Here is a 228773-nt window from a genome sequence, read left to right on the forward strand (position 1 = left end):
AGGCGGAACTGGACCGGCAGGTCGACGCGCAACTCCTGGCCGACGCCGACAAGCTACGCGCGTTCTCCCGATCCTCACGCGACGCGTACCCCGGTGAGCGCTTCACTACGGCCGCCTCGCTGCTGACGGCGTTCATGGCGGTCCACCGGCCCGAGCGCAACGGCGCCTTCTTCAGCGTCGTGAACGGACGGGCGGACCGCCGCAACCCGGGCCAGGTCCCGGCTCGTCTGGACCAGCAACCGGAGGTCGTGGCCCTGATGGCGCGGACGGCCGACACCCGTATCCGGTCGCTGGACACCTCGGCCGGAAAGGTCCGTTACGGTGTCGTCCCGGTACAGATGGCGGGCGACCACACCGACACCCGGCTCGTACTGGTCTTCTTCCGGGACCTGGAACTGCGGCAGGAACGCCATATGGCGCGGCTGCTGCTGGCATCGGGATCCTTCGCCCTGGTGGTCGCGGGACTGGCCAGCTGGCTGGTCGCGGGCCGGGTGCTGGCTCCGATCCGACTGGTCAGGCAGACCGCCGAGCGGATCAGCGAGACGGACCTGACCCAGCGGCTGCCGGTGCGGGGCAAGGACGACGTGGCGGAACTGGCCGAGACGTTCAACCACATGCTCGACCGCCTGTCGGGCGCCTTCACCGCGCAACGCCAGTTCCTGGACGAGGTGGCGCACGAACTGCGGACCCCCATCACGGTCCTGCGCGGACATCTGGAGCTGATGGATGAGGACCCCGACAGCCAACGCGGCCAGACCCGCGCCCTGCTCTTCGACGAACTCGACCGGATGCGGCGGATCGTGGAGGACCTGCTGCTCCTGGCCCGGGCCGAGCGCCCCGACTTCCTCAGCCTCGGCCAGACCAGTCTGACCGACCTGGTGGTCGACACGGCCGCCAAGGCCCAGGCGCTGGGGCGCAGGCGGTGGACGGTGGCCGAGGTCGCCGACGTCAGCGTGCACCTGGACGAGCAGCGGGTCACCCAGGCCCTGATGCAGCTCGCGGCCAACGCGGTCAGTCACACCGGGGAAGGGGACGCCATCGAGATCGGGTCACGCCTGTGGCGCGGCAGAGTACTGCTGTGGATCGCGGACACCGGCCCCGGCGTGGCCCCGGAGGACCGCGAACGGATCTTCCAGTGCTTCTATCAGGGGGGCAACGCGGTTCCCGGCAGGGCCGCTCCCGGCATCGGACTGGGCCTCGCGCTGGTCCGCGAGATCGCCCAGGCACACGACGGCGTCGCCCACGTCGAGGAGGCATCCGGGGGCGGCGCGAGATTCGTCATCGACCTTCCCGCACTGCAGCCCACGACGGAAGGAACCCATGGTGAGCAGAATCTTGATAGCCGAGGACGAGGAAAGAATCGCTGCCTTCGTCGAAAAAGGCCTGCGCCGTAGCGGGTACGTCACCCGGGTCGTCGCCGACGGAGGCTCCGCCTACGAGCACGCCCGCGGCCGGGACTTCGACCTCCTGATCCTCGACCTCGGACTGCCCGGCGACGACGGGCTGACGGTGCTGCGCAAGCTGCGCAAGGCGCGCATCTCCCTGCCCGTCGTCATCCTCACCGCCCGCGACAGCGTGAGCGACATCGTGGCCGGACTGGAGAGCGGCGCCGACGACTACATGGTCAAACCCTTCGCCTTCGACGAGTTACTCGCCCGCGTACGACTGCGCCTGCGCCGCGAGGAGCCGGCGGAGAACTTTCTGCTGCGGGTGGGCGATCTGATCCTCGACCTCCGCACCCGCCGGGCCCAGGTGGGCGAGCGCGTCTCCGATCTGTCCGCCCGGGAGTTCGCCCTCGCCGAGATCCTGATGCGCAACCCCGACCGGGTGCTTTCCCGCGAGCAACTGCTCAGCCAGGTATGGGGGTTCGACTACGACCCCGGTTCGAACATCGTCGACGTCTACATCCGCTATCTGCGGCGCAAGATCGGCGCGGACCGGGTCCAGACCGTGCGGGGCGTCGGCTACCGGCTCCGGGCCTGAGAACCGGGGCGGGCGGCGTTCGCCCGGCGGCGGACGTCCGCCGGACCCCATGAGAACAGTCTCACCGCTGTCTCACCGCCACCTCATCGCCCGCCCCGAGAATCCTCGTTACGGGTCATCGGTGACGCGAGGCCCGTGAGCGGCGCAGACGGTCGCCGCGGCCCCGCCCGGAAACAGGGCGCCGCCGCCACACCGGACCAGCAGACACGGAGGCGAACCCCCCGCCTGCCCTGCGACGCGAGCACCCGCACCTGATCCCCCGTGGTACCCGGGCCACCCGTGTGCCACGAAGGCCCGGTTGTGGGCGGGGTGAGATCCCGCCCCGCGTGAAGAGCCACACGCCACTTCCGTATGGAGGACACTCCTGTGCGACAACTCATCGAACACGCCCGCACCTTTTCCGCCCGCTGTGGCGGAGCAGGCCGTGAACTCAAGGAGTTCGAGGCCGGCCAGCGGCCCTCCACGATGTTCATCACCTGCTCCGACTCCCGGGTGGTCCCCACCCTGCTGACCGACTCCGGCCCCGGCGAGCTCTTCGAGATGCGCACGGCCGGAAACATCGTCCCGCCCTACGATCCGGACGCGCCCACCAGCGAGATGGCGACGATCGAGTACGCCGTCTGCGTGCTGGAGGTGTCCGACATCATCCTCTGCGGGCACTCTCACTGCGGCGCCGTCGGAGCCCTGGCCAGGGGCGACGACCTGCGGACCCTGCCGGCGGTACGCGGCTGGCTCGGCAAATGCGCCCCGACGGCCGGTCCTCGGGTCCCCGACGAGTTCGGCCCCGACTGCGAACAGCCGGTACAGCGCCACGCGGTGGCGCAACTGGACGCGTTGCGCGACTACCCGTGCGTGAGCCGCGCCGTGCGCGAAGGCCGGCTCGGGCTGCACGCCTGGTACTACGAGGTCCACACCGGCGCCGTGCAGGCCCACCGGCCCTCCACCGGAACCTTCTCCTCCCTGTGACAGCGACCCACCGGTGAACACGCGGGCCGCTCCCGCCGCCACCTGCTGTCTCCCCCCACTCCTCTAGGAGCTGAAGCTCTCATGTCGTCTCCACAACTCCGGTTACGCCCGGACGTCCTGTCCCGCGACGTCCTCGCCTCGATCGTGGTGTTCCTCGTCGCCGTGCCCCTGTGCGTCGGCATCGCGGTCGCCTCCGGTGTCCCCGCCGAACTGGGCCTGGTCACCGGCATCGTCGGCGGGCTGATCGCCGGCGCGATGCCGGGCAGCTCGCTCCAGGTCAGCGGCCCGGCCGCCGGGCTCACCGTCCTGGTGTACGAGGCGGTCACCACCCACGGCGTCGCGGCGCTCGGCGTCCTCGTCCTGTCCACGGGGCTCCTCCAGGTCGGGCTCGGCCTCGTCGGTTTCGGCCGGTGGTTCCGCGCCATATCGACCGCCGTCGTCCACGGCATGCTCGCGGGCATCGGCCTCGTCCTGATCGGCAGCCAGCTCTACGCCATGGCCGGGGCCAACGCCCCGGGGAACGGTCTCGACAACCTGGCCGGGCTGCCGGAACTGTTCACGCGGATCACGGGAGCCGCGGCGATCTCCTCCACCGCGATCGGCGTCGGCACCATCGTCGTACTGATCCTCTGGAAGCGGCTTCCCGGACGCCTGCCCCAGGTGCTCCCCGGCCCGCTGGTGGCCGTGGGGCTGGCCACCGCCGCGGTGGCCGTGTTCAACCTGCCCGTCGCTCCCATCAAGGTGCAGGGGCTGATCGACTCACTCCGGCTGACGAGCCTGGACGACTTCGGCCTCCTGGCCGACGTCAGTCTCCTCGGCGTCATCCTCGCCTTCACGCTCATCGCCTCGGCCGAATCCCTCTTCAGCGCCGCCGCCGTGGACCGGATGCACGACGGGCCGCGCACCCAGTACAACAAGGAACTCGTCGCCCAGGGGACGGGCAACACCATCTGCGGCCTCGTCGGCGCGCTGCCCATGACCGCCGTCATCGTGCGCAGTGCAGCCAACGTGCAGGCAGGTGCGCTTACCAAAGCCTCGCGGATCATGCACGGAGCGTGGCTGCTGCTGTTCGCGGCCCTGTTCCCCGCCGTACTCGGTCTGATCCCCGTGGCCGCCCTCGCCGGGATCCTCGTCCACGCCGGCGCGAAGCTCATCCCCGTCGCGACCTTCCGCCCGCTCTGGCGTGAACACCGGGGCGAGGCCGTGGTCCTGGTGGTGACCGCCCTGGCGATCGTCCTCACGGACATGTTCATGGGCGTGCTGCTCGGCATCGGGCTGGCCGTGATCAAGACGGCCTGGGAGACCTCCGCGGTCCGCCTCGACATCGACGAGCAGGACGACCGCACCACGGTCTCCCTCAGCGGCAGTGCCACCTTCCTGCGCCTGCCGCTGATCCTCGACACCCTGGAGGCCCTGCCGAAGGACCGGCCGGTGAAGCTCGACCTCTCCCGGCTCCGCCACCTGGACCACGCCTGCCGCACCGCCCTGGAGGCGTGGACCGCGCACAGCGGCGCCGTCCAGGGCTCCGACCCGGCGCCGGACGACACGCCGCGCGAGGCCGCTCTCGCCGGCGCCGCTCCGGACGGTGAAGGCCCTCCGCGCAACGAGAGGCCCTAACTCCGTACGCCGGAACCCAGACGCGTGTCCGGCGGACCTTGACCGGGTCCGCCGGACACGCTCTCGTCCGCCACGGTCCATGCGCCCGGAGGCTTTCCCCCACAGGCCGTTAGGTTGTGGGGGGAAAGCCTGCGGGCAGCCGGATTCGTGATGGGGGCGAGCATAACCATGCAAAAGGGAAGCAACGTCGCGGTGCCGGCCGGCACGGTGCGCGTCGAACTGGGCCGGCACGCCGCGGCGGGCACCCCGGACGTCGACGCCTCCGCTCTCCTGCTGGTGGCGGGCAAGGTCCGCGGCGACGCGGACTTCGTCTTCTACAACCAGCCGGCCCACGCGTCCGGCGCGGTCCGGCACGAGGGCAAGCGGACCGCTCCCGACCACGTCACCGACACCCTCGTCGTCGACTTCGGCAAGGTCGAACCCGCGATCGACCGCATCGTCGTCGCCGCGTCGGCGGACGGCGGGACCTTCGGCCGGGTGAGCGGACTGTACGTGCGGGTCACCGACGCGGCGAGCGGCGCGGAGCTGGCCCGCTTCGACAGTACGGACGCCACGGTCGAGACCGCCTTCATCCTCGGCGAGCTGTACCTGCGGCAGGGCGCCTGGAAGTTCCGCGCGGTCGGACAGGGCTACAGCACCGGCCTCGAAGGCCTGGCGACGGACTTCGGCATCTCCGTGGACGAACCGCGGCAGGCCCCGCGCGCCCCGCAGCCCCCGGCGGCCCCTGTCACCCCGTCGCAACCGCGCCCCGCCACCCCGGCCCCGGCTCCCACCCCTGCCCCGGCTCCCACCCCGGGCCCGACTCCCGCCCCGGCCCCGGCTCCCGCTCCGACCCCGGCTCCCGCCTCGGTCGCCCCGCCCGCGGCCCCCGTCCCGCCGGCGCCCCCCGCGCCCGCCGCCCCCGGGGCCCCGCCCGCCGCGACGCCCGTACGGCTGACCAAGGTCACGCTGACGAAGAGCGCGCCGTCCGTCTCGCTCGCCAAACAGGGCGGCACCTCCGGCGCGCTGCGCGTCAACCTCAACTGGGAAGTGCGCAAACAGTTCAAGGGCTGGGGAGCGAAGCTCGGGCGGGCCGTCGCCATGCACGCCGATCTCGACCTCGACCTCTGCGCACTGTACGAACTCGCCGACGGCCGCAAGGGGGTCGTGCAGTCGCTCGGGAACGCGTTCGGCTCACTGAACAGGCCGCCCTTCATCCATCTCGACGGCGACGACCGCACCGGCGCCCTCTCCAGCGGCGAGAACATGACCATCAACCTCGACCACAAGGACCTGCTGCGGCGGGTACTGATCTTCGTCACCATCTACGAAGGCGCCCGGAGCTTCGCCGATCTCCACGCCACGGTCACCCTCCAGCCGCAGAACGGCGCGGCCATCGACTTCACCCTCGACGAGTGCACCGTGCCCTCCACCGTCTGCGCCCTGGCACTGATCACCAACAACGGCGGCGACCTCACCGTGCAGCGCGAGGCCCGCTATCTGGTCCCGGACCGGGGCGTGAGCCCGCAGCGCACCATCGACGCCGCCTACGGCTGGGGCATGAACTGGACGCCCGGCCGCAAGTGACCCGCCGCGCCCGCCCGGCGCGGCCGCACACCTTCCCGCGAGGTCACCGGTCGGGCGCGGCCTCCGGGCGCGCGTAGGTGCGGCCCTTCCAGGCCGCGCCCCGCCCCCGGTAGTGCTGTACCGCCGAGTCCACCGTCATCAGCAGGTACAGCACCGCCGTCAGCGGCAGCAGCGGCCCAAGCCACAGCGACTGACGGTAGTAGGCCAGCATCGGCAGATACGTCGCCGTCATCACCGCCCACGCCGCGCCGCCCGCCCAGGCCGCCGCCCCGTCACCCGTCAGCAGCCCCGCCGCCAGCGTCGCGGGCGGCGCCACGTAGACGAGCAGCAGCCCCGGGACCGTCCCCGCCAGCAGCAGCGGACTGTGCCGCAGTTGGGCGTACGCGCTGCGCGAGACCATCTGCCACAGATCCGCCAGCCGCGGATACGGCCGCACGCTGTCCACCCGGTCCGCGAGCCCCAGCCAGATCCGGCCGCCGCTGCGCCGCACCTCCCGCGCCAGCGACACGTCGTCGATCACCGCCTGCCGGATCGAGTCCGGGATCCGCGCCCGCTCGGCCGCCTCGGTGCGCAGCAGGACGCAGCCCCCCGCGGCCGCCGCCGTCCGTGACCGGGGCCGGTTCACCCGGCGGAACGGGTAGAGCTGCCCGAAGAAGTAGACGAACGCCGGCACCACCAGACGTTCCCAGACGCTCTCCACCCGCAGCCGCGCCATCTGCGACACCAGGTCGAAGCCTCCCTCGCCCCCGGAGCCGGCCGCGGCCACCAGATCGCGCAGACTGTCCGGCTCGTGCGCGATGTCCGCGTCGGTCAGCAGTAGGAAGTCCGGTTTGTCCCGTCGGGCCACCGCGATCCCGTGCCGCAGGGCCCAGAGCTTGCCCGTCCAGCCCCGCTCCGGCTCCCCGGGCGTCACCACGGTGAGCGGGAACCTGCCGTACCGGGCGGCCAGCTCCCGGGCCAGCTGCCCGGTGCCGTCGCTGCTGCAGTCGTCGACGAGGATGATCCGGACGTCCCCGGGGTAGTCCTGGACCAGCAGCGACGGCAGGCTCACCGGCAGCACTTCCGCCTCGTCGCGGGCCGGCACCACCACCGCCACCGAGGGCCAGCGCGCCGGGTCGGTGCGCCGGGGGAGCCGCTGGTCCGTCCGCCAGTAGAAGCCCTGCCCGAGCAGCAGCCACACCCACGCGATCAGTGAACCCACGGCGATCCAGGCAACGGCGCTCATCCGCCGAAGTCTGCCCCACCGAGCCCGGTCCGCAAGGGCTGTCGGCTAGGGTGACCGGGTGAAGATCGCGCTCATGGACTCCGGAATCGGCCTGCTGGCGGCAGCGGCCGCAGTGCGCCGCCTGCGGCCCGACGCCGAACTCGTCCTCTCCTCGGACCCCGGCTCCATGCCCTGGGGCCCCCGCACCCCCGAGGACATCACCGCGCTCGCCCTGGCCGTCGCCCGCGCCGCCGCGGCCCACCGGCCGGACGCGCTGATCGTCGCCTGCAACACCGCCTCCGTCCACGCCCTGCCGGCGCTCCGCGCCGAACTGGAGCCCGCGCTGCCGGTCATCGGCACGGTCCCCGCGATCAAGCCGGCCGCGGCGGGCGGCGGCTCCGTCGCCATCTGGGCCACCCCGGCCACCACCGGCAGCCCCTATCAGCGTGGGCTGATCGGTGACTTCGGCGGGGCCGCGGACGTCACCGAGGTCCCGTGCCCCGGGCTCGCCGACGCCTTGGAGCACGGCGACGAGACCGCGATCGACCGGGCCGTAGCGGCCGCCGCCGCCCTCACCCCGCCCGACGTCCGGGCCGTCGTCCTCGGCTGCACCCACTACGAGCTGGTCGCGGCCCGGATCCGTGACGCCGTGCAGCGGCCCGGCCGCCCCCCGCTCGCCCTGCACGGGTCCGCCGGAGCGGTCGCCGCCCAGGCGCTGCGCCGGATCGGAGCGGACCCCGCCCCGACGGCCGAGCCCTCCGCCAAGCTCACCGTGCTCCAGGCCGGCCGCCCCGCCGTCCTCCCGCGGGCCGCCCTGACCTACGCCGAGGGCCGGATGCTGGCCGCCGCGGTGCCCGCCCGCTGACCGAGCCTCCGGCGGATCGGGGCCGGGTAGCCCGATCGGCCCCCGCGGCCCCGGCCGAGAGCCCGGAACGCGGCTACGCTGCTGCATATGACGGACCTCCCCGAGAGTGCGACGCACGGGTCGAGCCAGGCGCCGCCCACGGAGTGGAACGGCCGAGCCACCAACCGCATCCAGTGGCTGCTGGCCCTCGCGGGCGCGGGCTGTGTGGCCCTCGGTATCGAGCTGGCCGTCGACGGCGCCTGGACCTCGGGCATCGCCCCGCTGCTGATGTCGGTGATCGGCTGCCTCGCCGCCGGGCTGCTGATCCTCTTCGGAACGCTCGCCTTCGTCCATGTGGCCGTCAAGGTCGACGGGGACAGCCTGGAGGTGCGCTGCGGCCACGCCGGCCTGCCGCGCCGCCGGATCCTGCTCAGCCATGTGACGGGCGCGGAATTCATCCCTCGGATCAACCCGCGCCAGTGGGGCGGCTGGGGCTACCGCTGGCGGCCCGAGCAGGGCACGGCCGTCGTGGTCCGCAAGGGCGAGGGCATAGCCCTGCGCCTCGGCGACGGCCGCACCTTCACCGTCACGGTCGACGACGCGGAGGCGGCCGTACGGTTCATCCGGCAACGCCTGCATCTGCCGGCCTCCGGGAAACGACCGGGCGACTGACCGGGCCGCGTCGGCCACCGTCCCGGCTACCGGCCGGACCGCGCCGGTCCCTGTCCCGCGACCGGCCGGACCGCGTCGGCCACCGTCCCGGAGACCGGCCGGACCGCCCACCGACGGCCCGGAGGCACCCCGAGCCGCCGGCGTCCCGGCCCCATGCGGGTCAACGCCGCCGCTCCCAGCCGCCCACCGTAGACTCCGCCGGGTGAGCGCCACCATGACTCCCGTCGACGACCCGCCGCCCGCCACGGCCTCCCCGGCCGCCGGACTGCTGCCGCGGCTCCTCCGCCCGGCCGCCGCCGTGCTCTCCGGACTGCTGCTCTACGCGAGCTTCCCGCCCCGACCCCTGTGGTGGCTCGTGCTGCCCGGATTCGCCCTGCTGGGATGGGTGCTGCACGGGCGTCGGCTCCGGTCCGCCTTCGGTCTCGGTCTCCTCTCGGGCCTCGGTTTCATGCTTCCGCTGCTGCACTGGACCGGCGAGGACGTCGGCCCCGTGCCGTGGCTGGCCCTGGCCGTCGCGGAGGCACTGATCATCGCGGTGGGGTGCGTCGGTATCGCCGCGGTGACCCGGCTCGCGTACTGGCCCGTGTGGGCGGCCGCGGTCTGGACGCTGGACGAGGCGGTCCGCGCCCGGATCCCGTTCGGCGGCTTCCCCTGGGGCAAGATCGCCTTCGGCCAGTCCGAGAGCGCCTTCCTGCCGTTGGCCGCGCTCGGCGGCACCCCGCTGCTCTCCTGCGCCGTCGTCCTGTGCGGCTTCGGGCTCCACGAGGCCGTGCGCCAGCTCGTCGCGTACCGCAGGACCGGAAAGGTCCCGCGCGCGGCCGTCGTCGGCGCCGCCGTGAGCGTCCTCGTGCCGGTCGCCGGGGCCCTCGCCGCGCTGCCCCTGGTCGACGACTCCGCGGAGAACGGCACGGCCACCGTGGCCGCGATCCAGGGCAACGTGCCGCGCCTGGGACTCGACTTCAACGCCCAGCGCCGCGCCGTCCTCGACAACCACGCCCGGCGTACCGCGCAACTGGCCGAGGACGTGAAGGCGGGCAAGGAGAAACAGCCCGACTTCGTGCTGTGGCCGGAGAACTCCTCCGACCTCGATCCCTACCTCAACGCGGACGCCCGCCAGGTCATCGACGACGCCGTCAAGGCGATCGGCGCCCCCACGGTCGTCGGCTCGGTGGTCGAGAAGGGCTCCGACAGCCTCCGCAACACCCTGATCGAGTGGGACCCGGAACAGGGCCCCGTCGACACGTACGACAAGCGGCACATCCAGCCGTTCGGCGAGTACATGCCGATGCGCACCGTCGCCCGCTTCTTCAGCGAGGACGTCGACCGGGTGCAGCGCGAGTTCGTCCCCGGCACCGAGGTCGGCGTCTTCGACCTCGCGGGGACGAAGGTAGGGCTCGTGACCTGTTACGAGGCCGCCTTCGACGACGCGGTGCGCGACACCGTCACCCACGGCGGCCAGATGATCGCCGTGCCGAGCAACAACGCGACGTTCGGCCGCAGCGAGATGACCTACCAGCAGCTGGCCATGTCCCAGGTGCGGGCCGTCGAGCACGGTCGGGCCGTCGTCGTCCCCGTCACCAGCGGGGTCAGCGCGGTGATCCGCCCGGACGGCACGATCGTCGAGAAGAGCGGCATGTTCACCCCCGCCGCCCTCGTCGACGAGGTCCCGCTGCGCTCCTCGCTCACCCCCGCCACCCGGATGGGCCCCCTGCCCGAGGGCGTCATCGCGCTGCTGGCCCTGGCGGGCCTGGGCTGGGTGAGCGTCTCGGCGTTCCGGGCCCGCCGGAGCGAGGGGACCGGGCGATAGCACCTGACACGGCCACGTAGGCTCGGATCCATGGCTACTCCCGACTTCATCCGTGACCTCCGCGCCACCGCCGGGCACCAACTGCTCCTGCTGCCCGGGGTGACGGCCATCGTCCTCGACGACGAGGGCCGCGTGCTGCTCGGGCGGCGCGCCGACACCGGTAAGTGGTCGGTCATCGGCGGGATCTCCGAACCGGGGGAGGAGCCGGCGGCGACGGCGGAGCGCGAGGTGCTGGAGGAGACCGGTGTGCACTGCGTGGCCGAGCGGGTGGTGCTCACGCAGGCGCTGGATCCCGTGCAGTACGCGAACGGCGACATCTGCCAGTACCTCGACGTCACCTTCCGCTGCCGGGCGACCGGCGGCGAGGCGCGGGTCAACGACGACGAGTCGCTGGAGGTGGGCTGGTTCCCGCTGGACGGGCTCCCGCCCCTCGGCGAGTTCGCCCTGTTCCGGATCAAGCAGGCCCTCACCGACGGCCCTGCCTGGTTCCAGCCCACCCCGCGCACTCCGTAACCCTCTTGGCCCTGTCGTCGAACTCCCGTCGTCGCCCTCCGGGCGACGGGAGTTCGACGACAGGGCCTAGTCCACCGTGAAGGACGCCGTCGTCCCGGTGAACGGCGTGATCTTCCCGAGCAGGCTCCTGGCGTCCCCGTGGTGCACGATCCGGTACGTGCCGGGTGCCGTGTCCGCCGCGATGCCCCAGGTGATCGTGGCCTTCGAGGTGCCGGTCAGACCGTTCAGCCGCGTCCAGCGGTAGGTGGTCTCCCAGTCGCCGTCGTCCAGCACCCGCTGCCAGGCGCCGTTCTCCAGCCGCTGCACCTCGAGGAAGGTGGAGCCCCGGCGGACGTTGTTCTTCGGGTGCCCGGTGGCGAACTCGACGGTCGCGGTGGAGCCGCGCGCGTACGCGTTCTCCGGGGCCTTCAGGACGCCGCCGAACGCCTTGCCGACGGGCGGGTTGTCGTACACGACCCCCGTCTGGAAGGTGAACTGCCGGCCCGACTCGTCGGGAGGCGTCGCGCCCCGCTCCAAGGGGGTGCCCTCGCGCAGGGAGTCCGCGATCCGGGCGTACTCCTGCTGGTAGGCGGGCAGGGTGTAGCGGCCGTACAGCGTGGAGCCGCCCTCGTAGTTCTGGGTGTCGTACTCCTCCGGCGTCGTCACGTACTGGCTGTAGGCGTTGGCGTACCCCTGGAGCAGGACGCGGTCCAGCGGGACGCCCAGCCGCTCGGCCACCGTACGGCGTACGCGCAGGCCCGAGGTGATCGTGAACTCGCCCGGGGCGGCCACCAGGTGCAGCTCGCCGAGCTTCATGATCTGGAGCGGGAGGCGCTTCGGGGTGACCGGGTGGACGTTGCTCAGCAGCCCCGTGGGGATCAGGCTCGCCTTGGGGTACTGGCAGGTCGCGAGCCAGGACGGGGTGTCGATGCGCAACGCGTCGAGGATGCCCGCGACCGGGCTGCGCGTGCCCTCCTCGAAGCCGGGGATCGCGGGACCGTCCTCGACGCTGCCCGCGAGCGTGGACGCGCCCACGACGGCGGGGCAGGTGCGGTGCTCCTTGCCGTCCGGGGTGTACTCCGGGCGTACGGTCACGCTCTCCATGTCGACGTAGGCGAGTCGGGAGTCGACCCCTCCGGAGACGGGCCGTGTGTCGTCGTAGATCTCACGGGCCTTGTCGAGCTGGCGCTCGCCGATGACGCGCGTGTTCTCGAACTCGTCCTCGGTGGGCCCGGATCCCGGCTTCAGGTGGAGGTTCGGCGACATGTCGCCGGCGTTGGTGTTGGGGAAGGCCGCGACGAACCCGGGGGCGTCGTCGAGGTAGCGCACGCCCTCGTGGTCGTGCTCCCAGGCGTAGGCGGCATAGCCCTTGTTGTCGGGGCTGATGAGCGTGTTCCTGTTGGTGATCGAGGTGTTGTGGGTGGCGAACCAGCTGATCGCGCCCGCGTCCCTGTCGCCCTGTTTGAAGCGCAGCACGGTCATCGCCGGGTCGATCGCGTCGGGGAAGGCCGCCCGGTCGGCCGCCGGGTTGCGGTCGAAGGCCTCGCGGGAACGGTTGACGCTGGCGTTGGCGAGGGTGCCCGTGCCCAGGCTCATCGTGCCGGGCTTCAGGTCCTCGTGGGCCTTGGCGACGGAGTCCGCCATGCCGTCGACGATCGCCCGGTAGGTCTCCTTCTGGAAGCCGAGGACGGAGAGGTTGTAGGCGACGTGGTGGGAGTAGCCGCCGGGCCCCGAGTGCGTGTGGGTGGCCGACAGGAGGACGTTCTCCTCGTCGTACAGATCCCCGTAACGCTCCTTCAGACGGGCGATGACCCCCTGCTGGACGGACTGGAAGATCATCGCGAGGTCGGCGTTGACGTACACCACGCGCTTGCCGCTCGACCGGTCGACGACGACGAAGGCCCGGGACCGCTGCCGCTGGTGGATGCCCGACGTCTTCTGGTCGAAGCTGGAGTAGCCCATCATCCCGGTCTCGGCGGCCTCGCCCGTGACGTCGGAGATGCCTCGCCCGACGAGGTAGTCCCCTCCGTCTGCGGTGCTCGACGCCGAAGCGGGGGAGGGGGCGCCGAGGGTGACCGTGCCGAGGGCGGCGGCGAGTGCCACGACGGGGAGCCTGCGCCGGGAGCGGCGGGCGGTGGGGGGCGGCATGGAACCTCCTGGGGCGGGGCGGGATACGGGGGTGCCCGGGCCCGGTCGGCGGCTCGCTGGTGGGAGGGGCCGGGGCAGTGCCCCGACCGTAGAGGAGTGTGACCTGCGTCGCATAGATGCCTACCGGCCAGTAAAGCGCTGTGCCCGTGCCCTGCTCGTTGACCGGACCGGACCGGCACATCGTCGACCAGGCCCGCACCCGTGCACGGGCCGACCTGCGGCGGGCCGACGCCGGGGAGCCGGCCGGAGCGTGGAGCCGCTACGACGTCCTCGGCGGCACCGCCGGGTTCGGCCGTTGTCTGCCGGCCCGCCACCGGGCGGCGGACGGACGGCAGGAGCGCGGGTGCTCGACGGGTTCCGACCCCGAGGCCCCGTTCGGCTACCGCTACTCCCCTACGCCGGCGGCGCGCGAACTCGACCGCCCCGGCTTCGTGGAGGGCGCCGCGGGCATCGCTTTCGCCCTGCACGCGTACGCCACCGGGAACGCGCCGACCACGTCCTGGGACAGCGCCCTGCTGCTGAGCTGACCTCTCGGACCGTGCGGGAACAGGATGACGGCGGTGCGATAGTGGGGGCGCGTCGGCAAGGGGCCGACCGGAGGGGGCGCCGTGTACTACGAACTCGCCGATCGGCTGGTCATCGGGATCGCGTCCAGCGCGCTCTTCGACCTGACCGAGTCGGACGCCGTCTTCCGGGAACAGGGCGAGGAGAGCTACCGCGCCTACCAGGAACAGCACGTCGGCGACCAGCTCCGCCCGGGAAGCGCGTTCCCCTTCATCCGGCGCCTGCTCTCGCTGAACGACCTGGGCGAGGTGGACGACCCGTTGGTCGAGGTCATCGTCCTGTCCCGGAACGACCCCGACACCGGCCTGCGGGTCATGCGCTCCATAGAGAGCCACGGCCTGCCCATCAGCAGGGCCATCTTCATGCAGGGGCGCTCCCCCCACCGGTTCATGCCGGCCCTCAACATGTCCCTGTTCCTGTCGGCGAACGAGAAGGACGTCCGGGAGGCCGTCGCCGCCGGGCTGCCCGCCGGGCACGTCCTGGGAGCCCCCTACGAGGACGACGTCGACGACCACGACCTGCGGATCTCCTTCGACTTCGACGGGGTCCTGGCCACGGACGCGTCGGAGCAGGTGTTCCAGGAGGGCGGGATGGAGAAGTTCCGGGCCCACGAGGTCACCAACGCCGGGATTCCGCACGACGCCGGGCCGCTGAGGGACTTCCTGGCGAACGTGAACCGGATCCAGCAGCGGGAGGAGCAGGAGCGGCGGAAGAACCCCGACTACCGGCTCCGCCTGCACGTCTCCATCGTCACGGCGCGCAACGCACCGGCGCACGAGCGCGCGGTGCAGAGCCTCAAGGGGTGGGGCGTGACCGTCAACGACGCGTTCTTCCTCGGCGGCATCGACAAGGGCCGGATCATGAAGATCCTCAAGCCGCACATCTTCTTCGACGACCAGCAGGGCCACCTGGAGAGCACCTCGCGGTCCACCCCGAGCGTCCATGTGCCGTTCGGCAAGCTCAACGAGCCGGTGGCGCCCACCGGCGCGCTCAGCAGCCGAGCGTGACCTCCCGGCTCCACGCGTCGTAGCCTTCGCGCCGCCGTCCGGAGGCAGCGTGGACAGTTCCACGGAGTCGCGGCCCGGACAGGGTCACCTTCCTGATACGCAGAGTGACTGCCGGTGGGCGGTGGGAGTCGGCGGGGTGCGCCGTGCCGCGGCCGGTGAGCCGGGCTCGCGAACAAGGAGGCCCGCCCCGCTGCGTGCCGCCGGGCCGCGGGGTACGGTCACCCCCAGGGCCCCGGCCAGCGGGAATTCGGTCAACGGCCTTGTACGGACAGTGAGTAGAGGAGAGACATGAGCGTCGACAACGACGATTTCCGCCGCCGGATCCGGTCCGACATTCCCCACTCCGCGCGCGTCTGGAACGCGTGGCTGGGCGGTAAGGACCACTACCCGGTGGACCGGGAGCTGGCCGACGTGGTGAGCGCGGCCTACCCGCAGATGGTCGACATCGCCCGTGCCTCACGCGCCTTCCAGATCCGGGCGATCCACCACCTCGCCTCGGCGGGGGTGCGCCAGTTCCTGGACGTCGGGACCGGGCTTCCGGTGGCGAACAGCACGCACGAGGTGGCGCAGAGCATCGCGCCCGAGTCGCGGATCGTCTACGTGGACAACGACCCGATCGTCCTGGCCCACGCCGAGGCGCTCCTGACCAGTGCTCCGCAGGGCCGCACGGCCTACGTGGACGCCGATCTGTCCGACGCGGACGCGGTCGTGGACGAGGCGGCCAAGACGCTCGACCTGTCCGAACCCGTCGCCGTCCTCCTGCTCTCGACCCTGGGGCATCTCGTTCCGGCCGAGGGCATCGAGGTCGTCCAGCGGTACCTGGCCCGGATGTCGGCGGGAAGCTACCTGGTGCTCTGCGACACGGTGACGACGCCTCAGACGCTGGCCGCCCAGGAGGCGTACGCGTCGGGCGACAACCCGCCCTACCTCGTCCGGAAGCCCGAGGAGATCACCGACTGCGCCAAGGGCCTGGAGCTGGTCGAGCCGGGATTCGTCTCGATCGACCGCTGGCGGCCCGAGGAGGACGACGCGGTGCCGGTCGACCAGTGGGGGCTCGTCGCCCGCAAGCCGTAGCCGTACGGCGGACGGGGATCCGCGCGGCGGACCAGGCTGTGGGTCCGGGAGGGGGCGCCCGGACCCACCTGCGTCTCCCGGGCCCCGCAAGCGTCTCCCGGGCCCGTATGCGTCTCGTTCACTCGCTCCGCCGCTTCACGGCCGTGTCCTCGCGCAGTCGGCTGGTGTGGCGGGTGAGTGAACCCGGACGGTCCGCCAACTGCCGGTGATCCGGATCGAGGTGCGGTCCGAGTGCGGCCAGCGGGGCGACCAGCGCGGCGGCGTCGTCCGCACCGAGCGCCTGTCGGAGCAGGTCCAGTGAAGCGTCGGCCGACGCGGTGAGGCCGACCGGCGCGGTGATCCGGCCGGCTCGGCCTCCGCGGAGTGCCTCGTCGATGTTCTTCAGAGCGGCTGACGCCGCGAGGAGGGAGGCGGCGGGCGAGGAACTCACCCGCCGCGTTCTGCTCCAACTGCCGCCCGGGCATGACGTGCTCTTCGGTGGGCACAAGCAGAACGCATCATCTAGATCCACCCCGCTGCCCTCCCGTGCCGCCGTGAGGCGAGCCGTCGGAGCGGGCAGCGCCCCGATCCGAGCCGTACTGATGAGAAAGGCTGCCGACACGATGATCCACGAGCCTCGTAGCGCCGGCGCACCGGCGGGCACGACGGTCGACCAGCTGCTGGAGAAGATCCGTTACGAGGGCGCCTACCCGACGCGCGAACGCGCCGAGGAGAGCCTCCGCGCGGTGTTGGGTGCGCTCGGCCGACAGGTCACCGGTGATGAGCGTGTCGCGCTCGCCGCCGCCCTGCCCAGGGAGGCCGCCCTGGTGTTCACCTCCGAAGTGCCCGCGGTGAAACAGCTTCCCGGCGCTGCCTTCGTCCGCGATCTCGCCGTGCGCACCGGTGGTACCCCGGCGACCGCCCGGTGGGACGCCGGCGTCGTCCTGAGCAGGATCGCCGCTCTGATGGACGACGCTCTCGTCGCCCGGGTGGTGAGCAGCCTGCCGCCCGGCTACGCGCTCCTCTTCGGGCGCGCCGAACTTCTCGCCCAGGCCGCCTGACCAGACGCTTCGCGGCGGCCCGGTCCGGGCCGCCGCGAAGCGGGTCGGCAGACACCGCCGCCGGGGCCGCCGCCCCGGGGCCGCGACTACCGGCGGATCGTCACCGGCTCGATCTCCGCGTTGTTGTGCCGGCGCGCCCAGTTCTCCAGGGCGACCCGGCAGGCGTGGTCGAGGTGGCGCAGACCGGTCAGGTCCAGCTCTATGGGCTGGTCCTGCGGGAGCTTCTCCAACTGCTCCAGGATGCGGGGCAGTCGCAGGAAGGTGGCGTTCCCGGTGAGGGTCACCACGACCCGGCCGCCGGTGAGCCGACGGGTGGTGAGCTGGACGTGCGAGGTCTCCCAGGCCGACTTGACCACCGCCAGCAGCAGGCCGAGCACGACCCCCTCGAACAGGTTGGTCACGACGATCGCGATCGCGGTGATCGCCAGCAGCACGGCCTCCCCACGGTGTTCGCGCCACAGCGGGCCGAACTCCTTGGCGGGCACGAGCTTGCATCCGGCGTGGACGAGGATCCCGGCCAGCGCGGCCAGCGGGATGATCCCGACGGCGGCGGGCAGCAGCGCGGCGAAGAGCAGCAGCCACAGGCCGTGGGCGATCCGAGAGAGCGCGGTGGTCGCCCCGGCCTGGACGTTGGTGGCGCTGCGGACGATGACCGCGGTCATGGGCAGCGCGCCGAGCGCCCCGCAGATGGTGTTGCCGACGCCCTGGGCCACCAGCTCCTTGTCGTAGTCGGTGCGGGGGCCGTCGTGCATCCGGTCGACGGCCGCCGCGCTGAACAGACTCTCGGCCGAGGCGATGAGGGCGAAGGCCAGGACGGTGCCGATGACCGCCACATCGGCGAGCCGGGCGAAATCCGCCCCGCCGGGCGGATCGATGGCCTGCAGCAGCCCGTTCACATCGGCCACCGCCGGCCGCAGTCCGGCCAGGTAGGCGACGGCCGTGGCCAGGGCGACCGCGGCGAGGGGTGCCGGGACGAGGCGTACGGTCGCCGGGAGCTTCGGCCACAGCAGCAGCACGGCGACGGTTCCGGCGCCGAGGCCGAAGGCCGTGAGGGCCTCCTGGTTCGTGATGATCTCGACGGCGAGACCGGGGAGTCCGGCCAGCTTGGCGAGACCGCTGCCCGGCTGTTCGGTGTCGGCCATGGCGTACACCTGGCCCAGCACGATGATCAGGCCGATGCCGCCGAGCATGCCCTGCACCACGGAGACGGAGATGGCGCGGAACCAGCGGCCGAAACGGGCCAGGCCCAGCACCACCTGGAGCAGTCCGGCGGCCAGCACGATCGGGCCGAGCGTGCTGAGGCCGAATTCCTTGACCGCCTCGTAGACGAGCACGGTGAGTCCCGCGGCCGGGCCGCTGACCTGGAGCTTGCTGCCCGGCAGGAAGCCGACGACGAGCCCGCCGACGATGCCGGTGACCAGCCCCAGTTCGGCCGGCACTCCGGAGGCGACGGCGACGCCGACGCACAGCGGCAGCGCGACCAGGAAGACGACGAGTGACGCCAGCAGGTCACGTCGTACGACGTGGGGGTTCTTGAGTTCCTTCGCGGAAATCACGATGGGTTTTCCCTTGTGGGTACGGTCGCGCCCGGCCGGGGGCCGAGCGCGCGAGCGTGGGGGGAGGGAAAACCGTCAAAGGCGGGCGAACTCGGTCCCGCGCTCCGGTCGGTGCACGCTGACGGAGCCGGTGTGCACTTCGTAGTACCAGGCGTGCAGGCCGAGGGTGCCCTCGGCGAGCCGCTCGCGCACCGCGGGATAGCCCCGCAGGGTGTTGAGCTGGGCGAGGGCGTGGGCCTGGATCGCGAGAGGGAGGTCGTCGGGGTCGGCCGCCGGGTCCCTGCCGTCCGTGGAGTGCTCCAGCCAGTGGCGGACGGCGGGCATGGCGGAGAGGTCGTCGCCGCGGAACACGGCGCCCACGGCGCCGCAGTGGGAGTGCCCGCACACGATGATGTCGCGCACCTGGAGCGCGCGCAGGGCGTACTCGATGGTCGCGGCCTCGCCCGTGGGCCGGTCCCGCGCCGGATAGGAGGGGACGATGTTGCCCGCGGTGCGGAGTTCGAAGAGCTGACCCGGGCGGGCGCCGGTGATCAGTGAGGGGACGACACGCGAGTCCGAGCACGTGACGAAGAGTGCTTCGGGGGTCTGGCCGTCCGCGAGATGCTCGAAGTGCTTTGCGTTCGCGGCGACGTGCTCGGTGAATGTCCGGGCGTGTTCTACGAGGGACTGCATGGTGGCCTGCCTCCTGCATCCGGCGGTGCCGGGGAGCGGTGTGGTCGGGTCATATTGACGAATGCTCTGTTGGTAACCGGATGAATGTTCGGAATGATGAGGGTGCCTCACCTTGTGGTTTGCCGGATGGCGGCCACGGTGAAGCCCACTCCGATCGCTCCTTGCGGATACGACTGCACCAGAGCATAACGACCAGAACTTTGCTATCGCATTACCTTCTCGTGAAGGAACACAAATGCGCCACCCATGTCATTCATTCGGCTTGTTCTTTGTGATAGCCAATGGGTGGGGGTGCCGCGAGGGAAGGCGGCGCCGTCAGGTGCGCCGGCCGTGCAGGAAGAGGTGCGGCTCGGGTGCGCCGTCCGGATGGTCCGGGGTGAAGAGCGCGCTGTGCTCCCACTCCACGGTGATGCCCGCCCGCGTGATCAGGGCGGTGAACTCCTCGGTGCCGAAGCTGGAGACCCGGACCGGCTGCCCCATGAAGACCGCGTCGACGTCCGCGGCGTCCACCGGCACCGTCGCGGCGACCAGCAGTCCGCCGGGCCGCAGCGACCGCGCGAGCCGCTCCAGCAGCTCGCGCTGGTCTCCCCGCTCCAGCTGCAGCAGCGAGAAGTACACGCAGACCGCGTCGAACTCGCCCTCGGAGAGGGGGAGATCGCGGACGTCCGCACACCGGAACTCCGCCTCCGGCACCTGCCGGGCCGCGAGCGCGGTCATCACCGGCGACACATCGACGCCCAGCACCCGGTGCCCCGCGTCCGCCAGGGTCCGTGCCGTGGGCCGGCCCGTCCCGCTGCCCACGTCCAGCACCCGGCTCCCCGGGGCCAGGTCTGCCAGCAGCCGCTCCAGCGACTCCCGGTGGGCGGCCGAGGCGGCGAAGGCCCGTTCGTACTCCGCGCCCAGCGCGTCGAAGACCGCGGCGGCCGGATGTCCGGGGCCGACGTCCGCGTCCGGAAGCCCCTGGCCGCCACGGGGTTCCCCGCTGTCACCGAGTCCCTGGCGCTCACCCATCGAGGCGATCCTTCCGTGGTCGGCGGCCGGCCGGGATCCGCGTGCCCGGCCGCTGTGAGCGTCCCCCCGGGAGGGCCTGAGTATGCCGGTCCGCACCCCTGAGTACGTTCCCCGATGTTCCGGTTCCCGGGTCGCTGTTCGATGGGCGCATGACCTCCGAAGCGCCGCGCCGCCCCCGTATCCAGCACGTCACCACCGCCGGCTCCGCGCTGGCCGTCACGCTGCTCCCGCTGGTGGTCGGCGCCCTGCTGGCCAAGACCATGGCGGCGGACCCGATGACGTCGGTGAACGCGCTCGTCACCAGTGGCGGCCACCGTCCGCGGGTGTCGCCGAAGGAGTGGCGCCGGTGCGGGGGCCACGCGCTGCGGCGGCTGCGGACCGCCGACCGGGCCTCTTTCGTCGGCACCGGCACGCGCTGACGCCGTCCGGCCGATGAGCTCCGGCCGGACGGCGTGGCGACGGGCGCAGGCTCAGCGGACCGGCTGGACCGGCCTCTTCCCCTCCGACGCCGGGCGCTCGAACTGGGTGCGGTACAGCTCCGCGTACCGCCCGCCGGCCTCCAGCAGCTCGGTGTGCGTGCCGTTCTCGACGACCCGGCCCGCCTCCACCACCAGGATCCGGTCGGCGGCCCGTACGGTCGAGAGCCGGTGGGCGATCACCAGGGCGGTCCGGCCGGCCAGCGCTTCGGCCAGCGCCTCCTGGACGGCGGCCTCGGAGGTGGAGTCGAGGTGCGCGGTCGCCTCGTCGAGGATCACGACCCGCTGACGGGCCAGCAGCAGCCGGGCGATGGTCAGGCGCTGGCGCTCCCCGCCGGAGAGCCGGTAGCCGCGCTCGCCCACCACCGTGTCGAGCCCGTCCGGCAGCGAGGCGATCAGACCGTCGAGCCGGGAGCGGCGCAGGGCGTCCCAGACGTCGTCCTCGGAGGCGTCGGGCCGGGCGATCAGCAGATTGGCCCGCACCGACTCGTGGAAGAGGTGCCCGTCCTGGGTGACCATGCCGAGCGTGTCCCGGATCGAGTCCGCGCTCAGATCGCGTACGTCGACACCGTTCAGCCGCACGGAACCGGTGTCCGTGTCGTACAGCCGGGGCAGCAGCTGCGCGATCGTCGACTTGCCCGCTCCGGAGGAGCCCACCAGTGCGATCATCTGGCTGGGTTCGGCGCGGAAGGAGACGTCGTGCAGGACCGTGGTGCCGCCCCGGTCGTCGAGCGTGGCGACCTCCTCCAGCGAGGCGAGGGAGACCTTGTCGGCGGAGGGGTAGCCGAAGGACACCTTGTCGAACTCCACGGAGACCGGGCCCTCCGGCACCCGGCGGGCGTCCGGCTTCTCTTCGATCAGCGGCTTCAGGTCCAGGATCTCGAAGACCCGCTCGAAGCTGACGAGCGCGCTCATCACCTCGACCCGGGCCCCGGCCAGCGCGGTGAGCGGCGCGTACAGCCGGGTCAGCAGCAGCGCCAGCGCCACGACGGCACCCGGCTCCAGGCTGCCGCGCAGGGCGTAGTAGCCGCCGAGCCCGTAGACCAGGGCCAGGGCCAGGGCGGAGACCAGGGTGAGAGCGGTGATGAACGCCGACTGGGCCATCGCCGTACGGACGCCGATGTCACGCACCCGGTCGGCGCGGGCGGCGAACTCGGCCGACTCGTCGGAAGGGCGTCCGAAGAGCTTGACCAGCGTCGCGCCGGGGGCGGAGAAGCGCTCGGTCATCTGGGTGCCCATCGCGGCGTTGTGGTCGGCGGCCTCCCGCTGGAGTCCCGCCATCCGGGCCCCCATCCGGCGGGCCGGCACGACGAACACCGGGAGCAGCACCAGCGAGAGCAGCGTGATCTGCCAGGAGATCGTGAGCATCACGGCGAGCGTCAGCATCAGGGTGACGACGTTGGAGACGACGCCGGAGAGCGTGTTGCTGAACGCCCGCTGCGCGCCGATCACGTCGTTGTTGAGCCGGCTGACCAGGGCGCCGGTCCGGGTCCGGGTGAAGAAGGCGACCGGCATCCTCTGCACATGGTCGAAGACGGCGGTGCGCAGGTCCAGGATCAGGCTCTCGCCCAGGGTCGACGACAGCCAGCGGGTGAGCAGGCCGAGACCGGCCTCGACGACGGCGATGAGCGCGATGAGCAGGGCGAGCCGGGTGACGGTCCCGGTCTCCGCACCGTTCACGATCGCGTCGACGACTTTCCCGGCCAGCAGCGGAGTGGCCACCGCGAGCAGCGCCGTCAGGACGCTCAGCACCAGGAAGCGGTAGATCCGCCGCCGATGGGGCCGGGCGAAGACCATGATGCGGCGCAACGCAGTCCGGGAGAAGGGCCGGCGGTCCTGCTGGGCGTTCATCGCACTGTGCAGCGAATGCCACGCGGTGACTTCCATGTCCATGGGGCGCTCCGAAGTCTGACGGCCCTCGGTCTCCCCCGACGGCCTGCGGATCCCGCGGGCCGTGCGGCCCCGGGTTCACTCGGAACGCTAGGACCTCAGGTTTGGTTGAGGTCAAGTGCGGCGCAGCGGGAGTGTCGGGCACGCCCCGGCCGCGGCGATCGCGCGGACGGTCGGAACGGTCATGCCGGGCTGGCATGATCAGGGGATGAACGAGTGCGTGATCGCCGCGTGTGACGGGGCGTCGAAGGGAAATCCGGGTCCGGCCGCCTGGGCGTGGGTCGTCGCCGACGCGCAGGGGAACCCCGTGCGCTGGGAGGCCGGTCCGCTCGGCACCGCGACGAACAACGTCGCCGAGCTCACGGCGCTGGCGGAGCTGCTGGAGTCCACCGGCCCGGCGGCGCGCGTCGAGGTGCGGATGGACTCGCAGTACGCCATGAACGCCGTGACGAAGTGGCTCCCGGGGTGGAAGCGCAACGGCTGGAAGACCTCCGGTGGCAAGCCCGTCGCCAATCGTGAGCTGGTCACCCGCATCGACGCGCTGCTCGCCGACCGCTCGGTGACGTTCCGCTACGTGCCCGCGCACCAGGTGAACGGCGACCCGCTCAACGCGATCGCCGACCAGGCCGCCAGTGAGGCGGCGGTGGCCCAGAGTCCGGCCGGTACGGCGCACGGTGCCACGGCTCTGCCGGTGCCCGCGCCCGCGCGGTCCACGAAGGGGCGATCGGAGGCGTCCGGGGCGTCGGGCGGCGCGAAGGGGCGGAGTGCGGCGGGCGCGTCCCGGGGCGGGCGGTCCACCGGCACGATCGCGGCGCGCTTCGCGGGCCGGTGCCACTGCGGAAAGCCGTACGCGGCCAAGGAGCCGATCGCGAAGAACCCGAACGGCTGGGGACACCCGGAGTGCCGCACCGCTCCCGCCTGATCACGCGAGGGCATCGGGCGGGGAAGCCCGGAGGACGGTCCGGTCGCTCGCACAGACGTCGTGGAGATGTCGCGGCTGCGCTGTGGAGAGGCTGGGAGGCTCAGACGTCGGCCCAGACGAGGCGGCCCGCCAGTGCGGCGCGGGTGCCCCAGCGGGCCGCCAGCGCGTCGACGAGCAGGAGGCCCCTGCCGTCCTCGGCCAGGTGATCGAGCATGTCGTCGTCCGCGTGGCCGCCCGTCGCCGGAGACCCGGTGACCGGAAGGCCCGCCGAGTCGCCCGGGGAAGCCGGTGCCGGGATCCGGGCCCGGCCGCGGTTCCACACGCAGATGCGCACGCCGTCCGCGGAGCGCAGGAGCCGGCAGCGGATCCGCCGGGTGCTGGTGTGCTGCACGGCGTTGGTGACCAGCTCGGTCACTATCAGGGCCGCCGCCTCGATCCGTTCGGCCGGTTCGCCCCAGGCCCGCATGGCCTCCTGGACCCGGTGCCGGGCCTCCGGAACACCCCCGGGCAATCGGGGAACCCACCAGCTGTGCGCACCTCGGTCACCTCCGGCACCTCCGTCATCGGGAGCACGCTCCGCGCAACTGACTATTTCCGACATGTATGCACTCTCGACGCAAAACGCATACTTTGCAAGTGACAGAGTGTGCAGTGCTCCGCCCCGGGGCTCGACGAGGGAGGTTCCGCGCATGCGAGCCCGTTCAGGTCCCACCGTGGAGCACCGGGTTCTCGCGGTCCGCCTCCGTATGCTGCGGGAACGCGCGGGAATCAGCCTTCGGGCCGCGGCCGACGCGCTGGACGCCCACCCCGCCACCGTGCGGCGCATCGAACGCGCCGAGACCGGACTCGATGCCCGGCAGGTCGGCGAACTGCTCAGCTGTTACGGCGTTCCGCCCGCCGTGGCCGAGCCCATCATGGCCGGGCTCGGAGCCGCGAACCTGCCCGGCTGGTGGCACCGATGGCGGGACGCGATGGACGGCTGGCAGCAGGACGTCATCGGAGTGGAGTCCTCGGCCAGCCTCGTACGGACCTGGCACCCGGCACTGGTGCCCGAACTGCTGCGCACCCCCGCGTACGCCGCCGCGCTCTACCGTACGCAGTACCCCGACGACACCCCCGGCCGCCGGGAGCGCCGAGTCGAGCTGCTGCGGGAGCGCCGCCGCCGCATGAGCGAGCGCGGGGCCGCCCTGTGGGCCCTGTTCCCGGCAGTGGCCCTCCATACGCGGGTCGGCGACCGGGGGACCATGGACGGGCAGCGGGCCGCGCTGGCCGAGGCGATGGAGGAACAGCACGTCACCGTCCAGGTAGTGCCCATGGACCACCCGCCGCACCCCCTGACCGGCGTACCGCCCCTGCACATTCTCCGGGTGCCCGCTCCCGAGATCGGGGACCAGGCGGTGCTGGAGACCCCGGGCGTCCGGGTCGACGTCATCGACGATCCCGAAGCCGTGATGGCCCACCGCATCCGGCTCGACGCCGCGTGCGCCGCCGCACCCGGCCCCGGGACCCCGCTGCCGGAGTGACCCCGGGCCCGGCACGGCCGGGATGCGGCGGGCTCCGGCACCGTACAGCGTGGGGGAGTGGTGCAGCCGCGCAGGGCCAAGTGGATCCCGTCGGGGGTCGTCGTGCTGGCCGTCGTGCTGGACCTGGTGACCCCGACGGACGTCACCTCCGCGCCCCTGCTGATGGCGGCGCCCGTCGCCGCGGCACCGCTGCTGACCCTGCGCGGCATCATCGCGATCGGCGCCCTCTCGATGGCGGTCCACGCGGGCCTCGCCTGGTACGACGGCACCTTCGGCTGGCAGCGGGGCGTCGCCAACCAGCTCACCCTTCTGGCCGTAACCGTGCTGGCCGTCCTCATCAACCGCGCCCTGGAGGGCCGGGACGCCCGGACCCGCCGCGCGCGCCACATCGCCGCCGTGGCCCAGAGCGCCGTCCTGCCCAGGCCCCCCTCGCGCCTCGGCGAGCTCAGGATCGCCGCCCGGTACGTGCCCGCCGAGAACGAGGCCATGATCGGCGGTGACCTCTACGTCGTCCAGGACACCCCGCACGGGGTGCGCGTGATGGTCGGGGACGTCCGCGGGAAGGGCCTGGGCGCGGTCAGCGCGGTCTGCGCCGACCTGGGCGCCTTCCGGTACGCGGCGGACGAGGCGGAGGACCTGCCCGGCCTCGTGGCGGCGCTGGAGCGGGCCCTCCTGCGTGAGGGCGGCCGCCGCGGCGGCCAGGAGCAGGACGAGGGATTCACCACCGCCCTGATCGCCGAGTTCGCCGAGGACCTCGACGCCGTACGCGTCGTCAACCGGGGGCACCCCCCGCCGGTGCTGCTGGACGCCGAGGGCAGGGCCACCGTCCTCGGACCCTCCGAGGAGGCGCCTCCGCTCGGTATGAGCGCCCTGGGGACCTGGTCCTGCCCGGTCGACACCTTCCCGTTCCCGCCCGGCGCCACCCTCATCTGTTACACGGACGGCGTCACCGAGGCCCGCGACGAGTCCGGGGTCTTCTACGACGCGGCCGTCCGGCTGCCCTCCCTCGTCCGCCACCGCGCGCTGACCGGCGACCCGGCGACCCCGGCGCAGATCCTCCACCTGCTGATCGAGGACGTGGGGCAGCACACCGGCGGCCGGATCCAGGACGATCAGGCGCTCCTCGCCCTGCACCGACCTCGGGTCCGCCCCCGCACGTAACGGCCGCAGTGCGTCGCTGAGGGCTGCATCTGGGCGCACCTGGGACCGCCGTGATCAGGACATTGGTCAAGGAAGTGCTTGACCATGAAAGGTGTATCGATCCATAGTTAAGGACATGCCTAACTATGGAGGATCGCTCGACCGGGTGTTCCAGGCGCTGGCGGACGGAACGCGCCGGGCGATGGTGGAGCGCCTGATCCGCGGACCGGTATCGGTCAGCGAACTGGCCAGGCCGCTGGAGATGTCACTGCCGGCGGCCATGCAGCACATCCAGGTGCTGGAAGCCTGCGGGCTGGTCAGCTCCGAGAAGATCGGCCGGGTCCGTACCTGCCGCATCGAGCCGGACGTGCTGCGGACGGCCGAGGGCTGGCTCGCCGAGCAGCGCACCCCCTGGGAACGGCGCCTGGACCGGCTCGGCGACCACCTGCTCGATGATCCCGGCACACCGGAGCGAGGGAATCTGTGATGATCGACCGTTCTGTCACGCACGCCACGTTCACCCTCGAACGCCTCTACCCCGCCACGGCGGTCCGGGTGTTCGCCGCATGGGCCGACCCGAGGACGAAGGCCCGCTGGTTCTCCACGCCCGACGCCGACCACGAACTGGACTTCCGGGTCGGGGGCCGGGAGGCCAACCGCAGCCGCCCGGGCAGCGGCCCGTCGCTGACGTTCGAGTCCTTGTACCGCGACATCGTCCCGAACGAGCGCATCGTCTACACCTCCGTGCTGCACGTGGGAGACGATCTCGCGGCGGCGTCGCTGACGACCGTGGCGTTCGACCCGGCCGATGGGGGCACCCGGTTGGTCCTCACCGAGCAGGGCACCTTCCTCGACGGCCGGGAGGAGCCCTCCTGGCGGAAGCACGGCACCGGCGACTGGCTCGACGCGTTGGGCGTCGAGCTGCGTGCGGGAGGGCACGAGTGAGCCCGCGGCGCCTCCCGTCGACGAGAACGTGGCCGACCGCATTCCTGCCCGACCCGTCGAGGAGCTCCCATGTCCGACCGTGACCCGATCGCCGAGCTCGGCCCCTTCGGCGATCCCGGCGCCGACGCGACCCCTTGGCCGACCGCACTGCGTGAGCTCCAGCGGGCGCGACTGTTCTGGCTGTCCACCGTCCGCCCCGACGGCCGGCCCCACGTGACACCGTTGCTGGCTGTCTGGACCGGCGGCGCCCTGTACTTCGCCACCGGCGACCAGGAGCGCAAGGCCCGTAATCTCCACGGCAACCAGCACTGCGTCATGACAACCGGCGCGAACGTCCTGGACGGTCTCGACATCACCATGGAAGGCCGCGCCGAGTTGGTGCGCGACCCGGCGGAACGCGGCACCACCGCCGACGCGTACGAGGGCAAGTACGGTCCCCTGCTGACCAGCCCGGAAGGCACCTGGCACGGCCTCGGTGACAGCATCCGCTCGGGCACGGTCCAGCTGTACCGCCTCGACCCGGAGACCGGGTTCGCCTTCGGGAAGGGCAAGGCGTACAGCCAGACCCGCTACCGCTTCCCCCGCCGTCCTTCCGGACGACGGTGAGGTTTGAGGCCGCGATCGCCGGTCACCCGCACGGAAGACACGTACGGCGAGCGTCGTACGACGTATCGACATCGGGAGTGAGCGGAGTTGAGCAGCATCGAGAACTGGCGCCTGCACGCCGCCTGTCGTGAGGAGGACCCGGACCTGTTCTTCCCCATCGGGAGCACGGGCCCCGCCGTCGTCCAGACCGAGGAGGCCAAGGCCATCTGCCGGACCTGTCCGGTACAGGCCGCCTGCCTGGAATGGGCCCTGGAGCACAAGCAGGACTCCGGCATCTGGGGCGGCCTCTCCGAGAACGAGCGGCGCTCCCTGAAGCGCCGCAGCCGCAGGCGGGCGGAGGCCCGGGAACGCGGCACGGCCTGACCCGTACCGCCGTACTCCCCGGCCCGAACGGTGACACCACCGCCACAGGTTCGTCGTACGGGGAGGAATGGGTACACGATGCCCCATGGACACCACCACCGTTTGGCTCGTTCTCGGCGCCGTGGCCGTGCTGATCATGCTGGCCTCGGCCGCCGTGCTCCTGGTGCGCGTCTTCAAGGCCAGGAAGCTGCTGGTCGACGCCGGGATCCCGCTGCGTAGCAAGGCGCTCGTCTGGGCGGCCGTCATCTACACCGTGTCACCGGTCGACCTGCTGCCCGACCCCGTCTACCTGGACGACATCGGCTTCCTACTGGTCGCCCTCCGTTCCCTCCACTCGGCGGCGGCGGCCGCCGCCGGAGTGCGCACGGGTACGCGGGGGAAGAGCGCTCCGTCGGAGAGCCGTCGCGACGCCGCGGGCCGAGGCCGAGCCGGCGAAGCCGACCCACGCCCCGCGGACCCCGGCCTCCTCGGCTGAACGGGGGAGCACTCTGCGAGGCCGTCCCCGGTGCCGGGCCCTGCGGCTCGAAGAAGCCCGGTCCGTGCGGCCGGCGGCCGCGGGGCCGCGCCTGGAGGAACACCTCGCCGGCCGCCTTCGACCCATCACGCGGACGGCGTCGCAGGCCGCTCTCCCCTGCCTGAATCCTGCTGACACGTTCACGACTGCCTGAATCCTGCTGACACGTCACGACCGGCGCCCGTCGGCCCGATGCCGCCCCGGGTCAGCGACCGTCGGCCGGTGCGGCAGCGTCCGCTGTCCGGTGCCGCCTCCGGGGCACCCGGGTCACCGGGGGCAAGGGGCTCAGCGCGGGACGGTGGCGAGGATGACCTTCCCGCCGTTCGCCGCGTCGCGGACCTGTACATCCTGGGCCAGCCGCTGGACCATCGGCCAGCCGAATCCGCCGGTCAGGCCGGTCAGATCGGGCGTCCGGTCCTGCGGGTACGCCGGGCTGGGGTCACTGACGCGGACGTGGACACCCCGGCGGTCCGCGGTCAGCCACAGCGCGGTGACGGCCCCCGCGTGCCGGACGGCGTTGGTGACCAGCTCCGACACGAGGATCAGAAGGTTCTGGACCGTGTGCGAGGTCGGCGCCGGGTGCAGCCGTGCGACGAAGGCGCTGACCGCGTCCCGCGCGTCGGCGGCCTTCTCCGGTCGGCAGACGAAGTCGGTTCGGGTCGCGCCGTCCGGTGAAAGCGTCATCAGAATCCGGTCGTTCATGGTTTCCACCCCGTCACGTGTGCTTTCTGGTGGATTCCGGGTACCCCCGAATCGGCATTTCATGGAAGTCGGCTGCCGGCAAGCGTCACGGCGCACGTACCGCTCCTGATCCCCCCCCGGCATTCCGTCGTCGTCAGGTGGGGCAGCTCCGGGCGCCCGCCCGCGTACGTCCTGTACGAGCACGTGAGCCCGGCTACGCCGAGGGCACGCACCTGACCCCGCAGGGGCCGCCCTCCGGGCGGCGACGGGAGTTCGACGACAGGACCGAGCGGCGCGAGCCAGATTTATATCGTTGAAAATTCTGCGTGCACGACCGTTGTGCAGTGTTTGGTGTTGTGGCTCAATGTTCGACTATGTGCAGTGCCTCGCGGTTCGAGGCACCCCCCGGCTCTTCGACGAGGACGACGCCTTGAGACGACAACACCCGCGCCCCCGTGCCCTGTTCAGGGCTCTGACCTGCGCTGCGGCGCTGCTCATACCGGTCGGTGCCACCCTGGTCCCGACGGCGGCCGCCGCACCCGCCGTACCGTCCGAAGCCACCGCCAACGCCTTCACGGCCGACGACCCGATCACCGATGTCCACGGGCTGAAGGGCGAGTACTTCAGCATGTCCGCCCCGGGCGCCCGGGACTTCGCGGAACTCGGCGCCACCTCCCTGGACCCCGAGATCAACTTCCCCGGACTCACAGGGACGTTCGAGTCGGCCACCGGCAAGACCGAGCACACGACGGCCCGTTGGACGGGACAGCTGGAAGCCCCCGAGACCGGGGAGTACACCTTCTCCGCCATCGGCGACAACGGCTTCCGCCTCTACCTCGACGGAAACGTTGTCATCGACCACTGGGAGCCGGACTGGGACAAGGAGCAGCACAGCGCTCCGATCTCCCTGAAGGCCGGGGAGAAGCACGACTTCAAGCTGGAGATGTTCCAGGACATCGGCGGCGCCAGCATGTTCCTGCGCTGGGGGAGCGACACCCTCGAGAAGCAGATCGTGCCCGAGTCCGCGTTCACCCCGCCCGCCGACTTCGAGGTCTACCCGGTCGCCCTGAGTGTCGCGAAGAACGGCAAGCGCCTCCAGGCCACCTTCCGCGACCGCGTCTCGGACTACCGGAGGGTGAAGGAGCACCTCAAGATCGAGGTCGACACCTCCCCGATGCCGGTGAAGTCGGTGAACCGGGCCTCGGACGACCCGAGGGCGCTGATCGTCGATCTCGCCGCACCGGTCCAGAAGGGCCAGCGCGTCAAGGTCGTCTACGACGGCCAGGGCGGTCTGAAGTCGGGGACCGAGACCGTCCCGGAGATCGGCCGCACCGCCAAGAACCTCTCCACGCACCGTCTCACCACCACCTGGGGCGACAAGCTGGACGAGAACCGCCCGCTCCCGGAGTACCCCCGGCCGCAGCAGGTCCGCGACCAGTGGAAGAACCTCAACGGCCCCTGGGAGTTCGCCGGGGCCACCGAGGGCGAGCAGCCGGTCTTCGGCAAGAAGCTCGACGAGAAGATCATCGTGCCGTTCCCGGTCGAGTCGCAGCTCTCCGGTCTGGAGCGCGACGAGGACCACATGTTCTACCGCAAGCTCGTCACCGTGCCGAAGAACTGGTCGGTCGGCAAGGGGAACAAGGACGCGTCCAAGCGGCTGAAGCTCAACTTCGACGCCGTCGACTATCAGTCCACCGTCTGGGTCAACGGCACCAAGGTCGCCGAACACACCGGCGGCTACACCGGGTTCACCGCCGACATCACCGACGCGCTGAAGGGCGGCGGCCCCCAGGAGATCGTCGTCGCCGTCACCGACGAGACCGGCCCGAACCAGCCCAAGGGCAAGCAGTCGACCAACCCGGGCGGCATCGTCTACACCCCGACCTCCGGCATCTGGCAGACCGTGTGGATGGAGCCGGTCGCCCCCGCCGCCATCGACTCCCTGACCACCACCCCGGACATCGGCACCGGCCGCCTCGCGGTCACCGTCAACTCCGCGAAGGCCTCCCCCGACGCCCGGATCACCGCCGTCGCCCGCGACCGCGGGGGCAAGGTCGTCGGCACGGTCACCGGACCGGCCAACCGCAAGCTGAGCCTGCCGGTGAAGAACCAGCACCTCTGGTCGCCGGACGACCCCTACCTGTACGACCTCGACGTCTCCCTCGCCGACGGCCGCTCCAAGGACAGCGTCGAGAGCTACTTCGGGATGCGCCAGCTGAAGATCGACAAGGTGGGCGGCTACCAGAAGCTCGTCCTCAACGGCAAGCCCTTCTTCTCCCTCGCCATGCTCGACCAGGGTTTCTGGCCCGACGGGCTGTACACGCAGCCCAGCGACGCCGCCCTCACCTTCGACCTGAAGGCACAGAAGGACCTCGGGTTCAACGCCGTGCGCAAGCACATCAAGGTGGAGTCGCCGCGCTGGTACTACCACGCCGACCGGCTCGGACTGCTCGTGTGGCAGGACTTCGTCAACGCCGACATCGACAACGACACCGGCAAGAACGCCTTCCTCACCCAGGGGAAGGAGATGATGAAGCAATTCCACAACTACCCCTCGATCAGCGGCTGGATCGTCTTCAACGAGGGCTGGGGCGAGTGGGACCGCACCGAGACCGGCAAGATCGCCGAGGACGTCAAGGCACTGGACCCGTCCCGCGTCGTCAACGCGCACAGCGGTGTCAACTGCTGCGCTTCCAAGGGCGATTCCGGCAAGGGCGAGATCATCGACCACCACGACTACGTGAACAACGACCCGGCCTTCCCGGACGACCGTCGCGCCGCGATGGACGGCGAGCACGGCGGCTTCACGCTCCGGACGCCGGGGCACATGTGGCCCGGCGCGCCCGCCAACATCTACAGCGGGGTCGCGGACAAGGCCGCCCTCACCGCGAAGTACGTCGACAACACCCGTACGTACTACCTCGCCGCCGCCGGCGCCGAGCTGTCCGGTTCCGTCTACACCCAGGTCAGCGACCTGGAGAACGAGCTGAACGGTCTGTGGACGTACGATCGTCGGGAGATCAAGGTCGACCCGAAGAAGGTCCGGGAGATCAACCGCCAGGTCATCGCCGCCGGGGCCAACGCCGGCGAGCGCGACGAGCTGAAGGGCGGCGGCTCCTGGTCGCTCGACGACAACAAGGGCGCCACCGCCCGCGACAGCGGCCCCAACAAGGCCCACCTCGCCCTGGAGGGCGGCACGTCCTGGGCCCCCGGCGTGACGGGATCGGCGCTGAAGTTCGACGGTGAGGGGCAGTACGCGCAGAGCGCCGGCCCCGTCGTGGACACCACGAAGGACTACACGGTCTCCGCGTGGGCCTCGCTGGACGTCGTGCCGGGCAACTACGCCACCGTCGTCAGCCAGGACGGCCGGCGCACCGAGAACCCCTTCTACCTCCAGTACGGACAGGGCGCGTTCGCCTTCTCCACCCCGGGCGGCAAGCGCGCCCGCCTGGAGATCACCCCGGAGACCGGTAAGTGGTACCACCTGGTCGGGGTCCGCGAGGGCGACACGATCACGCTGTACGTCGACGGGAAGCCCGCCGCCACCACCGAGGCCGGGCCGGCCGATGTGAGCACCGGCCCGCTCTCCGTCGGGCGGGCCCAGTACGACGGCGCCAGGGGCGACTTCTGGAACGGCTCCGTCGATCAGGTCGGGGTGTACGACAAGGCCCTGACCGCCGAGGAGGTGTCCGCGCTGCACGGCGGTCAGCAGCCGTAACGCGGGAAGGACCACGGGTCCCGGACCGCGCCCCTGACCGCTTCCGACTCCGGGCACACCCTCCGCACACAGCCGGCCCGGCCGCGACGGAAGACTCTCCCCGTCGTGGCCGGGCCGGCCGGTCGTTCACCCGCTCGTCGTCATCGGCCCCCGGGGGTCACGGGGCCCAGGGCGCGTCCACCGCCCAGGTGGTGTCCTCGGCGAAGGAGGCCGGACTGTCGAAGGGCCTGCCGCCGCCGGGAGTGGCCAGCCACACCTCGGAGTCGATGTGGCGCAGATAGCCGCCGGGCATGTTGGCGCTGGTGAACCGCACCCCGCCGTTCCCGGCGACCGCGCACCAGGTGGCATCCGCCCTGAACAGCGCGGAGTTGTCGTCGGCGTCGCGCCGCACGCGGAACTCCCGGTGGCGAAGGAACTCGCCGGGGTAGTTCCGCGACTCGAAGGAGTAGCAGTTGCCGTTGGCGAGACCGGGGACGATCTTCCAGGTGGCGTCCGCCTTCAGCAGGGCCGAACTCCCGCTGTTCACCAACTCGGTGAGGGCCAGCTCGTCGTAGTGCCGCAGGTGCTTCGTCGTGTGACCGGGCGTGGTGACCCGCAGCGACCTGTTCTGCCCGGTGGGGAGGTTCACCGGGGGTGCGGGGTTCCGGGACGCCTGGATCAGGGCCTGGTTGGCGGCCCTGACCCGGGCGGTGTCGACCTTGACCACCTGGCGGTCGTACGTCAGCAGTCCGTTCGCCTCGTTCTCGACGTCGGTGATCTCCGTGTAGACCGACGCGGAGAGCCCGGCCGGGAGTTGGCCGACGCGGATGGCGTCGAGGAGTCCGACGAACCGGTTGTCGAGGGCCGCGATGCTCGGCTGGTCCTCGTAGCTGAAGCCGCCGCCCGGGTACCACTCGTGACCGGGCACCTTGTAGCCGAGCCCGCCGAACTCGCCCAGCACGGCGGCCCGGGTGGCGCTCGGCGCGGTGTTGCCGGGGCCGACGTAGATGTGGTTGTCGATCACGTCGCCGTTGCCGCCGTCGACCGAGCCGCAGCAGTTGACCCCGCTCATGTTGTTGACCAGGCGCGAGGGATCCTGTGCCTTGACCTCGTCGGCGATCCGGGCCTGGTCGTACTGGCCCCAGCCCTCGTTCTGGTTGACCCACATCACCACCGACGGCGAGCTGCGGTGCTGGTCGATGATGTTGCGGTACTCCGCCTCCCACTGGGTGCGCGCGGGCCCGTCCGGCACCTTGCCGGTGTCCATCGACGGCATGTCCTGCCACACCAGCAGCCCCAGCCTGTCCGCCCAGTAGAACCACCGTTGCGGCTCCACCTTGATGTGCTTGCGGACCATGTTGAAGCCGAGGTCCTTGTGGGCCTGGAGGTCGTACTTCAGCGCCTCGTCGCTCGGCGCGGTGTAGATGCCGTCCGGCCAGTACCCCTGGTCCAGGGTGCCGGTCTGGAACACGAACTTCCCGTTGAGCAACGGCCGCAGGATGCCGTCCACCTTCGCCAGGCCCACGGACCGCATACCGGTGTAGCCGCCCACGGTGTCGCCGACGGCCGAGCCGTCGAGGAGATCCGCCCTCACGTCGTACAGGAACGGGTCCTCGGGCGTCCACAGACGGGGGTCAGGCACGGGTACGGAGATCTCCCCGGCCACCGCGCCGGTGGCCGTGCCCACCACCGTACCGCCGGTGGAGACGGTGATCCGGGCGCTCCGGCCCGCCGCGCCCGCCGTCTGGACCCTCACCCGCAGGGTGCTGTTCCCCAGGTTCGGCGTCATGTCGAGGCGGGTGATGTGCGCGGAGGCCACTGGTTCCAGCCAGACCGTCTGCCAGATGCCGGACGCCGCGGTGTAGAAGATCCCGCCGCCCGGATGCGGCTTCACGTCGTTGATCCGCTGCTTGCCGACCGCCTGGCCGCCGGTCTGGCTCGGGTCGTACACGGAGACCACGACGGTGTTCGTACCCCCGTTGAGCTGCGGGGTGATGTCGTACGCGAAGGAGTCGAAGCCACCCTTGTGCGCCCCGACCTGGGTGCCGTTGACCCGGACGGTGGTCTGCCAGTCGGAGGCGCCGAAGTGCAGCTTGACCCGGCGCCCGTCCCAGTTCGCGGGGACGGTGAAGGTCCGCTTGTACCAGAGCTTGTCCATCTCGGTGATGCGGCGCTGGATGCCGGAGAGCGCGGACTCGGCGACGAACGGGACCCGGATCTGCTCCGGGAAGGCCGCCGGCTGCCCGGCGTCACGGCCGGTGACCGCGGAAGTCCCAGATGCCGTTGAGGTTCGTCCAGTCCGGGCGGGTCAGCTGCGGGCGCGGATACTCCGGCAGCGGCTTGTCGACGGGGACCTGGTTCGTCCACGGCGTCGTCATGGGCGTCGGCTTCGGCTCCCAGGCCGCGGGCGCGGCCGTCGCCGGGGACGTGCCGGTCCCCACGAGGGCGGTGGTCACCAGGGCGAGCAGGCCGGTGGTGGCCGTTAACCTCCGCCACCAGGTGCGATGGCGAGGTGCGGGTGCTGGTCGCATGCGGAACATCCCTTTCTACGGTCGTACAGGGACGACTCCCCGCGCCGGAGCGGCGCGGGGAGCGGTGGGGGAAGGGAGAGCTGTCAGAGGAGCCGCCACAGATGGTCGGCCGTTCCGTTGTCGTCGTACTGGACGACATGGGCGCTGTCGGCCGTGGACATCCCGTCCACGCCCAGCACCTTGGCGGAGTTCCGGTTGCGGACGCGGTACCAGCCGTCGCCGTCCGGGACGAGCTGCCAGAGGTGGTCGGCCGTCCCCGTGTCGTCGAACTGCACGACGTGGGCGCTGTTCGCGGTGGACATCAGGTCGACGCCGAGCACCTTGCCGGAGTGCCGGTTGCGGATGCGGTACCAGCCGTCCCCGTTGGCCACCAGCCGCCACAGGTGGTCGGCGGTCCCCGTGTCGCCGAACTGCACGACGTGGGCGCTGTTCGCGGTCGACATGCCGTCCACGCCCAGCACCTTGCCCGAGTGCCGGTTCGCGATCCGGTACCAGCGGTCCGCCAGCCACGGTTCCGCGTCCGGGGCGGCCGTCGGGAACGACGTGATCCGCAGCCGGGCCGCGCCCATCGGCACCAGGGTGACCTCCTCGACCGGCTCGGTCGAGCGCGCCGGACTCGCCTGGAGCGGAGCGACCACCCGCTCGTCGTCCGCCGTCCACTCGGGGATGCGGCGGGCGCGGGCGGTCATGGTGAGCGGGGTGCCCTCCAGGGTGAACGGGTTGTCGCCGGGGGCCCGTCCCGTGGAGCGGTGGAGCAGGGACGCGGCGGGGCGGGCGGTGTCCAGGACGAGGCCGTAGTTCCAGGGGCTCGTGGCGTGGACCGCGTACTCCGGGAAGGCGTCGCTGCCGCCGATCCGCTCGTACCTCTCACCGATCCGCAGTGAGTACGTGAGCGGCCCGTGGTCCACGCTGACCGAGCCGTGGTTCTGTGCCCAGGTGCGTACGGCGGTCCGCTGCGGCAGCCGCAGGGTGACCTTGTCGCCGCTCGACCAGGTCCGGTCGAGCCGGGTGAAGGCGGGTCCGGCGGGGGCGGCGACCCGCTGCCCGTTGACCCGGACCTCCGGGTCCGCGCACCAGGCCGGGACGCGCAGGACCAGCGGGAAGCGCAGCGGCTTCGGCGAGGTCAGGGTGAGCTCGACCGTGTCGGTGAAGGGGTAGCCGGTCTCCTCGGTGAAGGTCACCTCCGTGCCGTCCGCGACCTTGGCCCTCACCTCGCTCGGCGCGTACATCGCCGCCGCGAGCCCGCCGTCCGGGGTGGCGAGCCACAGCTCCTCGGTGAAGTAGGGCCAGCCCATGCCGTAGTTGTGCGGACAGCAGCGGTACTGGTCGACGCCCGGCAGATACGCCAGCATCGCGAAGCCGTTCTGGAACTGGCGGTCCCGCTTGGGCGCGTTGTCCAGGTCCACGCTGTTGGCGCAGGTGATGTAGTGCACCGCCCTGCCCGACGGATCGAGGGACGCCGGAAGGGAGTTGAACGCCAGTTCCTCGCAGCGGTCCGCCCACAGCGGGTCCCCGGTGATCCGGGTGAGCAGCTGGTGGCTCGCCATGAACTCGACGATGCCGCAGGTCTCGAAGCCCTGGCGGGGGTCGCCGTGGCCCGGCCGGGCGTTCTCGTCGCCGGCGAAGCCGCCGCCGGGGAACTGCCCGTAGGCGTCCATGGCCTTCGCGTACGTGCCGTAGGTGTTCCGGGTGTCGGTGGCAGAGCCGCTGCGCAGCGCGAACTGGGCGGGCTCCCGGAAGCCCTGCGCGATGTTGACGTTGTGCGGGTTGACCAGGTTGTCGCCCCAGTCCGCCCCGTACCGGTGGATCTTGTCGACGAGGTCCAGGAGGAACGCGTCGCCGGTGCGGTTGTAGAGCCACATGACGCTGTCGAGGCCGTCGCCCCAGCGCAGGGCGATCCAACTGGTGTCGAAGGCCCCCGGGCCCTGGGCGTTCATGTAGCGGAAGAAGCGGCTGAGGAAGGGGATGATCCGGGTGTCGCCGCTGTACTCCTGCCAGGAGCGCAGGGCCTGGATCAGGGGGAGGAACGGCCAGAAGTCGGGCCCGCCGTTCAGTGAGGTGCGCAGTGCCTTCGGGCCGAAGAAGCCGTCGGGCTGCCCGGTGGCGAGGATCGCGTCCAGCCAGCGGCGGGTGGTGGTCAGCGCGGCCGCGTCTCCGGTGACGATCGCGAGATCGACGTATCCGCGCAGCCAGTAGGGGACTTCCTCCCAGCCGCCCCGGTCCGGGCGCACCCAACCGGTGGCCGTGAAGTCCAGGAAGTGCGAGAACTCCTCGTACCGGCCGCACAGCCCCTCCAGTTGGAGCTTCAGCTGTCCGGCCAGCCAGCCGCGCGCCTTCACCCTGCCCGGTGGGAGCTTGAGGAACGCGGTGGGGTGCAGTGGGGCGGCGTTGGGGGCGTAGTGGCCGCCCCGGGCGACCGGCATCCGGTGGCGGTCGGGGGTGGCGGCGGTCGCCCACCGGCTCGTCGCGCCGGTGGCGACCGCGGTGGCCACCGCGGTCGTGATGAGCTGCCTGCGGTTCAGGGGCATCGGTGCGGCTCCTGCTCTCGGCCCGGCCGCCAGTGCCGCGGCCGGGCTCGGTGGGGGGACCCGCACGGCTCCGTGGCCGTGCGGAGGGGGCTGCTGTGCGGTGCGCTGTGCGGCTGACATGCGGGGAAGCGGTGAACGGACGCTGCCGGGCGTGTGGTGGGGCCCGGGCGGAGCGGGGCGCGGGGCAGCGGCGGCCGGGCGCACGCCGAAGGCCGCCGTCGCGCGGCGGGGCGGTCGGAGGGCGACCGTTCTTGCAACGTTGAAAATCGAGCGTCCGGCGGTATGACAGCACGGCGTCGGGCGGGTGTCCAGGCCTCGCGCAGCGCTTTGCCGAAGGGTGCTTCCCGGAGTGCGGGTGAGCTCCGGCCGTCCGCCGACACATTCTGAAAACGCATCGGCAACGCTCTTGCCGCCCGTGCCGCACCGCATATATAACGTTGTAAAACGAGTCGCCGACAGGCCGCGCAGACCCTCGCGACCACTGTTCCCGCAGTACGGAGCAGGGGTGCGAGGAATGCGGCGGCAGCGGCCGCAGAGCAGCCGATGCCTCGTCCCGCATGCCCGACCGCACGCCGATCAGCGTGCTGTCAACCCGCCAAGGAGCGTTCCGCGCATGATGATCCAGCGTCGATCCCGTACCCTCGCCGTGGCCTGCGTCCTCGCAGCGACCACGCTGGCCGCCGCCGGCTGCGCCAAGTCGGAGACCTCCAACACCGCGGGCGGCGACAGCAGTCAGGGCGCGCAGGAGGCCAAGACCCCCGATTCCACCTCCGGTTCGGGCTGCAAGCTGACCACCTACGGCGCGCCGAAACTGGACCTCAAGGACGCGGTGGTCGGCTTCTCCCAGTCGGAGAAGGAGGCCAACCCCTTCCGGATCGCCGAGACCCAGTCCATCAAGGACGAGGCGGAGAAGGTCGGCGTCAAGAAGCTCCTCACCACCAACGCCCAGTCCCAGCTGTCCAAGCAGATCAGCGACATCCAGGACATGCTGTCCCAGGGCGCCCAGTTCCTCATCGTCGCCCCGCTCAACTCGGACGGTCTGGAACCCGCGTTGAAGGCCGCAGCCGCCAAGAAGGTCCCCGTCCTCACCATCGACCGCAAGGTCAACTCCACCGCCTGCAAGGACTATGTGGCCTTCCTCGGCTCCGACTTCGTCGAGCAGGGCAAGCGCGCCGCCGACGCGATGATCAAGGTCACCGGCGGCAAGGGCAAGGTCGCCATCCTGCTCGGCGCGTCCGGCAACAACGTCACCACCGACCGCACCAAGGGCTTCGTCGACCAGGTCGAGGCGAAGGCCCCCGGCCTGGAGATCGTCGCCCAGCAGACCGGCGAGTTCGCCCGCGACAAGGGCCAGCAGGTCATGGAGCAGCTCATCCAGTCCAAGCCCGACATCACCGCCGTCTACGCCGAGAACGACGAGATGGGCCTCGGAGCGGTCACCGCGCTGAAGGCGGCCGGCAAGAAGCCCGGCAAGGACGTCAAGATCGTCTCCGTCGACGGCACCCGCAACGCCGTCCAGGCCCTCGTCAACGGCGAGTACAACGCCGTCATCGAGTCCAACCCGCGCTTCGGTCCGCTCGCCTTCGCCACCGCGCAGAAGTTCTACGCCGGTGAGGAGATCCCCGAGAACGTGATCATCACCGACCGCGAGTACGACGAGGCCAACGCCAAGGAATCGCTCGGCGGAGCGTACTGACCCCCTCGACGGCCTGCCGCCGCGACGCCCGGGGCTCCCGGGCGAGCGGCGGCCCGGTCCCATTCCCGTAACACCGGAAGGCCAGGATTCATGGCACCAACCCCAGCGACAACCCAGCACCCGGATGCCCCCGGGGCCGGTGCCGCATCCGTGGCGGACCCCGTCCTCGAAGCCCGCTCGGTGAGCAAGCGGTTCCCGGGCGTCGTCGCCCTGGACGACGTCTCCTTCGCCCTGCGCGCGGGCGAGGTCCACGCGCTCGTCGGCGAGAACGGGGCCGGCAAGTCCACCCTCATCAAGGTGCTCACCGGCGTCTACCGGAGCGATGAGGGCGAGGTGCGCGTGAGCGGCGAACCCGTCCGCTTCGCCCGCCCCTTCGAGGCGCAGCAGGCCGGGATCTCCACCATCTACCAGGAGGTGAACCTCGTCCCGCTGATGAGCGTGGCGCGCAACATCTTCCTGGGCCGGGAACCCAAGAACCGCCTCGGGCTCATCGACTTCGCCCGGATGAACCGCGAGACCACCGAACTCCTCGACGGCTTCGGCGTCCGCGTCGACCCCAAGCGGCCCCTGCACACGCTCGGCATCGGCACCCAGCAGATGGTCGCGCTCGCCCGCGCCGTCTCCGTCCGGGCCCAGGTCGTCATCATGGACGAACCCACCTCTTCGCTGGAGCCCCGCGAGGTCGAGACCCTCTTCCGGGTCATCGAGAACCTGCGCGGCCAGGGCATCGCCGTCCTCTACGTCAGCCACCGCATGGACGAGCTCTACCGCATCTGCGACCGGGTCACCGTCCTGCGCGACGGCCGCCACATCCACACCGGCGAACTGGCCCCGCTGGAACGCATGCAGCTGGTGTCCATGATGCTCGGCCGCGACATGGCCGAGGTCCGGCGCGACGGCCTCACCGGCTTCGCCGCCGAAGGGCACGACGCGGGCCGCACCCCCGTCCTCACCGCCAAGGGCCTCGACCGCCGCCACCAACTGCACGACATATCCGTGGAGTTGTACGCCGGTGAGGTGCTGGGACTCGGCGGACTGCTGGGCTCCGGGCGCAGCGAGACCGCCAAGGCGCTGACCGGCGCGCTGACCCTGGACGGCGGGGAGATCACCGTCGACGGCAAGCGCCTCGGCCGCCCCACCCCGGCCGCCGCCATCCGCGCGGGCATCAGCATGCTCCCCGAGGACCGCAAGGCCGAGGGCATCGTCCCCGGCCTCTCCGTCCGCGAGAACATCGTGCTCGCCGCGATGCCCCGGCTCTCCAGGGGCGGCATCGTCTCCCGAGCCAAGCAGGACCGCATCGTCGGGATCTTCATGAAGCGGCTGCGGATCAAGGCCTCCAGCCCCGAGCAGAAGGTCGGCGAACTCTCCGGCGGCAACCAGCAGAAGGTGCTGCTCGCCCGATGGCTCTGTCTGGAGCCCAAAGTGCTGCTGCTCGACGAGCCCACCCGCGGCATCGACGTCGGCGCCAAGGCCGAGGTGCAGAGCCTGATCGACGAACTCGCCCGCGAGGGCCTCGCCGTACTGCTGATCTCCTCCGACATCGAGGAGCTGATCGAGGGCGCCGACCGCATCGTCGTCCTGCGCGGCGGCGCGGTCGCCGGTGAACTCGCCGGCGACGAGGTGGACGAGAGCCGCCTGCTCGAAGTGCTCGCCGACCACACGCCCGATGCCGGTGGGAAGGCCCCGGCCGCCCAGGAGGACCCCCGATGACCAACCAGGCCACCCTGCCACGGCCCGCCGCGAAGCCACTGGCCCGGCTGCGCGACCCCGCCTGGTACCAGGAGTACGGGGTGTACGCGGCCGTCGCCGTCGTCCTGCTGTTCAACGCGCTGTTCACCGAGCACTTCATGACGGCCGACAACCTGCGCACCCAGCTCGTCCAGGTCGCGCCCATCGTGATCGTCGCGCTCGGCATGGCCCTGGTCATCGGCACCGAGGGCATCGACCTCTCCGTCGGATCCACCATGGCGCTCGCCGCCGCCCTGCTGCCGCTCTACCTCGGCTACGGACTGGTCCCCGCGCTCCTGATCGCCCTGCTCGCCGGAGCGGTGGTCGGCGCGATCAACGGGACGCTCGTCTCGCTCGTCGGGCTGCAACCCATCGTCGCCACGCTCGCCCTGTTCGTCGGCGGCCGGGGCCTCGCCCTCGTCATGGCGGACGGTCAGCTCAAGCAGATCGTCAACCCGGACATCCTCGCGCTCGGCACCGGCTCCTTCCTCGGCATCCCGACGGTCGTCCTCATCGCGGGCGTCCTCGCGCTGGCCGTCGCCTTCCTGGTGCAGCGCACCACCTTCGGCCGCCAGATCGTCGCCATCGGCGGCAACCGCTCGGCCGCGGCGCTCTCCGGGCTGCCCGTCAAGCGCGTCCTGATCGGCGTCTACATCCTGTGCGGGGTGATGGCGGCCCTCGCCGGCATCCTCGCCACCGCCCGGCTCACCGCCAGCGACCCGTCCTCGCTCGGCACCCTCATGGAACTCTCCGCCATCACGGCCGTCGTCGTCGGCGGCACCCCGCTGAACGGCGGCTCCGTCCGGGTGCTCGGCACCGTCGCGGGCGCCCTGCTCATGCAGCTGCTGCGCGCCACCCTCGTCAAGCACGACCTGCCCGACTCCACCGCACAGATCGCCCAGGCGGCCATCATCATCGCCGCCGTCTACGTCGCCCGGGAGCGTAGGTCCCGATGAACAACACCCCACCGGCCACCGTGCCCGCGGCGAAGGCCCCCGCGCCGCTCAAGAGCGCCCCCTCGCGCCCCGAACCCCGCCCCGGACGCTCCACCGGCTCCCGGATCGGCGAACTCCTCCAGCGCCAGGGTGTCCTCGCGGTCCTGCTGACCGTGATCCTCATCGCCTCGTTCGTCTACCCGACGTTCGCGAGCCTCGACAACGCCCGGGGCGTCACCGTCCAGGCCTCGTTCCTCGCGATCGTCGCGCTCGGCATGACCCTGGTCATCATCACCGGCGGTATCGACCTCTCCGTCGGCTCCGTCTTCGCCCTCGGTGGCGTGCTCGCCGCCTGGGCCTCCCAGTGGGGCTTCTTCGCCGCCCTGCTCGTACCCCTGGTGGTCTGCGGCGCGATCGGGCTGGTCAACGGCCTGCTCATCGCCCGCGGGAACATGGCGCCCTTCATCGTCACGCTCGCCACTCTCCTCGCGGCGCGCGGCATGCTGCTCGCCTTCACCGACGAGGGCGCCACCACCTACCTCGTGCCCAAGGACTCCGGCTTCGCCGAGCTCGGCCAGGGCAGCGTCTGGGGCTTCGGCTACCCGATCCTCGTCGCACTCGCCCTCTTCGGGGCGGGCGGACTCCTGCTCCAGCGGACCTCGTTCGGACAGACCCTGTTCGCCGTCGGCGGCAGCAGCGACGCGGCCACCCTCATGGGTTTGCCCGTCGCCCGGACGAAGATCCTCGTCTACACCCTCAGCGGACTGCTCGCCGGACTCGCCGGAGCGCTCAACGCCGCCCGCCTCTCCTCCGGCGTCACCATCGTCGGCGTCGGCATGGAACTCGACGCGATCTCCGCCGTCGTCATCGGCGGCACCCTCCTCATCGGCGGCGCGGGATCCATCAGCGGCACCCTCTGGGGCGTCCTGCTCCTCGCCGTGATCCAGAACCTCATCAACCAGATCGGCTCGCTCAACTCCTCGTACCAGTCGGTGGTCAGCGGCGGCTTCCTTATCGTTGTCGTGGTGGCGCAGCGTTACCTCGCGCGCAGCCGGAGAACGACCTGAACCGTACGTATCCGCAGAACCGTCTGAACCGTACGTATCCGGAGACCACCTGAACCGTACGGATCGGGCCGAGTCGAACCAAGCAACGAGGAGTGCCGTGGGCGTCAGCCTCAAGGACGTAGCTCAACGGGCGGGCGTGTCCATCAAGACCGTGTCGAACGTGGTCAACAACTATCAGCACGTCACCCCGAAGATGCGGGCCAAGGTCCAGCAGGCGATCGACGAGCTCGGCTACCGGCCGAACCTCACCGCCCGCCACCTCCGCAAGGGCCGCACCGGCATCATCGCCCTCGCCGTCCCCGAATTCGGCAACCCGTACTTCGCGGAGCTGGCCGGCGAGGTCGTCGACGCGGCGGCCCGGCACGACTACACCGTCCTGGTCGACCACACTGCGGGCCTCCGGGAGAACGAGCTGCTGGTCTGCCAGGGGTTCCGCTCCCACGTCATCGACGGCCTCATCCTCAGCCCCATCCACCTGGAGACCGAGGACCTGATGGCCCGCACCGAGACCGCGCCGCTGGTGCTGCTCGGCGAGCGCGAGTACGCGGCCCCCTACGACCACATCGCCATCGACAACGTGGCCGCCGCCCGCGAGGCCGTCGCCCACCTCGTCGCCCTCGGCCACCGCCAGATCGCCTTCCTCGGCTCCCGCACCGGCCGGGAACGCCAGCCCGCCCACCTCCGGCTGCGCGGCTGGCGCGAGGAACTGGCCGCCTCCGGCATCGAACCCGACGAGTCCCTCGTCGTCGTCACCGACGGTTACGGGCGCGAGGACGGCGCGGCGGCGATGGCCTCCCTCCTCGACCGGGGCCGGCGGCCCGACGCCGTCTTCGCGTACAACGACATGATCGCGACCGGCGCCATGCGCACCATCACCGAACGTGGCCTCGCCATCCCGGACGACATCGCCGTCGTCGGCTTCGACGACATCGAGGAGAGCAGGTACGGGGCCACCACCCTGACCACCATCGCGCCCGACAAGGCGGCCATCGCCCGGCTCGCCGTCGACAGCCTCGTCGAACGCCTCGCGGGCACCCCCGTCGCCGAACCCCGGCGGCCCCGCCCCGGCTACCGGCTCGTCGTCCGCGAATCCACCACGCCCCGCGAGGCTCCCGGAACGCCCCGCCAGGGCGTGTTTCGAAAGTAGCGCCGTCCGCACCCCCCAAGGAACTCCTCATGCCCACCGTGCACCGCAAACCGTTCGGCCGCGCCCACGGGCAGAGCGAGATCGATCTCTGGACCCTCGACTCCGGCACCGGCGTCCGGGCCGAGATCCTCACCTACGGCGGTGTCCTGCACAGCCTCACCGTGCCGGACACCGCGGGCAGCCCCGGCCCGGTCGTCCGCTCGCTGCCCGCGCTCGACGACTACACCGACAAGAACCCGTACTTCGGGGCCGTCGTCGGCCGGTACGCCAACCGCATCGCCCACGGCCGCTTCACCCTCGACGGGACCACGCACCACATCCCCGCCAACGACCGGGGCCACGCCCTGCACGGAGGGCCCGACGGCTTCCACACCAAGGTCTGGGAGGCCACCGGGGACCGTACCGACACCACCGCCGTCGTCCGGCTCACCCTGCACAGCCCCGACGGCGACATGGGCTTCCCCGGAGCGCTCGACGTCACCGCCACCTACACCCTGGACACCACCGGAACCCTCGCCGTCGACTACCGGGCCGTCACCGACCGGCCCACCGTCGTCAACCTCACCAACCACTCCTATCTCAACCTCGGCGACGACGACATCCTCGGCCACATCCTCCAGGTCGACGCGGACGCCTACCTCCCCATCGACCCCGGCTCCATCCCCGAAGGCCCGCCCGCCCCGGTGGCCGGCACCCCGTTCGACCTCACCACCCCGCAGCAGCTGGGCGGACGACTCGCCCTGACGCACCCCCAACTCGCCCTGGCCGGCGGCTTCGACCACTGCTGGGTCCTGCGCCCCGCCGCCCCCGGGACCCTGCGCCGGGCCGCCCGCCTCGCCGCCCCCGGCGCCCGGCGCTCCCTGGAGCTCTGGACCACCGAGCCCGGCCTCCAGGTCTACACCGCCAACCAGCTCGACGGCGCGTTCACGGATGGCACCGGCCGCCGCCACCGCCGCCACGGATCGCTCTGCCTGGAGACCCAGCACCTGCCGGACTCGCCCAACCGCCCCGGCCACCCCACCACCGTGCTGCGCCCCGGCGAGATCCTGCGCAGCCGCACCGAATGGCGCTTCCCGCACCTGCGGGCGCGGTAGCCGTGCACCGGGGAGGCCGGGCCGGCCGGTCCCGCTACTTCAGGTAAGGCCCCGCCGAGGTCCAGGACGTACACGCGCAGGTTGCCCTTCCCGGGGGCCGGGACGGCGAGGGTGCCTCCGGTGCCGGCCGTCGCGGGTTCCCAGGTGACCACGACCGCGACCCCGTCGGCGACGGCCTTCACGGCCGTGGGCGCGGTGGGCGCCTCGGTGTCCGGTTCCTCGGCGGCGCACGGGTCCTTCGCCGAGGCGGTCACCTTGCGGTCCTTCACCGTAAAGGGATCCGGCAGCACCGTCTCCCCGGAATGGAAGGGCTGGTGCGGGCGTTCGCACGGTCATGACCTTCTCCGTTGACGTGACCGTGCGCGGCTACGAGCTCGACACCCAGGGCCACCTGAACCAGGCCGTCTACCTCCAGTACGCGGAGCACGCGCGCTGGGAGCTGCTTCGGGCCGCCGGGCTGCCCCAGGAGAAGCTGCTGGCCGACGGGATCGGCCCGGTGCAGCTCGAGGTGACGGTCAAGTACCACCGCGAACTGCGCGGCGGCGAGCGGGTGCGCGTCACCTGCCGGTTCGACTACGGCACGGGCAAGACGTTCACGCTGGAGCAGCACATCATCAAGGAGGACGGCACGGTGGCCGCCGAGATCACCGGAGTGGCCGGCGTCCTCGATCTGACCGAACGCCGGCTCGTCCCGGACCCGCGGGGCCGTCTCGCCGCCCTGGCCGGCAACCCCGATCTGCTGACCGGCTGACCGGCCGGCCCGGCCGTTCTCCTCACCGGCCACGACAAGCCGTCGGCCCCCGGGGGGCTCTGGCTCGCGTAAGCCCAGGACGAAGCGGCCGTCCCGCGGCAAGCGCTCGGCCTGTTCCTTCGGGCGGAAGCGGAGACGACAACATTCTGCCGACACGACCTGACGGGCTGCGGCCACCACCGGCTGCGGCTCGTCCGCGGCCGTCTACCACCGGGTCGGGCAGTGGTAGTCAGCCGTGGGCATGGCGGCGTCCAGCGGCTGGACCTGGATATCGCGGCCGTACCAGCCCTCTGCCCTGACCGCGCCTCTGTCTACATCTCCTGGCTGCGCCACGCGGTCGGCGGCTTCACCCACCGCCCAGTCACAGGCGGTGGTCAGCTGGTGCGGTTGTAGATCGCCGTACCGGGGCAGGCGGTCACGCCCGAGCGGGTGGCGCACCCGGTGTACTGGCTGGAGCCGTTCCACCAGGCCCAGCCGCCGATGGTGCGGCCGTTGAGCCAGGTGTACTGGCCGTTGTGGTTGGCGTCGTACGTGCGCAGGCTCCAGTGCACGTGCGCTCCGGTCGCGGCCCCGCCGGCACAGGTGTCGGTGCCGATGGTGCCGAGCAGGGCGCTGCGGGCGATCGATGTTCCGTTGTAATAGGTGGTGTTCCACATGTGGTAGTAGTCCGTCGAGAAGCCGCCGGGGTGGATCACTCTGGTCCAGCCGCCTCCGGCACCGCACATCGAGGTTGCCGTCCCCTCCCGGGACGAGCGGACGCGCCCGTTGGCGTTGCCTCCCGCGAAGTCGAGGCTGCTCCAGTAGCCCGTCGAGCCGGTGTGGGAGTGTGCCCCGCCGGTGAGGGTCATGTAGTAGTCGGGCATCCAGGGAAGCAGCAGTCCGTTGGTGTTCGCAGCGGCGGTCCCCGCCGACGGCGTCTCCTGCCGCGGAGCCGCCTTGCGCTGGGCGTACGCCGTCATGGTCCGCCGCTCCGCCTTGCCGACCAGCGGGGACTTGGCCACGTGATCGGCGAACTCGCGGTCGCCCTCCAGACCCGATACCCATCGCCCGTCCTTGCGGTGAGCGATGTAGAGCCAGCCCTCCGGCTCGCCGTGGTGGGTGCGGGGCGCTTCGACGTACGCGACGCCGCGAGCCCAGTCGGCCGAGACGGTACGGACATCGACGACCACCTTGCGGCCCTCGTCGGCGAGTTTGGCGACGGCCGCCTTCGGGGTGAGGCCCTTGGCGTCGTGGGACCGGGAGAGGACGTCCGTGGAGACGGCGTCCATCAGCGCCTGTCGACCGGTGCCGAGGCGGCCGGCCACCGCGGACGGCATCTTCACCGTGACATCGGGGGAAGGCGACTGGGCGGCGGTTGCCGGAGCCCCGGCAGGTGTTGCGGCCGAGTCGCGGAAGGCCGCCGTCGCCGAGGGCGCGGTGGCGAGCAGGCCGATGGCGGCGAGGGTGGCGACGGTGGTTCTCACGGACAGCTTGGAGAGCACGAGTGGTGTCCCTTCTGGACGAGAGGGGCCTGGCAGGTCGACAGGGTGCGAGAGCGGGGTGGGACGCGCGCGGACACGCCATAGGAGGGGAAGGGCATCGGTGAAATGGCATGTCCGCACCAAAATCTATGCGCGTAGCATACGGGTTTGCCGGTCACCCGGAACAGACCAAGTGGCCATGGAATCAGGCCAGTTGTCGAGCGAACATCAATGGGGGTAGTGATCTGCCTGGGAGGCGGCCGGTCACGTACCTACCGGCACTCGGCTGAAGCCGTGCCGTGCCCGACGCCATGCGTCCCAGCCCGATGCTGATCCCGCGCCGCGGACGCGGTTCGCGGTTGTCGCGGCAGCGACTGACTCGTTGTGGCCACGGCGCCGGGGCGGCTGGCCGGCCTGGACTCCACGACGGCGGCCGAGCCCGCCCAGCGACATATGACGCAAGAGCGCCCGCGCGATTCCATACACGTGTCTGAAGTGGGGATGAGAAGGGGCTGCAAGAGTGCGGTCCACGGCAAGCGGCCGTACGGCCAAAGGAGTTGAGCCCGCCGAGTCGACGCTGCCCGGACCCCGCGGGGCCTGTGCCGACGCGGCGGGGGCGACCGGGCTCACCGCACGGCCCCGCTCCCGCCCCGGCCCAGGGCGTACGGCCGGCGAGGCCGTTGCCGCAACGGGCGCGCTCAGGGACGTTCTCCGGTTGGTTGCCCGAAGGGCATTGACTTCTGCGATGGAGAGGAACACGCGTGACGGATTCGCATCAGGAGGACGTCGTGGCCGGTGAGACGGAGGAGAACAGGACGCGGAAGAACGGCCTGTACGCGGACGTGAGTGCCGAGCTCGCCGAGAACATGAGGCAGGGCTGGGCCGACACCGAGCGCCTCGACGTCGAGCCCATCGCCCAGGCGGCGTACACCGCGAGGCGTCGGGCGGCGCTCTCCGCGCTGTTTCCCGGTGAACTGCTGGTGGTACCGGCCGGCAACCCGAAGGTCCGGGCCAACGACACGGACTACCCGTTCCGGCCGTCCTCCGACTACACGTACCTGACGGGTGATCAGTCCCAGGACTCCGTACTGGTCCTGGAGCCCGGTGTCGACGGTGAGCACCTGGCGGTCGCCTATCTGCGTCCCCGGTCGGACCGCGAGAGCGGGGAGTTCTGGCGCGATTACCACGGTGAGCTCTGGGACGGCCGTCGCAACAGCCTCACCGAGAACGAGCGGCTCCTGGGCCTGCCCTGCCGTGATGTCCGCACGCTGACCGAGCGGCTCGCCGCGGCCACCGGCCCGATCCGTCTGCTGCGCACCTACGACGCCGGGGTCGACGCCGCCCTGGACGACAAGGTGACCGCCGAGCGCGACACCGGATTCCGCGTCGCCCTGTCCGAGATGCGCCTGATCAAGGACGAGTTCGAGATCGCCGACCTGCGTCACGCCTGCCGGGCGACGGCGCGTGGCTTCGAGGACGTGGTGCGCATTCTCGGTACGGACACGCCGACCGCGGAGCGGACCATCGAGGGCACGTTCTGGATGCGCGCGCGGACCGAGGGGAACGATGTGGGCTACGCGTCGGTCTGCGCAGCGGGGCCGCACGCCACGACGCTGCACTGGGTCCGCAACGACGGCGAGGCCCGGCCGGGCGAACTGCTGCTGATCGACGCCGGAGTGGAGAGCCGTCATCTCTACACCGCCGATGTCACCCGCACCCTGCCGGTCGACGGCCGCTTCACGCCGGTCCAGCGCAAGGTGTACGACGCGGTGTACGAGGCGCAGTCGGCCGGCATCGCCGAGGTCGGGCCAGGTGCGAAGTACCGGGACTTCCACCACGCAGCTCAGCGGGTGCTGACCGAGCACCTCGCCTCCTGGGGCCTGTTCGGTGAGCGGTCGGTGGACGAGGCGTACGAACTCGGGCTGTACCGCCGCTGGACGCTGGCCGGCACGGGCCACATGATCGGCCTGGACGTCCACGACTGCGCGAAGGCCCGCACCGAGCTGTACGTGGACGGGACGCTGGAGGCGGGCATGGTGCTCACCGTCGAGCCCGGCCTGTACTTCCAGTCGGACGACCTGACCGTGCCCGAGGAGCTCCGCGGCATCGGCGTGCGGATCGAGGACGATCTCCTGGTCACCGACGAGGGCAACGAGAACCTCTCGGCCGACCTTCCCCGGGCGGCCGGCGAAGTGGAGGCGTGGATGGCCCGGCTTCGCGGCTGACACCGGCAGCCGCGGCCCCCTCGGGCCCGCGGCTCGAACAGGTGCGTTCTCCAGATGGGGTGAGAACGCACCACCACGGAACGGTATGACGAGGAGGCGTGCGATGGAACGGCAGGACGGCCCGAGCGGGGCACGGAGTCACGATCGTCGAGCATCGGCGGCGGTGGCGGAGGTCTTTCGGCAGGGGTGGGCGGACACCACCAGGAGGCTTGCGCCCGTCTCCGGAGCCACGTACGCGGCCCAGCGGCGTGCGGCGGTATCCGAGCGGTTCCCCGGAGAGCGGATCGTCGTCCCGGCGGGCGGGCTCAAGGCCCGCAGCAACGACTTCGACTACGCCTTCCGGCCGCATTCCGCGTACATCCACCTCACGGCCGAGCTGGGGACCGGGGCGGTGCCGGACAGCGTGCTCGTCTTCGAGCCCACCGGCAGCGGGCACGAGGTCACCCTGTTCACCCGGCCCCGGTCGCCGCGCGATGCCGGTCCCTCCGGCGCGGAGTTCTACAGTGACCGGCAGCACGGCGAGTTCTGGGTCGGCCGCCGCCGGACGCTCCGGGAGACCGCCGAAGCCCTCGGCGTCGACGCGGTCGCCCGGGAAGGGCTGGAGCGGGTACTCGGCGGCGGCGTCCCGACCCGGGTGGTGCGCGGCGAGGACGCGCTCGTCGACGCGACTGTCCCACCGTCCGCACCGGCCGACGCCGAGCTGCTCGCCTTCCTGTCGGAATCGCGGCTGGTCAAGGACGCGTGGGAGATCGAGCAACTGCGCGCCGCCGTGGGGCACACGGTCGCCGGTTTCCACGACGTCGTCGGTGAACTGCCCCACGCCACCCGCCTCGCACGCGGGGAGCGGTGGGTGGAGGGCACCTTCAACCGGCGGGCGCGGCTGGAGGGTTACAGCCTGGGGTTCGAGACCATCGCGGCGGCCGGCGCACACGCGTGCGTGCTGCACTGGATGCACAACGACGGCCCGGTCCGGGAGGGGGAGCTGCTCCTGCTGGACGCGGGCGTCGAGGCCGACTCGTTCTACACCGGGGACGTCACCCGGACGTTGCCGGTCGGCGGGCGCTTCACGGATGCGCAGCGCCGCGTCTACGACCTGGTGTTCGCCGCCCAGTCGGCGGGCATCGCCGCCCTGCGGCCCGGCGCACCGTACGGCGCCTTCCACGACGCCGCGACGCGCGTCATCGCCGAGGGGCTCGACGCCTGGGGCCTGCGGCCCGGTGGCGCGGCGATCCCGCACGAGTCCGGCCTCTACCGCCGGTACACCGTATGCGGTACTGGTCACATGCTCGGCCTCGACTGCCACGACTGCGCCGCCGCCCGCAGCGAGACCTACCTGGGCGGTGTGCTGGAGGAGGGGCACGTCCTCACCGTCGAGCCCGGGTTGTACTTCCAGCCCGACGACCTGACGATCCCCGAGGAACTGCGGGGCATCGGCGTGCGGATCGAGGACGACTTCGTCATCACCGCCGACGGCGCGACGTGTCTGTCGTCGGACCTGCCACGCGACGCGGACGCGGTCGAGGCGTGGATGGACGCGTCGCGGTGAGCGCGCGCCGCCCGCTGGTCGACCAGGTCTCCGGAGAGCTGCGGCGGACGGGTGCACGTGCGGTGGCGGTGGTCGGACCCGCCGGATCCGGCGGGTCCGCGGTGCGGGACGCGGTGTGGCAGTCCTCCGGGGGCCCCGTGGCCGAGCTCGGCTCGGCGCCCGCCGACCCACACCTGCCGTACGTACCCCTGGCCGATTCGCTCACCGTGTGCCCGGCGGAGGGGAGCGGCGAACTGCCGGACGTCCAGCGGTAGACGAGCGACTGGGTGCTGTGCCGTGTCGCGGCGCCCCGCGCGATCCCGCGATCCCGCGTGTCACGGCGGGACGGCGGACGCCCGGGAGAGCGTCCGCCGTCGTCGGCCGTATCGCGTGCGCGCCGGTCAGGCGGCGGTGCCCACGACCAGATGGTCGCCGGGGATACCGGCCTTGCCCGGCGCGTAGTAGTCCTTGATCCCGGCGACCCAGGTCTCCACCCGGATCCGGTCCCCGTCGTTCGGCTCGAAGGCGTCGAAAAGCGCGTCGACGTTCGCGGGCTCGAACCCGATGGCCGTCATCAGCGCCATGAACAGCGGGCGCTCGATCAGACCGTCGCCGTCCGGGTCGCCGAGGGCGGCCAGTGCCTCGGCGAACACCCCGACCGTCGCGTCGAACCGCTCCGGCGACAGCACGCAGGCGGTGAACTCCTCGAAGCTGACCTCGCCGTCGCCATCGGCGTCGAGCTCGGTGCGCAGCGTCGTCCAGTACCGCCGGAACGCCGCGCGCATCGCGTCCTGCGCCGCCCGGTCCGAGGCCTGCGCCTCGCGGACGACGCGGTCGGCCATGAGGTCGAAGTCGTCCGCCTCCAGGACGCCGTTGGCGTTGGCGTCGAACAGGGAGAAGACGAGCGTGGCCCGCCTGGTGGCCTCAATGCCCATGAATCCGTCACCTTTCTCCGCATGTCAGGTTCCCTCCGGCCGCGGCCCGGTGCCCGGTCGGCCCACCCACTGTCCGCCGAGGAGCGGCGTCCAGGGCGAAAGCCGTGGTTCTTTCACCTGAAGGACGTAACTGACCTGCGTAAACGTCAAGTTGAGGCAGGCGGAGGGGCTCGCTGGATCCGTGCGCCCCCGGGCCCCTGGGCCCTGTCGTCGAACTCCCGTCGTCGCCCGGAGGGCGGCCCTGGGGGGTCAGGTGCGTGCTCTCGGCGTGCCGGGCTCACGTCCTCGTACTGGGCGTACTCGGGCGTGGGCCCGGTGCGGCGAGAGTGCGTGCATGGCGCCGCGGGGCAGACGGGAGTTCGACGACAGGGCCTAGGCTGATCCGATGCGCACCGCGTCCGCCGTGAGCGGCCCCCGTACGAGACAGGTCCACCTTCCATGACCAGCCAGACCCGGACGCTGCCCGCGTTCGCTCCCGGTTCGGTGGACACCCCCTTCGTCATCGCCGGCTACGACGAGGTCGTCACCCACGACACGCTCTGGGACGCGCACTCCCACCCCTTCCACGAACTGCTCTGGAACGAGCGCGGCTCCTCCACAGCGGTGGTCGGCAGCCGGATCTGGACGATCACCCCGACCCTGGGCCTGTGGATGCCCGCGGGGACCCTGCACGCCGGATCGGCAACCGCCGGAACCTGGTTCCGGGCGAGCTTCTTCGGCTTCCGCACCACCGCGTCGATCTCCGCCACGCCGGTCGCCGTCGAGATCACCCCACTGTTGCGCCTGCTGCTGGAACGGCTCGGCGAACCCGGCCTCCCGGCCGCCTCGCGCGCCGCCACCGAGGCGCTGGTACTCGACGTCCTCGTACCGTCGCCCCGCGAACTGCTCGTGCGGGTCCCGGCCTCCGAACTGCTGCGCCCGATCGCCGAAGCGGTGCGCGAGGATCCGGCCGACCGGCGGACGCTGGCGGACTGGGCGTCCGCCCTCGGTGTCAGCGCCCGCACGGTCACCCGGGCGTTCACCGCCGAGACGGGCACGAGCTTCGTGCGCTGGGTGGCGGCGGTCCGCGCCCAGCACGCCATCGACCTGCTGACCCGGGGATGGGACGTGGAGACCGTGGCCGAACAGGTCGGATACCGCTCGGCGAGCGCGTTCGGCGCCGCCTTCCGACGTACGACGGGACTCACCCCGGGGACCTTCCGGCCGGAATGACCGACCACCCGATCCGGTGTCCGTATCGCTACAGGGCATGTCCTAAACGGTTGATTGCGACAGTCGGGCCGATTCTCATAGAGTTCAAAGGCAAGCCTTACCTAAGCCGATGACGCACGTGCCGCGCACCGAACCATGACGGTTGCGCACCCCCGGACGTGCGAGAAGCGGCACCCCGACATCCGGAAAGCCGGGTACACACCCATGTCTTCACACCGCCTCCGCCTGCTCGTCGTGGCGGCCGCCCTCGTCTCCGTCTCCGCCTGCGGTGGGACCACCGACGCCGGGAACGAGGACGACGAAAGCCGTTCCGGCGGGTTCCCCCTGACCGTCGAGCACGCCCTGGGCAAGACGACCATCCCGGCGAAGCCGAAGCGCGTCGCGACCGTCAACTGGGCCAACCACGAAGTGCCGCTCGCGCTCGGCGTCGTGCCCGTCGGCATGGCCGCGGCCAACTTCGGCGACGACAACGACGACGGCGTCCTGCCCTGGGTCGAGGAGAAGCTCGACGAGCTGAAGGCGAAGACGCCGGTGCTCTTCGACGAGACCGACGGCATCGACTTCGAGGCCGTGGCGGACACGAAGCCGGACGTCATCCTGGCCGCGTACTCGGGTCTGACCAAGAAGGACTACGAGACCCTCAGCGAGATCGCCCCCGTCGTCGCCTACCCGGACGCCGCCTGGGCGACGCCGTGGCGCGAGATCATCCGGACGAACAGCGCGGCGATCGGGCTGGCCGACCAGGGCGAGAAGCTCATCGAGAAGCTCGACGGAGACATAGCGAAGACCGCCGCGAAGTACCCGCAGCTCAAGGGCAAGTCGGCGATGTTCATGACGCACGTCGACCCCAACGACGTCAGCCAGGTCGGCTTCTACACCGCCCACGACACCCGCACACAGTTCTTCCAGGACCTCGGCATGAAGATCCCCGGGTCCATCGCGAAGGCGTCCGAGGGCACGAAGAAGTTCGCCCTCACCAAGAGCGCCGAGCAGGTCGACGCGTTCGACGACGTCGACATCATCACCGGCTACGGCGACGACACCGGCGAGCTGCTGAAGACGGTCACCAAGGACCCGCTGCTCTCGAAGATCCCCGCCGTCGAGCGCGGCTCCGTCTACCTCCTGCCCGGCACCAGCCCGCTGGCCACCGCCGCCAACCCGACGCCGCTGTCGATCAGCTATGTGCTGGACGACTACGCCGCCGCGCTCGCCGAGGCCGCGGACAAGGTCAAGTGACCGAGCCCGACACCCGTACCCCGCCGGACGCCGTCCCCAGGCGTCCGGCGGGCGTGCGCCTGCTGTGGGTCCTCCTCTCCGTGCTCGCCCTGGCCGCGGTCATGGTCGCGTCCGTCGCCATCGGCTCCCGCGACGTCCCCTGGTCCGACGTCGTCGCGGCGCTCGGCGGCGCGGACGACACCCTGGGCCGGGCGGCGGCGGCGAAGCGGATCCCCCGTACCGTCCTCGCCGTCGTCATCGGCGCCGCACTCGGCCTCGCGGGGGGCGTGATGCAGGGTGTGACCCGTAACCCGCTGGCCGACCCGGGCATCCTCGGCGTCAACATGGGGGCGTCCCTCGCCGTCGTCACGGCGGTCGCGTTCTTCGGGCTGACCTCGCCGACCGGATACGTGTGGACCGCCGTCCTGGGCGCGGCCCTCGCCGCCCTGTTCGTCTACACCGTGGGAACCCTCGGCAGAGGAGGGGCGACCCCTCTCAAGCTGGCGCTCGCCGGAGCCGCCACGTCCGCGGCCTTCGCCTCGCTCGTCAGCGCGGTCATCCTGCCGCGCAACGACATCGCCGGAAGCTTCAAGCTCTGGCAGATCGGCGGCGTCGGCGGCGCGTCCTTCGAACGCATCGGCCAGGTCATGCCGTTCCTCGCGGTCGGCTTCGCCGTCTGCCTCCTCTCGGCCCGTGCCCTCAACTCTCTGGCACTGGGCGACGAGTTGGCGGCAGGACTCGGTGAACGGGTCGCCGTGGCGCGCGCGCTGGCCGCCCTCGGCGCCGTGCTGCTCTGCGGAGCGGCCACCGCCGTCGCCGGGCCGATCGGCTTCGTCGGCCTCGTCGTCCCGCACACCTGCCGGCTGCTCGTCGGCGTCGACCACCGCTGGCTCCTGCCGCTGTCGGCTGTGCTCGGCGCGGTCCTGCTCACCGCCGCCGACGTTGTCGGCCGGATCGTGGCCCGCCCCTCGGAGATCGACGTCGGCATCGTGACCGCACTGATCGGGGCCCCCTTCTTCATCTACATCGTCCGCCGACAGAAGGTACGTGCCCTGTGAGCGCCCCCGTCCTCACCCGGCCGTCGTCCGTCGAGGCCGCCACCCGCCGTCGCCTGCGCGGCGCCTCGCGCCGCCGCCGGGTCGTCCTGGCGCTGCTGGTCCTCGTCCTCGCCGCGTTCGCCGTGACGCTCATGGCGGGCCGGACCTTCTACCCGCCCGGAGACGTGTTCCGGGTGATCCTCGGGGAGCAGGTGCCGGGCGCGTCGTTCACGGTGGGCCGGCTGCGACTGCCCCGCGCGGTCCTCGCCCTGGTGGCCGGATTCAGCTTCGGCCTGGCCGGGGTCACCTTCCAGACGATGCTCCGCAACCCGCTCGCCAGCCCCGACATCATCGGCATCAGCTCCGGGGCGAGCGCCGCCGCGGCCATCGCCATCGTGACCCTCTCGCTCGGCGAGGTCCAGGTCTCCGTCCTCGCCATCGCCGCCGGCCTCGGGGTCGCCCTGCTGGTGTACTCGTTGGCGTTCAAGGGCGGCGTCGTCGGCACCCGGCTCATCCTGATCGGCATCGGGATCTCCGCGATGCTCGACAGCGTCACCTCCTACGTCCTGTCCCGGGCCGCCGAATGGGATCTCCAGGAAGCGATGCGCTGGCTGACCGGCAGCCTCAACGGAGCCACCTGGGACCAGGCCGTCCCCGCCCTCGTCGCGGCGGCCGTCCTCACCCCGCTGCTGCTGGGCCAGGCCCGTGACCTCTCCGCGCTCCAACTCGGCGACGACACCGCCTCCGCGCTCGGCGTACGCGTGGAGCGCACCCGGATCACGGTGATCGTCGCGGCCGTCGGGCTGATCGCCTTCGCCACGGCGGCGGCCGGCCCCATCGCGTTCGTGGCGTTCCTCTCCGGACCCATCGCGGCCCGGATCACCGGAGCGGGCGGCTCCCTGCTGGTGCCCGCCGGACTCGTCGGCTCGCTGCTCGTCCTCGTCGCCGACTTCACCGGCCAGTTCGCCTTCGGCGAGCGCTACCCGGTCGGCGTCGTCACCGGCGTCCTCGGAGCCCCCTACCTCGTCTACCTGATCATCCGCACCAACCGGGCGGGAGGCTCGCTATGACCACGCACCACCGACTGACCGCCGAAGGACTCACCCTCGGCTACGGCCACCGCACCGTCGTCGACTCCCTCGACCTGGCCGTACCGCCGGGCCGGATCACCGTGATCGTCGGCGCCAACGCCTGCGGCAAGTCGACGCTCCTGCGTTCCATGTCCCGGCTGCTCGCCCCCCGGGCCGGCCGCGTCGTCCTGGACGGCAAGGAGGTGCACCGGCTGCCCGCCAAGGAGCTGGCCCGCACCCTCGGCCTGCTGCCGCAGTCGCCCGTCGCGCCCGAGGGCATCACCGTCTCCGACCTCGTCGGCCGCGGCCGCCACCCGCACCAGTCCGTCTTCTCCCGCTGGAACGAGAAGGACGACGCCGCCGTGGCCGCCGCCCTGGAGGCCACCCACACCGAACCGCTCGCCGAGCGCGCGGTGGACGAACTCTCCGGCGGCCAGCGTCAGCGCGTCTGGATCGCGATGGCCCTCGCCCAGCAGACCGATCTGCTGCTGCTCGACGAGCCGACCACCTTCCTCGACGCCAGCCACCAGATCGAGGTCCTCGACCTTCTGACCGACCTGAACCGCTCGCGCGGCACCACCATCGTGATGGTCCTGCACGACCTCAACCTCGCCGCCCGGTACGCGGACCACCTGATCGCCCTGGCCGACGGCGGGCTCCACGCGTCCGGCGCCCCGGCCGAGGTGCTCACGGAGGAGACCGTACGGGTGGTGTTCGACCTCGACAGCCGCATCATCGAGGACCCCGTGTCGGGCCGGCCCCTGATGCTCCCGATCGGCCGCCACCACGTCCTGGACCGGGCCGAGGCACTGACCGTCGGGGAGGCGACCGAATGAGCGCCGGGGCGTGCGCCCCCCTGATCGACTGACTGCTGTGTGCCACTGACATGTTTCGGAGAGTGACGGGGCACACAGGGTAGGTCGGGTGCCGGGTCCCGGTCCGGCACTCGCCCTTTTCCTCGAAGCGGTCATTGGGAGAACCTCGGTGGAGAACACCTCGGTGCAGAACTCGGTCCAGAACAAGGAAACCGTCCGGAACTGTCCGTTCGACTACGCGCAGCAGCTGGAGTTCGACCCCCAGCTCAGGCAATTGCTGACCGAGGAGCCGGTGTCCCGCATCCGTATGGCGTACGGAGAGGGCGAGGCCTGGCTGGTCACCCGCTACGAGGACGTCCGGACGGTCACCACCGACCGGCGGTTCAGCCGCAGCGCCGTCCTCGGCCGCGACTTCCCCCGGATGACGCCGGAGCCGATCGTGCAGGCGGAGTCCATCAACCTCATGGACCCGCCCGCCAGCAGCCGGCTCCGGGGCCTGGTGGCCAAGAGCTTCACCCCGCGCCGTGTCGAGCAGATGCGCGGCGGGACCCAGCGCGTGGTGGACCGGCTGCTGGACGAGATGGAGGAGGAGGGCGCGCCGGCCGACCTCGTCGCCCGGGTCTCCGCGCCGCTGCCGCTGATCACCATCTGCGAGGCACTCGACATCCCCGAGGCCGACCGCCCCTGGCTCCGGGCCCACGCCATGACCATGATGAACGTCGGGGCCGCGGGCAAGGAGGACGCGGTACGCGCCAAGGCGGAGCTGCGCGGCTACTTCCAGGAGCTGACCGGGGAGCGGCGCCGCTCCCCGGGCGAGGACCTCATCAGCACCCTGGCCACCGCCCGGGACGGCGACGAACTGCTGGACGACGACGAGCTGGCCGTCATGGCGATGGTCCTGCTCATCACCGGCCAGGACACCACGACCTACCAACTCGGCAACATCGCCTACACCCTGCTCACCCGCCCGGACCTCCTGCGGTCCCTCCGGGCCGAACCGCAGCGGCTGCCCCGCACCCTGGAGGAGCTGCTGCGCCACATCCCCTTCCGCAAGGGCGTCGGCATCCCGCGCATCGCGCTGGAGGACGTGGAGCTCTCCGGAGTCCTCATCAAGGCCGGCGACGTGGTGCACGTGTCCTACCTGACGGCCAATCGGGACGCCGCCAAGTTCGACCGTCCCGACGAGCTGGATCCCGACCGGCCGACCATCCCCCACATGACGTTCGGCTGGGGCGCCCACCACTGCCTGGGCGCACCGCTGGCCACCATGGAACTGGAAGTGGCCTTCTCCACGCTGCTGACCCGCTTCCCGGCCCTGCGTCTGGACGTGCCGCCCGCGGACGTCTCGTGGAACACGACGTCCATCTGGCGTTACCCGCTCGCCCTGCCCGTCACATGGTGACGAGAGCCTTCGCTCCAGAGAACGAGGAGAACCCATGGCGACTCTGTGCCGACCGGCCATCGCTGTGCCCGAGCACGTCATCACGATGCAGCAGACCCTGGACCTGGCCCGGGAGACCCACGCCGGGCACCCGCAGCGCGAGCTCGTCCTGAGGCTCATCCAGAACACCGGCGTCCAGACCCGGCATCTCGTGCAGCCCATCGAGAAGACCCTGCAGCACCCCGGATTCGAGGCGCGCAACCAGGTGTACGAGGCCGAGGCCAGGACCCGGGTCCCCGAAGTGGTCCGGCAGGCGCTCGTCAACGCCGAGACCGACCCGTCCGAGATCGACCTGATCGTCTACGTCTCCTGCACGGGCTTCATGATGCCCTCGCTGACCGCGTGGATCATCAACAGCATGGGCTTCAGACCCGAGACCCGCCAACTGCCCATCGCCCAACTCGGCTGCGCGGCGGGCGGCGCGGCGATCAACCGCGCGCACGACTTCTGCCTGGCCTACCCCGAGTCCAACGTCCTCATCGTCTCCTGCGAGTTCTGCTCGCTGTGCTACCAGCCCACCGACATCGGGGTCGGCTCGCTGCTCTCCAACGGGCTCTTCGGCGACGCCGTCTCCGCGGCCGTCGTACGGGGACAGGGCGGTACCGGCATGCGCCTGGAGCGCAACGGCTCCCACCTGGTGCCCGACACCGAGGACTGGATCTCCTACGCCGTCCGCGACACCGGGTTCCACTTCCAGCTGGACAAGCGGGTCCCGGGCACCATGGAGATGCTCGCCCCGGTGCTCCTGGATCTGGTCGACCTGCACGGCTGGTCCGTCCCGAACATGGACTTCTTCATCGTCCACGCGGGCGGACCGCGCATCCTGGACGACCTCTGCCACTTCCTTGACCTGCCGCCCGAGATGTTCCGCTACAGCCGGGCCACCCTCACCGAACGCGGCAACATCGCCAGCTCCGTCGTCTTCGACGCACTGGCGCGGCTCTTCGACGACGGCGGAGCCGCCGAGTCCGCGCAGGGGCTCATCGCCGGCTTCGGGCCCGGCATCACCGCCGAAGTGGCCGTGGGCAGTTGGGCCAAGGACGACCTCCGTGCGGAGGTCGGACACGACCTCGACGGGCTGGAGCTGACCGCGGGCGTTGCGCTGTCCGGCTGAACCCGCTAAGGCGACCGACGGGCGGGGACGAAGGAACCGGTGTTCGCGCTTCGCGGACGCACTTGCTCCGTGACCGGATCCCCACCTCTAGGAGAACGCATGCGCCTGCCCGCCCGATGGGCCACGGCCGCCCTGCTGCTGATCGCACCGCTGATCGGCGCACCCGCCCCGGCCTCGGCCGACAGCGGACCGGAAGGGGTTCTGGTGGAGCAGTCCACCCGGGCCGTGCCCGGCCAGTACATCGTCACCCTGAAGCCCGAACTCTCGCCGGACACCGTCCTGCGGGAGTTCGGGCTCGACCCGTTGTTCCGTTACGGAAACGCTCTGCACGGCTTCGCCGCCACGCTCACCGCCACCGAACTCCAAGCGGTCCGGACCGTTCCCGGCGTCCTCGCCGTCGAGGAGAACGCCGAGGTGACCGTCCCCGCGCCCACCGCCGCGAACCTGCTGCGGGCCCCCGCGGCCGGCTGGGGCACCGACCGCATCGACCAGCGCGCCCTGCCGCTGGACGACACCTTCACCACCACGGCCACCGGCAAAGGGGTGAAGGCGTACGTCGTCGACACCGGGATCGACGCCTCGCACAGCGAATTCGGCGGCCGGGTCGCGAGCGGGTACGACGCCGTCGGGGACGGCCGCGCCGGCATGGACTGCAACGGACACGGTACGCACGTGGCGGGCACGGTCGGCGGCGCGACGTCCGGAGTGGCGAAGGACGCCTCGCTGGTCAACGTACGCGTCCTGAACTGTGAGGGCCGGGGCACCTGGGCCGGCATCCTCGCCGGGTTCGACTGGGTCGCCAAGGACGCCGAGCGCAGCGGTGTCCCCGCCGTGCTGAACGCCTCGCTCGGCGGCGACCGCTCCACTGCGGTCGACGCGGCGGTCGAGGCGGTCGCCGACGCGGGCGTGCTGCCCGTCGTGGCCGCGGGCAACGACAACCGGGACGCCTGTGACGTCTCCCCGGCCGCCGCCGACGGTGTGCTCACCGTCGGGGCGAGCGACCGGCAGGACCGGGAGACCTCCTTCAGCAACTGGGGCTCCTGCCTCGCGCTCTACGCCCCCGGCGCCGACATCGTCTCCGCCCGCCTCGGCGGCGGCACCGTCTCGCTGAACGGCACCTCCATGGCCAGCCCGCACGTCGCGGGCGTCGCGGCGCTCTACAAGGAAAAGAACCCCTCGGCGTCTCCCGCCGCCGTCTCGCAGTGGCTGACGGACTCGGCCACCCCGGACGTGCTCTCCGCTCTCGGTCAGGGCTCGCCCGACCTGCTGCTGTACACCGGCGGCCTCTGACGATCCGTCGGACGGCCGGAAGGACGGCTCGTCCGCGGGGCGGGGGAGCGGTGACCGCGCGACGGAACCCGCTTCCCGACCCGGGGCCGCCAAGGATTACGCCTTCAGTCCGGCGTCCGGCGTCCGGCAACACGGTGACCCTCCCGGCCTCCGAGCGCGTCGCGGACGTCCAGCCGAGGTGTCCACCGCCGACAGCGGCTCCGGAGCCGGGGAGGCCGCGGCCTCCCGGCTGATTCAGCGCGGAGTCGCCGGCCTCATCCGCGCCGGCGACCCCCTGGCCCTCGGCGCGGTGCGGGCGGCCCGCAGGCGCGGCCTCGGGGCGCCGTCGGAGATCTCGGTCGCCGGCTACGACGACTGGGCGTTCATGAACTGCACCGACACCCCCCCGCTCACCACGATCCGCCGGCCCGTCGAGGCCATGGGCCGGGCCGCCGTCGAACTGCTCTGCGCGGGTATCCGGGGCGGGGCGGCCCCCCGGACGAGCTGCTGTTCGAGCCGGAGCCGGGGGTACGGGGCTCCCCGGCGAAGGCGCCCCGCTGATCCCGCGGATCGCGGTGCCGTCGCGGCTGCGGCACAGTGGGCACATGGACGACCTCAACGCACTCGCCGAGGAACACCTGACCGCCGCCCGCGCCTCCGCGCACGGCCGCAGCGCCCACCTCCTGCTCCAGCAGCCCCCCTTGCGGCAGACGGTGATCGCCCTCACCGAGGGGACGGCGCTCGACGAGCACAACGCGCCGCCCGCGGCCTCGCTCCTCGTCCTGCGCGGCAGCGTCCGCCTCACCGCCGCCTCCGGCGACGCCGACCTGCCGTCCGGGAGCCTGCACCCGATCCCGCAGGAGCGGCATGGACTGCTGGCGCTCCAGGACGCCGTGGTCCTGCTCACGGCCGTCAACGACTGACCCCGGCCGGGGTCAGTTCAACGCCTGGCCCCGGCCGGGGCGCGCGGTACCGGCCGGGGCGAGGTGTGCTTCGGCCGCGACGTGGCAGGAGAGGATCGAGCGGAGCAGCCGTGTCCGGAGACGGACAGGTCACGCCGCCCGCCGCGTCCGCCCACGTCCCCGGAGTACCAGCTTGTCCACCCAGACCGCGTCCGCCGCGGAAAGCTCCGCCCCCGCCGCCCTGCCCCGCCGCTGGGGCGCCGCCCTGCGGCGTACACCGGTCTCGCTGTGGAACGACGACATCACCGACTGGGCCGCCGCCCTGACGTACTACGCCATCCTCGCCCTGCTCCCGGCGCTCCTGGCCACCGTCTCCGTGATCGGACTGGCCAACCCCGACGCGACCGGCGCCCTGATCGCCGACATCACCGCGTTCGCGCCGGCCGAGTCCGGCGAGGCGCTGCGCAGGCCCTTGGAGGCGGCGACAGAACAACGCTCCGCCGTCTGGCTGCTCGTCGCCACCGGGTCCGTGAGCGCCGTGTGGTCCGCGTGCAGCTACCTCGCGGTCTTCCGCCGGGCGATGCACGCCATGCACGGCGTCCGGGACACGCGCCCGCCCCTGCGACAGGCGCACATCATCGTCGTCTCCGCGATCGGCCTGCTCCTCCTGCTGATGACCAGCGCCTTCGCCATCGTCATGACCGGCCCGGTGGCCCGCTGGCTGGGCCGCCGCATCGGCCTGCCGCACGAGGGGGAGACCCTGTGGGCGGCGCTGAAGTGGCCGCTGCTGGTCCTTCTCGTGGCCTGCCTGATCATGGTCCTCTTCAGTACCGGGCCCCGCTCCGCGCGCGGTGTCCGCCGGGGCCTGCCCGGCGGGATCCTCGCCGCGTTCTGCTGGCTCACCGCGTCGGCGCTGTTCGCTCTCTACGCGACCCAGGTCGGCAGCTACAGCAGGCTGTACGGATCGCTCGCCGGGCTCGTCGTCTTCCTCATCTGGGTCTGGTTCGCCAACCTCTCGCTGCTGGCCGGCGCCCAGTTCAACGTGGAGCTGCGGCGACCCGAGCCGGAGCGGGAGACCGGCGCCCACGCCGGGGAGCCCGTCACGGCCGCAGAACGATCCTGACCGGGTCGCCCTCCTTGGTCTCCGTCCGTCGCACTGCTGCCACCGCGTCCTCCAGGGGCACGATGTCGGTGATCGACCGGGAGAAGTCCAGCCGCCCGCCCTCGGTGAGCCGGACGAGCTGCGTCACGTGGTGTCCCTCCGAGCCGTAGTGGCCCAGGATGCGGTGCTGGAGGTAGCTGAACAGGGTGGGGTGGGCGACGGTCAGCGGCTGGTCGGTCAACCCCACCAGTACCAGCCGTCCCTTCGGGGCCAGCGTGGTCAGCGCCTGTTCGCGGGCCGCGGGGACCCCGGCGAAATCGAACGCCGCCTCCAGGCCCACGCCGCCCGTCGCCCCGAGCACCTTCTCGCGCAACAGCGGATCGGCGGGGTCCAGCGCCAGGTCGGCCCCGAACTCCAGGGCCCGCCGCCGGGCCGCCGGAGCGGGGTCCACCGCGACGACCGGATGCGCGCCCACCGCTCGCAGCAACTGCACGGCGTGCGCACCGAGCCCGCCCGCGCCCCAGACGCCCACGGCCTCCGCCGCCCGGACGTCGCCGGTGGCGGTCACCGCCGCCCAGGGCGTCGAGACCGCGTCCGGGATGATCGCGGCCTGCTCGAAGGGGAGGGCGTCGGGCAGGGCGACGAGGGTCGACGCGGTGGCGAGGGCGTACTCGGCCCAGCCGCCGTCGTAGTCGACGCCACGGGTGTGCGTCCGGCCCCGGCGCTGCTCGCCCGCCTGGAGCACCACCCTGGTGCCGGCCGCCCATCCGGTGACGTCCGGACCTGGCTCCGCCACCGTCCCGGCCACCTCGTGGCCCAGGGTGACCGTGTCCCCCTCCAGATACAGCGGGCTCAGCGTGCCGTCGACGAGGTGCACATCGGAGAGGCAGACCCCCGCCGCCTCGACCTTCACCAGCACTTCGCCCGGACCGGGCACGGGCCGGTCCACCTCCTCCAGGGCGAGGGTGCGGCTGGGCAGGTGCAGACGCGCTGCGCGCATGCGTTCCATGACGGGTCCTTACGGTTCGGATCGGCGGCCTGTCGCAAGTCGCCTTGCTTGGCAACGTAGGCCCGGCCTGCCGGTAAAGCAAGTAGACTTGCGATACGGTTCCGGGGTGACCACCGAGAAGAGCCCCGCCCCGCTGCGCCGCCGGGGCGAACGCATGCGGCAGGCCGTCCTGGCGGCCACCGTCGGCCTGCTCGCATCGGAAGGACTCACCGGCACCACGGTCGCCGCCGTGGCCAGGGCGGCGGGAGTGCACGAGACCTCCGTGTACCGACGGTGGAAGACCCGCGAGAACCTGCTGCTCGACGCCCTCGGCTCGCACGCCGACGAGGCGCTGCCCGCGCCCGACACGGGGGACGTGCGCCAGGACCTGGCCCAGTTCATGTCGGCGGTCTCGGACTGGCTCGCCTCGCCGCAGGGCGCGGCCCTGCTCCACCTCGACGCCTCCCCCGACGCGGGGTCCGTCGAGGCGGAACGCCTGCCGTACCGGGACGCCCGGCTGAAGCGGGGCGAGGACATCGTGCGACGCGGTGTCGAGCGCGGCGAACTGGCCCCGGACACCGACGCCCGGCTGGTGGCCGAGATCCTGGCCGGGCCGTTGTTCGCCCGGGTCCTGCTGAGCGGGGCGCCGCTGGACAGGGGGCTCGCGCGCCGGATCGTGGACCTGACGCTCGACGGCGCGCGCCCCCGCGACCGGCGCGGCGCCAACGGCTGACGCACCCCGTGAGGCGTCACGCACCCGGGAGTGTCCGGGTGCGCGGCGAGACCCCGGGGGCTGCCGGGTGTCAGCGCCTGTCGCGGTATCCGGCGACGATCGGCATCGTCTCGCGCAGCACCCGTACGCCGTCGTTGACCGCGTCACCCAGTCGGTGGCCCTTCCATGTCTCCGTCGCGCTGGAGAACCGGCTGATCCGCCGGCAGTGGTCCCCGCACGCGGAGCGGTACGCCATGATCGTGTAGTGATTGCCGTCCTCGGTGATCCAGCCGGTGTTGTACGGACGGTTGCGGCTCACGCTCATCGAACCGTCCGTGTTGCCCGCCAGTGTCGTGCGGTCGTGGGCCAGGCCCAGATTGTGGCCGATCTCGTGGCTCGCCGAATCCAGGCGGATGCCGTCGACCTCGACGACCGCGTAGGCGTACTCGTCCGTGGAGCCGTCGAGCACGGGCGTGTAGTCCGCGGTGCCGCCGCCCCGCTCCTCCCGGTCCACGACGAGCGTGACCAGATCGGCGCCGTACCGCGCCCGCTGCTCGTGCACCTGGCGTCCGAGCCCCACCGAGTGGTCCTTGAGGATGGCGTGCGCGGCGCGGAACTCCTCCGGGCCCTCGAAACCGTTCGCCGTGTACGGGTGGACGACCCGGATGGCGCCGCAGAGCCCGCCCGCCGCCAGGGACCGGTTCATCCGTGACGCGATCTCCTGGGCCGAAGAGGGAACCCGGTGCTCGCCGCCGGCCCGTTTCGCCGCCTTGGGCGTGTAGACGGTCAGCACGTCGACCACGGCACATTCCGCCGCCCTCGCCGCTCCCGCCGCCGGGCGCGTCGCGGCCACGGTCGTGGCCGGGGCGTCCGCCGAGGCCGCACAGAGCGATGCGCCGACGCCGACGGCCAGGGCTGCCTTCAAAAGGGTCACACGCATGAGGAGTCGGCTCCGTCCGGAAGAGGGCCGGCCGGGGCGCCGCCCGATGACTGAGGGTTTCTTCTTTCTAACACTTCCGTGACGGCGGTCGCCCGCCGTGCCCGAAACCGGTTGACGGCCGTTTGTTCCCTGGCCGGAGGGGTGTGGCAGCGAGGAGGTGGGCAGGTACACGTGTGCGAACTCGTACGAATGGAACGGCAGTCGGCGGCAGAGGGGCGTGTGTGACGTGACGGAGCAGAGCGAATGGCGGTTCTCCGATGACCGGGGTCAGCAGTCGACGGCACCCCGGCCGCCCGGGCGGGTGCTGGCCTACGTCCAGGCCGGCGCCACCCTGTGGGACCTCGGGATCCGCCCGGTGGGGATCTTCGGCTCCGACCACGACGGACCCGACCCCGACACGGCGAAGACCGGGACCCTGCCGCTGGGCGAGGTCGCGTACGTCGGGGCGGGAGCGGCCCTGGACGTCGAACGGCTGCTGAGCACCGGGCCGGACCTCGTGGTGGCCGTCAGCTACGGCGGCGGCCACGTCTACGGCCTGCCCCCCGAGACGGCCAAGCCCCTGGAGGAGAGGGTTCCGGTGGTCGTCCTCGACGTCAGCCAGGCCCGTACGTTCGATGAGATCGGCGGGCGGTTCACCGAACTGGCCCGCTCGCTCGGCGCCACGGCCCGGCCGGACGCCGACCGGGAACTGGACGCCGCCCGCGAGCGGCTGCGCTCCGTGGTCGCCGCCACGTCCGCCGAAGCGCCGCGGGTGCTCGCCCTCTCCCCGGCCGGCCCGGACCAGGCGCATGTCGCGCGCCCCGGGATGTGGCCCGAGCTGCGCGTGCTCACCGAACTGGGCGTCCAGGTCGTGGAGCCGGCCGAGGGCCCGGGGGCCAACTGGTCCACGCTCGACCGCTCCGGCGCCTTCGCGCTGCGCCCCGAGGTGATCCTGACCGACATCCGCGCCCACGCGGCCCCGTTGGAGGAGCTGCGGGGGAGCGGGGGCGCGCCGACACCCGTCGTCCCGTGGAACCCCGAGCCCCTCTACGGGCCCCGCGACCACGCCCGGTTCCTGGGCCTGGTCGCGGACGCCCTGGAGGCGGCGCGGGCGAGCTGAGGAGGAGCACTGTCACCGGGCGGCGGATGCCGTGGCTCTCGCGGCCGCCGCTCGTCAGGGGTGGGCGGGGGCGCGCGCCCGGCCCCGGTGGAGGGGGAGACGGGTCCATGGCGTTGCGCCAAGCCCCGGGGCCTGACGGACCTCGCTCCGGGAGCCCGCCAGGTTCCCAAAAACATTCTGCAAAAATACTTTGGGAAAGTGCTCCTGTCGTCCTACGCTGAAGTCATGGACAGCGAAGACGGTCGTCGCGTACTCGATCCGGCGCAGGACGGGGCCGCCCTGAAGGCCCTCACCCACCCCTTGCGCCTCACCCTGCTCGGACTGCTGCGGCAGCACGGCCCGGCCACCGCCAGCGAGCTCGCGGCCAGGACGGGGGAGTCCTCGGCCTCCACCAGCTACCACCTGAGGGTGCTCGCCAGATACGGGTTCGTCGCCGAGGCCGAACACCGCGACAGCCGGGAGCGGCGCTGGAAGTCCGTCCACAGCATGACCTCCTGGAGCAACGAGGCGATGCACCGCAGCCCCGGCGGCAGCACGATCCTCAGCGTCCTGCACCGCCGCCAGTTCGAGCACCTCCAGCGGTCGCTGGACCGCCACGAGGCGGACCTGGAGAGCGGCAGGCTGGGTCAGGAGTGGCAGGGGCCGTCGGGCGTCAGCGACACGATGCCCCGGCTGACACCCGAGTCTCTGGCCGAGTTGTGGGAGGCGATCCAGACGAAGACGGACGAACTGACCGCCCGCGACGCCGATAACCCTCGTGCCGAGCAGGTCGTCCTCTTCACCGCCGGGCTGCCGCTGGCCCCGGAGCCGGTGGGCGGTCAGGGAGACGCGGACGCCCCCGCCGGACCCGACGCCCCCGCTGCCGGGGACGCCTCATGACCGGCGCGCCGGTCGTCGCCGTCCCCGGAGCGGGGCGCGGCCCGGACGAGACGACCGCGCGCCGACGGTTCGTCACGGTCTCCTTCCTCTTCTGGCTCCCCATCGGCATGTCCATCGCGACGGGAGTGCTCCTCTTCACCGAACGGGGCATGGGCCTCGCCGCCATCGCCGGCTTCTACGCCGTGCACTCCCTCACGGCCGCCGCGATGGAACTGCCCACCGGCGGCCTCTCCGACGTCATCGGACGACGCCCCGTCCTGGCCATCGCCGGGCTGCTCAACCTGGCCGCCTTCACCCTCATCGGCCTCGGTGCGGCGGGCTGGGCCATCGCTCTCGGCATGGGGCTGATGGGCCTGGCCCGCGCCCTGTCCAGCGGCCCCGCCGAGGCCTGGTACGTCGACACCGTCCACGCCCACGCGGGACCCGGCGCCGATCTGCGTACGGGGCTGGCGCGCGGCGGCTCCGCCACCTCTGCCGCCCTCGCGCTCGGCACCCTGCTCGGCGGCGGGCTGCCCTGGCTGCTCGGCCTCGCCCCCGGCCTGGCGGAGTGGCTGGCCGACGCGACCGGCGGGCTCGTGATCCTGCTCTCCGTGCCCGCCCTGCTCGGCGCGTTGGTCGAGGTCGTCTTCGTGCTCTACGTGCTGAGCGCCCTGACCGAACCGACCCGGCCCCGGGCGGGTGTGCGAGGGGTCGTGGGCGGGGTGCCCGCCGCCATCGCAGCCGGGCTCAGGCTCGGCGCCCGGGACGCCCTGATCCGGCGCATCCTGCTGACCGCGAGCGCCGCAGGCGCCGCGCTCGCAGCCATGGAGCTGCTCACCCCGGGCCGGGCCGCCGCCCTCATGGGGACGGCCGAATCCGGGGCCATGGTCTTCGCGGGGCTCGCCTGCGCCGGATTCCTCTGCTCCGCCCTGGGGAGCCAACTCGCCCCGCTCGTGGCCCGGTTCGCCGGAAGCAGTGAGCGCGCGGTGCTCGTCAGCCTCGGGGTGGTGACGCTCGGGCTGACCCTCCTCGGCCTCACCACGCACTCGATGAGCCCTCTCGCCACGGCGGCCGCCGTCACCGGCTACGGACTGGTGTATCTGGGTCTCGGGGCCGCGGGCCCCAACGAGAACGACCTGCTGCACCGCCGCGTCGACGCCTCGGGCCGGGCCACCGCCCTCTCCGTCCAGTCGCTCTCCCTGCAACTGGTCGCCGCCGGCGCCGGACTGGCCGCCGGTACCCTGCCGCCGGGCCCGCTGCCCTGGCTGCTGGCCGCCGCGGTCGTGCTGGCCGGAGCCCTCCTCTGGCTCCGCCGGGCCGCCCCCACGAAGCCGTTCCTCCGGCCGGATCGGCGCGGAAACGACGAGCTTCCCCCGGAGAACACACCCCTTTCGACGCCGGTCGCCGCCCCGGCGAGCGGCGGCACCGCCGGACAACTCCCCGACACGGCAACCCAGGAGGCCCGCCCCCATGCTCGACCGCTTTGATCCGCTGGTCATCGGCGAATGCGTTGCCGACGTCGTCCGGCTGCCGGAGGAGCCCGACCGGGTCCACCCGGGCGGCAGCCCCGCGAACGTCGCGTACGGCCTGGCTCGCCTCGGCCACGACACCACCCTCCTCACCCAGCTGGGACCGGACGCCCACGGGCGGCTCATCCGGGACCACCTGACCGCCGCCGGGGTCGAGGTCCGCACCGACGCCGCCGCCGGCCCCACCCCGTCGGCGGCCGTCACCCTCGACGACCACGGGCACGCCACGTACGCCTTCGAGGTGGGCTGGGCCCTGGGCCCGGTCGAGCTCGACCGGGTGCCGCGGCATGTGCACACGGGCTCGATCGCGGCCGTCGTCGAGCCCGGGGCCGCGACGGTTCTGGCCGCCGTGGAATCCCTGCGGGCCGGTGCGACCATCAGCTACGACCCCAACGTGCGGCCCGAGTTGATGGGCGAGCGCGCCCGGGCGCTGGCTCGTGTCGAGCGCTGCGTCGCGCTGAGCGACGTGGTGAAGGCCAGCGACGAGGACCTGCGGTGGCTGTACCCGGACGAGCACGCGGAGCAGGTGGCCGAGCGGTGGCTCGCCGCCGGCCCCGGGCTCGTCCTCGTCACCCGGGGCGGGGCCGGCGCGTTCGCCCTGTTCGCCGACGGCCGTGCCGTCGCCGAAGCGCTGCCGGTCGACGTCGTCGACACCGTCGGCGCGGGCGACGCGTTCATGTCGGGGACGCTCCACGCCATGGCCGCGCACGGCCTCCTCGGCTTCGCCGCTCGCGACCGGCTGCATGCCGTGGACCGGGGCACCGTCACCGACGTCCTGCGCCACGCGGTCGCCTCGGCCGCCGTGACCGTCTCCCGGGCCGGCGCCAACCCGCCCGGCGCGGACGAGCTCCGAGAGGCGCTCGTCAACACCTGACGCCGCGTCATGACCCGTTCGGCGCAGTCGAACGCATCCTCGTGAGACGTTCCGCCGTTCGTCAACCGGATGCAGTACGACAACGGGATCGGGGCGACGGGTGGCGAGGCGACGGGTGGCCGACAGCGGTACGGAGCCGGGGAAGCAGGCGGGCGTCTTAGGGGCCGGGGCGCGCACGGCGGTGCTGGAGAGCGTGGCGGGGTGGGTGCCGGGGGAGCCGGTCGGCAACGACCGGCTCCCCGCGGACTGGGAGGTCGACGACGCCTGGGTCCGCCGCCGTACCGGCATCGGCAGCAGGCACCGCGCCGGACCGGGCGTCGCCACCGGGGACCTCGCCTACGAGGCGGCCTCCCGGCTGCTGGCCCGCGACCCGGCGGCGGGGGAGGTGGACGCGGTGGTCCTCGCCACCGCCACCCCCGACCACCTCTGTCCGGGCACCGCCCCCGCGCTGGCGGCCCGGCTCGGGCTCGGCACCGTACCGGCCCTGGACATCGCCGCCGTGTGCAGCGGCTTCGTGTACGGACTCGCCGTCTGCCACGGGTTGGTCGCCTCGGGCCTCTACGACCGGGTCCTGCTGGTCGGCGCGGACGTCTACTCGACCTGGCTGGATCCGGCCGACCGCTCGGCGGGCGTCGTCTTCGGCGACGGGGCGGGCGCCGCCCTGGTGGCGGCGGGGCGCTGGGGCGATCCCGGGGAACTGCTGGCGTTCGACCTGGGCAGCGACGGCACGGGCTACGACCTGATCACCGTCCCCGGCGGCGGGGCCCGCGCACGGGCGAGCGGAAAGCCGCCGGCCCCGGACGACGGGTTCTTCCGCATGCAGGGCGGCACCGTCTACCAGCACGCCGTCGAGCGGATGACCGGCTCCTGCCGGACGCTCCTGGACCGGGTCGGCTGGGACCCGGCCGAGGTCGACCGCTTCGTGCCGCACCAGGCCAACGCCCGGATCCTGCACGCCGTCGCGGAGCGGGTCGGCATCGCGCCGCAGCGCTGCGTCACCCATGTGGAGCGGGTCGGCAACACCGGCGCCGCCTCCATCCCGCTGGCCCTGGCCGACGCGGCGGGCCGAGGCCGCCTCCGCTCCGGCGACCGGGTGCTGCTCACCGCCTTCGGGGGCGGACTGACCTGGGGTTCGGCGGCACTTCGCTGGCCGGGGACCCCGGGGACCATTTCCACGGATTCTACGGAAGGAACACAGCATGTCGCTCCCCGCTGATCAGGGCACCGAGGCCGGAGCCGGCACCGCCATCGCGGTGACGGGGGTCGGCCTGGTGACACCCGCAGGGGCGGACGAGCACAGCTTCTGGGAGAGGCTGTGCTCCGGGCACTCCACCGCCAGGCGGTGCGAGGAACTGGCCGGTCTGCCGGTCGACTTCGCCTGCCCGGTCGACGGCATCGACCTGGACGCGGCGGTGGGCGGCCGGTCGGTGTGGCGGATGGCCCGGTTCGTGAAGCTGGCACTGGTGGCCGCCCGGCAGGCCGTCGCCGACGCCGGCCTCGACCCGGCACGGTGGGACGGCAGCCGGGTCGGGGTGGTCCTCGGCGTCGGCGTCGGCGGCGTCTCCGTCCTGGTGGACAACGCGGCCAAGCTGGCGGCCTCGGGCCCCGAGGCGGTCTCCCCGCTGCTCGTACCGATGATGATCCCCAACGCGGCGGCGGGCGAGGTCGCCATCGCGCTGAAGGCGGGCGGCCCCAGCCTCGCCCCCGTCACCGCCTGCGCCTCCGGGGCCACCGCCGTCGCCGTCGCCCGCGACCTGCTGCTCGGCGGCAGCTGCGACGTGGTGGTCGCGGGCGGCGCGGAGTCGGTGCTGACCCCGCTGGTGGTCACCGCCTTCGCCCGGATGGGCGCGCTCTCCACCCGCACCGACGACCCGGCCGGCGCGTCCCGCCCGTTCGCCGCCGACCGGGACGGCTTCGTCATCGGCGAGGGCGCCGCCATGCTCGTCCTGGAGCGCGAGACGGGAGCCCGCGCCCGGGGTGGCCGCCCGCGCGCCCTGCTCGCCGGGGCCGGGTCCAGCACGGACGCCTACCACCCCACCGCCCCGGCCCCCGACGGGTACGGCGCCCAGCGGGCGGTCCAGGCGGCGCTGGACCAGGCGGGCTGGGCCCCGTCCGACGTCGACCACATCAACGCCCACGGCACCTCCACACCCCTCAACGACGCCATGGAGACCACCCTCATCTCCCGGCTCTTCCCGCACCGCCCACCGGTGACCGCGCCCAAGGGAGTCGTCGGGCACACCCTGGCGGCGGCGGGCGCGATCGAGGCGGTGGCCACCGTCCTGACGCTGGAACGGGCCGCCATCCCGCCGATCGCCAACCTCGACGCGCTCCCCGACGCCTTCCCACTCGACTGCGTGACGAAGGAGCCCCGTCAGCAGCGGGTCGAGACGGCCGTGAGCCACTCCTTCGGCTTCGGCGGCCACAACGTCGCCCTCGCCTTCCAACGCGCGTGATCCACAGGGGCATTTCGGGACGGCGAGGGTGTCCTCGCCGTTCCTTGATCGTTACTTTGTTGTGACCGTAATCATGAACGACGCGGCCCCGCCGTCCACGAACGACCTGCTCACCGCGGTGCTCTTCGGACCGAACTTCCGTCAGGAGCACGGGTTCTGGCGCCGACTGCTCACAACGGAGCCGTTTCGCCGCCCTGGTGGTGGCACCCCCGACGAACGACTCGCCCTCTCCTACCACCGGCTGCGGATCCTCAACAACGCGCTCGACAGCGGCGCGAGACTCGCCGCCGACCCCCGGGCGCTGGCAGCCCTGCACGAGTGGATCGGCCCCGTCGACCCGGCGCTGACCACCGTGGCGGGCGTCCACTACAACCTCTTCCTCGGCAGCCTCCTCGACCACGACGCGGGCACACGCCGCGACTTGTCGGACTTCCTCGCCCTGCGGCGCGTGGGCACGTTCCTCTGTACGGAGGTGGTGCACGGCAACGACGCGGCGGCCGTCGAGACGACCGCGACGTACGACCGGGAACGCGACGGTTTCGTGCTGCACACCCCGCACGCCGGGGCGCAGAAGTTCATGCCCAACACCAGCCCCGCCGGAGGCCCCAAGTCCGGTCTGGTCGCGGCCCGGCTGCTCGTCGACGGCGCCGACCACGGGGTCTTCCTCTTCCTCGTCCCGCTCACCGACGCCCATCGCGCCCTGCCCGGTGTCCGGGTGCGGCGGCTGCCCGCCCGGATGGGCTCCCCGGTCGACCACTGCCTGACCTCTTTCGACCGCCGTTTCGTGGGGCGCGACGCGCTGCTCGCCGGACAGCAGGGACGGATCGACGACGAGGGGCGCTTCCGCAGCGAAGTCCCGAACCGCAGAAGGCGGTTCCTCGTCTCCATCGGCCGGGTCACCCCCGGCAAGATCTCCATGAGCGCCTGCGCGGTCGGCTCCGCCCGGGTCACCCTGGCCATCGCCGTCCGGTACGCCGGCCACCGGATGATCTCCGGAGCACGCGCCGCGCGGCGGATCCCGGTGTACGCGCACCGCACCCATCACGGGCCGCTGGCCGGCGCGATGGCGACCGTCTACGCGATGAGCCTGCTCCACCGCAGGGCCCTGGACCGCTGGGAGTCGGCGCCGGAGACCGACCGGGACGAGGCGGAGCGCCTGGTGGCCGTCGCCAAGGGGTGGATCACCTGGCAGGCGCGCGCCGTCATCGTCGAGTGCCGCGAACGGTGCGGCGCCCAGGGGCTCCTGGAGAACAACGGCATGACCGAGCTGTTCACCGGCATCGAGGGTGTGATCACCGCCGAGGGCGACAACCTCGCCGTGCACGCCAAGGCCGCCGCCGAGATGCTGTTCAGTGCCACTGCCCCGGAACCGGCCCCGGACGGCCCCGGTGACACGGACGACCCCGCCTTCCTCGGCCGACTGTTCGCGGCGGTGGAGGACCTCTGGTTCGCCCGTTCCCGCGAGCGGATGGCCGCCGCCCCGCCAGGCGACCCGCTCGCCCGCTGGAACGCCGCCTCGTCGGCCGCGCTGCGCGGCGTCGAGGCGCACGCCTACCGGCAGGCGGACGAAGCGTACGCCGAGGCCGTCGACTCCCTGCCCGAGGGCGCGGCGCGCGAACGGCTGTCCGAGCTGCGCAGGCTCTTCGCGCTCCGGTGGATCGCCCGCAACAGCGGTGCCCTGCTCGCGTCCGGACGGCTGACCGCCGATCAGGTCACCTTTCTGCCCGACGCGGTGGAGGACGCGGTCGCCGTCGTGGCCGAGCACACGCCCGCCCTGGTGGAGTCCTTCGCGCTCCCCGAGCGACTGATGTCGGACTGGCCGATCGCCGGACCCGGCTACGCGGACGTGTACGACGACCCCGAGGGGCCCTGGCACCGGGGTCGCAGGGCGGGAATCCGGGGCCGCGCGGCGGAGTTCCGGCGGCCCGTCTGCGGCAGCAGGCGGCGCCCGCTGCGCGAGAAGGTGGCGGCGCTCGGTACGCGCGGGGTCCTGCTGGCGTACTGGGGAACCGCCTCCATGCTCTCCCGATGGTTCGAGAAGCCGCAGGTGAGCGTAGACGAATCGGTTCGCCCGAAGGCGTAACCGGAAGATCGTCATCCAGTTACATCGGGCGGCGGGCCGTCGCGTTCACGCACCCGCCGCGCGGGACGAAGCCAAGCCGATGAGACGCCGATGAGAGGAACCACCATGAAGACCATCCACCCCAAGATCACCGAGGTGCTGACCGCGACGTTCAAGGTGCCCGCCGCTGAGATCCTGCCGGAGTCCACGATGGACAGCCTGGAGATGGACTCCCTCGCGGTCGCCGAGTTCGCCGTCGTCATCAAGGAGACCCTGGGCGTCGACGCGGACTCGGAGAAGCTGTACAAGGACGCCACGCTGGCCGACATCTCCGCGTACATCGACGCGGCCGTCGGCAGCGCGGCGGCCGAGGCGACGGTGCCGGTGAGCAACACCCGATGAAGCGACCCGCCATCGCCGTCACCGGGCTGGGCATGATCACCCCGGTCGGCCACACCACCGACACCACCTGGGACGGAGTCTGCGCGGGCGCGTCGCCCGCCCGCACCGTCCCCGAACTACTGGGCTGCGAAGTCGACTTCGCCTGTACGGTCACCGGCATCGACCTCGACGACGCGGTCGGCGGCCGGACCGCGTTCCGGATGGGCCGGTACGTCAAGTTCGCCCTCCTGGCCGCCCGGGAGGCGGTCGCCGACGCCGGGCTGGACCCCGAGCGCTGGGACGGCGCCCGGGTCGCCGTCGTCGTCGGCACGAGCAGCGGAGGATCCGCCGGACTCACCGAGCAGGCCGTCGCCCTGGAGCGGCGGGGCCCCGGGGCCACCTCGCCCTCGGGCATCCTGCTGACCATCCCGAACATGCCCGCGGCCGAGATCGCCATCCGGATGAGGGCCACCGGCCCCAGCCTGGCCCCGTGCACGGCCTGTTCGTCCGGGGTGACCGCGCTGTCGGTGGCCCGGGACATGCTGACGCTGGGCCAGTGCGACATCGCCATCGCCGGGGCCACCGAGTCGATCGTGTTCCCGGTCGCCATGACCGGCTTCGCCCGCTCCGGCGCGGCAGCGCTGCGGGACGGCGACCCCGCCCGCCTCTGCCGGCCCTTCGCGGCGGACCGGGCCGGCATCGTCATGGGCGAGGGCGCGGCCATCATGGTCCTGGAGCGGGCGGCGGACGCCCGTGCCAGAGGAGCCGTTCCCCGGGCGCTGATCGCGGGCGCGGGCGCCACCACCGACGCCCATCACCCCACCAGCCCCCACCCGTCCGGGGAGGTCGCGGGGGCGGCCGTCGACGCCGCGCTGTGCGACGCGGGCTGGCGTGCCGAGGACGTCGACCACGTCAACGCGCACGGGACGTCGACCCCCCTCAACGACGCCACCGAGGCCGCCCTCATCAGCCGGTCCTACCCGCACCGGCCGCCCGTCACCGCTCCCAAGGGCGTGCTGGGCCACTGCATGGGGGCGGCCGGCGCCATCGAAGCGGGCCTGACGATCCTGACGCTCCAGCACGGAGTGGTCCCCCCGATCGCGAACCTGGACGCCCCCGAGCCCGGGTTCGACATCGACTGCGTCACCAAGGCCCCGCGCGAGGTGCCCGTACGACGGGCTGTCAGCCACTCCTTCGGCTTCGGCGGCCAGAACGCGGTGATCGCCCTCCAGGCTCCGTGACCCAGGCCCCGTGACCAAGGCCCCGCAACCCGGGCTCCGTAAGCCAAGGGGTGATCGGCCCCAGGCGGGTTCGACCCCAGGGCGGACTTCACCGGGCCGGTGCGGCGGGTCGATCCCGCGCCGCACCGGCCCCGCGCCGCACCGGCCCCGCGCCGCACCGGCCCCGCGCCGCACCGGTCCCGCGCACAGCCGTCCGCCGCACCACCTCCGACCTGCCGGAGGACGCGTGACAGCTTGCCACCGGGCTCGACGACCACGCGGCAGTCCTGGTACACCGAGGTCAGGGCGGTCGTCGCCCCGGGCGGGCCCGGCGGGCGCCCCTCGGTACGGTTCCCGCCACGCCGCTGAGCGCGGACGGCGCGCCGGACAGCCCGCCGGGCGGACCCGTGGAACGAGCCCGCCCGGCGGCCGAGGACGTGGGAGCGGCCGTGTGGCCACCTGAGGAGGTGCCGGTCAGCGGCGTCGCCCCTGGCCGAACTCGCCTCCGGCGTCCTTGCCCTTGCCCATCTCGGTGCCGTCCGCGTAGTCGATCTTCTCCTTGCGGACCTCGGCGGAGACCTCCTTCTGTTCGGTGACCCGGTTGGTCTCCAGCCGGACCCGCTCCACCGGCACGGCCTCCTTGCGCACGGTGGCGCGCTCCGCGTGCAGGGTCACCTCGACGTCCTGCTCGCCGAAGTCCGTGGTCCCGGTGGTCTTCTCGCCGGGCTGCAGCGGTTCGCGGACCACGCGGACCTCTTCGTGGGAGACCGGCACGGTCCGGGTGACCTCCTCGGTCACCACGTACTTGTGCAGCCGTGCCCTGCCGCTCTCGTACTCCTCCTTGCCGACGTGCAGCTGCTCCTCGGAGCAGATCATCTCCTCGCGGCCGCTCATGTCGGCCGACCGGGACGTGCCCGCGCCTGCGCCCGCCATCGGGCGCGCCTTGCCGGAGGCGTCCGTGTTGCGGTGCCTGCCCGTATCGCTGCCTGCTCCTGCCATGCCCGCTCCCGTCGTTCCCGCGCCGGCCATCCCGGCGCTCGTGCCCGCCGTGGTCGCCTTCCCGGTCGCCTTGGCGCCGGGGGCCGTTCCGGTCCCACTGGCCGCGCCCGCCGCACCCATCGCACCGGTCCCGGCGACGGTCGGCGCGTCCATGCCCGGCGAACGGCTGTCACCGAGGTTGCCGGACTTCCTGGTCAGGCCGTAGTGCCGGTACAGCTCCTCCTCCTCGGCCACGGAGAGGTGTGCGTCGGCGTCCACGCGCGGTGCGTCCTTGACGATGTCCTTCGGATGCGCGACGTGCAGGTCGGAGCCCACCCGACGGGCTCCGGCGAGGGGGACGAAGCTCTCCTTCATGCCGAACAGACCGGTCTTGACCGTGACCCAGTCGGGCTTGCCGGTGTCGTCGTCGACGTACACCCGGCCCACACTGCCGACCTTCTCGCCGTCGTTGTCGTACACGGTCAGACCGTCGAGTTCTCCGGAATCCGTGAAACCGTCAGCGGCTCCCATAACCGATTCCTCCTCTCGGGCACGCCCTGTGGGTGGCTCCACCAGAGGTGGCGCGTCCGGATTCCATCGCGCCTCACCCGCATGGACGCTGCAACCGCCCGCTTGGCCCGGATCAGGGCTTCCGGAAGCCCGGTGCGGGGCCCGGGGCCCGTGCGGCGGCGCCGGGCCGCCCCCGAATTCGTTAGGCCAATCGGGTGAGACCCCGGGTCCCGCATATGATCGGCGGACCGTGGCGGCCGAAGGACGGACCGCCGCCGACCCGCCGAGCCACCAGGGGTGCGCCATCTCCTCCGTACGCCTCCGGCCGCCCGCGCAAGGCGGCGAACTGCGCGACCGGCACGAGGGCGGGCACCGGCTCCATCTCCTCCTCTGGCGGCTGGGGCCCGGCGTCCGGGTCTGCAGCAGCGCGATTCTCGGCGGCGGCATCGGCACCCGGACGTGGATCCTCAACGCCCAGGTCCCCGGTGGCTACCCGCGCCTCGACCCGGACCGCCACCTCGCCGAGATCGCCGCCGCGCAGGGGCTCACCGGGCCGGGCGCGGGGCTGATGACCGCCGCCGACGTCGCCGCGTACACGACCGGCCAGGACGGTGGAGTCACCGCGACCGTCACCACCGGCCTCGGCGTACGGGGCTGGGCGGCGGCCCCCGACACCGCCACCCGGGCGCCGTGTCTGCCGGAGGCGGGACCCGCGGAGGTCCCGGCGGCCCCGTTCCGGCCGGGCACGGTCAACATCGTCGTCACACTGCCCGTCGCGCTCTCCGACGCCGCCCTGGTCAACGCCGTCGCCACCGCCACGGAGGCCAAGGTGCAGGCCCTCCTGGACGCCGGACTCGACTGCTCGGGCACCCCCACGGACGCCGTGTGCGTCGCCGCTCCCGATCCGGGGCCCGACGGCGGCGAACCCTTCGCCGGACCCCGGTCCACCTGGGGCGCGCGGATCGCCCGCGCCGTGCACACCGCCGTCCTGGCGGGGGCCCGCACGGCACCGTGACGGGCCCGGGCCGGCGCGCCCGCGGTCACTGGATGCCGCACCACCGCGTCGAGCAGGTACGCGATGTGGGCGATGCGGGACGCCTTCCCGAGCCACCGGGTGCGGGGCCGCCGCTCGCCGCCGCCGCGCCGGCTGGGTGGGCGTGGCGGCGAGCGGCGGGCGTCGCTGGCTCAGCGGGCCGCCGGGACCTCGGCGATCGAGCGGCCCGCCCACGCGGGCGGCGGCTCGACGAGCGCGGCCAGCCGCTCCCGTACGGAGTCCGGGAACGGGACGGTGCGGCCCGCCCGCTGGTCCACGTGGAGCGCCAGCAGCTCGCTCGTCGCCACCGGGGCGGCATCCGGCTCCGGAGCGCCGTCCGGCGCGCCGACCACGTACAGCTCGTGGCTGAAGCGCGCCTTCTTCGCGTCCACGCCCAACAGGCGGGTGCGCACGGCGAGATGGGCGCCCTCGGCCACGTCGCGGAGATAGCGCAGATGCGACTCGACGGTGTAGAGCGAGCAGCCGGTGCTCTCCCGGTACCCGGCGTGCAGACCGGTCTCGATCATCATCGCGTCGGTGGCGTACCCGAAGACGAGGACGTAGAACGCCTCGCTCATGTGGCCGTTGTAGTCGATCCACTCGGGTCGCACGGTCCGGTGGAACAGGGGGAGTTCCGCCGCGTCGTCGGCCACGGCCGTCTCCTCGGGGGTCGCGTGCTCGCTCATCGGGCGACCTCCTCGGCGGACCGGGGCAGCCGGCCCGTGACCCGCAGGACGTCGATGACGCCCCGGTCCCGCTCGGCGACCAGATCGGCGATGCTCCGGCCGTCCGCCGCCTCCGCACAGCCGGCCACCACCGCCTCGTACAGCGCCCGGTCCAGTTCCGGTGCTTCGAGCCTGGTCCAGGGCGACTTGAGCGACGGGCCGAAGTGGTCGAGCATATGGGCCATCCCGCCCTCGCCGCCCGCGAGCGCGAAGGTCAGCATCGGTCCCATGACGGCCCAGCGGAGCCCCGGGCCCTCGGTGATCGACGCGTCGATCTCCGCCACCGTGGCCTCGCCGTTGGCGACCATGTGCAGGGCTTCGCGCCAGAGGGCCTCCTGGAGCCGGTTGGCTATGAAGCCGGGCACCTCGCGCTCCATGGTGATCACGGACTTGCCCGCGACGGCGTAGAAGCGCGAGGCCCAGTCGACCGCGGCGGGCGCGGTCCGTTCACCGCCGACGACCTCGACCAGGGGGATGAGGTAGGGCGGGTTGAAGGGGTGCCCGACGACGAGCCGCCCGGGGTCGGCGGCCTCGGTCTGCATGTCCGTCATCGGGTAGCCGGAGGTCGACGAGGCGATCACCGTGCCGACGGGCGCCGCGGCGTCCAGCCGGGCCAGCAGATCGCGCTTGAGGTCCAGCTTCTCGGGGGCGCTCTCCTGGACGAACTGGGCGTCGGCCACGGCCTCTTCGATCGTCGTGGTGACGGTCAGCCGGTCCTGCGAAGCTCCGGGGGCCAGTCCGAGCTGCTCCAGTGCGGGCCAGGCCGCGGCGATGAGCCGGCGCAGCCGGACGGCCGCGTCGGGGGCCGGGTCCCAGGCGGTGACGTCGTATCCGCGGGCGAGAAAATGGGCCGCCCAGCCACCGCCGATCACCCCGGCCCCGACGCACGCGACACGGCGTACGTCCTCCGGGGCGCAGGGGGCGGCGGGGCCGTCGGTCGCGGCGGCGGAGGGGGTGACAGTCACGGTCGATGCTCCAGAAAGACGGTGGGGGAGGGCAAGAGGGAAGCGGGAAAGGGGGAGGGCGTACGGGAGGGAGAGGGAGGCGTGGGTAGTCAGGGGCGCGGGCGCAGGCCGAGCTTCACGCGTGCCTCGTCGGGCGTGGCGACCCGGGAGCCCAGGGATTCGGTGATCCGCACGGCGTGCTCCACCAACTGGCCGTTGGTGGCCTTGACGCCCCGGCCCAGATAGAGGTTGTCCTCCAGGCCGACCCGGACGTGCCCGCCGAGCAGGATCGACTGGGCGGCCCAGGGCATCTGCATCCGGCCGAGCGCGAAGCTCGCCCACTGGGCGCCCCGCGGAAGCATGTTGACCATCGCCTGGAGGACGCCCGGGTCGGCGGGCGCGCCCCACGGAATGCCCATGCAGAGCTGGAAGACCGTGGGGTCGTCGAGCAACCCCTCGTCGAGGAGCTGTTTGGCGAACCACAGCTGCCCGGTGTCGAAGATCTCCAGCTCGGGCCGGACCCCGAGCTCCTGGATGCGCTTCGCGCCGGTGCGCAGCATGTCGGGGGTCGAGACGTAGAGGTTGCTGCCGTCACCGAAGTTGAGCGAACCGCAGTCCAGGGTGCAGATGTCCGGCAGCAGATCCTCGACGTGCGGCAGCCGTTCGAGACCGCCGACCAGATCGGTGCCCGGCAGTTGGCGGAGCGGGGCCTCCGGGTCGATGACGAGGTCTCCGCCCATGCCGGCGGTCAGGTTGATGACCACATCGGTGCCGGTCTCCCGGATCCGCTCGACGACCTCGCGGTAGAGCCGCGGATCGCGGGAGGGCGCGCCGGTCTCCGGCTCGCGGACATGGATGTGCACGACGGCGGCCCCGGCCCCGGCCGCCTCGACGGCGGAGGCGGCGATCTGCTCGGGCGTCACCGGGACGTGGGGGCTGCGGCCGACGGTGTCGCCGGCTCCGGTGAGCGCGCAGGTGATGATGACGTCCTGGTTCACGGGCATGCGGGAACGTCTCCTCTCGGGGAGTTCGGGGAGTTCGGGGAGTTCGGGCTCAGGCGTTGGGGTGCGGAAGGTGTGCGGGGCGGGTACGGGCGTCAGCCGGCCAGGGGCGACGTCAGGCAGGCGTCCACGTGAGCGACGAGCGTGTCGTGCATGGTCCCTGCGCCGGTGCCCGGGAGGCCGGGCTCGGTGGCCAGGACCTGGGAGGCCAGTCCGTCGATCAGGGCGGTGAGGGCGAGGGCCGTGCTGTCCGGATCGACCGGACGGAACACGCCTTGTTCGACGCCGCGACGGATCACGTCGGCGACCGTTCCCCGCCACTGGCGGTAGTACTCCACGTGGAGCCGTCCGACGGTGGTGGACCGGGCGGCCTCGGCCCACAGGTCGAGCCAGACGCACCACTGCCGCCGTTGCTGTTCGGTGCGGGGCGTCTGGAGCTCGATCAGCAGGCGCAGCTCGTCCCCGGCGTGACGGGTGCCGGCCGTGGCGTCGGCACGGCGACGGGTGTCCTCGTCCATGCACCAGCGGACCGCCGCCTCGAGCAGTTCGTCACGGCCGGGGAAGTGGTAGTGGATCGCCGCCGTGCTGGTGTGGCAGGCCGCGGCGATGTCCGCGACCCGGACGGCGTGGAATCCGCGTTCGGCGATGAGCCGGACGGTCGCCCGCACGATCTGCAAGGGCCTGCCGCCCTCCGGCGAGGGCGACGGGGCGCGAGGGGGCGACGGCGCGCGAGGGGGCGACGGGGCGCGCACGGTTGAGGGCGCCGACGTCGCGCTGCCGACCGTCGTGCCGACTGTCGCACCGCCCGCACCGGCCGGTGAGTCGCCCGCCGCGCCGGCTCTCGCATCGTCGCCGGCACCGGTCGGCGTACCGATCAGCCGACCGACGTCCACGCCGCCGATGTCCGCGATCCGGGCCAGCTCGGCGGCGGTGAAGCGCCGTGTTCCGTTCAGGGAGCGGGACAACTTCGACGGATCGATGACGATCCGCCGCGCGAACTCGCGCGCGCTGACACCCGTCGCCTCGATCACCTGCCGGACCCGTGCGGCCACCTCGTCCTGCTGCATGGTCAGCCACCGTAGGCCATGTGTTGAGAAAACCTCAACATCGGCAATGTGCAATCCCTGAAAAAGCAAGGCGTTGCGGTTCTGACTGATGCATCAGTCAGAACCGCAACGCCTGCTCGCCAGCTGTCCGCCCGGCCAACGCCCGACGGGGCGGTTCGCGATGGTCACTCCTGGACGAGCATCCCGCTCCGCAGCTTGCCCAACATCCGGCTCAGCAGCCGGGACACGTGCATCTGCGATATTCCGAGCTCCGCGCCGATCTGCGCCTGGGTCATCTCCTGGCCGAAGCGCATGTTGATGATCCGGCGCTCCCGCTCGTCCAGTTCGTCCAGCAGGGGCGCGAGGGCGTGGAGGTTCTCCACGGCCTCCATGGCGGGGTCCGGCTCGCCCAGCACATCGGCGAAGGTCCGCCCGGCGGCCTGACGGGGCCCGGCCTCAGCGGTGTCGGTCGGCATGTCCAGGGAGCCCGCCGTATAGCCGTTGGAGGCGACGATCCCCTCCGTGACCTCGGACTCCTCGATCCCCAGGTCCTCTGCCAGCTCCCGCACGGTGGGGTCCCGGTCGAGGTCGCCCGCCAGGGACTCCTTCGCCTTGGCGAGGTCGACCCGCAGTTCCTGGAGGCGCCGCGGCACGTGCACGGCCCAGCTCGTGTCACGGAAGAACCGCTTGATCTCCCCGACGATGTACGGCACCGCGAACGAGGTGAACTCGACTTCCCGCGAGAGGTCGAAGCGGTCGATCGCCTTGATCAGCCCGATGGTGCCGACCTGGACGATGTCCTCCATGTCGCCGCTGCCCCGGTTGCGGAAGCGGTTGGCGGCGAAGCGGACGAGGGACAGGTTCATCTCGATAAGGGTGTTGCGGGCGTACTGGTACTCGTGCGTGCCCTCCTCCAGTGTCTGGAGGCGGTCGAAGAAGAGGCGCGAGAGCCGGCGCGCGTCCATCGGGGCGACCTTCCCGGCATCCTCGATCCACGGAAGTTCCTCGGTGGCGCCCGCCTGCTCCGTACCGGCCGTCTGCGCGATCTGTGCGGTCTGCGCGGTCATGTCGGCTTCACGCTCCCTGGTTCGTAGGCCCTGAGGTCTGTTCGCCTTCCCAGAGGTAGGGCGCTCATGCGTTCAAACGGGAGTTGATCCGGCCAACCGCAGCGAGTTGGCTCGAAACAGATGCAGTTCGGCTCTGAGGCGCGGTCATGCGAGAGACGCGAGCCCGGAGGAGCGAGCCGAGTGACACGGGCCGCGAGAGGCGGGTCGAAAGCCGCGAGCCGAAGGGCGCAGCCAGAGGGCGCACGTGAACAGCGCGAGCAATGAATGCGCAAACAACCGCCCCACCGGTACGGGGGAGCCCGGTGGGGCGGTCGCCACCAGAGTGCCACAGCCGGGGGGTCGTTGGGACCGGACCGGCGCGTATTGGCCTAGGGATGAGTCGATTTCGCCGCTCGCCGGTTGGGGCGTGCGCCGGGGCATCGGGGTGTCGCAGGGACCGTCGGTGCCGGTGCCGCGGACGTGGCGTGGAAACGGCGCGGGAGCGGAGAGCCCACGCCCCGATGATTGCGATGCCGTGAACAGATCCGCCTCACGGAATACCTGCCGTATCCACCGGCTTTTTCTGCCTGGCGGGTACACCGCTCCCGACCCCGAGCACCCGCTGCCGAGAACCGCGCGATGGACGGAACGAGAACGAGGGAGACCATGACCCAGAACAGCACCCGGCCCCGGATCGATGATCCGTCCAGGCTCCACCCGCTCGACAACCCCGCCCGGTCCTCGCTGACCGGCCCCCACGCCCACTTCGCCGAGAGCCGCGGGCGGGTCCTGCGCTATCCCGCCGACGTCACTCCCTGGATCGCGCTCCCCGACGCCCCGGCCGCCCGGGACTGGGCCGATGTCGCGGCGCTCGCCGGGCCCGGCGGCTCTGTCACCGTGGCCGCGTTCCAGGAGCCGCCGCCGCAGGACTGGGAGATCGTCTTCCGGGCCGAGGGCGTCCAGCTGGTCGACGCTTCGGCGGACGCCGCGCCCGATCCGGAGGCGGTCCCGCTGGGCCCCCGGGACGTGCCGGAGATGCTGGACCTGGTGGCGCGGACCCGCCCCGGTCCCTTCCTGCCGCGCACGGTCGAGCTGGGCACGTATCTGGGCATCCGTCGGGGCGGCGCGCTGGTGGCGATGGCGGGGGAGCGGCTGCACCCGCCCGGCTTCACGGAGATCAGCGGTGTCTGCACGGACGAGTCGGTACGGGGGCAGGGTCTGGCGAGCCGACTGGTCCTGGCGGTCGCGCACGGGATCCGGGAGCGCGGCGAGACGCCGTTCCTGCATGCCTCCGCCTCCAACACCGGGGCCGTCCGGCTCTACGAGTCCCTCGGCTTCCGGCTTCGCCGGCGTACGGAATTCATCTCCGCGCTCGTCCCCGCCACGCTCCCGTCCGCCGACGGGAGCCGCAGGCCCTCACTGCGCTGAACGGTACGGGTACCCCGTTCCTGTACCGGTTCTCGGTCCCCGGTACCCGTCCGACGGGGCCGGGACTCGTGGCCGGCCCGAAACCGACGGCCCCGGCCCACAGCGGTCGCGGCACCGCTCATGGGGCTGACGTGAGTGGAGAACACCCCTCCCCGGAGCCTGTCGCGTCCCGGAAAGGGGGGTAGCCGGCTGCCTGGCGCCTCAGAACCCGCCCCGTCCCGTGAGGTCACGCGGTCATGCGGGATGCTTGGTGTCGGTCCACAGCGCGGGACCAACGCTGGTTCACCTGACAGCCGAGCGACTCCGGCCGGCGAGGAGGAGCCACCGGCGTTCGGTCTCATCGGACGGCGATCCGCCGCCGACCGGTGACACACCAGCGTCCGGGACCGGGAAACGGAGTTGGAGAAGGGGAACGCCCTCGCCCCAGGACGGCCGGCCCAACCGGCAAGGGCGCATGATCGGCCTGTTCTGGATAGAACGCGACAGGGTGTGCCTGGGCTCACCTCCGACCGAGGAGGACCCCGGCGTATTCCTCTTCCCGGCCCGGCTCTCGATCGGTGAAGGCGTCCAGCAACAGGCATGGCCCTGGACCGATATCGCAGACCTGCAAGTCCTGGATGTTCCGGTCCGTTCATCCGCCGCCCGGTGGGCGACCCGGGTGACGAGCGTCGTCGCCGCAGCGCTGAACGCCTGGGATCCCGGGGGTCCGTCGATGATGACGGCAGTGGTGTGCGCCCGGGACGGCCAGCGCGTCGAAACGCCGGTCTTCTCCGGCGCGGCCACCGCGTACACCCAGCGAGAGGTCGACCTCTCGCTGGGTCTGCTCTCCCACTTCGTGCGGGGCAGCGTCTCGCCGACCCTGCTGACGCAGTGGTGGCAGGACAATCAGCCGTCCGACGTCCTGCACTCGCACGAGCGCGAAGCAGCCCTCGAGGACTGGATGTCACCCTTGATGTGAGACCCACGTATCCGTCGGCACTTTCCCACTCCGAGACCGGCCCAGCGATGGAGGGTACGTCATGAACGACACCGCGACCAGTGACGCAGAAGGACGCACCGTGCTCGCCTTCGACGGTGACTGCGGCTTCTGCCAGGCCGCTGTCCGGCAGATCCAGCTGCGGGCCAAACCCCGCACGGCGGCAGTCGCCTGGCAGATGCTTCCACCAGAGCTGACCGAACGGCACCTGGAACGCCTGGACCGGGAAGTTCTCCTCTTCGACGGAGACCGAGTACGCGCCGGCGGGGTCGCCGCCCTGGCCGGTCTTCTCGAATCTTCCCCAGCCCGCGCCTACCGGGGCGTCGGAGGGTTCCTGCGGCTGCCCCTGATCCGCCCGGCGGCGAACCTGATCTACCGCTGGGTGGCCAGGAACCGGCATCGGATGCCGGGCGGTACAGCAGCCTGCGCGGTGCCCCGCCCCCACAACTGAAAGCACAAGCACACCCCCGTGCCCAGGTACCCGTCTGCATACTCGCCCGTTCCCACGCGCAGCAGGTCAGCCACGGCCACGACCTCGACCGTTTCGTCCAGGCCGGCTCGCTCACCAAGACACTGGCCGGAACCCTCCTCGTCCAGCTGGCCTCCACCGGCACCCTCCAGCTGGGCGACCCCTTCGAACAGTTCCTTCCCGCCCCTGCCGGGACCGGCATCACCCTGAGACACCTCGCGGAACACATCGCGGCCCTGCCCCGCACCCCACCCCGCCTACACAGAACCGGCCCCCACGCCGACTTCGACGCCGGAGCCCTGGCCGTGCGGAGCATCATGCGGAGTCGACCACGACACGGCGCCACGCCATCGGGTGTCGCGACTCAGCCAGGCGGGTGACAGCAGCCGGCGCGGACCACTGCCCGGCCGGCCGATGGGCCAGGATCGGTGCCGCCGCCTCCCCGGCGGAGCGTGCATCGACCCCGTCTGCGCCAACGATCGGCGAGACCACGGCTGTTCCGAGGAGCCCCTCCCCATGCGTTCACGCATCATCGCGACCATGGCCGCCACGGCTGCGGCCACCGCAGCCCTTGCACAACCCGCCCACGCCGCCCCGGTCGTCGACGGGGTCTACCGGTTCGCTGCTCTCCAGGACGGCAAGTGCCTCGTCTGGCCCACATCGCACGCGAGCCTCGGCTCGGTCGGGCTGGGCGCCTGCACGGAGAGCGCGTCGACCTCGGCGAACTGGCAGGTACACAAGCGCCCCAACGGGACGATGGAAGTATCGACACCGGGCTCCAACCCCCGCACCTGCCTCGGCGTGAACACGGACTACAGGCTCAGGGTCAACGAACCCTGCGCCGACAAGTACGCCGAGTGGACCGTGTCCTTCGGCTCCGCAGGGCCCGGCAGCGTGGTGTGGGCAGACATCGAGCACACCCCCGCCGATGGATCCAACTCGTGGGGAAAGGTGGTCGACATTCCCGAGGTAACCGGTCGTGTCGTGGTGAGGCGGGTTCCCATCGAACCGCACTACTGGGAATTGCAGCAGGTCAGCCAGTGACCTGAGAACCGAAGCGGCTCGCACGATCCCTCCGGCATCGTGTTCACCGTCGTCGCGGCCATGTCCGGCATGGAACGCGCGGCCCGGCACACCACCGTCCACCTGGCATGCCCGAGCCCCGTGGCGTCGTCACGCGCATCGAACTGTGATCCATCGGCCACCGGCTTCGCCGGTGCTCCAGCCGGTCCAGCAGCATCAGGATGAGGTCATCGAGCGGGCGGACGCGTCCGGCGATGGTCGCCCCGTTGTCTCCGGCCCCGCCGATCCGGCGCGCGTCGGTGCACCCGTCGCGGAGCATGAGGTCGCGGATCGCGTACGCGAAGTCGCGGTGGTGCAGGACGTCTCCAGCTCGGGGATGACCTGAGGCACCCCCGGTACGGGACCAAGGACCCCGGCCGGAAGTCCCGGGCGGGACCTTCGGCAGCCGCTCGGGGCCCTAAGCCCTCCTGCGCGGGCGCCCGCCACACGGTCAACTGGAAGGGACCGGCCTGGACCGCGGGCGGCACCGACAGAGCAGAGGGAGGACAGGCCGTGCCCATGAGGTTGCTGGACATGGCGCAGAAGAAGAGCGGTGTAGGGGCCCGGGGTGGTACCGCGCCCGGAGCGGACGCGGGCGTCGGGGCGGTGTCCCAGAGCCGGATCGGCAACTGGGCGCTTGTCGGCGGTCTCGCGCTGCTGACCGTACTCGTCGTGTTCCTCGACGTCAGCACGGGCAACGACCTGCGGGTCGTGCCGCTGCTCGTGGTCGTCCCCGCCCTGGCCTCCGTCTACTGCAGCCTCCGCCAGACCATCTGGATCGCGGTGTGGATCACCACCGTCGTCGTCGGGTTCCGGGCCGGGGCGGACGGCACCTTCTGGGACTTCGTCTTCGGCATCGGATTCGCCGCACTGGCCTGTGCGCTCGGCGTCGCCGCCTGCGCGGCGCGCATCCGGCACGCCACCGAGATGGCGCGGCTGCGGTCCGCCGCCGTCACCCTGCAGCGCCAGATCCTGCGGCCCCTGCCGGTCGGTACCGACCACGTCGTCGCGCACGGGCTCTACGAGCCGATCGAGGAGGACCGCTTCGTCGGCGGTGACATCTACGAGGTCGTCGAGTCGCCCCACGGGACCCGCGTGATCATCGGAGACGTCCAGGGCAAGGGGCTCGCGGCCATTGGCGTCGGATTCGCGGCCATCGCCGCGTTCCGCGAGGCGGCCATCCGCGAACCCACGCTCACGGGAGTGGTGGAGGCGCTGGAGGCCGCCGTCGTCCGGCACAACGTGTTCTCCGCCCAGACGGGTGAGGTCGAACGCTTCGTGACCGCGCTCGTCCTCGGGTTCGACGAGGGCGGCCGGGTGGAGGCCGTGAACTGCGGACACCTGCCGCCGCGCCTGCTGCACGACGGCCGGTCCTCGGCCGTCACGCTCCACCGGACGTACGTCCCCCTCGGCCTCGCCGGACTCAGCCAGGAGACCCGTACGACCGAGTCCTTCGACTTCCCGCCGGGCGCGACGCTCCTCGTCGTCACCGACGGAGTGACCGAGGCCCGCGACGTCGGCGGCGCCTTCTACCCACTGGACGAGCGGATCAGGGCCTGGGCCGGGCAGGGACCGCGCGAACTCCTCGACGCGCTCCACATCGATCTGGGGGAGTTCACCGGGGGCGTCCGGCGCGACGACGTCGCCGCGCTCGCCCTGCTGCGCACCTCTGCCGACGACGGGCCATGGCCTGCGGTTCCGGGCGCCGCGGCCCCCGGCGACGCCATGCGCGGCGATGCCGGTTCCGGCGTCGGGGCCCTGGGCGATCCCGCCGAAGCGGGCGAGGCCCAGCGGCGGACCGCCGCGGTCTGAACGCGCGCCGCGAGCTGCGGCAGTCATCCCTGACGCGCGCCGCGAGACTGCGGCGGGCATTCCTGCATGTCCCCACGAGACGAATGTCGCGTGGGGACATTTTCAGGTGTACGGTGCATGTATGACTCCGGAACGGAAGATCCCGGATCGGCGCGGCCGCAAGGCACGCCGCACCCGCGACACCCTGGCGCAGGCCGCGTTCGAGCTGGTGCTCGACCGGGGGCTGCGGAACGTGACGGTCGAGGAGATCGCGGAAGCCGCAGACGTCGACCGTCGTACGTTCAGCAGGTATTTCCCGAGCAAGGAGGCCGCCGCCCTCGACTCCCTGCGGGGCGACGGCGACCGCATCAACGCGGCCCTGCGAGCCCGCCCGGCCCCGGAACCCCCGCTCCTCGCCTACCGGCGGGCCGTCCTCGACTGGCTCGCCGATCCCGGGTCGGAGCCCTGGCACCGCCGCCCCCGGATCTTCGACCTGCTGGTCGTCGCCGAGGAGGAGCCGACCCTCTACGCCGTCTTCCACCACATCCGGGTGGACGCCCAGGAGGACTCGGTCGCCATCGTCGCGGACCGGCTCGGCGTCGATCCCCGGCAGGACATCCGGCCCGCCGTGACCGTCGCCGCAGGAGCGGGCGCACTGCTCGCCGCCCAGGCCGCCTGGGTGCGCGGAGGCCGGCCGGACGCTCTGCCCGGCCTGGTCGCCGAGGCGTTCGACGCGCTCTCCGCCGACCTGCTCGGCGAGCCGCGCCCCGCTCCGGAACAGCACCGGGACGCCCCGGAACAGCACCCCGGCACCACCAGCACCACCAGCACCACCAGCACCACCGAAGCAGCAGAAGGAACCGAGGCGACACCATGAGCACCGAGCACAGCTCCACCCCCGCGGCCGAGGCGAAGACCGAAGCCCGCACCGAGTTCGCGGGCCGCACCGCCCTCATCACCGGCGGCGCCTCCGGCATCGGCCTCGCCCTGGCCCGGCGGCTCGCCGCAGGCGGCGCGGCGGTCGTCGTCGCCGACCACGACGAGGAGAACGCGCGCAAGGCCGCGGCCGACCTGGAGAACGCCGGGGCCAAGGCGGCCGCGGTCGCGATGGACGTCACCGACCCGGCCTCCGTCGAAGCGGGCGTACGGTTCGCGGTGGACACCTTCGGCGCCCTCCACCTGGCCGTCAACAACGCCGGCATCGCGGGCCCCAGCAGCCCCACCGGCGAGTACCCGGTCGAGGACTGGAACCGCGTCGTCGCCACCAACCTCAGTGGCGTCTTCCTCTCGATGCGCTACGAACTGCCCGCCATCGTCGAGGCGGGCGGCGGCGCGATCGTCAACATGTCCTCCATCCTCGGCGCCAACGGCTTCGCCGGGTCGCCCGCCTACGTCGCGGCCAAGCACGGCGTCGTCGGTCTCACCAAGACCGCCGCGCTCGAATACGCCGGACAGAACGTCCGGATCAACGCGGTCGGCCCCGGCTTCATCGACACCCCGCTCCTGCGGAACACCGCCCGGGAGGCCCGCGAGCACCTGATCTCCCTGCACCCGGCGGGGCGCCTCGGCACCGCCGAGGAGGTCGCCGAACTCGCGGCCTTCCTGCTCTCCGACAAGGCCTCCTTCATCCACGGCAGCTACCACCTGGTGGACGGCGGCTACTCCGCCCCGTGAGGGAGCCCGAGTGGCGCGCGGGGGACACGGGGGCGACAAAGAGAGTCAAGAAAGAAGCGAGGAGACCTCATGAAAGCCGTTCAGTACCGAGCCGTCGGCGCCGCCCCCGAGGTGGTCACCGTTCCGGACCCCGAGCCCGGCCCCGGCCAGGTCCTGCTGAAGGTCACCGCCGCCGGTGTCTGCCACTCCGACATCGCCGTGATGAGCTGGCCCGCCGACCAGATCCCCTTCCCGCTGCCCCTGACCCTGGGGCACGAGGGCGTCGGCACGGTCGCCGCCCTCGGTGACGGCGTCGACGGCTTCGCCCTCGGCGACTCCGTCGCGGTCTATGGACCCTGGGGCTGCGGCACCTGTGTGAACTGCGCCGAAGGCAAGGAGAACTACTGCCTGCGCGCCAAGGAGCTCGGCATCATGCCGCCCGGACTCGGCGCACCCGGCGCGATGGCCGAGTACATGATCGTCGACGACCCCCGCCACCTGATCCCGATCGGCGACCTCGACCCGGTGAAGACCGTGCCCCTCACGGACGCCGGACTGACCCCGTACCACGCGATCGTGCGCTCCCGGGCGAAGCTGGTGCCCGGCTCCACCGCCGTCGTCATCGGCACCGGCGGCCTCGGCCACGTCGCGATCCAGCTGCTGCGCGCCATGACGGCCGCCCGGGTGATCGCCCTCGACGTCACCGAGGACAAGCTCGCCCTGGCCAGGACCGTCGGCGCGCACGAAGCCGTCCTCTCCGACGAGAAGGCGGCCGCCCGTGTCATGGAACTGACCGGCGGACTCGGCGCCCACGTGGTCCTCGACTTCGTCGGAGCGCCGCCCACCGTGGCGACCGCGGGCGCCGTCGCCCGCGTCGACGGCGACGTCACCATCGTCGGCATCGGCGGCGGCGCGCTCCCGGTCGGCTTCGGCACGCTTCCGTACGGCGCCAACGTCAGCGCGCCCTACTGGGGCTCGCGCAAGGAGCTCGCCGAGGTCCTCGACCTGGCCCACGCCGGAGCGGTCGACGTCCACGTGGAGACGTACTCCCTCGACGAGGCCCCGCTCGCCTACGAGCGCCTCCACGACGGCAGGATCAACGGCCGGGCCGTCATCCTCCCGGGCGGCTGAGCCCTCTGGTACCCGGGCGGTCGAGCCCCTCCGGCCCCCCTGGGCAGCTGCCTGAAGCTGCCTGACCCCCTTCCCCCCCGGGCAGCTGCCTGACCCCTCCGGCACTCCGGCGGGTGGCTGAATCCATGCGCGTCGGCTGAACCTCCCGGTCCCCTCGTCGTCGAACGTCCGTCCGCCCGCCCCGGCGGCGGCCTCCGGCTCCTGCCCGGCGGTCGCCGCCCGGGCCGGCAGGAAAATCCCCACGCCGGGAGGCCGGCCGGCCGTTAGAATGGCCGACATGGGTTCGTACAGCTACTACTTCTTCCGCTGATTCCCGGCCCGGACGGCCGCAGCGCGCCGCACCGCGCGTCCCTCTGAGACGCCCCGGTGACGTCGACGTCACCGCGCGCACCCGCCGCCGTCCCCTCCGCCGTCCGGCATCCACGCCCCGCCGCCGCGCCTCCGCGTGCGCCTTCGCGGGCCGTCACCCAGGGAAAAGGCACCCATGCACCCCCAGCGCGCCCGCGCTCAACTGGCCATCAAGGACGTCTCCAAGGCGTACGGGGACCGTTCCGTACTCGACCAGGTGACCCTCACCGTCCGGCCCGGTGAAAAGACCGCCGTCATCGGCGAGAACGGCTCGGGCAAGTCCACGCTGCTCCGGCTGCTGGCCGGAGTGGAACAACCGGACACCGGTGAGATCACCGTCCGCTTCCCCGGCGGCACCGGCTATCTCGCCCAGACCCTCGACCTCGACCCGGCCGACACCGTGCAGGACGCCGTCGACGCGGCCCTCGCCGAACTGCGCGACCTCGAACACCATATCCGCGAGGCGGAGACCGGCCTCTCGGAGTGGAAGCCCGGCGATCCGGGGCCCACCGACGCGGAGCTCGCCGCGTACGGAGACCTCCTCACCGCCTACGAGGACCGCGACGGCTACCGGGCGGACGCCCGCACCGAAGCGGCTCTGCACGGCCTCGGCCTCGCCCACCTGACCCGCGACCGCGCTCTCGCCACGCTCTCCGGCGGCGAACAGTCCCGGCTCGCCCTCGCCTGCGTCCTGGCCGCCGCCCCCGAACTGCTGCTGCTCGACGAGCCGACCAACCACCTCGACGCCCGCGCCGTCGGCTGGCTGGAGGACCACCTGCGCGCCCACCCGGGCACCGTCGTGGCGATCACCCACGACCGGGCGTTCCTGGAGCGCGTCACCCCGGTGATCCTGGAGGTCGACCGGGACCTGCGCACGGTCACCCGGTACGGGGACGGCTGGGACGGCTACCGCACCGCCAAGGCCGCCGCCCGCCGCCGCTGGGCCCAGGACCACGAGGAGTACCTGACGGACCTGGCCCGTACCGAGGAGCTCGTCGCAGCGGCCGGAGCGCGGCTCGCGGCCGGCGGAGGAGACCCGAAACAGGGCTTCGGCAAGCACCGCCGCTCGCACGAGGCGAAGCTGTCCGGCCAGGTCAGGGCCGCCCGGACCCGGCTGGACGCGCTGCGCAGGTCTCCCGTGCCGCCCCCGCCCCACCCGCTCGCCTTCACCGGCCGCCCGACCGTCGCCCACGAGGCCGGCACGGCGGACCGCGACGGCACCACCGCCGCGACCGGCACCGCGGACCGTGCGAGGCCCGCTACGGGGACGGGCACGACGGCGGACCGCGACGGTACCACCACCGCGACCGGCACCGCGGACCGTGCGAGGCCCCTCGTGGAGCTGGACGCCGTCTCCGTCGGGAACCGCCTCCGCCTCCCCTCCCTGCGCGTGGAATCTGGAGTCCGTCTCCTGGTGACCGGTGAGAACGGGGCCGGGAAGACCACTCTGCTGCGGGTCCTCGCGGGCGACCTGACCCCCGACACGGGCACGGTCACCCGGCGGGCCCGCATCGGCTACCTCCCGCAGGAACTGCCCGCGCGCCCGACCCGGCGCACCCTGCTCGCCACCTTCGCGGCGGGCCGCCCCGGCTTCCCCGACGAGTACGCCGACGAACTCCTGGCCCTAGGCCTGTTCCGCCCCGAGGACCTCGACGTGCCCGTCGCGTCCCTCTCCGTCGGCCAGCAACGCAGGCTGGCACTGGCCCGGCTGGTGATCCGGCCTGCCGATCTGCTGGTACTCGACGAGCCGACGAACCACATCGCGCTGAGCCTGGTCGAGGAGCTGGAACAGGCCCTCGACCAGTACCGGGGCGCGGTCGTCGTCGTCTCGCACGACCGCAGCTTCCGGGCCCGCTTCACCGGCGACGTACTGGAACTGCGGGCGGGCCGCCCGGCGGGCGCGGCGCCAGCCTACGCGTCGGGGGAGGCGGTCGCCCCGCGCACCTGAGCGCGCAGCCGGTCCACGAACACCCGCTGGCCGACGACCAGCCGCTCGGCGGCCTGCTCCGGCGTGCACCAGGCGAACCGGTCCATCTCCGGGAACTCCTGCTGCACGCCGGACCCGCGCGGCCACTCCATCGTGAACGTCCCGGGCACGACGGACGCCACGTCGAGATCCGCCTCCAGGGCCCAGGCGGTCACCGTCTTGCCGCTGCGTTGCCGTGACTCGCCCAGCGCGATCCACGCGCCCGGCGGCACCGGCACGCCCAGCTCCTCCACGAACTCCCGGCGGGCGGCGGCCTCCGCGTCCTCCTCCGGTCCGTACTCGCCCTTCGGCACCGACCAGGCGGCCGCCTCCCGCCCCGCCCAGAACGGCCCGCCCATGTGCCCGATCAGCACCTCGACATCCCGCTCGCCCGCCCCCTCCGTGACCCGGAAGAGAAGAAGCCCCGCACTGCGCCTGCCTGTCGACATGTCGTCAAGTCTGCTGCGGCGCGGTGCGGGGCGCCACGCGGGCCCGCCACGACCCGGCGGAAAGCGTTACGTCTTGCGGTAGCCGTACGCCTCCGAGGCGGCGGCCTCCACCGCCGCGAGGTCGCCACCGGCCGAGGCGGTCACCACGGCCGCCACAGCGCCCTCCACGAATGGCGCGTCCACGAGCCGCGTGCCCTCGGGCAGCTCGTCGCCCTCGGCGAGCATGGCCTTCACCGTGAGGACCGCGCTTCCCAGATCCACCAGGACCGCGACACCCGCCCCCCGGTCCACCGAGGCGGCGGCGCGGCCGATCAGCTCCGCGCTCGTCCCGAGCCCACCGCCGGGCAGCCCGCCCGCCGGGGCGACCGGCGCGGTCACCCCGCCGGCGGCGAGGCCCCGGGCCAGCTCGGCGACCGACTCGGCGACGGCGCCGCTGTGGGAGACCAGAACGATGCCCACCTGCCGCTCGCCGCTCACGCGCCCGCTCCGTCCGCCGCCGTCGCCGCCAGGGCCTCGACCAGCAGTGCCGACGAGGTCGCGCCCGGGTCCTGATGCCCGATGCTGCGCTCGCCGAGATAGCTCGCCCGGCCCTTGCGCGCCTGCAAGGGCGCCGTCGCCTCGGCGCCCGCACGAGCCGCGTTCGCGGCGCCGTCGAACGAGGTGGCGAGGGCCTCCGCCGCGGGCAGCAGCGCGTCGAGCATCGTCTTGTCCCCGGCCTGGGCGCCGCCCAGCTGTCCCACCGCGGCGACCCCGGCCGCGAACGCTTCGGCCAGCTGGTCCTGTGTCACCTCGTCGTCGTCCCCGAGAGCCTTGCCCGTACGGCGCAGCAGCGTCCCGTACAGCGGTCCGGACGCCCCGCCCACGGTCGAGATGAGCTGCCGCCCGGCCAGGGTGAGCACAGCACCGGGAGTGGCGGGGGCGTCCTTCTCCAGCACCGCCGTCACCGCCGTGAAGCCGCGCTGGAGGTTGCTGCCGTGATCGGCGTCCCCGATCGCCGAGTCCAGCTCGGTCAGATGGTTCGCCTCACGCTCCACGGACGCCGCGACAGCGGTCATCCAGCGGCGGAAGAAGTCGGTGTCGAGCACATGATCTCCTGTTCCTCGGTCCCACCTGGAACGGATCGTCCCGGCGGTGGCACGGGCTGTACGGCCGACCCCGCACCGGGGTCGCACACGGTCACGGGATCCCGTAGGCGCTCAGCGGCCCCAGCGGAGCGCGGCCGTCCGCACGGGCGCGTCCCACAGTCGCAGCAGCTCCTCGTCGACCTGGCACAGCGTCACCGAACAGCCTGCCATGTCGAGCGATGTCACGTAGTTCCCCACGAGGGTACGAGCCACCGGGACACCCCGCTCGGACAGGACCCGGTGGACCTCGGCATTGAACCCGTACAGCTCCAGCAGCGGTGTCGCCCCCATGCCGTTCACCAGCGCCAGCACCGGTCCGGTGGGGCGCAGATCCTCCAGTACCGCGTTCACGGCGAAGTCGGCGATCTCGCCGGACGTCATCATCGGCCGCCGCTCGCGCCCCGGCTCCCCATGGATGCCGATGCCCAACTCCAGTTCCCCGGTGGGCAGATCGAAGGTGGGGCTGCCCTTGGCCGGAGTGGTGACGGCGCCCAGCGCCACCCCGAAGCTGCGCGAGGCCCCGTTCACCTGCCGCGCGACGGCGGCCACCCGCTCCAGCGGAGCGCCCTCCTCCGCCAGGGCTCCGGCGATCTTCTCGACGAACAGCGTCGCTCCCGTACCGCGCCGCCCGGCGGTGAACGTACTGTCGCTCACGGCCACGTCGTCGTCCACCACCACCTGCGCGACCTGGATTCCCTCGTCGTCGGCGAGCTCGGCGGCCATCTCGAAGTTGAGCACGTCGCCGGTGTAGTTCTTGACGACGAACAGCACCCCCGCCCCGCTGTCGACGGCTGCCGCCGCCCGCAGCATCTGGTCGGGCACGGGGGAGGTGAAGACCTCCCCGGGGCAGGCGGCCGACAGCATCCCGGGCCCGACGAATCCGGCGTGCAGCGGTTCGTGCCCCGAACCGCCCCCGGAGACGAGGCCCACCTTTCCCGCCACGGGCGCGTCCCGCCGCATGACGACCCGGTTCTCCACATCGACGGTCAGCTCGGGATGTGCGGCCGCGATGCCCCGCAGAGCATCGGCGACCACGGTCTCGGGAACGTTGATGAGCATCTTCACGTCTGTCTCCTAGCGGGCCTGGCAGCGTCTTGTCGACCTGCGTTATTCCTGGTGGAAAGGGTTCGGGAGGGTTGATGCACCTGGCGGTCCGACGCGTACCGATGCGGTCCGCCGCGTACCGGCGCGGTCCTGATGCCGACTGTCCGCCGAGTTCCCTGAAGGGATGTCAGTCGATCGGTGGGCGCTCTTGAGTGATCGGGCTGGAACCGGTGTGCCCTCCCACGATCCTGCCGACAAGCCGCGTTCGACACCATCCGCGGAAAGAGTCGCCGAGTTTGATCCGGACAGTGGATGTGTTCCGCCGCCCGGGGCGACGCCGGCAGACCGACAACAGGACCTGGGGGCATCAAGCGTCGTTCTGCGGCACACGGAGGGATACCGGTTCGTCCTGGCTGTCCCACACCACCTGGATCACTGCTGGGACGGGATCTGCGTAGTCGCCCGCCATCATGAACGTGTGCGGTTCGTTCTCGCCCAGTGAGAGCCCGGCCGGCCCAGGCCAGCCAGTCCCCCCAGTCCGACGTTGCGGTCCACGACCGCGCGTACCCCCAGTTCATGGATGGACCGTACTGCCGCGGGCCCACGCGGCGCTTCCGGGTCCCGGGGGGACCATCGCGCACCCGCATCGGGCGCAGTGTGAAGGGCCGCTCCTCGTCCGGAACGGCCCTCCACTCATGGTGCGGCGATCAGTTCCCGGTCAGGAGGCGGCACCGGCCACTGCGGCCGCGAGGCCGTTCTGCCAGAGCTGGTTCACCCGCGCCCGCTCGTTGGCGTCCGGCTGGGCGTTGGTGCAGGACGGGCCGGGGCCGCCGCCGGACATCAACTGGCTGCACGGTCCGGAGTAGTTGTCCGGCAGGCCGAGCACATGTCCGGTCTCGTGCGTGGTGACGCGGGTCGCGTTGTACTGCTGGTTCTGCCGGTAGTCCAGGAAGATGAAGCCACGGCCGTGTCCGTTGGTAGAGGCGTACGATCCGCGCGGATCGTTTCCTTCGCGGTATGTGAAGTCGGCCCTGGAGCCTTCCTGAAGCCGGACGTTGGAGACCGAGCTGTTCCAGATCCGGGTGCTGTTGGCTATCTGGGTGCGGAAGCTCGGGGCGGAGGCCGCGCTGTAGGTGACCGTGACTGCCTGGGTTCCCGGGTTGGCGGCCCGCTTCTCGGCGACCGACTTCATGACCGCGTCGAAGAAGGCCCGGTTGGCGGCGGCGTTCTCGCCCGACCCGTTGTACGCGGCGATGCCGGCTGGGGTGGAGGCGGCAGGAGCAGGAGCGGCGGAGGCCGCGGGAGCTGAACCCAGCGCGGTGACCAGGCCGAGGCCGACAAGGGCGGAGGCGATGGCGGACGGGACGTGTCTCATGGGGGATTTCTCCTACTGTCCGATGAAGCCGCGCCCTGGAGTTGTCCGCTGAACGGACGGGGCGCGGGACGGTACGGGGAGAGTGTGGGGGAGCGGACACCTGCCGGGAATGATGCCAACTCGCGATGACATCGCCCTATCCCCCGTCCTCCGGTCCGGGGCGCGCCACCACGGCGTCGGCTCAAGGCCGCCGTGTGGCCGAGGAATCCCCGGGCCCGCTCTCCGCCGCCCTGGGGGTTTGCTCGCCCACTGAACCGCCTCGCTCCGGACTCGAACCGCTGCCGCGCCGAGGTATGCCTCGGTGAGTGGTCCCGGCGGTGCGACCGGCCGGGGACCGACTATGGGTTCGCCTCGTACGCGACGACAGGGATTACGGGACAGCCCTCAGGTCGGGCGGGTGCCGGACCGGGGACGATGGTCGGTGCCGAGGCCGGCGGTGATGCTCAGGATGGACGTCGGCCCCGGCAGCAGGCCCATCTCACGGTGGAACCGCTCGGTGAGATACCGACGGCTCCAGCCCAGTTCTGCGGCGAGTGCCCCGACCTGGACGCGGCCCCGCGCGGCGACGAGGCGGCGCCAGGCCTCGGCCACCTCGGGGCGTACCCGGGGGACGGGTTCGCCGCCGACGCTGCGGCCGACGGCTCGCAGGAGCAGTTCGTCCAGCGCGGCGAATCGCGCGGCCCAGGTCGTTGCCGTTCGGAGCCGGTCGACCAGCTCGACGCCGAGCGCTCCGAGAAGCTCTTCGGGTGGAACCAACCGGTCGGCGAGCGCGGCGGCGGGCATGCCGTAGACGGCCCGAGCCCCGAGAGGTGTCAGCGACACCTGCACACCTCGCTGGCGTCCGTCGTGGTGGATCGCGACTGACCGGCACATCAGACCGCCGGCCACGCTGCCGAATCGCGTCACCGGTGACGCGTCGTCGACGCCCGCCGCCACCCCCAGAGGGTCCAAGAGGCTGATCACCGCGGTGAGCACGCGGCCCGGGGGACCGCAGTGGACCCCCGCCGGGAACCCGCGAAGGTCGAAACCGACATACGAGCTGACGTACCGCCGCAAGGCGGGCGCCGGACGCGCGTCGACCCTGGTAGCCCTGTCGTCCTCCACCTCGTCAGTGTAGGAACCGGCGGTCTGCCGGTGGGCTCTCGTGTTCACCTGTCGCGGGTTCTCCTCGGTGACTGGTCACGCCCGTGGGGATCTCTATCCCGGCGACATCGGAGATCATCCCCGGGATACTGATCGACCATGGAAGAGGTCGAAGTCGTCGTCGCCCATTCCGAGCGCGCGACTCTGCGCGTCGGCGACGTGTTCCTGAAGGTGGACGCCGATCAGGCGCGCATCGACGTCGAGGTCGAGGCGATGTCCCTCGCGCCTGTTCCGACCCCGGAGGTCCTGTGGCGCAAGCCGCCGGTGCTCGCGATCGCCGCACTCCCGGGAGCGACGATCGGGCGTCTGGGCGGGCCGTCGGCCGGGTCGTCGTCGGCGTGGGCCGCGGCGGGCGCCGCCATCCGACAGCTGCACGACGCGCCGCCGCCGCCCTGGCCCGGTCGGGCCGGGCGGAGCGCCGTCGCGCTGGCGGCGGAACTCGACGACGAGTGCGCGTCGCTCGTGACGAGCGGCCTCCTGCCCGCCGACCTGGTCACCCACAACCGCCGGGTCGCCGAGGCCGCGCTCCGGCCGTGGACTCCCGCGTTCACGCACGGCGACCTGCAGATCGCGCACGTCTTCCTCGACCGCGACGAGGTCACGGGCATCATCGACTGGTCCGAGGCGGGTCGGGGCGATGCCCTGTACGACCTCGCCACCTTCACGCTCGGACACGAGAAGCACCTCGACGACGTCCTCGCCGGCTACGGCGCCGACATCGACCTCGACGTGATCCACGCGTGGTGGTCGTTGCGAAGCCTGCTGGCAGTCCGCTGGCTGATCGAGCACGGCTTCGACCCGTTCGCGCCGGGCTGTGAGGTCGACGTACTGAGAGCCCGGATGTGAGGCGGTCGCCCCCCTCCCCACGGAGGGGACCACAAGGCCGCCGCCGCGTTCGACCAAGGTGGCAGCGCGGTATCCGCTCCGGTGCGAGCCTCGTGCGGAGTCACCCGAACAGACGACGCGCTCGACCTGCGAATCCCCGCTGGTCGGCACCGGAGCCGACCTGGTGCCATTGCGGCTGGGACCGTGCCGCGAAATCCTGGACCCCACGAAGCGACTCAGCCCGTGGCGGACATGGAGGTAGGTATGCCGAGGCCTTTGTGGACCGGCGCGATCAGCTTCGGACTGGTCACCATCCCGGTGAAGGTCGTCTCCGCGACCCAGGACCACTCGATCCACTTCCGCCAGGTCCACCTGGAGGACCTCGGACGGGTGCGCACCCGGAAGGTCTGCGAGCTGGACGGCGAAGCCCTGTCGCAGGACGAGATCGGCAAGGGCTACGAGCTCTCCAAGGAACAGACGGTGCCGATCACCGATGAGGAACTGGACCGGATTCCGCTGCCCACCGCGAAAGCCATCGAGATCGTCGCTTTCGTGGACGCCGACAGCGTCGACCCGATCCGGATCAGCGACTCCTACTACCTCGCGATCGACGGCAAGGTCGCCGAGAAGCCCTACACCCTGCTGCGCCGGGCGCTGGAGCGCTCGGACAAGGTGGCCGTCGCGAAGTTCGCCTGGCACAACCGTGAGCGGCTGGGGCTGCTGCGGGTCAGGGAAGGGGCGATCGTGCTGCACTCGATGCGCTGGCCGGACGAGATCCGCAGCCCCGAGTCCCTGGCCCCGCGAGAGGTGGAGCTGGACGACGACGAGATCGAGCGGGCCGTCCAGCTGACCGACTCCATGGCCCTGGACAGCATCGCCGGGTTCCGGGACACCTACCGGGACGCCCTGGAGGAGCTGCTCACGGCGAAGTCGGAGGGCAAGGAGCTTCCGGAGCCCGCCGAGGGCGAGGAGCGGGAGGAGGGCAAGGTCGTGGACCTGATGGCCGCGCTGAACGCGTCGGTCGAGGCGGCGAAGGAGAGCCGCGGGGAGGACGGGGGAGGGGAGGCCACGGTGCACGAGATGCGGCCCCGGAAGAAGACCGCATCGACGAAGACGGCCTCGTCCGGGAAGCCGACCAGCGGCCGGAAGACCGCGGCGACCAGGAAGGCCACCGGCCAGAAGGCGGGCGCCAAGAAGACGACCGCGGCGAAGAAGACGACCGGCGCCAAACGCACGGCCAGGAAGCGGAGCGCCTCCTGACCGAGGACCGAGAGGGTTCCGTGGCGCGTCTGCCCCGCATCGCACCGATGCTCGCGACCCCCGGGCGGCTGCCCCCGCCCTCGGAGGACACCTCGTACGCGTACGAGGTGAAGCAGGACGGGCAGCGGTGCATGGTCTACCTGCCCGGCGACGGTTCGGTACGGCTGCGCTCCCGGTCCGGCGCCGACATCACCCCCGCCTATCCCGAGCTCGCGGGCCTGGGGACGGCGCTGGGCTCCCGCCCCGCCGTGCTGGACGGGGAGATCGTCGCCCTGGACGACGAGGGGCGCGGCGACTTCCAGCGGCTGCAGCCCCGGATGGGGCTGGCCGGCTCCGGGGCCAGGGCGGCCCGCATGGCCGCGAAGGCGCCCGTGCACCTGATGCTCTTCGACGTCGTGTTCCTCGGCACGAGCCGGCTCACCCGTTCCCCGTACTCCGAGCGCCGCGCCGTCCTGGACTCCCTGGGCCTGGGCGGGCCCGCGTGGTCGACCCCGGCGGCGGTCGTCGGGCACGGGCAGCGGGCGCTGGAGATGACGCGGACCGCCGGCTTCGAAGGGATCGTCGCCAAGCGGCGCACCTCCCTCTACGAGCCGGGTGTCCGCTCCCGGGCGTGGGTCAAGATCCGGCACGTGCGGACCGAGGACATCGTCGTCGGCGGCTGGCTGCCCGGCCACGGCCGCCTCACCTCGCTGCCCGGCGCCCTCCTCATGGGCCGACCGGACCCCGGCGGAGCACTCCGCTACGTCGGCGGCGTCGGCACCGGCTGGAGCGACGCCGAACGCACCAGCCTCGCAGCCATCCTCCACGCCGCGGCGACCGACACCTGCCCGTTCACCGAGCGCCCGGCGGTGACCGGGGCCCGGTGGGTGGAGCCCCGGCTGGTCGCAGAGGTCCGCTACACGACCCGCACCAGGGCCGGACGGCTGCGCCAGCCCTCCTGGCACCGCCTGCGCCCCGACCTCACACCCGATGACCTCCACTGAGTCGCGCGCCGACCGCCAGTCCTCCGTCGAGCATCGGCCGTACGGTCTCGGGCCTCGACTCCGTGGAGGTCAGCGACGCCTGCGACGGGTGGCTCGACGACCGGGGCCGTTCGCCGTTCGCCCGGGAGCACCTTGTTAGGCTCGTCCTATGCTGAGACTCGGAATGCCTGTCGTCGGTGTCACCGACATCCCCCGGGCGGTCGCCTTCTGGAGCGCGGCGTTGAACCTGGTCGCCAGTCAGGAGTGGGCGAGCGAAACGTGGCGAACGCTCGACCACGCCGACGGCTCCGGCCGGGCGCTCGGCCTGTTGCGCAGCGACTCCCCGCCCGAGCCCCGCCCCCGTATCCATCTGGACCTGTTCACGGATTCGGCCGAGGAGCAGCGCAGTGAGGTCCGGCGACTGCTCGGTCTCGGTGCGCGGAGCGTCGACTGGGACCTCTACCCGGCCGATCCGGACTTCGTTGTCCTGGCCGACCCGGACGGCAACATCTTCTGCGTCGTGGACCTGAGCCACGCACCCAGCGGCGCGAGCTGAACGACGCGACGACCTGGCCCCGGACCTGCGGGGCGAGTTCGACCGCATCCGCCGGAGGACGACCTGACCGGCGGGATGCGGGACCCAGTACCCGTACTGACGACGCGGGACCCACGTACCCGTACTGACGGCAGGCGTCACGCGCGCTTTCGCGGCCGCCGTTCGGTTCCGGCGAGGGCGCGGTCGAGGGCGGCCACGCCCAGGCCGGCCAGCACGATCTGGATGAGCCACTGCGACCAGTCGACGCCCCGCGTGTCGCCCACACCCAGTACGGACGCCAGCAGCGAGCCGAGGAGTGCGGCGGCCATGCCGACGACGAGCGTCCACAGGACGCCGATGTGCTGACGGCCGGGCAGGACGAGGCGCCCCAGCAGGCCGACCGCCGCACCGATGATCAGAGCGCTGACGAGTCCGGAGATGTGCATGGCCGGCTCCTTCGTGGTCGATGTGTCCGCTTCGCGTACCCCCAGGGGCGCTGAGGACTCTCGGTACACGAGACTCGTCGACACGTCACGACACCGCCCAAGTCGCCGCCGCACAAGGGCATCCGGCGTCATCGGAGGCGGCTCGTCACCATCGGTCCATTCGTTCGTGCATACGTCCGGAGCGCAGGGGCAGGCGAATGTCAGCCACGGACGACGGAGGCCGATCCCAAGCGGTCATCCCCGGCGACAGGTGAATGATGAGCACCGAGAAGAAGACCGATGAGAAGACCGATGAAGAGCAGGACGGAAAGCGTGTCGACGTTCCTACCGCCATGAGACGAGCCTCTGCGCAGCTCACGGAATTGCTCCAGTGCGAGCCGGGTTCTGTTTCCGCGGTGAAGGCCACCGAAGACGGTTGGTCGGCGGACGTGGAAGTGGTCGAGCTGGAAAGAGTGCCGGACACCATGAGTGTGATGGCCTCCTACCGGGTCGAACTCGACCCTCAGGGAACGCTGTTGTCGTACGAGCGACTGCGCCGCTACGCCAGGGGCCAGATCGACCGTCGCTGAAAATTCCATCGTCAGACGTAACAAGACCTCAGACGTAACAAAGATCACCGAAAGGAGTTCCCCATGGCACTCGTTCAGCAGAGCAATGCGACGTCCGGTGGTGGGAGCGGCTCGGGAAATCTCTACGACGTTCTTGAACTCATACTCGACCGCGGGTTGGTCATCGACGCATTCGTCCGTGTCTCCGTGGTCGGGATCGAAATCCTCAAAATCGACGTCCGGGTGGTGGTCGCGAGTGTCGACACCTATCTGCGGTTCGCCGAAGCCTGCAACCGGCTCGATCTGGAGTCCGGACGCAAGGCCCCGAGCCAGCTCACGGACCTGGTCGGCGACATGACGGAGAACGGCGCCAAGGGCAAGTCCAAGGGCGCGCTCAGCGGTGCCGTCGAGGCGGTGACCGAGTCGTTGCAGGGCAAGCGCGACGAGCCCGAGGAAGAGCCGCGCAAGCGCCCGGCCCGTAAGTCGACGTCCAGCCGCCAGACCCAGCGAAGCGAGGAGTAACGGTGCCCACCTACATCTACGCCATCACCGGCGCCGACCACCCGCTGCCCCTGAACGGCCTGCACGGCGTGGGCGACCCGCCTTCCGCCCTGCGTACCCTGCACACCGACCGGCTGGCCGCCGTGGTCAGCGACGCGCCTTCCGGACTCCGCGCCAAGCGGCGCGATGTGATGGCTCATCAGGGCGTCCTGGAGGCGCTGATGGCCGGTGGCGCGACCCTGCCGATGAGGTTCGGTCTGGTGGGTCCCGGCGACGAGGAGGTCACCGCGGCCCTGGACCGGGAGGCCGACGCGTACGGGGACCGGCTGGCGGAACTGGACGGCCGGGTGGAGTACAACCTCAAGGCCGGCCGCGACGAGGAAGACCTCCTGCGGGAGATCATGACCGAGTCCGACGACATCCGGGAACTCAACGAACGGACGCGTGCCCAGGGCAGCCACGACGACCGGGTCGCCCTGGGTGAGCTGGTGGCCCGCGAGGTGACCGCGCGCCACCAGCGGGAGGCGGAGGACGTCGCCGCACGGCTGGCGGACGTCGCCACCCGCAGCTCGCACGCGGAGCCGGCCCCGCAGCAGTTCCTCAACCTGTCCTTCCTCGTGCCCCGGGCGGAGACCGACGCCTTCGTGGCAGCTGTCCGGCGCGAGGCGGAGCAGCGCGGCGACGCGTACGCGTTCACGTTGACGGGCCCGCTGCCGCCGTACAGCTTCGTCTGACCGCCGGGGGGCGGCGGGCCGGGCCCGTCCGGCCCTCCCCAGGAGCGGAGGTGATCTGTCAGCAATGGGCCTCATCAGCACCATCCTGACCCTGCCGCTGGCTCCCGTACGGGGACGGCCTGGGTCCTCGACCAGGTCGTCCAGGCCGCCGAGGAGGAGTACTACGACCCCGAGCCGGTACGTGCCCGGCTTGCCCAGTTGGAACAGGACCTGAACAACGGCCTCGTCGACGAGGACGAGTTCGACCGGCGCGAGGACGAACTCCTCGACCAGCTCGACGAGATCGAGGAGTACCGCAGCGCACGGCACACGCCGTGACCATCAACCACGACACACGTGATCCGGGGGGAGAGCAGAGGTGCATCGCACATGACGAAGAACGCCAAGATAGGCGCGGCTCTGGTGGGGGGATACCTGCTGGGGCGTACCAAGAAGGCCAAACTCGCCCTGGGGTTCGGGATGTTCCTCCTCGGCAAGAAGATCGACCTCGACCCGCGGCAGCTCGGCAGGATGCTGGCCGACTCCCCGGTCCTCGGCTCGCTCAACGACCAGGTGCGCAAGGAACTGGTCGACGCCACCAAGACGGCGGCCACCAAGGCCGTCACGCAGCGGGCCGGCAGCCTGGCCGACTCCCTGCAGCAGCGTACCCAGGCGCTGGGCGCCGGTTCCGGGACCGACGAGGAGGAGCCGGACGAGGAGGACGACGAGACCAGGGCAGCCGCCGACGACGACGAAGCCGAGGCGGACGGGGGCGAGGACACGGGCGGGGACCAGAAGCGCAAGCGCACTCCCCGGAAGACCGCCGCCACGTCCGACTCCAAGCCCGCGTCCAGGAACCGGTCCTCGTCCGGCGGTAGCCGGTCCGGGAGCGGGGGCAAGTCCGCCCCCGCCCGCAAGGGCGGCGGAACCGCCCGGAAGACCGCGGCCTCCGGCACCCGCAAGGCCCGGGGAGGCGACGATGCCTGACTCCACCCTCGGCGGCATCAAGGACGACGTGGTCAAGAGCCCGGCCGCCGACCGCCTCAAGGACGAACTGCAGAACTACCTCCGGGCCCGTGCCGAACACGCGGTGACCCAGCTGGGACACCGTCTCGGCGACTCGGTGTCCAAGCTCGCGGAGCCGGGCGGCGGGGGCGGTGCGCTCAAGAGTCTGGCCAAGGGCGGCCAAGCCCTCAAGGAAGGCAAGTCACCCGGTCAGGCCGCCCTGAGCGCGGGGACCTCCCATCTCAAGGACACCGTCAAGGACAAGGTCAAGGGATTGTTCGGCAAGGGGCGCAAGTCGGGTGGGGGCAAGTCCAAGAGCGTCACCATCGTCGAGGACATCGACGTCGGCGTGCCGGTCCGTGAGGCGTACGACCAGTGGACCCAGTTCCAGGAGTTCAGCTCGTTCGCCAAGGGTGTCGTGAGCGTGGAGAAGGCGGACGACACCACCAGCAACTGGAAGGTGAAGGTCGCCAAGTCGACCCGCAGCTGGAAGGCGAACGTCACCGAGCAGGTCCCCGACGAACGCATCACCTGGACCACCGAAGGAGCCAAGGGCACCGTCAAGGGCGTGGTCACCTTCCACGCGATCACCGACGATCTCACCCGTGTCCTGCTGGTCCTCGAATACTTCCCCAAGGGGCTGTTCGAGAAGACCGGCAACATCTGGCGCGCCCAGGGCCGCCGCGCCCGGCTCGACCTCAAGCTCTACCGCAAGTTCATCATGATGCGCGGCGAGGCGACCGACAGCTGGCGCGGCGAGATCCGTGACGGCGAAGTCGTCCTCAGCCATGACGAGGCGCTGGACGAGGAGGAGTCCCGTAACGACGAGGACTCCGCATCCGACGAGGACGCCCCCGACGAGCCGTCCGAGGAGGAACCGTCCGAAGACGAACCGTCCGAGGACGAGCAGCTCCCTGACGAGGACGACGACCTCGCGTACGAGGACGAAGAGGCGCAGGACGAAGAGCCGCAGGACGAAGAGCCGCAGGACGAGGAGTTCGGCGACGAGGAAGACCAGGAGGAGGGTGACGAGGAGGAAGAGGAGGACGTAGAGCCGGCGGACGAGCTGGAGGAACCGGCGGAGGAGGCCGTGGACGACGAGGACGCCGGGGACCAGGACGACGAAGCGGCGGCCGACGACGAGACGGAGGAGGAGCCGCGGCCGGCCCGACGCTCCCGACGCCGGTCGGCCACCGCGGACCAGTGACCGGACCCGCGCACAGAGCCGTACCGACACCCCACGGAAAGGCGTGAGACACCGTGTCCGACTCACTCGCCGGCCGGCTGCCGGCCCCGCCCCGAGGGGCCGGCCCGGCACACGGGCAGCAGGGCTCGTCGGCCAACCTCGCCGACATCCTGGAAAGGGTGCTGGACAAAGGCATCGTCATCGCCGGTGACATCAAGATCAACCTGCTCGACATCGAGCTGCTCACCATCAAGCTCCGCCTGCTCGTCGCCTCCGTCGACAAGGCCAAGGAGATGGGCATCGACTGGTGGGAGCACGATCCCTCGCTCTCCTCACGGGCCCGCCCCGCGCGGGGGACCGAGGCCGGTGGCGGGCACGACGCGCTGGCCGAGGAGAACGAGCGACTGCGCGCCGAACTGGCCCACCTGCGGTCGGCGGCCGGGATCCCGGCCGCCGGGGCGGCCGGAGACCGGGCCGCCCTGGCGGAACAGGAGGAGGAACGATGAACACCGGACCGAACGCGACCGTCCACGTGCCGGGCGAGGGCGCCGGAGAGATGAGTTACGTCTACGCCGTCGGCCGTGCGGGCCCCGCCCTGGACGGGCTCGCCGCCCGGCTGCCGGGCGTGGACGGCCGGCCCCTGCGCCCCGTCGGCGGAGGCGGGCTGTGCGCACTCGTCTCCTCCGTGCCGGCGGACACGTTCAGCGAGCGGGGACTCACCGCGCAGATGGGGGACCTGGACCGGCTCGAAGCCGTGGCCCGGGCCCACCACGCCGTGGTGGACGCCGCGTTCGCCGAGACCTCCGTCCTGCCGATGCGGCTGGCCACGGTCTATCTGGACGACACCCGGGTGGCCGACATGCTGGTCCGGCAACGCAGCGAGTTCCAGGAACTGCTGGGCCGCCTGGAGGGCCACGTCGAGCTGGGCGTGAAGGTCTACGCCGATCCCCGTACGGCCACCGCGCCGACACCGGCCGCGGCCACACCGTCGGGCGGCGGCGCCGGCCGCGCCTATCTGCGGCAGCGTCAGGCTCAGCAGCGCGACAGCCAGGACGTCTACCGCGCGGCGTCCGACCTGGCCGCCCGGGCCGCACGGCTGGCCGACGGAGTGGCGGCCTCACGGGCGGTGCACCGCCCGCAGCAGGGGCAGCTCGCCGCCCGGGCCGGGGTGAACGTCGCCAACGAGGCGTATCTCGTGCCCCGGGAACACGTGGCGCAGCTTCACCGGGATCTCGCCGCGCTGGCCGAAGGGGCCCCCGGGGTGTCGATCGAGGTGACCGGACCGTGGGCGCCCTACTCGTTCGCCACCGCCCTGGTGGCGGAGGGCGCGGACGGCGGTGGCCCGCGGTGAGCACGGACATCATCGGCGGCGTTCTCGGCGAGACCGAGCCCCGGGGCGGTCCGCCCGTCGCGCTGATCGATCTCCTGGACCGGCTGCTGAACGGCGGGGCCGTGCTCACCGGGGACCTCGTCCTGTCCATCGCCGACGTGGATCTCGTCCACATCAATCTGCGAGCGGTGATCCGGTCGATCACCGGTGAGGAGCCGGGGCCGTGGTGAGCCCCGCCCCCGGTCGCGTACGGGGAAGCACTGCGGCGAGCGAGGAGGCGGAGGAGGTGGACACGATGACCGAGGACGACCGCACACGAGGTGGGGGTGGTGTGCCCTCCGCGGCGGCCGAAGAGGTGGCACGCGCGGCGGCCCGGGCGTTCGGGCTCAGCCCCGCGCAACCGGACGACAGCCGTCCCTCGACGGCGGCCCAGCGGCTGCACACCGACCCGGACACCGTGGAGCGGGATCTCATCAAGCTGGTGCTCACCATCGTCGAACTGCTCCGTCAGCTCATGGAGCGCACCGCGATCCACCGCGTCGACCAGGGCGACCTGAGCGAGCCCCAGGAGGAGCGGATCGGCATGACGCTGATGATCCTGAACGAACGCATGACGGAGCTGTGCGACCGCTACGACCTGACGATGGACGACCTCAATCTCGACCTCGGACCGCTCGGCACACTGCTGCCGCACGACGGCGCGTGAGCGGGCAGAGACAGGTTTCATCGCAGCACCCGAGGCAAGGAGGAGCCCATGACTGACGACAAGGAAGCGAAGAACTCGACCCCGGACAAGGGCAGGACCACGACCGCCCGCAAGACGGCATCGGCCCGCAAGTCGGTCGATGCCACGGCCGAGAAGGCCGGCAAGCAGGCCGACGCGACCGCCGACGAGGCGCTGTCCGCGGCAGGGAGCGCGAAGGACGCGGCGGGAAGCGCGAAGGACGCGGCAGGCGGCGCCAAGGACGCGGCCTCGGACAGCGCCCGGGCGGCAGGTGAGACCACCCGCCGCGTCGGCCGTGCCGCTGCCGCCGGTCTCCAGAGCGGGCAGCACGCCGTGACCGCCAACGCGGCGAAGGCCGCGAGCGCGGCGACCACGGCCTGGGCCGTCGTCAAGCACCGCAAGGCGGTCGCCGCCGGAGCCGCGGCGGGGGTGGCCGGTGTCGCCGGAGCGGCGTTCGCCATCGGCCGTTCGACGGCCAGGCCTCCGACGGGCCCGCTGACCCGACTGGCGCGCGGGCGGATCTGACCGAGGAGCAGGAGAACGCCGGGCCCGGAACGGGCCAGGACGTGGGGCGGGGCCGGAGAGGATCTCCGGCCCCGCCCCACGTCCGGATCACGGTGAACCCGTCCCGTGCTGACACCCCGCGACCCCGCGGGGCTGCCCGATAGCCGCTCCCCGGCTCAGCGGACGGCCACCAGGACGCTGTCGTCGCCGCACTGCCAGACGGTGGCGGCACCGCTGAAACCGGCTTCGCGGAGGAGCGACACCTGGGCGGCGGTCGTCAGCCCGTTGGGCTGCCTGAAGGTGCGGTGCGCGATCGGTGAGCGGGCCCGGGCCTCGGCGAGCGGGGCGAGTTCCGGGGCGGAGAGGAACGTCTTCCACCAGCCCGCCCAGGCCTCGCTGCCCTGACGGCCCGTCCGGTGGGCGCGGCGGGCGCGGACGTGGCGGGCGATGTCGATCAGCTCCGGGTCGGCGGCGGGCCTACGGTTGTCGGCGTCGACGAAGACGCCGCCGGGACGCAGCCGGGCGGCCAGGGTGCGGTAGAGCGCGGCGAGTTCGTCGGGGTCGAGCCAGTGCAGCGCGGTGGACGAGACGGCGGCGTCCCAGGGCGCCGGTCCGATGGCGTCGGCCCAGCCGGGTGCGGTGAGGTCACGCGCCAGGAGGCGGATGTCCGTGCCCGCGACGGCCTCCTCCGCGAGGCCGAGAAGGAGCGGGTCCGCGTCGACGCCGACGGTGTCGGCCCGCGGGAAGGCGCGCGCCAGCCGGGTGGTCAGCGAGCCGGTGCCGCAGCCCAGGTCCACCAGGAGCGGCCGGGCGGACGTCCCGCTCCGGTCGAGGGACCGGCCGACGATGTCGATGACGACCTGGAAGCGTTCCTCCCGGTCCGTGCTGTAGCGCTCCTGCTGCTCGTCCCAGCGGTGCAGCCAGGTGCGGGCGGTCTCGCCGAGCATGTTCGCCTCTTTCGGTCGAGGGGCGGGGAGTGTGTCGTACGGCGCGATGGGCGGGGGAGGGGCGGGACCCGGTGTGGCCGGGGCCGTCCGCCTGTCGCGGGTGCTCAGCCACGGCCGACGAAGGGCATCGTGGTGGGGAGGACGGTGAGGGACTGCACATTGGCGGAGAGGGGCAGGGAGGCCATCAGCAGGAGGGCGTCGGTGAAGTGGGACACCGGCAGCGTCGCCTCCACCGCCTTGCTGCCGTCGGCCTGACGCGCGGGGGGCTGCGGGGCGCCGTCCGGGGGCTCCACGTTCCCCACGTCGAGCTGACCGCAGGCGATGCCGTGGGCGCGGCCGTCGAGGGAGAGCGAGCGGGTCAGACCGAGGACCGCGTGCTTCGCCGCGGTGTAGGCGGCGGAGTGCGGACGGGGTGCGTACGCGGACGGCGCACCGTTGTTGATGATCCGTCCGCCGGAGGGGTTCTGCTCGCACATGACGCGGAACGCCTCCCGCGAACAGAGGAACGTGCCGGTGACGATGGTGCCCAGCACCCGGTTCCAGTCGTCGAGGGCCACCTCGGCCACGGGGACGCGGGGCGCCGGGGCTCCGGCGTTGTTGAAGAGCAGATCGACCCTCCCGTACCGGTCGCGGGCGGCACGGAACAGCGCCGCGACCTCGTCGGGGCGGGTGATGTCGGTGGGGACGGCGAGAGCGTGCTCGTCCCCGGCCGGGGAGAGGGCGGCGGTCCCGTCCAGGGCGTCGGGACGCCGGCCGGCCAGCACCACGTTCCAGCCCCGGCCGAGCAGCGCCAGGGAGGCGGCACGGCCCAGCCCGCTTCCCGCGCCGGTGACGACTGCCGTACCACTCACGGCACCACTCATGGCGTCACTCACGGCGCCACCTCGTCCAGCCACAGGCGCAGGACCCGCCGGTGGTGCGGTTCGGGGCCGTCGGTGAACGGCGAACGGCCGTGCATGACCCGGCTGTTGCGGATGATCAACAGGTCTCCGGAGGTCAGGGTGACCGGGTAGGCGGTCTCCGGGCGGTTGAGAACCTCGTCCAGGACGTCCAGCGCCTCGGCACGTGCGGCGTCGAGCGGCGGGCGCCCGTCGCGTCCGGCGGAGGCCCGCACCGTACGGGACTGGTAGTAGCAGGTGACGGCGCCGTCCGGTCCGGTGGTGAGGATCGGGGTGAGGACGAGCTGGCTGCCCGCGCGGCCGGAGCGGTCGAAGTACCACTCCTGGCCGAGGAGTTCCAGCACGTCCGGGCGTTCGACGGCGAGGACGTCATGGATGTAGGGCGCTCCGGCCACACGTGTCGCGCCGCCCCGGGCGGCCGGCCGCAGACAGAGCAGGACGAGGAGGTCGCAGGTGTCGCAGTGGAAGGCGATCTCGTCCGGGTCCCCCTCCCGGTGCCGCAGCACCTGCGTCACGTCGCCCGCACCGTTCTGCGGCACGATCTCGCCGAAGTCCCGGACGAGCCGGGAGACCCGCTCGGTGACGTCCGCCTCCCGGCGGACGTCCGCGACGGCGTCGGCGGGGAAGAGTTGCCGCACGAGGGCGAACCCGAAGGCGTCGAGCCCCGTGCGGATGCGGGAGCGCAGGTCTTCCCAGACCGGGTCGGGCCCCCTTCCGGGGCCGCCGGCGGCCGACCACAGCCGGACGCGGTCCCGCTCGGTCGGGGCCAGGCGCCACACCTCGTGCCCGGCCTTGAGCCTGCTGGTGTCCCAAGCCCCGGAGGGGGTGGGCGCGTTGATGCGTGAAGCGTTCTCCATCGGGGTCCCTTCCGCTGTCCTGTACGTCGTGCCGGTCCGGCCCCGCACCGGGTGGGGGACCGGACCGATACCGCGGCGCGTGCTGTTCAGTCCTGTTCCCGGACGGCGGCCGCCACGGCCTTCGACCAGAGGGTGAGCGCCTCGTCGATCTGCTCGCCGGTGACGGTCAGGGCGGGGATCATCCGGACGGTGTTCCCCCAGACCCCGCAGGTCAGCAGCAGCAGGCCGAGTTCGGCGGCGGCCTGCTGGGCCCTGCCCGCGGTGTCCGGGTCGGGTGACCCGTCGGGCCGGCGGAACTCGCTGCCCAGCATCAGCCCACGCCCGCGGACGTCGGCGATGGCCGGGGTCCCCTCCGCGACGGTGTGCAGGCCGCGGGCGAGACGCGTGCCCTGCTCGGCCGCGTTGGCGACCAGCTTCTCATCGCGGATGACGTCGAGGGTCGCGAGGGCGGCCGCGCAGGCGACGGCGTTTCCCCCGTACGTACCGCCGTGGGAGCCGGGACGGGCGAGGCTCATGAGATCGGCGCGCGCGGCGATCGCCGAGAGGGGAAAACCGCTCGCCAGGCCCTTGGCCGTCACGAGGATGTCAGGGGTCGCGGCCCCGGTCTCGTACTCGTGCGCCCAGAACCGCCCGGTGCGGCCGAACCCGCACTGCACCTCGTCGAGGACGAGGACGATGCCGTACCGGTCGGCGCGTTCGCGCAGTCCGGCGAGGAAGCCGTCGGGGGCGGGAACGTAACCGCCTTCGCCCAGTACGGGCTCCACGACGAACGCGGCGGTCTCCTCCGGGGCGCTGGTGGTGGCCAGGACCCGGTCGAGGCCCCGCAGGGCGTACTCCACCGCGGCGGATTCGTCCAGGCCGAGCTCGAAGGCGTGCGGGAAGGGCGCGACCGCGACGCCCGGCATCAACGGGCCGGTGCGCGCCCGGAAGCGGGAGCCGGCCGTGGTCAGGGAAGCGGCGCCCATGGTCCGGCCGTGGAAGCCTCCGTCGAAGACGACCGCGTTGGGACGCCCGGTGGCCTGCCGGGCGAGCCGCAGCGCCGCCTCCACGGCCTCGCTCCCGGAGTTGGCGTAGAAGAGGGTGTCCAGGCCCTCGGGCAGGACCTCGCCCAGGCGTTCGGTCAGGGTGAGCAGCGGTTCGTGCAGGACGGTCGTGTACTGGCCGTGGATCAGCCGGCCCGCCTGTTCGCGGACCGCCTCGACGACCCGCGGATGGCAGTGGCCGGTGCTGGTCACGCCGACGCCCGCGGTGAAGTCGAGGTGGCGTCGCCCCTCCGCGTCGTAGAGGTACAGCCCTTCCCCCCGGACGGCGGTGACGGGAGTGGCCTGCTTCAGTACGGGTGACAGCCGGGGCATGGTTCACCTCACGGTTCGGGGGCCTGCGGCGGGAGCCTGCGGCCCGTGACGGGGGTACGTGTGCTCAGTGGCCGGCGGTGTCGGGCCGGGGCAGGAAGCCGGACTCGGTGGCCCAGGCCAGCGCGGAGGCCCACCACCGGGGTGTCGGGGCGGTGAACCGGACCCCCAGCCGGTCGAGTACGGCAAGGGTGTGCGAGGAGTCGGTCCGGACGTTGCGGTCCTCCAGCAGACTCCAGGCCGCGGCCAGCCGGACCTCCTCGGGGTGGTCGCCTTCCGCCCGGTCCAGCGCGGCTGCGAAGTCCTTCGCGTCGCGCAGCTCGACCCGGTGGCCGGACCGCCTTATCCAGCCCACCAGTTCGTCGTGGCCGACCTGGTGCGGGGTCTCGACGTGGTGGGCCCCGGGGGCCGCGTCCGCGTACAGGGCCAGAGCCGCGATCCCGGCGGCCACCGTGTCCACGTGACTGAAGGCGAACGTCACCCCCGCCAGGCGCGGGGCGGCTCCGGCCAGCAGATAGCCGCGCAGGGTCTGGTAGACGCGGTTGGTGGCGATGCCCCCGTGGAACGCGCCGGTGCGGCTGTGGGCGGCGACGTGGCCGCTCCGGTGGATGTGGCAGCGGCGGCCGGAGGCTGCCCACGCGCGGACCGTCTCCTCGGCGAGGAACTTGGATCGCTCGTACGGGGTGCGGAAGTGCTGGCCGATGCGCAGATCGGCCTCGCTGAACCGGCGGTTGGGGGCCGCCGGGTCGATGCCGCCGGCCACGGCGAGCGTCGAGATGTGGTGGAACCGGACCCCGGCCATGGCCTCGGCGTCGATCCAGGCCAGCAACCGCCGCACCCCGTCGTGGTTGGTGCGTTCCAGTTCCTCGGGCGGGGCGACCAGGCGGACGTCGGCGGCGGCGTGGACCACGACCTGGGCGTCCCGGGCGAGGGCACGCCCGGCCGCGGAGAGGCCCAGCCCTTCACGGCCGATGTCCCCGGCCACCACCCGCAGACCGGGCGAGAAGCGGCGCAGCCGGCCGGCGGCGTCCTGGTCGCGCTCTCCGCGTACCAGACAGGTGACCTGCGCGCCGCGCTCCAGCAGGGCGTCGAGGAGGTGCCCGCCCACATATCCCGTCGCCCCGGTGAGCAGTACGCGGGCCGGTTCGCGCACCACGCGGACCGCGGGGGACGAGGGCGGGGAGGGGTGCGCCCCCGGGTGGAGGGGCTGACCGGAGGTGGAGCGGGCGAGCCGGACCGGGCGGGGCGCCGTGGCGGCGGCCGTGGCCGCGACCACCCGGGCGAACCGGACCATGACCCCGTCGGCCTCGGTGTCGGGGACATCCGGCCGGGCGTGTACGAGGTCGGTCACCAGCCTGCCCTCGACGATGCGGGCCGTCAGCCGCAGCCGGTACACCGGATCGCCGCTGGGACACCGTGCGGTGCCCACCTGCTCCGCGGCGGGGTACCAGCCCAGAGTCGGCTCGGCCGGCAGCCGGAACGTACCCAGGAAGTTGAAGGCGGCCTCGGGACGCGGTCCGCCGATGTCCATCGGGAGCAGGCGCGCACGGCGCAGCCGGCGCTCCGCCCCGGAGACACGCGCCGCGATTCCGGCGTCGGGCCCAGCGGTTTTGGCGTCGGGCTCCGCGGTTCCGGGGCCGGGCCCCGCGCCGGCCGCCGTGGCCGGGGGGTCGGCGCTCACCCGGGTGATCGCGGTGAACCAGCCGACGGTGTCGAGGTGTTCGCCGCCGGTGTCCCGGCCGTGCGTCTCCACCTCGATGAGCGTCCGTGCGGCGGGGAGCCGGCCGGAGCACTCGGCTCCGCCCCGGTCCGCGTCACGGGTGACCGCGTCCGCGAACGCGGTGAACAGCAGCGCCTCCAGCCGCCGGGAACCTCCGTACCGTTCGACGAGCCGGGCGGTGGCCTCCTCGTCGAGGCCCCAGCTCACCGTCCCCGGCGGGGGAGGGGAGTCGGACCGGCCCCCGGGCGGCCGGGAGTCCGGGCCACCGATCGGGAAGGAGGTCACCGGCAGCGCCTGCTCGGGCCTGCTCGCGGCCCACCGGTAGAAGTCGGCCGCGGGCGGCAGACCGGGCGGCCGGCCCGACAGCGCGGCGCGGTAGGCGTGCGCCAGATCGTCGAGGATGACGCGCCACGACAGCCCGTCGACGACGAGGTGATGGGCGATCAGCGCCAGCCGGTCGTCGGTCCCGGGACCGCCCGAGAAGAGGTGGAAGCGGATGAGGCGGCCGGCCTCGGGGTCGAGGCTCCGCTGCAGTTCGGTCCCCAGGGCCGCGATCTCCTCCGCGACGTTCCCGGGGCGCTGGAGGTGGGAGAAGCCGACGAGATCCAGCTCGTCCAACGGCCGGGGAGCCCCCGCCCCGTGCGGCCCGACGGGGCGACGCAGCGCCGGGTGCCGCTCCACCACGGCCGCCGCCGCGGTGACGAGGGCGGCCGGGTCGACGTTCTCCGTACAGCGGAGCAGCACCGACTGGTTCCAGTGGCGGGGGTCGTCGACGCCCTGCCCGAAGAACCACCGCTGGGCGGGGGCGAGCGCGCCGGGCCCGTCGGGCAGGTCCGCGCCGGGCTCTTCGGCAGCGGCCCGCGGTGCCGTCGCGCGTACGGCGGCCGCCAGACGCCGGGAGGTGGGGTGGCGGTAGAAGTCCGCGTAGGCGGCGTGGTGCCCCTGGCGGCGGAGCTGGGAGATCGTGCGCATGGCGAGTATGGAGTCGCCGCCCAGCTTCAGGACGTCGGCGTCCGGATCCACCGCGGGCAGGCCCAGGGCCTCGGCCCAGAGCTCCGCTATCTCCTGTGCCAGGGGCGCCACTTCGGGCCCGGGAGACGGCGGGTTCCCGGCCCGTCCGGCCAGCACGGCGTCGAGGGCGGCCGCCAACCGTGGGGTGTCCAGCTTCCCGTTGGGGCCGAGGGGGAACTCCCTGAGCACGATGAGCGGCCGGGGCACGGAGTACGCGGGCAGGCGGCTGCCGAGGTGCGCACGCACGGCGTCGAGCAGCCGGTGCTCCTCCACCGCGCCGTCGGCGGGCAGGACGGCGGCCAGCAGCCGGTTGCCGGTGGCGGTGCCCCGTACGACGACGGCGCAGCGCTCGACGCCCGGGACCTGCCGGACGAGGTGCTCGACCTCGGCGGGGTCGACCAGATAGCCCCGGATCTTGGTCTGCCGGTCCAGCCGGCCGAGGAAGACGAGCTGCCCGTCGGGACGCCGTCGGCAGAGGTCGCCGGTGCGGTACGTACGGGCCCCTGCGTGCGGGACGAAGCGCCGTGCGGTCTGCTCGGGACGGCCGAAGTACCCGGCGCTGACGCCGCGTCCCCCGATGTGGAGGTGGCCGGACTCGCCCTCGGCGACGGGGGACCCGGCGCTGTCGAGCAGGTCGAGGGTCGCCTCGCCCAGCGGCGTGCCGATCGGGACCGTCTCCTCGTCCTCCGGCAGTTCCCCGGCCGATGTGGCGAGGAAACAGGCCGCCCCGACCGTCGTCTCGGTCGGACCGTAGTGGTTGAGGAGCCGGTGGACACCCTCGTCGTGCAGCAGTGAGGCGCCCAGGGACCGGGGGAGGGCCTCACCGCCGAGGATCAGCGTCCCCGGGCGGTAGGGAGCCGTCCCGCGCCGCGGGTCCGGGCGGTCCCTCCAGAGCTCCGCCATGTGGGAGGGGGTCGTCTTCACGACCGAACACCCCGCTTCGCGCAGCGCCGCCCAGCAGGCGGGGGCATCCCTGGCGTGCTCGTCGCCGACCACATGGGTGCGCCCGGCGGTGGCGAGGGCCAGCAGCCAGCTGGTGTGCCCCAGGTCGGCGGCGAGCGTGGTGAGGTGGGCGACGCACGGCGCGTCCGCCTCGGTGAGCTCCAGCCTGTCGCGCAGGGCCAGCGCGTAGTGCACCGCGTTGCCGTGGGTGACGACGACGGCCTTGGGCTCGCCGCCCGAGCCCGAGGTGAAGGAGAGATAGGCGGGATCGTCGCTTCCGACGCGAGGAGCGGGACGGTCCGGTGGAGGCGGTTCGTACGGTGCGGCGAGGAGGACGTCGGGGTCGGCATGTTCGACGTACCGGACCCCGGCGGCCGACACGGCCCGGACCTCCTCGTCCGACAGCGCGGCGGTGGTGAGCAGGCCGGCGGCGCGCACGGCCGCCAGCCTGCGCAGCCGGTCCTCCGCGCTCCAGGCCGTGTCGAGCGTCACCACGGCCGCACCCGCGCGGAGCACTCCGTGCAGCAGCACGAACAGCAGACTGTCCCGGCGGCCCAGGAGCGCCACCCGGTCGCCCGGTCCGATGCCCGCCCGTCGGAGTCCGGCGGCGACCCGGTCGGCCCCGGCCCCCAGCTCCGCGTACGTGATCGCCCGGGTGTGGTCCGTGACGGCCGGCCGGTGCGGGTGGAGCCGCTCGGCCCGGTGGAGGAGCCCGCACAGGGTGGAGGTCTCCGTGGGCGGTACCGTCGTGCGGCCCGGGGGCGCGTCGGCGGGTACCGGCGTCAAGGACCGGGGGCTGGTGGCGGACGTCGTCATACAGGTTTCCCTTCGCGGGGGGTCCCCAGGGAGGCGGGAGGGGTCTCGGCCGCCAGGTAGGCCGTCACGGTGGCCCCATCGCCCAGCCGCCCCGCGACCTCCCACCCGACCATGCGGTGCAGCCCGTCGAGGTGGATGAGTCCCTCCCGGACCCGTACGTCGGAGTAGTCCGGGTGGTCCACCGGGCGGGCGCTGAGGTAGACCGCCGTGAACGGGGCACGGGAGAACCGGTCGAGCTTCGCCGCGCAGACCGGATCGGCCTCGGTGTATCCGGCCGGATCGGCACGGATCAGATCCGCGGCGCGACCGACCGTCAAACCCTCTCTCGGCACCAGTTCACGCGTACCGCCTTCACTGGTGTGCCAGGGGAGGACCACGTGGAGAATATCGGCCCGGCCGAGTTCGATGCGATACCAGGAACCGAACAGGGAATGCGCCCGGCGCAGATTCTCCTCACCGTCCTCATTGGTGTTCGCCCGGTGCGGGCGGTCTGCCGGATGGTCCCGCCCATAAACACGCAGAACTTCGGAGAATGCGACGGCTTCCACAGCGCTCATGGAAGATCTTCCCACAGTCGTCATCGGCCCCCCGCTCCCGGAAACTCCGTGAAGTGCCGCTCATCGAAAAGTTCCGGCCATTGGCCGCGGTCGAGGTCCAGTTCCCTGGCCCGGGCGAGCATGTACCGCCAATACGGCTTCACCGGCCGCCACCGCGCACCGGTGCGGCAGTAGGAGGCGTCGACGAAGTACCGGTTGCGTCCGGCCACGGGGGACAGCGCGGGGCGGCGGGCGTGGAAGACCGCCGAGTTGATCAGAACCGTCGAACCGGGCGGCAGCCGGTCGATCACCACCTCCCCGGGCAGTGCGGTCGTGCCGAGTGCGGCGCGGAAGTCCTTGGGCACGTCCTCACGGTGCGATCCGGGCAGCACGGCGAGGCTGCCCACCGCCTCGTCCAGCCCGCCCAGGTAGTGCAGCGCGTGCACCATCGGTAACGACCTGTCCCCCAGGTCGTTGGGTTCATGGTCGTGATGCCATGGTTTGCCGGAGTCCCCGGCCCCCTGTCGCTGGCTGTGCAGGTGGTGATGGGCGAACGCGCCGCCCATGACGTCGGCCAGGACGGCCATCAGGGGCGGATGCGCCAGCAGTTCGCCGTGGGCGGGGAGCTCCAGCTCCAGCACCGGGGGGCGGGCTCCCGCCTCCGGACCGGTACTGCAGGCGATGGAACGGTCGCGCAGCCCCTCGTCCATCCACCGGTCCACCTCGGGCACCAGACGCGCCAGGAGCGGAGGGGGCAGGAGCGCGGGGAGGACCAGATAGCCGCGTTCCTCGAAGTTCTTCCGCTCTTCGGTGGGGTCGACGCGGGGCTTGGCCCGGGAGTCCGTGTTTTCGCCGAATTCCGTTTCGGCGGGGCTGAAGGAAGATCGCAAGATGTACAGTCCTCCGCTCAAGAGGTTGAGTACATTTCTCTTCGCGTGCCTGGCATATCTGGCGTGCTCGGTGCGCTTCGCGTTCTTCGCCGAGGAGTGCTCGGCTTTCGCCGAGAGCCACTCGATTCGGCGTCGGAGTTCGGGCCGGCCGGCCCAGGGCGTGGAACGGGATGCGACGCTATCCCGAGGTGACCCGGACCACAAGCAATGATTTTCGGTCACCGAATTCGATCATCGTGGGCGTTGGTCATCCGCTGCTCACCTGTTGCGCGGTTCGAGCGGATATCAAAGAATTCCGGCCGCCGGCTCCGGCTCCGGCTCCCAGCGCCTGGCTCCCGCCCCTGGCTCCCGGTCCCGGCTTCCGGCTCCCGCCCCCGGATCCCGGCCCGGGCTCGGCCTCGGGCTGCTCCGCCGCCCCGGGCGCCTCCTCTGCCCGGCCTCTGCCCGGCGCGCCCCCGCCGAGAGGTCTCTGGCTTGAATTATTCGAACGTTCGAGCGAATATCGAAGAGTGTGGCATGGATCGGCAGGTAGGCGGGGCGTGGATCGGGTCGGCGGCGGCGCAGGCGGGTCCGGATCTGGCCACCGGTCTGGTGGTGAGCGACCCGGGGTCGCGTGCGGCCCGCGTGCTCGCCGTGCCGCTGAAGTCGGCGCCGGTGTCCCGCCGTGTCGGTTCCGTGCGTTCGAGGTGCGCTCTCACGAGAGGGCGTCTTCTGGCCACGTCAAGATCGGTTGGCTGAAACTGTTCTATCGAACTATTGTGCGAGTGAATCGGATGCGACGTCCTGCCAGCAGGACGCCGGACGAGCGGGGGGTGCCAGAGCAGATTCGGAGGTGCGCGATGGCTGTTTTCACGCATCTCCACGTCGCTTCCGGGTTCTCCGCCCGCTACGGCGCCTCGCATCCGCAGGACCTGGTGCGCCGGGCGGCGGAGCTCGGCATGGGTGCGATCGCGCTGACCGACCGGGACAGTGTCACCGGCGCCGTGCGGCACGCGAAGGCGTGCCTGAGCGCCGGGGTACGCCCGATCTTCGGGGTGGATATCGCCGTCCCGGCGTTCGACACGGCGAAGACTCCTCGCCGCCCGCGCACCCCGGTCCGCGGCGGTGGGCACGTGGCGGAGCCGCGCCTGAGGATCACGCTGCTGGCAGGCTCCGTGAGCGGATGGGCGCGTATCTGCCGTCTCGTCTCCGCGGCCTACGCGCATCCGGTCGACGGCTTTCCGGTCGCCTCGTGGGAGGCGCTGCGGGAGGGCTTGGGCGAGAACGTGGTGGCGATCCTCGGGCCGACCTCCGAGCCTGTACGTGCGCTGGCCGCCGGGCGACCGGACGTCGCGGAAAGGCTGCTCGTCCCGTGGCGGGAGATCGCGGGCCGGGGACTTCTCCGGCTGGAGGCGGTCGCCTACGGCCTGTCCGGACTGGGCGCGGGATCGGTGCGGCTGGCCGCGCACACCCTTGCTCTGGGCGACCGGCTCGGCATCCCGACGGTGCTCACCAACGCGGTGCGGTACGAGCGGCGAGAGCAGCACCGCCTGGCCGACGTGCTGGACGCCGCCCGGCTGCTGCGTCCGATCCCGCAGCGTGGACCGCTCGACCCGGGCGAGCGGTATCTGAAGTCCGGGGCCGAGATGGCCGAGGTGGCGGAGCGGGTGGCCGCGGCCGCGAGCGCCCCGGCCGGGCGGGGGCGGCGTCTGGTCGAGGAGACGGCGGCTACCGCCGAGCAGTGCACGGTGGACCCGGTGCGCGACCTCGGCCTGGGACGGGCACACTTCCCCGAGCCGTACGTGGTGGGAGCCGGAACCCGGCCGGGGGACGGGATGCGGTTGCTGCGGCAGCGCAGTGAGGCCGGGATGACCGCCCGCGGCCTCGACCGGGACGTACGGGCGATGGATCGGCTCGGCTACGAGCTCGGCGTGATCGAACGCCGCGGATACGAGGCGTACTTCCTCGCGGTGGCCCAGGTCGTCGCGGACGTGCGGTCCATGGGGATACGGGTCGCCGCCCGCGGCTCCGGTGCCGGGTCCATGGTCAACCACAGCCTTTTCATCGCCACGGCCAACCCGCTCTCGCACCGGCTCCTGTTCGAACGTTTTCTCAGCGAGCGCCGCACCGCCCTGCCGGACATCGACCTCGATGTCGAGTCCGACCGGCGCCTGGAGGTCTACGACCGGATCTTCGAACGGTTCGGCTCCGAGCGGGTGGCGGTCACCGGGATGCCGGAGACCTACCGCGCCCGTCACGCCCTGCGCGACACGGGGCTCGCGCTCGGCATCCGCCCGCAGACCGTCGACAGGATCGCCAAGAGCTTTCCGCACATCCGCGCGTGCGACATCGGCTCCGCCCTGTCCGAGCTGCCCGAACTGCGGCAACTCGCGGCCGAGGCCGACCGGTACGGCCCGCTGTGGGAGCTGGCCGAGGGCCTGGACGCCCTGCCGCGCGGCTTCGCCATGCACCCGTGCGGCGTGATCCTTTCCGACGCGAGCCTGCTCGGCCGCCTCCCCGTGCAGCCCGCTCCGGGAGGCGCGTATCCGACGGTGCAGGCCGACAAGCACGATGTCGAGGACCTCGGCCTGCTGAAGCTCGATGTCCTCGGCGTGCGCATGCAGTCGGCGATGGCGCACTCGGTCGCCGAGATCCGTCGCACCACAGGCCGGCACATCGACCTCGACAGTCCCGACCACGTCGACCTCGCCGACGAGTCCACCTTCGAACTGATCCGCAGTACCAAGGTGTTGGGGTGCTTCCAGCTCGAGAGCCCAGGACAGCAGGATCTCATCGCGAGACTCCAGCCACGGCACATGCAGGACGTGATCGCCGACATCAGCCTCTTCAGGCCCGGCCCGGTCGCCGGGGGCATGCCCGCGAGGTTCATCGCCGCCCGGCACGGGGTCGAGGAGCCGCGTTATCCCCACCCCGACCTTGTGCCGATCATGGACGACACGTACGGGGTGGTGATCTGGCACGAGCAGATCATGATGATCCTGGCCACGATGACCGGCTGCGACCGTGCTGCCTCGGACGTCGCACGCCGCGCCCTCGCCGACGCCCGGCGGCTGCCGAAGGTGGAGGTGTGGTTTCGCCGCTGCGCCGGCGAGCGCGGCTACACCCCGGAGGTGATCGGCGAGGTCTGGGGCATCGTCAAGGAGTTCGGGGCCTACGGATTCTGCCGCGCGCACGCCGTGGCCTTCGCGGTCCCGGCCGTCCAGTCGGCGTGGCTCAAAACGCACTACCCCGCCGCGTTCTTCGCCGGGCTGCTCCAGCATGATCCCGGCATGTGGGCGCCCCGCGTCCTGGTCCAGGACGCGAAGCAGTTCGGAGTGGAGATCCTGCCGGTCGACGTCAACACCTCCCGCAGCGCACACAGCGTCGAGCCGACCGGGAACGGCTGGGGCGTACGGCTCGCGTTGTCCACGGTGCGCGGGATCACCGAGGCGGAGAGCGCCCGCATCGAAGCCGGGCAGCCGTACGCCGGGCTGCAGGATCTGTGGCTGCGCGCCCGCCCGTCCCTGCCTCTCGCCCAGCGCCTCATCAAGATCGGAGCTCTCGCTCCGCTGCAAGGCGGGCTGACCCGGCGGGATCTGCTGTTGCAGGCCACCGAGCTGCACCGCTCCGCACGCAATCGGACCGCGATCGACGGCCAACTGCCGCTCGGCGACGAGACGCACACGGGCGAGCCGGCCGGGCTGCCCGAGATGACCGGCCGCGATGTGATGAGCGCCGAGATCGACGTGCTCTCCATCGACGTCAGCCGTCATCTGCTCGAACACCACCACCGGCTGCTCGCCGAGCTCGGCGCGACCGACGCCCACCACGTGCAGGCGATGCACCGCGGACAGCAGGTGCTGGTCGCCGGCGTTCGGGCATCGACCCAGACGCCGCCTATCCCGTCCGGCAAGAGGGTCATCTTCGTGACCCTGGAGGACGGCTCCGGCCTCGTGGACCTCGCGTTCTTCGAGGACTCCCACGCCACCTGCGCGCACACGGTGTTCCACTCCGGCCTGCTCCTGGTCCGCGGAGTCGTCGAGGAACGCGGCGCCCGGCGCACCGTGGTCGGGCAGGCGGCCTGGGACCTCGAGGAAGTCGCCACCACCCGCCGCGACCTGGGCCCCGAAGCCGCTCTCGGCCTGCTGGGCCGCACCACACCCGCCCCCACACCCGCCCGCGGTGACAGCACGCCGGGTGCGGGCCGGACACTCGAAGACGGAACGGCCGGGGCGAAGCTCAACGCCTGGAGCGATCTGCGGCCCGCCGGGTCCCGCTCCGCCGACCTGCGGCGCCTGGGACATCGATCTCCCGGATCGGCGGGGTGAGCGCCATGACCACCACCCGAGCCCGAAGCATCCTGCGCGTTCAGCTCCACGACCTCGGCCCCGCCGGCCAGGAGACGTACGAGAGGGCCCTCGCGCTGCTGCGTGATCTCACCCCGCTGGTGCAGGCCCTCCCGCCGGACGCCGCCGACCTCGATGTCACCGGCGCCCTGCGGTTCTTCGACCGGGACACGGGTGGCCTGGCGACCATGGCCGCACTCCGCCTGGCCGCACACCTCGGGCTACGCGCGACGATCGGCGCCGGCCCGAACCGGATGCTGGCCGCGATGGCGGCCGACACGACCGCTCCCGGCCAGGTCACCGTCGTCGACCCGGCCCCCGGGGCAGTCGCCGCGTTTCTCCGTCCCAAGCCTGTCGGCACCCTCCACGGGGTCGGCCCGGCCACCGCCCGAACGCTCGGGGAGTACGGCCTCCACCGCATCGGCGACCTTCTCGACGTTCCGCTGCTGACGCTGCAGCGCATCCTCGGCAAGACCACCGCCGTGACGCTGTCGCAACGGGCCCGCGGCCTGGACCCGCGCCCGGTCACCTCCGAGACGGCGCCCAAGTCCACCGGTTTCTCCCACGAGTTCAGCCACGACGAGCTCGACCCCGCCGCACACCGCCGGGCCCTGCTCGACCTCTGTGAACGTCTCGGACTGCGGCTGCGCACCACCGGCCAGGTCGCCGCGCGGCTCGCGCTGAGCATCTCGTACGCCGACGGCGCCACGACGCAGCGCTCGCGCACGCTGGAGGAGTACACCGCTCACACGCCGGCACTCGGCGCTGCCGCGTACGACCTGTACTCCCGCTTCGGGCTGCAGCGCGCCCGTGTCCGCACGATCACCGTTCGCGCGGACGTCACCGAGGCCCAGTACGCCGTCCAGCAGTTGCTCCTGGACCCTGCGGACGGCAAACGGCGCCGCATCGAGAAAGCCGCCGATCGGGCGCGGGCCCGCTTCGGCGATCAGGCGATCCGCCCGGGCACCCTCGCCCGGCCGCGGCGGTGACCGCGGCCCTCCTGCGGCAGGGCGTCCAGGAACGGGCGTCGCGGGCCGGGACCGCAGCGGTGCTGGAGCATCTCCCGGACGCACGGAGCACGTCTTTTCGCTCATGATCATCAGATGTGGTGAACTCCCCGGCTCCCCGGAGTGATACGCCCATACCGCCCACCATGATGAGGTCGTCCCGCCCACCTCCCCCAGGAGTACGACGATGTCAGAGACGTCCGAACCCAATGTCGGCGCCTTCACCCTCGGAGGCCCGCTCACCGCTGAGCCGGCCGGGACCGTCGAGGTACCGGAGCACGAGGAATGGCCCCTGCCGAACGGCTTCGCCTGGGTCTTCCCCGGCGAGGGCAACAACGGCAACCTCGTCCGGCCCGTGATCATGGCCGACGGCTTCAACCTCGGCCGGAGCAAGCTCGACGTGCTCTACCACGGGCTGGAGAGCGGCAGCTTCCCCTTCATCAGCGAGCTGCGCCGTCGCGGCAGGGACGTGATCCTCCTCGGCTTCGAGGAGCGCAGCGCGTCGATCCTGGACAACGCGGAGGCGGCGGTGGCCGCCATCCTGCGGGCGACGGCCGAGCAGGTGGGCGACACCCGTCTCGTCGTCGGCGGATTCAGCATGGGAGGCATCGTCACCCGCTACGCACTCGCCAAGCTCGAAACGCAGCGGATGGACCACAGGACCGCGCTGTACTTCTCCTACGACAGCCCGCACCGCGGCGCTTCCATCCCCGTCGGCGTGCAGGCGTTCTCGCACTTCATCCCGTTCCCGAACGACTTCGCGCGGCAGATGAACAGCCCGGCCGCGCGTCAGATGCTGTGGCAGCACTACGACAAGGACACCGAGAAGATCACGGTCGCCCCGGAGCGCACGGAGTTCCTGGCCGCCCTGGACCGGGTCGGCCACTGGCCGCAGATCCCGAGGAAGATCGCCGTGGCCAACGGCCGCGCCGACGGCATCGGTCTGCCGGACGTGAAGCCCGGCGAGGTCGCCCTGCGCATCGACCGGATCTACCCCGGCACCACCTTCTACACCCAGGCCCAGGGCGACGACGTGACGGCCGCGTACCTGAACCGCAGGTTCCCCAAGGCCGAGAGGACCATCGCGACCAACGGCTTCCCGGAACTGGACGGCGCGCCGGGCGAAACCCTGCACACGTACAAGATCCTCTCCGGGGCGATGGAGAAGCTCGGCGGCAAGATCGACCTGCGCCACGAGGAGGTCTGCTTCGTCCCCACGGTCAGCGCGGTCGCGATCCGCGACATCGAGAAGCAGGACGACCTGTACGCGAACGTCGATGACCTGGACCCGCAGGAGAGCGAACTCGACGATTTCCTCTGCTCGTCCACGACCACCGCGCACACGGGCATCACCGAGGAGCTGTGCACCTGGATCCTGGACCGGCTCCCCAGCTGATCCGCGTCCCACGTCCGGCGGGGCTGCCGTCCGATCGCACCCGGGCGGCAGCCTTCGACCGCGCCCACGGGTCGGCGGTGAACTGACGGCCGCTGAGGAAGTGCCCGGCAGGGCGGTGCTTCCTCAGCCGCCGAGGTGTTCGGCCCGGTGCGCGGCCCAACGTTCCATCATCGACCCGAGTTCCTTCTCCAGGAACCGGAAGAACTCCAGGGTGTCGTTGATCCGGCGTCCCTGCGGGGTGTCCAGGCCGAGCCGGTCCACGCCCTCCTCCATCGTGGCCTGCCAGTTCTTCAGAATGGTGTCCCGCTTCAGCAACGCCTCGTACCACTGGTCGCCCTGCACGCGATAGCGCTCACGCCGGGACCCGGGCTCCCGCTCGCGGCTGACCATGTTGACCTGGGCGAGATAGCGGACGGCTCCCGACACGGCCGCCGGGCTGACCTTCAGCTGCTCGCCCAGCTCTGCGGAGGTGAGTACGCCCCGCTCCGACGAGAGCAGGGCGGCGAAGACCCTGGCCGGCATGCGCGCCATACCCGCTTGGACCAGCTGGGCGGCGAAGTGCTCCACGAACCGGGAGACCGCCGTCTCGTCGTCGCCGTCCACGCGGCTCTCTTTCCGCCGCTCATCCATGCTCCGACCCCGGTCCCTGTGGCCCTGACGCCCGTGTGCGCCCGCGTGCTCGGCCACTCTATCCAGCGATTCATACAGTTTCTTAACTTCACACTCTTCTGAAAGAAGCGTACTTTCGGAAGATGAAGAAGGCAATCACCGTCGCCGGACTGCACAAGTCGTTCGGTCGGACGCACGCCCTCACCGGCCTCGACCTCGCCGTCGAAGTGGGTGAGGTCCACGGCTTCCTCGGACCCAACGGGGCCGGCAAGTCCACGACGATCCGCATCCTGCTGGGGCTGCTGCGCGCCGACTCCGGCGGGACCCAACTCCTCGGCAAGGACCCGTGGAAGGACGCGGTCGAGCTGCACCGGCGGCTCGCCTACGTCCCCGGGGACGTGGAGCTGTGGCCGGGCCTCACCGGAGGAGAGGCCATCGACCTGCTGGCGAAGCTGCGCGGCGGCCTCGACCGGCGAAGGCGCGACGAACTCATCGAACGGTTCGACCTCGATCCGGTCAAGAAGGGCCGCGCCTACTCCAAGGGCAACCGGCAGAAGGTCGCCATCGTCGCCGCGCTCGCCTCCGACGCCGAACTTCTCCTCCTCGACGAGCCCACGGCGGGCCTCGACCCCCTGATGGAGGTCGTCTTCCAGGACGTCATCCTCCAGGCCAAGGCGGCGGGGAAGACCGTGCTGCTCTCCAGCCACATCCTGGCCCAGGTGGAGAAGCTCTGCGACCGCGTCAGCATCGTCCGCCGGGGCCGCACCGTGCAGTCGGGCACGCTCGGCGAGATGCGCCACCTCACGCGCACGACCGTCGAGGCCGAGACCGAGCGCCCGGCCGCCGGACTCGACGCCCTGCCCGGTGTGCACGGACTGAAGGTGATGGATCGGAGAGTGAACTTCGCCGTGGACGGAGCACACCTCGACGCCGCGCTCCGCAAGCTCGGAGAGTTCGGCATCCGGAGCCTGACCAGCCACCCGCCGACGCTCGAAGAGTTGATGCTGCGCCACTACGGCGACGAGCTCGCGTCCAACGGCCGTACGGGGAAAGGCGACCCCGCGCCCTCCGACGCGCCGACGCACTCCGACGGGCCCCCCTCCACCTCCACCGGCGCAAAGGGCGGCGTTCCCCGATGACCAGCACCGTCGCGCCGCTCGACGCCTCCGGAAGGGCCGTGCCCGCCAGGGCCGCCTCGGTCGCCTTCACCGGTACCGGGACCCTGGTCCGGTTCGGACTGCGCCGTGACCGCGTCCGCATGTCCGTATGGCTGCTCGCCCTCACCCTGGGCACGTTGGCCACGGCGTCCGAGTACAAGGCGCTGTACTCCACCCCCGAAGAACGCGCCACCGCCGTCGGCTCCATGGACAGCCCGGCCGCGCTCGCCATGACCGGCCCTCGTCACTATCTCTCCGACTACACCGCCGGCGCGATGCTCGGTCACCAACTGCTCGGCTTCATGGCCGTCCTGGTGGGTCTGATGAGCATCCTGATCGTCACCCGCCACACCCGCGACGAGGAGGAGACCGGCCGCGCCGAACTGGTCCGCTCCACCGTCGTCGGGCACCACGCTCACCTCGCCTCCGCACTGGCGCTCGCCGTCGTGGCCAACCTCGCGCTCGCCCTGCTGCTGACCCTGGGCCTCACCGCGATGGGAATCGACGGAATCGGCCCCGGCGGGGCGCTGCTGTACGGCCTCACCCACGCCGCGATCGGGCTCGTCTTCGCCGGGATCGCGGCGGTCACCGCGCAGATCACGGCGCACACCCGGGGCGCCTCGGGCATGGCGCTCGCCGCGATCGGCGCCGCCTACGTGCTGCGGGCCTCCGGCGACGTGGGCAACGACGCCCTGTCCTGGCTGAGCCCGATCGGCTGGATCCAGCGCACCTATGTCTTCGTCGACGACCGGTGGTGGCCGTTGGCGCTCTGCCTCGCCCTCGCCGCGCTGACCGCGGCGTACGGATTCGTCCTGAGCACCCGACGCGATGTCGGCGCGGGCCTGCGCGCCGCGCGGCTCGGCCGGCGTACGGCGTCCGACGCCCTCACCCGGCCCTTCGGCTTCGCCCTGCGGCTGCACCGGGCGACGCTGCTGGGCTTCGGCGCCGGGTTGTGCCTGATGGGTGTCATGTACGGCTCGATCCTCGGCGAGGCGGCCGACATGGTGAAGGACATCGAACAGGTCCAGGAGGCGCTGGCGAAGATCGGCGGCGCCACCGTGGCCGAGTCGTTCGCGTCCATGGTGATGGTGGTCGTCGCGGTGGTCGCCGCCGTGTACGTCGTGATGGCCGCGCTGCGACCGCGCGCGGAGGAGAGCGCCGGCCGCGCCGAACCGCTCCTGGCCACCGGCCTCTCCCGGAACCGCTGGCTCGGAAGCCATGTGGCCGTCGCACTGGCCGGCGGCACCGCGCTGCTGGTCCTCGCCGGACTGTGCTTCGGCCTCTCGGGCGCGGCGTCGGCGGGGGACGGGGGCCTGGTCCTCGACCTGGTCCAAGCGGCCGCCGCGTACGCCCCCGCCCTGTGGGTGACCGTCGGCGTGGCCGTCCTGCTCTTCGGCTGGTTCCCGCGTGCGGGAGCGGTGGCGTGGATCGTGCCCGTGTACGCGTTCCTCGTCGGGTACCTGGGGCCGATCCTCCAGCTCCCGGACTGGATGGAGAACCTGTCGCCCTTCGGCCATGTGCCGCGACTCCCGGCCGCCGGGATGGACTGGACCCCGCTGCTCGCCCTGACCGCCGTCGCCGCCGGACTGATCCTGCTGGGGCTGATGGGCTTCCGTCGCCGGGACCTGGAGACCAAGTGACGCACACGAATGCTGTGCTGACGTCACCTCACCATCCGGTCCACAGCAGGTGGTTGATCAGCAGAGCCGGAATCGCCGACGCGGCCAGCCACCACCGCACACCCCGGCGGGGGAGCAGCGCCGTCGCCGGCAGCAGCCACAGCAGGAACGGCTGCCAGATGCGCTCGGTCTCCGCCTTGCTCATGCCGGAGAGGTCGGCGGCGAGCAGCGCCGCCAGCGCCGCCAGGACGAGCAGCGCGAGCCTCGCTTCCGGGGAGGCCGCCGCTGAGCCGCCCCGCAGTGCCCGTACGGCACCGGGCGCGGCCGCCGCGCTCCGGCGCAGTCCGGCGACGGCGGCGAGCCCGGCCGCCAGGGTCGCGCAGGCCAGGTTGGCCCAGACCCAGTAGCCGTACGGGCGGACGCCGCCCGCGCCCTGGTAGTAGCGCTCGACCAACAGGTGGTATGCGGTCCACCAGTTGAACCCGGCGAGCGTGAAGGCCACCGGGACCACGAGGGCGCCGAGCAGGAACAACGGCACCGGGCGGGCGGTCCGGATGAGCACCAGCACCGCCAGCAGGACGGCCGCCATCAGCCCCAGCCCGTAACTGAGGTAGCAGGTCCACCCGAACAGCAGACCCCCGCCGACCGCCGCCACGGCCGGGAAGCGGACCCGGCGGGTGGCGGCCAGCGCGAGCAGCGCCACCGACCAGGCGGCCACGGCCGTGAAGTAGCCGTCGGCGGAGACGCCCGCCCAGACGGCGGCCGGGGCGAGGACGAGGAAGGGCCCGGCGCGCCGGGCCAGGCGCTCCCCGGCCAGCAGGCGCACGGTGATCAGGGCGGCCAGCACCCCCGAGGCGCCCACCACGACGCAGAAGACGGCCGCCCAGGCGCCGCCACCGAGACCGATGCGGTCCAGCCACACGAAGGTCAGCGTCGCCCCCGGCGGGTGCCCGGCGATATGCGCGGGCCAGTTGCCGGGTTCGCCGATCACGATGTGGTTCGTGAAGTCGCGCAGGGTGGCGGGAATGTCCTCGAAGCGGTCGATGACCCGCAGGTACTCGTGCTTCGTGGTGAGCCGCTTCGCGACGCCCCGGTGCCAGCCGTCGATCAGCGCCATCGAGAAGACCCAGGTCATGGACCCGGCCCAGGCAGCGGCCAGCAGCCCGCGCCAGGGCAGCCGGGCGGCGAGCGCCGGGCCGTGAACGACCACGAGGACCGCCATGATCAGAGCGGCCGACGTGCCCGGCCCCAGGTGCGGGTCCCAGGAGGCCAGCAGCGGCGGCCACTGGGCGCGCAGACTCCCGTCCCGGTTCTGGATGACATGGCCGACGATCACGGCGGCCGTGACCAGCAGCACGCCCGCCGCGGCGGCGACCAGGTCGGCCCGCCCCGCGCGCCGGGCGCGGTCGTGGTCCGGTGGTGCGGGCGGGCCGTGCCCCGTGCCGTCGGCGGTGTCCGTGGGGGTGGCGTTCTCGGTCTTCACGCTGGCACGCTATGCACACCGGGGCGCGATCGGGCGGTACGGCAGGGCCGCGTCACGGAACCGTCAGATTCACTCTTCAGGCGGCGATGCGCGTCGCGGCGATGCCCGTTTCCCCGTCCTTCCGGCGCGACGTCAGAATTCCGTCAGGAGTCGCGTCCGCCCGTCGGCGATGTTCCCCGCCTAGCGTCGGCCTCATGCCCGAACGCCGTCGCATCCGCTCCCTCCCCAACTCCCTCCGCGCCCCGCGCACCCCCGCCGACCCGGCATTCTGGCGCAGCCCCGTGCGCGGAGCGCGCTTCACCGCCGTGCTCGGCGTCATCCTGCTCGCCGGACTCACCCTGCTGTTCGTCACGGGTCTGCTCTCCTACGCGGCCTACAACCCCGACCTGAACCGGGTCAACGACAAGACCCCGGGCAAGGGGTGGCTCGGCTTCTACCTATTCTCCTGGCCGACCGGCCCGCACTGGCTCTACCGGCTGACCCAGGGCCTGCACGTCACCGTCGGCATCGTGCTCGTCCCCGTCCTGCTCGCCAAACTCTGGTCCGTGGCCCCCCGGCTCTTCGCGCTGCCGCCCGCCCGCTCCGTGGGCCACGCCCTGGAGCGGATCTCGCTGCTGCTGCTCGTGGGCGGGGCGCTGTTCGAGTTCCTCACCGGACTGCTGAACATCCAGCTGGACTACCTCTTCCCCGGGTCGTTCTACACCCTGCACTTCTACGGGGCCTGGGTCTTCCTCGCCGGGTTCGTCACCCATGTGGCGCTCAAGATGCCACAGGCCGTACGGGTGTTGCGGAGCGGCATCCCGCGCGGCGAGGCGGACACCCTCACCGCCCCGGACCCACTGCCCGCCACCCTGTCCCGGCGCGGCGCGCTGGCCCTCGTCGGGGCCGGTTCGCTGCTTCTGCTGGTCACCTCGGCCGGTCGCAGCTTCGACGGGCCGCTGCGCCGCATCGCGCTCCTCACCCCGCGCGGCGGCACCGACCCGGGGCCCGGCCCGAACGCCTTCCAGATCAACAAGACCGCCGCCGCCCTACGGATCAGGCCCGCCGACACCGGTGAGCGCTGGCGGCTGACGGTACGGGGGCCGGCCGGGGAGCTCCGCTTCTCCCGGGCCGAACTGCTGGCCATGGAGCAGCACGGCGCCGCGCTCCCGATCGCCTGCGTGGAGGGCTGGTCCACCTCGGACCAGCGGTGGCGCGGAGTGCGGCTCTCCGACCTGGCGGCGCTCGCCGGATACCCGGACCGGCCGCCGGGCGTGTTCGTCGAGTCGCTCCAGCGCAGCGGCTCGTTCCGCAAGGCCGCGCTCCGCGACAACCAGGTCCGCGACGGCCGCTCGCTGCTGGCACTGGAGGTGAACGGCGCACCGCTGTCGCCCGACCACGGCTACCCGGCCAGGATCATCGTCCCCGCCGCGCCCGGGGTGCTGAACACCAAGTGGGTCGAGACCCTGACGTTCGGAGAGCTGTGATGTCCACCCGAGCCGTACCGCCCGCCGCCGCCGCCCGCCGCCCGCGTTTCTCGCCGCGCCGCCTGTACGGCGAGGGCCCGTTCCACCTGCTGCTGCTCGCCGCCACGTTCTGCCTGGCCGGCTACGCGGGCGTACGGCTGCTGGACGGGGACACCGTCGGCGTGCTGCTCTGGTTCGCGGGGTCGGCCGTCCTGCACGACCTGGTGCTGCTGCCGGTGTACGCGGGGGCCGACCGGGCGCTGCGCGCCGCGCTCGGCCCCCGGCCGTCCCTGGTGAACTTCGTCCGGGTCCCGGCGTTCCTCTCCGGACTGCTCCTGCTGATCTGGTTCCCGCTGATCGCCCGGCGCACCGAACGGCGGTACGAGGCCGCCGCCGGCACCTCCCCGGACGTCTACTTCGGCAACTGGCTGCTGATCACCGGCGCGCTGTTCGGGCTCTCCGCGCTCTGGCTGCTGGTCCGGGCGGTCCGCTCCCGTACGGGCCGGCGCAGCGAGACGAAGGTCCGCCCCTCCGCGCCCCACTGACCGGCCGTGAGCCAGCCGCCCGCGTGGGCGTGCCGCAGCAGGGCCGGCGTGCCGATCCGCGCCCATGGGAACGGCTCGGCGTCACGCGCGGAGGCGGGGGCGGTCCTTCCATCCCCTTGGTCCCGCCCGTCGTCGAGACGGACCCGGACCCGTTCGTCCACGTCGACGGGGGCGGTCTCGGCGATCAGCAGCCCGCCGACGCCGAGCAGATCGGCCGCCCGGTCCAGCAGGGCGGCCGGGTCGCCCCCGATGCCGATGTTGCCGTCGAGGAGGAGAAGGGTGCCCCAACGGCCCTCCCCGGGCAGCGGGTCGAACACGCTGCGGAGCAGCGCGGCGCCGCCGAGCCCGCGCGTACGGGCCACCGCCGCCTCGCTGACATCGATGCCCAGCGCCCGGTGTCCGAGCGAGGTCAGCTCCGCGACCAGCCGCCCCGGCCCGCAGCCGATGTCCAGCACCGGGCCCTCGCACCGGTGCAGCGCGGACAGATCGGCGGAGCCCGCGTCGGAGCACCAGCGCTCCACGTCCAGCGGCAGCAGCCAGCCGTCGTTGCGGCGCAGGAACAACGGACCGCGTCCGGTGCGCAGGGCGTTGGCGTACGGGTCGGCGCCCCACGGAGCGGTGCGGATCGGCGCGGCGCCGGGGGTGTCCGTGGAGCCGACGGCCGCTCCGTGGGCGTCCGGGGCCTCGACGCGGTCGGCCGGGGCCGGGGGGACGAGCCCGGACGAGGGCACGGTCGTACTCATCGCACCCCCGCCCCGGTGAGCCGGCCGAGCACCGCGGCGAACCGGCCGCCCGGCGCCGCCGACGCGACCCGGTGGGCGTCGGCCGCGGTGTCCACGTCGACCAGTACCGGCAGATCGCGCACGGCGAGCTCCGCCTCCACCAGTCTGCGCCGCTGCACCGCACCCGTTTCCGGGACGGACATCGGCACCCCGCGCAACAGGGCCGGATCGGGATCCGCCAGGCCCAGGGCCCAGAAGCCGCCGTCCTCGGCCGGGCCGAACCAGGCCCCGACGCCGTCCCAGGCGCCCGGGGCGAGAGCGGGGGCGAGCAGATCGGACGTGATCTGCGGGGTGTCCATGCCGACCAGGAGGGCCGGCCCCGTACACCCGCCGAAGGCCGCGGCGATACGTTCGTCCAGACCGCCCACGCTCTGCGGCACCACCTCGAAGCCCGGGGGAACCCAGGGGCCCGGCCGCCCGTCGAGGACCAGCACGCGCCGCCGGGCGGGCAGGGCGAGCACCGTGTCCAGGGTGTCCGCGAGGGCCGCGGCGGCGAGCTCGGCGGCCTCGGCCGGGGAGAAGGGCGGGCAGAGCCGGGTCTTGACCCGCCCCGCCACCGGCTCCTTCGCGATGACCAGGAGCTCCGTCGGCCCGTACGCGCTCATCGAACGGCCTCCGCCCCCGCGCGCCCGGCCCGGTCCGGTGCCCGGTCCGCCGGTGGCTCCCGCAGCACGCCCCGCATGTCGCGCACCGCCTGCCAGGTCCCGCGCCAGGTGCCGGTCACCTTCGACTTCCCGGTGCGCGGCCGGTAGGGGACGTCGCTCTCGGCGACCCGCAGCCCGGCGTCGGAGGCCCGGACCACCATCTGGAGCGGATAGCCGCTGCGCCGGTCGGTGAGGTCCAGGGCGAGCAGATCGCTCCGGCGGGCCGCCCGCAGCGGGCCGAGGTCGTGCAGGCGCAGACCCGTGCGGCGGCGCAGCATCCGGGCCAGTGCCAGATTGCCGGCGCGCGCGTGCGGCGGCCAGGCGCCCCGGCCCTCGGGGCGACGGCGGCCGAGCAGCAGATCGCACTCGCCGTCCGCGATCCGCCGCACGAAGCCGGCCAGCAGCGCGGGGTCCAGCGACCCGTCGCAGTCGCAGAAGCAGACGAACTCGGCCTCGGCGGCGAGCAGCCCGGCGTGGCAGGCCGCGCCGAACCCGCGCCGTTCCTCCGTGACGACGTGCGCGCCGAGGGAACGGGCGAGCTCGGCCGAACCGTCGGTCGAGCCGTTGTCGACCACGATCGCGCGCCAGCCGTCGGGGACGCGATCGAGCACCCAGGGCAGCGCGGCCGCCTCGTCGAGGCAGGGCAGCACGAGGTCGGCCCTGGGCAGGCCGGTGTGCGGGGCGGGCGGAAACGGAAGAGCGGCAGAAGAATCGGTCACCCGCATCACCCTACGGAGACAACTGGGGCATTCAGGGCATCAGGTTCTTACGAAACATGGACATCGGCCGGATGGGGGTGGTCGGGCCCGGGTCTCCCGGGGCCGGGGTGCCAGAGTGAAGGCCATGGAGAACACCCCGCCCGCCCGGCATCCGGCGCCCGTCCCGCAGGGGGCGCGCGGCCGGGTCCTCGTCGTGGACGACGACCCGACCGTCGCCGAGGTCGTCGTCGGCTATCTGCACCGCGCCGGCTACACCGTGGAGCAGGCCGGCGACGGCCCCGCCGCGATGGAACGGTTCCTGGCACACCGGCCCGACCTCGTCGTCCTGGACCTGATGCTCCCCGCCATGGACGGGTTCGAGGTCTGCCGCCGGATGCGCGAGCACGGCCCGGTCCCCGTCATCATGCTCACCGCCCGCGGTGACGAGGAGGACCGCGTCCTCGGACTGGAGACCGGCGCCGACGACTACGTCACCAAGCCGTTCAGCCCGCGCGAACTGGTCCTGCGGGTCGACTCCGTGCTGCGCCGCGCCCGGGCCGCCGTACCGGCGGACGGGGTCGGTCCGCTGTCCGCGGGCGGGCTGAGCCTCGACCCGGCGTCCCGGCAGGCCTACCGCGACGGGCGCGGACTGGCCCTGACGCTAAGGGAGTTCGACCTGCTCGCCTTCCTCCTCCGGCACCCCGGGAAGGCGTTCGGGCGGGAGGAGCTGATGCGGGAGGTCTGGGGGTGGGACTTCGGCGACCTGTCCACGGTCACCGTCCACATCCGCAGGCTGCGCGGCAAGGTCGAGACGGACCCCGCCCGCCCCCGGCTCATCCGCACCGTGTGGGGCGTGGGCTACCGCCTGGACGCCGAAGCGGGCCATGCGGAGGAGGACGCGGCCACCGCCCCCGTGCCGCCGGCCGGGGGCCGTTCGCGGTGAAGGACGTCCTGCTCATCGCGCTCTTCGCCCTTCTCGGCGCGGCGGCCGCCGGACTCCTCGGCGCGGGCGTCCTGCGCCTCCTGCGGCACCGTTCGCTGGTGGTCTCGCTGCGCTTCGTCGCCGGGGTGGCCGTCACGGCGATGCACGCCGGGCGCGCCGAGGTCCGCAACGTACAGGGCGGCCGCTGCTTCTCCGTCACGCTCCCGACAGCGTGACGGCGCTCTCCTGCCGGCTGCCCGCCGAACCACGCAGCGGGGCCGCCGCGAAGTCCGCCATCCCCTCGGCGAAGGAGACCCGGGGCCGCCAGCCCAGCTCCTCGCGCAGCGCCCGCGAGTCCGCCGTGACGTGGCGGACGTCCCCGAGGCGGTACTCCCCGGTCACCACCGGGTCCGGTCCGCCGTGCGCGCCGCCCAGCGCGGCGGCCATCTCCCCGATGGTGTGCGGCTCGCCGCTGCCGGTGTTGTACGCGGCGAAGGACGCGGGCCGCCGCTCCCGTACGGCCTCCAGGGCCACCGCGTTCGCCGCCGCCACATCATGGACGTGGACGAAGTCGCGCCGCTGGCCCCCGTCCTCGTAGACCCGGGGGGCCTCGCCGCGTGCCAGGGCCGAGCGGAAGAACGAGGCGACGCCGGCGTACGGGGTGTCGCGCGGCATGCCCGGCCCGTACACGTTGTGGTAGCGCAGCGACACCGCCCGGCCGCCCGTCGCCCGTGCCCACGCGGCGGCGAGGTGCTCCTGGGCCAGCTTCGTCGACGCGTACACGTTGCGCGGGTCCGCGGGCGCGTCCTCGGCCACCAGACCGGGCGTCAGCTCCGCCCCGCAGTCCGTGCAGCGAGGCTCGAAGTTCCCCGCCCGCAGATCGGCCTCCGCCCGCGGTCCCGGGCGGACCGTGCCGTGCCGGGGGCAGGCGTAGCGGCCCTCGCCGTAGACCACCATCGACCCGGCCAGCACCAGGTCCCGGACCCCGGCAGCGGCCATCTCCGCCAGCAGCACCGCCGTACCGAGGTCGTTGCACCCCACGTACAGCGGGGCGTCCGCGAAGTCCTTGCCGAGGCCGACCATGGCCGCCTGGTGGCACACGGCGTCCACCCCGGCCAGCGCGTCCGCCACCGCATCCCGGTCCCGGACGTCCCCGACGACCACCCGGTCGCCCGGCAGTTCCGGGGGCACGCCGCCGGGGTGGGCCGAGGGCAGCAGGGCGTCCAGCACCACGCTCTCGTGCCCGGCCGCGGTGAGTGCGGTGACGACATGTGACCCGATGAACCCGGCTCCGCCGGTGACCAGTACGCGCATGACCGCCACGCTAGGGCCCGGCGAGCCGCCGGACCGGGCGCGGCGCGCACCCGTCACGAGTCCGTAAGGACCTGTCCGCCGTCCCGGTCGGCGCACGCGCCGGCCGAGAGTGAGCTGGCGAGTGAGCGACCGGATGCCTGGGCCGAGGCCGTGGTGGCCGGGCTGGACGGCGTGTCGTTCGTCGCGGTGGGTGCTCAGGGGGGTGCTCCGGTGGGGGCGAAGCGGGACGCCTTCTATCGCCTGAGGCGAGGCGAGGCGACCTCCGGCTCGGCGCGCTCTTCGGCGCCGCGCAGAGCGCGCGCCGCCGGACCATGTCGCCGGGCCGGAAGAAGAAGGCGGAGCCCAAGGGGTACCGGCTGGTCCGCATCGACGCCTCGACGGCCCCGGCCGCCGTCCCGGCCCGCTCAGCGGGCCGGGCGGCAGCCCCACGGATCAGGGGCGGCCGGTGAGGTAGCCGCCCATCGAGGTGAAGTACTCGGTCGCGGGCAGCTCGCGGCCGTCCTCGGTCCGTACGCGCGTGATCGCGAGGCCGTGGTTGCGGCCGGTGCGGGCGTCGGCCCCGGCGACGATCACCACGCCTTCGCCCTCCCGGTAGAACACCCGGCCGGGCGTGCCGCCGTAGCGGTTCTGGGACACGACGGCGGAGAGGACTTCCAGCCGCCGGCCCCGGTGGAAGGTGAAGGCGCTCGGGTAAGGGGCGGACTGGGCGCGGATCAGCCGTTCGAGATCCTCGGCGGGCCAGCTCCAGTCGATACGGATGTCCTCGGCGGCCCGCTTGTGGAAGAAGGTCGCCTTCGACCGGTCCTGGGGGGTGAACTCGGTCTCTCCGGAGGCTATGAGGGCGAGTGCGCCGATGGTGACCGGGGCGATGAGGTCGACGGTGCGGTGGAAGAGGTCGGTGGCGGTGTCCGTCGGGCCGACCGCTATCGCCTCCTGGCGGACGATGTCGCCGGCGTCGAGTTCGTCGTCCATCAGGTGCGCGGTGACGCCGACTTCGCTCTCGCCGTTGATCAGCGCCCAGATCAGCGGCGAGAATCCGGCGTACTTCGGCAGCAGCGAGTCGTGGACGTTCAGCGTGCCGTGGCGGGGGAGGCCGAAGATGCGCGGCGGTATCCAGGTCCGCCAGTTGTTGGCCACGATGATGTCCGCGTCCGCCTCCTTGAGGCGCTCGAACAGCTCCTCGTCGTCGGGGCGTTCGCGGATCAGGACGGGTACCCCGTGCTCCTCGGCGAGATCGGCGACGGAGTCGCTCCAGATCTTCTCGTACGCGTGCTCACTCCTGGGGTGCGTCACGACCAGCACCACCGTGTGCTCGGATTCGAGGAGGGCCTGCAGGGTGCGGTGCCCCCAGGTCTGGTAACCGAACATGACGACCCGCATGGGTTCCTCCTCGGGGCAGGGATGGGCCGGGCAAGTAAAGCAAGCCTCACCTGAGTCGGCAACACGGCAGGCCATCGAGCACGCATGACGAGCCGTCAGCGAATTGTCACCCCAGTTGCCCTATCGACAAGGCTTGTTGGTCAGCTTAGGCTCACCTAAATTCTGGTGGGCGGTGCCGTCGGCCTGCCCGCCCTTCGCCATCAACCTCCATGCCTGACAGGCGACTTTCCCAGACGAATGGGAGTGACATGTCACAGGTTCTTCCTGGCGACACACCACTGGTCCACGACCTCATCGGCATCGGCTTCGGCCCGTCGAACGTGGCCATGGCGATCGCGCTCAGCGAGCACAACAGCAAGGTCGGCAGGCAGGATTCGGTCACCGCCCACTTCTTCGAGCAGCAGTCGAGCTTCGGCTGGCACCGCGGCATGCTCATCGACGACGCCACCATGCAGGTGTCCTTCCTCAAGGATCTGGTGACGCTCCGGAACCCGGCCAGCGAATTCAGCTTCCTCTGCTACCTGCAGAGCAGGGGTCGGCTGATCGACTTCATCAACCACAAGAACCTCTTCCCGCTGCGGGTGGAGTTCCACGACTACTTCGAGTGGGCCGCGGCCAAGGTCGACGACCTGGTCTCCTACGGCCACGAGGTCGTCGCCGTCGCACCGTTCGTGCACGACGGGACCGTGGAGTACCTCGACGTGACCGTCCGGTCCGGAGAGGGGCTGGCTGTCCACCGGGCCCGCAACCTCGTCATCGGAACCGGGCTGCGCCCCCTCATGCCCAAGGGCGTGGAGCGCGGCGAACGCGTCTGGCACAACTCCGACCTGCTGCGGAAGGTCGACGGCCTGGAGGACGCCTCGCCCTCGCGGTTCGTCGTCGTCGGCGCCGGCCAGAGCGCCGCCGAGAACGTCGCCTACCTGCACCGCCGTTTCCCGGACGCCGAGGTCTGCGCGGTCTTCTCCCGCTACGGCTACAGTCCCGCCGACGACAGCAGCTTCGCCAACCGGATCTTCGACCCCGACGCGGTCGACGACTACTTCGCCGCCCCCGAGGAGGTCAAGAGCCGGCTGATGGCCTACCACGGCAACACCAACTACTCCGTGGTGGACATCGACCTGATCGACGACCTCTACCGCCAGATGTACCGCGAGAAGGTGCTGGGAACCGAACGGCTGCGCTTCCTCAACGTGTCCCGGATCACCGGAGTCGAGGAGAACGCCGACGGGGTCAGGGCGACCGTCAAATCCCTGGTGACCGACGAGGAGTCGGAGTTGGACGCCGACGTCGTGGTGTTCGCCACCGGGTACAGCCCCGCCGACCCGCTCGGCGTCCTCGGCGAGGTCGCGGAGCGCTGCGCACGTGACGACGCCGGCCGCGTACGGGTCGAGCGCGACTACCGGATCGTGACCGACCCCGGCCTGCGCTGCGGCATCTACCTCCAGGGCGGTACGGAGCACACGCACGGCATCACCACCTCGCTGCTCTCCAACACCGCGATACGGGTCGGCGAGATCCTGGACTCCCTGCTCGACCGGCGGGTCAAGTCCACCTCCGACGAGTCCAGGCCCGTGGCGGAGGCGTCCGGCGGCGCCACGCCGCGTTAGCGCGTCGAGCGCCGTCGACGCACCGTGAGTTCCGGCTTCCGGCCCGCCCGGCGACCTGCCGGGTGGGCCCCGCGGGACCACTCCGATCAAAGGGATATCGTTCCTCGACATGTTCACGACTGAGGTGGAGCGCCCCGTGCCCGGGGGGACGGCCGACACCCGACGGCGGCGGGTCGTCGGGCTGGGCGTCCTCACGGTGGCCCTGGTGATCGCGGCAGCGGTGTCCATGGCCGTCGGGGCGCGCGCGCTGAGCCCCACCGAGGTCTGGCACGGGCTGTTCGCGGACCCCGGGCCCGACCAGAAGCTCACCGAGATCCGGCTCATCGTGCAGACCGTGCGCGTGCCCCGCACGGTCCTCGCGATCGTGGCGGGCCTGGCCCTGGGCGTGGGCGGCGCGCTGATCCAGGGGTACACGCGCAACCCGATCGCCGACACGGGACTGCTCGGTGTGAACGCCGGAGCCTCTTTCGCCGTGGTGTCGGTCATCGCCCTGTTCGGATTCACCGACCCGTTCCAGTACGTCTGGTTCGCCTTCGTGGGCGCGGGGATCGCCGGCGTCGTCGTCTTCGGCCTGGCCAGCATCGGCAGAGGCGCGGGCAACCCCCTGACCCTCGCTCTGGCCGGACAGGGCGTCACGGTGTTCCTCGCGGCGATGACCACGGCGGTGGCCCTCTCCGACCAGAAGTCGTTGAACGCGCTGCGATTCTGGAACGCGGGTTCTGTCGCCGGCGTCGGCTTCGACGTCATCTGGCCGGTGACGGGGTTCATCGCCGTCGGGCTGGTCCTGGCGCTGATCACGTTGCCCGCCCTCAACCTGCTCACCCTGGGCGACGATGTGGCGCGCGGCCTGGGCGTGAACATCGCGGTGAGCCGGACCATCGGCATCGTCGCCGTCACGCTGCTGGCGGGGGCCGCCACGGCGGCCTGCGGGCCCATCGCCTTCCTCGGGCTCATGGTGGCCCACGTGGCCCGCTATCTGACAGGCCCCGACTACCGCTGGCTGGTGCCGTACGCGGGGCTGCTCGGCGCCGGTGTGCTGCTGGTCTGCGACATCGTGGGCCGCCTGGTCGTGCGGCCGGGGGAGCTGGAGTCGGGCGTCGTCGTCGCCCTCCTCGGAGCCCCGTTCTTCGCGCTCCTGGTGTGGCGAGGAAAGTTCAGGAGCGCGTGATGCGGGTCCACGAGCACACGAGGGAAGTCCAGGAGCCCATGAGCGGAACCGAAGTGCGAGCGTCGATGCCGCGGGGCGTGCGGCTCGGCCAGGTGTCGTTCGTCTGGCGGCCCTGGCTCGTACTGGTCACGCTGGTGCTCGCGGCGGCGGCCTTCCTGGTCTTCTGTCTCTCCATCGCCGTCGGTGACTTTCCCATCGGCCTCTCCCGGGTCATCGCCACCCTCTTCGGCCGGGGCGAACAGGTCGACGCGTTCGTGGTCATGGACCTCCGGATGCCCCGGGCGCTGGCCGGTCTCATCGTGGGCATCGCCCTGGGCCTCTCCGGGGCCATCACCCAGTCCGTGGCGCGCAATCCGCTCGCCAGCCCGGACATCCTGGGGATCACCACCGGAGCCGGCGCCGTCGCGGTGTTCCTGGTGACGGCGACGGGCGGCACCGCCGCGGCGATCGCCGGTTCGGTGGGGCTGTCCTCGGCGGCCCTCCTGGGCGGTCTCGGCACGGGGCTGCTGGTGTACTTCCTCGCCTGGCGACGCGGGATCGACGGTTTCCGGCTCATCCTCATCGGCATCTCCGTCACCGCGGCGATGCAGGCCATAACGGTGTGGCTGCTGGCCTCCGCCGACATCCGGGACGTGGCGCGCGCCCAGGTGTGGCTGATCGGCTCGCTGGACAACCGGAGCTGGGACGAGGTCCGGGTGGCGTTCTGGGGCACCCTCGTCCTGCTCGTCGTCGTGGCCGCGGTGGCCTTCCCGTTCAAGCCCATGCACCTCGGCGACGACGTCGCCGCCGGGCTGGGCGTACGGTTCACGCGGGTTCGGGCCGTCCTGCTGCTCTGTGCCGTCCTGCTGGCCGCGGTGGGGGTGAGCGCGGCGGGTCCGGTGCCGTTCGTCGCCCTGGTGGCACCACAGGTGGCGATGCGTCTGGCGCGCCGGCCCACGCCGCCGTTGATCGCCTCGGGGCTGGTGGGCGCGCTGCTGCTGATCGGCTCGGACCTTCTCGCCCGCGCGGCGCTGCCGATCGGTCTGCCGGTCGGGGTGGTCACCGCGGTGATCGGGGGACCGTTCCTCGTCTACCTGTTGGTACGGGCGAACCTCCGGTAGATGGTAGAAGTTAGGCTGACCTCAACAAGGGGGGCTTGTGGCCGCTCAGTTCACCGCCCGGACCGAAGCGGGCGTCGAGGACGTCCCACGGCTGGCAGCCAGGGGCATCACCGTCGGCTACGGCGACCGCACGGTCATCGACCAGCTCGACGTAACCGTTCCACCCGGCGTGATCACCACGATCATCGGCCCCAACGGGTGCGGGAAGTCCACCCTGCTGCGGACCCTGAGCCGACTGCTCAAACCGGCAGGCGGTTCCGTCGTGCTGGACGGCGAGGACATCGGCACGCTCCGTACCAGGGACGTGGCGAAGAAGCTCGGACTGCTGCCGCAGGCGCCCGTGGCCCCGGAAGGGCTGACCGTCGCCGACCTCGTCGCCCGCGGACGCCACCCGCACCAGAGCTGGCTGCGGCAGTGGTCCTCCGACGACGCCGACGTCGTGCGGCGGGCACTGGCCATGACCGGGGTGGCGGACCTGGCCGACCGGCCCGTCGACTCGCTCTCCGGCGGCCAGCGCCAGCGCGTGTGGATATCGATGACCCTGGCTCAGGGCACCGACCTGCTGTTGCTGGACGAGCCGACCACCTACCTGGACCTGGCCCACGCGATCGACGTACTCGACCTGGTCGACGATCTGCACGAGTCGGGCCGCACCGTGGTCATGGTCCTGCACGACCTGAACCTGGCCACGCGCTACAGCGACAACCTCGTCGTCATGCGGGCGGGAGCCGTCCTGGCGCAGGGACACCCCCGGGACGTGATCACCGCCGAACTGCTCCACGAGGCGTTCGGGCTGCGGGCCGAGGTGATCGACGATCCGGTGGGCGACCGGCCGCTCATCGTGCCGATCGGCCGCACACACGTCCGGCGCGAACCGTCGAACGGGCCCGCACCACAGGGCCGCTGACCACCTGGCCGATCCAACTCAGCGTGACCGATGGAAAGTTATCCGGTTAGGCTAGGCTGACCTCACTTGCCCGGGGTACAGTCTGGCTGCCCTCGTACCGGGGCGCAGTGGACAGTGCGAAAGCAAGGGATTTTGGATGTCTCTCCATCGAACGACGCTTGTGAAGCCGTGGCAGCGGCTGGCCGCGGCCGTCTCCGCCGCGACGCTGGGCGTCGGTCTCCTCGCGGGATGCGGTACCGATTCGGCGGAGGAGAAGAAGAACGACGACGCCCCTGCCGCCGCCGGGGGCGCGTTCCCCGTCACGGTGGAGCACGCGTTCGGATCCACCGAGGTCAGCAAGGCTCCCCAGCGTGTCGTCACCGTCGGCTACACCGACGACCAGGCCGTCCTGGCGTTCGGCGTCAAGCCGGTCGGCATGGTCGACCAATACCCGAACCCGGCCGGACAGACGCCCGACATCAACACGCAGTGGCCCTGGGTGAAGGACCAGTGGGGCGACACGCGCCCCGAGGTCGTCATGAAGAACGGTGACGCGGGCCCCAACTTCGAGAAGATCGCCTCCCTGCGGCCGGACCTGATCATCGCGGTCTACTCCGAGGTCGACAAGGCGGCCTACGAGAAGCTCTCCAAGATCGCCCCGACCGTGGGCCGCACCAAGGGCGAGAAGGAGCTCTTCAGCGCCCCGTGGCAGGACAACGCGGTGCACATCGCCAAGGCGCTCGGCAAGGAGAAGGAGGGCGCCGAACTGGTCAAGGGCATCCAGACCAAGCTGGACGCGGCCAAGAAGGCGCACCCCGAGTTCGGCGGACAGAAGGCCGTCGCCCTGTCCTGGTACAAGGACTCGATCTCCGCGTTCGCCTCCACGGACGTGCGGGGCCGGCTCATCACGGGCACCGGATTCGGCTACCAGACCGAGATCGACAAGATCGCGGACGGCGGATTCTCCACCGAGCTCTCGCCCGAGCGCATCGACCTCATCGACGTCGACCGGATCTTCGTCATCAACGACAAGGCCGACACGGAAGCGCTGAAGAAGTTCGAGCTGTTCGACAACCTCCCGGCCGTCAAGAACGGCAAGGTCTCCTACCTGCTGGACAGCGAGGGACCGGCGATCGGCGCGGCGATGTCCCAGGGCACCCTGCTCTCCCTGCCGTACGCCATCGACGAGCTCGTCGCCTCGGTCAAGTAACGATGACGATCCGACGCCCCCTCCCTCGACTCCCTCGGCGAGAACCGGTCTCCGTGTGACTACCACCAGAACCACCCCCCTCGCCGGGACGACCCTGCGCACGGCCACCGGACGCGAAGCCACCCGCTGGGTGGCCGAGCACTGCCGGAGGGCACGGTGGCTGACCGCCTCCACCGTGCTCACCACGGTCGCCGGGGCCGCGTTGCAGGTGCTCCCGGTGCTGCTCCTCGGCCGGGTCGTCGACGGGGTGGTCGGCGGCGACTCACGCTCGATACTGCTCACCGTCGGGGTGCTGATGGTGGGTGCGGCGCTCCTCGGCGCGGCGGCCTCCGCGGCCTCCACGTACCTGATCGGCAGACTCGGCGCCGAACTGCTCGCACGGCTCCGCGAGGAAGCCGTGCGAGCCGTTCTGGGGATGCCGAGCGCGCGCGTGGAGCAGGTGGGTCGGGGGGATGTGCTGTCCCGCGTCGGTGACGACGTGGCCGTGCTCTCCAAGGGCATCCGTACGGCCATCCCCACCGTGTTCTCGGCCGGAGTCCTGGTGGCCATCGCGACGATCGGCATGTTCGGTCTCGACTGGCGGCTCGGCCTGGCGGGAGCCGGCGCCCTGCCCGCCTACGCGCTGGCGCTCCGCTGGTACCTGCCCCGCTCGGCGCCGCTCTACCGCGAACAGCGGGTGGCCCAGGCCGATCGCGCCCAGGCCCTGATCAGTGGACTGAACGGCATCGACACGGTCCGCGCCTACCGTATGGAGGACTCCGTACGGGAGAAGGTCACCAGCGAGTCGTGGCGGGTGCGGAACCTCGGGGTCGAGGTGTTCCGCTTCTTCGGACGGTTCGTCGGCCGGGAGAACCGGGCCGAGTTCATCGGGCTCGTCCTGATCCTGGTCGTCGGGTACGCCCTGCTGGAGGCGGACGCCGCCACCCTGGGCGAGGTGTCGGCCGCCCCGCTGATGTTCCACCGCCTGTTCACCCCGCTCGGCGCCATCATGTTCACCTTCGACGAGGCGCAGAAGTCCGGTGCGAGCCTCACCAGGCTGGTGGGCGTGTTCTCGGAGCCCTCCGAGGAACGGCTGGTGGGCGACGGCTCGGTGGCCGCTGCCGACAACACGCCCCACGCCGTCACCGTACGGGACCTGACGTTCACCTATCCCGGGGCCGAGGACCCGGTCCTGCGGGGCGTGTCCCTGTCCATCCCGGCCGGGGGCTCCCTCGCCCTGGTCGGGGCGACGGGCGCCGGCAAGTCGACCCTGGCCGCGCTGGTCGCCGGCATCGGGCGACCACAGGCCGGGTCGGTGCGCATCGGGACGCACGACCTCGCGGGGACGGACGAGGCCGGGGCGCGCGCCCTGGTCAGCATCCTGACCCAGGAGACCCATGTGTTCTCCGGCCCCCTCGCCGACGACCTGCGGCTCGCCGCACCCGACGCGAGCGACGACGAGCTGAGGGACGCGCTGCGCACGGTCGGCGCCGGGGGATGGCTCGACCTGCTCCCCGACGGTCTGGACACCCCGGTCGGCGAGGGCGGCGAACGCCTGGACGTCACCAAGGTCGCCCAGATCGCCCTGGCCCGGCTGGTGCTCAGCCGCTCACCCGTGGTCGTACTCGACGAGTCGACCGCGGAGGCGGGCAGTGAGGGCGCGGCCGAGCTGGAACGCGCCGTGCTGGCCGCCTGTTCCGGCCGGACCACGCTGTTCGTGGCCCACCGGCTGACCCAGGCGATGGCGGCGGACCGGATCGCCGTGCTGGACGCGGGGCGCGTGGTGGAGGAGGGAACGCACAGCGAACTGGTCGCGCTGGGCGGCCAGTACGCCCGGTTGTGGCGTGCTTGGCGAGAGGGCAGTTGAGCGCACTCCGGCCGAGAGCCGGGTCAATTCGCATACGTCGGAAGGGTGCTGAGACTTCGATGTCCGAACCGAACGGTTCCCGCCTGGAGCTTTCCCCCACTCGGCTGGCCGCCGTACGCCGACGGCTCGGCGACTACAGCGACCGGACCATCGTCGAGGCGTGCACCGTCGCCCTCGCGTACTGGGCGACCGGCACCGCCCCGGACGGCATGGAGCTGACACCCGCCACGCCCTTCCCCGACGTCCTCGGACGGCTCCACGGCGGAACCGATGGAACCGGCGGAACCGGCGGAGCCGGCGGTCGACCGGCCGATGCCGAGTGTCGCGTCGTCGCCGTGCCGGCCGGGATCGACCCGGCCGAGGCCCAGCAGGTCCTCGACGACCTGGCCGACTTCCCCGACCGGCCCCTCGGCACCATGGGCCCGTCCGGTCCCCGTGCCCGGGCCGAGGAACTGGCCCGGTGGAACGACACCCGGGCGGACCGGGTCTGCCCGACCCTCATGGAGATGTTCCGCGAGCAGGCGCGCCTGAGACCGGACGCCGTCGCGATCGTCGACGAGCACCGGTCGCTGACGTACCGCGAAGCGGAGCGGCTGTCCGCCCAGTTGGCGCACCACCTGATCGAACGGGGCCTCGGCGCCGAACAGGTCGTCGGAATCTCGCTCGGCCGCTCCGCGGAGATGGTCGTCGGCCTCCTCGCCGTGCTCCGGGCCCGAGGCGCGTTCGTCCCCCTCGACCCCCAGTGGCCCGCCACCCGCAGGAACGTCGTCGTCGAGGACGCCACGGTCGTACTGCAGCTCAACTCCACGGGCAAGGCCGACGCGGGGGAACCGGACGCCGTCTCCGTCGACCTCGGCGACTGGAAGTACGGTGCCCACCCCGGGGACGCGCCCGACGTGAGCGTCCCCGGGGCCTCCCTGGCCTATGTGATCTTCACGTCCGGCTCCACCGGACGGCCCAAGGGCGCCATGATCCGACACGAGGCGATCAGCGAACGCCTGTTGTGGCAGTCCGCCGAGATCCTTCACTTCGGCCACGACGACGCGTCGCTCTTCAAGGCCCCGCTCTCCTTCGACATCTCCGTCAACGAGATATTCCTGCCGCTGGTCACCGGCGGCCGTCTCGTGATCCTGCGGCCCGGCGGCGAACGCGACCCGCACCACCTGCTCGCCGTCATCGCCGAGCAGCGCGTCACCTTCACCTACCTGGTCTCGTCCATGCTGGACGTCCTCCTGGAGATCGCGGGCGACTCCGGCCGCCTCGACTGCCTGCGGCACGTCTGGTGCGGCGGCGAGGTCCTCACCCCGGAGCTGTACGAGCGGTTCCGCGACCGCCTCGACATCCCCCTCTACCACGGCTACGGCCCCGCCGAGACGACCATCGGCGTCTCCCACGTCATCTACCGGGGAGCCGCGGAACGGCTGTCGACCTCCATCGGCAGGGCCAACCCCAACACCCAGCTCTACGTGCTCGACGACGAGCTGCGGCCCGTGCCGGTCGGCGTCGGCGGCGAGCTGTACGTCGGAGGACTCCTCCTGGGACGCGGATATGTGGGCGCGCCGGGCCTCACCGCCTCCCGCTTCGTGGCCAACCCCTTCGCCTCGGACGGTTCCCGGTTGTACCGGACGGGCGACCTGGCGCGGTACGCCCCCGACGGTTCGCTGGACTTCCTGGGCCGCGCCGACAACCAGGTCAAGATCCGCGGCATGCGGCTGGAGATCGAGGACGTCGAGGCCTCCCTCGCCGAACACCCCGGCGTACGGCACACCTGTGTCGTCGCGAGGAAGAACACGGTGGGCGGCACCTACCTGATCGGATACGTCATCCCGTCCGGCGGCCATCAGGACCTGGGCGCGGACGAAGTCAAGGAGTGGGCCACGGCCAACATGGTCGAGTACATGGTGCCCGCCCACCTCGTCGTACTGACGGAGTTCCCGCTCACCGCGAACGGCAAGCTCGACCGGAAGGCGCTCCCGGAACCCGTCGTGGGCGCCGGAGCCCCCGTGGCGCCCGCCACCGAGAACGAGCGCCTGGTCTGCGAGGCGGTCGCGCGGGTGCTGCGGCTGGACCGCGTCGGCGCGGACGACGACTTCTTCCAGCTCGGCGGCGACAGCATCCTGGCGATCTCCCTCCTCAGCGCCCTGCGCGAGGCCGGCCTCCACGTGAGCGCCCGGCAGATCTTCACCAACACCGTCGTCGGGGCGCTGGCGGCCGTGGCGAGCGCCGAGTCGCTCGCCGCCGTCGACCACGGTGACGTCGCGACCGGCACCGTCGTCGGTTCGCCCATCGTGCAGTGGCTGGGCGAGACCACGGACGCGATCGACGGCTTCGTGCAGTCGGTCGTCCTCACCACCCCGGCGGAGCTGACCGCCGACGCCCTCGACGACCTGCTCGACGCGGTGCTCACCCGGCACGACATGCTCCGCGCCAAGCTCGTACGCGGCGAGCGCTGGGGCTTCGACATCCCGCCGGCCGGGAAGAGCGCACCCTGCTGGGAGGAGAGCGACGCCCCGCCCGCGGAGTGCGTCGCCCTCGCCACCGACGCGCTCGACCCGGACAACGGCGTCATGCTCCGCGCCGTCTGGCGCCGCGAGGCACGCCAACTCGTACTGGTCGCCCACCACGTGGTGATCGACGGCGTGTCCTGGCGCATCCTCATGGACGACCTGGCCACGGCCTGGCGTCAGCACTCCACCGGCGCCCCCGTCGACCTGCCCCCGGTCGGCACCTCCTTCCGGCGCTGGACCCAGCTGCTGGGCCGCGCGTCGTTCGACACCGACCGCGGGCACTACGCCAGGCAGCTGCCAGCCGCCGACGCGCCCCTCGGCAGGCGTGCGCTCACCGCGGCCGACACCGTGGAACGGGAGCGGACCCGAACCGTCTCCGTCGGGCCCGGGACCACGGCCGCACTGCTGGGCGAGATCCCCGCCAAGTTCCACGCCGGAGTCAACGACGTCCTGCTGACCGCCCTCGCCGTCGCCCTCGCCCGCCTGCGCCATGACCGGGGGCAGGACCAGACGTTCGCCCACATCGAGCTGGAAGGGCACGGGCGCGAGGGACGCTTCGTCGCGGCCGCAGCCGGGTTCGACCCCGAACTGTCGCGTACCGTCGGCTGGTTCACCACCCTGTTCCCGGTCGTCGTGGATCCCGGAACGGCGCCCGATCCCACCGCGCCCGCCTACCTCGCCGCCGCCCTCAAGGCGGTCAAGGAGGACCTCGCCCGCGTACCGAGCAACGGAATCTCCTACGGCGCCCTGCGCCATCTGGCCGGAGACGGGCCGACCGGCCCCGCGCCCCAGGTCCTCTTCAACTACCTGGGACGTTTCGACGCCGGCACCGCCGGTGACTGGCAACTCAGCCACACGACCGGCCAGTTGGGTGAGAAGCGCGACCCGTCGATGCAGCTGCCGCGCGCCCTGGAGTTCAACGCGATCGCCGAGCCCGACGCCGACGGCGCGTACGAACTGGTCACCACCATCTCCTGGCCCGACGGCGTCTTCACCGAGGAGGACATCACCGCCCTCGGCGACCACTTCCGCTCCGCCCTCACCTCGCTCGCCGCGCTCGACGACGGCGGCCACACGCCCAGCGACTTCCCGCTGGTGCCCCTGACCCAGGCCGACGTCGACGCACTGGACGGCCCGGCGCTCCTCGACATCCTGCCGCTGACCCCCTTGCAGGAGGGCTTCTACTTCCACACCGTCTACGACGACGACACCACGGGCGCCTACGTCGAGCAGCAGGTGCTGACCCTGGACGGCGACGTGGACGCCGACCGCCTCGCCGCGGCCGCCACCCGGCTGCTCACCCTCTATCCCAACCTGGCAGCCCGCTTCACGGACCTCGCCGACGGCAGGGTCGTCTCCGTCGTCGAGCGTGGCAGGACCGCACCCTTCGTCACCCTGGACCGCCCCGCCCTCACCGACGAGGAGATCCGCGACCTCGCCGAGCAGGACCGCGGGAACGGGTTCGACCTCGCCCACGGGCCGCTGATGCGGTACACGCTCATCCGAGCCGGCGCCCGGCGCCCCGTCCTGGTGCAGACCGTGCACCACATCATCGCCGACGGCTGGTCGGTGCCGCCGATGCTCCGCACCCTGCTGGCCGAGTACCACGCACCGGGATCGGTGTACCCGATCGGCGGCTACCGCGACTACGTCGACTGGCTCTCCGCACGCGACCAGGGCGAGAGCGACCGGGTGTGGCGCGAGGAGCTCGCCGGACTGCCGGGCCCCTCCCTGGTCGCCGAGGGGCACACCCCCTCCCCGCGGTTCGCCGACGTCTCGGCCGAACCCGCCGACGACATCGACGCGGCCGCACGCTCGGCCGGGATGCCCCTGAGCGTGGCCGTGCACAGCGCCTGGGCGGCGACCCTCGGACCCATCCTGCACAGCAGGGACGTCGTCTTCGGCTCCACCGTCTCCGGACGTGACGCCGAGCTGCCCGGCATCCGGGACATGGTCGGCCTCTTCATCAACACCATTCCCGTGCGGGCCCGTTGGACAGCGAACGACACGGCGTACGACCTCCTCGACGCCGTGAAACGCCACCAGGGCGCGGTCCTGGCACACCAGCACGTCTCCCTCGCGCGGATCGGCCGGCTGCACGGCACGGGCTCGCTCTTCGACACCCTGGTCGTCTTCGACATCGCGACCGACGTGGCCGCCCTGCGCCGACCGGACGACACCCTCACCATCGCCGACATCGTCAACGAGGGCGCACCGCACTACCCGTTGACGCTCGTCGTGGAACGCGCGCAGGACGGCCGCTCGCGCTTCAACCTGATCTACGACGGAGACCTCCTGCGCCCCGAAGGCGCCGGGGCGATCCTCGACACGTTCACCCGGAACCTCACCGGACTGCTCGGCCGCCCGGACGACCCGGTCGACCTGCTGGCCGTCACGCCCGGCAGCGTCCCGGCACGCGAGACGTCGACGACCCTGGTCGAGATGTTCGACGCCGCCGCGCTCCAAGACCCTGCGGCCACCGCCGTCACCCAGTGCGCGCTGGACGGCGCCACCCGCTCCCTCACCTACGGCGAACTCGCCTACGCCAAGAACGAGTTGGCCGCCGCCCTGCGCGCGGCCGGGGTCGGGCCGGGGCACCGCGTCGCCGTCGCCGTCCCGCGATCGCTGGAGCAGGTCGTCGCCCTGGTCGCCGTCGTCACCGCCGGAGGCGCCTACGTACCGCTGGACCTGGCCTATCCGGACGAGCGGCTTCAGTACATCCTCGCCGACGCCGCCCCGCAGGTCGTCCTCGTGGACCGGGAGCAGCAGGGCCGCTTCACCGGGTTGCTGGACCGGGCGGGCGTGCGGGCCCGGGTGCTCGTCCAGGGCGACGAACACCCCCTGGACACCGACCTCCCGGCCGTCGCTCCCCGGGACCCCGCGTATGTCATCTACACCTCCGGCTCGACCGGGCGGCCCAAGGGCGTCGTCGTCCCGCACTCCGCGGTGACGACGCTCCTCGCCAACACGGCCGCGGACGTGGGCTTCGGACCGGACGACGTAGGCGTCCAGTTCCACTCCTTCTCCTTCGACTTCGCCGTCTGGGAGCTGTGGGGCACTCTCGTGCACGGCGGCGAACTGCTTGTCCCGGAGTACGCGCTGACCCGCTCGCCGGTCGACTTCCACCGGCTCGTCCGGCAACGCGGCGTGACCGTGCTCAACCAGACCCCGTCCGCCTTCCACCGGTTCATCGAGGCCGACCTGCACGCGCAGGAGCCGGTCACGGCGCTGCGCCGCGTCATCTTCGGCGGCGAGGCGCTCGACCTCGGGCGGCTGCGCGGATGGGTGGAGCGGCACGGTACGGGCTCGCCCGAGCTGGTCAACATGTACGGGATCACCGAGACCACCGTCCACGTCACCCATCGGGTCCTGACGGACGAGGACTTCGCCCGGGGCGCCGACGCCGGTCCCATCGGCGCGCCGATCCCCGGACTGGCCACCCATCTCCTGGACGACCGGCTGCGGCCGGTGCCGCCGGGCCGGGTCGGCGCCATCTACGTCGCGGGCGACCAGGTGTCCCTCGGCTATCTGGGGCGCCCCGGGCTCACCGCCGCGCGGTTCGTGGCGAACCCGTTCGCCTCCGACGGCTCCCGCATGTACCACACGGGCGACCTGGCCCGCCGGACCCTCGACGGTGAGCTGGAGTTCGCCGGACGCGCCGACGACCAGGTGCAGGTGAAGGGGTTCCGGATCGAGCCGGGCGAAGTGGAGAGCGCGATCCGGGAATGTGACGGCGTCGTCGACGTGGCCGTCACCGTGGCGGACGACGGCGACCATCTGGTCGCCCATGTCGTCGGCGAGCCGCCCGCGGACCTCATCGGCCTGCTCGCCGCCAAACTGCCCGCGCACATGGTGCCGGGCCGGGTGCTGCCGGTGGACGCCCTGCCGCTGACCGTCAACGGCAAGCTGGACCGCAAGGCGCTGACCGAACGGGCCGCCCAGCACACCGACCCGCCACAGGGGATCCCGCAGCCCACCGGCGACTCCGCGCTCACCACGCTGACCGGCATCTTCGCCGAGACGCTCCCGGGCGCCACCGTGGACGCCGACACCGACTTCTTCGGCGCCGGGGGCGACAGCATCGTCGCCATCACCGTGATCAACAGGGCCCGGGCGCTCGGTCTGGCGATCGCACCCCGGGACGTCTTCCTCTTCAGGACGCCCCGCGCCCTCGCCGGCCACCTGGCCGAGCGCACCCCGCGGGCCATGCAGGCGCCCACGTCCCGCCGCGCGGACGGACCGCTTCCGCTCACCCCGATCATCCTGCGCCGGCGGGAGCTGGCCGGGTCGCTCCGCGGCTTCGCCCAGGCCCGGTCGGTGACCGTCCCCGAAGGCACCCGCCTCGACGACATCCGCCGCGCGGCGAACGCCCTCGTCGCCGCACACCCGGCCCTGCGCCTGCGCCTGCGCGTCGAGCACGGCGTGTGGGCCCTGCGCACCGAACCCGCCCGCGAGACGGCCGTCGGCACCCCGGACGCTCCCGACGCCACGACCGCGGCGAACGAGGCCGCCGGGCGGCTCGACCCGGAGACCGGGGATGTCGTCGCGTTCTCCTGGCTCGCGGCGAGCCGCACCCTGGTCGTCACCGTCCACCACATCGCCGTGGACACGGTGTCCTGGCTGATCCTCCTCGACGACCTGGCCACCGCCCTCACCGGGGCGGCCCTGCCGGAGCCGACCACCTCCTACGCCTCCTACGCCGAAGCGCTCACCGTGCGGACCGCCGAGCAGACCGACGACCCCGGCCACTGGATCACCACCCTCCGGGCCCCGGCCCTGCTGCGCACCGTCCAGGGCCACCGCGACAGGACGGCCGTCCTCCCGCCCGGAGCGAGCGACCGGGTGACCCGCGGCGCACCCGGCGCGCTCGGGCTCGGACTCACCGAGCTGCTGGGCGGAGCCCTGCGCACCGCGCTGACCCGGATCCAGGCCGCGCCCACCGACCTCGCCGTCGAGCTGGAGCGACACGGCCGGGTCCCGGCCGCGGAGCACCACGACTACTCCCGTACGGTCGGCTGGTTCACCTCCATCGCCCCCCTACGCCTCACCGCCCACACCGACCCCGTCGCCTCGGCGCGCGAGATCGCCGAACGCCAGCCGGACGAGGACGGGCACGTCGCCTACGGCCGCCTCAGGTACCTCAATCCGCAGACGGCCCCCCTGCTCACGGCCCAACCGCAGGTCCTGTTCAACTACCTCGGCCGGGGCGGCGAGTCGGACGCCCTGCCGATCACCACGGGCGACCGGAACAGCCCGTACGCCGTCGAGGTCAACGCCTGGACCGATGACACCACCGGCTCCCTCCACGCGGCCTTCACCCTCGCCGAGGGCATACCCGACGCGATCACCGACCACTGGCTCGCCGCCCTGGAACAGATCGGGAACGCCACCGAGAGGGCCGAGCGCACCGCACCGGTCACCCCGCTCCAGCGAGGCCTGTTCTTCCAGGCCCAACTGGCGGGCCCGGCGGGGCACTACGTCGCGCAGAGCTACTTCGCCTTCGACCGGCGCCTGGACACCGACGCGCTGGCCGAGGCGATGGCGTACGTGATCACGCGCCACCCCGTCGTCGGCGCGGGTTTCACCACCGACGACGACGGAAGCCCCGTCCAGGTCCTCAAGGCCGGACGGCGGGTCGCCGTCCGCACCCTCGCGCTGACAACGGAGGACGAGGTCGAGGCCCTGCGTACGCGGGACCGCGAGCAGGGCTTCGACCCCGGCGAGCCGCCGCTCGTCCGACTGACCGTCGTCAGGATGCCCGACGGCCGCGACGGCCTGCTGCTCAGCTACCACCTGCTGCTCTGGGACGGCTGGTCCCGCGAGATCCTGCTGCGCGACCTGTTCGACGCGTACGAGGCCGTGGTGGCGGGCCGGCCGTGGGACACGACGCCGGCCGTGCCGGGCTTCGAGGAGTACGCCCGGACACTCGCCGCGAAGGACCAGGCCGTTTCCGAGCGCTTCTGGGCCGAGCACCTGGCGGGCCTGCCGGGACCGACGCTGCTCGCCGGACCGGCCCCGGACCTCATCGAGGAGCTGCCGCGACCGCTCGTGCACACCCTGTCCGCCGAGCTGTCGGAGCTGCTGCGCGAAACGGCGCGGACCCGGAGCGTCACACTCAACTCGGTGCTGACCGGCGCCTTCGGCCTCCTGCTCGGAGCCCGTACGGGCCGCGGCGACGCGGTCTTCGGCGTGGCCGTCTCGGGCCGCGAGGGCGAGGGACACGGCGACATCGTCGGAGTCCTGCTCAACACCGTCCCCCTGTGGACCCGGGCCCGGCCCGAGGAGACGGTCGACGCGTACCTCTCGTCCGTGCAGGCGGCGCGCGTGGCGGCGATGGACCACGAGCACCTGGGGCTCGGCGAGATCCAGCGGGCCGGTGGGCACGACACCCTGTTCGACAACCTGTTCGTACTCCAGAACTTCCTGGACCCGGACGCCTTCGCGGAGATGAACACCCGCCACGGCATCACCTCCGTCCGGGCGGACGACTCCACGCACTACCCGTACACCTGGGTTGTCACACCCGGCGACCGGCTCACGGTCAAGCTGGAGCACCGCCACGGAGATACCGACAGCGCCCGCCGTCTCCTGGAGGACTACCTGCGCGTCCTGGAGGACGTCGCGCGGGCCGAGGGGCCGACGGGCGCGCTGCGCGGCCTGGGCCCGGACCCCATACCCGCCGGGCGCACCGAGGTCGGCACGGACACCGTCGTCGACCGCTTCGACCAGGCGGCCGAGCGCGATCCGGGGCGCATCGCGCTCGTCGCCGACGGCGCCACGATGACCTTCGCCGAACTGCGCGAGCGCAGCCGGGCCGTGGCCGGCGTCCTCGCCCGGCGAGGTATCGGGCCCGAGACGACCGTGGGCCTGGCGATCCCGCGCTCCCTCGACTGGATCGCGGCGCTGTTCGCGGTGTTGCGCGTCGGGGCCGCGTACGTGCCCCTGGAGCTGGACCACCCGGACGAGCGGATCGCGGCCATCGTCGAGGACGCCCGCCCCGAGGTGATCCTCACCGTGAGCGCGGTGGCGCCCCGGCTGAACGGCGAACTGATCAAACTGGACCGCCCGTTGCCTCAGGCCGAGCCGTACACGACGTTCGCGCCGGACGACCCCGACCGGCTGCGCCACCCCGCGTACACGATCTACACCTCCGGCTCGACCGGGAAGCCCAAGGGCGTCGTGACCGAATACGCGGGCCTCACCAACATGCTGATCAACCATCAGCGCCGGATCTTCGAGCCCGTCCTCGCCGAACACGGTCACCGGGTCTTCCGGATCGCGCACACCGTGTCCTTCGCGTTCGACATGTCGTGGGAGGAGCTGCTGTGGCTCGCCGACGGCCATGAAGTCCACATCTGTGACGAGGAGTTGCGTCGCGACGCCCCCCGACTGGTCGCGTACTGCGTCGAGCACGGCATCGACGTCGTCAACGTGACCCCCACCTACGCCCAGCAGTTGGTCGCCGAGGGGCTGCTGGAGGACCCGCAGAGGCGGCCCGCACTGGTGCTGCTGGGCGGTGAGGCCGTCTCCCCGACGCTGTGGCAACGGCTCGCGGAGACCGAGGGCACGGTCGGCTACAACCTGTACGGGCCCACCGAATACACCATCAACACCCTCGGCGTCGGCACCTTCGAATGCCAGGACCCGGTGGTCGGCGTGGCCATCGACAACACCGACGTCTACGTCCTCGACCCGTGGCTGCGCCCGTTGCCCGCCGGAGTGCCCGGCGAGCTGTACGTGGCGGGCATCGGCATCGCACGCGGCTACCTGGGGCAGAGCGCCCAGACCGCACACCGCTTCGTCGCCTGCCCCTTCGGCAGCCCCGGGGAGCGCATGTACCGCACCGGGGACCTGGTGATCCTGCGGCCCGACGGGAACATCTCCTACCTGGGCCGCACCGACCAGCAAGTCAAGATCCGCGGCCACCGGGTCGAACTCGGCGAGGTCGAGGCCGCGTTCGCGGCCCATCCGGCGGTCCGCTTCGTCGCGGCCCTCGCCCAGCCCGACCCACAGGTGGACGGCGCCCACCGGCTGGCCGCCTATCTGGTCCTCGCCGACACCGCGGACCTGGCGCGGGTCGCCGCCGAGGTGGGCGCCGGGCTGCCCGACTTCCTGCGCCCCACGCACTTCGCCCAGGTGGACGGCATCCCGCTCACGGTGAACGGGAAGGCCGACGCCAAGGCGCTGCCGGAGGCCAGGCCGCTGGGCGCGCTGACCACGGGGGAGGAGCGCGGCCCGGAGACCGTGACGGAGAGCACCGTCTGCGAGTTCTTCGCCGAGGCGCTCGACCTCGACGACGACGAGGTCAGCGCGGTCGGCGACTTCGTCTCCCTCGGGGGGCACTCCATGCTGGCGGTGCGGCTGATCGGGCTCCTCCGCCGCGAGTACGGTCCTGTCATCACCATGCGCCACCTGTTCACCCTGCGAACCCCGGAAGCGATCGCCCGCCACCTCGATGAGAACTCCTGAACCGATGAAAACTCCTGACACCGAGCGCCCCCGCCCCGGGGCCGCCATCCTGCGGACGGCGCTGCGCCGCAACATCGGCGCCATGGTCGCGGGCACCGCACTCATGGGCCTGTACCAGGCCGCCGAGACCGCGTTCCCCATCGCTCTCGGACTGATCGTCGAGCACACGATGCAGGACCGCAGCCTCGGCTCGCTCGGCGTCTCGATCGGCTCGCTGGCCGTGATCATCACGACGGTGTCCCTGTCGTGGCGGTTCGGCATGCGCGTGCTGCAGAAGGCCAACACCACCGAGGCACACCGCTGGCGGGTACGGGTGGCCTCCTGCGGACTCCAGCCGGTGGCCAGGGACGTGGACCTCAAGTCCGGCGAGATCCTGACCATCGCCACCGAGGACGCCGACCAGACCGCCGACATCATCGAGGTGGTGCCCCTGCTGATCAGCTCCCTGGTCGCCGTCGCGGTCGCCGCGGTCGCCCTGAGCCTGGCGGACCTCCGGCTGGGGCTGCTGGTGATCGTGGGGACCGTCACGATCCTGTCGGTCCTGGCCGTGATGTCCAAGCGGATCGGAGCCAGTACGCAGGAACAGCAGGCCCGGGTGGCCCGGGCGGGCGCCAAGGTCGCCGACCTCATCATCGGGCTGCGCCCGCTCCACGGCTTCGGCGGCAACCACGCCGCGTTCGGCTCCTACCGCAGGGTCAGCACGGACGCGAAACGCCAGGCGATCACCGTCGCCCGGGTGAACGGCGTCTACGCCGGCACTGCGCTCGCCCTCAACGCGGTCCTCGCCGCGGCCGTCTCGCTGACGGCGGGCTGGCTGGCCTTCGAGGGCCGGATCACCATCGGGGAACTCGTCATGGCCGTGGGCCTCGCGCAGTTCATCATGGAACCGCTGAAGATGTTCTCCGAGATGCCCAAGTACGTGATGATCGCCCGTGCCTCGGCCGAGCGCATGGCTCTGGTGCTGACCGCGCCACCCGTGACGACACCGGGTCCCGAGCGCCCGGAACCCGGCGGAGACCTGGAGGTCGACGGCCTGCGCCACGGAACCCTCCGGGGGGTCGATTTCACCGTCTCGGCGGGAGAGTTCGTGGCGATCGCGGCATACCAGCCGCGCGCGGCGGCCGACCTGGCCGCCGTCCTCTCGGTGAACGTCGCCCCCCACGCGTACGGGGGAGTGGTGCGGGTCGGCGGCCGGAAGATCGCTGACCTGTCGATCAAGGCGGTCCGCGAGCACCTGCTGGTGAATCCCTACGACGGGGAGATCTTCGCCGGCACGCTCCGGACGAACATCGACCCGTCGGGCACCGGCCGGACGATCGAGGCGGCCGTCGAAGCCTCCATGCTCACCGATGTCGTCGCCCTCCACCGCGAGGGGCTCGACTACGCGATCCGCGACCGGGGCGCGAACCTCTCCGGGGGCCAGCGGCAACGGCTGGCCCTGGCACGCGCGTTGGCCGCCGACACCGACGTGCTGGTCCTGCACGATCCTACGACGGCCGTCGACGCGGTGACGGAACAGCTCATCGCGCGCAACGTCGCGAAGCTGCGCAAGGGCCGGACCACGCTCGTGCTCACCAGCAGTCCGGCGCTCCTGGACGCCGCGGACCGGGTGCTCGTCCTCGACGAGGGCGTCATCACCGCGCAGGACACCCACCGCGGTCTCCTCGCCGGCGACGAGGCCTACTGCCGGGCCGTGGCCAGGTGAACCACCGGGCGGCGCTTCCCGGGGTGCGCCCGCGCGCGCTCCGGGAACCTCTCAGCCGAGGGCCCAGGCGACGTCCCTGAGCAGGGCGTGCCGCCAGCCCGCCCGGTCGTGCCCGGACGCCGAACGCGACACCCGGACCGTCGCGCCGGCCCGCTCGGTCAGCTTCTCGGTCAGCTCGCAGTGCGGCAGCATCGTGTGCTCGTGCTCGCCCACGTCGAACGCGCACCGCAGCCCCGACAGGTCGGCGCCCCGGCGCAGTCGCTCGGCGACGGCTCCGCCGAGGGCCCCGCCCAGCGGATCCGGCAACGCCTCCGCGCCGGGGGCCCACCAGAAGGACCCCGACTGACAGGCGACCCGCGAGACCAGCTCCGGGAACTCCAGAGCCGCGTACAGCGCGCTCAGACCGCCCAGGCTCTGCCCCGCGACCACCAGCCGGTCCAGGCGGGCCGGCACGCCGGACTCGGCGACCAGCGGCAGCAGTTCGTCCCGGACCGCCTCCCACAGCTCCGGGCGGCAGGCGAACTCGGCCTCGCGGTCCTTGGCCGGCAGGAACACGAGGGTCACCGGAGGCACGTCACCCGCGGCGACGGCCGCGTCGAACGCGGTCACGGCCGGGTGCAGATACAGCCAGTCGTCCCCGTCGAGCAGCAGCACCACCGGACCGCCTCCGCCCGCCGGGTGGACGCGCACGGTCCGCCGTCCGCCGAGCCGGTCGCTGCTCCAGCGGATCCGGGTGCGGGGGAGGGGGAGCACGTCGTCCACGCCGAGAGAGGGCCAGTGCGGCTGGGCGGGGGCGTCCGGGGTCGCGGCGACGGAACGGTCCACCCCGGCGCCGACCGGGTTGAACGGGTCGGCGTGGGCCGCGTCCCCGACGAGGACGCGGTAGGTCACCCGCAGCCGCGCGGGCATCCGAACTTCGGCGTACCAGCAATCCGTACCGCCCCAGCGGCGCAACGGAACGGGCGGCGACCAGCTCTCGAAGTCGAGCACGGACCCGTCGCCTCGCGCCGTCTCGGAACCACGCCACAGGAAGAGGGTCCGCCACCCGCCGTCGGCGGGGATCGACGCGGGCGTACGAGCCGCCGCCCAGAACGCGTCGCTGCCCGGGCGGCCCGGGAGACCGAAGGCGGCGAACGGATTCTCGTCGATCACCGGACGCATGTGCGTCTCCTTGTGAGAGCGGAAGAGGCGAGGCTGGGCTCCCCCTGGATGAGGTGAGCCTAACCCAGCGTCTCCGAAGGGGCGTTGGCGATCCGCTCCCGGGAGGCCGTCGGTCAGCCGGAGGAGGCCGCGCGCACCATCCGAAGCTGCCCGATCTCCGCGACGTTCTTCATCAGCTCGGCGTTCACCCACGCGGCCATGTGCGCCATGGTGTGGTCCGGACCCTGCTCCCAGGGAGACGGAGCGGCGGCGTCGAGAGCCGCGTCGTCAAGGCCGTCCAGCACGCCAAGCCACGCCTCCCGGAGCTCACGCAGCCAGCCGATCGCCCCCTCGGCGTCGCCCGGCCACGCGACGTCCTCGCGGTCCCGGGGCTCGCGGCCCAGGGAGTGCTCGATCGTCGTGCTCCACCACCAGCCGATGTGCCAGCTGAGCCAGCCGATCGTCGGCACCGGAACGGGGTCGGGCTCCGTCTCCGCCCAGTCCGGCGTCCACCGGCCGTCGGCCCGCAGGCGCACCGTCCAGCACAAGGGCGTCGGCTGCCAGAGGAAGTCCTCGGTGTCGAGCCGCTCCAAGTGGTACTCGAACAGCGACCAGGTCAGATCGAACTGGCGGCGCAGAAGGTCACATCGCGAAGCGTTCACCGGGCGACCCTGACACACCCGTACGCCCCCGGCAACGCGCTTTCCCCGCCGTCCGGGACGGCCGGCGGGCCCGGGCTACGAGACCGGCTTCTAGTACGCGGCGAGCCGTTCCATCAGGGCGGCGCCGCGCGCGAGCGTCTCCTGCTCGTCCTCGTCGAGTTCGAGGTCGATGGCCCGGGCGAGCCAGTCGGCACGGCGGTCGCGCTCCGCCTCCAGCGCCGCCCGCCCCACCTCGGAGAGGTCGACGAGGGACTTGCGGCCGTCCGTCGGGTGCGCCCGGCGGACCACGAGGCCCTGGTCCATGAGGAGCCCGACCGCGCGGGCCATCGACTGGGGGCGCACGCGCTGGTCCGCCGCGAGGTCGCTGGTGGTCATGGCCCCGTCCCGGTCGAGGACGCCCAGAACGGCGACCTGACCGTGCGGGATCCGGTCCTCCTGCTTCACGCGCCGCGCGAGTTTGCCCATGGCGACGCGCAGATCGGCGGCGACGGTGGCGGGTTCCGGGGTGGGCATAGGGCACTTTAACCCGTGATCGGCAGCGGGTCCGCGGGGATGGCCCGCGGAGCGCGACTGAGCAGCGTAACTGGGCAGCACAACTGAACAGCAATGCTAAGCAGCCATTCTGAACAGCACAGGTGAACAGCTTTGCTGTAGAGTTGCGTCGTCGCGGCTCGCGCCGGCGTTGTCGCAAGAGTGCCGCGACGTGTGACTTCGGAAGGACCTCGCATGGCCCCCAAGGCAGTTGAGCCCACCGTCATCCAGTCCGTCACCGCTCGCCGGATCATCGACAGCCGAGGCAACCCCACCGTCGAGGCCGACGTCCGCCTCGCCGACGGCTCCCTCGGCCGCGCCGCGGTCCCCTCCGGCGCGTCCACCGGCGCGCGGGAGGCCCTGGAACTGCGCGACGGCGACGCCGGGCGGTGGCACGGCAAGGGCGTCGACCGTGCGGTCGCCCACGTCAACGACGAGATCGCCGCCGCGGCCGTGGGCCGCGACGCGGACGACCAGGCCGGCCTGGACGCCGCGCTCGTCGCGCTCGACGGGACGCCCGGCAAGTCCCGGCTCGGTGCGAACGCGATCCTCGGGGTCTCCCTCGCCGCCGCGAAAGCCGCCGCGGCGGCCCACCGCCAGCCGCTCTACCGCTATCTCGGTGGCGCCGACGCCCGCCTTCTCCCGCTGCCGATGATGAACATCATCAACGGCGGCGCGCACGCGGACAATCCGCTGGACTTCCAGGAGTTCATGATCGCGCCGGTGGGCGCGAAGACCTTCGCGGAAGCCGTCCGCATGGGCTCCGAGATCTTCCACACCCTGCGACGTGACCTGCTCGCCGCCGGACACGCCACCGGCGTCGGCGACGAAGGAGGCTTCGCGCCCGCGCTGCGCACGGCCGAGGAGGCGCTCGACTTCGTCATGAGCGCCGTCGAACGCACTGGGTACCGTCCCGGCGAGGACATCGGCCTCATCATGGACCCGGCCTCGTCGGAGTTCTTCCGCGACGGTTCGTACGTGTACGCGGGCGAGGGCGTGCGCCGCACGCCCTCCGAACAGGTCGACTACCTGGTCAGGCTGATCGACTCCTACCCGATCGTCTCCATCGAGGACCCGATGGCCGAGGACGACATGGACGGCTGGCGCGAGCTGACCACCCGCGTCGGCGACCGCTGCCAGCTCACCGGCGACGACGTGTTCTGCACGGACGAGGCGCAGGTGCGCGAGGGGATCCGCACAGGCGTCGGCAACTCGGTTTTGGTGAAGGTCAACCAGATCGGGACCCTGACCGAAGCCCTCGCCACGGTCGCCACCGCGCGTCGTGCGGGCTGGAGCGCCGTGATGTCCCACCGCTCCGGCGAGACGGAGGACACCACGATCGCGGACCTGGCGGTCGCGACGGGCTGCGGTCAGATCAAGACCGGCTCGCTGTCCCGCTCCGACCGCACGGCCAAGTACAACCAGCTGATCCGGATCGAGGAGGAGTTGGGCGAGTCGGCGCAGTACGCGGGCGGGGCGCTGCTGTCCCGCTCCCGTTAACCGGGCGGGGGCCCCGGCACCGGCCCCTTGCGCGCGGAACGGGCGTCCCCGGCGGACCGTTGTGTCCGCCGGGGCGCTTCGGCGGGCAGTCGCTCAGGCGCCCCCGCGCGGCGCGTACAGGATCCACAGCGGCCCTTCGGCGAGATCGACGCGCTGTCCGTCGGGGGTGGTGTACACCGTGTCCGCGTCGGCCGCGCTCCGTGCCCACCGGGCCTCGTACGCCCGGCCGTCCCGCAGGACGACCGCGCTCCCCGAACCCATGGTCTCGGTGAACGGGCTGGTGTTCCCGGACCGGTCGCGGAAGTCCGACGGCCTGACGGTCACGTCCTGGACGACGACCGTGCCGGCCCGAGCCGTCCGCCCTCGGCGGTGCGGGCGGGGGAGCCGTCCAGGGAGACGAGCCACCGCTCGCGTTCGGCGGACCAGGTGAAGGTCACGGACGCGGACGGATAGCGAACCGTGCGGCGGTCCTCCGGCTCCCCGCCGGGAGGCGGCGCGCCGACCTCGAGCCCCAGCTCCTCGACGGCGTTCACACCGGAGGCCTCGAACGGGATCCGCTCCGGCCGCAGATAGAGATTGTGCGGCGCGGGCCGGTCCGGGCCCCGGAAGTACGCTCCCGGGGCCTTCGAGGGCGGCACGGGGTCCAGCGGCGCACGGTCGATGACCGGCAGCAGCCTGCTCTGGGCGCCCGAGAAGGCCAGCGTCGGCCGGTCGAACTGTCGCAGCAGCTCCAGATCGGTCTCCCGCGCACTGCGCACCGGCCCGATGACCGGCGGCAGAGCGGAGGAGTACACGGCGAGGACCCGACTCAGGCCGGCCTCCACCTGCTCGACGTAGACGATGTCGGCCCGCTCCAGACCGGTGTGGGGACGTGCGGGCGCCACATTGTCGATCTTTACGGCGAGTACGTCGGCCCGGCCCGTGCCGGAAGGAGAGCTGCTGCGGGGCGAGGGCGACGAACCGTCGCCGCCCGTGCACGCGGCCGCGACGAGCAGCACGAGTGCGGTGAACAGCACTGCGGCCGAGGTCCTGATTCCGGCTGCGGACATGGCGACCGCCCTTCCGGGGCGTCGGCCGGCGGCGTCGGCGCAACGCCGTCGTGTCGCGGCCCCTCACCCATCATCACGCATCGGGCGCGTGCATGGTTGCGCGACCGCCGTTCCCGACCGGAATGGGCCCGAACGGCCCCGAACGGCGGCGCGGCGCACAGGCCCGCCCGCACGGTCGGCCGACGTGGCCGGAACTGCTCTGCGCCGCGCCTCCGATTCCGCTTCCGTGGGGGCGGATCGCTCTCTACGGTTGCACCAGCGACGGGTCGCGCACCCGTACCGGCACGACAGGCGAGGCGGAGGGGGTTCGGTGGAAGCCGAGTTGACGGCACTGGCGGCATCGGGGGCGACGGCCTTCGTGGGCCTGATGGTGACGGAGGCCTGGACGCAGGCGCGCGGGCGGGTGGCCCGGTTCCTGGCGCGGGGCGAGGACGTCGAGGTGATCGACGCGGAACTGGAGGAATCCCGTGAGGAGCTGATCGCGGCACGCCGGAACGGCGACGAGGACGGTGCCGCGGACGTCGCCGCCGAGTGGCGGATCAGGCTCCGTCGGGCCCTGCGCGACAACCCCGGGGCCGCGGCGGAGCTACGGGACCTGCTCGACGAGCTGGCGCCCCGGCAGTCCGCCGGAACCACCGTGTCGATCAACCACAACACCATCAACGACGGCACCTACAACGGAACCGTGATCATGGCCCATTCGATCCACGACGGCGTGCGCACGGCGCCCCGCCAGGAACCGGACGCCAGGTAACGGCACCGGGTCACGCTCGGTGAGCTCCTCCCGGCACACCGGACACCGTTCCCAGGCGTCCCACTGGAAGGACGCGCCCGAGAACGTCCGGTCCTTCAGCCGGATCGCGAGGAGGGTCTGGTCCAGACCTCTTGACCGAAGGTCTGGACCATTCTACGGTTTGGCAGGGTCACGACACAGGGCGGGGCGGGGCGAACCTTTCGCCCCGTCGGCGGCGGACCCGGGCTGGAAGGGACGTACGGATCATGGGGCGTACCTCACGACTGCTGGGCCTCGGCCTGGCAGCGGCACTCGTCGTACCGATGCTGGTCGGAGCCGCGCCGCCGAGGGCCGCGGAGACGAACAGCGCGGCCGCCGAGACCTGCGCGGTCAAGTCGAAGCCCACGGGCAAGGTGCTCCAGGGGTACTGGGAGAACTGGGACGGGGCGGCCAACGGCGTGCACCCGCCGCTCGGCTGGATCCCCATCACCGACTCCCGCATCACCCAGCACGGCTACAACGTCATCAACGCGGCCTTCCCCGTCATCCGCTCCGACGGCACCGTCCTCTGGGAGGACGGCATGGACAACACCGTCAAGGTCGCCACCCCCGCCGAGATGTGTCAGGCCAAGGCCTCCGGCCTCACCACCCTCATGTCGATCGGCGGAGCCGCGGCAGGGATCGACCTCAGCTCCAGCAAGGTGGCCGACCGGTTCGTCCAGACGATCGTCCCGATCCTGAAGAAGTACAACTTCGACGGCATCGACATCGACATCGAGACCGGCCTCGTCGGCAGCGGCAACATCAACCAGCTGTCCGCGTCGCAGTCCAACCTCATCCGCATCATCGACGGCGTCCTCGCCGCGATGCCGCCGAACTTCGGTCTCACCATGGCCCCCGAGACGGCGTACGTCACCGGCGGCAGCGTCGCCTACGGCTCGATCTGGGGCTCGTACCTGCCCATCATCAAGAAGTACGCCGACAACGGCCGCCTGTGGTGGCTGAACATGCAGTACTACAACGGCAGCATGTACGGCTGCTCCGGCGATTCCTACTCCGCCGGCACCGTCGCGGGCTTCACCGCCCAGACCGACTGCCTCAACAAGGGGCTGGTCATCCAGGGCACCACCATCAAGGTGCCCTACGACAAGCAGGTCCCCGGCCTGCCCGCTCAGCCCGGCGCCGGCGGCGGCCACATGTCCACCGGGCTCGTCTCGCAGGCCTGGAACCACTACAACGGCTCCCTCAAGGGGCTGATGACCTGGTCCCTGAACTGGGACGGTTCCAGGGGCTGGACCTTCGGAGACAACGTGAGGTCGCTCCAGGGCCGTTGAGCCCCCACCCGTACGTCGTCGCGCCCCCGGCCCGCTCCGGACCGGGGGCGCGACGCCGCTCCGGCCGGGGAGCGACACGAGGAAGGCGTGAACCGGTCGCGCACCGGGGCGGCCGGGAGAGCAGAATCGGGTACGGACCGGGGTGATCGTTTCCCCGGTGCGCCGGGCCCGTCTCCCCACGGGCCGGCCGACGACGAAGACGTACGAGGAGCCCCGATGGTGCACGAACGGGCCGGTCACCCGGCGCAGTCCGCAGACCTGGTCGACGTGGCACGGCTGGTGACGGCCTATTACGCCCTCCACCCCGATCCCGCAGAGCCCGCCCAGCGGGTGGCCTTCGGGACCTCCGGCCACCGCGGCTCGGCGTTCGCCGCCGCGTTCAACGAGGACCACATCGCCGCGACCACCCAGGCGATCTGCGACTACCGCGCCCGCCAGGGCACCGACGGCCCCCTGTTCCTCGGCGCGGACACCCACGCGCTGTCCGAACCCGCCCGGGTCACCGCCGTGGAGGTGCTCGCCGCCAACGGGGTGACCGTCCTCATCGACAGCGAGGACGGCTACACCCCGACCCCCGCCGTCTCGCACGCCATCCTCACGCACAACCACGGCCGCACCGAGCACCTGGCCGACGGCATCGTGGTCACCCCCTCGCACAACCCGCCCGCCGACGGCGGCTTCAAGTACAACCCGCCGAACGGGGGGCCTGCCGCCTCCGACGCCACCTCCTGGATCCAGGACCGGGCCAACGCCCTGATCGAGGCGGGACTCGGGGTGGTCCGCCGGATGCCGTACGCCCAGGCCCTGGCCGCCGACACCACCCACCGGTACGACTTCCTGACCGCGTACGTCGACGACCTGCCCTCCGCCCTCGACCTGGACGCCGTACGGGACGCGGGCATCCGCATCGGCGCGGACCCCCTCGGCGGCGCGTCCGTCGCCTACTGGGGGCGGATCGCGGAACGCCACCGGATCGACCTCACCGTCGTCAACCCGCTCGCCGACCCCACCTGGCGGTTCATGACGCTTGACTGGGACGGCAGGATCCGCATGGACTGCTCGTCCCCGCACGCCATGGCCTCGCTGATCGCCCAGCGTGACGCGTACACCATCGCCACCGGGAACGACGCCGACGCCGACCGGCACGGCATCGTCACCCCCGACGGCGGCCTGATGAACCCCAACCACTACCTGGCCGTCGCCATCGACTACCTCTACACCCACCGCGACGGCTGGGCCGCCGGGACCGGCATCGGCAAGACCCTGGTCTCCTCGTCCATGATCGACCGGGTCGCCCACGACCTCGGCCGCACCCTGGTGGAGGTCCCGGTCGGCTTCAAGTGGTTCGTCGACGGCCTCTACGACGGCAGCCTCGGCTTCGGCGGCGAGGAGTCCGCCGGGGCTTCCTTCCTGCGCCGCGACGGCCGGGTCTGGACCACGGACAAGGACGGCATCCTGCTGGCCCTCCTCGCCTCCGAGATCACCGCCGTCACCGGCTCCACCCCCTCCGAGCACTACGCGCGGCTCACCGACCGCTTCGGCGACCCGGCGTACGCCCGCGTCGACGCACCCGCCACCCGCGAGGAGAAGGCCGTCCTGGCCCGGCTCTCCCCGCAGCAGGTCAAGGCCGACACCCTGGCCGGAGAACCCGTCACCGCGGTGCTCACCGAGGCACCCGGCAACGGAGCGCCGATCGGCGGCCTGAAGGTCTGCACGGACAGCGCCTGGTTCGCCGCCCGCCCCTCGGGCACCGAGGACGTCTACAAGGTGTACGCGGAGAGCTTCCAGGGCCCCGGCCACCTCGCCCAGGTCCAGGAGGAGGCCCGGGCGCTGGTCTCCGAGGCGCTGGGCGAGGCCTGATCCCTTCGTTCGGAATCCGCACGCCGGCCGGTGCCGGGCGCGCTCAGGCGCCCGGCACCGTCGGCTGCACCTGCCGCAGGAAGGCCGCGTTGTCCGGGGTGCGCCGGACCCTGTCGAGCAGCACCTGAAGGGCGCCCTGGCCGTCCCGCGTGCTCAGGGCGCGGCGCAGGGCCCTCACGGCAGCCAACTCGCCCTGACCGAAGAGAAGTTCCTCACGGCGGGTGCCGGAGCGGGTGACGTCGACCGCCGGGAAGATCCGCGCTTCGGCGGCGGCGCGGTCCAGGCGCAGCTCCATGTTGCCGGTGCCCTTCAGCTCCTCGAAGAAGAAGTCGTCGGCCCGTGAACCCGTCTCCACGAGGGCCGTCGCCAGGATGGTCAGCGAACCGCCCTCCTCGGCACAACGGGCCGCGCCGAACAGTTTCTTGGGGCCGGTCAGGGCCGCCGCGTCGACGCCACCGCTGAGGGTCCGACCGCCCGCGCGGGCCGCGTTGTTGTGGGCCCGGCACAGTCGGGTGAGGGAGTCGAGCAGGATCACCACGTCCCGGCCCTGCTCGACGAGGCGCCGACCGCGCTCGACGGCGAGTTCGGCCAGGGCGATGTGCTCCCGCGCGGGCCGGTCGAAGGTCGACGCGTACACCTCGCCGCGTACGGAGCGGCGCATGTCCGTGACCTCCTCGGGCCGCTCGTCCAGCAGCACCACCATCAGGTGCGCCTCCGGGTGATTGGTGGCGACGGCGGCGGCCATCTGCTGCAACAGCACCGTTTTCCCCGTCCGGGGCGGTGCGACGACGAGGCCGCGCTGGCCCTTGCCGACGGGGGAGACGAGATCGACGATGCGCGGTGCGGGCCCGCCGTGCGGCGTTTCCAGGCGCAGCCGCTCACGGGGGTGGACCGGCGTCAGGTCGCGGAAGCGGGCCCGACCTTGCAGGTCCTCTGGGGCGAGCCCGTTCACACGGTCCACCGAGGACAGGACACGGGGCCGGTCGCAGCCGCCCTCGACGGCGTCGCCCTTGCGCAGTCCGAGGCGGCGGATCAGGGCGGACGACACCTGAATGTCGTCGGGGGAGGGGTGGCCGCCGTGGACACGGAGCATGCCGTGGCCGTCGTCGGCGGTGTCGAGGAGGCCGACGACCCGGACGGGGCGCTGCTTCCCGGTCACGGGGCGTTCGAGTGTGGTGGTCATGGGAGGGGGTCCTTTCGCGGACAGGCGAATGAGGGGACCGGCGTACGGAGGGGCGGCAGGAATCACGCCACGCACCGGGGGACGGAAGCCCCGGGCCGGAGAGACAGCGAAAACGCTGGGAAGAAGCTGGATCGCCGGTCGGAAAGGACGGGCGCGACAGCGATGGAGAGGAATCAGCACCGGTGCCCGATGAGACGGGGCAAACACATGTGCTCACCGCACTGTACCACTGTGCGTCGGGAGCGTGACGGAACATCCGTCGGTACACCGTCGGCACATCGGCCGGATCGTCCGTCGGTACACCGTCGGTACATCGGCCGGATCGTCCGTCGGATGGACGCGCGTCGTGCGGGAGCCCGGCACGCGTCGAGGGCGGTGGGAACTCCGACGTTCGGGTTCCCACCACCCTCGGTGGCGGCGGCAGGGCCGCAGCGTCAGACGGCCGTGGACGAGGTCGACCTGACGGTGCCCTCCGGGCGGGTCAGGGCGATCGTCGGCCCCGACGGCTGTGGCAAATCAACCCTCCTGCGCTCCATGGCCCGGCTCCACGAGCCACGCTCGGGCCGGGTGTTCGTCGGCGACGCCGACGTCTGGCAGCTGCGCCGGGGCGAGAGCCGTGGGGGCGGACGGCTTCTCGGGGGCGGCCGGTGTGCGGTAGGCGCGAAGGGGCTTGTTGGTCGCGTACACGACCGCGATCGCGAGGACGGCGGACAGCCCTCCGGAGATCAGCGAGAAGGAGGCCGAGGTGGCCGACGCCACCAGACCGCCGCGGAAGTTGCCGAGTTCGGGGCCCGCGACGCCGATGACGTGCTCCACCGAGGAGACCCGCCCCCGGTAGGCGTCCGGGGTCTCCAACTGGACCAGCGCACTGCGGGTGACGACGGAGACGGTGTCGGCGGCCCCCGCCACCGCCAGGCAGCCGAGCGCCGGCCACAGAGGCCCCGCCAGACCGAAACAGGCCAGCGCCAGCCCCCAGATCCCTGCCGCGTACAGCTGCACGAGACCGGCGCGGCGCCGACGCGTCACCGTGCCGGAGAGCAGGCCGGCCGTGATCCCTCCGACCGCGACGGCGGAGAGGAACAGGCCGAGGGTCCGGGGGTCTCCGCCGAAGCGGATCTCGTTGACCAGGGGGAAGAGCGCGATGGGCATGGCCAGCAGCGTCGCGGACAGGTCGGTGGCCATCGAGCCCCACAGCGTCGGGCGGCGCAGCACGGTCAGCAGGCCGCCACGCTCGGTCCGGGGCGCGCCGTCTGACGCGTCGGTGCCTTCGGGGCGCATGGCGGGGAGGCGGACCACCGCGAGCAACGCGACCGTCATGGCCACCGCCTGGGCCGCGTACGCGGCGGAGAAGCCCCAGCCGGCGATGATCAGCCCCGCCAGCGCGGGGCCGGTCAGCATCGCCGTCTGGAAGGAGACGTTGGTCAACGCGAGCCCGGCCGCCACCTGGTCGCTCGGCAGGAGCCGGACCGGGAAGGTGCGCCGGGCGGGTGCTCCGAGAGCGCCGCAACTCGTTCCCACGGCGACCAGGGCGAGCAGCAGCAGCACGCTGCGGTTGTCCGCCAGGGCCTGGGCGCAGAGCCCCGCGGCGGCCAGTACCTGTCCCGCGGTGGCGGCGCGTACCACCGTACGGCGGTCGCAGGCGTCGGCGAGGGACCCGCCGACCAGGCCGAACAGCACCATCGGCAGACCGGTGGCGAGCCCGATGGCACCCGTGCCCACCGGGCTGCCCGTCAACTCCCAGACCTGGGCCAGCACCGCCACGTTGGCTGTCTGGCCGCCGAGTTGAGAGGCGGAGGTGCCGATCCACAGGTCGCGGAACGGCTGATTTCCCCGGAGCGGTCGGGTGTCGAGGAACGGGCCGCCGACACGCCGTTTCAACGGGGTGGCTCGGTCAGGTGGTGGAGGATCCGCTGCCGCATCGACCTGCGCTCCAAGGCCTGCCGCACCTCCTCGACGACGGCGGTCATCGCGTACGGGACCTCGCCGTCCAGCTCGGCGACCGTGCTGTGGGTGGCACGCCACTCCGCCTCCAGGAACGGCACCAGCGACCGGCCGCGGTCGGTGAGGTCGATGCGCCGGGTGCGGGCGTCGGGCCCGGGCTCGGAGGTGACGAGCCCCGCGTCGCGCATGGCGGCGACGGTCTGGCTGATCGCGGAGTGCGAGCGCCCCAGGGACTTCGCGAGCTCGCGGATGGTCAACGGTCCGGTGTGCGCGAGCCGGATCAGCGGATAGACGAATCGGGGCCGTACGCCCTCGATGCCCCGCTCGACGTAGACCTGCTCGATCTCGGCATCCATGGCCGCCAGAAGTTCGTGGAGAGAGTGCCAGGGGTCGGGGCGCGCGGTGGGATCGGAAGGTGTCACAGCGCTAATATAACAGCGCTGCGACAATATTCGCGCTCTCCTGTCCAGCGGCCGGGAGCGATCGCGCCCGGGTCGTCACGGTCGCGTCCCCACCCGCCCCGGCGGGCGACGGCGACGCCTTCAGCCGGACTCTCCCGCGCCGCCCTCGCGGTGCGCTCCTGTCTCACGGAACTCGCCCCCGCGGAACACCGCGAGGATCTCCTCGGCGGCCAGCGTCGCCGTCAACGCGCCCTCCCGGACCCGCTGTTCCAGCTCCGGCGCGAGCTTCCGCACCGCCGGGTGGCTGTGCAGACCGTCCAGCAGCGCGTCGCGGACCATCGTCCACGTCCAGTCCACCTGTTGGTCGCGGCGCTTGGCCGCCAGCCGGCCGCTCGTCTCCAGGAGGGTCCGGTGCTGCTCCAGCCGCTCCCACAGGGTGTCGAGACCGCTCGACTCACGGGCGCTGCACGTGAGCACCGGAGGTGTCCAGGCCGCGTCCACCGGATGCATCAGCCTCAGCGCGCCCGCCAGTTCGCGCGCGGCCGAGCGGGCGTCACGCTCGTGCGGGCCGTCGGCCTTGTTGACCGCGATGGCGTCCGCCAGCTCCAGGACGCCCTTCTTGATGCCCTGCAACTGGTCGCCGGTACGGGCCAGCGTCAACAGCAGGAAGGTGTCGACCATGTTGGCCACCGCCGTCTCCGACTGTCCGACGCCCACCGTCTCCACCAGCACCACGTCGTAACCCGCCGCCTCCATCACCACGATGGACTCCCGGGTCGCCTTGGCCACCCCGCCCAGCGTGCCCGCCGTGGGGGAGGGGCGGACGAAGGCGGCCGGATCCACCGCGAGGCGTTCCATCCGGGTCTTGTCGCCCATGATGGAGCCGCCCGTACGGCTGGAGGACGGGTCGACCGCCAGGACCGCCACCCGGTGCCCGAGCCCCGTGAGCATCGTGCCGAGCGCGTCGATGAACGTGGACTTGCCCACGCCCGGCACCCCGCTGATCCCGATCCGCCGGGCCGCCCCCGCGTGCGGCAGCAGCCGGCTCAGCAACTGCTGGGCCAGCACCCGGTGTTCGGCCCGTGTCGACTCGACGAGCGTGATGGCGCGCGCCACGAACGCCCGCTTACCGTCGAGGACTCCCCGCACATAACCGTCGATGTCGATCTTCGCAGCCATCCGGTCAGCGGCTCACAGCTCGTGGCCGAGCGCGGCGCCGAGCCGCGTGACCAGGTCGTGGGCCGCGTCCGGGATCACCGTCCCCGGCGGGAAGACGGAGGCGGCGCCCGCCTCGTGCAGCGCCTCGATGTCCTGCGGCGGAATCACCCCGCCCACCACGATCATGATGTCCTCACGGCCCTCGGCGGCCAGCTCCTCGCGCAGCGCGGGCACGAGCGTGAGGTGCCCGGCCGCCAGCGAGGAGACGCCCACGATGTGCACGTCGGCCTCGACGGCCTGCCGCGCCACCTCGCCCGGCGTCTGGAACAGCGGGCCGACGTCCACGTCGAAGCCCAGGTCGGCGAAGGCCGTGGCGATCACCTTCTGGCCCCGGTCGTGCCCGTCCTGCCCCATCTTGGCGACGAGGATGCGCGGACGGCGGCCCTCGGCCTCCTCGAAGGCCTCGACCAGTGCGCGGGTGCGGTCCACCGAAGGGGACTCTCCTGCCTCTTTGCGGTACACACCGGAGATCGTACGGATCTGCCCGGCGTGCCGTCCGTACACCTTCTCCAGCGCGTCCGAGATCTCCCCGACCGTGGCCATGGCCCGCGCCGCGTCGACCGCCAGCGCCAGCAGATTGCCCTCCAGGCCCGGGCCCGGGTCACGCTCGGCGGCAGTTGTCAGCGCGCGCAGCGCCTCCTGGCACGCCGCCTCGTCGCGCTCCTCGCGCAGTCGGCGCAGCTTCTCGATCTGCTGGGTGCGCACCGAGGAGTTGTCGACCTTGAGGACGTCGATCTTCTCGTCGGTCTCCACCCGGTACTTGTTCACCCCGATCACCGGCTGTCGCCCGGAGTCGATCCGCGCCTGCGTGCGCGCGGCGGCCTCCTCCACCCGGAGCTTGGGGATGCCCGAGTCGATGGCCTTCGCCATGCCGCCGGCCGCCTCGACCTCCTCGATGTGGCTCCAGGCCCGGTCCGCCAGGTCCCGCGTCAGCTTCTCCACGTACGCGCTGCCGCCCCACGGGTCGATGACCCGGCAGGTGCCGGACTCCTGCTGGAGCAGGAGCTGCGTGTTGCGGGCGATGCGGGCGGAGAAGTCGGTGGGCAGCGCCAACGCCTCGTCCAGCGCGTTGGTGTGCAGCGACTGGGTGTGCCCCTGCGTCGCGGCCATCGCCTCCACGCACGTACGCGTCACATTGTTGAACACGTCCTGCGCGGTCAGCGACCAGCCGGACGTCTGCGAATGGGTGCGCAGGGAGAGGGACTTGGGGTTCTTCGGGTCGAACTGCCGCACCAGACGCGCCCACAGGAGCCGGGCCGCCCGCAGCTTCGCGACCTCCATGAAGAAGTTCATGCCGATCGCCCAGAAGAACGACAGCCGCGGCGCGAACGCGTCGACGTCCAGCCCGGCCTCACGTCCGGCCCGCAGATACTCCACCCCGTCGGCCAGCGTGTACGCCAGCTCCAGATCGGCGGTCGCCCCGGCCTCCTGGATGTGATAGCCGGAGATCGAGATGGAGTTGTAGCGCGGCATCTTCCGTGAGGTGAACGCGAAGATGTCGGAGATGATCCGCATCGAGGGCGACGGCGGATAGATGTAGGTGTTGCGGACCATGAACTCCTTCAGAATGTCGTTCTGAATGGTCCCGGCCAGCTTCTCGGGCGGCACGCCCTGTTCCTCGGCGGCCACGATGTACAGCGCCAGCACGGGGAGCACCGCGCCGTTCATCGTCATCGACACCGACATCCGGTCCAGCGGAATGCCGTCGAACAACTGGCGCATGTCGTAGATCGAGTCGATCGCCACCCCGGCCATGCCGACGTCGCCGGTGACCCGCGGGTGGTCGCTGTCGTAGCCCCGGTGGGTGGGCAGATCGAAGGCGACCGACAGGCCCTTCTGGCCGGCCGCGAGGTTGCGCCGGTAGAAGGCGTTGGACTCCTCGGCGGTGGAGAAACCGGCGTACTGACGGATCGTCCAGGGCTGGTTGACGTACATCGTCGGGTAGGGCCCGCGCAGATACGGGGCGATGCCCGGATACGAGTGCAGCGCGTCCAGGCCCTCCAGGTCCTCACCGGTGTAGAGCGGCTTGACCGTGATGCCCTCGGGCGTCTCCCAGACCGGGGCCTCGGAACCGTCGGCGGCCTTCGTCACGGCCGCCCGCCACTCCTCGGCGGAACCGGCGGGCGGCGCGGCCGCCGTGAGCGGCACCTCGGAGAAGTCGGGAACGGAGGATTTCCGATCCGCGGGCGATGTCGGCATCACGCCACTCCCATGCGGTCGAGTACGGAGGTGAGAACGGCGACCGCGTCGCAGCCGGCGAAGACATGGGCGTCGACATCGGCGTACTCGCCGGGGCGCCCTGCGAGGAACACCCCTACCGCTCCCGCCGACTTCAGCGCACCGGCCACCTGCTCCGCCTGCTCGGCGTACAGCGCGTCCGACGAACACAGAACGGCGACCGTCGCCCCGGAGGCGCTCAGCGCGCCGGCGGCGGCGTCCGCGTCCACCGACACCGGATCGTGGACCGCCTCGATCCCGCCCGCCCCGAACAGGTTGACGGCGAAGGAGACCCGCGCGGTGTGCGCGGCGGTCGGGCCGAGCGCGGCGACGAACACCTTCGGGCGGCTCCCGGTCGCCGCGAGGTGGGCGTCGGAGCGGGCGCGCAGCGCCTCGAACGCCTCGTCGCGCCGGACCCGGGGCAACCCGCCCGGAGTGCACGCGTACGCGTCGGGCGCGGGCTCCCGCTCCACCGGGCGCTCGCCCGGCTGCGGGAACTCGCTCACCCCGGTGATCGGCTCCTTGCGGCGGGCCAGCTTCGCACTGCGCGCCGCCCAGGTGGCGGCGAGCCGCTCCGCGACCGTCCCGGAGCGCAGGGCGGCGGGGAGGCCGCCCGCCCGCTCGGTCTCCTGGAAGAACGCCCAGGCGGCCGAGGCGAGTTCGTCGGTCAGCCGCTCCACGTACCAGGAGCCGCCCGCCGGGTCGATGACCCGTGCCAGGTGCGACTCCTCCATGAGGATCGTCGAGGTGTTACGGGCGATCCGCCGCGCGAACGCGTCGGGCAGGCCCAGTGCGTGGTCGAACGGCAGCACGGTCACGGAGTCCGCGCCGCCCACCCCCGCGCCCAGCGTGGCCAGCGTGGTGCGCAGCATGTTCACCCACGGATCGCGGCGCGTCATCATCACCGGCGAGCTGACGGCGTGCTGCCGCTGGGATCCGGCGCCAGGGGCTCCGGAGGCCTCGGCGACCCGCGCCCACAGCCGGCGTGCCGCACGCAGCTTGGCGATGGTCAGGAACTGGTCGGCGGTGGCCGCGTAGCGGAACTCCAGCTGCCCGCAGGCCGCTTCCACGCTCATCCCGGCACCGGTCAGGGCCCGCAGGTACGCGACGCCGGCGGCCAGGGAGAGCCCCAGCTCCTCGCCGGCCGAACCGCCGGCCCCGTGGTAGGGGAGCGCGTCCACGGTGATGGCCCGGATTCCCGGGTACTCCGCGTCGCACACCCGCGCCCAGCGCACGGCGGAGGTGAGGTCCGCCCCGGCGCCCGTCCGGGCCTCGTGGCCGAGCGGGTCGGCCCCCAGCGTGCCGCGCGCCTCGCTCTTCGCGACGCCGCGTTCCCCGTACAGCCGCAGCAGCTCCGTCGCCGCGGCGTCCAGGTCGGTGGGGGCGTCTAGGGCGATGGGCGCGAGGTCGAGGTACACGCCTTCCAGCGCCCGGGCGAGCCCGTCGACGGGGACGCCCACCGGGCCGCCCACGGTGAGCCAGAGGGAGGTGACGCCGTTCTCCAGATCGCCGAGCACGGCCTCGTTGAGCCGGACGGGGTCGGTCAGGGTATGACGTTGGCGCACGCCCCAGCCGCCTGCCGCGTTCCCCTCGGCCCTGCCGCCCCGGGTGAAGGGGGCGAAGCCGGGAAAGCCGGTGTCCGGCGACTCGTCGTGCGCGGTGTAGAGGGGGCGGGTGGTGAGCCCGTCCTCCAGTGTGGTGGACAGCGCTTCCTCGGCGGCCGAGCCCGAGACTTCCTTGCCCGACTTGCGCAGTACGCCCTCTACGAGGCTCTGCCACTGGTCATGGGAGGGGTCGGGGAACGCGGCGGCCGGAGAGAGCCCGTCAGCAGGCTGGACCGTCATGCTCAGATGCTAGGCCAGTGCGCCGAATGAGGAGCAGGGGCACAGGCTGTGACCTTGCCCTCGCGGAGATGCACTTGATCCTTTACATACGGTCGCGTAACCGGGCGGGCGGACGGACGACGGCAACACGACGGTCATCGACATCGGGATGAATCGGGTTGAAGATGCATATTATGTGCGAAGTTTCCTGATTTTATGCCATCCCTGGAATGCCGTATCCACCCCGGCGCCCCTGTGGCCGCCGGGACACGGAGAGGACGCGACCGTGGCCGTCGGACCTGTGGAGTACCTCGTCATCGCCTTCCCCGGCAGTCGTTTCACCGGGGCGGTCGCCCCCGCGCTCGCCGACGCCGTGTCGTCCGGAGCCGTACGGGCGGGCGACCTGGCCTTCGTACGCAGGGTCGAGGGCGGCGCGCTGGCCCCGGTGGAACTGCGGGAGCTTGACCCCGAGGGAGTGGTTCCCGCCGATACGGCGGAGGGCGGGGCGGCGGTCCTGGGCGCGGAGGACGTCGAAAGGCTCGACCGGGGGGTGCCCGCGGGCGATGTGGTGGCGATCGTCGTCCGGGAGGACCTGTGGACCACGCCGCTCGCCCGTGCGGCCCGCGAGGCCGGGGGCGCGTTCGTCGCGCACGAGCGACTCGGCACCGGTGATTCCGCTGATTCCGGTGACCAGGAGGTCGCGGGGGACGACATCATCACCCGGCTGGAGCGGCTCGCCGAACTGTGGAGGCGGGACGTCCTCACCGACGCGGAGTTCGTGGAGCAGAAGACGAAGCTCCTGTCGGACTGATGTCGGGCCGACGCCCCGGGGGCCGCCCGGAGTTCTCCGGTGGCGCTTTCCTCGCTGCACACGACGTTGATCCTGATATGTGGAACTCCTGGAATTCATCGGGGAAAGAGGCAGTTCATCGTGCAGACCGCCCGGACCGTTCCGGCCGCCACCGTTGTCAATCTGCGCGACCTGGGCGGTATCGCCCTGGGCCGTGACCGCCGGGTGCGGCAGGGCGTCCTGTTCCGCTCGGGTCAGCTGAGCGAGCTCGACCCTGCGAGCGACCGGGCGGTGTCCGCGCTCGGCATCCGCACCGTCGTGGACCTGCGCACCGCCGACGAACGCCAGTGGGCCCCGGACCGGCTGCCGGACCGGGCCAGGCTCTTCGTCGCCGATGTGCTGGGCGACCACCCGGGTGTGGCGCCCGCCCGGCTGCGGTCCCTGCTCGCCGACCCGGTGGAGGCGGAGCGGACGCTGGGGGGCGGCAGGGCGGAGGAACTGTTCGCCGAGACCTACCGGAAGATGGTCCTCTCGCCGGGTGCCGCGGCCGCCTACCGGGCCTTTCTGGAGACGGCCGCCGACCCCGGGGCGCGCCCGGTGCTCTTCCACTGCACGGCGGGCAAGGACCGCACCGGCTGGGCGGCAGCCGTCCTGCTGATGCTCCTGGGGGCGGCCCGCGCGACGGTGCGGTCGGACTTCCTCGCGGTCAATCCCGCCGTACGTGCTGCCTACGCCCCGTACGTGGCGAAGTTCCTGGACGGTGGCGGTGACCCCGCCGTCGCCGCGGCGATCATCGAGGTCCGCCCCCGCTATCTGGATGTGGCGCTCGACGCCATGGACGAACGCTGGGGCGGCCTCGACGGTTACGTGCGCAACGGGCTGCGCGTACCCGACGCCGCACTGGAGCGGCTGCGCGACGGCCTGGTGATCCGGGGCTGAACCGGCCGCGGTGTGCCGCCGGCGCAAGGACGGGGGCGCGGAAAGGTGGCCGGTCCGGCCGGGAGCTCCCCGGCCGGACCGGCCACCTTTCGACGTGTTGAAGCGGTTCCGGCTACAGACGCACGAGGCGTTCCGTCAGGTCGCGGTAGTGCTGGAGGGCGATCCGCAGGTCCTCGGTCTCCGCCCCGGTGGCAGGGTCGCTCCCGTCCCGCCCCGCGCGCAGGCGCCGCCCGCGCTCCTCCAGGGCGGCCCCGAGGCTCGCGACGACCTCGTCGAAGGCGGCGTCGGCCTCCCGCACCGCCCGGTGCGGGTCCTCCACGAAGCCCGTCACCGCCTGCTGGATCCGGGCGGCGTACGCCTCCCGTTCCTCGGGGGCGAACAACGGCCTGCCGGGGTGGGGGCCGCCCTCGGCATGTCCCCCGGCGGCGTCCGGTCCGGCTTGGGGGACCGGGTGGCCCGGGGTTTCGGGGACCGTGGGGCCGGGGGCGGTACGGGGGTCCGCCCCGGTACCGCCGAGCGGCTCCTCGCCCGTGACCGTCCTCGGAGCCGTCACGGGCGTGACCGGACTCCTCACGGGCGTACCCGTGTCGATGGGGCCCGCGCCCTCGGGCAGACCCGTCTTGCCGTTCGGTGTCCGCGTCATGATGTATTGCGTCCCTTCACCAGATTGCTGTTGCCGTGTTCACGCCCCGACGGACCGTCCGCGAGCAGGACCTCGAAGAGCCCGCGGGCCTCGATCAGGGCCTCACGCATCTCCTCGGTGCTCACCTCCCCGCGACGAGCGGCGTGCACCCGGCGGTAGCCGTCGACGTGCGCGGCGTGGTGGACGGAGAGCGCGTCCGTACGGTCCTCGAAGTCGTCGCCGTCCGGGAAGCCGCGCTCGCGCGACAGATCGGCCAGCAGCGCGTCGGCTTCGGTGAGCGACCGCTCCGGGGATTCCACGAACAGCTCCTGGGCGCTCGCCCAGCGGGCGGCGTACCGTGCGCGCGCCTCCTCGGTCAGCGGGCGGTGTTCGAGGTGTCCGTGCCGACTCACCCGGTCGTCGAGCTCCTGCTCGGCCGCCGCGGTGTCCCCGCCGTGCCGCGCGACCACACGGTCGTACTCCGGCCCGAAGCGGCCACGCAGCCCCCTGCCGCCGACCGGACGTCCACGGAGAAGGAAGAAGGCGGCGATGGCCGCCACGGCGACCACGGCGATGATGATGATCGCTGTCGTCATGGCTACCGCCCCCGACGTTCATCGGCCGGTACGTAGCTCTGCTGTCGCACAGTGGTCAACCCCTTTCGGTCCGAGCCCGGCGGCGACCGCCGGACGAGGTGCAGGGGTTCGTGTACCCCCGGATCCCCGTTCGAGGCAGGGCCCTGTGCCGGGAGGGCTCCGCGCACGCTCTGTGTAGGGTGAAAGCGTCGGATCGGCGGAGGGTCGGAGGGCACGCGATGACGGAGCGCAAACCACCGGGAGTCAGTTTCGAGTCCTGGGTCGACCGGCAGATCCACGAGGCGGAGCAACGCGGCGACTTCTCCGCGCTCCCGGGCTTCGGGAAGCCGATCGCCGGCCTGGAACGCCCGTACGACGAGGCCTGGTGGATCAAGCAGAAGATGCAGCGGGAAGGCGTGTCGATGCTGCCGCCCGCGCTGGCCCTGCGCAAAGAGGCGGAGGACGTACCCCGCGCGGTGGCCGCGGCCCGCACCGAGGCCGAGGTGCGGCGCATCCTGACCGAGGTGAACGAGAAGATCGAGCGGGCGATCCGGATGCCTCCCGAGGGGCCGCCGCTGCGGCTGGTCCCCTTCGACGTGGACGGCACCGTCCGCCGCTGGCGCGAGGAACGCGACCCGGCCTGAAGCCGCCACCACGGTGCCGCATACTCGCCGTATGGAATCGGGCAGGGCAGGACGGCGGCGCGGACGCGCACCGCGGCGTGCCGACGTGACGGTCCGCCGGGCCTCGGCGGGCGACGCCGGCCGGCTGACCCGGCTCGTCCGCACCTCGGGAGCCTACGAGGGCCCGTACGCCCCGATGATCGAGGGCTACCGGGTCGGGCCGGACTACATCGAGGCGCACCGGGTCTTCGTCGCCGCGGAGGACGGTACGGGCCGGATCCTCGGCTTCTACGCGCTGCTCCTCGACCCGCCGGAACTGGACCTGATGTTCGTCGCCGACTCCGCCCAGGGGCTCGGCGTCGGCCGACAGCTCGCTGCCCATCTGCGCGAGGAGGCGCGGAGCGCCGGGCTCACGGGCCTCCGGATCGTCTCCCACCCGCCCGCCGAGGGCTTCTACCGGAGCATCGGCGCCGAGCCCGTCGGCACGGTGCGGGCCGACCCGCCGGCGGTCATGTGGGACCGCCCCGAACTCCTGCTCCACGTCGGCTGAGGCGCGTCCCGCCGGGAACGACCGGAGCCCGGCCGCAGTGCGCGGGCCGGGCTCCGGGACGTGGCGCTTCAGAAGCCGATCAGCCGCCGTACGGGCGGGTGATCAACTCCATGCCATGACCGCTCGGATCGGGGAAGTACACGCCCCGTCCGCCGTCGTTGCGGTTGATCTCGCCGGGAATCCTCTGATGGGGATCGGCGAAGAAATCGATCCCCTGCGCCTGGATCTTCGCGAACGCGCTGTCGAACTCCGCCTCCGAAATGAGGAAGGCGTAGTGCTGCGGGGTGATCGAAGCGGCGGGAACCGTCGCGAAATCCAGCGTGACGCTGTTCGCGAGAACGACCGGAACGAACGGACCCCACTCTTCTCCGACCGTCAGGCCCAGCAGGTCCGCCAGGAATGCGGCGGACTCGCGGTTGTCCCGGCAATGGACGATGGTGTGGTTCAACTCGACTGACACGGTGGAATGCCTCCAACGGGCATCTCACGGGCTACCTCCACGCCTCACCCGGCCGGTGACCGACGCGCGATGCCCTGCCGTGATCATAGGCGGGCCGCGCACACCGGTCCACGGGGTTGCGCCCGTGCTCTTGGGGAACCTGTGAGATCCGGCCATCGGCACGCCGCCGTCCCTGCCGGGCCCTCAAGGAGAAAGGGATCCCACGTGACATCCACCAGAGGCCGTCAGGAGACCCAGGAGGAGCGGGCGGACCGGCAGTGGTCCGAACTGCTCCAGGAGCTGCGTGTCGCCCAGACCGGGGTGCAGATCCTTTTCGGTTTCCTGCTCGCGGTGGTCTTCCAGTCGCGGTTCGAGGAGCTGGGCGACACCGACCGGAACATCTACGTCGTCACGGTGATGCTCGGCTCGGCGACCGCGGCGGCGCTCATCGGCCCCGTGTCGTACCACCGGCTCCTCACCGGCCGCCGGATGAAGCCCGAGACGGTCATCTGGGCCTCCCGGATGACCGTGCTCGGCCTGGTGCTGCTGTTCTGCACGATGTGTTCGGTGCTCCTGCTGATCCTGCGCGTCGCCCTGCACAACCAGCTGGCCCTGTGGCTCGTGGGAGCGATGGCCCTCTGGTTCGTCGCCTGCTGGTTCGTCTTCCCGATATGGGCCCTGGCCCGGGGGCGCTCCGGCCGACGGGGTCCCGAGGACGAGGACGAGGAGAAGGGCGGGGGCGAGGACGAGAGGTCCGACCGGGGGAGCGACACCACCTGAGGCGGGTCAGGCCGGGCTGCGCACGTCGGTCACCGCGAACAGCGCGCCGTCCGGATCCCGCAGGGTGACCTCGGTGCCCCCGAAGCCGGTGCGCTCCTCGACGAGGGCGCCGCCGTGCCGCTCGGCCGCGGAGACCGTCGCCGCGAGGTCCGCCACCGGGAACTGGACCTGCCAGTGCGGGCGCACCACCGGGTCGACGTCCGCCTCCACGGCCCCGGAGCTGATCCGGGCGAGCGGATGCCCCTCGCACCGCACGATGACCTCGTCGCCCTCGTAGGCGACGTCGCAGCACCCGGGCCGCCCGCTCGCCCAGTCGAGCACCTCGCCGTAGAAGATCGCCGCGTCGAAGGCGTTACGGGTCCGCAGCCGCAGCCATGCGTGCGCGTGGTCGGCCGGGGCCGGCGGCGAGGCCGAGTCCTCGGTGCGCTCCCAGAGGCCGAAGGACGCACCCTCCCGGTCCGACGCCAGCGCCCCGCGCCCCTTGCCGAGCGTCAGGGGTCCCACCGCCACGGTCCCGCTGCGTTCGCGGACCCGGGCGGCGGCCACGTCCGCGTCCTCCACCGCGAAGTACGGCGTCCAGGCCACCGCGACCTGGTACGCCGAGGAGACGGCGAAGACGCCGGCCACCGGCACCTCGCCGCGGTAGGCCACGGAGTAGTCCGCCCCGAGCCGCCCGGGGCGGAACGACCAGCCCAGGACCTGAGCGTAGAACCGCTCGGCGGTCTCCAGGTTCCGGGTCATGAGAGTGACCCAGCACGGTGCGGCCGGCCCCGTGAGGGGTGCTGCCGAGGCCGTACGGGGATCGCTTCCGGTCATGGTCCACTGCCTTCGTCGGGGAGCGGCGCCCTGCCCTGCCGCTGCGGTCCAGCAACCAGCCTCGACCGGCCCGCCCGGTCCCGCAACGCGGGCCCGGGTCACCGTCCGGCGCGCGGCGGGGTATTCGTGATGTCGAGAAGGACCTGGTCGCTCGCCCCGGCGCAGCAAAGGACAGCACGCCGAGAATGGCCGTGCTGTCCTCGCGGGTCGGGCCGTCAGCCGCGCGGCCGCTCCTCGTCGGGCGGCAGCGGACCGTTGCCGTGGTCCTTCAGCTCGTACGGGGACAGGGCGTGGCCGTCCGCGGGGAACCGGTCGGAGGAGTGCGGGTCGTGCTGGTCGATGTGGGTGCGCTGATCCGGCTTCTCCGGCTGCTCATGGGGCTGGGGTGGCGGCGGCTCGGCGTCGTGCTTGCGCTTGGTGAGGATGAAGCCGCCGATCAGCAGGGCGACGACGGCCAGCCCCACGATGGGCAGGACGACCCCGAGGGCCCCCGCGCTCGCCGCGAGCGGGACCTCGGCCGACGCCTCGACCGCATTGACTGTATTCAGAACGTCCATGTACTGCGCATACCCCGGGAGAAGGGCGGCAGTCAGCTATTCACAGCAATTCATGTTTTATGGGTATCTCAGGGGAAACGCGTTTCAAGACCGTGGGCCAGGACCGCCCTCCTGCCCGCTCTCCGGGAGCTCAAGCCCTCTTCCGGACGCTCCCCGTGTCGCCGTCGGCCGGATGCGGGGTCAGCCTGGAGTGGACCCGACGGCCGGCACCCCCAGTGGAAGGAATCACGGTGAACAGCACCCCCCAGCAGAGCGGCGAGGATCACCCGGCGGACCGGGAGGTGGTGGTCTCGCTCAGCCGCTGTGACACGCAGGACGCGCGGACCGTGTTCGACGTGCTCGCCACCGCCTTCGCGTCCGACCACCCGATGGGCGAGACCCCCACGTCGGCCTCGGGCCCCCGCCCGACCGTCTGGGTCACCACCGTGGACGTGTCCGAACCGAGGGCGGACGCCACTCCCGCCCGCCTCACCGAACCGGTCACGGTGGACGCCCAGGGCGGCTACTGGGCCGTCGACCGGCTGCGTACGCACCTCACCGGCGCCTTCGCGGTGAGCGTCGTCGGCACGGCGGCGGGCGACCAGGAGCAGGAGGTCAGGCTGCGGCTGGAGAGCCGCTGACGACCGGTAGGAGAACACGACCGGGGTGACCCAGCCCCGCGGCGAAGCGAAAGGCGCGCGCATGGATTCCCTCGCTCTGGGGGCCGACCTCGAACCGGAACCGGTCGTCGACGAACACTCCACCGTGACTCTGCACGTCAACGGTGACCCGACGACGCTGACCGTCGACCACCGCACCACGGTCCTGGAGACGCTGCGGGAGAGCCTCGGGCTCACCGGGGCCAAGAAGGGCTGCGACCACGGCCAGTGCGGGGCCTGCACGGTCCTCGTCGACGGGCGGCGGGTCAACAGCTGCCTGCTGCTCGCCGTCGCCCAGGACGGTGCCGCGATCACCACCGTGGAGGGGCTCGCCGACGGCGAGAGCCTGCATCCGGTGCAGCGGGCGTTCGTCGAGCGGGACGCCCTCCAGTGCGGCTTCTGCACCCCGGGCCAGATCTGCTCGGCCGTGGGCATGCTCCGCGAGGCCGCGGACGGCCACCCCTCGCACGTCACCGAACCGGACACCGCCACCGGACCGGCCGGACCCGTCGCACTCGACGCCGACGAGATCCGGGAACGGATGAGCGGCAACCTGTGCCGGTGCGGGGCCTACCCCCGGATCGTCGAAGCCATCGAGGACGTGATCGAGTGAAACCGTTCGGCTATGTGCGCCCCGCCTCCACCGACGAGGCCGTCCGGCTCTGCGCGGAAGGCACCGGCGCTCGCTTTCTCGGCGGCGGCACCAATCTGGTGGACCTGATGAAACTCGGCGTGGAGACGCCCCGGGTCCTCATCGACGTCGCCGGGCTGCCACTGGACCGGGTGGCCCGGACGGACGACGGCGGCCTGAGCATCGGCGCCACCGTGCGCAACAGCGACCTCGCCGCCCACCCCGACGTCACCGAGGGCTACCCCGTGCTGTCCCAGGCGCTGCTGGCCGGGGCCTCCGGCCAGCTCCGCAACTCCGCCACCACCGGCGGCAACCTGCTCCAGCGCACCCGCTGCCGCTACTTCCAGGACGTCGCCAAGCCCTGCAACAAACGGCTCCCCGGCTCCGGCTGCCCCGCACGCGAGGGCACCCACCGCGACCTCGCGATCCTCGGGCACTCGCCGGAGTGCGTGGCCACCAACCCGTCCGACATGGCCGTGGCCCTCGCCGCGCTCGACGCGACCGTGGTGCTCCTGGGGCCCGAGGGCCAACGGACCGTCCCCCTCACCGAGTTCCACCGCCTGCCGGGGGACAACCCCGACCAGGACACCGTGATCAGGCCCGGCGAGCTGATCACCGAGGTCGTGCTCCCGCCGCCGGCGCCCGGGGCGGCCTCCCGGTACCGCAAGGCCCGCGACCGCGCCAGCTTCGCCTTCGCGCTCGTCTCCGTCGCCGCCACGCTCCGGGTGGACGCCGGCCGCGTGGAACACGCCACGCTCGCGTTCGGAGGCGTCGCCCACCGGCCGTGGCGGGCCCACAGGGCCGAGGCCGAGCTGCGCGGGGCTCCGGCCACGCCCGCCGTGTTCCAGCACGCCCTGATCGCCGAACTGGCCGAGGCGCGGCCGCTGCGCGACAACGCGTTCAAGGTGGATCTGGCCCGCCGGCTCGCCCTCGACGTGCTCGGCGAACTCACCGCCCGGCAGCCCGCGCGGACCGGCTGAACCGCCCGGGGCCTCTGCCCACGCGCCCACCGCCCGCCCGCACCACCGACCCCCGAGGACCCACCGCCATGACCACGCAAGCCCCGCAGTTCCCCGGTGCGCCCGTCGTCCGCAGAGAGGCCCGGGACAAGGTCACCGGTACCGCCCGCTACGCGCTGGACCGCACGCCCGCCGGCTGCCTGTACGCCTGGACCGTCCCGGCCACCGTCGCGGCCGGGCGCGTCACCGCCGTGCGGGCCGTCGACGCCCTCGCCGTACCCGGCGTCCACTCCGTTCTCACCCACGACAACGCGCCCGAGCTCCAGGAGCCCGACGACCCGATCCTCGCCGTGCTCCAGAACGACCGGGTCCCGCACCACGGCTGGCCGATCGCCCTCGTGATCGCGGAGTCCCTGGAGGCCGCCCGGACAGGTGCCGGGGAACTCCTCGTCGAGTACGAACGCGATCCGCACGACGTCACCCTCACCGAGGACCACTCCGGCCTCTACACGCCCGACGAGGCCAACGGCGGTGAACCCGCCGTCCGGGTGCGCGGTGACGTGGAACGGGCCCTGGCAGCCTCGCCCGTCCAGGTCGACGCCACCTACCGGATGGTCGCGTTGCACAACCACCCCATGGAGCCGCACGCCGCCACCGCCGTGTGGGCCGACGGACACCTCACCGTCCACGACTCCAGCCAGGGCTCCACCAAGGTCCGCGAGAGCCTGGCCCAGGCGTTCGGCCTGGACCCCGACCGGATCACCGTGGTCTCCGAGCACGTCGGCGGCGGCTTCGGCTCGAAGGGCACCACCCGCCCGCAGGGGGTCCTGGCCGCGATGGCCGCCCGGCACACCGGACGTCCGGTCAAACTCGCCTTCCCCCGGTCCCAGCTCCCCGAGGTCGTCGGTCACCGGGCCCCCACGATCCAGCGGGTCCGGCTCGGCGCGGAGCTGGACGGGGTGCTCACCGCCGTCAGCCACGAGGTCGTCACCCAGACCTCCACCGTGAAGGAGTTCGTCGAGCAGGCCGCCGTGCCCGCCCGTGTCATGTACGCCTCGCCGCACAGCCGGACCGCGCACCGGGTGACCGCCCTCGACGTCCCCAGTCCCTCCTGGATGCGCGCCCCGGGGGAGGCCTCGGGGATGTACGCCCTGGAGTCCGCCATGGACGAGCTGGCCTCCGCCCTCGGCCTGGACCCCGTGGAGCTGCGGCTGCGCAACGAGCCGGAGACGGAACCGGACAGCGGCCGCCCCTTCAGCAGCCGCGGTCTCGCCGCCTGCCTGCGCGACGGTGCGGCCCGGTTCGGCTGGCACGACCGCGACCCCCGGCCCGCCGCCCGCCAGGAAGGCCGCTGGCTCATCGGTACGGGCGTGGCCTCCGCGACGTACCCCGTCCTCGTCTCCCGGTCCTCCGCGACCGCCCACGCGGCGCCGGACGGCGCCCTGCGCGTCGAGGTCAACGCCACCGACATCGGCACCGGGGCCCGCACCGTCCTGGCCCAGATCGCCGCCGACGTGCTCGGCGTCGCCCCGGAGGCCGTACGCGTCGACATCGGCTCCACCGGCCTGCCCGCCGCCCCACTGGCCGGCGGCTCCTCCGGCACCGCCTCCTGGGGCTGGGCCGTGCACAAGGCGGCGACCGGCCTCGCCGCCCGCCTGGCGGAGCACCGGGGCCCGCTGCCCGCCGAGGGGATCACCGTCACCGCCGACACCGAACAGGAGACCGGCGAGGAGTCCCCGTACGCCCGGCACGCCTTCGGCGCGCACTTCGCCGAGACGGCCGTCGACGCCGTGACCGGCGAGGTCCGCGTACGCCGCCTCCTCGGCGTGTTCGCCGCCGGGCGGATCCTCAACGCGCGCACCGCACGCTCCCAGTTCACCGGCGCCATGGTGATGGGCATCGGCATGGCCCTCACCGAGGGCTGCGGCATCGACCCGGACTTCGGCGACTTCACCGCCAAGGACCTCGCCGCCTACCACGTGCCCGTCTGCGCCGACACGGCCGACATCCAGGCGCACTGGATCGAGGAGGACGACCGCCACCTCAACCCGATGGGCTCCAAGGGCATCGGCGAGATCGGGATCGTCGGCACCGCCGCCGCCATCGGCAACGCGGTCCGCCACGCCACCGGCGCCCGGCTGCGCGAACTGCCCCTCACCCCGGACACCTTGCTGCCCTACCTGCTCTGACCGCCTTGCGACCGGACATCGGCTCCCACCAGCACGGACGGCTCAGCTGTTGCGCGTCCGGCCTACGCGACGCACCCTGATGAGTGACCCAGAAGTGATGTGCGCTCACGTTTCGTGTTCGGGGTTCGTTCGTACGGCGGGGTGAAGTACGACGGGGTGACAGACGTGGGCCTCGTGGTGAGGAGCCTCGACGATGACCGTTCCACTCGACCGGCACTACTCGGTCGAACTGCAGGTGTCGGCAGAGCGCGTTTCCCAGGTGCGGCGGATCGTCGCCGCACACCTTCGTCACTGGAGTCTCGACCTGCACGTCCGCCCGGTGTGCCGGGCCCTGGACGAGCTCCTGACCAACGTCCACCGGCACGTCGGCGACGGCAGCACCTGCGTCGTCGAACTCCGCTGGACCGGGCGGCACGTGACCGTGTCCGTCGCGGACGACAGTGCCCGGATGCCGCGACTGCTGCCGGCCGGCGGCGGGCTGAGCCGGGTCATGGCCCTGAGCGACAGTTGGGGCACCTGCCGGACCACGGACGGCAAAGTGGTCTGGTTCACCCGCTACGCCGAGGCGCCGCGGCCCGCGGGTCTGCTCCCGTACACCCCGCTGCCCGGCGTTCGCACCGCCCGCCTCGTTCCCCTGGCGGCGCTCGTGTGACCGCCCGGAGGAGCGGCCCCCTCACCCGGCCGACGCGGAACGCGCTGCCCCGGCACGCATGATCCGCGTCGGCCGGGTATGTGCGGGGGAGGGGAGGGCCGCGTTGCGCGGACCGGTGCGGCGCGGCACGGTCGGAGTACCGATGCAAAGGAGGCCACTGCCATGCCCATCGCGACGGTCAACCCCGCGAACGGCGAACTGATCAGGTCATTCGACGCCCTCGGCGAGGAGGAGACCGAACGCAGGATCGCCGCCGCCGCCGAGACCTTCCGCCAGTACCGCGCCACCCCCTTCGAGCAGCGGGCCGGCTGGCTGAACCGGGCCGCCGACCTCCTCGACGAGGACCGCGACACCATCGCCCGCACGATGACCGTCGAGATGGGCAAGCCCGTCACGGCGGCCCGCGCGGAGGCGGCCAAGTGCGCGAAGGCGATGCGCTGGTACGCCGACCGTGCCGAGGGGCTGCTCGCCGACGAACACCCGGACCCCGACGACGTGAAGGACTCCGGCGCCACCGGCGCGCTGGTCCGCTACCGCCCCCTCGGCGTGGTCCTCGCCGTGATGCCGTGGAACTTCCCGCTCTGGCAGGTGGTGCGCTTCGCCGCCCCCGCACTGATGGCGGGCAACGTCGGACTTCTCAAGCACGCGTCGAACGTGCCCCAGACCGCCCTCTACCTGGAAGACCTCTTCCACCGGGCGGGCTTCCCCGCCGGCTGCTTCCGTACGCTCCTGATCGGCTCGGGCGCCGTCGAGGCGATCCTGCGCGACCCGCGCGTCGCCGCCGCCACCCTCACCGGCAGCGAACCGGCCGGCCGCGCCGTCGCCGCCACCGCCGGTGACGAGGTGAAGAAGACCGTGCTGGAACTCGGCGGCAGCGACCCCTACCTGGTCCTGCCCTCGGCGGACGTGGAGAAGGCCGCCGCTACCGCCGTCACCGCCCGCGTCCAGAACAACGGCCAGTCCTGCATCGCCGCCAAGCGCTTCATCGTGCACGCCGACGTCTACGACGCGTTCGCCGAGCGGTTCACCGCGGGCATGCGCGCCCTGACCGTCGGAGACCCGCTGGAGGAGGGCACCGACATCGGACCGCTCTCCACCGAACAGGGCCGCACCGACCTGGAGGAACTCGTCGACGACGCCGTCGAGCGGGGCGCGGAGGTGTTGTGCGGCGGACGGCGTCCCGACAAGCTCGGCGGCGGCCTGGAGAACGGCTGGTTCTACGAGCCCACCGTGCTCGCCTCCATCACCACCGCCATGCGCGTCCACCGCGAGGAGACCTTCGGCCCCGTCGCCACCCTCTACCGGGTCGCCGACCTCGACGAGGCGATCCACCTGGCCAACGACACCCCCTTCGGCCTCAGCTCCAACGTCTGGACCCGCGACCCCGGCGAGCAGGAGCGCTGCGCCCGCGACCTGGAGGCCGGCGGGGTCTTCTTCAACGGGATGACCGCCTCGCACCCGGCCCTGCCCTTCGGCGGGATCAAGCGCTCCGGTTACGGCCGTGAGCTGGCCGGACACGGCATCCGCGAGTTCTGCAACGCCACCACACTCTGGTACGGACCCGAGGCGTCCTGACACCCCCGCCCGTGCGCCGTCACCCGACGAGGAGACCTGCTCCGTGAGCGACCCCCGTACGCCCTCCGCGCCCTCGACCCTCTCCGACGACGAACTCGCCGCGCTCGACGCGCACTGGCGCGCGGCCAACTACCTCGCCGTCGGCCAGATCTACCTGATGGCCAACCCGTTGCTGACCCGCCCGCTCGTCCCCGAGGACATCAAGCCGCGGCTGCTCGGCCACTGGGGCACCTCGCCGGGGCTCAACCTCGTCCACACCCACCTCAACCGGGTGATCAGGTCCCGGGACCTGAGCGCCCTGTGCGTGTGGGGGCCCGGACACGGGGGGCCGGCCGTCCTCGCCAACTGCTGGCTGGAAGGCAGTTACTCCGAGACCTACCCGGACGTCGGCCGGGACGCCGAGGGCATGGGGCGGCTCTTCCGGCAGTTCTCGTTCCCCGGCGGCGTGCCCAGCCACGTCGCCCCCGAGACGCCCGGCTCCATCCACGAGGGCGGCGAACTCGGCTACGCCCTCGCCCACGCCTACGGAGCCGCCTTCGACCACCCGGACCTCACGGTGGCCTGCGTGATCGGCGACGGCGAGGCCGAGACGGGCCCGCTCGCCGCCTCCTGGCACGCCAACAAGTTCCTCGACCCGGTCCACGACGGGGCCGTCCTGCCCATCCTCCACCTCAACGGCTACAAGATCGCCAACCCGACGGTCCTCGCCCGCGTCCCCGAGGAGGAGCTCGGCCAACTGCTGCGCGGCTACGGGCACGACCCCCTGTTCGTCAGCGGCGACGACCCGGCAGCCGTCCACCGGGCCCTGGCCGCCGCCATGGACACCGCTCTGGACCGCATCGGCGCGTACCAGCGGGCCGCCCGCGAGGACGGCGCCACCGAGCGCCCCCGCTGGCCCATGATCGTGCTGCGCACCCCGAAGGGCTGGACCGGACCCGAAGAGGTCGACGGACTGCCCGTAGAGAACACCTGGCGCTCCCACCAGGTCCCGCTCTCCGGCGTCCGCGACCACCCGGAACACCTGCGGCAGCTGGAAGCCTGGCTGCGCTCCTACCGGCCGGCCGAACTCTTCGACGCCGACGGCCGCCCCACCGAACAGGTCCTCGCCTGTGTGCCCGAGGGAGCTGCCCGGCTCGGCTCCACCCCGTACGCCAACGGCGGGCTGCTCCTGCGCGACCTCCCGCTGCCCGACCCGGCGGACCACGCCGTACGGGTCGACAGTCCCGGCACCGCCCTCCACGAGCCGACCAAGGTGCTCGGCGGCCTCCTGGAGAGCCTGATGGCCGCGACCGAGGACCGCAGGGACTTCCGCGTCGTCGGCCCCGACGAGACCGCCTCCAACCGGCTGGACGCCCTCTACCGGGCCACCGGCAAGGCCTGGCAGGCCGGCACCCTGCCCACCGACGAACACCTCGCCCACGACGGCCGCGTGATGGAGGTGCTCTCCGAACACCTCTGCCAGGGCTGGCTGGAGGGCTACCTCCTGACCGGACGGCACGGGCTCTTCTCCAGTTACGAGGCCTTCGCCCACATCGTCGACTCGATGGTCAACCAGCACATCAAGTGGCTGCGCACCTCGCGCCGGCTGCCCTGGCGGCGGCCCATCGCCTCCCTCAACTACCTGCTCACCTCGCACGTCTGGCGCCAGGACCACAACGGCTTCTCGCACCAGGACCCCGGCTTCGTCGACCACATCCTCAACAAGAGCCCCGAGGTCGTGCGCGTCTACCTCCCACCGGACACCAACACCCTGCTCTCCGTCGCCGACCACGCGCTGCGCAGCCGCGACTACGTGAACGTGATCGTCGCCGGGAAGCAGCCGACCTTCGACTGGCTCACCCCGGACGAGGCCCGCGCCCACTGCGCGCGCGGGGCCGGAGCCTGGGAGTGGGCCGGGACCGAGGACGGGAGCCGGGAGCCGGACGTGGTCCTCGCCTGCGCCGGGGACGTGCCCACCCAGGAGACGCTGGCCGCCGCCGGCCTGATCCGCCGCCATCTGCCGGAGCTGGCCGTGCGCGTGGTCAACGTCGTCGACATCGCCCGCATGATGCCCGAAGCGGAGCACCCGCACGGCATGCCGGACTCCGAGTACGACGCCCTGTTCACCCGCGACAAGCCGGTGATCTTCGCCTACCACGGCTACCCGTGGCTGATCCACCGGCTGGCCTACCGCCGCAACGGCCACGCCCACCTCCATGTGCGCGGCTACAAGGAGGAAGGCACCACGACCACGCCGTTCGACATGGTCGTCCGCAACGACCTCGACCGCTACCGGCTGGTCATGGACGTCATCGACCGGGTGCCCGGGCTCGGCGTCCGGGCCGTCGCCGTACGCCAGGAGATGGCGGACGTCCGCACCCGCCACCACGCCTGGATCCGCGAGCACGGCACGGACCTGCCGGAGGTCGTCGACTGGACGTGGGGCGGCTGACGGCGTCGGTCACCGGATCTGTTCCCCCCCGACCGGCGTTCCCACCCACCGGCGTTCTCGCCGTCGGGGCGATGAGCGATCATGGGCGGCGACCCGAGACCCACCCCGGAGAGGCCGCCATGAAGCTGCGCTGTGCCGTGATCGAGGACTTCCAGTCCGTCGCCACCACCGTCGTCGACTGGTCGCCCGTGACCGCGGACGTCGAGGTCGTGACCTTCACCGAGCACCTCGCCACCGAGGACGAAGCCGCCGCGGCCCTCGCCGACTTCGACCTCGTGGTCACCCTGCGCGAGCGGGTGCCCTTCCCGGCGGAGCTGTTCGCCCGGCTGCCCCGGCTACGGCTGCTCGTCGCCTCCGGGATGCGCAACTCCGTCATCGACCTCGACGCGGCGAAGCGGCACGGGGTCGTCGTCTGCGGCACCGCCAGCTCCTCCACCCCGCCCGTCGAGCTGACCTGGGCGCTGCTCCTCGGCCTGGCGCGCGGGATCGTCCCCGAGGCCGAGTCGCTGCGCTCGGGCGGCCCCTGGCAGTCCACCCTCGGCGCCGATCTGCACGGGCGGAGGCTCGGGCTGCTGGGACTCGGAAAGATCGGCGGCCGGGTCGCGCGCGTGGGCCTGGCGTTCGGCATGGACGTCCTGGCGTGGAGTCAGAACCTCACGGAGGAACGGGCCGACGAGGTCGGAGCACAGCTGGCGGCCTCCAAGGAGGAACTGCTGGCCTCCAGCGACTTCGTCTCCGTCCACCTGGCGCTCGGCGACCGGACCCGGGGCCTGATCGGCGCGGCCGAACTCGCCCTGATGCGCCCGACCGCGTATCTGGTCAACACCTCCAGGGCGGCCGTCGTCGACACGGACGCCCTGCTCGCCGCCCTGCACGCCGGTGTCATCGCCGGCGCCGCGACCGATGTGTTCGACACCGAGCCGCTCCCGGCCGGTCACCCGGTCCGCACGGCTCCGCGGCTGCTGGCCACCCCCCACCTGGGCTATGTGTCGCGCGCCAACTACGAGACCTACTACGGCCAGGCCGTGGAGAACATCAGGGCCTTCCTCGACGGGCAGCCGCTCCGCCGCCTGGGCTGACGGCACGGGGCCCTCTCAGAGGCCTCGGTCAGTAGCGGAGCGCCGCCGCGATCCGGCCGTGGTCCGCCAGCGAACCGTCCTCGACGAAGACCACATCGGCGCCGCTGTCGAGCGCGGCCTCGACCAGTTCGTCGACGATGTCCTCGCGGATCGTGCCGTCCGCGCTCTGCGTGCTCCCCTCGGGCACCGGCTCCAGGTGTTCGGCGGTCACCTGGACGGCCGCCTGGAAGTGCTCCTCCACCGCGACCAGCCCCGCCCGGCCCTCACGGACGGCCGCCCACACCTCGTCGAGCCCGCCGGCGAAGGAGTGGGCGCTGCGGGCGTTGTCGAGCCGGGTCTCCACCTCCTCCGCCGCCCGGCGAGCGCCCTCGTCGAGAGCGGGCCGCAACTCCTCGAGGACCTCGGCGGGCGACAGGTCGGCCGGTGCGCCCTTGGTGACCCGGCCGACGGCGGACCCGGAGCTCTCGCCGACCTCGTCCAGCAGGGCGAGGGCGGGGGCGAGGCCCACCAGATACAGCGGGCGCGGGTCATCGGCGAGCACCGCGCGCAGCTTCTCGTCGACATCGCGGAAGAAGTTCCGCGTCTCCTCGTCGGTGAAGAGGCTCGGGGTGTCCCCGATCCGCTCCTCGCGCTGCGGGTTCGGCGGCTCCTTCGGCGCGGTCAGAGGGAAGCCGCCGACCTCCTCCCGGCGGATGCCGTCGCCCGTGCCGATCCACAGCGTCGCGTGGTCGGCGGCGACCGTCAGCGCCCGGAAGGGCCGGGTCTGGGCCTTGGCGGCGACGAGGTTGCGGGTGAGGTAGGTGTCGCTGAGCACCACCCGTTCGGGTGCGGTGCGCGGCAACTGCCAGATCCAGTACTCCTCGGTGGTGGCGAGGAGTACCAGGGAGTCCATGGCCGCACGGGGGTCGACCTCGCCCGCCGCCCGCTCCAGCTGGTGCACGAGGGCGGCCCGGACCTCGCGGCTGACCTGTGGATCGGCTTCGAGACGGTGTCCTGCATCCGCCACCAGGTTCCGCAGGCGGACCGGGTCCTGGGCGTTGTCCGGGGCCTTGCGGTGGGTCGGCATGGTCAGGGACAGGGCCGGATAGGGCCGGGTCGCCCGCAGCTCCCGCAACAGGTCGGCGGTCAGGGCGTCCGTATCCATCGTTCCCTCCCAGGGCTCGAACCCGCTCCCGTATGAAGCGGATGCTTCGACGAGTCAATTCATACCTTTTGATCCTAATATGAGCGAGTTGTTGCCCTTGGAGTACGGGAGGTTGCGCGATGTCCACGCTCACGGTGTGGAAGTTCGGGACGGCCGAAGGCGCGGAGAGTGTCGAGGAGGCGCTGAAATCCCTTCAGAAGGAAGGGCTGATCAAGATCCTCGACGCGGCGGTCGTCAGCTGGCCCGCCGACCGGGCCAAGCCGCGCACGAAACAGCTGCTGAACCTCGTCGGCGCCGGGGCCCTCAGCGGGACCTTCTGGGGCATGCTCTTCGGCCTGATCTTCCTCATGCCGCTGCTGGGCGCGGCCATCGGGGCGGCCGCCGGGGCGCTCGGCGGGAGGCTCGCGGACGTCGGCATCGACGACGACTTCATCGCCGAGGTCAAGGAGAAGGTGACGCCCGGAACCTCGGCGCTGTTCCTGCTGACCATGAACGAGGTGCCCGAGCGGATCGGCGCACAACTGCCCGGCGACGGCGCCGAACTCCTCCACAGCAACCTCGACACCGAGCGCGAGGCGAAGCTCCGCGACATCTTCGGCGACGAGACGGTGTGACCGGCCCACAGCCCTTCCCCCCTCCCGCACCTCCTCTCCTGGATTGGACGGACCGTCCGTGAAGCCGAAACTCCCCGTGCGCCGAGCCGTACGCGCCCTGGCCCCCGTAGCCGTCGCGGGCCTGCTGTTCGCCTCCACGGCGGCCTGTGACTCCGACACCAGCGGCGAAGGGACCGATCAGGGCGTCCACACCCTCACGCCCGAACCGGAGGAGTCGCCTTCCGAGGCGCCGAGCCCCCGCACCCAGGAGAGCTTCGCCGCCTCGGTCTCCGCCGAGTCCGAACGCGTACGGCAGGAGGCGACGAAGCGGCTGGAGGAGGTCGAGGGCCGGGGCAACGCCGTCGGCGACGTCTCGGTCAACGGACTGCCGCTCGACGCGTCCGAGGAGGTCCGCAGCGCCCTCGTCCGGGTCACCAACCCCACGGACAAGGCGGCGTTCTTCGCCGTGAAGGTGGAGTTCGTCGACGCCGAGGACAAGGTCCTCGACACCGTCGTCGTCGGCGTCGAGGACGCGCCGCCGGACCGTACGGTCTCCCTCCAGGCCAACAGCCGCAAGGCCGCCGGGGTGAAGACCTTCCCCCGGGTCGCCCAGGCCGAGCGCGGCTGAGGAAGGGCGGGCCATGAGCGCCGCCGACGCGGTGACCGACTCCCTCCAGAACCTGCGCGACCGGTTCGTCGGCGTACGGGAGGGGAAGCCGGCCGACTACATTCCCCAGCTGGCCCTGGCCGATCCGGACGCCTTCGGTCTCTCGCTGGTGAGCATGGACGGACACCGCTATGTCGCGGGCGAGGCCGAGGTCCCCTTCACCCTCCAGTCGGTCTCCAAACCCTTCGTCTACGCCCTCGCGCTCTCCCTGCTCGGCCTCGACGAGGTGAGCCGCTGGGTCGGCGCCGAGCCGAGCGGCGAGGCGTTCAACGCCATCAGCCTCGAACCCGGTACGGGCAGGCCCGCCAACGCCATGGTCAACGCCGGTGCGATCGTCACCACGGCGCTGATCCCCGACACCCGGGACGAACCCGCCTTCGACCGGATCCTGCACTGCCTCGGCCGCTTCGCCGGGCGCGAACTGGACGTCGACGAAGAGGTGTTCAGCTCCGAGTCGGTGACCGGGGACCGCAACCGGGCGCTGGCGTACCTGATCCGTTCCACCGGCACCATGCCCGTCGACCCGGTCCTGGCGGTCGACCGCTACTTCCGTCAGTGCGCGATCCGGGTCACCGCCGTCGACCTGGCCACGATGGCCGCGACCCTCGCCTACGGCGGCGTGAACCCGGTGACCCGCGAGCGGGTCGTCCCCGCCGAGGTCGCCGCCCGGGTCCTCGCCGTCATGGCGACCTGCGGCATGTACGACGGCTCGGGCGAATGGCTGCTGCGCGTCGGCCTTCCCGCCAAGAGCGGGGTGTCCGGCGGCCTCATCGCCGTGGGACCCGCCCGCTTCGGCGTGGCGACCTACAGCCCGCCGCTGGACGCCACCGGCGGATCGGTGCGCGGCCACGCCGCACTGGAGGCGATGTCGGACCGCTACGGGCTCCACCTCATGCTCAACCCCGCACTCCCCGGCTCCACCGTCACCCTCGTCACCACCGCGGACGACCTGCCGTCCGCGCCCTCGGCCGGGCGCGAACGGGTCCTCCACCAACAGGTCGGCGTCGTCGTCGCCCAGGGGTCCATCGACTTCACGGCCGCGGAGCGTGTGCTGTACGCCCTGGACGAGTCCGGGCCGGACGGGGGCTCGGTCGTCCTGGACCTGCACGACGTCACGTCCGTCGACTCCGTGGCCCTGGCGATGCTGCACACCGGGCTCGCCCGGCTCGCCGGCGACGGGCGGCGCGCGGCGGTCGTCGACCCGAACGATCTGCTGGGCCCGCCCGACCTCGTGCGGGAACGGACCGGCCAGGACCTGCCGCGCTACGCCACCCGTGAGGACGCCGTCGAAGGCTGCGCGCGGGCCCTGGCCGGGGAGGACTGAGTCGTACCCGCCGGGCGGGACGGACTACCAGATGGCGCCGACCCACTCCGGGTGGTCTATGAACGGGTTCCGGTTGTGCTGGAACCGGTCGAATATGACGTCGTTGCGGCGTTTCTCGAAGGTGTCCGGCGGGTCTTCCTGGCTCCACTGCTTCAGGACCGACAGCTTGCCCATCTTCGGTGCGGACCCGTTGTTCACCCGGTCGTTGGGTTCGAGGTCGGCGAAGGCGTCGTCGCCCTCGTAGCGCACCGCCATGTAGAGGATCATGCGGGCGACGTCGCCCTTGACCTCGTCGCGCGGTTCAAAGGAGTCGCTGTCGGTGAAGTTGCCCGGTGCGTCGCCCAGTTCGCTCCCGCCGTTGTCGAAGTCCTTGTTCCCGCGCGTGGAGTTGACCTTGACGTCGGTGGGCCGCAGGTGGTGGACGTCGGTGCCCGGGCCCGTCGCGGTGCCGAAGTCGCCGTGCGACTTGGCCCAGACGTGCTCCCGGTTCCACTGGCCCACGTTGCCGCCGTTGTCGTTCTCGGACTGGGAGCGCCCGGTGTACAGCAGGACGACGTTGGAGGAGTCGGCGGGATCCTCGTCGGTGGCCTTGAGGGCGTCCCACACCTGGCTGTAGGAGAGTTTGGTCTGGTCGCTGATGATCGTGTGCAGGGCGGACTTCAGCTCGGCTCCGGTCTTGCCGAGCGCGTCCTGGTAGTAGGTGTCGTCGAGGGCTGCCGCGGTGGCGGTGGAACGGCCGGGCGAGGCGTCCGACGGGGCCGCCGCGGCGGTGCCGGCGAGCACGGTGACGACCGCCACCGCGGCGAGCAGTGGACGCGCGTAGAACGAGTGACGACGGGACATGTGGGGTGTCCTCTCCGGAACGCGGGCGTCGCGAGGAGGACCCGGGGTGGGGTGCCCGCGCGACGGCCGTGCGGTAGGTGGTCAGGCGGGAGCCTTCCACACGCACCGTGCCCCACGTGTGAACAGTGTGTACCTATCATGTGCAGGTCAAGAATGGGCCCGTAGGAAGCCGTTGGAGTGCCGTACGCCCCTGGTGGCCCAGGGCCGCCGGGGGCGTACGGGGTGCGCGGGGCGTGCGGGGTGTCCGCCCTCCCCGGCCGGGGCCCTACCGGCCGGCCGCCCAGTCGCGCAGGGCGCGGACCGAGCCGAAGTCGGCCACGTTCCGGTCGAGGGGGTCGTCGGTGTACTGGTGAATGCGCCACTCCGCCTCGACGCGGGGCTTGCCCGCGGTGCCGTAGTCGGCGATCCACAGCCCGTCGCCCGCGTAGCCGGTGGTGTCGTGGTTGAGCCAGAAGGAGCGGTTGCAGTACAACAGGACCCGGTGGTCGGGCCGTTCCCGTTTCACCGCGCGGATGAACCGGTCCTTGTCCGCGTTGCTCGCCCGCGTCCCGCCGCCGGTCTGTTCCCAGTCGACCGCGAGCAGATCGCCCGCCTTCTCCGGGGTCTTGCTCAGGAAGTACGCCACCTGGTCCGCCACGTCCCCCGGCCAGAGGAAGTGGTAGAAGCCGACGACGCACTCGGCGTCCCTGGCCCGCTTCACCTGCGCGTTCAGACGCGGATTGACGTAGGTGCGGCCTTCGGTGGACTTGATGATGACGAAGTCGAGTCCGTCCGTGTCGTAGGAGGGCTGATAGGCGCTGACGTCGACACCGTGGAGCATGGGCACCGCCTCGGAGAATGGGGCAACGACCTCCTTCTCCTGCCCACTCCCCGGGCCCCCCAAGGGCTGATTCACCCTCCCGGGTAACGGGCGCTCGCTTCTCGGATGCGGCCGGGTCGGCGGGGGGCGAGAATTGCCGCAAGGACGAGGAGGCGGCATGAGCGAAGAGTCCGAAACCGTATCCGCGGCCGTGTCCGGGCCGGACGGCATCACGCCCGACCGGCTCCTGCACACGGGCGCGAGCGACCGGCCGAGCGCGGAGGACCTGGTGCTCGCCTCCGGGCGGGACCTGACGCCGGAGACCTTGGAATGGGCGCGGCGCAAGCTGGCCGCCGAGGGACGTTCGGCCATCGACAAACAACTGCCCTGACGGCCCGGCGGGCCCGCGGACGCACCCGGCGGGCGGGCGCGCGGAGCCGTACGTCGAGGTGGATGCCGCCGGGGAGCCGGGGAGCGTGTGGGGCGCGCCCCGGTCCCTCGGCTAGCCTGAGTGACATATGAACCGTTTGACGACCTCACAGGGCGCTTTCGAGCTCGCCCGCTTCCCCGAGTACCCGCGCGACCCCTTCCGCGCGTGGGACGCCGCCGACGAATACCTGCTCCGGCAGCTGACGGACCCCGAGACGGGCCCGGTCGACCTCTCGGGGACGGTCGCGGTCGTGGGGGACCGGTGGGGGGCGCTCGCCACCGCGCTGGCCGGGCACCGGCCGGTACAGATCAGCGACTCCTACCTGGCCCGGCGCGCGACCCTCGCCAACCTCGCCAGGAACGGCATCGACCAGGACGCGGTCCGGCTGCTGTCCTCGCGCGACACCCCGCCGGACCGGATCGACGTCCTGATCGTCCGGGTGCCCAAGTCCCTGGCGTTCCTGGAGGACCAGCTCCACCGGATCGCCCCCTCCGTCCACTCCGGCACCGTGATCATCGGCACCGGCATGGTCAAGGAGATCCACACCTCCACGCTCAAGCTCTTCGAGCGGATCATCGGCCCGACCCGTACCTCCCTCGCGGTGCGCAAGGCACGGCTCATCTTCTGCACCCCGGACCCCGCTCTGCCGCGCACGCCGAGCCCGTGGCCGCACCGCTACGAGCTGCCCGCCGACGTGGGCCCGGTCGCGGGCCTGACCGCCGTCAACCACGCGGGGATCTTCTGCGCGGAGCGCCTCGACATCGGCACCCGCTTCTTCCTGAAGCACCTGCCCACCCGGTCCGGGGCGGTCCGGGTCGTCGACCTGGGCTGCGGCAACGGGGTCCTCGGGCTCTCCGCCGCCCTCGCCAACCCCGACGCGCACCTCACCTTCGTCGACGAGTCCTACGGGGCGGTCGCCTCCGCCGAGGAGACCTTCCGGGCCGGTGCGCCCGACGGCGCCAAGGCCGACTTCCTGGTCGGTGACGGTCTCGGCGACCTCGACCCGGGCAGCGTGGACCTGGTGCTGAACAACCCGCCCTTCCACTCGCACATGGCTACGACCGACGCGACGGCCCGCACGATGTTCGCCGGGGCCCGCACCGCCCTGCGCCAGGGCGGTGAGCTCTGGGTCGTGGGCAACCGGCACCTCTCGTACCACACCCATCTGCGCCGGATCTTCGGGAACTGCACCACGGTCGCGGGCGATCCGAAATTCGTGGTGCTGCGCGCCGTCAAGCGCTGACCGCTGGGCCTTTCGTCCGCCGGACGCCCGCCGGCCCTTCCGGATTCTTGCAACACGTTCTCCTGTGTGCGCCGCCGCACACGGACGACGCCGAAGCGAGACTCCGGAGGGGCCGTGCACCTCGCATACACGCCTGAGCAGCAGCGGCTGCGTACCGAACCGCGCACCTGCTTCACGACCCTGGTGCCCCACCACGCCTACGCCCGCTACGCGGAGCCCGCCGCCCAGAAGCGCTTCTACCGCGACACGGTCGTCCGCAGGCTCGGCGCCCACGGCACGATGGCGGTCCGCGCCCTGCTCGCCCGTACCCACACCCGCCTCGACGCGATGAAACTGCTCAACTGGCAGATGGTCGCGGCCCTCAAGGACGGCGCCCTCACCCCCCAGGACGCCTCGGCGGTCAAGGTCTACGGCTCCCGGGGATCATCTCGTGGATCGGGCTGGGGATGCCGCGCGTGCGGAGGTGAGGAGCAGGCGGCCTTCGCGGCGGAGTGCGGCCCCGCCACGTGGTCGAGGGCCCGAAGGTCAGACGGGCGGCATCAGATCGCTCTCGCTGACGGTGTACGTCAGTGGCGGGTAGCTGAAGTCCGTCTCCTTGTTCTCGCGGCGTCGCAGCCGGTAGAACTCACTCCTCTGCTCCTCGTCGGCCGAGGTGAGGCGAGCACCCCGCGAGAGGTGCGCCTGCCCGTCGCGATACCGGACGAAGGTCTTCGACGTACGGAAGGTCACGCCCAGCCACAGGTTGTCCGCTGTCCGGGAAGGATCCTCCAGCACGATTCTGTGCCTGAGGCGCCTGTTCGCGTCGACGGAGAACACGACGACACCGTTGTGGGTCAGGGGGACCTCGAACCTCTCGTCACCGGACTCCTTCGGTTCGAAGATCAGCTTCCTCGGCGGGCCCGCTTCGGGAGACCGGTAGCAGGAGAGGACGGCGATGAACGATTCGTCGGCCAGATCGAGGGCCTGGTCGGAGTGGCCGCCCATTCTCGTGTAGGCGTTCGTGTAGGTCTCGATGAGAGCGTTGTTGAAGCCGACCGGCAGCGCCGCACGTTCCTGGACGCGTCGCGCCAGCCGCTCGTGCACGGCCCGGAAGCGCTGTGCGGGGCTGCTGTACCGCGTGGTCGTGCGTACGAGGGGCACTCCGTCCGTCTCGTCCGTCCTGGTGAGCACGGCGCCTCGCCGCCCCTTGCCCAGTTCTTCCAGCCGGGCCGAAGTGGACAGCTCCGTGAAGAGGTCCTCCCCGGTCGGCATGGCGCACACGAGGATCTCGTCCGAGAACCTAGATCCTGGGGGCAACGTAGTCTCCCGAGTTCATGCTGAAGAGGAATGCGTCGCCGTAGTCGATGAAGGACGAGGTCCGGTTCTCCTCGGCGTACAGCTTGCGCAGATCGTCCAGCCCGGCCGGTGTGGGCGGTTCCATCCTCACCAGGCCCCCGGCCACTGCGAGGAACGTGTGGCCGTCCCTGTGCACGGCTTCGGTGCTCGAACAGCGCACCACGTACCCCAGGCGGGTCGGGAGCAACTCCGCGTCCAGGGCCGGGGGCCGGATCTCGTGCGTGTACAGGCGGTTGGTGGACAGCGGCATGAAGAACACGGAGCCGGGATAGAGGGTCACGCTGAACTGCGGGGGGAGCGGGGTCCCGTCGCGTTCCTCGGCCGTCTCCTTGAGACGGAAGCGGAGTCGGGTCAGCCCGCTGACGCCTTTCACGCCGTGGTCGAAGGCGTCACCGGTCAGGGGGCGCAGGCCGTCGAGCCGGTCGTAGAAAGTGCAGAACGCCATGATGCCGTTGACGGGCATGTCCTTGGTCTTGTCGGCATGGGCCGAGATCTTGGCCTTGGACTGCTTGCGCTCCGCCGTGGCAAGGGTGTTGTGGTAGATCTGGGCGAGGACGTGATTCAGCGGAGCCTGGCCCCGGAAGACGGAGGCCGCCTCGCGGTTCAGCGCCTCGACGATGTGTGTGTCGGTCGGGCGGAAACCCTCCGTCGGCCCCGAGAGGTTCGTGGAGCATCGGAGCAGGCGGAAACGCAGAGCGTCGCCGTTCCGTGTGACGGGCGTCAGATAGATTCCGCTGCGATGCGCTGTGCCGGGCTTGGTGGACTCCGTCAGGGACTGGAACGCGTGCTCCGCGCTGATCCGTTCGAAATGACCGGCGTCGAGCCCGAAGAAGCGGCGGTAGTACACGCCGACCCCGTGTACGCGAATGGGGACCCGACCGAGGTCGATGAGGGTCCAGGGGCCGTCGATGTCCTGGTGGTACCCGTGGGACAGCTCCCGGACGACGAACACCCGGGCGGCGGAGTGCAGGCGGCGGCCGCTGAGCGCGGATATGTCACCGCACAGGTAGACGGTCCTCCCGGTGAGGTCGGTCGCGCCCGCGGCGAGATCCTCGGGCGTGATGACGGAACCGAAGAAGTCCCTGATCGCGTCGTCGTCGTGCAACACCGAAGGGGCGACCAGGAGGTTGCTCGCGTCCTCGATGTGGGCTTCCGTCAGCTCTGGCGTGTGCATCAACCGGTACCTGTCCTCTTCGCGGGACTCGATGGTCTCCTCGAAGCGGGAGACCTGGCAACGGTCCGCCTCCTCCTACGGTGCGGGGTCGCCGTCCCAGCGGGCGCGGAGGGTGGCTTCGAAGTCCTCGGCCCGGGCGAGCTGGACGCGCAGCTTCTCGACCTGCTCGGCGGCGGCCTGCTGATAGGCGCGCACCCGGGCCAGCAGCTCCTCGCGCCGGCCGGCGTCGAGCCGGTCGTCCCCGTCGAGCCGGTCGGTGGCATCGAGCAGTTCACGCATCTGGTCCAGGGTGAAGCCGAGCGGCTTCATCCTCCGGATGACCATGAGACGGGCGACGTCGGTCTCGGTGTAGAGGCGGAATCCGCCCTGGGACCGGGCGGAGGGGACGACGAGGCCGGTCTCCTCGTAATGACGGATGGTGCGCAGGGAGAGCTCGGTCCGTGCGGCGACCTCGCCGATCTGCATGTGCTTGCCGTCCACGCCGGTGCCTCTGGCCTCTCTCGTTCCCGGTACGTTCCCGGATCGTCCCCACCGATGCCGCCCCTGGGCACAGGGGGCGCCCCTCCGTCCGGTCGGGCCCTCCTCAGCCGATCTCTACCCTAACGTCAGGGTAGAGTTGCCGGAGGTGAGGCCGCGTTCCGCTGCCCGTACCGCCGTATCGGGGCCGATGAAGCCTCCGACGAAGGTCCGATTGTCTCAGGTTGTCTCAGGAGAAGAGCGTGCGCGAGCCCATGACTTCCGGTGCCGCGCTCTGCCCGCCGTGACGCTCCGGCCCCGGACGTGACCGCGGCCGCACCGAAGCGCTGATCCGCGTCCGTCTCCACCCCGGTCTTCCGGCTCCGCGCTCACGGAGCCGCCCGCGGGGGCCGCCCGGCGCCCCGACATCCCCGCGCACTCGCCCGTCGACGCACTCGCCCGTCGACCGGGCGCGCCCGACCAGGACAGGTACCTCTCCCTTGTCTTCCGCCGCATCCGCTGTGTCCCCGGCCGCCCGCCTGCGCGACCTGAAGCCCGACTGGCTGTCCGATCCGAAGGTGTGGCGTACCGAGGTGCTGGCGGGACTGGTCGTCGCGCTGGCGCTGATCCCCGAAGCGATCTCGTTCTCGATCATCGCCGGAGTCGATCCCGCGATCGGTCTGTTCGCCTCCTTCACCATGGCCGTGGTGATCTCCGTCGTCGGCGGGCGGCGGGCCATGATCTCCGCCGCCACCGGCGCCGTCGCCCTGGTGATCGCACCGTTGAACCGTGACCACGGTCTCGGCCACCTCATCGCGGCCGTCATCCTCGCGGGCGTCTTCCAGATCGTCCTGGGCGCGCTGGGCGTAGCGAAGCTGATGCGGTTCATTCCGCGGTCGGTGATGGTCGGCTTCGTCAACTCCCTGGCCATCCTGGTCTTCATGGCCCAGATTCCCCAGATGACCGACGTGCCCTGGCCCGTCTACCCCCTGATCATCGGCGGCCTCGCACTGATGGTGCTCTTCCCGAGGATCACTACGGTGGTCCCGGCCCCGCTCGTCTCCATCGCCATCCTCACCGTGATCACCGTCGGCGCCGCCATCGCGGTGCCGACCGTCGGCGACCAGGGGGCCCTGCCGTCCTCCCTGCCGGTGCCGGGCCTGCCCGACGTGCCGTTCACCCTCGACACGCTCACGACGATCGCCCCCTACGCGTTCGCGATGGCGCTGGTCGGCCTGATGGAATCGCTGATGACCGCCAAGCTGGTCGACGACATCACCGACACCCACTCGAACAAGACCCGTGAATCCCTCGGGCAGGGCGTCGCGAACATCGTCACCGGCTTCTTCGGCGGCATGGGTGGCTGCGCCATGATCGGCCAGACCATGATCAACGTAAAGGTGTCCGGCGCCCGCACCCGCCTCTCCACGTTCCTGGCGGGCGCGTTCCTGATGGTGCTGTGCATCGTCTTCGGCCCGGTCGTCTCCGACATCCCCATGGCCGCGCTGGTGGCCGTCATGGTCATGGTCTCCTTCGCGACCTTCGACTGGCACTCCATCGCGCCCAGGACCCTCCGGCGGATGCCCGCCGGCGAGATCGCCGTCATGGTGATCACCGTCGCCTGTGTCGTCATCACGCACAATCTCGCCGTCGGCGTGGTCGTCGGCTCCGTCACCGCCATGGTCATCTTCGCCAAGCGCGTCGCCCACGTCGCCGATGTCACCGCCGTCACCGACCCCGACCGCACCACCGTCGTCTACCGGGTCACCGGCGAACTCTTCTTCGCCTCCTCCAACGACATCGTCGGGCGGTTCGACTACGCCAACGACCCCGACCGGGTCGTCATCGACCTGAGCTCGGCCCACATCTGGGACGCCTCCTCCGTCGCCGCTCTCGACGCCATCGAGACCAAGTACGCCCAGCGCGGCAAGACCGTCGAGATCACCGGCCTCGACGATCCGAGCGCGCGCCTCCACGACAGGCTCACCGGAGAACTGGCCGGCGGCCACTGAGCGGACGCCCCCGGGGGAGCCGGTTTTCGGGGAGCGCGCGGCGGCCGGATGGGACTCCGCCGCACGGACGGTGGCACTCCCCGTGGATCCGGTTCGCGGTCCCGGCCGGGGGAAGGGATCCGGTGCGCGCCTCGCCCCGCGCGCCCGATCGTCCACGACCCGGGAGGAACCCCGAATGAGCATGCCGCACCGTCTGATCGGTTCCGGCGACCACAAGGTGCTGGTGCTTCACGACTGGTTCGGGACCAGCTCCGGCTGGGGCTCCTTCCTGGACTACCTGGACGGCGACACCTTCGGATACGCCTTCCTCGACTACCGGGGCTACGGCGATCGCAAAGCCGTCGGTGGCGCGTACACGCTCGCCGAGATCGCCGACGACGCCCTCGCCCTGGCCGGTGAACTCGGCTGGGAGAGCTTCTCCCTCATCGGCCACTCCATGGGTGGCAAGGCGGCCCAGCAGGTGCTGGCACAGGCTCCGGGGAGGGTGCGCAAGCTGGTCGGCCTGGCGCCCGTCCCCGCCGGCGTCTATCCGCTGGACCGCGACGGGGAGGCACTGTTCTACGGGGCGGCGCACGACCGCGACAAGCGACGGGCCATCGTGGACCTGGTCACCGGTCGACGCGCGCCCCGGGTATGGCTCGACCTGATGGTCGACCGCTCCCTGGAGGGGTCGACCCGCGAGGCGTTCGGCGGCTACGTGAAGGACTGGGTCGCCGCCGACCTCACGGAGCGGATCACCGGCAACCCCGTACCGGTCAAGGTCGTCGTCGGCGAGCACGATCTCGCCCTGACGGCCGACGCCATGCGCGCCACGTGGCTCAGCCACTATCCGAACGCCGAACTGGAGGAGATCCCGAACAGCGGCCATTACCCGATGTACGAGACTCCGCTGGCTCTGGCGACCAGCGTCGAGACGTTCCTGCGCGCCTGATCCGACCGCCCGAACCCGACCGCCCCGCAGGGGCCGGCCCACCGGACCGGCCCCTGCGGGTTCGAGCGCCGCCCGCCTAGACGGACTGCTTCTCGCCGGGGGCGGAGTCCTGGGCGGGGGCCCCGCGCAGGGTGAGCAGTGACGCGACCGCGCCGACGGCGGCGAGGGCCGCCGCTCCGACGAAGGCGGCGGAGAACCCGTCGGTGAGTGCTTCGGGGTTGCCGAGTTCACGGGCGCCGTACGCCGCGGACACGGCCGTCATCGCGGCCAGTCCGAGGGCGGAGCCGACCTGGTAGCTGGTGTTGACGATGCCGGAGGCCAGGCCGCCCTCCTCGGGGCGCGCGCTGGACAGCGCGGTGCCGAGGGAGGGAATGAAGGCCAGCGACATGCCGGCCGCGGCCAGCAGGGACGCGGGCAGGACGTCGACCCAGAAGGTGCCGTCCGCCCGGGCGAAGGACAGCCACAGCATGCCTGCGGCGAGGGCCAGCAGCCCGGTGACGATCAGCGGCCTGCTTCCGAAACGGGCCATCAGGCGGGGTGCCAGGACGATCATCATGATCATGATGGCGACCGTCATGGGCAGCAGGGCCGCGCCCGAGGCGAACGCTCCCAGCCCCAGGACCTGCTGGAGGTACAGGTTGAGGAAAAACCACATGGGGATCCACGCGGCGGCCATCAGCAGCTGTGCGATGTTCGCGCCTGCGAGGTTGGGGGCCTTCCAGATGCCCAGCCGCATCAGCGGCTCACGGCGCTTCGACTGGATGGCGACGAACGCGGCGATGAGCGCCAGGCCGGCCAGCAGGACGAGCCAGGTCTCGGCCGAGCCCCAGCCGGTTTCCGGGGCGCGGACGATGGCGTAGACGGCGGTGGCCAGTCCCACGGTGACGGTGGCCGCTCCGCCGAAGTCGACGGATCCGCGGCGGACGGCGGAGGAGGGCATGACCCCCGGGGTGAAGGCCAGCACGATCAGGGCGATCGGGATGTTGATGTAGAACACCCAGGGCCAGCTGGCGTACTCGGTGATCACACCGCCGAGGAAGACGCCGGCGGTGCCGCCCGCCGGGGCCGCCGCGCCGTACAGCGCCAGCGCCTTGGTCAGTTCCTTGGGGCGGGAGCCGAAGAGCATCATCAGCAGGGTCAGGGCGGCCGGGGCGATCAGCGCGGCGCCGACGCCTTGCAGGGCGCGTCCGGCCAGTTCGATCCAGATCTCGGAGGCGAGGCCGGCGACCAGGGATCCCCCGGCCATCACGATCCACCCGGCGACGAAGATCCGCTTGGCGCCGAACAGGTCGGAGAGCCGCCCGCCGAGCAGGAGGAGCCCGCCGAAGGCCACGACGTAGGCGTTGAACACCCAGGAGAGGCCCTCGGGGGAGAAGCCCAGGTCCACCTGCATCTTGGGGAGCGCCACGCCAATGATGGACGTGTCCATGATGACCGTGAACTGGGCCAGGGCTATGAGGACGAGTGCCGTCCAGCGGCGTGGGCTGGGCGGGGCGGACGAGGTTGACATGACTTTCTCCAATACGGGAGGGGGGTATCTGGCTTCGCTTGGGCAGATACCCCCCAGGGGTATGGCGAGCTGCTGTTGGGTCGATCGAATGCGGCTGTCGGAGGCTGAGGCCCCCGTAACCGGGCTCCGTCCGGGCCCGTGCGACGTCGGCGACCGACAGCGCGTTCTACGCGGCCCTGGAGAGGGCGGACCGGTCCGACGGGCGTCCGGCCGGGACGGGGGTCAGGGCCCCGGGCGCGGCTCCTCGTCCGTCGTGGCGCGGCCACAGGAGGAGGGCGCCGATCGCGCCCGCGGCGGCGAGCGCCGCGAGGGCGGACCAGGCGGCGGCGAAGCCGGTGTTCGTGCCGAGCCATCCGGCGACGGGGTAGGTGATCAGCCAGGCGAGGTGCGAGAGGGAGAACTGGGCGGCGAAGACCCCGGGGATCGCGTTCGGTTCGACCGAGGCGCGCAGGACCTTGCCGGTCGGGGTGATGACGAGCGCCATGCCGATGCCGATCAGGGCCCAGACGATCGCCGTACCGATCCAGGCGGTCGGTCCGGCCGTGGCGAGCGTCACCGCGGCGGCCGTGCCGCCGACGAGGACTCCCGCGCCGGTCACCATGACCGTCCGGGCGGCGACCCGGTCGAGTACCCGCGGCAGGACTAGGGCGGCCAGCAGGGTCCCGCCGCCGGAGGCGGCGAGCATCCACGCGACGGCCGACTGCGAGCCCCCGAGCTCGTCACGGACGTAGTTGACGGTGTTGACGACGACGATCGAGCCCGCCGCCGCGACCGCGAGATTGAGCGCCATGATGCCGCGCAGCCGCGGTGTCCCGAGGAAGGTCCTGATCCCCGCCGTCGCCCTGTCCCACGCCCGGGTGTGGGAGCTGGGACGGGCCTCGGGGATGCGCGTCGACAGCACGAGCAGGCCGGAGAGGAGGAATCCGGCGGAGGTGCCGAGGAACAGCCGGTCGAAGCTCAGGAACGCCAGGGCGACCGCTGCCAGGACGGGGGAGAGGAGGCTCTCCATCGTGGAGGCGACCTGCGAGGCGGACAGGGCGCGTACGTAGTCGGACTCCTCGGTGACGATGTCGGGGATGACGGCCTGGAACGTCGGGGTGAACGCCGCGGAAGCGGCCTGGAGCAGGCCGACCAGGAGGTAGATGTGCCAGATCTCCGTGACGAACGGCAGCGCCAGGACCACCACGGCGCGCACCGCGTCGAGGAGGGTCAGGAGGGTTCTTCTGGGAAGACGGTCGACGTACGCGGCGGCGACCGGGGCGATGACCACGTACATGACCATCTTGATGGTCAGGGCGGTGCCGAGGACGGCCCCGGCGCTCGGACCGGCGAGGTCGTAGGCGAGCAGCCCGAGGGCCACGGTGGCCAGGCCGGTGCCGAAGAGGGCGATGATCTGCGCGCCGAACAGGCGGCGGTAGTCGCGGTTGGCGAACAGGCGCATGGCGTGTTCCTTCCGGGTCCGTGCGGCGGGGCGCGGCCTCGCGCCGGAGGCCGCGCCCCGCGCGGGGAGGCGGGGGAGTCCCTACGCATCGGCGTCGCTCTCCGGAGTGAGTCCGGCCAGCAGGTTGAAGGCGCCGGTGAGGACGTTGAGTGCGACGACCCCGACGACGTCGGCTATCGCGCGGTCGCTGTAGCCGTGCTCGCGGAGCGCGAGGAGCTGGGCGTCGGTGATCGAGGTCGGCTCGCGGTGGACCTGGAGGGCGAGGGCGATGATCGCCGCGATCCCGGGGTCGTCCGAGGTGCCCGCGCGGGCACGCTCGATCTCGCCCTCGTCCACTCCCAGCCTGCGAGCGGCGCCGACATGGGCGTCCAGACAGAGCCGGCAGCCCTGCAGGGTCTGGACGGCGATCGAGATCCGTTCGCTGGTCCCGCGGTCGAGCTTGGCTCGGCCCATGGCCCGGCTGAGTTGCAGATAGCCGCCCAGGACGGCGGGCGAGTGCGCCATTGTGGAGACCATGTCCCCGACCTCGCCGTGCCGGGAGACCAGCTCGGCCAGGAGGTCGCGCGAGGCGCCGACCGCTGTATCGGGTGTGAGTCGGGTCAGGCGGGGCATGGCGGTCCTTCCGACGGGGAGGCTGTGCTGGAGGGTGGTGGGGCGCTCGACGGATCGAGCGCCCCACGACGGGGCCGTGCGCGGCCGGGCCGGGCCGGCCGGTGAGTTCCCGCGGCCGGTCAGTGGTGGGCGTGGCCGCCGTGGTGGCCCGCGTGCTCGGACGCCGCCCGGGGCGCCGCGTCCGGGCCGGGTGCGGTCGCGGTGGTCCGTACCGTGAACTCGGCGGTCCGGACGACGTCCTCGTGCTGGAAATCCAGGTAGAGGCGGTAGACGCCGCCCGACGGCGCCGCGGCCATGAAGGTGATCCCGGGCCCCGGCTCGGTGACGCCGTCGCCGGGCTCGCCGTCCGGGTGGACGTGGAGATAGCCCAGGTCGCCGACCCGCAGCGCCACCAGGTGCCCGTACGCGCCCAGGTAGGGCTGCAGATCGGTGACCGGCCGCCCGTTCCGGCTGACGGTGAGCGTCAGGTCGCTCGCCGTGCCGGGCAGGAGCTCGCCGTCGAGGGTGACGGTGTACTCGCCGACGTGGGCGCTGCGCGCACCGCCGGGAATCGGCTGCGGGTCGTACGGCCCGGCGACCGAGGCGTCGATGCCCAGCGTCAGGGTTCCGTCGTGGCCGTCCGGGTGGATGTCGGCGAAGAACCTCCAGTCCCCAGGCTCCAGCGTCAGGTCGACGCTCCAGGTGCCCTTCCCGTCCATCACCGGGTGCACGTGCTGGAAGCCGGTCGTGTCGCGCCGGACGGCGATGAAGTGCAGCTTCTTCTCGTGCTCGGGCGTGAACGCGGTCACCGGGCGTCCGTCGGGACCGGTCACCCGGAAGGTGACCGTCCGTACCCCGGGCGGAGAGACCGTCGAGTCGAGTTCGAGGGTGTACCCGTTCTCGGAGACCGACAGCCCACCGGGACGGGCCCCGCCGTGGGCGGTCATGTCGTGGCCGGAATGGTTGTTCATCGTGACTCCACGTGTGTGATGTGCCTTCGGGTCTTCTTTTCCGTCCTGGGGACACCCGCCATAACAACATACCCCCCAGGGGTATTCCAGGGGTGTGCCGAACGCGGCCTCGCACGGGCCGTGAACCGCTCGGCCGCCCAGCACGGGGCCGAGCCGCCGCCCGCGCCGCCCTGCCGGGGACGCCCCTCCCCGACGTACCATCGGTCCCGGTCCCGGTCCGTGCGCGTACCGGCGCCGCCCCCGTGCACCGCCGAACCGGAGGTACCCGCGGATGAACGACGTCTCCCCGCCGCGACCCGACCCCGGCCTCTTCGGGCCCCGGTCGGTCACCTGGCAGCTGCACGGCGACCCGATGATGTGGATCGCGGGCATCCGTGCCCTCTACCTCCAGGCACTCCACCCGCGCGCCGTGCGCGGAGTCACCCAGAACTCCGACTTCCGCCGGGATGCCTGGGGCCGGCTCATGCGTACGGCGTCCTTCGTCGGCACCATCACCTACGGCACCACCGACGCCGCCGAAGAGGCGGGCGCCCGGGTCCGCCGGATCCACCGGGCGATCGAGGCCACCGACCCGGACACCGGGGAGACGTACGGCGTCGACGAACCGGAACTGCTGCTCTGGGTGCACTGCGCCGAGGCCGACTCCTACCTCCAGGTCCAGCGCCGCTCCGGCTACCCCCACACCGACGCCCAGGCAGACCGGTACATCGACGAACACCGCACCGGTGCCCGCCTCGTCGGCCTCGACCCGGACCGGGTGCCCGCCACCACCGCCGCACTCGCCGCCTACTTCGACCGCGTACGCCCCGAACTCGCCGCCGGAGCCGAGGCCGCCGACGTCGACGACTTCCTCCGCAGCCCGCCCGTGCGCCCCTGGCTCGTTCCGGCGCGCGCCCTGGTGTGGCGGCGGGTGGCGGCGCTGGCCTACCAGTCCCTGCCCCCGTACGCCCACGAGCTGTACGGCCGCCCCGCCCCGCCGCCGGCCACCGTCGACCGGCGGCTGCGCGCCACCGGCGCCGTCCTGCGGGCGATCCCGGACCGGGTGCGCTGGCAGCTGCCGCCCGGTCATATCCTCGGTGCGATGGCACGGCTGGGGCCCGACAGCCGCCCCGCCGCGCACAAACTCCGCGGGCCGGCCGCCATACTGGACGGGCCGGGGAGGGCACAGCGCCAGCAGCGGGGAACTACGGGGGCGGGAAGCGGCAGATGGCGGACACCAGGCTGATCCAGAGCCGGTACCGACTGCTCGAACTGATCGGGCGCGGCGGCATGGGCGAGGTGTGGCGCGCCCGCGACGAGTCGCTGGGCCGTCAGGTCGCCGTCAAATGCCTCAAACCCATGGGCCCCCAGCACGACCGGGCGTTCACCCGTATCCTGCGCGAACGCTTCCGGCGCGAGGCCCGGGTGGCCGCCTCCCTCCAGCACCGGGGCGTCACCGTCGTGCACGACTTCGGCGAGCACGAGGGCGTGCTCTACCTCGTCATGGAGCTGCTCGACGGGCACAACCTGAGCCAGCTGCTGGAGGAGAACCAGCAGCACCCGCTGCCCGTCGACCACGTCGTCGACATCGCGGAACAGGTCGCCGACGCCCTCGGCTACACCCACCGGCAGGGCATCGTCCACCGCGACCTCAAGCCGGCCAACATCATGCGGCTGACCGACGGCACGGTGAAGATCTGCGACTTCGGCATAGCGCGCCTCGGCCACGACATCGGCATGACGTCCCGCCTCACCACCACCGGCGTCGCCATGGGCACCCCGCACTACATGTCGCCCGAGCAGATCAGCGGCAAGGAGGTCGACCACCGCAGCGACCTCTACTCACTGGGCTGCGTCCTGTACGAAATCGCCACCGGCGTACCGCCGTTCGACCAGGACGACGCCTGGGCCGTGCTCGTCGGCCACCGCGACACCCCGCCGGAACCGCTGCGCACGCACCGTGCCGACCTGCCCGGCTTCCTCGACCGCGTCGTCCTCGACCTGCTCGCCAAGGCCCCCGAGGAGCGGCCCGTCGACGCGGGCGACCTGCGCCGCCGCATCGTCCTCGGCCGGACCGGGGAACAGCCCGCGCTCGGGCCGGGACCCCTCGCCCTGCCCGGCGCCGAGCGGCTGCCGGCCCCGCGCATCAGGGCCCTGCCCGCCTGGACCCGCTCCATGACCGCCGGACACCGGGCGACCGGGGCGACGGGCCCCGGCGTGCAACGGCCCGACCCGGCCGCGGGGCTGACGGGCCGGTGGACCACCACCGCCCCGCACTCCGCCACCGCCCCGCACTCCGGCCCCGCCGTCCCCGGGCCGGCCGGGCCCCCCGTTCCCGATCTCCTCGCCACGCTCGACGGCCGTCACGGCGCGGGCATCGACCTCGGCCGCCTGGGCCGCTGGGAGGAGGCGGGCGAGGTGCACCGGGAGGTCGCCGCCCAGCGTGGCCGCGTTCTCGGCCCCGACCACCCCGACACCCTCGCCAGCCGTTACGAACTCGGCCTCACCCTCAGCCGCACGGGCCGGGCCGAGGACGGGCTGCACGAGTTCGCCCGGGTCGCCGAGGGCCGCGAACGCGCCCTGGGCGCCGACCACCCGCAGACGCTCGCCGCCCGCCAGGCGACCGCCCACGCCCTGGGCCGGCTCGGCCGGCACGCCGAGGCCCACCAGGTGTACGGGGCGGTCCTCGCCGTCCGCGAACGCGTCATGGGCCCCGACCACCCCGACACCCTGCGCTGCCGCCACAACATGGCGTTCAACCTCAGCAGGCTGGGGCGGCCCGAGGAGTCCTGGCAGCTGGCCCGGGAGGTCGCCGACGCCCGCGCCCGGCTGCTCGGCCCGACGCACCCCGACACCCTCACCACCCGCTACGAAGTGGCGTACACGCTGGGCAGGCTGGGCCGCTGGGCCGAGGCGCTGGACACCTTCCAGGACGTCGCCAGGGCCCGCGCGAGCACCCTCGGCCCCGATCACCCCGACACGTTCGCCGCCCGCTACGAGGCCGGCATCAGCCTCGGCCGGCTCGGCCGCGACGCGGAGGCCCTGGAGCTGTACCGCTCCCTGGTCGCCGACCGCACCCGGACCGCGGGCGCCGCCGACCCCGAGACGCTGCGCGCCCGGCACGGGCTCGGGGTCAACCTGGGGCGGACGGGCCGCTGGGAGGAGGCGCTCGCCGAGGCGCGCGAGGTCTGCGCGCTCCGGGAACGCACCCTCGGACCCGATCACCCGGACACCGTGATCAGCCGCCGGGAGGTCGCCGCGGGGCTCGGCTGGCTCGGCCGGTGGAGCGAGGCGCTGACGGCGTACCGGGAGGTCGCCGCGGCGCGCGCCCGGGTGCTGGGCCCCGACCACCCCCAGACGCTGGCGGCCCGCGACGACGAGGCGCACTGCCTGGAGCGGCTCGGACGGTCGGCGGAGGCCGCCGGACCGCACCGCACCTGACCCGCACGCCCGCCCAAGACCGGCCGGGACGCCGGCGACGACGCCTCCCGGCGTCAACGGGGCCCGGCCACAGCGCGGTGACGGCCGCGCCTGGCCGGTGACGCCGGTTCCTCAGGCCCCGAACACCCCCCCCGCAGCGCACCGAGCTTGCGCGGCAGGGCGTACGCGGCGCCGCCCTGGGGAGATCTCGGCTCACGACGGCTCACAAAAGGTCACGGCGGTCGACGGCGGCGGCGAGCGCCGCGTGACCGGAAGGGCCCGGATGCAGACCGTCGCCGCTGTCGTGGGCGGGGAGCATCCGGGACGGTCGGTCCGGGTCGCGCAGTGCGGCGTCGAAGTCGGCCACGCCGTCGAAGATCCGCCCGGTGCGCACGGCCCGGTTGATCTGCTCGCGCACCGCGTCCACCTCGGGCGACCAGCGGGTCCACCCCTCGAACGGGGTGATGGTGGCGCCCACGACCCGCAGCCCGGCGCCCCGGGCGCGCAGCGCCACCTGCCGGTAGCCGGCCAGGACCTGGTCCGGACCGCTCTGGCCCGGCGGCTGCTGGAGGTCGTTGACGCCCAGGTGGACGAGCACCGTCCGCAGTCCCGGCAGCCCGAGCACGTCACGGTCGAAGCGGGCCTGGCCGCCGGGCCCGAAGCGGACGTCGTCGAGCAGCAGCCGGTTGCCGCTGATCCCGAGGTTGGCGACGGCCGCCCCGGGCAGCCGCCGCGCCAGCTGGTCGGGCCACCGCAGATCGGCGTCGTCGGGGGTGCCGACGCCCTCCGCGATGGAGTCGCCGAACACCGCGAGCACCGGGCCGCGCGCCCCGGTGGTCTCCACCCCGGTCAGCAGGAGGACCGACCGGGTGCGCACCCCGTCGACGGTGTGCCAGGCATGGGTGTTGCGGTGGAAGGAGAGCGGGCCGGTCGGGCCGGGGACCCGCGTCCGCACCTCCAGCCGCGCCCCGTCTGCCACCCGCAGCCCCGCGACGGGGTCACTGGTCAGACTCGCGCCCGCCGCCAGCCACTCCTGGCTCCGCCCTGCGAAGGTCACCGGCCGGCCGTCCGCGGTCACCGGGCCGACCAGCACGGGCGCGGTCCCGAAGGCGTTCGCGTACCGCAGCCGGACCGCGCCTCCGGCCGACAGCCGCAGCACGGCCGTGCAGTCGCCGTCGGTCAGCCCGGCGTACGCCACCGGATCGGTGGCGGTCGGCGCGGTCTGGGCCGTGGCCCAGGACGTCGTCCAGCGCGAACGCGCGGGGCCGGTGGGCCCCGCCGCGCGCGCGTCCGCCGCCGTGGCGGCGACCGCGGCGGCCCCGGCTGCCGCCGCGTACAGAACCCCGCGTCTCGCGGGCCCCCGGCCGCTCACCGCGGGCCCACACCGGTCGGGTCGTAGGAGCTGCCGTAGGTGCCCACGGCGTCGCCGCCCGCGGTGCCGCTCATGGTGTTGGAGCAGACGGGGCCCTGCGGGGTGCGCGTGAACCTGATGCCCCCGCCCACGTTGCCGGTGATGGTGTGGTCGTTCACCTCTGCCCCCGTGACGAGGTAGCGCAGCCGCAGGCACGCGTCAACCGCGTTCTTGAGGGTCATGCCGATGACGTGCAGGCCGCCGCCCCCGTCTGGATCGCGGCCGGTCGGGCGCCCGCCCACGTACCGGAGTTCGCGTCGCTCCCGGACGGCGACACGTAGTACGCGCGCGCCGCCTCGGCCGCGGCCGACGGCGTGGTCACGACGAGCGGGGCGAGGCCGGCGACGAGCGCGGCGGTCGGGGCGGTGCGCGGAAGTCGGGTCATCAGGCGCGCCTCCTGGAATCGGCGAAGGACAGGGCGAGCAGGACCGGAACACTCGGGCCGAGCAGCAGTGGCCCCAGCGGTACGACGGGGGAGAGCGGGACGGCGGAGAGTCGACGCCGCCCGGTGGACCGAGGGCGGTGCGCGGGGCGCCGGCCGCCGACGCGCCCCTCCCCGTTCGGGCCTGGCTCAGTCCGCCGAGGGAACCCAGCCGGTCGCCTCGATCCGGCCGGCGTCCCGGGGCCGTTCCGCGTCGAAGACCGTGCGGACGCCGTCGTGGATCCGCAGCCCGTCCACGTACGCGCCGCGTCCCACGTACAGCCGGTCGGTGGCGTAGCGCCAGCGCAGGCGTACGTCCCGGCCGCGCCAGGCCGTCAGGTCCGCCTCGAGACGGTGCCACACGCGCCCCGACCAGCCGGTCACCGAACCGGCCGGGTGCGGCTGCGGAACCGGCCGGTGGCCGGAGGCCGGCGCGAAGGTGGTGAACGGCACCGGCTGCCAGTCCTGCCCCGTCGAGGCTTCCAGGAAGAGGCCGTCGGCGGCCCGTTCGGTGTCCCACCACAGGGCGCACTCCAGGCGGGCCCGTGCGGAGTCCAGACGCAGGGCGGGCAGGGTGAGGGTGGCGGTGGACGCGCTCGCCATCCCGGAGAACCACGCCGTACGCCCCCGTTCGGGTCGCACCGGGACGGCCCGCGCCAACTGGTTGGCGGCCGCCACCCGGGGTGCACTGCCCGAGCGCCAACTCCGCACCGGGTGGACGGAGTTGCCCAGCACGATGAGGAAGGTGTCGGTCGACGGGTCGAGCACCAGGCTGGTCCCGGTGAATCCGGTGTGCCCCGCACTGCGCGGGGTCGCCATCGCCCCCATGTACCAGTGCTGGTAGAGCTCGAAGCCGAGGCCGTGCTCGTCACCCGGGAACGCGGTGTTGAAGTCGGTGAACAGCAGGTCGACCGACTCCTCGGACAGGACGCGGGAGCGGCCGTACACCCCGCCGTTGAGGAGGGTCCGGGCGAGGATCGCGAGGTCCCAGGCGCAGGAGAACACCCCGGCGTGGCCCGCCACCCCGTCCAGGCTGTAGGCGTTCTCGTCGTGCACCTCGCCCCAGACCAGCCCGCGATCGATGCCGGACCAGGGCGGCCGGGCGTCCTCGGTCGCCGCGATCTTCGGCTTCCAGGAGGCGGGCGGGTTGTAGCGGGTGCGGTGCATCCCGAGCGGGGCGGTGATCTCCTCGCGGAGCAGGGCGTCCAGCGGGCGGCCGGTGATCTTCTCCAGGATCAGTTGCAGCGAGATCAGGTTGAGGTCGGAGTAGAGGTACGCGCTGCCCGGGGTGCTCGCCGGGACCTCGTCCCACAGCCTCCGGAGTTTCCCTTCCCGGGTCGGCTCCTCGTACAGCGGGATCCACGAACGGAAACCCGAGGTGTGCGTCAGCAGGTGGCGGACGGTGATGTCCTGCTTGCCGCCGCCCGCGAAGTCCGGGAGGTACGAGGCGACCGTGGCCTCCAGCTCCAGCGCCCCGCGCTCGATCTGCTGGACCGCCAGGAGCGAGGTGAACAGCTTGGAGATGGAGGCCAGGTCGAAGACGGTGTCCTCGGCCATCGCGATCTGCTGGTCCGCGGGGAACTCCACCCCGGTGTCGGTCTTCTCGTCGTACGCGGCATAGCGCACCGCCTTCCCGATCGGCCGGTGCAGCGCCACCGTCCCGCCCCGCCCGGCGAGCAGGACCGCGCCCGCGTACCAGGGGTGCGCGGGGGAGTCGGCGAGGTAGGCCTCGGCGTCCCGGACGAGCTGGTCCAGCGGCTCCTGGAGCAGCCCGGCGCGCGCCGCGCTCCCGCGCCGCAACGTGGGCCGGTGCGCCCCTGACTCCATGCCCGCTCCCCTGCCCGCCGCTCTGTCCGCCGTCCCCGCGCGCGGCCCGCCCCGGTCGGCCGCGCCCGCGAGCGGAATCGGCGTCAGCGCGAGGGCGCCGCCCAGCGCCAGTATCCCGCCGCCCAGCCACCGCCGGGCGATGCCACGGCCGGCCGCGCGGGCGCCGGCGGCCCGACCCCCGGCCGGACGCGGGCCGGTCGTGGAGCCGTGGCCTCCGGCCGGCTCCGGGCCTCCTCGCGCGTCCCGGCCGTTCGCCGCCCGTCCCTCGCCCCGCATGTCCCCGGTCATCCGCAACTCCTTCCCGCGTCCGACGTCCGGTCAGCGGGCCGTGCCCGCCGCGCCGGAGCCCCCGCGAAAGTAATTTCCGAAATCTCGCCGAGCAGTGAAAGTTCCTGCCGCCGCAGAGATTACTGTCACCCCCGCGCTCCCGGGTGCGTCCCGGCCCGCAAAGAATCTGACGCTGCATCAGTGAAGGTCTTCTCTCGGCCGCCCCGCTGCGGCATCCTGCCGCCCAGGGAGACGGAACTGAGCCGCCAACCGGGAATCGAGCACACCGTCTTCGGCTTCACGCCGTTCCCCGAGGTCGCCGCGGCCATCACCAGAGCCGGCGGCTTCGGTGTGCTCGGAGCGGTGCGCTACACCGCTCCCGAGGATCTCGCGCGCGACCTGGACCGCCTGCACGACCTCGCCGACGGCAAGCCCTACGGCCTCGACGTCGTCATGCCTGCCAAGAAGGTCGAGGGCGTCACCGAGGCGGACGTCGAGGCGATGATCCCGGCACGGTTCTTCGGCATGACGTGACCGCCACCCGCCCCCCGCCGCCCTCGCGGCAGACGGCTCAGCGGAGCGTGACGCGTCGCGCGCATGTTCACGACACGTCAGTGAGAAGGGGCGCCCGTGCGCCGAGGCGGACGCCCCTCGCACGGCGCACGGGCGCACCCACCGCGCTACCGCCGCTCGTTCACCCGCACCACCCGCAGAGCCGGCGAGCGGGCGATGTCCTTCTCGCAGAAGCGGGACGTCACCCAGCGCTCACCCGCGTACAGCCGGGTCTGGTCGCTGAAGTGCGGGGACTTCGGGTTCTCCGACTGGGAGTACGTCAGCAGCGTCCGGGCCACCGGGCAGCGACTGTCGTCCCAGCCGACCGCCTGGATGTAGCTGGAGCCCGACGACACCTCCGTATAGCCGCCTCCCGCCGCGTTCCACCGCGGCTCGGTCTTATTCCAGACGCCCAGCGACTCCGTCCCGCCGCCGATCGGGAGCCGCTTGCCGTTCCGTACGACGAACTGGTGCTCACCCAGCGGCGCGTCCAGCGCGATGCCCGCCGCCCGCAGCTCCGCCACGGCGTCCGCCAGGGCCCTGCCCAGAACGGGCGCGGCCGTGTTCAGGTCGCGCGGAGTGCGCACCGGGTCGGCCGGATCGAACGGCGTCCTCCACAGCTCGGCGGCGCGCGCCGACGACGCCTTCCGCCAGAAACGGTCGAAGAGCAGCGCGCCCCGGCTGTCGCTGTCCACACTCCGGTCCCAGCGCCGCAACACCCGGCAGGCCGCCGACACGTCGACCGGCGTCCCGTCCGTGCCCACCGCCGTGCCGCCCGGCAGCGCCGCACACCACTCGGCCGCCTCGGAGGCCGCCAGATCCCCGGCAGGCGCACGGTTGGCGAACTGCTGCCGCTGAAGGTCCCCGACCCGGAGCCGGCCCCGGTCCGCCATCGACGCGACGTCCTCGACCGCGCCGCGCGTCCGCATCGACCGGGGCCTGGCGATCGTGCCGAAGACCCGCTCGTACCCGGTCAGCGGCCGATCCAGGTTGGTCAGCCACGCGCTGTCGTTGGAGTTCTCCACGTACGGCTGGTCCTTCAGCACCGGCATCCGGCCCGGGCCGAAGATCCCCGGCCGCACCGCGTCCGGGTCGCTGCCCAGCGCGCAGTCCGCCCTCGAGCCGTCCAGCACCGCGAGACCGGAAGCGGGGTAGGTGGCCCGGCCCAGCGGGGTGGAGCAGCGCTCCGCCAACTCGTCCGTGATCCTCGGGAGCACCTGCGACTGGGCGAAGAACGAGTGACCCGCCCGATCCGCCGCGATCGTGTTCACCCAAGGCAGACCCTGCGACCGGTGCAGCGCACGCTCGACGTCACCCGTGGAACGGGCCTTGCCGAAACCCAGCCCGGTGTCCGCCATCCGCAGATTCGTCGCGTTCGGATCGTTCAACGCGTACGCCGTGCTCGCCGTCCACGGCAGCGGCAGCTCCCCGTCCAACGAGGTGACCACCGGCCCGTAGCGGGTCCACCACTGGGTGCGGGTTACATCGGCCGCGCCGCCCTTCACCGGGACGCTCACCGTCCGCTTCGTCATCCGCTCCCGCTTGCCGTCCACCAGATAGGCGGTCGGGTCGGCCGGATCGAGGTCGAGCTGATGCAGGTTCAGCGTGACGCCCGTGGCGACCGTATGGCTCCACGCCACATCGGCGTTGTGCCCGATCGAGATCGTCGTCGAGCCCAGCAGGGACGCGCCCGACACGTTCAGCTCGCCGGGGATCGTCTGCTGCGCCTGCCAGAACCGGCGTCCGCCCTTCCACGGGTAGTGCGGATTGCCGAGCAGCAGCCCACGCCCGTTCACCGTGGTGGAGCCGTCGAAGGCCACCGCGTTGGACCCCATGTCCGCGTTCTGCGTCGACAGCAGCCGCTGCGCCGCCCTCGCCGCCTCCTCGGGCGTGACCCCGGTCGCCGGGGGAGCGGCGGTCGGCGGCCGCGCCGCCGTGATGCCGTCGATGCCGCGCCCCTGGCCGCCGAGCACCGCCAGCGCGTAGCCGCGCGCCGCCACGTCCAGCGCCGTCACCGGGCGTACCCAGGACGCGCCCCGACAGGCAGGGTCGGTGATCCGGTTCTGCGCGATCCACGCGTTGTACCCGGCGGCGAACCCACGCATCGTCTCCTTGACGTCCCGGCTCGGACCGGCGGGCGGGGGCTCCTCGAGGAGCTTCTCCACCGTGCCGCTGTCCCGGACGCCCCGGAAGTACAGGTCGCTGGAGAGGTTCGTCGCCGCCGAGGAGAGGGAGTAGTCCGTGGCGGCGTCCGGGCCGAAGAACCTCGACCGCTCCCCGCGCACCGTGAGGAAGCCGTCCGCCAGCGTGCACACCTGGTCGGCGGCCTGCGCCCAGCCGGTGCCGAACCCCAGCCGCGCGTAGTCCTTCGCCACGATGTGCGGAATGCCGTACTCCGTGTACCGGATGACGGCGGAGAGTCCGCCCCCGGACGGGTGCCGTGTCTCGTGGGTCCCGGACGCGGCGGCCGGCGGCAGCGACGCCGACACGGTGAACAGGGCGAGACCGGCGACCCCGAGCAGTCTCAGACGGTTGCGTAACGTCAAGGCGTTTCCTCCCAGCGGTGCGGGTGGCACGGGCGCGGCCGGTCCGGAACGCCGGGGCGGCCAAGCGTCACTCAGCCAGGAGCCCCGCAAGCTGTCAACCGTCTGGTCGGTATCCGGCCTCTTGACCCCCGGGGGCCGGGCCGCACAGGATCACGCCATGACAGGTGTACGCAGCAGCACAGTCGACGGCGTCCTCACCCGCAGCGCCCGGCGCACCCCCGACCGGACCGCCGTGCGGTACGCCGGCCGGGCCTGGACCTACCGCTCCCTGGACGCCGCCGTCTCCACGGCCGCCGCCGTCCTCACCGAGGAGCACGCTCTCGCCCCCGGCGACCGGGTGGCCGCCTACGCGCACAACTCCGACGCCTATCTGATCGGCTTCCTCGCCTGCGCACGGGCCGGTCTCGTCCACGTACCGGTCAACCAGAACCTCACCGGCGACGACCTGACCTACCTCCTCGACCAGTCCGGCTCCTCCCTCGTCCTGACCGACCCGGACCTCGCCGCGCGGCTCCCCGCCGGACTCCCGGTGCGCGCGCTGCGCGACGCCCCCGGCTCGCTGCTCGACGCCCTGGAGACGGAACGGGTCTTCGCCCCGCAGCGCCCGCCCGCCTCCGACGACCTGGTGCAGCTGCTGTACACCTCCGGGACCACCGCCCTGCCCAAGGGCGCGATGATGACGCACGGGGCCCTGGTCCACGAGTACGTCAGTGCGATCACCGCGCTCGGCCTCGACGCCGCAGACCGGCCCGTGCACTCCCTGCCGCTCTACCACTCGGCCCAGATGCACGTGTTCCTGCTGCCGTATCTGGCGGTCGGCGCGGAGAACACCATCCTGGACGCGCCGGACGCCGCCACGATCTTCGACCTCGTGGAAGCGGGGCGGGCCGACAGCCTGTTCGCCCCGCCCACGGTCTGGATCGGCCTCGCCCATCACCCGGAGTTCGCCACCCGCGACCTCGCCGGTCTGCGCAAGGCGTTCTACGGGGCCTCGATCATGCCCGTGCCCGTCCTCGAGCGACTGCGCAGACGCCTCCCGCACCTGGCCTTCTTCAACTGCTTCGGCCAGAGCGAGATCGGCCCCCTGGCCACCGTGCTGGGCCCCGACGAGCACGAGGGCCGGATGGAGTCCTGCGGCCGGCCGGTCCTCTTCGTGGAGGCCCGGGTCGTCGACGAGAAGGGCGAGGACGTCCCCGACGGCACCGCGGGCGAGGTCGTCTACCGCTCGCCCCAACTGTGCTCCGGCTACTGGGACAAGCCCGAGGAGACGGCGGACGCCTTCCGCGACGGCTGGTTCCACTCCGGCGACCTCGCCGTCCGCGACGCCGAGGGCTTCCTCACCGTCGTCGACCGGGTCAAGGACGTCATCAACTCCGGCGGCGTCCTGGTCGCCTCCCGCCAGGTCGAGGACGCCCTCTACACCCACCCCGCCGTCGCCGAGACCGCGGTCATCGGCCTCCCCGACGACCGCTGGATCGAGGCCGTCACCGCCGTCGTCGTCCTGCGGGGCGAGGCGGACGAGAGCGAACTCATCGCCCACGCCTGCGAGAAGCTCACCGCCTTCAAGGCGCCCAAGCGCGTCGTGTTCGTGGAGTCGCTCCCGCGTAACGCCAGCGGAAAGATCCTCAAGAGGCAACTGCGGGACGAGCTGGGCTCGAACTGACCTTCCTGAGACCGGCCTTGCCCGAGACCGGCCGTGCCCCGAGACCGGCTTTGCCCTGAGACCGGCCGCTCCCTGAAGCCGGCGTTCTGAACTCCAGGACCGGCCGTTACAACCGCCCCGCCTCCACGATCCGCCGCAGGAACCGCCGGGTGCGCTCCTGGCGGGGCGCGCCGAAAACCTCCTCCGGCGTGCCGCGTTCCAGCACCACTCCGGCGTCCAGGAAGCACACCTGGTCGGCGACCTCGCGCGCGAACGCCATCTCGTGGGTGGCGATGACCATCGTCATGCCGTCCTCCTTCACCTCCCGTACGAGACCCAGCACCTCGCCCACCAGTTCCGGATCCAGGGCGGCCGTGACCTCGTCCAGGAGGAGCAGCCGGGGGCGTACCGCCAGCGCCCGGACGATCGCGGCCCGCTGCTGCTGACCGCCGCTGAGCCGGTCCGGGTACTCGTCCGCCTTCGCCCCGAGCCCCAGCCGCTCCAGCAGCTCCCGGGCCTCCGCCTCGGCCCGGGGCCGGGAGAGCCCGTGGACGCGGCGCGGGGCCAGGGTGATGTTCTGCAGCACGGTCAGATGGGGGAAGAGATTGTACGCCTGGAACACCACGCCGATCCGTCGGCGCACCGCGTCCGCGTCGGCCCGGGGGTCCGTGATCTCCTCGCCCTCCAGCCAGATCGCCCCGTCGTCGATCTCCTCCAGGAGATTGGCGCAGCGCAACAGGGTCGACTTCCCGGACCCCGAAGCGCCGATCAGGGCGGTCACCGTGTGCGGGGCGACCTCCAGGTCGACGTCCCGCAGCACCGGCGACGCCCCGAACGACTTGCGGACCGCCTCCATCCGCAGTACCGGAGAGGCTGCTTCCGGGGCCGGTGTCACGCTCATACGATCCCTCCCTGGGCCCGCCGCCGGTCCATCCGCGCCGTCACCCAGTCGGTGAGCCGGGTCATCGGGATGGTCAACGCCACGAAGACCAGACCCGCGACGACGTACGGGGTGTAGTTGAAGTCCTTGCTCGCGATGATCTGCGCCGCGTACACGGCGTCCACCGCCCCGGCGATGGAGACGAGCCCGGTGTCCTTCTGGAGCGACACCAGGTCGTTCAGCAGCGGCGGCACCACCCGCCGCACCGCCTGCGGCAGCACCACGAAGCGGAGCGCCTGCCCGCCGCTCAGCCCCAAGGAACGCGCCGCGGCCCGCTGCGAGGGATGCACGGATTCGATGCCGGCCCGGAAGACCTCGGCGACGTACGCCGAATAGGTCAGCACCAGCGCGCCGCCGCCCAGCAGCACCGGATCGGTGGTCACCCCCTCCAGCCGCAGGGCGGGCACCCCGAACACCACCATCAGCAGGCAGATGATGAGCGGCAGCCCCCGGAAGAAGTCGGTGTACGCGGTGGCCAGGGCCCGCACGGGGAAGAACACCGGCCCGCGCAGGGTGCGCGCCACCGCCAGCAGCAGGCCGAACACCAGGACGGCCGCACCGCACACGGCGAGCAGCCGGAGGTTCAGCCACAGCCCCTCCATGACCTGCGGGAAGGCGACGCGCGCGTAATGGGCGCTGAAGAACGTCTCCTTGGTACGGGTCCAGCCGGGTGAGCCCGTGATCAGCAGGAACAACACCGCGCCCGTCACCAGGGTGCTGGTCGCGGCGATCGCGGTGGCCCGCCGGGTGCGGGCCCGCCGGTACCGCTCGCGGGCGATCCGGCGCTCGGAGGGGACGTAGCCGTCCTCGTGGACGGCCGGCGTCTTGTACAGGGTCACTTGAGCACCGGCGCGTCGACGGCCTCGGAGAGCCACTTCGTCTCCAGGGCCGCGAGCGTGCCGTCCTCCCGCAGGGCGTCCACCGCACCGCTGACACAGGAGGTGATCGTGCTCTCCCGGTCCAGGACCAGACCGAACTGCTCGGGATCACCCGAGGGGGCGGCGAACTGGCCCACCACCTCGGCCTCGGGCACCTCTGCCCCGGTGATGTAGAAGGCGGTCGGCAGGTCCACGACGATGGCGTCCACCTGACCGGTCTTCAGCGCCGATTTGGCGAAGTCGTTGCGCTGGTAGACGGCCGGCTTCTCGCTCGGCTTCACCAGGTCGGTGATGAAGTCGAGGCTGGTGGTGCCCACCTGCGCGCCGAGCTTCACGTCCTTGAGGTCGGCCACCCGCGTCGCCTTCGCGGCCTTCGACGACTTCAGCGCGACGACGGCCTGGCGCACGTCGTAGTAGCCGGAGGAGAAGGCGACGGCCTTCTTCCGCTCCTCACTGACGGAGACCTGGTTGATGTCGAAGTCGAACTTCTTCGCGCCGGGCGCGAACGCGCTGTTGAACGGGGTGTGCTGCCAGACCACCGCGTCGCGGCCGTAGCCGAGCCGCTGCGCCACGGCGTACGCCACCGCCGACTCGAAGCCCTTCCCGTTGGACGGCTCGTCGTCGGAGAACCAGGGGGCGTACGCGGGCTTGTCGGTGCCCACGGTCAGCTTGCCGGACACCTGGGTGGCGAGCTTGCCGGGAGCGCAGGACGCCGTCGCACCGGCGGCCCGGTCGGGTGCCTCCTCCTCCGCTTGCGGGGCACACCCCGTGAGGGCGGCCAAGAGGGCGACGGCGGAGCAGACGGCGGTGACCAGGGACCGGTTGGCGAGATGCATAGCGGGAGACTGGCAGTGCCCGGCCCTCCCTGTCGAGACTTCCCGGCCGCTGTCCGCATCGTGGGAACGGGTGTTGCGGTGGTGTGAACACGCCCGTCACCGGGGCTGTCTCAGCCCGTGCCGGACTGCCGCAGATCCACGATCCGCCGAATCTTGCCCACCGAGCGTTCGAGCGTCTGCGGATCCACGATCTCGACGCTCACCGACACCCCGATGCCGTCCTTCACCGCCGCCGCGATGGCCCGCGCCGCCTTCTCCCGTTCCTCGGTCGTCGCGTCCGCCCGCGCCTCCGCGAAGACCGTCAGCGCGTCCAGCCGCCCGTGCCGGGTCAGCCGCAGCTGGAAGTGCGGGGCGACGGCCGGCGTACGCAGCACGATCTCCTCGATCTGCGTGGGGAAGAGGTTCACCCCGCGCAGGATCACCATGTCGTCGCTGCGGCCGGTGACCTTCTCCATCCGGCGGAACGTCCGCGCCGTCCCCGGCAGCAGTCGCGTCAGATCCCGGGTGCGATAGCGGATCACCGGCATCGCCTCCTTGGTCAGCGAGGTGAAGACCAGCTCCCCCTCCTCGCCGTCCGGCAACAGCTCACCGGTGAACGGGTCCACGACCTCCGGATAGAAGTGGTCCTCCCAGATGTGCAGCCCGTCCTTCGTCTCCACGCACTCCTGAGCGACCCCCGGGCCCATCACCTCGGAGAGCCCGTATATGTCGACCGCGTCGATGGCGAACCGGTCCTCGATCTCCCGCCGCATCCCCTCGGTCCACGGCTCCGCGCCGAAGATCCCGACCCTCAGGGACGTCGAACGCGGATCGACGCCCTGTCGCTCGAACTCGTCCAGCAGCGTCAGCATGTACGACGGGGTGATCATGATGATCTCGGGCCGGAAGTCCTGGATCAACCGGACCTGGCGCGCGGTCATGCCCCCGGACGCGGGGATCACCGTGCAGCCGAGCCGCTCCGCCCCGTAGTGCGCCCCGAGCCCGCCGGTGAACAGCCCGTATCCATAGGCCACATGAACCTTGTGACCGGGCCGCCCGCCCGCCGCCCGGATCGAACGGGCCACCACGTCCGCCCAGGTGTCCAGGTCCCGTTCGGTGTAACCGACGACCGTCGGACGCCCCGTCGTGCCGCTGGAGGCGTGGATCCTGCGCACCTCGTGCTCCGGCACCGCGAACATCCCGAACGGGTAGTTGTCCCGCAGATCCGCCTTCACGGTGAACGGGAACCGGGCCAGATCGGCGAGCGCCCGGCAGTCGTCGGGCCGAAGCCCCGCGCTCTCGAAGGCGTTCCGGTAGAAGGGGACGTTGTCGTACGCGTGGCGCAGCGTGGACCGGAGCCGCTCCAGTTGCAGGGCCTCCAGTTCGCCCCGGCCGAGCCGTTCCGCCGCGTCCAGCATGGCCGTCATCAGGCCCCTTCCCTCCGAAACAGGCGACCGAGAAGTCACGGACAGGCCGCAAGGGGGCGACCGATCATTCGGTCGATCTTCCTGGGAGCAGTAATTCAGGCGGCCGGGGGTGCTGGCAAGAGGCGCGCGGCGTTCGCGGCGGATCAGCCCGCGGCGAAGTCCGGTGCCCCCGCCCGCGGCTTCCTGTTTGGATGGGGAGCATGCCGATCTTCTCCGCGTACGACACGACCCCGCTCGCCTATCACCTGGTGGGGGAGGGGGAGCCGCTGATCTG

At 72.3% G+C, this 228773-nt stretch carries 194 protein-coding genes and 12 pseudogenes (2 of these 206 running past the window's edge); 129 read left to right on the plus strand and 77 right to left on the minus strand.

The genetic code is table 11. The annotated features are described in order from the left end of the window. The 5 genes from AC3CH1_RS33900 to AC3CH1_RS33920 all read left to right on the plus strand — a co-directional run. Window positions 1-1394 carry the 3' portion of a sensor histidine kinase gene (locus tag AC3CH1_RS33900; protein WP_488466370.1) on the plus strand. The gene continues 106 nt to the left of window position 1, outside the view, so 1394 of the gene's 1500 nt are visible here — the last part of the coding sequence; its start codon lies beyond the left edge, outside the window; it ends in the stop codon at window positions 1392-1394. Further along, complete coding sequence (locus tag AC3CH1_RS33905; RefSeq protein WP_488466371.1) at window positions 1324-1983, plus strand: response regulator transcription factor; 660 nt, start codon at window positions 1324-1326, stop codon at window positions 1981-1983. The genes AC3CH1_RS33900 and AC3CH1_RS33905 overlap by 71 nt, the downstream gene beginning before the upstream one ends. Window positions 1984-2349: 366 nt before the next feature. Then, on the plus strand, window positions 2350-2949 hold the full coding sequence (locus tag AC3CH1_RS33910; protein WP_488466372.1) for a carbonic anhydrase: 600 nt from the start codon (window positions 2350-2352) through the stop codon (window positions 2947-2949). Window positions 2950-3030: 81 nt separating this feature from the next. Then, window positions 3031-4566 (plus strand): SulP family inorganic anion transporter, encoded by a 1536-nt coding sequence (locus AC3CH1_RS33915; RefSeq protein ID WP_488466373.1) that lies wholly within the window; start codon window positions 3031-3033, stop codon window positions 4564-4566. Window positions 4567-4734: 168 nt separating this feature from the next. Next, the gene (locus AC3CH1_RS33920) at window positions 4735-6132 is read left to right on the plus strand and encodes a TerD family protein (RefSeq protein ID WP_488466374.1); all 1398 of its coding nucleotides are present in this window, start codon (window positions 4735-4737) and stop codon (window positions 6130-6132) included. Window positions 6133-6175: 43 nt separating this feature from the next. On the opposite strand, the gene AC3CH1_RS33925 is transcribed toward AC3CH1_RS33920, so the two are convergent. Then, window positions 6176-7357, minus strand: a complete 1182-nt coding sequence (locus AC3CH1_RS33925) for a glycosyltransferase (RefSeq protein WP_488466375.1) — start codon at window positions 7355-7357, stop codon at window positions 6176-6178. A gap of 58 nt (window positions 7358-7415) precedes the next feature. Here AC3CH1_RS33925 and AC3CH1_RS33930 point away from each other — a divergent pair, with 58 nt between their 5' ends. The 4 genes from AC3CH1_RS33930 to AC3CH1_RS33945 all read left to right on the plus strand — a co-directional run bounded on the left by AC3CH1_RS33930 (window position 7416) and on the right by AC3CH1_RS33945 (window position 11172). Then, the gene (locus AC3CH1_RS33930) at window positions 7416-8201 is read left to right on the plus strand and encodes a glutamate racemase (RefSeq protein WP_488466376.1); all 786 of its coding nucleotides are present in this window, start codon (window positions 7416-7418) and stop codon (window positions 8199-8201) included. 87 nt (window positions 8202-8288) lie between these two features. Then, window positions 8289-8852: a hypothetical protein gene (locus tag AC3CH1_RS33935; RefSeq protein WP_488466377.1), complete on the plus strand. Its 564-nt coding sequence runs from the start codon at window positions 8289-8291 to the stop codon at window positions 8850-8852. 214 nt (window positions 8853-9066) lie between these two features. Further along, window positions 9067-10659 (plus strand): apolipoprotein N-acyltransferase, encoded by a 1593-nt coding sequence (gene lnt, locus AC3CH1_RS33940; protein WP_488466805.1) that lies wholly within the window; start codon window positions 9067-9069, stop codon window positions 10657-10659. Between the two features lie 30 nt (window positions 10660-10689). Beyond that, window positions 10690-11172 carry an NUDIX hydrolase gene (locus tag AC3CH1_RS33945; RefSeq protein WP_488466378.1) on the plus strand — a complete coding sequence of 161 codons (483 nt, stop codon included), beginning with the start codon at window positions 10690-10692 and terminating at the stop codon, window positions 11170-11172. Window positions 11173-11238: 66 nt separating this feature from the next. Here AC3CH1_RS33945 and AC3CH1_RS33950 read toward each other — a convergent pair whose 3' ends face one another. Beyond that, entirely contained in the window at window positions 11239-13299 is a 2061-nt protein-coding gene (locus AC3CH1_RS33950) for a neutral/alkaline ceramidase (protein WP_488466379.1), read from the minus strand. A 146-nt stretch (window positions 13300-13445) separates the two neighbouring features. Here AC3CH1_RS33950 and AC3CH1_RS33955 point away from each other — a divergent pair, with 146 nt between their 5' ends. From AC3CH1_RS33955 to AC3CH1_RS33965, 3 genes are all read left to right on the plus strand, one after another. Next, the gene (locus tag AC3CH1_RS33955) at window positions 13446-13826 is read left to right on the plus strand and encodes a hypothetical protein (protein ID WP_488466380.1); all 381 of its coding nucleotides are present in this window, start codon (window positions 13446-13448) and stop codon (window positions 13824-13826) included. A gap of 81 nt (window positions 13827-13907) precedes the next feature. Next, the gene (locus AC3CH1_RS33960) at window positions 13908-14870 is read left to right on the plus strand and encodes a 5'-nucleotidase (RefSeq protein ID WP_488466381.1); all 963 of its coding nucleotides are present in this window, start codon (window positions 13908-13910) and stop codon (window positions 14868-14870) included. A 288-nt stretch (window positions 14871-15158) separates the two neighbouring features. Next, window positions 15159-15944, plus strand: coding sequence for an SAM-dependent methyltransferase (locus AC3CH1_RS33965; RefSeq protein WP_488466382.1), 786 nt, complete (start codon window positions 15159-15161; stop codon window positions 15942-15944). A 118-nt stretch (window positions 15945-16062) separates the two neighbouring features. On the opposite strand, the gene AC3CH1_RS33970 is transcribed toward AC3CH1_RS33965, so the two are convergent. Next, window positions 16063-16374, minus strand: a complete 312-nt coding sequence (locus AC3CH1_RS33970; RefSeq protein WP_488466383.1) for a hypothetical protein — start codon at window positions 16372-16374, stop codon at window positions 16063-16065. A gap of 172 nt (window positions 16375-16546) precedes the next feature. Here AC3CH1_RS33970 and AC3CH1_RS33975 point away from each other — a divergent pair, with 172 nt between their 5' ends. After that, window positions 16547-16984 carry a DUF2267 domain-containing protein gene (locus tag AC3CH1_RS33975; RefSeq protein WP_488466384.1) on the plus strand — a complete coding sequence of 146 codons (438 nt, stop codon included), beginning with the start codon at window positions 16547-16549 and terminating at the stop codon, window positions 16982-16984. 86 nt (window positions 16985-17070) lie between these two features. On the opposite strand, the gene AC3CH1_RS33980 is transcribed toward AC3CH1_RS33975, so the two are convergent. The 3 genes from AC3CH1_RS33980 to AC3CH1_RS33990 all read right to left on the minus strand — a co-directional run bounded on the left by AC3CH1_RS33980 (window position 17071) and on the right by AC3CH1_RS33990 (window position 20223). Next, window positions 17071-18540 carry a SulP family inorganic anion transporter gene (locus AC3CH1_RS33980; protein WP_488466385.1) on the minus strand — a complete coding sequence of 490 codons (1470 nt, stop codon included), beginning with the start codon at window positions 18538-18540 and terminating at the stop codon, window positions 17071-17073. Window positions 18541-18615: 75 nt separating this feature from the next. Beyond that, window positions 18616-19212, minus strand: a complete 597-nt coding sequence (locus AC3CH1_RS33985; RefSeq protein WP_488466386.1) for a carbonic anhydrase — start codon at window positions 19210-19212, stop codon at window positions 18616-18618. 315 nt (window positions 19213-19527) lie between these two features. Beyond that, window positions 19528-20223, minus strand: a complete 696-nt coding sequence (locus tag AC3CH1_RS33990) for a class I SAM-dependent methyltransferase (RefSeq protein WP_488466387.1) — start codon at window positions 20221-20223, stop codon at window positions 19528-19530. Between the two features lie 149 nt (window positions 20224-20372). Here AC3CH1_RS33990 and AC3CH1_RS33995 point away from each other — a divergent pair, with 149 nt between their 5' ends. Next, a complete protein-coding gene (locus tag AC3CH1_RS33995; RefSeq protein WP_488466388.1) occupies window positions 20373-20642 on the plus strand; it encodes a hypothetical protein in 270 nt (89 codons plus the stop codon). A gap of 51 nt (window positions 20643-20693) precedes the next feature. On the opposite strand, the gene AC3CH1_RS34000 is transcribed toward AC3CH1_RS33995, so the two are convergent. After that, window positions 20694-22592, minus strand: a complete 1899-nt coding sequence (locus AC3CH1_RS34000; RefSeq protein WP_488466389.1) for an ABC transporter ATP-binding protein — start codon at window positions 22590-22592, stop codon at window positions 20694-20696. Window positions 22593-22797: 205 nt separating this feature from the next. Between AC3CH1_RS34000 and AC3CH1_RS34005 the strand changes: the two genes are divergently transcribed. After that, complete coding sequence (locus tag AC3CH1_RS34005; RefSeq protein ID WP_469222827.1) at window positions 22798-23511, plus strand: ribonuclease H family protein; 714 nt, start codon at window positions 22798-22800, stop codon at window positions 23509-23511. Between the two features lie 100 nt (window positions 23512-23611). Here the strand turns inward: AC3CH1_RS34005 and AC3CH1_RS34010 are convergent, their stop codons facing one another. Continuing rightward, on the minus strand, window positions 23612-24022 hold the full coding sequence (locus AC3CH1_RS34010) for an ATP-binding protein (RefSeq protein ID WP_488466390.1): 411 nt from the start codon (window positions 24020-24022) through the stop codon (window positions 23612-23614). 178 nt (window positions 24023-24200) lie between these two features. Here AC3CH1_RS34010 and AC3CH1_RS34015 point away from each other — a divergent pair, with 178 nt between their 5' ends. From AC3CH1_RS34015 to AC3CH1_RS34045, 7 genes are all read left to right on the plus strand, one after another. Next, window positions 24201-25034, plus strand: coding sequence for a Scr1 family TA system antitoxin-like transcriptional regulator (locus AC3CH1_RS34015; protein ID WP_488466391.1), 834 nt, complete (start codon window positions 24201-24203; stop codon window positions 25032-25034). A 57-nt stretch (window positions 25035-25091) separates the two neighbouring features. Next, complete coding sequence (locus AC3CH1_RS34020) at window positions 25092-26195, plus strand: PP2C family protein-serine/threonine phosphatase (protein WP_488466392.1); 1104 nt, start codon at window positions 25092-25094, stop codon at window positions 26193-26195. Window positions 26196-26310: 115 nt separating this feature from the next. After that, window positions 26311-26661, plus strand: a complete 351-nt coding sequence (locus AC3CH1_RS34025) for an ArsR/SmtB family transcription factor (protein WP_488466393.1) — start codon at window positions 26311-26313, stop codon at window positions 26659-26661. Continuing rightward, the gene (locus AC3CH1_RS34030; protein ID WP_488466394.1) at window positions 26661-27119 is read left to right on the plus strand and encodes an SRPBCC family protein; all 459 of its coding nucleotides are present in this window, start codon (window positions 26661-26663) and stop codon (window positions 27117-27119) included. Before AC3CH1_RS34025 ends, AC3CH1_RS34030 begins: the two co-directional genes overlap by 1 nt. A gap of 69 nt (window positions 27120-27188) precedes the next feature. Continuing rightward, entirely contained in the window at window positions 27189-27725 is a 537-nt protein-coding gene (locus AC3CH1_RS34035) for a pyridoxamine 5'-phosphate oxidase family protein (protein ID WP_488466395.1), read from the plus strand. 96 nt (window positions 27726-27821) lie between these two features. Continuing rightward, window positions 27822-28088, plus strand: a complete 267-nt coding sequence (locus tag AC3CH1_RS34040) for a WhiB family transcriptional regulator (RefSeq protein ID WP_488466806.1) — start codon at window positions 27822-27824, stop codon at window positions 28086-28088. 85 nt (window positions 28089-28173) lie between these two features. Beyond that, complete coding sequence (locus tag AC3CH1_RS34045; RefSeq protein WP_488466396.1) at window positions 28174-28563, plus strand: YkvA family protein; 390 nt, start codon at window positions 28174-28176, stop codon at window positions 28561-28563. 324 nt (window positions 28564-28887) lie between these two features. Here AC3CH1_RS34045 and AC3CH1_RS34050 read toward each other — a convergent pair whose 3' ends face one another. After that, window positions 28888-29304, minus strand: a complete 417-nt coding sequence (locus tag AC3CH1_RS34050) for an ATP-binding protein (protein ID WP_488466397.1) — start codon at window positions 29302-29304, stop codon at window positions 28888-28890. 343 nt (window positions 29305-29647) lie between these two features. Here AC3CH1_RS34050 and AC3CH1_RS34055 point away from each other — a divergent pair, with 343 nt between their 5' ends. Continuing rightward, a complete protein-coding gene (locus tag AC3CH1_RS34055; RefSeq protein WP_488466398.1) occupies window positions 29648-33001 on the plus strand; it encodes a LamG-like jellyroll fold domain-containing protein in 3354 nt (1117 codons plus the stop codon). 157 nt (window positions 33002-33158) lie between these two features. Here the strand turns inward: AC3CH1_RS34055 and AC3CH1_RS34060 are convergent. Further along, window positions 33159-35511: pseudogene (locus AC3CH1_RS34060) on the minus strand (AbfB domain-containing protein). 83 nt (window positions 35512-35594) lie between these two features. Continuing rightward, on the minus strand, window positions 35595-38039 hold the full coding sequence (locus AC3CH1_RS34065) for an RICIN domain-containing protein (RefSeq protein WP_488466399.1): 2445 nt from the start codon (window positions 38037-38039) through the stop codon (window positions 35595-35597). Window positions 38040-38652: 613 nt separating this feature from the next. Between AC3CH1_RS34065 and AC3CH1_RS34070 the strand changes: the two genes are divergently transcribed. From AC3CH1_RS34070 to AC3CH1_RS34105, 8 genes are all read left to right on the plus strand, one after another. Then, window positions 38653-39735, plus strand: coding sequence for an ABC transporter substrate-binding protein (locus tag AC3CH1_RS34070; RefSeq protein WP_488466400.1), 1083 nt, complete (start codon window positions 38653-38655; stop codon window positions 39733-39735). Window positions 39736-39825: 90 nt separating this feature from the next. Continuing rightward, the gene (locus AC3CH1_RS34075; protein WP_488466401.1) at window positions 39826-41445 is read left to right on the plus strand and encodes a sugar ABC transporter ATP-binding protein; all 1620 of its coding nucleotides are present in this window, start codon (window positions 39826-39828) and stop codon (window positions 41443-41445) included. Continuing rightward, window positions 41442-42419, plus strand: a complete 978-nt coding sequence (locus AC3CH1_RS34080) for an ABC transporter permease (RefSeq protein ID WP_488466402.1) — start codon at window positions 41442-41444, stop codon at window positions 42417-42419. The genes AC3CH1_RS34075 and AC3CH1_RS34080 overlap by 4 nt, the downstream gene beginning before the upstream one ends. Next, complete coding sequence (locus tag AC3CH1_RS34085; RefSeq protein WP_488466403.1) at window positions 42416-43465, plus strand: ABC transporter permease; 1050 nt, start codon at window positions 42416-42418, stop codon at window positions 43463-43465. The genes AC3CH1_RS34080 and AC3CH1_RS34085 overlap by 4 nt, the downstream gene beginning before the upstream one ends. Window positions 43466-43562: 97 nt before the next feature. Further along, window positions 43563-44612 (plus strand): LacI family DNA-binding transcriptional regulator, encoded by a 1050-nt coding sequence (locus AC3CH1_RS34090; RefSeq protein ID WP_488466404.1) that lies wholly within the window; start codon window positions 43563-43565, stop codon window positions 44610-44612. A 29-nt stretch (window positions 44613-44641) separates the two neighbouring features. Beyond that, on the plus strand, window positions 44642-45706 hold the full coding sequence (locus AC3CH1_RS34095) for an aldose epimerase family protein (RefSeq protein WP_488466405.1): 1065 nt from the start codon (window positions 44642-44644) through the stop codon (window positions 45704-45706). A gap of 144 nt (window positions 45707-45850) precedes the next feature. Continuing rightward, window positions 45851-46057, plus strand: coding sequence for a hypothetical protein (locus AC3CH1_RS34100; RefSeq protein WP_488466827.1), 207 nt, complete (start codon window positions 45851-45853; stop codon window positions 46055-46057). Continuing rightward, window positions 46041-46457: an acyl-CoA thioesterase gene (locus AC3CH1_RS34105; RefSeq protein ID WP_018956674.1), complete on the plus strand. Its 417-nt coding sequence runs from the start codon at window positions 46041-46043 to the stop codon at window positions 46455-46457. Before AC3CH1_RS34100 ends, AC3CH1_RS34105 begins: the two co-directional genes overlap by 17 nt. Window positions 46458-46831: 374 nt before the next feature. Here AC3CH1_RS34105 and AC3CH1_RS34110 read toward each other — a convergent pair whose 3' ends face one another. Further along, window positions 46832-47938 carry a M23 family metallopeptidase gene (locus AC3CH1_RS34110; protein WP_488466406.1) on the minus strand — a complete coding sequence of 369 codons (1107 nt, stop codon included), beginning with the start codon at window positions 47936-47938 and terminating at the stop codon, window positions 46832-46834. A gap of 767 nt (window positions 47939-48705) precedes the next feature. Between AC3CH1_RS34110 and AC3CH1_RS34115 the strand changes: the two genes are divergently transcribed. From AC3CH1_RS34115 to AC3CH1_RS34125, 3 genes are all read left to right on the plus strand, one after another. Beyond that, window positions 48706-50142: an aminopeptidase P family protein gene (locus tag AC3CH1_RS34115; RefSeq protein WP_488466807.1), complete on the plus strand. Its 1437-nt coding sequence runs from the start codon at window positions 48706-48708 to the stop codon at window positions 50140-50142. A gap of 103 nt (window positions 50143-50245) precedes the next feature. After that, window positions 50246-51688 (plus strand): aminopeptidase P family protein, encoded by a 1443-nt coding sequence (locus AC3CH1_RS34120; RefSeq protein WP_488466407.1) that lies wholly within the window; start codon window positions 50246-50248, stop codon window positions 51686-51688. Beyond that, the gene (locus AC3CH1_RS34125) at window positions 51685-51942 is read left to right on the plus strand and encodes a hypothetical protein (RefSeq protein ID WP_488466408.1); all 258 of its coding nucleotides are present in this window, start codon (window positions 51685-51687) and stop codon (window positions 51940-51942) included. The genes AC3CH1_RS34120 and AC3CH1_RS34125 overlap by 4 nt, the downstream gene beginning before the upstream one ends. Window positions 51943-52068: 126 nt before the next feature. On the opposite strand, the gene AC3CH1_RS34130 is transcribed toward AC3CH1_RS34125, so the two are convergent. Then, entirely contained in the window at window positions 52069-52602 is a 534-nt protein-coding gene (locus tag AC3CH1_RS34130) for an EF-hand domain-containing protein (RefSeq protein WP_488466409.1), read from the minus strand. A gap of 438 nt (window positions 52603-53040) precedes the next feature. On the opposite strand from AC3CH1_RS34130, the gene AC3CH1_RS34135 reads away from it, so the two are divergent. From AC3CH1_RS34135 to AC3CH1_RS34185, 11 genes and pseudogenes are all read left to right on the plus strand, one after another. Next, on the plus strand, window positions 53041-53814 hold the full coding sequence (locus AC3CH1_RS34135) for a helix-turn-helix transcriptional regulator (RefSeq protein ID WP_488466410.1): 774 nt from the start codon (window positions 53041-53043) through the stop codon (window positions 53812-53814). Window positions 53815-54018: 204 nt separating this feature from the next. Continuing rightward, entirely contained in the window at window positions 54019-55050 is a 1032-nt protein-coding gene (locus AC3CH1_RS34140; RefSeq protein WP_488466411.1) for an iron-siderophore ABC transporter substrate-binding protein, read from the plus strand. Beyond that, complete coding sequence (locus AC3CH1_RS34145) at window positions 55047-56087, plus strand: FecCD family ABC transporter permease (protein WP_488466412.1); 1041 nt, start codon at window positions 55047-55049, stop codon at window positions 56085-56087. The genes AC3CH1_RS34140 and AC3CH1_RS34145 overlap by 4 nt, the downstream gene beginning before the upstream one ends. Next, window positions 56084-57136: a FecCD family ABC transporter permease gene (locus AC3CH1_RS34150; protein WP_488466413.1), complete on the plus strand. Its 1053-nt coding sequence runs from the start codon at window positions 56084-56086 to the stop codon at window positions 57134-57136. Before AC3CH1_RS34145 ends, AC3CH1_RS34150 begins: the two co-directional genes overlap by 4 nt. After that, a complete protein-coding gene (locus AC3CH1_RS34155; RefSeq protein WP_488466414.1) occupies window positions 57133-57972 on the plus strand; it encodes an ABC transporter ATP-binding protein in 840 nt (279 codons plus the stop codon). Before AC3CH1_RS34150 ends, AC3CH1_RS34155 begins: the two co-directional genes overlap by 4 nt. Before the next feature lie 148 nt (window positions 57973-58120). Beyond that, the gene (locus tag AC3CH1_RS34160; protein WP_488466415.1) at window positions 58121-59353 is read left to right on the plus strand and encodes a cytochrome P450; all 1233 of its coding nucleotides are present in this window, start codon (window positions 58121-58123) and stop codon (window positions 59351-59353) included. A gap of 22 nt (window positions 59354-59375) precedes the next feature. Next, window positions 59376-60506, plus strand: a pseudogene (locus AC3CH1_RS34165) (type III polyketide synthase); the annotation flags it as partial. Window positions 60507-60605: 99 nt separating this feature from the next. Further along, window positions 60606-61796, plus strand: a complete 1191-nt coding sequence (locus tag AC3CH1_RS34170; protein ID WP_488466416.1) for a S8 family peptidase — start codon at window positions 60606-60608, stop codon at window positions 61794-61796. A 208-nt stretch (window positions 61797-62004) separates the two neighbouring features. Further along, window positions 62005-62336: pseudogene (locus AC3CH1_RS34175) on the plus strand (substrate-binding domain-containing protein); the annotation flags it as partial. 44 nt (window positions 62337-62380) lie between these two features. Next, window positions 62381-62698 carry a cupin domain-containing protein gene (locus tag AC3CH1_RS34180; protein WP_488466417.1) on the plus strand — a complete coding sequence of 106 codons (318 nt, stop codon included), beginning with the start codon at window positions 62381-62383 and terminating at the stop codon, window positions 62696-62698. Between the two features lie 172 nt (window positions 62699-62870). Continuing rightward, a complete protein-coding gene (locus AC3CH1_RS34185; protein ID WP_488466418.1) occupies window positions 62871-63800 on the plus strand; it encodes a YihY/virulence factor BrkB family protein in 930 nt (309 codons plus the stop codon). Here AC3CH1_RS34185 and AC3CH1_RS34190 read toward each other — a convergent pair. Then, the gene (locus AC3CH1_RS34190; protein WP_488466419.1) at window positions 63778-64788 is read right to left on the minus strand and encodes a zinc-binding dehydrogenase; all 1011 of its coding nucleotides are present in this window, start codon (window positions 64786-64788) and stop codon (window positions 63778-63780) included. The two genes, AC3CH1_RS34185 and AC3CH1_RS34190, sit on opposite strands and share 23 nt — an antisense overlap. Before the next feature lie 106 nt (window positions 64789-64894). Here AC3CH1_RS34190 and AC3CH1_RS34195 point away from each other — a divergent pair, with 106 nt between their 5' ends. Continuing rightward, window positions 64895-65500 carry a TetR-like C-terminal domain-containing protein gene (locus AC3CH1_RS34195; RefSeq protein ID WP_488466420.1) on the plus strand — a complete coding sequence of 202 codons (606 nt, stop codon included), beginning with the start codon at window positions 64895-64897 and terminating at the stop codon, window positions 65498-65500. A gap of 70 nt (window positions 65501-65570) precedes the next feature. Here AC3CH1_RS34195 and AC3CH1_RS34200 read toward each other — a convergent pair whose 3' ends face one another. Then, on the minus strand, window positions 65571-66419 hold the full coding sequence (locus tag AC3CH1_RS34200) for a M12 family metallo-peptidase (protein ID WP_488466421.1): 849 nt from the start codon (window positions 66417-66419) through the stop codon (window positions 65571-65573). Between the two features lie 226 nt (window positions 66420-66645). Between AC3CH1_RS34200 and AC3CH1_RS34205 the strand changes: the two genes are divergently transcribed. From AC3CH1_RS34205 to AC3CH1_RS34245, 9 genes are all read left to right on the plus strand, one after another. Further along, window positions 66646-67518 carry an ABC transporter substrate-binding protein gene (locus AC3CH1_RS34205; RefSeq protein WP_488466422.1) on the plus strand — a complete coding sequence of 291 codons (873 nt, stop codon included), beginning with the start codon at window positions 66646-66648 and terminating at the stop codon, window positions 67516-67518. Window positions 67519-67743: 225 nt separating this feature from the next. After that, window positions 67744-68397 carry a helix-turn-helix domain-containing protein gene (locus AC3CH1_RS34210; protein ID WP_488466423.1) on the plus strand — a complete coding sequence of 218 codons (654 nt, stop codon included), beginning with the start codon at window positions 67744-67746 and terminating at the stop codon, window positions 68395-68397. After that, complete coding sequence (locus AC3CH1_RS34215) at window positions 68394-69863, plus strand: MFS transporter (RefSeq protein ID WP_488466424.1); 1470 nt, start codon at window positions 68394-68396, stop codon at window positions 69861-69863. The genes AC3CH1_RS34210 and AC3CH1_RS34215 overlap by 4 nt, the downstream gene beginning before the upstream one ends. Further along, window positions 69847-70779, plus strand: a complete 933-nt coding sequence (locus AC3CH1_RS34220; RefSeq protein WP_488466425.1) for a carbohydrate kinase family protein — start codon at window positions 69847-69849, stop codon at window positions 70777-70779. The genes AC3CH1_RS34215 and AC3CH1_RS34220 overlap by 17 nt, the downstream gene beginning before the upstream one ends. Before the next feature lie 115 nt (window positions 70780-70894). Continuing rightward, a complete protein-coding gene (locus tag AC3CH1_RS34225; protein ID WP_488466426.1) occupies window positions 70895-71995 on the plus strand; it encodes a beta-ketoacyl-ACP synthase 3 in 1101 nt (366 codons plus the stop codon). Then, on the plus strand, window positions 71979-73235 hold the full coding sequence (locus tag AC3CH1_RS34230) for a beta-ketoacyl-[acyl-carrier-protein] synthase family protein (protein WP_488466427.1): 1257 nt from the start codon (window positions 71979-71981) through the stop codon (window positions 73233-73235). The genes AC3CH1_RS34225 and AC3CH1_RS34230 overlap by 17 nt, the downstream gene beginning before the upstream one ends. A 73-nt stretch (window positions 73236-73308) precedes the next feature. Then, a complete protein-coding gene (locus AC3CH1_RS34235) occupies window positions 73309-75318 on the plus strand; it encodes an acyl-CoA dehydrogenase family protein (protein WP_488466808.1) in 2010 nt (669 codons plus the stop codon). Window positions 75319-75423: 105 nt separating this feature from the next. Continuing rightward, window positions 75424-75699, plus strand: coding sequence for an acyl carrier protein (locus tag AC3CH1_RS34240; protein ID WP_018956640.1), 276 nt, complete (start codon window positions 75424-75426; stop codon window positions 75697-75699). Continuing rightward, window positions 75696-76919: a beta-ketoacyl-[acyl-carrier-protein] synthase family protein gene (locus tag AC3CH1_RS34245; protein ID WP_488466428.1), complete on the plus strand. Its 1224-nt coding sequence runs from the start codon at window positions 75696-75698 to the stop codon at window positions 76917-76919. Before AC3CH1_RS34240 ends, AC3CH1_RS34245 begins: the two co-directional genes overlap by 4 nt. A gap of 453 nt (window positions 76920-77372) precedes the next feature. Here AC3CH1_RS34245 and AC3CH1_RS34250 read toward each other — a convergent pair whose 3' ends face one another. Beyond that, window positions 77373-78407, minus strand: coding sequence for a PRC and DUF2382 domain-containing protein (locus tag AC3CH1_RS34250; protein WP_488466429.1), 1035 nt, complete (start codon window positions 78405-78407; stop codon window positions 77373-77375). Between the two features lie 229 nt (window positions 78408-78636). Between AC3CH1_RS34250 and AC3CH1_RS34255 the strand changes: the two genes are divergently transcribed. Next, complete coding sequence (locus tag AC3CH1_RS34255) at window positions 78637-79401, plus strand: adenosylcobinamide amidohydrolase (protein WP_488466430.1); 765 nt, start codon at window positions 78637-78639, stop codon at window positions 79399-79401. Window positions 79402-79571: 170 nt separating this feature from the next. Here AC3CH1_RS34255 and AC3CH1_RS34260 read toward each other — a convergent pair whose 3' ends face one another. The 5 genes from AC3CH1_RS34260 to AC3CH1_RS34280 form a co-directional block, all read right to left on the minus strand. Continuing rightward, window positions 79572-80105, minus strand: coding sequence for a thioesterase family protein (locus AC3CH1_RS34260; RefSeq protein ID WP_488466431.1), 534 nt, complete (start codon window positions 80103-80105; stop codon window positions 79572-79574). Next, a complete protein-coding gene (locus tag AC3CH1_RS34265; protein WP_488466432.1) occupies window positions 80102-81109 on the minus strand; it encodes a 3-hydroxyacyl-CoA dehydrogenase NAD-binding domain-containing protein in 1008 nt (335 codons plus the stop codon). The genes AC3CH1_RS34260 and AC3CH1_RS34265 overlap by 4 nt, the downstream gene beginning before the upstream one ends. An 89-nt stretch (window positions 81110-81198) precedes the next feature. Next, window positions 81199-82092: a beta-keto acid cleavage family enzyme gene (locus tag AC3CH1_RS34270; RefSeq protein ID WP_488466433.1), complete on the minus strand. Its 894-nt coding sequence runs from the start codon at window positions 82090-82092 to the stop codon at window positions 81199-81201. A 92-nt stretch (window positions 82093-82184) separates the two neighbouring features. Beyond that, on the minus strand, window positions 82185-83156 hold the full coding sequence (locus AC3CH1_RS34275) for a TetR/AcrR family transcriptional regulator (protein WP_488466434.1): 972 nt from the start codon (window positions 83154-83156) through the stop codon (window positions 82185-82187). A gap of 164 nt (window positions 83157-83320) precedes the next feature. Continuing rightward, window positions 83321-84202, minus strand: a complete 882-nt coding sequence (locus tag AC3CH1_RS34280) for an RNA polymerase sigma factor SigF (protein ID WP_488466435.1) — start codon at window positions 84200-84202, stop codon at window positions 83321-83323. A 645-nt stretch (window positions 84203-84847) separates the two neighbouring features. Between AC3CH1_RS34280 and AC3CH1_RS34285 the strand changes: the two genes are divergently transcribed. The 5 genes from AC3CH1_RS34285 (at window position 84848) to AC3CH1_RS34305 (ending at window position 88098) form a co-directional block, all read left to right on the plus strand. After that, complete coding sequence (locus tag AC3CH1_RS34285; RefSeq protein WP_488466436.1) at window positions 84848-85609, plus strand: GNAT family N-acetyltransferase; 762 nt, start codon at window positions 84848-84850, stop codon at window positions 85607-85609. 454 nt (window positions 85610-86063) lie between these two features. Further along, window positions 86064-86567, plus strand: coding sequence for a hypothetical protein (locus AC3CH1_RS34290; protein ID WP_488466437.1), 504 nt, complete (start codon window positions 86064-86066; stop codon window positions 86565-86567). 61 nt (window positions 86568-86628) lie between these two features. Next, window positions 86629-87036, plus strand: coding sequence for a thiol-disulfide oxidoreductase DCC family protein (locus tag AC3CH1_RS34295; protein ID WP_488466438.1), 408 nt, complete (start codon window positions 86629-86631; stop codon window positions 87034-87036). A 38-nt stretch (window positions 87037-87074) separates the two neighbouring features. Next, entirely contained in the window at window positions 87075-87434 is a 360-nt protein-coding gene (locus tag AC3CH1_RS34300; RefSeq protein ID WP_488466809.1) for a serine hydrolase, read from the plus strand. A gap of 136 nt (window positions 87435-87570) precedes the next feature. Next, on the plus strand, window positions 87571-88098 hold the full coding sequence (locus AC3CH1_RS34305; RefSeq protein WP_488466439.1) for a hypothetical protein: 528 nt from the start codon (window positions 87571-87573) through the stop codon (window positions 88096-88098). 232 nt (window positions 88099-88330) lie between these two features. Here the strand turns inward: AC3CH1_RS34305 and AC3CH1_RS34310 are convergent. Then, window positions 88331-88441, minus strand: a pseudogene (locus AC3CH1_RS34310) (restriction endonuclease); the annotation flags it as partial. A 209-nt stretch (window positions 88442-88650) separates the two neighbouring features. On the opposite strand from AC3CH1_RS34310, the gene AC3CH1_RS34315 reads away from it, so the two are divergent. From AC3CH1_RS34315 to AC3CH1_RS34335, 5 genes are all read left to right on the plus strand, one after another. Continuing rightward, window positions 88651-89928, plus strand: coding sequence for a PP2C family protein-serine/threonine phosphatase (locus AC3CH1_RS34315; protein ID WP_488466810.1), 1278 nt, complete (start codon window positions 88651-88653; stop codon window positions 89926-89928). A 121-nt stretch (window positions 89929-90049) separates the two neighbouring features. Then, entirely contained in the window at window positions 90050-90784 is a 735-nt protein-coding gene (locus AC3CH1_RS34320) for a TetR family transcriptional regulator (RefSeq protein WP_488466440.1), read from the plus strand. Further along, window positions 90781-91581 (plus strand): SDR family NAD(P)-dependent oxidoreductase, encoded by an 801-nt coding sequence (locus AC3CH1_RS34325; RefSeq protein WP_488466441.1) that lies wholly within the window; start codon window positions 90781-90783, stop codon window positions 91579-91581. The genes AC3CH1_RS34320 and AC3CH1_RS34325 overlap by 4 nt, the downstream gene beginning before the upstream one ends. Before the next feature lie 69 nt (window positions 91582-91650). Beyond that, a complete protein-coding gene (locus AC3CH1_RS34330; protein WP_361333353.1) occupies window positions 91651-92691 on the plus strand; it encodes an NAD(P)-dependent alcohol dehydrogenase in 1041 nt (346 codons plus the stop codon). Between the two features lie 484 nt (window positions 92692-93175). Then, complete coding sequence (locus AC3CH1_RS34335) at window positions 93176-94987, plus strand: ABC-F family ATP-binding cassette domain-containing protein (protein ID WP_488466442.1); 1812 nt, start codon at window positions 93176-93178, stop codon at window positions 94985-94987. On the opposite strand, the gene AC3CH1_RS34340 is transcribed toward AC3CH1_RS34335, so the two are convergent. The 6 genes and pseudogenes from AC3CH1_RS34340 to AC3CH1_RS34365 all read right to left on the minus strand — a co-directional run. After that, on the minus strand, window positions 94951-95454 hold the full coding sequence (locus tag AC3CH1_RS34340; protein ID WP_488466443.1) for an NUDIX hydrolase: 504 nt from the start codon (window positions 95452-95454) through the stop codon (window positions 94951-94953). The two genes, AC3CH1_RS34335 and AC3CH1_RS34340, sit on opposite strands and share 37 nt — an antisense overlap. A 66-nt stretch (window positions 95455-95520) precedes the next feature. After that, complete coding sequence (locus tag AC3CH1_RS34345; RefSeq protein WP_398069812.1) at window positions 95521-95931, minus strand: PTS-dependent dihydroxyacetone kinase phosphotransferase subunit DhaM; 411 nt, start codon at window positions 95929-95931, stop codon at window positions 95521-95523. Next, on the minus strand, window positions 95928-96539 hold the full coding sequence (gene dhaL, locus AC3CH1_RS34350; RefSeq protein ID WP_488466444.1) for a dihydroxyacetone kinase subunit DhaL: 612 nt from the start codon (window positions 96537-96539) through the stop codon (window positions 95928-95930). The genes AC3CH1_RS34345 and dhaL overlap by 4 nt, the downstream gene beginning before the upstream one ends. A gap of 111 nt (window positions 96540-96650) precedes the next feature. Next, a complete protein-coding gene (gene dhaK / locus AC3CH1_RS34355; RefSeq protein WP_488466445.1) occupies window positions 96651-97643 on the minus strand; it encodes a dihydroxyacetone kinase subunit DhaK in 993 nt (330 codons plus the stop codon). A 697-nt stretch (window positions 97644-98340) separates the two neighbouring features. Continuing rightward, entirely contained in the window at window positions 98341-98997 is a 657-nt protein-coding gene (gene snpA, locus AC3CH1_RS34360) for a snapalysin (protein WP_488466446.1), read from the minus strand. A 462-nt stretch (window positions 98998-99459) separates the two neighbouring features. After that, window positions 99460-100101 (minus strand): annotated as a pseudogene (locus AC3CH1_RS34365) (AraC family transcriptional regulator); the annotation flags it as partial. Window positions 100102-100239: 138 nt separating this feature from the next. Here AC3CH1_RS34365 and AC3CH1_RS34370 point away from each other — a divergent pair. The 4 genes from AC3CH1_RS34370 to AC3CH1_RS34385 all read left to right on the plus strand — a co-directional run bounded on the left by AC3CH1_RS34370 (window position 100240) and on the right by AC3CH1_RS34385 (window position 103743). Next, on the plus strand, window positions 100240-100986 hold the full coding sequence (locus tag AC3CH1_RS34370) for a phosphotransferase family protein (RefSeq protein ID WP_488466447.1): 747 nt from the start codon (window positions 100240-100242) through the stop codon (window positions 100984-100986). 243 nt (window positions 100987-101229) lie between these two features. Next, entirely contained in the window at window positions 101230-102225 is a 996-nt protein-coding gene (gene ku, locus AC3CH1_RS34375; protein ID WP_488466448.1) for a non-homologous end joining protein Ku, read from the plus strand. Between the two features lie 20 nt (window positions 102226-102245). Next, complete coding sequence (gene ligD / locus AC3CH1_RS34380) at window positions 102246-103208, plus strand: non-homologous end-joining DNA ligase (RefSeq protein ID WP_488466449.1); 963 nt, start codon at window positions 102246-102248, stop codon at window positions 103206-103208. A 148-nt stretch (window positions 103209-103356) separates the two neighbouring features. Continuing rightward, the gene (locus AC3CH1_RS34385) at window positions 103357-103743 is read left to right on the plus strand and encodes a VOC family protein (protein ID WP_488466450.1); all 387 of its coding nucleotides are present in this window, start codon (window positions 103357-103359) and stop codon (window positions 103741-103743) included. Window positions 103744-103880: 137 nt separating this feature from the next. Here the strand turns inward: AC3CH1_RS34385 and AC3CH1_RS34390 are convergent, their stop codons facing one another. Further along, a complete protein-coding gene (locus AC3CH1_RS34390; RefSeq protein WP_488466451.1) occupies window positions 103881-104168 on the minus strand; it encodes a GlsB/YeaQ/YmgE family stress response membrane protein in 288 nt (95 codons plus the stop codon). A 257-nt stretch (window positions 104169-104425) separates the two neighbouring features. On the opposite strand from AC3CH1_RS34390, the gene AC3CH1_RS34395 reads away from it, so the two are divergent. The 11 genes and pseudogenes from AC3CH1_RS34395 (at window position 104426) to AC3CH1_RS34445 (ending at window position 110700) form a co-directional block, all read left to right on the plus strand. Then, window positions 104426-104737 carry a gas vesicle protein GvpO gene (locus AC3CH1_RS34395; protein WP_488466452.1) on the plus strand — a complete coding sequence of 104 codons (312 nt, stop codon included), beginning with the start codon at window positions 104426-104428 and terminating at the stop codon, window positions 104735-104737. 63 nt (window positions 104738-104800) lie between these two features. Further along, a complete protein-coding gene (locus AC3CH1_RS34400) occupies window positions 104801-105238 on the plus strand; it encodes a gas vesicle structural protein GvpA (RefSeq protein WP_488466453.1) in 438 nt (145 codons plus the stop codon). A gap of 2 nt (window positions 105239-105240) precedes the next feature. Beyond that, window positions 105241-105951, plus strand: a complete 711-nt coding sequence (locus AC3CH1_RS34405) for a GvpL/GvpF family gas vesicle protein (protein ID WP_488466454.1) — start codon at window positions 105241-105243, stop codon at window positions 105949-105951. Window positions 105952-106015: 64 nt separating this feature from the next. After that, window positions 106016-106269, plus strand: a pseudogene (locus AC3CH1_RS34410) (gas vesicle protein GvpG). Between the two features lie 51 nt (window positions 106270-106320). Next, entirely contained in the window at window positions 106321-106917 is a 597-nt protein-coding gene (locus AC3CH1_RS34415; protein ID WP_488466455.1) for a hypothetical protein, read from the plus strand. Beyond that, complete coding sequence (locus AC3CH1_RS34420; protein WP_488466456.1) at window positions 106910-108142, plus strand: SRPBCC family protein; 1233 nt, start codon at window positions 106910-106912, stop codon at window positions 108140-108142. The genes AC3CH1_RS34415 and AC3CH1_RS34420 overlap by 8 nt, the downstream gene beginning before the upstream one ends. Before the next feature lie 53 nt (window positions 108143-108195). Then, window positions 108196-108627: a gas vesicle protein gene (locus AC3CH1_RS34425; RefSeq protein WP_488466457.1), complete on the plus strand. Its 432-nt coding sequence runs from the start codon at window positions 108196-108198 to the stop codon at window positions 108625-108627. After that, window positions 108624-109472, plus strand: coding sequence for a GvpL/GvpF family gas vesicle protein (locus tag AC3CH1_RS34430; RefSeq protein ID WP_488466458.1), 849 nt, complete (start codon window positions 108624-108626; stop codon window positions 109470-109472). Before AC3CH1_RS34425 ends, AC3CH1_RS34430 begins: the two co-directional genes overlap by 4 nt. Further along, window positions 109469-109681, plus strand: a complete 213-nt coding sequence (locus AC3CH1_RS34435) for a gas vesicle protein (protein WP_265603411.1) — start codon at window positions 109469-109471, stop codon at window positions 109679-109681. The genes AC3CH1_RS34430 and AC3CH1_RS34435 overlap by 4 nt, the downstream gene beginning before the upstream one ends. A 65-nt stretch (window positions 109682-109746) precedes the next feature. Beyond that, window positions 109747-110157: a gas vesicle protein K gene (locus AC3CH1_RS34440; RefSeq protein ID WP_488466811.1), complete on the plus strand. Its 411-nt coding sequence runs from the start codon at window positions 109747-109749 to the stop codon at window positions 110155-110157. Between the two features lie 48 nt (window positions 110158-110205). Next, on the plus strand, window positions 110206-110700 hold the full coding sequence (locus tag AC3CH1_RS34445; protein WP_488466459.1) for a hypothetical protein: 495 nt from the start codon (window positions 110206-110208) through the stop codon (window positions 110698-110700). Between the two features lie 155 nt (window positions 110701-110855). Here AC3CH1_RS34445 and AC3CH1_RS34450 read toward each other — a convergent pair whose 3' ends face one another. The 7 genes from AC3CH1_RS34450 to AC3CH1_RS34480 form a co-directional block, all read right to left on the minus strand. Beyond that, entirely contained in the window at window positions 110856-111626 is a 771-nt protein-coding gene (locus AC3CH1_RS34450) for a class I SAM-dependent methyltransferase (RefSeq protein WP_488466460.1), read from the minus strand. 104 nt (window positions 111627-111730) lie between these two features. Further along, the gene (locus tag AC3CH1_RS34455) at window positions 111731-112489 is read right to left on the minus strand and encodes an SDR family oxidoreductase (protein ID WP_488466812.1); all 759 of its coding nucleotides are present in this window, start codon (window positions 112487-112489) and stop codon (window positions 111731-111733) included. 8 nt (window positions 112490-112497) lie between these two features. Next, window positions 112498-113382, minus strand: coding sequence for a TauD/TfdA family dioxygenase (locus AC3CH1_RS34460; RefSeq protein WP_488466461.1), 885 nt, complete (start codon window positions 113380-113382; stop codon window positions 112498-112500). An 86-nt stretch (window positions 113383-113468) separates the two neighbouring features. Next, window positions 113469-114737, minus strand: a complete 1269-nt coding sequence (locus AC3CH1_RS34465; RefSeq protein WP_488466462.1) for an aspartate aminotransferase family protein — start codon at window positions 114735-114737, stop codon at window positions 113469-113471. Between the two features lie 64 nt (window positions 114738-114801). Next, window positions 114802-119223: an SDR family oxidoreductase gene (locus AC3CH1_RS34470; protein ID WP_488466463.1), complete on the minus strand. Its 4422-nt coding sequence runs from the start codon at window positions 119221-119223 to the stop codon at window positions 114802-114804. After that, entirely contained in the window at window positions 119220-119780 is a 561-nt protein-coding gene (locus AC3CH1_RS34475; protein ID WP_488466464.1) for a DUF6309 family protein, read from the minus strand. Before AC3CH1_RS34475 ends, AC3CH1_RS34470 begins: the two co-directional genes overlap by 4 nt. A 20-nt stretch (window positions 119781-119800) precedes the next feature. Beyond that, window positions 119801-120649: a phytanoyl-CoA dioxygenase family protein gene (locus tag AC3CH1_RS34480; protein ID WP_488466465.1), complete on the minus strand. Its 849-nt coding sequence runs from the start codon at window positions 120647-120649 to the stop codon at window positions 119801-119803. An 839-nt stretch (window positions 120650-121488) separates the two neighbouring features. Between AC3CH1_RS34480 and AC3CH1_RS34485 the strand changes: the two genes are divergently transcribed. The 3 genes from AC3CH1_RS34485 (at window position 121489) to AC3CH1_RS34495 (ending at window position 127377) form a co-directional block, all read left to right on the plus strand. Continuing rightward, window positions 121489-124956, plus strand: coding sequence for a DNA polymerase III subunit alpha (locus AC3CH1_RS34485; protein WP_488466466.1), 3468 nt, complete (start codon window positions 121489-121491; stop codon window positions 124954-124956). A gap of 5 nt (window positions 124957-124961) precedes the next feature. Continuing rightward, the gene (locus tag AC3CH1_RS34490) at window positions 124962-125963 is read left to right on the plus strand and encodes a DNA polymerase Y family protein (protein WP_488466467.1); all 1002 of its coding nucleotides are present in this window, start codon (window positions 124962-124964) and stop codon (window positions 125961-125963) included. Window positions 125964-126168: 205 nt separating this feature from the next. Further along, entirely contained in the window at window positions 126169-127377 is a 1209-nt protein-coding gene (locus AC3CH1_RS34495; protein WP_488466468.1) for an esterase/lipase family protein, read from the plus strand. 123 nt (window positions 127378-127500) lie between these two features. Here AC3CH1_RS34495 and AC3CH1_RS34500 read toward each other — a convergent pair whose 3' ends face one another. Beyond that, window positions 127501-128007, minus strand: coding sequence for a GbsR/MarR family transcriptional regulator (locus tag AC3CH1_RS34500; RefSeq protein WP_488466469.1), 507 nt, complete (start codon window positions 128005-128007; stop codon window positions 127501-127503). A gap of 122 nt (window positions 128008-128129) precedes the next feature. Here AC3CH1_RS34500 and AC3CH1_RS34505 point away from each other — a divergent pair, with 122 nt between their 5' ends. Next, window positions 128130-129125 (plus strand): ABC transporter ATP-binding protein, encoded by a 996-nt coding sequence (locus tag AC3CH1_RS34505; RefSeq protein WP_488466470.1) that lies wholly within the window; start codon window positions 128130-128132, stop codon window positions 129123-129125. Then, window positions 129122-130783, plus strand: coding sequence for an ABC transporter permease (locus AC3CH1_RS34510; protein WP_488466471.1), 1662 nt, complete (start codon window positions 129122-129124; stop codon window positions 130781-130783). The genes AC3CH1_RS34505 and AC3CH1_RS34510 overlap by 4 nt, the downstream gene beginning before the upstream one ends. Before the next feature lie 28 nt (window positions 130784-130811). Here the strand turns inward: AC3CH1_RS34510 and AC3CH1_RS34515 are convergent, their stop codons facing one another. Then, the gene (locus AC3CH1_RS34515; RefSeq protein WP_488466472.1) at window positions 130812-132245 is read right to left on the minus strand and encodes a hypothetical protein; all 1434 of its coding nucleotides are present in this window, start codon (window positions 132243-132245) and stop codon (window positions 130812-130814) included. Window positions 132246-132439: 194 nt separating this feature from the next. Here AC3CH1_RS34515 and AC3CH1_RS34520 point away from each other — a divergent pair, with 194 nt between their 5' ends. Beyond that, a complete protein-coding gene (locus AC3CH1_RS34520) occupies window positions 132440-133711 on the plus strand; it encodes a molybdopterin-dependent oxidoreductase (RefSeq protein WP_488466473.1) in 1272 nt (423 codons plus the stop codon). 391 nt (window positions 133712-134102) lie between these two features. Here the strand turns inward: AC3CH1_RS34520 and AC3CH1_RS34525 are convergent, their stop codons facing one another. Genes AC3CH1_RS34525 through AC3CH1_RS34535 form a run of 3 tightly spaced genes read right to left on the minus strand, consistent with a single transcriptional unit; the run spans window position 134103 to window position 136386 of the window. Further along, the gene (locus AC3CH1_RS34525) at window positions 134103-134978 is read right to left on the minus strand and encodes a class I SAM-dependent methyltransferase (RefSeq protein ID WP_488466474.1); all 876 of its coding nucleotides are present in this window, start codon (window positions 134976-134978) and stop codon (window positions 134103-134105) included. Continuing rightward, the gene (locus AC3CH1_RS34530) at window positions 134975-135622 is read right to left on the minus strand and encodes a TIGR04282 family arsenosugar biosynthesis glycosyltransferase (RefSeq protein WP_488466475.1); all 648 of its coding nucleotides are present in this window, start codon (window positions 135620-135622) and stop codon (window positions 134975-134977) included. Before AC3CH1_RS34530 ends, AC3CH1_RS34525 begins: the two co-directional genes overlap by 4 nt. Beyond that, window positions 135619-136386 (minus strand): glycosyltransferase family 2 protein, encoded by a 768-nt coding sequence (locus AC3CH1_RS34535; protein ID WP_488466476.1) that lies wholly within the window; start codon window positions 136384-136386, stop codon window positions 135619-135621. The genes AC3CH1_RS34530 and AC3CH1_RS34535 overlap by 4 nt, the downstream gene beginning before the upstream one ends. Window positions 136387-136504: 118 nt before the next feature. On the opposite strand from AC3CH1_RS34535, the gene AC3CH1_RS34540 reads away from it, so the two are divergent. Then, window positions 136505-137302, plus strand: a complete 798-nt coding sequence (locus tag AC3CH1_RS34540; protein ID WP_488466477.1) for a response regulator transcription factor — start codon at window positions 136505-136507, stop codon at window positions 137300-137302. Next, a complete protein-coding gene (locus tag AC3CH1_RS34545; RefSeq protein WP_488466478.1) occupies window positions 137299-137517 on the plus strand; it encodes a hypothetical protein in 219 nt (72 codons plus the stop codon). Before AC3CH1_RS34540 ends, AC3CH1_RS34545 begins: the two co-directional genes overlap by 4 nt. Here AC3CH1_RS34545 and AC3CH1_RS34550 read toward each other — a convergent pair. Together AC3CH1_RS34550 and AC3CH1_RS34555 are read right to left on the minus strand one after the other, a co-directional pair. Further along, window positions 137498-138595 (minus strand): NAD-dependent epimerase/dehydratase family protein, encoded by a 1098-nt coding sequence (locus tag AC3CH1_RS34550; protein ID WP_488466479.1) that lies wholly within the window; start codon window positions 138593-138595, stop codon window positions 137498-137500. The two genes, AC3CH1_RS34545 and AC3CH1_RS34550, sit on opposite strands and share 20 nt — an antisense overlap. Before the next feature lie 432 nt (window positions 138596-139027). After that, the gene (locus AC3CH1_RS34555) at window positions 139028-139975 is read right to left on the minus strand and encodes a methionyl-tRNA formyltransferase (protein ID WP_488466480.1); all 948 of its coding nucleotides are present in this window, start codon (window positions 139973-139975) and stop codon (window positions 139028-139030) included. 248 nt (window positions 139976-140223) lie between these two features. Here AC3CH1_RS34555 and AC3CH1_RS34560 point away from each other — a divergent pair, with 248 nt between their 5' ends. The 8 genes from AC3CH1_RS34560 to AC3CH1_RS34595 all read left to right on the plus strand — a co-directional run bounded on the left by AC3CH1_RS34560 (window position 140224) and on the right by AC3CH1_RS34595 (window position 160473). Beyond that, entirely contained in the window at window positions 140224-141582 is a 1359-nt protein-coding gene (locus AC3CH1_RS34560) for a lysine N(6)-hydroxylase/L-ornithine N(5)-oxygenase family protein (RefSeq protein ID WP_488466481.1), read from the plus strand. A gap of 109 nt (window positions 141583-141691) precedes the next feature. Beyond that, window positions 141692-142750, plus strand: coding sequence for a FecCD family ABC transporter permease (locus tag AC3CH1_RS34565; RefSeq protein WP_488466482.1), 1059 nt, complete (start codon window positions 141692-141694; stop codon window positions 142748-142750). A 38-nt stretch (window positions 142751-142788) separates the two neighbouring features. Then, window positions 142789-143850 carry a FecCD family ABC transporter permease gene (locus AC3CH1_RS34570; protein WP_488466483.1) on the plus strand — a complete coding sequence of 354 codons (1062 nt, stop codon included), beginning with the start codon at window positions 142789-142791 and terminating at the stop codon, window positions 143848-143850. A gap of 37 nt (window positions 143851-143887) precedes the next feature. Continuing rightward, window positions 143888-144757: an ABC transporter ATP-binding protein gene (locus AC3CH1_RS34575; RefSeq protein WP_488466484.1), complete on the plus strand. Its 870-nt coding sequence runs from the start codon at window positions 143888-143890 to the stop codon at window positions 144755-144757. A gap of 136 nt (window positions 144758-144893) precedes the next feature. Beyond that, on the plus strand, window positions 144894-145946 hold the full coding sequence (locus tag AC3CH1_RS34580) for an iron-siderophore ABC transporter substrate-binding protein (protein ID WP_488466485.1): 1053 nt from the start codon (window positions 144894-144896) through the stop codon (window positions 145944-145946). A 55-nt stretch (window positions 145947-146001) separates the two neighbouring features. After that, complete coding sequence (locus AC3CH1_RS34585; protein ID WP_488466486.1) at window positions 146002-147792, plus strand: ABC transporter ATP-binding protein; 1791 nt, start codon at window positions 146002-146004, stop codon at window positions 147790-147792. A 59-nt stretch (window positions 147793-147851) separates the two neighbouring features. Beyond that, window positions 147852-158768 (plus strand): amino acid adenylation domain-containing protein, encoded by a 10917-nt coding sequence (locus AC3CH1_RS34590; protein ID WP_488466487.1) that lies wholly within the window; start codon window positions 147852-147854, stop codon window positions 158766-158768. A 4-nt stretch (window positions 158769-158772) separates the two neighbouring features. Then, window positions 158773-160473, plus strand: coding sequence for an ABC transporter transmembrane domain-containing protein (locus AC3CH1_RS34595; RefSeq protein WP_488466488.1), 1701 nt, complete (start codon window positions 158773-158775; stop codon window positions 160471-160473). Window positions 160474-160524: 51 nt separating this feature from the next. On the opposite strand, the gene AC3CH1_RS34600 is transcribed toward AC3CH1_RS34595, so the two are convergent. From AC3CH1_RS34600 to AC3CH1_RS34610, 3 genes are all read right to left on the minus strand, one after another. Next, window positions 160525-161634 carry an alpha/beta hydrolase-fold protein gene (locus AC3CH1_RS34600; RefSeq protein WP_488466489.1) on the minus strand — a complete coding sequence of 370 codons (1110 nt, stop codon included), beginning with the start codon at window positions 161632-161634 and terminating at the stop codon, window positions 160525-160527. A 113-nt stretch (window positions 161635-161747) separates the two neighbouring features. Beyond that, window positions 161748-162275 carry a DinB family protein gene (locus tag AC3CH1_RS34605; RefSeq protein ID WP_488466490.1) on the minus strand — a complete coding sequence of 176 codons (528 nt, stop codon included), beginning with the start codon at window positions 162273-162275 and terminating at the stop codon, window positions 161748-161750. Between the two features lie 90 nt (window positions 162276-162365). Then, window positions 162366-162788: a MarR family winged helix-turn-helix transcriptional regulator gene (locus tag AC3CH1_RS34610; RefSeq protein ID WP_018956551.1), complete on the minus strand. Its 423-nt coding sequence runs from the start codon at window positions 162786-162788 to the stop codon at window positions 162366-162368. 213 nt (window positions 162789-163001) lie between these two features. Between AC3CH1_RS34610 and eno the strand changes: the two genes are divergently transcribed. After that, complete coding sequence (gene eno, locus AC3CH1_RS34615) at window positions 163002-164306, plus strand: phosphopyruvate hydratase (RefSeq protein WP_488466491.1); 1305 nt, start codon at window positions 163002-163004, stop codon at window positions 164304-164306. A 93-nt stretch (window positions 164307-164399) separates the two neighbouring features. Here eno and AC3CH1_RS34620 read toward each other — a convergent pair. After that, a pseudogene (locus tag AC3CH1_RS34620) lies at window positions 164400-165355 on the minus strand (DUF3048 domain-containing protein). Between the two features lie 310 nt (window positions 165356-165665). On the opposite strand from AC3CH1_RS34620, the gene AC3CH1_RS34625 reads away from it, so the two are divergent. From AC3CH1_RS34625 to pgm, 3 genes are all read left to right on the plus strand, one after another. After that, window positions 165666-166109, plus strand: a complete 444-nt coding sequence (locus AC3CH1_RS34625) for a hypothetical protein (RefSeq protein ID WP_488466492.1) — start codon at window positions 165666-165668, stop codon at window positions 166107-166109. A 245-nt stretch (window positions 166110-166354) separates the two neighbouring features. Then, window positions 166355-167422, plus strand: coding sequence for a chitinase (locus AC3CH1_RS34630; RefSeq protein WP_488466493.1), 1068 nt, complete (start codon window positions 166355-166357; stop codon window positions 167420-167422). 216 nt (window positions 167423-167638) lie between these two features. Next, the gene (gene pgm, locus AC3CH1_RS34635) at window positions 167639-169282 is read left to right on the plus strand and encodes a phosphoglucomutase (alpha-D-glucose-1,6-bisphosphate-dependent) (protein WP_488466494.1); all 1644 of its coding nucleotides are present in this window, start codon (window positions 167639-167641) and stop codon (window positions 169280-169282) included. A 43-nt stretch (window positions 169283-169325) separates the two neighbouring features. Here pgm and rho read toward each other — a convergent pair whose 3' ends face one another. Further along, window positions 169326-170465 carry a transcription termination factor Rho gene (gene rho / locus AC3CH1_RS34640; RefSeq protein WP_488466495.1) on the minus strand — a complete coding sequence of 380 codons (1140 nt, stop codon included), beginning with the start codon at window positions 170463-170465 and terminating at the stop codon, window positions 169326-169328. 411 nt (window positions 170466-170876) lie between these two features. Here rho and AC3CH1_RS34645 point away from each other — a divergent pair. After that, window positions 170877-171080 (plus strand): annotated as a pseudogene (locus tag AC3CH1_RS34645) (ATP-binding cassette domain-containing protein); the annotation flags it as partial. Here the strand turns inward: AC3CH1_RS34645 and AC3CH1_RS34650 are convergent. The 5 genes from AC3CH1_RS34650 to AC3CH1_RS34670 all read right to left on the minus strand — a co-directional run bounded on the left by AC3CH1_RS34650 (window position 170982) and on the right by AC3CH1_RS34670 (window position 178086). Further along, a complete protein-coding gene (locus AC3CH1_RS34650) occupies window positions 170982-172343 on the minus strand; it encodes an MFS transporter (RefSeq protein ID WP_488466496.1) in 1362 nt (453 codons plus the stop codon). The pseudogene AC3CH1_RS34645 and the gene AC3CH1_RS34650 sit on opposite strands and share 99 nt — an antisense overlap. Further along, window positions 172340-172828: a MarR family winged helix-turn-helix transcriptional regulator gene (locus AC3CH1_RS34655; RefSeq protein ID WP_488466497.1), complete on the minus strand. Its 489-nt coding sequence runs from the start codon at window positions 172826-172828 to the stop codon at window positions 172340-172342. Before AC3CH1_RS34655 ends, AC3CH1_RS34650 begins: the two co-directional genes overlap by 4 nt. A 120-nt stretch (window positions 172829-172948) precedes the next feature. Further along, a complete protein-coding gene (meaB, locus tag AC3CH1_RS34660; RefSeq protein WP_488466498.1) occupies window positions 172949-173986 on the minus strand; it encodes a methylmalonyl Co-A mutase-associated GTPase MeaB in 1038 nt (345 codons plus the stop codon). A 12-nt stretch (window positions 173987-173998) separates the two neighbouring features. Further along, the gene (gene scpA / locus AC3CH1_RS34665) at window positions 173999-176224 is read right to left on the minus strand and encodes a methylmalonyl-CoA mutase (RefSeq protein ID WP_488466499.1); all 2226 of its coding nucleotides are present in this window, start codon (window positions 176222-176224) and stop codon (window positions 173999-174001) included. After that, the gene (locus AC3CH1_RS34670) at window positions 176224-178086 is read right to left on the minus strand and encodes a methylmalonyl-CoA mutase family protein (protein ID WP_488466500.1); all 1863 of its coding nucleotides are present in this window, start codon (window positions 178084-178086) and stop codon (window positions 176224-176226) included. The genes scpA and AC3CH1_RS34670 overlap by 1 nt, the downstream gene beginning before the upstream one ends. A 265-nt stretch (window positions 178087-178351) precedes the next feature. Here AC3CH1_RS34670 and AC3CH1_RS34675 point away from each other — a divergent pair, with 265 nt between their 5' ends. Together AC3CH1_RS34675 and AC3CH1_RS34680 are read left to right on the plus strand one after the other, a co-directional pair. Then, complete coding sequence (locus tag AC3CH1_RS34675) at window positions 178352-178876, plus strand: DUF6325 family protein (RefSeq protein ID WP_488466501.1); 525 nt, start codon at window positions 178352-178354, stop codon at window positions 178874-178876. Window positions 178877-178996: 120 nt separating this feature from the next. Beyond that, window positions 178997-179794, plus strand: a complete 798-nt coding sequence (locus AC3CH1_RS34680; protein ID WP_361869887.1) for a tyrosine-protein phosphatase — start codon at window positions 178997-178999, stop codon at window positions 179792-179794. Window positions 179795-179906: 112 nt separating this feature from the next. Here AC3CH1_RS34680 and AC3CH1_RS34685 read toward each other — a convergent pair whose 3' ends face one another. Both AC3CH1_RS34685 and AC3CH1_RS34690 read right to left on the minus strand, forming a co-directional pair. Next, a complete protein-coding gene (locus tag AC3CH1_RS34685) occupies window positions 179907-180437 on the minus strand; it encodes a hypothetical protein (RefSeq protein ID WP_488466502.1) in 531 nt (176 codons plus the stop codon). Next, window positions 180434-181012 (minus strand): hypothetical protein, encoded by a 579-nt coding sequence (locus AC3CH1_RS34690; RefSeq protein WP_488466503.1) that lies wholly within the window; start codon window positions 181010-181012, stop codon window positions 180434-180436. Before AC3CH1_RS34690 ends, AC3CH1_RS34685 begins: the two co-directional genes overlap by 4 nt. Before the next feature lie 218 nt (window positions 181013-181230). On the opposite strand from AC3CH1_RS34690, the gene AC3CH1_RS34695 reads away from it, so the two are divergent. Further along, window positions 181231-181635 carry a DnaJ family domain-containing protein gene (locus tag AC3CH1_RS34695; RefSeq protein WP_488466504.1) on the plus strand — a complete coding sequence of 135 codons (405 nt, stop codon included), beginning with the start codon at window positions 181231-181233 and terminating at the stop codon, window positions 181633-181635. Window positions 181636-181666: 31 nt separating this feature from the next. Further along, window positions 181667-182164: a GNAT family N-acetyltransferase gene (locus AC3CH1_RS34700; RefSeq protein WP_488466505.1), complete on the plus strand. Its 498-nt coding sequence runs from the start codon at window positions 181667-181669 to the stop codon at window positions 182162-182164. 79 nt (window positions 182165-182243) lie between these two features. Here the strand turns inward: AC3CH1_RS34700 and AC3CH1_RS34705 are convergent, their stop codons facing one another. After that, on the minus strand, window positions 182244-182624 hold the full coding sequence (locus AC3CH1_RS34705) for a VOC family protein (RefSeq protein ID WP_488466506.1): 381 nt from the start codon (window positions 182622-182624) through the stop codon (window positions 182244-182246). 204 nt (window positions 182625-182828) lie between these two features. Here AC3CH1_RS34705 and AC3CH1_RS34710 point away from each other — a divergent pair, with 204 nt between their 5' ends. After that, complete coding sequence (locus AC3CH1_RS34710) at window positions 182829-183383, plus strand: DUF6328 family protein (protein WP_488466507.1); 555 nt, start codon at window positions 182829-182831, stop codon at window positions 183381-183383. A 6-nt stretch (window positions 183384-183389) separates the two neighbouring features. Here the strand turns inward: AC3CH1_RS34710 and AC3CH1_RS34715 are convergent, their stop codons facing one another. Both AC3CH1_RS34715 and AC3CH1_RS34720 read right to left on the minus strand, forming a co-directional pair. Continuing rightward, entirely contained in the window at window positions 183390-184199 is an 810-nt protein-coding gene (locus AC3CH1_RS34715) for a VOC family protein (RefSeq protein WP_488466508.1), read from the minus strand. 215 nt (window positions 184200-184414) lie between these two features. Next, window positions 184415-184756 carry a DUF6479 family protein gene (locus tag AC3CH1_RS34720; RefSeq protein ID WP_488466509.1) on the minus strand — a complete coding sequence of 114 codons (342 nt, stop codon included), beginning with the start codon at window positions 184754-184756 and terminating at the stop codon, window positions 184415-184417. A 230-nt stretch (window positions 184757-184986) separates the two neighbouring features. Here AC3CH1_RS34720 and AC3CH1_RS34725 point away from each other — a divergent pair, with 230 nt between their 5' ends. The 9 genes and pseudogenes from AC3CH1_RS34725 to AC3CH1_RS34765 all read left to right on the plus strand — a co-directional run bounded on the left by AC3CH1_RS34725 (window position 184987) and on the right by AC3CH1_RS34765 (window position 194910). Further along, window positions 184987-185376, plus strand: a complete 390-nt coding sequence (locus AC3CH1_RS34725) for a hypothetical protein (RefSeq protein WP_488466510.1) — start codon at window positions 184987-184989, stop codon at window positions 185374-185376. A 61-nt stretch (window positions 185377-185437) separates the two neighbouring features. Further along, window positions 185438-186007, plus strand: a complete 570-nt coding sequence (locus tag AC3CH1_RS34730; RefSeq protein ID WP_488466511.1) for a 2Fe-2S iron-sulfur cluster-binding protein — start codon at window positions 185438-185440, stop codon at window positions 186005-186007. Then, entirely contained in the window at window positions 186004-187005 is a 1002-nt protein-coding gene (locus tag AC3CH1_RS34735; RefSeq protein WP_488466512.1) for an FAD binding domain-containing protein, read from the plus strand. The genes AC3CH1_RS34730 and AC3CH1_RS34735 overlap by 4 nt, the downstream gene beginning before the upstream one ends. Before the next feature lie 68 nt (window positions 187006-187073). Further along, window positions 187074-188192, plus strand: a pseudogene (locus tag AC3CH1_RS34740) (xanthine dehydrogenase family protein molybdopterin-binding subunit); the annotation flags it as partial. A gap of 96 nt (window positions 188193-188288) precedes the next feature. Beyond that, window positions 188289-189173 (plus strand): annotated as a pseudogene (locus AC3CH1_RS34745) (xanthine dehydrogenase family protein molybdopterin-binding subunit); the annotation flags it as partial. Between the two features lie 193 nt (window positions 189174-189366). Next, complete coding sequence (locus tag AC3CH1_RS34750) at window positions 189367-189825, plus strand: ATP-binding protein (RefSeq protein ID WP_488466513.1); 459 nt, start codon at window positions 189367-189369, stop codon at window positions 189823-189825. Window positions 189826-189987: 162 nt separating this feature from the next. Continuing rightward, a complete protein-coding gene (locus AC3CH1_RS34755; protein ID WP_488466514.1) occupies window positions 189988-191400 on the plus strand; it encodes an NADP-dependent succinic semialdehyde dehydrogenase in 1413 nt (470 codons plus the stop codon). A gap of 43 nt (window positions 191401-191443) precedes the next feature. Then, window positions 191444-193831 (plus strand): phosphoketolase family protein, encoded by a 2388-nt coding sequence (locus AC3CH1_RS34760; protein ID WP_488466515.1) that lies wholly within the window; start codon window positions 191444-191446, stop codon window positions 193829-193831. A gap of 119 nt (window positions 193832-193950) precedes the next feature. After that, the gene (locus tag AC3CH1_RS34765) at window positions 193951-194910 is read left to right on the plus strand and encodes a D-2-hydroxyacid dehydrogenase family protein (RefSeq protein WP_488466813.1); all 960 of its coding nucleotides are present in this window, start codon (window positions 193951-193953) and stop codon (window positions 194908-194910) included. Between the two features lie 28 nt (window positions 194911-194938). On the opposite strand, the gene AC3CH1_RS34770 is transcribed toward AC3CH1_RS34765, so the two are convergent. After that, window positions 194939-196054: a baeRF3 domain-containing protein gene (locus tag AC3CH1_RS34770; RefSeq protein ID WP_488466516.1), complete on the minus strand. Its 1116-nt coding sequence runs from the start codon at window positions 196052-196054 to the stop codon at window positions 194939-194941. Between the two features lie 119 nt (window positions 196055-196173). Here AC3CH1_RS34770 and AC3CH1_RS34775 point away from each other — a divergent pair, with 119 nt between their 5' ends. From AC3CH1_RS34775 to glsA, 3 genes are read left to right on the plus strand one after another with little or no spacing between them, the layout of a single operon-like run. Further along, window positions 196174-196668 carry a DUF1269 domain-containing protein gene (locus AC3CH1_RS34775; RefSeq protein WP_488466517.1) on the plus strand — a complete coding sequence of 165 codons (495 nt, stop codon included), beginning with the start codon at window positions 196174-196176 and terminating at the stop codon, window positions 196666-196668. 58 nt (window positions 196669-196726) lie between these two features. Then, window positions 196727-197275, plus strand: a complete 549-nt coding sequence (locus AC3CH1_RS34780) for a hypothetical protein (RefSeq protein ID WP_488466518.1) — start codon at window positions 196727-196729, stop codon at window positions 197273-197275. 13 nt (window positions 197276-197288) lie between these two features. Then, window positions 197289-198638, plus strand: coding sequence for a glutaminase A (gene glsA / locus AC3CH1_RS34785; protein WP_488466519.1), 1350 nt, complete (start codon window positions 197289-197291; stop codon window positions 198636-198638). A gap of 24 nt (window positions 198639-198662) precedes the next feature. Here the strand turns inward: glsA and AC3CH1_RS34790 are convergent, their stop codons facing one another. Beyond that, window positions 198663-199481, minus strand: coding sequence for an endonuclease I family protein (locus tag AC3CH1_RS34790; protein WP_488466520.1), 819 nt, complete (start codon window positions 199479-199481; stop codon window positions 198663-198665). Window positions 199482-199746: 265 nt separating this feature from the next. Further along, window positions 199747-200301 carry a GH25 family lysozyme gene (locus AC3CH1_RS34795; protein WP_488466521.1) on the minus strand — a complete coding sequence of 185 codons (555 nt, stop codon included), beginning with the start codon at window positions 200299-200301 and terminating at the stop codon, window positions 199747-199749. A gap of 157 nt (window positions 200302-200458) precedes the next feature. Between AC3CH1_RS34795 and AC3CH1_RS34800 the strand changes: the two genes are divergently transcribed. The 3 genes and pseudogenes from AC3CH1_RS34800 to AC3CH1_RS34810 all read left to right on the plus strand — a co-directional run. Continuing rightward, a complete protein-coding gene (locus AC3CH1_RS34800) occupies window positions 200459-200671 on the plus strand; it encodes a hypothetical protein (protein WP_488466522.1) in 213 nt (70 codons plus the stop codon). A 127-nt stretch (window positions 200672-200798) separates the two neighbouring features. Then, the gene (locus AC3CH1_RS34805; protein ID WP_488466523.1) at window positions 200799-201953 is read left to right on the plus strand and encodes a methyltransferase; all 1155 of its coding nucleotides are present in this window, start codon (window positions 200799-200801) and stop codon (window positions 201951-201953) included. Between the two features lie 261 nt (window positions 201954-202214). Continuing rightward, a pseudogene (locus tag AC3CH1_RS34810) lies at window positions 202215-202397 on the plus strand (acyl-CoA dehydrogenase family protein); the annotation flags it as partial. Between the two features lie 81 nt (window positions 202398-202478). Here the strand turns inward: AC3CH1_RS34810 and AC3CH1_RS34815 are convergent. The 3 genes from AC3CH1_RS34815 to AC3CH1_RS34825 form a co-directional block, all read right to left on the minus strand. Then, window positions 202479-203249 (minus strand): alpha-ketoglutarate-dependent dioxygenase AlkB, encoded by a 771-nt coding sequence (locus AC3CH1_RS34815; protein WP_488466524.1) that lies wholly within the window; start codon window positions 203247-203249, stop codon window positions 202479-202481. Continuing rightward, window positions 203233-204462: a hypothetical protein gene (locus tag AC3CH1_RS34820; RefSeq protein WP_488466525.1), complete on the minus strand. Its 1230-nt coding sequence runs from the start codon at window positions 204460-204462 to the stop codon at window positions 203233-203235. The genes AC3CH1_RS34815 and AC3CH1_RS34820 overlap by 17 nt, the downstream gene beginning before the upstream one ends. A gap of 75 nt (window positions 204463-204537) precedes the next feature. Next, on the minus strand, window positions 204538-204942 hold the full coding sequence (locus AC3CH1_RS34825) for a MerR family transcriptional regulator (protein WP_488466526.1): 405 nt from the start codon (window positions 204940-204942) through the stop codon (window positions 204538-204540). A gap of 497 nt (window positions 204943-205439) precedes the next feature. Here AC3CH1_RS34825 and AC3CH1_RS34830 point away from each other — a divergent pair, with 497 nt between their 5' ends. Continuing rightward, window positions 205440-206930 (plus strand): SulP family inorganic anion transporter, encoded by a 1491-nt coding sequence (locus AC3CH1_RS34830; protein ID WP_488466814.1) that lies wholly within the window; start codon window positions 205440-205442, stop codon window positions 206928-206930. A gap of 175 nt (window positions 206931-207105) precedes the next feature. Continuing rightward, entirely contained in the window at window positions 207106-207861 is a 756-nt protein-coding gene (locus tag AC3CH1_RS34835) for an alpha/beta fold hydrolase (RefSeq protein WP_488466527.1), read from the plus strand. A 76-nt stretch (window positions 207862-207937) separates the two neighbouring features. Here AC3CH1_RS34835 and AC3CH1_RS34840 read toward each other — a convergent pair whose 3' ends face one another. The 4 genes from AC3CH1_RS34840 to AC3CH1_RS34855 form a co-directional block, all read right to left on the minus strand. Beyond that, window positions 207938-209371 (minus strand): MFS transporter, encoded by a 1434-nt coding sequence (locus AC3CH1_RS34840; protein WP_488466528.1) that lies wholly within the window; start codon window positions 209369-209371, stop codon window positions 207938-207940. A gap of 166 nt (window positions 209372-209537) precedes the next feature. Beyond that, window positions 209538-210812 (minus strand): MFS transporter, encoded by a 1275-nt coding sequence (locus AC3CH1_RS34845; protein WP_488466529.1) that lies wholly within the window; start codon window positions 210810-210812, stop codon window positions 209538-209540. Window positions 210813-210893: 81 nt separating this feature from the next. Further along, window positions 210894-211424: a carboxymuconolactone decarboxylase family protein gene (locus AC3CH1_RS34850; RefSeq protein WP_488466530.1), complete on the minus strand. Its 531-nt coding sequence runs from the start codon at window positions 211422-211424 to the stop codon at window positions 210894-210896. Window positions 211425-211543: 119 nt separating this feature from the next. Further along, the gene (locus tag AC3CH1_RS34855; protein WP_488466531.1) at window positions 211544-212374 is read right to left on the minus strand and encodes a hypothetical protein; all 831 of its coding nucleotides are present in this window, start codon (window positions 212372-212374) and stop codon (window positions 211544-211546) included. Between the two features lie 271 nt (window positions 212375-212645). Between AC3CH1_RS34855 and AC3CH1_RS34860 the strand changes: the two genes are divergently transcribed. Together AC3CH1_RS34860 and AC3CH1_RS34865 are read left to right on the plus strand one after the other, a co-directional pair. Beyond that, complete coding sequence (locus tag AC3CH1_RS34860) at window positions 212646-213599, plus strand: oxygenase MpaB family protein (protein WP_488466532.1); 954 nt, start codon at window positions 212646-212648, stop codon at window positions 213597-213599. Continuing rightward, the gene (locus AC3CH1_RS34865; RefSeq protein ID WP_488466533.1) at window positions 213581-215794 is read left to right on the plus strand and encodes a serine/threonine-protein kinase; all 2214 of its coding nucleotides are present in this window, start codon (window positions 213581-213583) and stop codon (window positions 215792-215794) included. Before AC3CH1_RS34860 ends, AC3CH1_RS34865 begins: the two co-directional genes overlap by 19 nt. Before the next feature lie 202 nt (window positions 215795-215996). On the opposite strand, the gene AC3CH1_RS34870 is transcribed toward AC3CH1_RS34865, so the two are convergent. From AC3CH1_RS34870 to AC3CH1_RS34885, 4 genes are all read right to left on the minus strand, one after another. Beyond that, window positions 215997-217145 carry an SGNH/GDSL hydrolase family protein gene (locus AC3CH1_RS34870; protein ID WP_488466534.1) on the minus strand — a complete coding sequence of 383 codons (1149 nt, stop codon included), beginning with the start codon at window positions 217143-217145 and terminating at the stop codon, window positions 215997-215999. Further along, on the minus strand, window positions 217142-217366 hold the full coding sequence (locus AC3CH1_RS34875) for a hypothetical protein (protein WP_488466535.1): 225 nt from the start codon (window positions 217364-217366) through the stop codon (window positions 217142-217144). The genes AC3CH1_RS34870 and AC3CH1_RS34875 overlap by 4 nt, the downstream gene beginning before the upstream one ends. Beyond that, a complete protein-coding gene (locus AC3CH1_RS34880; RefSeq protein WP_488466536.1) occupies window positions 217363-217569 on the minus strand; it encodes a hypothetical protein in 207 nt (68 codons plus the stop codon). Before AC3CH1_RS34880 ends, AC3CH1_RS34875 begins: the two co-directional genes overlap by 4 nt. Before the next feature lie 186 nt (window positions 217570-217755). Next, window positions 217756-219720 carry a serine hydrolase domain-containing protein gene (locus tag AC3CH1_RS34885; RefSeq protein ID WP_488466537.1) on the minus strand — a complete coding sequence of 655 codons (1965 nt, stop codon included), beginning with the start codon at window positions 219718-219720 and terminating at the stop codon, window positions 217756-217758. A 216-nt stretch (window positions 219721-219936) separates the two neighbouring features. Between AC3CH1_RS34885 and AC3CH1_RS34890 the strand changes: the two are divergent. Then, a pseudogene (locus tag AC3CH1_RS34890) lies at window positions 219937-220224 on the plus strand (nitronate monooxygenase); the annotation flags it as partial. 155 nt (window positions 220225-220379) lie between these two features. Here the strand turns inward: AC3CH1_RS34890 and AC3CH1_RS34895 are convergent. Beyond that, a complete protein-coding gene (locus AC3CH1_RS34895) occupies window positions 220380-222797 on the minus strand; it encodes an acylase (RefSeq protein ID WP_488466538.1) in 2418 nt (805 codons plus the stop codon). A 157-nt stretch (window positions 222798-222954) separates the two neighbouring features. Here AC3CH1_RS34895 and AC3CH1_RS34900 point away from each other — a divergent pair, with 157 nt between their 5' ends. Next, the gene (locus AC3CH1_RS34900) at window positions 222955-224460 is read left to right on the plus strand and encodes an acyl-CoA synthetase (protein WP_488466539.1); all 1506 of its coding nucleotides are present in this window, start codon (window positions 222955-222957) and stop codon (window positions 224458-224460) included. A gap of 106 nt (window positions 224461-224566) precedes the next feature. Here the strand turns inward: AC3CH1_RS34900 and AC3CH1_RS34905 are convergent, their stop codons facing one another. The 4 genes from AC3CH1_RS34905 to paaK all read right to left on the minus strand — a co-directional run bounded on the left by AC3CH1_RS34905 (window position 224567) and on the right by paaK (window position 228499). Then, a complete protein-coding gene (locus AC3CH1_RS34905) occupies window positions 224567-225340 on the minus strand; it encodes an amino acid ABC transporter ATP-binding protein (protein ID WP_488466540.1) in 774 nt (257 codons plus the stop codon). Further along, window positions 225337-226218, minus strand: coding sequence for an amino acid ABC transporter permease (locus AC3CH1_RS34910; RefSeq protein WP_488466541.1), 882 nt, complete (start codon window positions 226216-226218; stop codon window positions 225337-225339). Before AC3CH1_RS34910 ends, AC3CH1_RS34905 begins: the two co-directional genes overlap by 4 nt. Next, on the minus strand, window positions 226215-227093 hold the full coding sequence (locus tag AC3CH1_RS34915) for an ABC transporter substrate-binding protein (protein WP_488466542.1): 879 nt from the start codon (window positions 227091-227093) through the stop codon (window positions 226215-226217). The genes AC3CH1_RS34910 and AC3CH1_RS34915 overlap by 4 nt, the downstream gene beginning before the upstream one ends. A 110-nt stretch (window positions 227094-227203) precedes the next feature. Then, a complete protein-coding gene (gene paaK / locus AC3CH1_RS34920; RefSeq protein WP_488466543.1) occupies window positions 227204-228499 on the minus strand; it encodes a phenylacetate--CoA ligase PaaK in 1296 nt (431 codons plus the stop codon). Window positions 228500-228699: 200 nt separating this feature from the next. On the opposite strand from paaK, the gene AC3CH1_RS34925 reads away from it, so the two are divergent. Continuing rightward, on the plus strand, window positions 228700-228773 hold the 5' end (the start) of the coding sequence (locus AC3CH1_RS34925) for an alpha/beta fold hydrolase (RefSeq protein WP_488466544.1). The gene runs 1450 nt beyond the window's last position; 74 of the gene's 1524 nt are visible here — the first part of the coding sequence; it begins with the start codon at window positions 228700-228702; its stop codon lies off the right edge, out of view.

The sequence above is a fragment of the Streptomyces sp. MGP-P1 genome, assembly GCF_057766565.1.

Bases quoted from the DNA above. Each gene is read 5' to 3' on its own strand.
- AC3CH1_RS33915 (WP_488466373.1), top strand. From the start codon at position 3,031: ATGTCGTCTCCACAACTCCGGTTACGCCCGGACGTCCTGTCCCGCGAC.
- AC3CH1_RS33920 (WP_488466374.1), top strand. From the start codon at position 4,735: ATGCAAAAGGGAAGCAACGTCGCGGTGCCGGCCGGCACGGTGCGCGTC.
- AC3CH1_RS33925 (WP_488466375.1), bottom strand. From the start codon at position 7,357: ATGAGCGCCGTTGCCTGGATCGCCGTGGGTTCACTGATCGCGTGGGTG.
- AC3CH1_RS33935 (WP_488466377.1), top strand. From the start codon at position 8,289: ATGACGGACCTCCCCGAGAGTGCGACGCACGGGTCGAGCCAGGCGCCG.
- lnt (WP_488466805.1), top strand. From the start codon at position 9,067: ATGACTCCCGTCGACGACCCGCCGCCCGCCACGGCCTCCCCGGCCGCC.
- AC3CH1_RS33945 (WP_488466378.1), top strand. From the start codon at position 10,690: ATGGCTACTCCCGACTTCATCCGTGACCTCCGCGCCACCGCCGGGCAC.
- AC3CH1_RS33950 (WP_488466379.1), bottom strand. From the start codon at position 13,299: ATGCCGCCCCCCACCGCCCGCCGCTCCCGGCGCAGGCTCCCCGTCGTG.
- AC3CH1_RS33965 (WP_488466382.1), top strand. From the start codon at position 15,159: ATGAGCGTCGACAACGACGATTTCCGCCGCCGGATCCGGTCCGACATT.
- AC3CH1_RS33975 (WP_488466384.1), top strand. From the start codon at position 16,547: ATGATCCACGAGCCTCGTAGCGCCGGCGCACCGGCGGGCACGACGGTC.
- AC3CH1_RS33985 (WP_488466386.1), bottom strand. From the start codon at position 19,212: ATGCAGTCCCTCGTAGAACACGCCCGGACATTCACCGAGCACGTCGCC.
- AC3CH1_RS33990 (WP_488466387.1), bottom strand. From the start codon at position 20,223: ATGGGTGAGCGCCAGGGACTCGGTGACAGCGGGGAACCCCGTGGCGGC.
- AC3CH1_RS33995 (WP_488466388.1), top strand. From the start codon at position 20,373: ATGACCTCCGAAGCGCCGCGCCGCCCCCGTATCCAGCACGTCACCACC.
- AC3CH1_RS34000 (WP_488466389.1), bottom strand. From the start codon at position 22,592: ATGGACATGGAAGTCACCGCGTGGCATTCGCTGCACAGTGCGATGAAC.
- AC3CH1_RS34005 (WP_469222827.1), top strand. From the start codon at position 22,798: ATGAACGAGTGCGTGATCGCCGCGTGTGACGGGGCGTCGAAGGGAAAT.
- AC3CH1_RS34015 (WP_488466391.1), top strand. From the start codon at position 24,201: ATGCGAGCCCGTTCAGGTCCCACCGTGGAGCACCGGGTTCTCGCGGTC.
- AC3CH1_RS34025 (WP_488466393.1), top strand. From the start codon at position 26,311: ATGCCTAACTATGGAGGATCGCTCGACCGGGTGTTCCAGGCGCTGGCG.
- AC3CH1_RS34030 (WP_488466394.1), top strand. From the start codon at position 26,661: ATGATCGACCGTTCTGTCACGCACGCCACGTTCACCCTCGAACGCCTC.
- AC3CH1_RS34035 (WP_488466395.1), top strand. From the start codon at position 27,189: ATGTCCGACCGTGACCCGATCGCCGAGCTCGGCCCCTTCGGCGATCCC.
- AC3CH1_RS34045 (WP_488466396.1), top strand. From the start codon at position 28,174: ATGGACACCACCACCGTTTGGCTCGTTCTCGGCGCCGTGGCCGTGCTG.
- AC3CH1_RS34050 (WP_488466397.1), bottom strand. From the start codon at position 29,304: ATGAACGACCGGATTCTGATGACGCTTTCACCGGACGGCGCGACCCGA.
- AC3CH1_RS34055 (WP_488466398.1), top strand. From the start codon at position 29,648: ATGTTCGACTATGTGCAGTGCCTCGCGGTTCGAGGCACCCCCCGGCTC.
- AC3CH1_RS34065 (WP_488466399.1), bottom strand. From the start codon at position 38,039: ATGCCCCTGAACCGCAGGCAGCTCATCACGACCGCGGTGGCCACCGCG.
- AC3CH1_RS34070 (WP_488466400.1), top strand. From the start codon at position 38,653: ATGATGATCCAGCGTCGATCCCGTACCCTCGCCGTGGCCTGCGTCCTC.
- AC3CH1_RS34075 (WP_488466401.1), top strand. From the start codon at position 39,826: ATGGCACCAACCCCAGCGACAACCCAGCACCCGGATGCCCCCGGGGCC.
- AC3CH1_RS34080 (WP_488466402.1), top strand. From the start codon at position 41,442: ATGACCAACCAGGCCACCCTGCCACGGCCCGCCGCGAAGCCACTGGCC.
- AC3CH1_RS34085 (WP_488466403.1), top strand. From the start codon at position 42,416: ATGAACAACACCCCACCGGCCACCGTGCCCGCGGCGAAGGCCCCCGCG.
- AC3CH1_RS34095 (WP_488466405.1), top strand. From the start codon at position 44,642: ATGCCCACCGTGCACCGCAAACCGTTCGGCCGCGCCCACGGGCAGAGC.
- AC3CH1_RS34105 (WP_018956674.1), top strand. From the start codon at position 46,041: ATGACCTTCTCCGTTGACGTGACCGTGCGCGGCTACGAGCTCGACACC.
- AC3CH1_RS34120 (WP_488466407.1), top strand. From the start codon at position 50,246: ATGGAACGGCAGGACGGCCCGAGCGGGGCACGGAGTCACGATCGTCGA.
- AC3CH1_RS34130 (WP_488466409.1), bottom strand. From the start codon at position 52,602: ATGGGCATTGAGGCCACCAGGCGGGCCACGCTCGTCTTCTCCCTGTTC.
- AC3CH1_RS34135 (WP_488466410.1), top strand. From the start codon at position 53,041: ATGACCAGCCAGACCCGGACGCTGCCCGCGTTCGCTCCCGGTTCGGTG.
- AC3CH1_RS34140 (WP_488466411.1), top strand. From the start codon at position 54,019: ATGTCTTCACACCGCCTCCGCCTGCTCGTCGTGGCGGCCGCCCTCGTC.
- AC3CH1_RS34155 (WP_488466414.1), top strand. From the start codon at position 57,133: ATGACCACGCACCACCGACTGACCGCCGAAGGACTCACCCTCGGCTAC.
- AC3CH1_RS34170 (WP_488466416.1), top strand. From the start codon at position 60,606: ATGCGCCTGCCCGCCCGATGGGCCACGGCCGCCCTGCTGCTGATCGCA.
- AC3CH1_RS34180 (WP_488466417.1), top strand. From the start codon at position 62,381: ATGGACGACCTCAACGCACTCGCCGAGGAACACCTGACCGCCGCCCGC.
- AC3CH1_RS34190 (WP_488466419.1), bottom strand. From the start codon at position 64,788: ATGGAACGCATGCGCGCAGCGCGTCTGCACCTGCCCAGCCGCACCCTC.
- AC3CH1_RS34200 (WP_488466421.1), bottom strand. From the start codon at position 66,419: ATGCGTGTGACCCTTTTGAAGGCAGCCCTGGCCGTCGGCGTCGGCGCA.
- AC3CH1_RS34210 (WP_488466423.1), top strand. From the start codon at position 67,744: ATGGACAGCGAAGACGGTCGTCGCGTACTCGATCCGGCGCAGGACGGG.
- AC3CH1_RS34215 (WP_488466424.1), top strand. From the start codon at position 68,394: ATGACCGGCGCGCCGGTCGTCGCCGTCCCCGGAGCGGGGCGCGGCCCG.
- AC3CH1_RS34220 (WP_488466425.1), top strand. From the start codon at position 69,847: ATGCTCGACCGCTTTGATCCGCTGGTCATCGGCGAATGCGTTGCCGAC.
- AC3CH1_RS34230 (WP_488466427.1), top strand. From the start codon at position 71,979: ATGTCGCTCCCCGCTGATCAGGGCACCGAGGCCGGAGCCGGCACCGCC.
- AC3CH1_RS34235 (WP_488466808.1), top strand. From the start codon at position 73,309: ATGAACGACGCGGCCCCGCCGTCCACGAACGACCTGCTCACCGCGGTG.
- AC3CH1_RS34240 (WP_018956640.1), top strand. From the start codon at position 75,424: ATGAAGACCATCCACCCCAAGATCACCGAGGTGCTGACCGCGACGTTC.
- AC3CH1_RS34245 (WP_488466428.1), top strand. From the start codon at position 75,696: ATGAAGCGACCCGCCATCGCCGTCACCGGGCTGGGCATGATCACCCCG.
- AC3CH1_RS34250 (WP_488466429.1), bottom strand. From the start codon at position 78,407: ATGGGAGCCGCTGACGGTTTCACGGATTCCGGAGAACTCGACGGTCTG.
- AC3CH1_RS34260 (WP_488466431.1), bottom strand. From the start codon at position 80,105: ATGAGCGAGCACGCGACCCCCGAGGAGACGGCCGTGGCCGACGACGCG.
- AC3CH1_RS34270 (WP_488466433.1), bottom strand. From the start codon at position 82,092: ATGCCCGTGAACCAGGACGTCATCATCACCTGCGCGCTCACCGGAGCC.
- AC3CH1_RS34275 (WP_488466434.1), bottom strand. From the start codon at position 83,156: ATGCAGCAGGACGAGGTGGCCGCACGGGTCCGGCAGGTGATCGAGGCG.
- AC3CH1_RS34280 (WP_488466435.1), bottom strand. From the start codon at position 84,202: ATGACCGCGCAGACCGCACAGATCGCGCAGACGGCCGGTACGGAGCAG.
- AC3CH1_RS34285 (WP_488466436.1), top strand. From the start codon at position 84,848: ATGACCCAGAACAGCACCCGGCCCCGGATCGATGATCCGTCCAGGCTC.
- AC3CH1_RS34290 (WP_488466437.1), top strand. From the start codon at position 86,064: ATGATCGGCCTGTTCTGGATAGAACGCGACAGGGTGTGCCTGGGCTCA.
- AC3CH1_RS34295 (WP_488466438.1), top strand. From the start codon at position 86,629: ATGAACGACACCGCGACCAGTGACGCAGAAGGACGCACCGTGCTCGCC.
- AC3CH1_RS34305 (WP_488466439.1), top strand. From the start codon at position 87,571: ATGCGTTCACGCATCATCGCGACCATGGCCGCCACGGCTGCGGCCACC.
- AC3CH1_RS34315 (WP_488466810.1), top strand. From the start codon at position 88,651: ATGGCGCAGAAGAAGAGCGGTGTAGGGGCCCGGGGTGGTACCGCGCCC.
- AC3CH1_RS34320 (WP_488466440.1), top strand. From the start codon at position 90,050: ATGACTCCGGAACGGAAGATCCCGGATCGGCGCGGCCGCAAGGCACGC.
- AC3CH1_RS34325 (WP_488466441.1), top strand. From the start codon at position 90,781: ATGAGCACCGAGCACAGCTCCACCCCCGCGGCCGAGGCGAAGACCGAA.
- AC3CH1_RS34330 (WP_361333353.1), top strand. From the start codon at position 91,651: ATGAAAGCCGTTCAGTACCGAGCCGTCGGCGCCGCCCCCGAGGTGGTC.
- AC3CH1_RS34335 (WP_488466442.1), top strand. From the start codon at position 93,176: ATGCACCCCCAGCGCGCCCGCGCTCAACTGGCCATCAAGGACGTCTCC.
- AC3CH1_RS34340 (WP_488466443.1), bottom strand. From the start codon at position 95,454: ATGTCGACAGGCAGGCGCAGTGCGGGGCTTCTTCTCTTCCGGGTCACG.
- snpA (WP_488466446.1), bottom strand. From the start codon at position 98,997: ATGAGACACGTCCCGTCCGCCATCGCCTCCGCCCTTGTCGGCCTCGGC.
- AC3CH1_RS34370 (WP_488466447.1), top strand. From the start codon at position 100,240: ATGGAAGAGGTCGAAGTCGTCGTCGCCCATTCCGAGCGCGCGACTCTG.
- ku (WP_488466448.1), top strand. From the start codon at position 101,230: ATGCCGAGGCCTTTGTGGACCGGCGCGATCAGCTTCGGACTGGTCACC.
- AC3CH1_RS34385 (WP_488466450.1), top strand. From the start codon at position 103,357: ATGCTGAGACTCGGAATGCCTGTCGTCGGTGTCACCGACATCCCCCGG.
- AC3CH1_RS34390 (WP_488466451.1), bottom strand. From the start codon at position 104,168: ATGCACATCTCCGGACTCGTCAGCGCTCTGATCATCGGTGCGGCGGTC.
- AC3CH1_RS34395 (WP_488466452.1), top strand. From the start codon at position 104,426: ATGAGCACCGAGAAGAAGACCGATGAGAAGACCGATGAAGAGCAGGAC.
- AC3CH1_RS34400 (WP_488466453.1), top strand. From the start codon at position 104,801: ATGGCACTCGTTCAGCAGAGCAATGCGACGTCCGGTGGTGGGAGCGGC.
- AC3CH1_RS34415 (WP_488466455.1), top strand. From the start codon at position 106,321: ATGACGAAGAACGCCAAGATAGGCGCGGCTCTGGTGGGGGGATACCTG.
- AC3CH1_RS34420 (WP_488466456.1), top strand. From the start codon at position 106,910: ATGCCTGACTCCACCCTCGGCGGCATCAAGGACGACGTGGTCAAGAGC.
- AC3CH1_RS34430 (WP_488466458.1), top strand. From the start codon at position 108,624: ATGAACACCGGACCGAACGCGACCGTCCACGTGCCGGGCGAGGGCGCC.
- AC3CH1_RS34440 (WP_488466811.1), top strand. From the start codon at position 109,747: ATGACCGAGGACGACCGCACACGAGGTGGGGGTGGTGTGCCCTCCGCG.
- AC3CH1_RS34445 (WP_488466459.1), top strand. From the start codon at position 110,206: ATGACTGACGACAAGGAAGCGAAGAACTCGACCCCGGACAAGGGCAGG.
- AC3CH1_RS34450 (WP_488466460.1), bottom strand. From the start codon at position 111,626: ATGCTCGGCGAGACCGCCCGCACCTGGCTGCACCGCTGGGACGAGCAG.
- AC3CH1_RS34455 (WP_488466812.1), bottom strand. From the start codon at position 112,489: ATGAGTGGTGCCGTGAGTGGTACGGCAGTCGTCACCGGCGCGGGAAGC.
- AC3CH1_RS34460 (WP_488466461.1), bottom strand. From the start codon at position 113,382: ATGGAGAACGCTTCACGCATCAACGCGCCCACCCCCTCCGGGGCTTGG.
- AC3CH1_RS34465 (WP_488466462.1), bottom strand. From the start codon at position 114,737: ATGCCCCGGCTGTCACCCGTACTGAAGCAGGCCACTCCCGTCACCGCC.
- AC3CH1_RS34470 (WP_488466463.1), bottom strand. From the start codon at position 119,223: ATGACGACGTCCGCCACCAGCCCCCGGTCCTTGACGCCGGTACCCGCC.
- AC3CH1_RS34475 (WP_488466464.1), bottom strand. From the start codon at position 119,780: ATGAGCGCTGTGGAAGCCGTCGCATTCTCCGAAGTTCTGCGTGTTTAT.
- AC3CH1_RS34485 (WP_488466466.1), top strand. From the start codon at position 121,489: ATGGCTGTTTTCACGCATCTCCACGTCGCTTCCGGGTTCTCCGCCCGC.
- AC3CH1_RS34490 (WP_488466467.1), top strand. From the start codon at position 124,962: ATGACCACCACCCGAGCCCGAAGCATCCTGCGCGTTCAGCTCCACGAC.
- AC3CH1_RS34495 (WP_488466468.1), top strand. From the start codon at position 126,169: ATGTCAGAGACGTCCGAACCCAATGTCGGCGCCTTCACCCTCGGAGGC.
- AC3CH1_RS34500 (WP_488466469.1), bottom strand. From the start codon at position 128,007: ATGGATGAGCGGCGGAAAGAGAGCCGCGTGGACGGCGACGACGAGACG.
- AC3CH1_RS34505 (WP_488466470.1), top strand. From the start codon at position 128,130: ATGAAGAAGGCAATCACCGTCGCCGGACTGCACAAGTCGTTCGGTCGG.
- AC3CH1_RS34510 (WP_488466471.1), top strand. From the start codon at position 129,122: ATGACCAGCACCGTCGCGCCGCTCGACGCCTCCGGAAGGGCCGTGCCC.
- AC3CH1_RS34520 (WP_488466473.1), top strand. From the start codon at position 132,440: ATGCCCGAACGCCGTCGCATCCGCTCCCTCCCCAACTCCCTCCGCGCC.
- AC3CH1_RS34525 (WP_488466474.1), bottom strand. From the start codon at position 134,978: ATGAGTACGACCGTGCCCTCGTCCGGGCTCGTCCCCCCGGCCCCGGCC.
- AC3CH1_RS34530 (WP_488466475.1), bottom strand. From the start codon at position 135,622: ATGAGCGCGTACGGGCCGACGGAGCTCCTGGTCATCGCGAAGGAGCCG.
- AC3CH1_RS34535 (WP_488466476.1), bottom strand. From the start codon at position 136,386: ATGCGGGTGACCGATTCTTCTGCCGCTCTTCCGTTTCCGCCCGCCCCG.
- AC3CH1_RS34540 (WP_488466477.1), top strand. From the start codon at position 136,505: ATGGAGAACACCCCGCCCGCCCGGCATCCGGCGCCCGTCCCGCAGGGG.
- AC3CH1_RS34550 (WP_488466479.1), bottom strand. From the start codon at position 138,595: ATGCGCGTACTGGTCACCGGCGGAGCCGGGTTCATCGGGTCACATGTC.
- AC3CH1_RS34555 (WP_488466480.1), bottom strand. From the start codon at position 139,975: ATGCGGGTCGTCATGTTCGGTTACCAGACCTGGGGGCACCGCACCCTG.
- AC3CH1_RS34560 (WP_488466481.1), top strand. From the start codon at position 140,224: ATGTCACAGGTTCTTCCTGGCGACACACCACTGGTCCACGACCTCATC.
- AC3CH1_RS34565 (WP_488466482.1), top strand. From the start codon at position 141,692: ATGTTCACGACTGAGGTGGAGCGCCCCGTGCCCGGGGGGACGGCCGAC.
- AC3CH1_RS34570 (WP_488466483.1), top strand. From the start codon at position 142,789: ATGAGCGGAACCGAAGTGCGAGCGTCGATGCCGCGGGGCGTGCGGCTC.
- AC3CH1_RS34580 (WP_488466485.1), top strand. From the start codon at position 144,894: ATGTCTCTCCATCGAACGACGCTTGTGAAGCCGTGGCAGCGGCTGGCC.
- AC3CH1_RS34590 (WP_488466487.1), top strand. From the start codon at position 147,852: ATGTCCGAACCGAACGGTTCCCGCCTGGAGCTTTCCCCCACTCGGCTG.
- AC3CH1_RS34595 (WP_488466488.1), top strand. From the start codon at position 158,773: ATGAAAACTCCTGACACCGAGCGCCCCCGCCCCGGGGCCGCCATCCTG.
- AC3CH1_RS34600 (WP_488466489.1), bottom strand. From the start codon at position 161,634: ATGCGTCCGGTGATCGACGAGAATCCGTTCGCCGCCTTCGGTCTCCCG.
- AC3CH1_RS34610 (WP_018956551.1), bottom strand. From the start codon at position 162,788: ATGCCCACCCCGGAACCCGCCACCGTCGCCGCCGATCTGCGCGTCGCC.
- eno (WP_488466491.1), top strand. From the start codon at position 163,002: ATGGCCCCCAAGGCAGTTGAGCCCACCGTCATCCAGTCCGTCACCGCT.
- AC3CH1_RS34630 (WP_488466493.1), top strand. From the start codon at position 166,355: ATGGGGCGTACCTCACGACTGCTGGGCCTCGGCCTGGCAGCGGCACTC.
- pgm (WP_488466494.1), top strand. From the start codon at position 167,639: ATGGTGCACGAACGGGCCGGTCACCCGGCGCAGTCCGCAGACCTGGTC.
- rho (WP_488466495.1), bottom strand. From the start codon at position 170,465: ATGACCACCACACTCGAACGCCCCGTGACCGGGAAGCAGCGCCCCGTC.
- meaB (WP_488466498.1), bottom strand. From the start codon at position 173,986: ATGGCTGCGAAGATCGACATCGACGGTTATGTGCGGGGAGTCCTCGAC.
- scpA (WP_488466499.1), bottom strand. From the start codon at position 176,224: ATGCCGACATCGCCCGCGGATCGGAAATCCTCCGTTCCCGACTTCTCC.
- AC3CH1_RS34670 (WP_488466500.1), bottom strand. From the start codon at position 178,086: ATGACGGTCCAGCCTGCTGACGGGCTCTCTCCGGCCGCCGCGTTCCCC.
- AC3CH1_RS34685 (WP_488466502.1), bottom strand. From the start codon at position 180,437: ATGACGCGGACACCGAACGGCAAGACGGGTCTGCCCGAGGGCGCGGGC.
- AC3CH1_RS34690 (WP_488466503.1), bottom strand. From the start codon at position 181,012: ATGACGACAGCGATCATCATCATCGCCGTGGTCGCCGTGGCGGCCATC.
- AC3CH1_RS34695 (WP_488466504.1), top strand. From the start codon at position 181,231: ATGACGGAGCGCAAACCACCGGGAGTCAGTTTCGAGTCCTGGGTCGAC.
- AC3CH1_RS34700 (WP_488466505.1), top strand. From the start codon at position 181,667: ATGGAATCGGGCAGGGCAGGACGGCGGCGCGGACGCGCACCGCGGCGT.
- AC3CH1_RS34715 (WP_488466508.1), bottom strand. From the start codon at position 184,199: ATGACCGGAAGCGATCCCCGTACGGCCTCGGCAGCACCCCTCACGGGG.
- AC3CH1_RS34720 (WP_488466509.1), bottom strand. From the start codon at position 184,756: ATGGACGTTCTGAATACAGTCAATGCGGTCGAGGCGTCGGCCGAGGTC.
- AC3CH1_RS34730 (WP_488466511.1), top strand. From the start codon at position 185,438: ATGGATTCCCTCGCTCTGGGGGCCGACCTCGAACCGGAACCGGTCGTC.
- AC3CH1_RS34750 (WP_488466513.1), top strand. From the start codon at position 189,367: ATGACCGTTCCACTCGACCGGCACTACTCGGTCGAACTGCAGGTGTCG.
- AC3CH1_RS34755 (WP_488466514.1), top strand. From the start codon at position 189,988: ATGCCCATCGCGACGGTCAACCCCGCGAACGGCGAACTGATCAGGTCA.
- AC3CH1_RS34765 (WP_488466813.1), top strand. From the start codon at position 193,951: ATGAAGCTGCGCTGTGCCGTGATCGAGGACTTCCAGTCCGTCGCCACC.
- AC3CH1_RS34770 (WP_488466516.1), bottom strand. From the start codon at position 196,054: ATGGATACGGACGCCCTGACCGCCGACCTGTTGCGGGAGCTGCGGGCG.
- AC3CH1_RS34775 (WP_488466517.1), top strand. From the start codon at position 196,174: ATGTCCACGCTCACGGTGTGGAAGTTCGGGACGGCCGAAGGCGCGGAG.
- glsA (WP_488466519.1), top strand. From the start codon at position 197,289: ATGAGCGCCGCCGACGCGGTGACCGACTCCCTCCAGAACCTGCGCGAC.
- AC3CH1_RS34790 (WP_488466520.1), bottom strand. From the start codon at position 199,481: ATGTCCCGTCGTCACTCGTTCTACGCGCGTCCACTGCTCGCCGCGGTG.
- AC3CH1_RS34795 (WP_488466521.1), bottom strand. From the start codon at position 200,301: ATGCTCCACGGTGTCGACGTCAGCGCCTATCAGCCCTCCTACGACACG.
- AC3CH1_RS34800 (WP_488466522.1), top strand. From the start codon at position 200,459: ATGAGCGAAGAGTCCGAAACCGTATCCGCGGCCGTGTCCGGGCCGGAC.
- AC3CH1_RS34805 (WP_488466523.1), top strand. From the start codon at position 200,799: ATGAACCGTTTGACGACCTCACAGGGCGCTTTCGAGCTCGCCCGCTTC.
- AC3CH1_RS34820 (WP_488466525.1), bottom strand. From the start codon at position 204,462: ATGCACACGCCAGAGCTGACGGAAGCCCACATCGAGGACGCGAGCAAC.
- AC3CH1_RS34835 (WP_488466527.1), top strand. From the start codon at position 207,106: ATGAGCATGCCGCACCGTCTGATCGGTTCCGGCGACCACAAGGTGCTG.
- AC3CH1_RS34840 (WP_488466528.1), bottom strand. From the start codon at position 209,371: ATGTCAACCTCGTCCGCCCCGCCCAGCCCACGCCGCTGGACGGCACTC.
- AC3CH1_RS34845 (WP_488466529.1), bottom strand. From the start codon at position 210,812: ATGCGCCTGTTCGCCAACCGCGACTACCGCCGCCTGTTCGGCGCGCAG.
- AC3CH1_RS34850 (WP_488466530.1), bottom strand. From the start codon at position 211,424: ATGCCCCGCCTGACCCGACTCACACCCGATACAGCGGTCGGCGCCTCG.
- AC3CH1_RS34855 (WP_488466531.1), bottom strand. From the start codon at position 212,374: ATGAACAACCATTCCGGCCACGACATGACCGCCCACGGCGGGGCCCGT.
- AC3CH1_RS34860 (WP_488466532.1), top strand. From the start codon at position 212,646: ATGAACGACGTCTCCCCGCCGCGACCCGACCCCGGCCTCTTCGGGCCC.
- AC3CH1_RS34865 (WP_488466533.1), top strand. From the start codon at position 213,581: ATGGCGGACACCAGGCTGATCCAGAGCCGGTACCGACTGCTCGAACTG.
- AC3CH1_RS34875 (WP_488466535.1), bottom strand. From the start codon at position 217,366: ATGACCCTCAAGAACGCGGTTGACGCGTGCCTGCGGCTGCGCTACCTC.
- AC3CH1_RS34880 (WP_488466536.1), bottom strand. From the start codon at position 217,569: ATGACCCGACTTCCGCGCACCGCCCCGACCGCCGCGCTCGTCGCCGGC.
- AC3CH1_RS34885 (WP_488466537.1), bottom strand. From the start codon at position 219,720: ATGACCGGGGACATGCGGGGCGAGGGACGGGCGGCGAACGGCCGGGAC.
- AC3CH1_RS34900 (WP_488466539.1), top strand. From the start codon at position 222,955: ATGACAGGTGTACGCAGCAGCACAGTCGACGGCGTCCTCACCCGCAGC.
- AC3CH1_RS34905 (WP_488466540.1), bottom strand. From the start codon at position 225,340: ATGAGCGTGACACCGGCCCCGGAAGCAGCCTCTCCGGTACTGCGGATG.
- AC3CH1_RS34915 (WP_488466542.1), bottom strand. From the start codon at position 227,093: ATGCATCTCGCCAACCGGTCCCTGGTCACCGCCGTCTGCTCCGCCGTC.
- paaK (WP_488466543.1), bottom strand. From the start codon at position 228,499: ATGACGGCCATGCTGGACGCGGCGGAACGGCTCGGCCGGGGCGAACTG.